The organism is Clostridium estertheticum (genome assembly GCF_018861295.1).
Taxonomy (GTDB): Bacteria; Bacillota; Clostridia; order Clostridiales; family Clostridiaceae; genus Clostridium_AD; species Clostridium_AD estertheticum_D.
Genome location: NZ_JAHLDM010000004.1, coordinates 1 through 222,321, shown reverse-complemented (window position 1 = coordinate 222,321; position 222,321 = coordinate 1). Strand labels below are relative to the sequence as shown.

The following is a 222,321-nucleotide window of genomic DNA, read 5'->3' as shown; positions in this document are numbered from 1 at the left end:
ATGAAACTGGATTAACATCTAAAAAGAATGTATATGCTGGTGGAGATGCAGTTTCAGGAGCAGCTACAGTTATACTAGCTATGGAAGCAGGCAAAAAAGCTGCTAAAGCTATAGATGAAATGTTAACAAACTAATAAATTGGACTTAAATAACTCCATAAACAAAGGTTTATGGAGTTGTTTTTTAAAATAATGAATTTTATTATCATTTATTGGTATATTATAATAAGGATTAAGGAAAGGAAAAAAATATGGATTATAAAAAGGTTGAATCATTTGATAAGGGTATTATCATAAAAGGTGTAGATAACTTCGAATTAGCTCATATATTCGAATGTGGGCAATGTTTTAGATGGAACAAGCAAGAGAATGGTAACTATATAGGAGTGGCATATGGAAAGGTAATAGAAGTAGAAAAAAATGAGATGGAAGTAAAAATATATAATATAAATGAAGAAGAATTTCAAATGATTTGGTGTGATTATTTTGATCTTAAAAGAGAGTATACGGTTATTAAAGAAAAATTTCGAAAAGATCCACTTCTTGAAAGATCAGTTAACTTTGGTTATGGGATTAGACTACTTCAGCAGGAACCATTTGAACTTACAATATCATTTATAATTTCTTCAAATAATAGAATACCTATGATAAAAAGAGCTATAAATAGGTTAAGCGAAAAATGGGGAAAAGCAATAGAATATAAAGGTGATACATACTATACGTTCCCAACAGCAGCAGAATTAGATAAAGCATCTATTGAGGAAATTCAAAGTTGTGGTCTAGGATTTAGATCTAAATATGTAAAGGATGCAGTGCATAGAATATATGCAGGTGAAATAAACTTGGAATTTATTAAATCATGTGATGATGATATTTGTCACCAAGAGTTACAAAAACTAAGTGGTATTGGACCAAAGGTTTCTGATTGTATCATGTTGTTTTCCATGCAAAAATATTCTGCTTTTCCAGTGGATGTATGGGTTAAGAGAGCAATGCAGTTTTTTTATTTAGCACCAGATGTGTCACTACCTAAAATAAGAATTTTTGCTAGAGATAAGTTTGAAAACTTAGCAGGTTTTGCACAACAGTATTTATTTTATTATGCGAGGGAAAATAATATTAAAATAGAATAAATTAATGAAAATTAAGCAAAATAAAAGATAAGATATAAAATTATGGACTACTATTGAACCTTATAAAAATGAAGAGGATGGAGAATTATGAAAAGAGTATGGGATTATATAAGGATAAAGCTGTTAGGGCATAAACAACATATAGTAATAATAGCAATTTTGTTGGTTTTCATATGTATAGGATATGAGTATTCTTTCAAGTATTCGTATATAATAAAAAATCCTAATATAATGAAAGATATTGTTCTTTCATACGGTAATTTCAGTATTTTAGTCTTCATACTTATGCAGGTTTTACAAGTAGTAGTTTTTTTTATTCCGGGAGAATTTATACAAATTGCTGGGGGATATATTTTTGGTGTTTTTTGGGGTGGAGTGATATCTTTAATTGGGATTACTTTAGGAAGCATAATAGTATATTTTATTGCTAAGGACTATTGCAAACCATTAGTGGAAAAACTGATGTTAAAAAAGGAAGTAAAATTCTTTAAAAAAATATTAGATGTGGGAAGTAAAAGGATTGTTGTATTCATATTTTATTTAATTCCGGGAATACCTAAGGATGCACTAGCGTATATATGTGGTGTATCAAATATTTCTTTTAAAGATTTTTGCATATATTCAACACTAGGCAGAGTTCCAGGGGTTTTTATATCATCTTATTTTGGGGGAAAAATATATTCAAAAGATGTTACAAGTTTAATAACTATAGGCGTAATAATGAGCTTTTTATTCATAATAGGAATTTTAAAAGGTAATATTATAATTAAAAATATGATTAAAAAGAAAAAAACATATTAAAAGCACACCCTTATAAACATTATAAAGAATGTGACTTTTTAGCTGTTTTATATATAAAACTCAACGTTATGCTGCACATGGTTATTAAAAAAATCATTAATATAGCACAGTGAAAGAAAAAACTTTGAGGTAGGATTGTTATTATCGGGTCTGATTTAATATCAAAGAGCCAATAATCATTGTTAAAGAAGATGTGATGAAAAGTTGTAAAACTTTTATCAAAATTAACTAGAAAGGGTATAAGCAATAGCATCGGTATGACAATAAGGGAAATGGAACTAGTTAATAGATATCTTATTGTTTTCCGTTTTTTATTTATAAGTATTCCTATAATACTTACTAATATTGAAAAAAATAGCATTATTTTGAGTTTATCAAATATTACTTTAACTTCTTTAAAATGAATTTTACCATGAATAGATGATGGTAGTGTTGGGAGATTAAATTCTTCGTTTGTATTTTGAGTTAAATATGTGATAACATAATTATAATTGGATTTTAGTTCGCTTTTATTTAAGCCCGAAGAATTTTCAATATTTAATATTCCAATATCCATATAATACAAGGGTTTAAAAAGTAAAGTAAAATATACACTCAAAATTAAAAAAGAAAACATAAAACTCGAAATAAAAACCGCCTTATATAAAAATTTAATAAAGGCCTTTATATTCCTAATAATAAAGGTTACAGAAAAGCAGTTAATAATCGATCTGTTTAAAACATTCACAAAATCACCTCTATTAGTAAGTATAACTGATATACATAAATGTATACAAGAATAAATAAATTCATAAAAATTGCATAAATTGGAATGAATAAAGCAAATGAGAGAATAACTACGAAATACGGTGGTTATAAAACATAATTTGTTTGTATGGTTATAAATGGAATAATATGTAGAGTGGTTGAAGTTGCTATTATACTGATTATTAATTATCATATAAGTTATAGAACATATTAGCACTCGGATACGCTGAGTGCTAACAAAAGGAATAAAAATATAAAAGGAGGGGTTTAAAATGAACATTAGACCACTTAGTGATAGGGTATTAATTAAAAGGTTAGAAGCAGAGGAAACTACGAAAAGTGGAATAGTTCTTGCAGGAGCTTCAAAGGAAAAACCGCAAGAAGCTGAGGTTATTGCAGTAGGACCAGGAAAAACAGAAGATGGAAAATTAATTAAAATGGAAGTTAAAACAGGGGATAAAGTATTATTCTCTAAATATTCAGGGAATGAAATAAAATATGATGGTATTGACTATATCATATTAAAACAAGAAGAACTATTAGCTATAATTGAAAAATAATATTTAATTAATCGCAAAAATGATTAAATATTATTATTAATTATATTTAATCATTAACACACAAGGAGGGTTTTTAAATGGCTAAAAATGTATTGTTTGGAGAAGAAGCAAGAAGAGCTATGCAAAGAGGTGTAGACAAACTTGCAAACACAGTAAAAATAACACTAGGACCCAAAGGTAGAAATGTTATTTTAGATAAGAAATTTGGATCACCATTAATAACAAATGATGGTGTTACTATAGCAAGAGAAATAGAACTTGAAGATCCGTTTGAAAATATGGGAGCACAACTTGTTAAAGAAGTTGCTACAAAGACTAATGATGTAGCAGGAGATGGAACAACTACAGCTACATTACTTGCTCAGGCTATAATAAGAGAAGGTCTAAAGAATGTTACAGCTGGAGCTAATCCAATGATGATTAGAACTGGTATAAAAATGGCTGTAGATAAAGCAGTTGAAGAAATTAAAAAAGCTTCTAACCCAGTAAGTGGTAAACAGGATATAGCTAGAGTTGCATCTATATCAGCTAGCGATGAAGTAACAGGTGCTTTAATAGCTGATGCTATGGAAAAAGTAGGTAATGAAGGCGTTATAACTGTAGAAGAATCAAAATCTATGGGAACAGAACTTGACGTAGTTGAAGGAATGCAGTTTGACCGTGGATATTTAAGTGCATATATGGTTACAGATACAGAAAAGATGGAAGCAAATCTTGAAGAACCATATATTTTAATAACAGATAAAAAAATAACTAATATACAAGACATACTTCCAATACTTGAGCAAATTGTTCAGCAAGGTAAAAAATTGTTAATAGTTGCAGAGGACATTGAAGGGGAAGCTTTAAGCACATTAGTTGTTAATAAGTTAAGAGGAACCTTTACTTGTGTAGGCGTTAAAGCTCCAGGTTTTGGTGATAGAAGAAAAGAAATGCTTCAAGATATAGCAACTCTAACTGGTGGAGAAGTTATAAGTGAAGAACTAGGAAAAGAATTAAAAGATGTTACTGTTGAGATGCTTGGAAAAGCTGAAAGTGTTAAAATATCTAAAGAAAACACTACAATAGTAAATGGAAAAGGCGATAAGAACGCAATACATGATAGAGTATCTCAAATTAAAAAACAAATTGAAGATACTACATCAGATTTTGATAAAGAAAAATTACAAGAAAGACTTGCTAAACTTGCAGGAGGAGTAGCTGTAATAAAAGTTGGAGCTGCTACTGAAACTGAATTAAAAGAGAAAAAATTAAGAATAGAAGATGCTCTTGCAGCTACAAAAGCAGCAGTTGAAGAAGGAATAGTTCCAGGTGGTGGAACAGTTTATATTAATGCAATTACTGAGATTGCTAAATTAACTTCAGATGTATCAGATATTCAAGTAGGTATCAACATAATAAAGAGAGCTTTAGAAGAACCATTAAGACAAATCGTTACCAATGCTGGTGCAGAAGCTTCAGTTGTAATAGAAAAAGTTAGAGAAAGCGCTGGAGAAATTGGATATGATGCGTTACATGATAAATTAGTGAATATGAATAAAGCAGGAATTGTTGACCCAACAAAAGTTGTAAGATCAGCACTTCAAAATGCGGCATCTGTTGCAGCAACATTCTTAACAACAGAAGTTGCAGTTGCAGATATTCCAGAGAAAAATCCAGCACCAATGGGTGGAGCACCAGGAATGGGAATGGATGGAATGTACTAAGAAAAAATAATATTCTAATTAATTAGAATAAAATATATTAGAATAAAAAAATTAACTAGATTATATCTAGTTAATTTTTTTATTGCAATTTTTGGGGGGAAGAATGAAAATAATCCCTGCGGGACTGGGATATATGGGGGACTTTTCAGTTGACAAATACAAATGTATAGAGTACATTGATAAATGTAAAATGCTTTCAACTGTAAAAAAGTTTATTGACTATATCAATGAAAATCCAAGAGATTACCAATGGTTAGATATTAGTTCTAATCTATCAGTAAATGAAATTAAAGTACCTTTGCCTAACCGGGAATAATCAAGAAGGTTTGGTATTATAAGAAAAAAAATAAAATCTAAAAATATAGATCAAATGATGATTGAAGAATTTGCGATTATCAGGTTATTGTCGCAATTTTGACTGGAATATTATTATTAACCTCAGATTTCTATCATATTTCTAAACTACACACGCTATTTTAAGGATGGTCTTATATGGATGAAAATGAATTCAGTATTTTAATTGTTGAAGATGATGAACAAATTAATGATGCACTTAAAATCTATTTATTGAGGGAAGGATATAATACACTTCAAGCTTATGATGGAAAAGAAGCTTTGGATATATTCACCTTAGAACTGGTAGATTTGATTTTGCTGGATATTTCACTTCCTAAAATTGATGGAATAGAAGTGCTTAAACAAGTGAGATCAATATCAGATGTACCTATTGTTATGCTGACAGTCTTTTCTAAAGAATACAATAAGCTCCAAAGTTTTGAGCTTGGGGCAGACGATTATATTACAAAGCCCTTCAGTCTTAAGGAAGTAGCAGCTAGAATTCAAGCAGTTCTAAAGAGAATGAAAAAAGTAAATAGAACACAAAGATCATATATTAATGTTGGAAAAATTAGAATTAATCCATTTACTAGAGAAGTTTTTGTAGATGTTAATGAAATTTCACTTACAAAAAAAGAATTTGATCTTTTATTTATTCTCGTAAATAATTATAATATGACTTTTTCAAGAGAAAAGCTTCTTGAAAAAATTTGGAACGATAAGGATGTCAATGATTTCAGGACCGTTGATACACACATAAAACAACTAAGAGAAAAGCTTGGTCATGAAAAAGGATGTATTCAAACGGTTTGGGGAGTTGGATATAAACTCAAGGTGATGAAAAGTGAATAAAATAGTTGGTAAATTATGGGCATCGATTGTTTTAATTATTGTCATTATTTTTGCAATTTCATGGATTTTTCAAGTTGTCTTTTTAGAAAAATATTATATTTCCCAACGTACTAAGGTAATGGAACATGAAATTAAGAATGTTTCATCCATGATTGAAAATAATAGTTCATCAAATGATGTATTAAATGAAATTATAGATTTTGGTCCTACATATGATTGCATAATTATTGTGACAGATGAAAATTTTAATATAAAGTATACCTCAGCTACAAAAGTAAAGAATAGCGAGCGAATTATACAAGAAAGTATTAATTGCATAAAAACTAAAATACAACCCCAAACACAAGAAATAGTTAAATCATTTAAATTAAACGGCACAATATTCAATTCTATCGTAATGGGGAATTCAGTAAATGATGCTAAAAAAGGATATGTAATTGTTCAATCCACAATTGGGAAAATTAATGAAACAACATCTATTTTAAAGCAACAGTTAATGGTTATATGTTTAATTTCGTTGTTTATTGGAAGTTGTATCGCCTTTATATTAGCAAATAAGTTTTCTAAACCTATTTTAAAAATCAATACGGCTTCTAAAAGAATTGCTGAGGGATATTTTGATACAGTAATTTCTGTTCAATCAAAAGACGAAATAGCAATGCTTGCTCAAACAATTAACTATATGGCTAGTCGATTAAAACAAACGGATAATATACAAAAGAAGTTTATAGCCAATATATCTCACGAACTGAAAACTCCAATCAGTTGTATTAGAGCATACGGAGAGTTATTACATGATTGTGACACCATAGAAAAAAAAGACAAAGACAAATATGCTGAAATTATTATAATGAATTCTAAAAAGTTAACTACTATGGTGGAAGACATTCTTGAATTATCTGAAATTCAGTCAGGAACCTATGTTCTTGAATTATCTTCATTTTGTCTTATCGTTTTAATTAAGGATATTATAAATGATATGCAGGCTCTAGCAGCAGAGAAAAATGTGCAGATTGTCCTAAAAACCTTTAATGATAAACTACTCATAACTGCAGACAAAGATAAAATCCATTCAGTGTTTTGTAATATATTGCAAAATGCTGTTAGACATTCTCATTTAAATGGTATTGTTGAAATTAAATTAATATCTACAACACCCAATATAGATATTAGTATTATCGATAATGGAGAAGGAATTTCTGAAGATAAGCTGCCATATATTTGGGATCGTTTTTACAAGGTTGATAAATCTAGAAAGAGTGGGAAAAGTGGTGCAGGACTTGGTATGGCAATTGTTAAGGAGATTTTTGAGTTGCACCATTACAAATACGGAATTGAAAGTCAAAGAGATGTAGGTACACGGGTATGGTTTATCATACCAAAGAAAGATAGTTAAACTTTACATTATACAGATTAAATATGTTTATCTATATTTTTTATAATTAGACATTGATGGTCTAAAATTGTTTTTCATAATAAAAAAACACCCAAATTTAACTTTGGGTGTTTTCTATTTTATGTTTATTTATGAGATAATAGCTGCTAATTATTTTTTACTTAATTTTTCAATATTTGTATTAACAGTTGTTTTCATCTTGTCCATGTAAACTTTATAGGCATCCTGACCAATAACAAAAGGATTTAGGTCGCCAGTCTTACGGGTAGTAAGGGTTTCCATTCTTGCAGCGCCATTGTCCACGGTTGAATGAGCAGTAATTTCAGCATCTACTTTTGCCGCATCAGTAAATTTGGCGAAGTAATCAAGGGAACTTAGGTATGCTTTGTTATCTGCAAGTGACTGTGGAAGGCCAGTTCCACCCCACATAGCTACCGTATGTTTTGTACCATTGTCAGTTACAGGAATAATCAATGATACACCTCCAGGAGTATGACCGGGAGTAGAAACAATTGTAATAGTTGTATCTCCGAGTGTCAGTTTCTGGCCATCGGTGATAGCTGAGTAGCTTGTTGGAAGAGGTGGAGCCGGCATACCAGGTTTTCCGGCAGCTTTATCTGTGAAGTTTTTATTCATAAGGTCCCAATCGACAGTAGTTAAGAGTACTTTTGAACCATAAGTATCTTGTATATATTTAGCACCACCATAGTGATCACAATGTCCATGTGTTACTAATACATATTTAATATCAGCCGGATCAAAACCTAATGCTTTGATACCAGGCACGATGATATTTTTAGCATCTGCAGTATCATTCATTGAGTCAATTAGAATTAGCCCATCGGTAGTATTAAGCAACCATACACCTGTACCTTTGGTTCCTATAAAATATAACTTATCAAAAACTTTAGTAGGCGCTATTGCAGTTGTGTCGAGAATAACAGAGGGTGCATTTCCAGTGCTTTTAGTAGCAGGTGTAGCTGTAGCCGCAGGTTTACTTGCTGTATCAGCAACTTTAGCAGGTTGTGAAGTCGCACACCCCCCCATAGCAAAAATAGAAACATTTATTAATGAAATGGCTAATAAACGTTTTATAGATTTTCCTAACATAATTTTTCCTCCTTATTTGTTATTAATTGTTTAAATATAATGATACAGGGAAAATGTGAGAAAAGTTTGAGGTTTTATGAAATTCAGCTAGCATATAACTTAATAAATTTAATATAGCAAGATATTTGCCAGTATAAATGATTACAGACTTAGATTTCTTTTCTTATTTTATTAGATTATAAAAATATGTTTTTAATATGTAAACGAGCAAGCACAAGATAGTTATTGACAAATCTTTAAACATTAACTATCATGGTTATAATAGCTACAAAAACAATTCTACTCATATATCCCTTGAATACGGCAAGGAGCATCTACGGTCAGCCTTAAATTGACCACTATGGGTAATTTTAGTATGAACTTATTTTAGGTATGCTAATTTTACTTTGGTTAAAGTAGGATTAGTATGCTTTTCTATATTTTATACCTTATTTTTCAATATTGTATATATATGTGGGTTTATACCAATTATAAAAAATGAATATAAGGAACATTTAATTAAATATAATATCATTTTTGATATGATATTTATTTTTATGTACCTAAAATAGAAGTTCGAAGGGGTGTTGATTAAATGGCAAAGATATTAAAACAAGCGTATACATTTGACGATGTATTGTTAGTCCCAAACAAATCTGAGGTTTTACCTAGAGATGTTACTTTAGGTACCTACCTTACAAAAAAAATAAAACTTAATATACCACTAATGAGTGCGGCAATGGATACCGTTACTGAATCTAGAATGGCTATTGCTATGGCTAGAGAGGGTGGAATAGGCATTATACATAAAAATATGAGTATTGAAAATCAAGCTATTGAAGTTGATAGAGTTAAAAGACAAGAAAATGGTGTAATTACAGATCCATTCTACTTATCACCAGAAAACCTTCTAGAAGATGCTTTGGAATTAATGAAAAAATATAGAATATCAGGAGTTCCAATTACAACAGATGGAAAGCTCGTTGGAATAATTACTAATAGAGATATAGTCTTTGAAACTGATTATAGTAAAAAGATTAAAGATATAATGACAAGCAAAAATTTAATAACAGCACCAGAAGGAACAAGTATGCAAGAAGCAAAAGAACTTCTTAAAAAACATAAAATAGAGAAGTTACCTTTAGTAGATAGCCAAAATAATTTAAGAGGTCTTATAACTATAAAAGATATAGAGAAAACTTTAAGATTCCCAGATGCTGCAAAGGATTCTCGCGGAAGATTGTTATGTGGCGCAACAGTTGGCGTAACTGCTGATAAGATGGATAGAGTAGCTGCACTTGTAAAGGCTGGCGTGGATGTAATAACTATAGATACAGCTCATGGTCATTCTTTAGGAGTACTAGATGCTGTACGTGAAATAAAGGCTGCATACCCAGAACTTCAAATAATTGCAGGAAATATTGCAACTGCTGCAGCAACTCGTGATTTAATTGAAGCAGGGGCAGATTGTGTAAAGGTTGGTATAGGTCCTGGTTCAATTTGTACTACAAGAATTGTTGCAGGGGTAGGTGTTCCACAACTTACAGCAGTTATGGATTGTGTTGAAGAAGGAAATAAATATGGAATTCCTGTAATTGCAGATGGTGGTATAAAATATTCAGGAGACATAGTTAAGGCATTAGCAGCAGGTGCTAAGGTAGTAATGATTGGTTCTATGTTCGCAGGTTGCGAGGAAGCACCAGGTGAAATGGAAATATATCAAGGAAGAAGTTATAAGGTATACAGAGGCATGGGTTCTTTAAGTGCTATGGCTTGTGGAAGTAAGGATAGATATTTCCAAGAAGGAAATAAGAAGTTAGTTCCAGAAGGTGTAGAAGGAAGATTACCTTTTAAAGGAAGCGTTATAGATACAATATTCCAGATGATCGGTGGTATAAGGTCTGGTATGGGATATTTGGGTTCAGCAACACTTGTACAATTGTTTGAAACTTCAACATTTGTTGTTCAATCTTCAGCTGGATTACGTGAAAGTCATCCGCATGATGTATCAATTACAAAAGAATCACCAAACTATAGCGTAAACAACTAGTATAGATGAAAATAGATAATTAACTGATAGTATAGATAATACAGGTAACAATAGATAAATTAAGGCTTAAATGTACAGGAGGAAAAACATTGATTAATAGAGAATTAGTTTTAGTAGTTGATTTTGGTGGTCAGTATAATCAACTTATTGCAAGAAGAGTTAGAGAAAACAGTGTTTACTGTGAAATAATACCATATACATATTCTGTTGAAAAAATAAAAAGCATGAATCCAATAGGTATAATATTCACAGGTGGACCTAATAGTGTATATGCTGATGGTGCTCCACAAATTGAAAAAGAAATATTTGAAATTGGTATTCCTATATTAGGAATATGTTATGGTGCTCAATTAATGGCACATGCATTTGGTGGAGAAGTTAAAACATCAGAAGTTCGTGAATATGGTAAAGTAGAAGTTGACCTAAATAAAGATGCTACTATTTTCAAAGGAATAGGTGAAAATCAATGTTGGATGAGTCATACAGATCATATATCTAAAGTACCAAAAGGATTTGAGATTATTGCGACTTCTAAGCATTGTCCAGTAGCTGCTATGGCAAATGTTTCTAAAAAACTTTATGGAGTTCAATTTCATCCAGAAGTAAAACATACTCTCTTTGGTGAAGAAATGATTAGAAAGTTCTTATATGATGTATGTCAGGTTAATGGCGATTGGTCAATGTCTTCTTTTGCACAGGAGAAAATTAAGGCTATTAGAGAACAAGTTGGAGATAAAAAAGTACTTTGTGCTCTCTCAGGTGGAGTTGATTCTTCAGTTGCTGCAGTACTTGTTTACAAAGCGATTGGTGATCAGTTAACTTGTGTGTTTGTAGATCATGGGTTACTTAGAAAAGATGAAGGCGACCAAGTTGAAACTATATTTAACGGTGAATTCGACATGAAGATAATAAGAGTTAATGCTAAAGATAGGTTCCTCAGTAAGCTTAAGGGCATAAGTGACCCAGAGAAAAAGAGAAAGATAATTGGAGAAGAATTTATAAGAGTTTTTGAAGAAGAGTCAAATAAACTCGGCCAATTAGATTTCCTTGTTCAAGGAACAATATACCCAGATGTAGTAGAGAGTGGTACTGCTACTTCAGCTACTATAAAAAGTCATCACAATGTTGGAGGACTTCCAAAAGATATGCACTTTAAACTAATTGAGCCTTTAAGAGAACTATTTAAAGATGAGGTTAGAGCTGTTGGAGAGGAAATTGGAATACCACATCACTTAGTGTGGAGACAACCGTTCCCAGGACCAGGACTCGCTATAAGAGTACTTGGAGAAATAACTGAGGAAAAATTATTTATAACTAGCGAGGCAGATGCAATTTTTAGAGATGAAATAGCTAAAGCAGGACTTGAAAGTGAGATATGGCAGTATTTTGCATGTCTTCCTAACATTAAGTCCGTTGGAGTTATGGGTGACGAGCGAACATATTGTCACACAGTAGCTTTAAGAGCTGTTACAAGTTCTGATGCAATGACTTCAGACTGGGCTAGAATACCATATGAGGTATTAGATATAGTATCTCGTAGAATCGTTAATGAAGTTAAAGGAGTAAACAGAATTGTTTACGATATAACTAGTAAGCCACCTTCCACAATTGAGTGGGAATAGGAATTAACAAGGGTTTAAGCCATTTATAAAAATAAAGTAGTGTATGATTTCAAGCGTAAAGTTTGTAAGTTATATACTACTTTATTTTTGTGTTTGGGGGTAATAAAATGGTTCAAAAGGGAAGAAAAACAGGTTATTCTTATTCTCAATTTATATTTATTGAGATAAAATCTATAAATTGTATGTGTTGAATACTAATTAAAGTTAATTATAGAAGTATAGCACCCTTAAATATGTGGAATATATTGATATATAACACGATAGGACATTTAGGTTATATCTGTTAAGACTTATATTGTAAGAGAGATAAGACAAGCATTACAGGCAAAGAATTACAAGTTAATAACTAATTTAATTAATATATGTTAAGTAAGATACGTTATGACTACTTGTGTCTATCTAGCTCATATATTAATAAACTAAAATATCTGAATTTTCGTTATAATTATTAACGAAAGGTGGGATATAATGACAAATATGAATGAAATAACACAAAAGATTGAAGACTTAAGAAAAGCGATGCACCAGTTAATCAACGAAAAAGACAGATTAACTGACCCAAAACTGGTAGAGCTAAGCCAAAAGCTAGATGGACTACTAAATGAATACGATGATCTATTAGATTAAGATTATCTAGTTATCGTATCAAAATGATTGGTTGGGAGAGCCTAAGGGCTCTCTTCCATATTAAATCTAAACGGTAAGTATCAAAAGACAATATAACTACGAATAATGTAAAATATACAATTACAACCTAACATATGGAAATATATATAATAATGTATATATTAAAAAATAAATTACATATTAGGGTATTATTAAATTCATTGTTGAATTAGGTAAAATAGTAAGGGATAAATTATTAGAGATAGATTGGAAATATCATGAAGGGAGTATTGAAATGAATTGTAAAAAATGTGGGGCTGAATTAATCGAAGGAAGCTTGTTTTGTAATAAATGTGGTGAAAAAATTTTAGTTGAGGAAGTCGAAGAAGCCGAGGAAATCAAAGTGATTAATAGTGATATTACCATCACTGCCGACCAAACTCATGCTAAAGTTGAAGTAGAAGACAATGTTGAAACTAATATTAATATTAAAAAGTGGTTATGATGTGCTATTAAAAAGGCACATCATAACCACTTTTTTTTATAAATAATAATCTCCTATTCAGATGCCAGATTATTTTTAGCATAAATTTTTGATTTAAAGAAAAAGAATAATATTATTAATATTGTGACTAAAGGTGTAATATATTCTGGTATTTCTATTTTAAATCCTTCAAGTATCATCACTACACCCAGACATAGTATTGAATACATTGCTCCATTCTTAAGAAAAATATATTTTTTTATGTTTTCTATATTCCCCATGGTTAGTTGCCTTACAACAATAGCTCCTAGGCCATTTCCCAAAATTATTAATGGTACTGAGGTTGTAAATGCAAAAGCGCCTAATACCCCATCAATGGAAAAAGTCATATCGATTATTTCTAAATATAATATCTTACTAATGTCAGACATCCCACTTGTATTACTCAATAATTGTTGCTCGTTTGATTCTGCGTTCTTCTTGAATCCATCAGTAATAAAAAATGCAGAAGAGCCGATTACAGCAGAGAGTGCCAATACTGAATTATGTTTCAAGGCTAATGCAACAATTACAACTAAAATCACGGAAACTATTGCATAAAACCATGCACCGTGTTTAACAAAGAACTCTTCACCTGGAAGTCCAAAGTGCTTATCTTCAATAAACAGCCAATGAAGGAATAGGAATAATAAAAATACTCCTCCTCCAAGCATTAGAATAGGTGTGGAGAGTTCAAATGATTCTTTTATGTGTGGATCATTTGAAAATGTGGCAGTAAGAGCTCCTATGGGACCGAGTCCTGGATTAGTTACCCAAACTATAAGCCATGGCAACATACCTCTTACAATAAATACTGCAAACAATATACCATAGAACAGAAACCATTTCTTTGCTTTTTCAGACATGGTTCCAAGAACCTCTGCATTTATTACAGCATTATCGATGCTGGACACTATTTCGAATACACATAGACCTATTATGACAAATAGTATGGACATAAATCCCATTTAGACAAAACTCCTTCCGAAATTAAATAGTTGTTTGTACTTATGTATTATAAACTATTAATACGTATACTTTCAAGAATATTATTTCATTTAAAGAAACATATTATACGATACTAAAATTTAATTATTCATATTTTTATTTTGTATAGAATACAGTTGAGTTAATATAAAATATATGATATAGTTTAATTATAATATGGTTAGCGGTTGGACAAACTAACGTTTGATTCCGAGAAATTTGTTTCTAGGGTGGGAAACTCTTATTTGAGTGTCCCACCCTATTATTTTTTGTTTTCATAATGTTTAAAACATATTCTATTGCATATTACTAATTTTGGAAGGGGATAATATAAAAATAGTAATTCGGATCTAATTCAATATAATTTACAATAACAATGAGGACGTGATAATTATGATTTATATACTAATTTTTCTTTTAGCAATAACTTTTATATTACCAATTGTATCGAAAAAAGTAGAAGCAAATCTTGAAATTTTTCTTTTTACTATTGGGGTATTAGCAGCTGTTACATCGGGTGCAATAAACAAAACACTTTTACTTACTATTGCTCAAAATAAATTCATGTATTTTATAGCCTTTGCTGTATTGATAGGTGGATTTTTGTTCAAAGCACTAACTACACATATAAACAAAGCATTAGAAGATATTTTAAAACGTATTCCATTAAGAATTTTTATATTTTTATTAATAGTAATTATAGGGCTTTTGTCAAGTGTAATAACTGCAATTATAGCTGCCCTTCTATTGGTAGAGATAGTTAGTATACTTCCGGTTAGTAGAAAAAATAAAATAAATATTAATATAATTTCTTGCTTTTCAATTGGACTAGGTGCAATATTAACCCCAATAGGGGAGCCATTATCTACAATTGTAGTTTCTAGGCTTGGTTTGAGTTTTTGGTCCCTTTTAGATCAACTTGGTATTTATATTATTCCTGGTATAATAATACTTGGAATTATGGGAGCGGCGTATGGATCAAAGGAAAAGAGCAAAGCAGATAACGATGAAGAAATTGTTATAGGCGAAACAAATAAATTGATAATTATAAGGGCAATTAAAATTTTCCTATTCATTATTGCATTGGAACTACTTGGAGAAGGATTTAAACCAATAATTGAGACTTATATATTACCACTTGATACTCGCTATTTGTATTGGGTTAATATGTCCTCAGCAGTATTAGATAATGCAACACTTGCTGCGGCAGAAATAAGCGTTAAAATGTCACCAGAACAAATTAAGGCTGTGTTAATCGGATTGCTTGTCAGTGGGGGAATAATGATTCCAGGTAATATACCAAATATTATTTCTGCTGGTAAATTAAAAATTACAAGCAAAGAGTGGATTAAGGTAGGAGCTCCAATCGGAATTTCTATTATGATCATATATTATGTTGTTTTATTTGTATTTTAGTAATTATAGTATTTAAAAAGACCATCAATTTGTACTAATATATATTAGTGCAAATTGAGGGTCTTAATTTATATTAAGACCCTAAGTATAGGCTATTGCTCAACTAATTATATGTGAGAAAATTGAATTAATATAGATTTTATGGTATAATTTTATATAATATTTTAACAGTTGGACAAGCCAATGTTTGATTCATTATAACTTTTAACAAAAGGACGTGATAATAATGCTTTTTATATTAATTATTCTTTTAGTAATAACATTCGTGTTACCACTTATATCAAAAAAAGTAGAAGGTAATCTAGAAGTTTTTTTATTTACTATTGGATTATTAGCTTCTATTACTTCGGGTGTATTAAACAAGACATTTTTACTTAGTATTGCACAAAATAAATTCATGTATTTTATAGCCTTTGCTGTGTTAGTAGGTGGATTTTTATTCAAAGCATTTAATAACCCTATAAAAATAGGATTAGAGCATATTTTAAACCGTATTCCATTAAGAATTTTTGTATTTTTGTTAGTAGTAATTATAGGCCTTTTATCAAGTGTTATAACAGCAATTATAGCTGCCCTTCTATTAGTAGAGATAGTTAGTATACTTCCAGTTAGTAGAAAAAATAAAATAAATATTAATATAATTTCATGTTTTTCAATTGGGATTGGGTCAATATTAACGCCGATAGGTGAGCCATTATCCACAATTGTAGTGTCTAAACTTAGTTTGGGGTTTTGGGATCTTTTACATAGGCTTGGTATTTATATTATCCCCGGTATATTAATACTTGGTATTATCGGAGCATTGTATGCTTCTCTAGACAAAACTAAAACAGTGAATGATGATGAAGAACTTGAAGATGAAACAAATAAATTGATTCTTATAAGAGCAATTAAAATTTTCTTATTCATTATAGCATTAGAGTTACTAGGAGAAGGATTTAGACCAATAATTGATAAATATATAATAACTCTAGATTATCATTATTTATATTGGGTTAATATGTCTTCAGCAGTATTAGATAACGCGACACTTGCAGCTGCAGAAATAAGTGTTAAAATGTCACAAGTACAAGTTGAAGCTGTACTTATTGGATTACTTATTAGTGGGGGAATGATGATCCCAGGTAATATACCTAATATTATTTCTGCTGGTAAATTAAAAATTACTAGTAGCGAATGGATTAAATTAGGAGTCCCATTAGGACTTATTATGATGGTTATATACTATGTTGTTTTATTTGTAATATAAAACATTTAATAATTTGTAAAAAAACAGATGAGAATAAATTATTCTCATCTGTTTTTTTTATTAAATCAATTTAATTATATTAACATAGATGGGTATAGTGTAATTTTTTTAAATAATATCGAATCTATAAATATATTTTAAAAAAAGTGTTAAATAATTTGTCGTTTGATGCAATTTGGTGTATAATAAGCGTATGAAATAGATTTTATGTAAGGATTATTTTTTTCGGAGGATGGTATATATGAATAATATAAAAAGTGTTAAGTTAAGTATGGCAATATATAAATATATAAATCAAAGTAAAGTTTTAGAAAAAATTAAATATTATAAAAAAGAAGAAAAAATTGACATAGATGATAATTTTAAGATGAATTTAAAAAAACGTTTTAGAGATTTAGATTTGTTAGCTGAAAGAGTTATTTAAAAAAATTTTATATAAAAAGGTATGATAAATCAATAATTTATCATACCTTTTTATGTCGTTAGAGTAATTTCTTAACGTTGAATAGTGAGTTTTGAACTAGCCATGCTTGAGGGAAATATTTTCCGATTGTCCAATAACTTACCCCGCCTAGATTGTATTTCGCAGCGGTCCTAAGCTTAGCATTCATGCTTCTGGCATCTTCAAACCAAACTACATGTTCTTTTTTGTTAGCATCATAGTAATTAAAAAATGGAGCCTGTGAAGTATAGTCATATTTAATAGATGCAAATACTTTTCTTGCAAGATCTACCGCTTCCACATTGCCAAGTGCAGTTGCTCTAGTGCCTTTTACATAAGGTAGTGTCCAATCATAACCATAATTAGGTATTCCCATAAAAATCTTTTTACTTGGGATTACGGTTACAGCATAATCAAGAATTTTTTTTACTTCGTTAATTGGAGAAACCGCAAGTGGTGGACCGGAAGTATATCCCCATTCGTAAGTCATCAGTATAACGTGGTTTACGAGAGCTCCATGAACAGGGTAATCATGAGCTTCATAAAGTAAGCCTTTTATATCACCAGAGGGTTTAGGCGCTAGGGCTGTAGTAACAGGATAACCTAAGGGCCTTAGGGTAGTTACGGCTCTGCGCAGAAAGGTGTTATAGTTTTCTCTATCTTCTGGAAAGATGTATTCTAGATCGATATCTAACCCATAATAATTTTTAGCTTTTAATGTAGTAATTATGTTATTAAACAATTCATTTTGTACTGTCTGATTTGTGAGTATGGTATGAGCAAGTTTACTATCAAATCCACCGCCTTCTTTTAGATTTGTAACAACCATCATAGGAGCTACCTTAGCTTTTCTAGCCGCCTCAATTAAAGGAACGTCATTTATGCCTTTTAGTGTTCCGTTAGGTTGTACTTGGTAACTAAATATACTTAGGTATGTTAGGTTTGGAAGAGTTTTTTCAAGAACGTCCATATCTGTACCGGGAAGAGCATAAGCATTAACTTCTATAGAACCTAATTTTTGTGTTGATGGTGGTATATTAATAATCTGACCAGGGTAAATTATAATAGAACTATTAAGGATAGGATTTGCAGCATATAAATCTGCAATAGTTGTGCCATAGGTTTTAGCTATGCCATAAAGTGATTGTCCAGGAAGAATTCTGTGTTTACGGGTACCTTGTAATATTACAAGTGTTTGGCCTACCACAAGTTCATTTGGGTTTGTAAGTTCATTATCATCAGCAATTTTATTGTATGGAACTCCATATAATTTTGAAATACCATATAAGTTTTCTCCATTTTTAACAACATGAATAATCAAAAAATCACACCTCATATATTAATATAATTCAATATATGCGGCCTAACACAAGTAGGTACTTAATATATTTATTTTTATAAAACATAATTTGAAAAAAATACTAAAATTTATTTTAAAATTTGATTTATATCCTTGAATAAACTAAAATTAGTCTATGGTGTTTTACAAAATGATATCATGAAAGATAGCTTGCATTTCTATCTAAAATATGTAAATGCAAAGATCAAATCAATTAATAATAATTTTGCATCAGCTATAAATTAGGAGGAATATTAATGGGGAAAATTATATGAGAATTATTGTAGATGCAGATGGATGCCCTGGTAAACAGTTAATAGAAAAGGCAGCTAAGGATAACTCTATAGAGCTTATTATGTTTTGTGATATTAATCATGTACTTAGTAGTGATTACGCCTCAATAAGATATGTAGATAGTGGGTTTCAAACTGTTGATATGAAAGTAGCTAATGAGGCAAAGTCAAAGGATATAGTAATTACTCAAGATTTTGGAGTAGCTGCTATGGTTTTAGCTAAAGGCTCTTATGCTATTGGACCTAAGGGACATATATATGATGATAACAATATTGATAAATTATTATTTGAGAGGCATTTGTCTGGTAAATTAAGACGGAGTGGTGGTAAAACCTTTGGTCCTAAAAAAAGAACAAGTGAAGATGATGATAAGCTTTATAATAATCTAATTAAACTTATTTTAAAAGCTAATCAATAACGTTAGGTAATTTGTTCATGAGATTTAAAATATAAGAAATAACTAGTAGCGGAAGTTGCTGGCTATTTTTTTATTGTTTTGTAAATGACAAATATTACCAAGAAAAACTATAAAACTTATAAAATATCAATTATTAATTGATGTTTATGTCTATAAATAAGAGAAAAAAAATGGAGTACGCTATGTTACAAATAATGGAAATATAGTATAATATTATTATAGAGATGGATTTTAGAAGAATAGCTTGTAGTAAATGCATATTTATAAAGGTGGGTAAATTTAAATGAATGAAATGAATATATTGTTTAGTTTAGATGATGCCAAGCAAGAATATAAAGGGATTGAAATCAGTGTTGAAAATGAATTAGAGAATAATTTAGACTATAAATTTCTTGTAGGCCTCAATGGAACATGGGATACTTTAAAGAAATCAAGTGGGCAAAGTGTTGCTATTTGGAAGCCAGAGGTGGATGGGAAGTACTCCATAATGGTACAAGCTAAAAGAAAAGAAAGTAATAAACCCTTTGATTTTATGTCAAGGACAGACTACCTAGTTGGAGAATCATATGAGAAACTAATTAAGGATATTTACATAGATAAGATGGAAATAATGGTAGGAGAAAAAATCACCTTAACAGTAGATACAATTAATGTACCGATTATGTATAGATACTGGGTACATGAAAGGGACGATTGGCAACTTATAGCGGATTATTCACCAGAAAATATAATGACATGGATCTCAAAATGCTCTGGGGAAAAAGAGTTTTTGGTAGAATGCAAGAATGTAAATTCTAAAAATATGTTTGATGATTCCATGAAGATACGATTTAATGTACAAGCTATACAAGCTTTAGAAATTATGAACTTTAAATGTTTAACTGAGAATATATTAGAAGGAACAGAAATAGTTTTTGAGGTGGAGACAAAGTATGAGGATAATAGAATGGTCTTATATAAATTTGTAAAAATCGATTTTAAGGGAAATAGGAGCTGTATACAAGACTATTCAACTAAGAAATTAGTTAGTTATGTTGAAACCAATAGGGGCAATTATAAGTTATTATGTATGGCTAAGGATATGTTTTCTCTTAAGGAATTTGATGATAGAGCATTAATTTATTATAATGTAGATCCATATGAGGAAATAGGGAAAGAAGCTGTGAAGATCGAGGATATAATAATAGACAAGAAAGATACTGTACTAATAGGGGAGCGAATTCATTTAACAGTTAAAGCAACAGGAGGGGATTCTTTAAGATACAGTTTTGTAGTTTTTAAGGATGAGAAAGAGACAGAAAAGATAGAATTCGGGATAAATGATTTTGTAGATTTCACTCCAGAGGAAAGTGGGAATTTTAAACTCGAGGTAAGAGTAAAAGATAAATATTCAAAGAGTGAATTTGATACAAGCAAAAATGTATATATTAAAGCATTAGAATGTATACCAGCTAAAATAGATTATATTCTAATGGATAAAAATAAATATTATATGGTCTACGATACTATTCATGTACAAGTAATATATGAAAATACAAGTGATACACTTATAAATTACATTTTAAAAATAGATAATAAAGTAGTTGAACAAACAAGTTTTATAGAATATAAGAATTATGAGCTTAAACCAAAATGCAGTGGAAGTTATGCAATAGAAATACTCGTAAAAAATAAATTGAGTACAAATGCATATGATAGTAGAAAAGAGGTAAAAATAGAAGTGCATAAGGCCTTACCTATAACAGATACAAAGATTTTATGTGGTAATGAAAATTTTGCAGTTAATGAGACCATAACATTTAAATCACAAAGTATGGGTGGGAAGGATGTTGTATATGAGTTTTATCTTATGAAAAAAGGAAACTGGAGATTAGTACAAAAATTTAGCAAAAAAGATGACTATAGCTTTATACCTTTCCATAAGGGGATATACAAAATCTTAGTATTGTCAAAAAGCTTCTATAAGAGTATTTCGTATGAAGATTATGATATAATAGAGATTGAAGTTAAAAAATAAATTTAAAACAGCTTTTAAAGCTGTTTTTTTATAATTAAAATACTTTATACTAATTATACAGCTCCACAGGAGATGGCTAACAGCGACCTAGGAGATGATTTAACTAAAATATAAAGAACTAGTTGAGGAGATGAATGCTAATGGACAGAATAGACAAGATATTGTCAAACTTAGGTCATGGAACAAGAAAAGAAGTAAAGGCATTACTTAAGAAAAAAAAGGTAGAGGTTGATGGAGTAATAGCAACTGACAGTGCTATGAAAGTAGATCCAGAGAAGGCTGTAATAAAGGTATCAGGTGATGAAATTAACTATAGAAAGTACATATATTTAGTTATGAATAAGCCATCAGGGGTGGTTTCAGCTACTGTAGATAGAAATGATGAGACTGTAATTGATTTAATAGATGAGCAGTACCGTGCGTTTAAACCATTTCCTATAGGAAGACTTGATAAAGATACAGTAGGACTACTTCTAATTACTAATGATGGTGAATTAAATCATAAATTAATTGCACCTAAAAACCATGTAGATAAAGTATATTATGCAGAAATAAATAAATTTATAGATGCAAGTGACATAAATACTTTTAAGAAAGGTGTCGTAATAGACGACGGATATAAATGTATGCCAGCGGAATTAGAAGTGTTAACTGCAAATGAAAATGGATCAGAGGTAATGGTTACTATTCAAGAAGGTAAATTTCATCAAGTGAAAAGAATGTTTGAGAGCGTAAATAAGAGTGTTATGTTTTTAAGAAGAGTTAGTTTTGGACCATTAAAATTAGATGAAGATTTAGTTGAAGGTCAATGTAGAGAATTGTCGGAAAATGAGATAAATTCATTAAAACAGGTATAAATTAATTGCGAATGTTATAATATATGACAAAAATGAACAAAATATGAATGGAATTTACCCATTTTACAAATCATTTACAATGAAATTTGTGGAAAACACTTGCAAACATTGGTGAAATTTAATATAATTAAGAGGTAAGATAAATAGAGAGATAAATAGCCCCCTTTTTATTTGTTATAAAGCAGCCCAACCCCAAGGGCTGTTTTATTTTATAAAAAAAAGTCGATTTTTGAGAAGAAATTTTAATATAATATGTTTAAGCAAAACACCCGCATTAAATATAACTATTTAATGGGGGCATTTTTTATTGAATAAAGGGAAGTATATAACTACATAGTATATACTAGATGTAGTTTTTAGATTATAATAAAGTGAGCAATTATAGAAGTATATGAATAAATTAGCACAATAACATTAAAAACTGGAGCGATAATAATAATTTTTAGGATAATTTATAAATACATTAGTATAAAAATTATGTTGATATAAAATTAAATCGGTGTAAAAATCAAAACGTGTAGAAATTAAAGCATGTAGAAATTAAACAGGAGGAAACCTAATGGATATAAAAGAAACTTTAATAAGTCTTATGACAGAGCAAGCATACAAACCTATGAATACAGCAGAACTATCTAGAATATTTGATATAAAAAAGAAAGATATTAAAGGTTTTGCAGCTTTATTATCTGAAATGGAGAAGGCTGGTGATGTAGTTAGATCAAAAGCTGAATATTATGGAATACCAGAGAAGATGGGTCTTGTAGTTGGTAAATTTCAAGGTCATCAAAGAGGGTTTGGATTTGTAATACCAGAAACAGAAAGACCAGATGTATTTATTCCGGCAGACAATGTAAACGGAGCAATGAATGGTGACAAGGTTCTTGCAAAAGTTCTAAAAGAGGAAAATGGTGGGAAAAAATGCGAAGGCGAAATTGCAAAAGTAATAGAAAGATCTAATAAAACTATAATAGGAACGTATCAAGATAGTAGCAATTTTGGTTTTGTAGTTGCTGACGATAAGAGAATCGCTCAAGATATATTTATTCCTAAATCTGAAAGACTTGGTGCAAAAACAGGTCAAATAGTAATAGCTGAAATAACTCAGTGGCCAGAACAAAAAAGAAACCCTGAGGGGAAAATTATCGAAATCCTTGGTAACAAGGGTGACGCAGGTATTGATATATTATCTATAATTAAAAAACATAAACTACCAGAGGAATTTCCAGAAGCTGTTGAAACTTATACAGAAAACATATCTGATGAAATTCCAAAAGAAGAATATACAAGAAGAAAAGATTTAAGGGACCTACGTATGGTAACTATAGACGGTGAGGATGCTAAAGACTTAGATGACGCTGTGTCTATTGAGCTTTTGGATAATGGTAACTATCGTTTAGGAGTTCATATAGCGGATGTTTCTAACTATGTTAAAGACAAAAATCCTTTAGACAAAGAAGCTTTGAAAAGAGCAACTTCAGTATACTTAATTGATAGGGTTATACCAATGCTTCCTAAAAAATTATCAAATGGAGTTTGTAGTTTAAATCCTAAAGTGGATAGGTTAGCACTTACTTGTTTTATGGAGATAGATAAAAACGGAAAACATGTAGATCATGAAATAGTTGAAAGTATTATAAAAACTAATGAGAGAATGACTTATACTGACGTTACGAAAATACTTACTGATAAGGACGAAGAAGTAATTAAAAGATATGACTATTTATATGAAGACTTTAAACATATGGAAGAGTTATGTGCCATTCTTAACAAAAACAGAATGAATAGGGGCGCTATAGATTTTGATTTTACTGAGTGTAAAATAATATTAAATGAAAATGGAAAACCTATAGATATCGTACCTTATGAAAGAGGTATTGCAAATAGAGTAATAGAGGAATTTATGTTAGCGGCTAATGAAACTATAGCTGAACATTTTTTCTGGCTAAACGTACCATTTGTATATAGAATTCATGAGGATCCAGATGAAGAAAAGCTAATGCGTTTTAGTGAATTTGCACATAATTTAGGATACGCTGTAAAGTGGGGTAAGGAAGTTCATCCTAGAATGCTTCAAGATATATTAGGAAAAGTAAAAGGTCAGAAAGAAGAAATGGTAGTAAGCACACTTCTTCTCCGTTCTATGATGAAAGCAAAATATTCATCAGAATGTAGTGGTCATTTTGGTTTAGCTGCTAAGTATTATTCTCACTTTACATCACCAATTAGAAGATATCCAGATTTAATGATCCATAGGATAATTAAAGAGGTTCTAAATGGAGGATTAAGTGATGCAAGAATAGAGAGGTTAAAGAAAGAAGTTGAAATTGCTGCTAAACAATCATCAGATATGGAAAGAGTAGCCATGGAAGCTGAAAGAGACGTTGATGACTTAAAGAAAGCAGAATACATGAATGAGAGAGTTGGTCAAGAATTTGATGGTATTATTTCATCAGTAACCAATTTTGGATTATTTGTTGAACTCCCTAATACTGTAGAAGGTTTAGTTCATATGACTACATTAGATGATGATTATTATGTCTTTGATGAAAGACATTTAACCCTTATCGGAGAGAGAACTAAGAAGATGTACAAATTAGGAGAAGAGGTAAGAATCATAGTTAGTAAAGTTGATCTAACTTCTCATGAGGTTTATTTCGATATAATTAAAGATGAGGATGAGCATGAAGAAGGCTCAGATGATTATTCAGTTAATCAATTAAATGAACTCATAAAGGATGATTCAACAAAGGAAGAAGAGTAGAGTATTAGAATAATACTAATATAAGAATAATCTATAAGAGTGGAAAAATTTCCTCTCTTGTAGATTAAACATGGAATATATTGTTAAAACGCTCTGCATATTCTTGAAATAAGGCATTATATATAGTATAATGATACTTAATTAAAATAATAATAAAAAAATTCTTATACTATATTAATAAGAATAAAGTAGGTGAAGTTATGATAAAGAAGACAGAAAACAAAACGCTCGCACAAAATAAAAAAGCAAGACATGATTATTTTGTAGAGGAAGCAATGGAAGCTGGTATAGAGCTTGTTGGTACAGAAGTAAAATCCATCAGGGCTGGTAAAGCAAACTTAAAAGATAGTTTTGCAGATGTTATAAATGGAGAAATATTCGTTAAAAACATGCATATAGGCCATTATGAGAATGGAAATCAGTTTAATGTTGATCCATTAAGACCCAGAAGGTTATTGCTTCATAAAGAACAAATACTTAAACTAGGGTTATTCACAGCTCAAAAAGGTTATACATTAGTTCCGTTAGCTCTTTATCTTAAAGATACTAAGGTAAAAGTTAATCTTGGGGTTGTTCGTGGTAAGAAGGATTATGATAAGAGAGATGCAATGCTAGAAAAAGATGCTAAGAGAGATATGGATAGACAGATAAAAGAGAGAATGAGATAAATTCTAATAATGTACTTAGATTCCATAATATTAGCACTTGATAAAGAATATAATATGGTGTATTATTAGGACTATAGTCAGTAACATAGTAAAGAACTTAAAGTTACTATCTAATTGATATATGAGTTACAAAAAATTAGAAAATATAGATTTGCGTTATATATGTAATGATGATTTTATATTATTACAGTGTAAAAGATTTAAATTTAATCTTTTCACATCTTTGGGGGCGTACTTGGTTTCGACGGGGGTACGTTGTGTCGAGGAAGCGAGCTGAGGGAACCTATGGACCCGCATTAAAAAACTATTGGAACAATTTAAACGCAAACGATAATTTACAACTAGCAGCTTAGACTGCTACGTCTTACCTTAGATGACCGCGACTTAGGATAGGGCGACGACAGCGGTGAACCGAGTCTGGGAAAGCTTTGACCTGGGAACGGAAAATATGAAGCTACTAAAACTTAAACCTGGTCAGTAGGGGTTAGGTAGAGGGAATGTTAAATTATTGACTACGCTCGTAGATGCCTAGGTGTTGCTGCCTTCGGACAGGGGTTCGACACCCCTCGCCTCCACCATAAAAGAACAACAAGTTTGAGACAATGGAAAACCTCTGAATTCAGGGGTTTTTGTTGTTTTTTGGGTAAAATACAAGCTGTAATTTGAGACTTAAATTACAAAAACTTGGATTAAATTGAAATAAATGCACACCACCTATGGATTTTAGCATAGGGGGTGTGCACTTTTAATATAATTACATATATATGGATAATAAATACGGTTCCTCAAGGTATAATTGTTAGTGATTTTACTAATGAATGGTTCAACTTACAATAGGGATGTTTATGAGCTTATACATTATGTTTCAATTATAAGTAGTCTATAAAAAAATAGGCAAGGTATAGTTTTAACATTTTAACATTCTATTTTACATAAAATTTGAAAAAATGTATATATTAATATAGTTAATATGAAAATTAATAATAGAGTAAAACAATGGATAAATATGACGTTATTTGTTATAATTAATATATAAATCTGTTGCATAACAAGGTTTATATATTAATCGCTGGGGGATGAGGTTAGTGCCATTAATGTACTTAGGAAAAGTAAATCTAAATTCACGAATATTTGATGTTTATGAAAATAAACTTGATTTAAACATTGTGTTAGAGGAGATTTATAATAAATTAGATGTCAATAAAATTTATACTGAAAGAAAAAAAGTAGAATATTCTGATAGTTTTGGAAATAAAAAAAGTTATACAAAGGTATCAAATTATCAATTTAATGACTTGAAAAAGGAATTAGGTTGTAAAATTATTACTGGTAAGATTCTTCGAACATTCCAAAGACCGTCTGAAAATTTAGATAAGAAAACGGGTAAATTAACGAATACATATATTAATGTGAATGTAAGTATATATTTCTATTTTGATGTTAAAAGAGAACTAATAACATTTAGTACTAGGCAGTCATTTGGATACAATCAATTTACAAATGCGTTTAATAATTTATTGAATATGACTGTTGATAGTTATGGATTTGAAGTTTTTTTACAAAAAGATGAGGACATATTATCTGAAAAAATAAAATCTTTTAAAAGAATAAGTAAAGTAACTGCAACATTGATTCCACCAAATGCAAATGAAGAGGATTTAAATGAATTTAGAAAAAGTTTAGGTTACATCGGAGAATGCCAGGAGTCAAATGCTAGAAAATTTAAATTAGAGTTAATAGATTCGGAACAAGAGCCAGGTCTTAACATGGAAGCGAAAATTATGAGAGATACAATTAAAGCAGTTGGAAGAGGCTACGGCGATATGACTACATATGGAATTAATCATAGCGATAGAGCACAAGTTATGAAATCTAATCAAGATGCAGCTTTAACATGTGTAGTAAATGAAAATATCGCTGAAGATGAATATAATAATGAGGCTGGCGGATTTATAGCTAGATTTGTTGCCAATTTAATAGCTAAGAGAGCAAAAGGAGCTTCGTAAATGATTAAAGATTCATCTTTTAAGGATATGGTGAGGTTCAAAAAATATAAAGATGTTTATAACTTTAACTCAATAGAGGGAATTGTTGCATTAATTAGCTCAATAATAATCACTATAGTAATTACTATTATTATATCTCAAACTAGTATCGATAATGTAAATACCATAATTAGATCACTTACAAAAGATATTGGTATTGCTATGATAGGGTTATTAGGATTTGTTGTAACAGGATTAGCTATCTTAACTTCTTCTATTTCAAATAAAATTATGAACATAGTTATGAAGAGGAATAAACTTGAAATAATAGAAAGAATTCTCTTAAGTTTTTATCTATTAAGTTTTATTATAGCAAGCGTTGTGACGTTAAGCTTATTTTCATATATGATTACATTTTTAAACATAAGTATTAATTTTATTTTTGTAGCATTTTTAACATTTATACTATCATACTTAATAATATTCTCTTTTTTTTACTCAGTTGCATTGGTAGGAAACTGTATTCAAATATTTAAAATAATAAATTTAATAGATGAAAGCTATGATAATAATTTGTCCCCAGAGGAAAAGAACCTTTATAATTCTTTTAGAATTACAGCATTAGAACAGTCCTTTTTTTCAAATAATAAATTGTCACAAGTTCAAAAAATTCATGAATACAAAAAAGTAATTTGTGTATTAATTGATGAAGAATGCAAAGATGAATTACAAAAGCAACGTATGAAAGGATACGTAAATATGTGTTTTGGGGATAATTAAATGCATTTTCAAATAAAAGAGGGGAAATATTATATGCAACCAATGTTATTTTTTAATATTGCATGGATGGATTTTTATGATGGAAAAACCGATAAAACAGAAATTCATGGTGGCGGTGCTTATGTAGAAGAGCATGGGTATGGTTACGAAATTTATAATTTCAAAAGAATAAATAATGAGGTATATGGATTTGCACAACCAAATGGCAAAAATAAACTTGAAAGATTGGGAGCAAGTAAAAATGCAGAAAGTATATAAGGTGTGTTACTGATCTTTACTGCGAAGTATATACACGGAGGTAATTTCATTGTTGGTTGGGATAAGAATGCTACAGTATATCGTAATCGACAGGAAACCACAATGAAAGAACGAAAATATTTGGAGAGTTACATAGGATATTATGCCTCAGCTAAAGCTGAAGATGCTGTTTTATTAAGGAAAGATGAACGTGTTATGCTATTTGAACCGATACCAAAAGGAAAAGGTGGTATGGGGCATTCAAACGTGTGGTATGCTGATGCTGACAATATGAAGGACCTTCAAAATAGGACAATTAAGTTTATAGATGACTATGAGAAATAACAACTCGGGAGACGTAAGAGGCCTAAAAGAAACAATGATTATGAAGCAAGAAAGAAAGTAGAAATCGCAGCAGTTAAAAAGGTTACAGATTATTACAAGAAGTTAGGGTATGAGGTTAAATCTGTTGAAGCAGATAATGTTGGATGGGATTTAGAAGTAATAGGAAAAGAAACATTATTTAGAGTAGAAGTTAAAGGAACATCAGGTAGAAATATAGCAGTTGATTTAACTCCAAATGAATATAAGCATATGAATATGTTACTATATAAGAATAGTTATAGATTAGCTATTGTAACTGAAGCATTAACTGTATCAGAGTTATATGTGTTCTCTTTTTCTGAAGAAAAGAAGGAGTGGGTTGACGATGAGGGGAACATTTTAGAGATTGAGAGGATTATTTCTGCTATGTGTTTTATATAGTAAAATATTAATGTAAGAAGTTATACTTTCTTTATGAGGAGATTTTCTATGGGAAAAAAGGAACATTTACGAAAAATACTTAAAATTGTTAGGGAAAATCCTTCATTTGCTGAGATGAATACGGAAATTAAAAGTTATAATAAATTCATTAAGGAATTGAAAGTGGATGCTTTTAATAAGGAAGCAGATGAAATATTTAAGAAGTTTTTTAGTGAAGGGGTTACATTAAAAAGTATGACAGCTAAGAGCAGAGGAAAGGAGTATCTAGAAAGCAAATTAATGGAGTTTGGGAAGATGCAAGAAGACTATTATAAGAAAATAATGTATCCTCCATTTATTAAAGAAGTACGTAAAATGTATAGAAGTTCAGATGCTGATATTATAAAAAATGAACATGAGTATAAACACTCTGTTATTCTTGCTGATGATGATACAAATATTTTTAATTTAGATAATTTCCTATTAAATTATAAAGAAGGATGGGCTGAGTTTAATGGAGATATAAATAGAACTTTGCAGTTGGTATTTAATGATTATTATAAAAAAGATAATTTCAATATACTTAATATTTCTCAGTTTGAAAAAATTATAGAGGAAGCAATCCAAGAATACCTAATTATAAAGGCTAATCATCAAGATTATAAGGGAGAAGTTCAGAATGAAAATCCATATTGTAATCTATATATGTATTGTAGAAATGCATATGTATTAAATTATTTTGAACTGGCTTTGCCAGATGATTCTTTATTTAAAGAATGTAAAAATTTTAATATTCCTATAAGAAAAAAAGAGTTCTATTCGCTAAGGGATATAGCAAATAACTATGCAGTTCTTATTAACATTAACGATTCCGAGGTAGGAAAGGCATATGATAGAATAAAGAAAAACTTTCATCGAAGTAGATACATACAAAGATTTAAACCTGATAAGGAATACTCTTTTAGAAATTTAAGTACTCCTTTGGCATATTACATTTACTATAGAAAGAAGAACCATAACGCTAATATGGATACGGACTGCTTTGGAAATAACTACATCATAGAGGGTAGAGTAGCTCCAATATTAAATGCAAAGATCAATTGTGAGAGTCAAAAATTGAAAGCTGTTTATAAATACTTAGGTTTTATACAAGAGGAATTCAAAGGTATATTTTCAACATTGAACAATAGGTATCAGAAAAAAATGATTAATTTTCTTAAAGAAACAATAGTAAATCTATTTTACAGAAGTGCTGGTTTGGAAAAACAAATTGTATATAAACATTATCATAATTAATATGTTTAAATAAGCCGATTTTATATGATGAAGAATTTTAGAATATTTTAAAAAAGTATAGATAACCTCATACTTTTTTATCTTTGATATAAAATAGTAATTGAAATATAGCATAAACTTTTATTACTAAAGAAAAAGATAGTTTAGATGTTGGGGGAATATTCTACTCAAAAAAATTCCTGGTTTAGTACATAATAAAATGTATAATTTAGTTATTAAGACTAAGGAGGTACAAATTATGGTAAGACATAAATGTATAAGTTGCGGAAAGCATAATGGATTAATTCCAATTTTTAAAAAGGGTACAAATAATGGTGATGAAGAGGATTATTCGAGAAAAATTATTTGTAAAGAATGCTTGGCTGTAAGTGAAGAGTATGGGACATGCCAGTTTTGCAATGAAGAAGTGGCATATCATATTAATGATCTTAAAGCGTATCAAGCAGGGTTATATTGTAATGAACATTATTTAGAAGCTATTCCAGAAGACGAAGATGAAAAAGAAGATTGGGATAGTTTTGAAGAGTATATATTAGACCCGTGCCACTGTAATTAATATTTATTTGAATAATTAGCTTCTCCATTGATTTTAGGGGAGCATAATTGCGCAAATATAATTTTAATGCGTATTAGTATCATTTGACTGCCGAAACACTTGTTGAGTGGGTCGCGCGGATAGAGAGGAAATAGGCTGGTGGCAAAGGGTTAGAAGGTTTTTATGAAAGATTGAAGTGTGTTTTATATTCCCTCAGACTGATAGTTTGGGGGGATTTTACTTTAGGGGGGCTAATGAAATATGCAACTAAGGGAATTTGAGTTAAGGTATAGAGATTTGCGAAATTGTATAGAGAAATGATCCCCTAAAATTTATTGTTAAATGGTTTCCTAACTAATTTATGTTAAGTACATATTTAGCCTTAAAAGTAAAAACTATAGTATAGGATTTTTATAGTATAAAGCGCCTTATAGGATTATAATGTAATTTATAAGAGAAAATAAGTTAATGTATCACATGGTCTAATTACATAAATCATTTGAAAAATAATAATTAAAATTTTGGAGGATATCATGGACAACAAAGTACATAATCAAATAGTTAATTTTATATGGGGCATCGCTGATGATGTTTTAAGAGATGTTTTTGTAAGAGGGAAATATAGAGATATTATTCTTCCTTTTACAGTATTAAGAAGAATAGATGTTTTATTAGAAGAAACAAAAGAGAAGGTTCTTGAAACTAATAAGTTTTTGGATGATAACAATATAGACGACAGAGCAGGACTAACAAGAATAACTAGATATCCTTTCTATAATACATCACCATTTACGATTGGGAAAAATAGTTCTAAAGATTCAAAATTTCATTTTGTTTCTTTATTGTCTGATCCAGATAAAATAGATAGTAATCTAGAAATATATTTAGATGGATTTAGTCCTAATATTCAAGAAATAATAAGTAAATTTAAAATACGTAATCAGCTAGAAACAATTAAAGAAGCGGGTATTACTTTCAATCTGATAGAAAAATTCTCCTTAAGTAGTGTTAACCTGAGTCCAGAGGATGTAATTAATTCAAAGGGCGAAAAACTTCCAGGGCTTTCAAACTTAGGAATGGGATATGTTTTTGAAGAGTTAATTAGAAAGTTTAATGAGGAAAATAATGAAGAAGCTGGGGAGCATTTTACCCCAAGAGAAATAATTAGGTTAATGACACATATAGTGTTTGAACCAGTCAAAGAAAAATTAAAAGAGTTAGATGGTGGAAGATTTACAATTTATGATGCTGCATGTGGATCGGGAGGAATGTTAACAGAAGCAGAAAGGTTTGCTTTGGATATAACTGATAATAAATGTATTTTATCATTATTTGGTCAAGAAGTTAATCCAGAGACTTGGGCAATTTGTACAGGTGATATGCTTATAATGGGAGAAAAAAATTTGAATATCGGATATGGTTCAACGCTTTCAAATGATGCTTTTTCGGGACAGAAATTTGATTTTATGCTATCTAACCCACCCTACGGTAAAACTTGGAAAATAGATGAGGATATGATAGTAGATGATAGAGGAAATAAAAGCAAAGAAAATATAAAGGATCCACGTTTTAGTGTGGGACTACCAAGCATTTCTGATGGGCAACTACTATTTCTTGTAAATATGATTTCTAAAATGAGAGAGGTAAAAGAGGAAAAGGATTTAGGGACAAGGATAGCATCTGTCCATAATGGCTCAGCATTATTTACAGGAGATGCAGGTCAGGGCGAAAGTGAAATAAGAAAGATGATTATTGAAAGCGATTTACTTGAATGTGTTATAGCCTTGCCGACTAATATCTTCTATAATACGGGGATTCCAACATATATATGGATTCTATCTAATAAAAAATTGCCTGAAAGAAAAGGCAAAGTTCAGTTAATCAATGCTATAGATATTTATGAAAAATTAAGGAAAAACTTAGGTCAAAAAAATTGTGAACTTACAGAGGAACAAATAAAACATATAACAAAAACATATATGGATTTTAAAGAAACTTACATATCAAAAATATTTATGAATGAAGACTTTGGTTATTGGAAAATAACTGTAGAAAGACCTTTAAGGTTAAAAGCTAATATTACTAGAGCGGCAATAGAGGGACTTAGATATAATAAAGCAATATTAGATGAGATGCAATGGGCGTATAGAGCTTTTGGTGATGAAGTTTATTTAGGTATAAAAACACATAAAAAGGATATTCAGAAATGGATCGAAAAGAAGGAAATAAAAATAACAGCTATGAATCTTAATAAATTGTTAGATTGCGAATTTTGGATGAAACAAAGATCATTAATGGAGATAGCTGAACAACTTTATAATAAAATTGGAAATATAGAATTTGATGATTTTAATGATTTTAAAATAAAAGTTGCTGATATATGTGATGAATTAGGAATAAAACTAAGTGTAAGTGATAGGAAAATTATACTGGGTGCTTTTAGTTGGAAAGATGAAGAAGCTAAGCCAGTCATTAAGAAAGTTGAAAAACAGGGAACAATTACTTTTGAATCAGATACAGACTTAAGAGACAGTGAGAATGTACCTTTGAATGAGGATATTAATGAATATTTTAATAGAGAGGTCCTAAAATATGTACCAGATGCTTGGATTGATCAAAGTAAGACAATAAAAGGTTATAGTATATCTTTTACTAGATATTTTTATAGTTATCAGGCCCCAAGAAGTTTAGAGGAAATATCAAAAGAACTTCAAATACTTCAAAATGAAATAAAAGGAGTTTCGGAGGAATTTTTGAATGATTAAAAAAGTTAATTATTTTGATAAATATAAAGTGATAGAAGGTTATGATTACATTCAGAAAATACCAGATAAGTGGGAAATACTACCCAATATTGCTATATTTGATGAAAGAATCAGCAAAGGACATTTGAAGGAGGAGCTAATATCTGTAACAATTGGAAGGGGAATAATTAAACAGAGCGAAATAAAGAATAAAAAAGATACTTCAAATGAAGATAAATCTAATTATAAATTGGTTAAACGGGGAGATATTTCTTATAATAAAATGAGAATGTGGCAAGGTGCTGTAGGGTTTAGTAAATATAGAGGTATAGTAAGCCCTGCATATGTAGTACTTAAACCTAAACTACAAATAAATGCTGAGTACTATCATTATTTATTTAGAACAAATTATTATAATAATTATTCTAAAAGATTTTCGTATGGGTTATGCGATGACCAACTTAATTTAAGATACAGTGATTTTAAAAGAATGTATTCTATTGTGCCTCCAATTAAAGATCAAAATCATATAGTGGATTTTTTAAATAAGAAAGTTATTCAAGCAGATATATTTATAAAAAAGCAACAAAGGATAATTGAAATTTTAAAAGAACAGAAAAAATCCATTATATACATTGCTATTACAAGAGGACTAAACCCTGAGATACAAATGAAAAATAGTAATTTTGAACATGAAGGTATACCTAAAAATTGGAAAGCTATGAAATTAAAGTATTGCATACAAATTATGAGTGGACAAGTAGACCCTAAAAGAGAACGTTATTCTTCTCAAATACTAATAGCACCTAATCATATTGAATCTGGAACTGGTAAAATAATTGGATTAGAAACTGCAAAATATCAAGGCGCAGATAGTGGAAAATATTTAGTGGAAAAGGGTGATATAGTTTATAGTAAAATAAGACCTGAGCTAAGAAAAGTATGTATTTCTCCAATAGATGGGTTGTGTAGTGCGGATATGTATGCAATTAAACATAAAAAATTTCTAGAAACAGATTTTCTTTTATATTATTTTTTATCAGATTTATTTACTATATTGGCAGTAAACGCTTCTATGAGAGTGGCAATGCCAAAAGTAAACAGAGAAACATTAGGTGATTTTTTATTGCCAATACCTCCTAAATTTGAACAAAAGCAAATAATTGAATATATTAGCAGGAAAATAGTTATGATAGATGGATTTATTCTACAATCGGAAAATGAAATTGAATTAATCAAAGAGTATTTAGAAACTATTATTTTTAAAGCTGTAACGGGGGAAATAAAAGTAGGATAGTAGAAGAAAATAAAGGGGGGAGCAGGTTATAATGATAGGGACGACAGATATGTCAGAGAAGGGATTTCAGAGATTGATGGTGAAAGAGTTAGTTGAAAAACAAGGGTATATAGAAAGTAATTCTAATGACTTTGATAAAGAATTCTGTTTAAATAAAAATCAATTGCTAGAGTTTATTAAGAATAGTCAACCAGAATCATATGACTTTATTGTTAATAAAGGAGAAAGAATTTTTTTTAATAGGCTTGATTCTAAGATAAAAATTAACGGAATTATTGCAATATTACGAAAGGGTATAAAGTTTTTTGATAAAGGAATAGATTTATTTTATCCAGAGCCTAACTCTGAATATAATATTAAGGATAGATTAAATTATGAATTAAATATTTTTTCAGTAACTCAAGAATTAGTATATACAGATAACAATAAAAATAGAATCGATTTAGTAATATTTATTAATGGAATACCTGTTATTACTATGGAATTGAAAAATGCATTTACGCATCAAGCTGTAAAAAATGCAATTAAGCAATATATGAATGATAGAGATTCAAATGATAAAATATTTAATTTTGCTAGATGTATCGTGCACTTTGCAGTAGACACAGATTTAGTTTATATGACTACCGAGCTAAAGGGAAATAATACATTTTTTATGCCATTTAATAAAGGATTGAATGAAGGAAAATCATATGCTCCATTCGGAAAGGGTAACCCTTTGAACCCAAATGGTTTAAAAACTTCATACTTATGGGAAGATATTCTAACAAAAAGTAGCCTTTGTAATATTATTGAAAAGTATGCTCAATTAGTGAAAGAAAAGGATGGGAAAAGTAAACTTATATTTCCAAGATATCATCAATTAACAGTAGTAAGAGAATTACTAAAAGATTCAAAAGAAAATGGAGTAGGAAAAAGATATCTAATTCAACATTCTGCAGGCTCAGGAAAATCTAATTCCATTACATGGCTTACACACCAATTAGTTGGGTTATATGATAAAACAAACATAAACCCATTGTTTGACAGCGTTGTAGTGGTAACAGATAGGACAATTTTAGACAGACAAATTAGAGCTAATATTAAGGCGTTTGCACAAGTAAAGCATTTAGTAGAAGCGATTACAGGAAAAGCGAGTGATATAAAAAAATTAGATCCAACAGAAACATCATTTAGTAAAACAAACCATATGAGATTAGCACTTGAGAATAATAAAAGAATAATAATATGTACAGTTCAAACTTTTCCTTATGTAATAAAAGCAGTTCAAGATATGAAGTCTAAAAACATCGCATTTATTATAGATGAAGCTCATAGCAGTCAGAGTGGTCAGGCGGCTGCAAGTATGAACGCGTTATTTTCTGATGAAGATATCTCAGAGTTGGAGAAAGACGAAGAGGGAAATATTAATACAGAGGATCTAGTAAATTATCTAATGAAAAGTAAAAAAATGCTTAAAAATGCTAGTTATTATGGGTTTACAGCTACACCTAAAAATAAAACTTTAGAAACATTTGGAGTTAAACAAAATGATGGTACATTTGTTCCTTTTCATACGTATTCAATGAAACAGGCAATTGAAGAAGAGTTTATTTTAGATGTTTTACAAAATTATACCACTTACAAGTCTTATTATAAAATAGTAAGAGGTACGAATTCATCTGAAGAAAAAGAATATGAGCTTAAACAATCTAATAAAAAATTGAAATCATTTGTAGAAGGTCATAAAATTGCTATTGATGAAAAGTCTCATATTATGATAGAACATTTCAATAAGAATGTGAGACATTTAATCAATAATAAGGCAAAGGCTATGGTTGTAACTAAATCAATAGAAGCTGCAATGAAATATAAAGATGCTTTTGATGAATATTTAGCGGAAATAAATTCTCCGTACAAAGCTATAGTATCATATTCGGGAAAAAAAGCCCATTATAAAACAGGAGAAGAAATGAACGAAGTAGATATGAATAGGTTTCTTGATGGTGACAATGACATTCCAGAACAATTTAAGAAGAATGAATATAGATTTTTAATAGTAGCTGATAAGTATCAAACAGGATTTGATCAACCATTACTACATACTATGTATGTAGATAAAGAGTTATCCGATGTTCAAGCAGTTCAGACATTATCACGTTTAAATAGGGCTTATAAGCCACACAAAAAAGATACCTTTGTGCTAGATTTTTATAATGAGACAAGTGAAATACAGAAAGCCTTTGAACCATATTATACTACTACCATATTGAGCAAAGAAACGGATGTAAATAAATTAAATGATTTACAAGATGATTTGGATAGTATGCAAGTATATAGTGAAGAAGAAGTAAAAGAGTTTTTTGTTATTTATTATTCTAAAGGAGATAGAGAAATTTTGGAACCAATCATTAATGGTTCCGTTGATATATTTGATAAAGAATTAGAAAAAGAACAGCAAATAAAATTCAAATCTAGTGCTAAGACATTTGTAAGAACGTATAGTTATTTATCTAAATTATTGGACTTTAATAAGCCCTATTGGGAAATGTTATGGTTGTACTTAAAACATCTTATTCCTAAGATTAAAATAGAGGATGATGAGCTTGATGAAAATATTTTAAATGATATAGATATTGAAAGTTATAAAATAGATCGATTAGGTACAACTAAAATTACACTGGTGGATGTTGAAGGAAATATAGAACCAATACCAGTAAGTACAGGTGGGGGGATTTCAGATAAGAACTATGATACACTTGGTCATATAGTTTCTGATTTTAATAAAAGATTTGGTAATATCAACTGGGGAGAGGATGTTAATCCTGAAGAAGCGGAAAAAATAATATTTGAACAGATTCCTGAAAAAATGAAAACTAATATGAAAATGCTGAAATCTATAATAAATTCACATAAAGATAATGCAAAAATAACAACTGATGAAGAGGTAAAAGATGTAATGGAATCTTTAATGTTCACTCATACAGAGGTATATAAGAAATTTACAAAAGATCCTGATTTTAAAAGGAGATATCTTGATTTTATTTTTGATGTTATGTGGGATGAAAGTAAGATTGCAGAAACAGGGGCGAGCTATAATGCTTAACGATAGGAGGTGGAATAGAGCATGGCAGATATAAAATTTGAAATTAAAGAAACAGCAGGAGTTCTTTCAGAATCAGCTAAGGGATGGAAGAAAGAATTAAATCTAATAAGCTGGAATGATAAAGAAGCTAAATATGATATTAGGGATTGGGATGCGGAACATAAGAAGATGGGGAAGGGAATAACTCTAACAGTTGAAGAACTAAAGGGTCTTAAAGAATTATTAAGTGGGATGGAGTTATAGAGTATAGAATACTAAAACATCAGTATAAATAAACTGGTGTTTTTTTATATAAAAAATTGAAATAATAGAAGGAATAATTACATTTATGAAGAAAAATGTAAATATAAGGTATAGATGTTAATGGGCACAGTATTTATTTAGTGGAGGGAATCATGATTAATAGAATTAAAATTTCTGATAATGCAGAATTGATTTTTTCAGAAGATGAATGCGGATATAATTAAGTTATAAATAATTTTAGAAAGGCTAATATTATAAAAATTGTAACTTTTAATAGTTCAGCAGAAAATTCTAAGTTATTAAATGAAGTAGGAAAGCTTAAAGATACTACGGAGGTAGAAATTATTACTAATATACCTAATAGGTATGCAACTTATTTTTCTGATGTGGCAAGAAAGAGAGCTAGAAAAAATATAATATCATATACAGAACAATTGAATCCTGAAAATTTTCAACCTATGGTATCAAGTTATTTTAATTTTAGCAATCACAGTAAAATCATATTAACAGAGAATATTGCATACATTGGTTCAGCAAATGCATCAGATGAAAGTGACAAGAATTTTGAATCAGGGGTTATTATAAAAGATAAAATGATTATAACGGAGATTATTAGGGATATTATTCCGATGATAAAAGAAGATTCGATAGAGTATTATGGAAATGGAGTATCAATATATATAATTTTAGTGTTGAATCTAATAACAAGATTAAAAAGAATTAAAGAGCAGTTTCATTTTAGTTTTTATAATATAAATGATCACAGGGGAGCGGACATTGAATATTATGACAGCTATAATGCAGATATCTCCAATATTAATTGAAGAAGTTGAAGGTGCTATGTATGAATATGAAGATATAATTAAAGAAGTACTGGAAAATGAAGATATATCTATAGATGATGTTAAAGAAATTAATATCTCAAATATAATAGAATATCTTAGTGGATTAATAGATTTTTCAATATATGATCTTCACATCAAGTCAAATGAATACCTAGAAGAATATTCATATATTGTATATGATGAGAATTTAGATGAATATGCACAGTTAGCCTTTGAGAGAGCTAATAATGAGAAAATAGAGATAGCCGATGAAATTAAGAAAATGGTTATTGAAGTAATCCAAAAATTAGATGGTATTCTTGAAAATGTTAAACGCTTATATGATTGCATTATTGAATATAAGAAATTGAATGAAGAAATAGATAATACTTAGTGCTACTTAAATTTATAGATAGAAAATTAGGAGGCATTGCATGTTAAATACTGAAAATAAGGATCGTTTAATATATGCTCTTACATTAGCAATCGAAGCTAAATTCGATGCTAGTGATTGGACAAAATTAGCTTATGAGATAGATGAAGTAAAAACTATTGAGAATCATAGTAGACTTTTGAGGAGTTTAAGTTGGAGAGATCCTGATTATACACAAAATATTATTGAGGTATTAAAAAAAATAGGACAAGGCTCTGAAAAACTTGTAGAGATTGCAGAATATATTAATTTAGAAGAGTGGTTAAAAAGTAAAAGGTCCGATTTATATAATGAACTGTATAATGATATAGAACCAAATCAACTGTTAGAGGAAAATCCTCTTGATACTGATTCATTTGATTTAGCTAGACAGATAAAACGTATATACGATTCACTAGAAGGAGACCCTGAATTAGCGCTAGGTACTACAAAAGAGATGATAGAAACAGTTTTAAAGACAATTTTAAAAGATAAAGTTATTAAATTAGATGAGCTAGATATGGCAGAACTAATAAAATCAGCTCAGAAAAATATTGAATTGATACCAGAGGATGTAGTAGCAGCTAATAAAGCTACTGACACAGTCAAAAGAACACTAAATAATTTAGGCCAAATTGTAATAGGGATTACTGAATTAAGAAATGCTTATGGGACAGGTCATGGTAAATTAAAAAATAAAAGTGGACTAAAAGATTATCATGCGAGACTAGCAGTAAATGCAGGTGTTACTTTAGCTAAGTTCTTTATGGAGGCATACCAAGACCAAAAACAGTAAATGATTCTTAGATTAAGAGAATAGCAATGGTTTAAGGAGGGCTATGAAGAACAGAGTTCTATAAATTAAATAGTTAAAGGATGTGCCAATAATGCCTAAAAATACATGTAGATATTGCGAATTTTGTTTCCCAGATGATAAGGAGCGTTATATCTGTGCTGATTTTAATTATGGTAAAGATGTATCAGAAACTTTGAATGTAGTGAAAGCTTGTTATTCTGAAGGGGTAGAAGCATTTATTGAAAGATCTGATCAAGAAGCAGTCACTGTTAATACTACTTTAGTGCAACTTAAGATTGATGGAAGAAAAAGAATTTACTTAGTTGACTTAGAAGGTAAGACTCTTAATGTGAATACAGCGAAGGCGAAAAAATTATTTCCAGATCTAGTCATTTTGAAAATCAATCTTGAAGATACATATAATGTTAAAGGTGTGTTTAGTAATGAGGTATTTAAAGGTGGAAGGTATTTGGTTGTTAAATAGGATATAATTCATCAAGCAAAGGGATTTTAGTTGAAAAGATAGATAACTGTTGAGCTGAGGAATCGGTTTGGTGTAAAAAAAGAAAATGTGCTCTATATATTAGAGTTTAGGCATAGATGAATCCATGGTTGTAGAGTGGGTTACAAATGGCAATTATTCAAAGAAGAGGTCCGAAAAGAGTTTCCGTATTATACCCGTTACTGAATACTTTAAATTTAGAAGTAACGGAAAATAATGAAAAGAAGTTAAGGGTAGCTGCATATTGTCGAGTCTCCTCTAGCAGTGATGAGCAGATATCAAGTTACAATGCACAAGTTCAATATTTTAAGAATTATATTATAGAAAACCCTGAATATGATTTTGCTGGTATCTATATGGATAAAGGTATATCAAGAACTAATCTACATAAGAGGGAAGATTTCAATAGGCTTATGCAGGACGCTAGAGAAAATAAAGTTGATATGATAATTACAAAAAGCCTGTCTCGATTTGGGCGTAATACTCTAGACTGTTTAAACAGTATAAGAGAACTTCGAGCTCTAGGAGTGGATGTATTCTTTGAGAAAGAAAACATCCATACAAAAACAAGTGAGGGAGAAGTTCTTCTAACATTAATTTCTGCTGTTGTACAAAATGAAAGCCTAAATCAATCAGAGAATGTAAAATGGGGAATACGTCGCAAATATGAAAAAGGTTGCACACAAAGCATAACAAGCGGGAAGTTCTTTGGATATAACAAGTATGAATCAGGTAAGCTTATGATAAATGAAGCGCAGGCAATTATTGTTATAAGAATATATCAAGAGTTTCTTGATGGGTATGCATACTATAAAATAGCAGAGCATCTTACGGAAGATAGAGTTGTTACTGAATGTGGAGATTCAGTATGGAATTTCAGCACCCTAAAAAAGATTCTAACTAATGAGAAATATAAAGGGGATACACTTTTTCAGAAGAAATACAATACAGATTATCTTACAAAGCGGAGAGTAAAAAACAATGGTGACTTACCAAAGTTTTATCATGAAGACACGCATCCTGCAATTATTGATAAAAATACCTGGGAATGTGTCCAGCTTGAGTTTGCAAGACAAGCTGGATTTATTAAGGAACATAGAATGAACAAATATCATCAGCACAGTAAGGAACTGACCCTTTTGGTAAACTGATTTGCAAGCATTGTGAGCATACATTAGTTAGAAGAGAATCAAATACAAAGGTGAATATTATTGGTGTTGCAAGAGATACAGAGCAGAGAAAAATTCAACAGTCGAGACAAATATGTGTTGTAATGGAATAAGAATAAGAGATGATGTCCCAGCTGAAATGTTTATAAAGGCATGGAACCAGATTGTAGAAAATCAGGAATGGGAGTCTAGTGCAAGTTGTGAAGGTGTACTTGAAAAATACAGACTAGCTGAATTAATTAGGCTGAAAAATAGCGTGGGAATAATTGATAAGATGTCATATGAGCTTATGCTGAAAACTTTGGATTATATTGAAATAGGACTTGATGGCAAAGTAGCGGTAATATTTCTAGTTGGAGCAACAGTAAATATAATTGAATGATTGATTGGTATAGGTAAACCCGTAGGATTAGTAGAAACTACTTTTCTTATGGGCGTTTTTTTATGCGGAAGTGGTAAAGATTTTAAGAGTTCAGAGGGAGTGCTGTAAATTCACTTTGACTAGTTTCTGTTATTGAGGACAAGGGTTTTAGTACATCAAATTTAAACTGTTTCCTTAAAATAATAACAAAAATAGAGGAATAAAATGAATTTTGTAGAAATAATTTGTAAGTATAATATGTAAAAAATACAATAAAGGATATTTAAGGAAATATAAGGGGTGGGATTTAGAAAATGATTAAACTTACGTCAGTACAAATAAAGCTTACAGAACAGTTATTGATAACTGTTATGAAGAAAGAACCTAATGTGGAATATAATGAGCTAGGGGATAGACTCATTCCTCAAATGCACTGGCGTCAAGTTCCAAGGAACATTGGTGTTATTTCAGGGCTATGCTATCAGTTAGGTTTACCTTTTCTTTCAGCAAAGGTGATTAGCAAGGGTAAAAATGTAGCCGGAATTGGGTTCTATAACCTTTAAACACAATATTTTCCTCAGGCTAAAAAATTAACCCCTAGAGAAGTATTTAAAGAAGAATGTAAGAAAATTAGAGAATTTACTGAATGGTATAAGCTTGCAGATTATTTACATATATCTATTGATTTGCCAAGAACCAATATGAAAATCGTTAATGTAGTTAAACCAGCAATAAGAATATTGCCAATGATCAGTAAAGATGAATTTCCAAGAATGAGTATAGAGGATGTTCAGAATAACTATTTCTGGGGAGAACTGATAAATAATCAAGAAGGCATGTATAACTTCAGAAAAATTGGAATGAATGCACCTAAAGATTCATTAGTATTATTTCAGTTTGATAACATTATTATTGCATCTGCTGAGCTCTTAGATATTGAAAAGTTTGTTATACCTAAGGATGGTAAATATTATGGTGCATATAGATTTGATATCAATTCGGTTAAAATATTTGAACCAATTACACTAGCTGAAATAAATAAAATAGATAGTAACATAACTGCGTTTTCACAGGTTAAACAAGAAATTAATTCTCTGTTTATGGTTGAAATTCAGGATTTAATTAAATCAAAGCAAATGCCAATTTTACCCGATGAACTTCCAAGGCAATACTACGGGAAACGTACAGAAGGAGCGAAAAGGCAGATTGTTGTTAATGCTTATGAAAGAAACTACAAAGCAAGGCAAGCATGTATAGAACATTATGGATGCAGATGTGTAGTTTGTGGTTTTGATTTTGCAAAGTTTTATGGCCCTGAATTTGAAGGGAAAATACATGTTCATCATGTAAAGCCACTTTCTGAAATTAATGAATCATATGAAGTGGATCCAATAAATGATTTGAGACCAGTTTGCCCCAATTGTCATTTGGCTTTGCACTCTAAAATTGATGGTAAAGTTTATGATATAGATGAATTAAAGTCTAAGATTAAAAGACTTATTAATAATTAATAAATGGGGTTGGATAATTTGTTTTCAAATGATAAGTATTATTCTTATAGTAACAAAGCACATGTTAACTATGTCGTGAAGGTGAATAAGGATAAAATTAAATGAATATTAAAAGGGACATATGATTTATCTAATTATAAATACAGAGATGTGATGCATATGGCAAAATATACAGATGAAAAAATTTTACTATGTCCAGAAAGTAATTATACCAATTATACCCTATTAAAAGTGGTTGCAAATTTATTTTTAAAAAATAGGAACTAGATAAATAGATGATCGATCATGAGAGGGGTTAAGTCTGATGAGATATGATTTGAGAGTTAATATTTCTAGTATAGATATATTAGGAAAGATTATTTTAGAAGAATTGACTAAAAGGAAGCTCTCAATATTAGAAAAGGAAACGGTATTTTAAATGTTATTGAAGTAATAAAAAATAAACACTTAATGAGATTAGAAAAAAATAGTACAAAACTAATAAAATATTTCTGTTATGCTTTTTAAATACGAAATGCAAATGGATATCTTTGACTTAAGATTAACGTAGTATAATGACTATAAAATAGTAAAGTTAATAATTTGTTGTATATTATGTATAATAATAGTATATTGTGTTTACAAATAATAACATATCAACAAACATAGTTGTATAATTATAATAGTAGGCTGTAGAATGTGTAGAAATATACTATATATTAGAAAGTGTAATTATGAATTAAAAGGGAAAGGATGGAATTGTATGAATGAAGCTACCTTTGAAGCAAATTTAAATAATGAACTAAAAAGAATTTTTCCTAGTTTCTTGATCCCTAAAATATCACATCAAAAAACATTTAGATTAAAATTTGGACATCATAAAATTGTAGTTGACGGAAGTTGTAAAGATGGGTACATAGGTGGTAGGCTTGATGTTTTGCTTGAGATGGATAAAAAGCCTATGGCTGTTCTAGAATTAAAAAAGCCTGGTATAAAGTTGACTATAGAGGATAGAGACCAAGGAATATCGTATGCTAGATTATTAGATAATATGCCTCCACTAGTTATTGTTTCAAATGGAAGTGAAACAATTTTCTACAAAACCTATGATAAAACAGAATGGCATCCCAATAAATTGGATGACCTAGCAATTGAATCTTTATTTTCTAATGCTTTAGCAGCTGCTTCAAATGAAATTGATGATGCAGTAAGACTTTTGATGGGTAATAGATCAGATTTTTGGGAAGGAGTGTTGAGAGAGTACACGAATGAAGCTTTAACAGAATTAAAAGGTGATATAGAGGATTTTTCGTATCCCATTTCAGAAAACTTTTCTATAAAGAGAGATGTTGTTTCTCAAATCACACAATCTATTAATGATGGAGAAAAGTTTATTGCATTAGTAGGTAACCCTATATCTGGAAAAACTAATGCTATTTATCAATTCTGTTTATCCAATGGTTTAAGTAATATAGTACCTTTATATATAGATGCATCATCGATTAGTTATGGAGTATTGCAGCATATATCAAATCAGTTTTCTACTAAGCTTTTTGTGAATACAGATGCTGGTGATGTAAGAAAATGGATAGTTGGCGGATTACGTAATAATAATGATAATAATAATGGACCAAAACTAGTTATTATAATAGATGGATGGTCAACTAAAGCAAAAGATAATATACTAAATGATGTTCAAGAATTGATTGAACTATCAAAAAACAATAACATATCAATAATTATTTCTGTTGATGAGTCTACTTTTAATGAAATAAGCTATATAGATGGTAGGCAAACAAAAAGTAAGATAGGGCGTCTTTTCAACAAGATAGAAATTGAAAGAATAAATGATAGTGAATTTAAGAAATTTCAATATTATATGTTTAATAGTTTCAATGCTATATTTTACGAGGGAGCTAAGTATAACCTTCAGTATAGAAATCCAGGAGTATTGAGGATACTAGTGTCAAGAACTTTCAAAAAAAGTAGACATATTAGCTTAGTGAAGAATAATAAAGTTTTAGTTATACCAAGTGTTTCAAGCATAAATATATTGGAAGCTGTTTGGCAAAAGTATATGAATATTGCTCAATTGAGAAATGATATGCAAGATTTAATAAAAGCATATATATCTGATGTGAATATTCAATCTAATGCTGAATTATTATTAGTTTCATATGGAAAATGCTATATATCCTATGACTCTGTTCAAGATATATTAAGTGATTCTAAAATTGAGAGGTTAAGAAATCAGGGGTATATTGAACTTATTAACGGGCCAAATGGAACAGGATTAGTATTGTTTAAGGTTCCAGAATTATTTTCAGCTAGTGCATCGTATTTTATTTTAAAGGAAATGGAGAGAATGATTTTAAAAAATGACTTTGATGGAGCATATGGATATTTGATTCGTAGATGCCAATCCTTACCGTATAGTGATTTAGTAGGTGCAAAAGTAATTTTTGAGTTGTCAAAATCTCATACAACAATTCTAAAAGAAATGGTTGAAAGATTATTAAATGATACACCGCTAGTTGAAACTAGGCATGAAGAGGGTGATTTCTTAGCACATACATCTATATTAAAGGCATCTGTAATTAACTTTGATAAAAATGAAGAATATACAGTTATTTCAAATATTTATCCTTGGCTTATTTTATCACAATTAGCATGTTACCCAATAGGTAGTGGCGATGGAAATAGATCTATTCACTTTAGAATACTATGTAGAGTTGGATCATTTAAGGAATTATTAAGAATGCCTGAAAATAATGCAGTTGAGGATATGGAAGGATTTCACTATCACTATAGGAAGAATATAGGACATTTCTTGTGTGGTAAAGTTGGGATAGTAGAGCCCATTATTTATTCTATGCAAACATCATTTATTAATATGCCGCAACAAATGATTGAGCTCTGTAAGCTCGCACTTAATGATGATAGATTTTTTTTAGCATGGAGATTAAATAAGGCGGCCACTTCCATGATAACCTACGATGATACAAATGTTGTAAGTATAGTTAAAGAAGCTATAGATATTTTAGAGCCTTTAGTAAAAACTGATTTTACATCAGAGCAATTAATAAAAAGAAATGGAATATCACGAAATGATTTATGTCCATGTAGAAGTAGGAAAAAATTCAAGGAGTGCTGTGGAAAAAGTTGATATATAAATAACATTAGCTACAGTTTTTAATTTTAGTGGATTTCAAGGTCATGTTTCGCCTTCATTAAGGAAACCCTCGACAGAAATATCGAGGGTTTCCTTATGCTTTAGTTTAAAGTGAGTGTGTTTGATTTGTAATCTATTATATAGCGCCATAGCTTGCGGCTTTGGCGTTTTTCTTTTGCCTAAAATATTAAGGGGTGTGCACCTTTTAGCAGAAGTCCTATACAATTTAGCAGAAATAAAATTAATAGCCTTAATAAAAAAAGCCGCTAAATTGTATCAAAGTTATAGTTATTAGACAAGAAGAAAGCCGTAGTATTTCGTCAAACGTTACGTGGGGCTAGCGCAAGAGGTTTGCAGATGGTAAAGTAAGCCTCCCATATGGACATTTTCTTGGCTATGAAAAAGGTGAAGATGGTATACCAAAAATTGTGGAAAAGCAGGCCTCAGTTGCTAGGATGATTTATAAATTGTTCCTTGAGGGCAAGACGCCATCAGGAATTGCAAAGCTTTTAACTACAAAAAAATTCCAACTCTCGCTGGTAAGGAAGTTTGGCAACAAAGCACAGTACTGAGTATTCTTAAGAATGAAAAATATAAAGGTGATGCTATGCTACAAAAAAGCTTTACGGTAGATTTTCTTACCAAGAAAAAGAAAGTTAATGAGGGAGAAATTCCACAGTATTATGTTGAAAATAGCCATCCTGCAATTATTACTCCAGAGGTGTTCGATCTAGTTCAGCATGAGCTTAAGAAACGTAAAAATGTCAAAGGTTATAAAACAGGCGGAGGATGTTTTTCAGGCAGAATAGTATGTGGGGAGTGCGGTAGCTTCTACGGGAGTAAGGTGTGGCACTCCGCCAGTAAATACCGAAGGGTTATATGGCAGTGCAATTCTAAATTCAAAAATGATGAAAAGCGTAGCACACCTCATCTTTACGAGGATACCTTAAAACAAGACTTCCCTGATGCCTTTAATAGCCTACTCACAAATAAAGAAGAAATATTACAAGGATATGAAGCTATAATTCAAGCCTTGACCGATACTTCAAGATTTGATAAGGAGAGGGTAAAGTTACATAATGAAATGGAGGTGGTTACTGAACTTCTACAAAAGTGTGTGGAGGAAAATGCAAATAGCGCTTTAGATCAAGCAGAGTATGAAGAACGATACACAATACTCGCACAACGTTATGATAATATAAAAAAGGGGCTTGATGAAATAAATAATAAACGTCTTGAGCGAAGTGCTAAGCGTGAGCACTCTAACTTTTATTAAAGAACTGGAGCAAAGAGATGTGTTAATAGTAGAGGTTGATGAGGAACTTTGGAATGCTACCATTGAGAAAGTGGTAGTTCACTCGGATAAGGAGATAATTTTTATATTTAAAAACAGAATGGAATTACAATGGAATATATAAGAATATTAGAAGACCCACAAGGCGGGCTAAGATAGGAGTAGGGATTTGTGGGTGTTTTTTATTTCTTAGTAATTAAAAAAATATTCTTGACATGCAAGTCCATACATGCTAAAATCGTTTTTAACAGGTATGGACTTACATGTAATATCTGCTAAAGTAAAACTCATAAACTGAATTATTTGAGAACAGGAGGAAGCTGATATGGCAGTATACAAATTCACATTAAACGATGAGTATTCTCATAAATTAGAACAAATGGCAAAGAAGGATGGTGTATCTGTTCAGGACTGTATTAGGAACAGGTTATTTAATCTAACAACAATTTATACACCTGTTGAAGCTGTAAAAAGAGCAATGAACAAATATGAGAAAGATGTTTGTTTTACATTACCAGAGTTGTATGGAGCGGAGTGGAATATTCAACGAGGAGTTGCTGGTGTGTTCGGTAAGCAATTCTTCAATTACATTTCCCATGAATGCTCTGATAAGATTAAATATGTTGGAATGACTAATTATGGACGTCACGCACAATACAAAATGATGTAGGGAGGTGAATAATGGATGAATAGAAATATTAGAAACATAATACAAAGTTATATAGCAAAAAATGGTCCAACTGACAGCAGAGTATTAATTTCAATACTTGCAAGATGATTCAGCACAACAAAACAGCGTATCTCTGGGAACATATCCTATATGGTTTGCCGCACTGGAACAATTCACATTATAAGGAATAATCCGCACAGCATACTATATTAGAAATTGTGTTCTTTCAATGGCCGACTGGTATGAATTCATACTGGTCGGTCTTTTTTTCTTACTTTAAGTCTGGGGTTGAGATTGAGGTGGAGATGTAGAAAGCATAATGGTTAGAAGTACCTTGTAGGTTGATGAAATTTACAAGGTGCTTTTTAATTTTTGTAAATATTGGTTACTTATATTGAAGGTATCAACCAAAAGGTTTATAATATATAAATATATGCAGGCAAATTATGACAACATATTATATAGTAATACAATTATGTGAAAAACTTAATATAAGTATTGCAGATGCTCTTGGGGTTACCTTTGAGCAGTCTTTCAAAGCAACTGGACATCTGAAAGATAAAGACTCTATTACAATAAAAGGTAGTTACGAGTTTTCCTGGGGACCAGTTTATAATAATAGCAGGTATTACGTAATAGAGGTTTAGGAGGAGAGTGCTAATGTGTAAGAAAGTTAAACCACAAACAAACTATGTACAACACTTTTCAACAAGAATTCCATGGAAGGATAACGATTATACTGGGCGAATTGACAATAATCCTAGGTATAATGTAGCTGCTCAAGTAATCCCCAACATTGCATCATCACGGGACTTAGAGTTTGAGGAAACCAATAAAGGTAAAAGTTACGAACAAGTAGGACCAGTAAGAATGCAAAGCTGGATTACAGAGAACGCTGCGTTTATGAGTGATACCAAGCTTTATCTTAAAATGAACCATCCATATAAAAAAGGAAATGCTAAGTTCAAGCATTTCGAAGAAACAACTTTTGAGATGGACCCTTATTCATTCTTATTGCGCCCTTTTTCATGGACTTTAAAGGATAATGCTAATAAGAAACAAAAGTATTATAATTTTTATTTTGACTTAGAAAAAACAGAACAAATGCTGAGCTGGTCAAGTTCGTGGGTATCGCATGGAGAATCTCAAAAAGGGATTTTCGATTACTTCTTTTCCGGAGTTAGTCCGCACAATTCATTGATCTTTCCATATTACAAACAAGTTCCATTTATCGAAGATAATCGGCGTGTAATTGCAGGAATAGGAAATATAGTATCAAATGTAGAAATTCATGAGTATGAGACTGATGGAAGCAGTGACGAAAAAAACTACATTTGGGAGACAAATGCAGCTCATTCAATAAGAATTGATGGCAAAGATGGATTTTTAATGCCATATCATGAAATTTCCGAGTATGTAAAAAAGCATCCTGATACTGATGTATCGAGTGTCACATTGTTTGAAGCGGCAGGTTTTAGAACGGAATTTTCATACGCAGCTGAATGGGTCAGCTACGATGCGGCTATTGATGTTCTAAATCAAGCGAAAATTGCATTGAAAAATATAGCTAAACTCAAGCTAAAAGAGGCAAATCATGAATGGGTTAATGTTCAACTTGAATATGTTGAAAATCAATTAAAAAGCGTTTGGAATCAACGTGGTATATTCCCAGGATTAGGTTCGATTTTATCAGCTTTCGGTGTTAGATACGGTTTCGATGTTGCTAAACATGTTGATACTTGTGAAAATGGCCTGATTTCTGAATTGAAGTTACACTTTTCAGGTGATAAAGAGACTGGGAACGAAAAATTGGATAACAGCTTAGCTGACAAAGAGGATGAATTTTCTGGTTTACTAAGAGATGAAGACAAAACTCGATTCTTTGAACTTTTGTCTCGATTGAATCTTTCTGTTGAACAAGCTATTTATGCTTGGGGTAACCTGAAAAATTATGCAGCTGAAATTATTAAAAACCCATACCGGTTATACGAACTTACACGAAAAGAAAAGGACGAACATCAAGTTACTATTTCTCAAATCGACAATGCAATGTTTGTGAATCCGTTGGTGGAAAATAGGTATCCTCTCAAGAAACCAACCAAAATGAGAACTGAAAGTGATAAACGCCGATTTAGAGCTATGGTGATATTTGTTTTAGTTCAAGCAGCAAATCAAGGCCATACTTTACTCAGTTATGATCAAATTGTTGAAGAAATTAACAAATTACCATTAGATAATAAAACGGATTTTCAAACAGAAAAGATTGAAGGTGTTCTAGAGTTCTTGCAGGAAGGTGAATTGCACGTTGATGTGGAAAATACTTATATCAAACTGAAAGAATATCAAGATTATAAACAATTGGTAGTCGATATAGTGAATAGCCGTTTAGGAACTAGTTTATCAAGTGAACAAAACTGGAGAAAAATTATTTGCGACCAATTTGGAGAACTTGAAAAAAATAATGAAGAAAACGATGAACTGGCTCGTGATGAAAAGGCGACAGCGTTAAAGATTATTGAATCATCTAGAATATCTGTCTTATTGGGGAGGGCTGGGACGGGTAAAACATTAGCGTTGGGGGTTTTTGCTTCTTCAAAAGAAATTAAAGCTGGTGGAGTATTAGCATTGACCCCTACTGGGAAAGCAAGAGTTCAACTTGAGAATTCATTTAAGAAGAATAGTGTTGAAGCTGAGTTTATGACTGTGGCACAATTTTTAATTCGTTCAAAAGGTTTCAGTTTGAACACAATGGCTTATAAAATGCCAAGCCAAGCTAGTTCGAGTATTGCCAAAACAGTTATTATCGATGAAAGTTCAATGCTGACTGAAGATATGTTTGCTGGCATACTAAAGCTTGTTGATTCTCATGCTGAAAGGATTATCTTTATAGGAGATCCAAATCAATTACCTCCAATAGGAGCAGGGCGCCCATTTATCGATTTGACTAATTATTTAGAGAGTGCTTATCCTGAAAAGGTCGCAACATTGAAAACTGAGATGAGACAAGGTTCAGGTGGTGATGATTTATCATTTGCTCAAATATTCTCTAATTCGGATTCAGTTGATAAAGATGTAGTTTACCGCATTCAAAACAATCAAACAGATAATCGTCTTAAATATATTCAATACACCGATTTAGACGAGTTAGAAAAAGTGTTCTTTGAAGAATTGGTAGAAATTGCAAATATGACAACTAAAGATGATATTGATGGTTTCAATAAAAGTTTAGGTGCTGAGAAAAACGGTAAATATACAAATTATAATACCGGAAGGCATATTGAAGACTGGCAAATTCTATCTCCTACAAAATTTATTGGAACTGGAAGTTACTATTTAAATAACCAAATCCATCAAAAATATCGACAAAAAACAGTTAAAGACTGGCAAACATGGAAATGGAAAAATAAATATGAACCTCAATCTGTTCAAAATATTGTTTTAGGTGACAAAGTTATTTCAAATAGAAATGAAAATAGAGAAGCCTGGGATAAGACAGAAGAATATATAGCAAACGGTGAACTTGGAATATTAAGCAGAGCTCAAAAAAACGGAGTTTATCCTGCTTCATATAGTTTCCGTTTTGGCTCATTTGAAGGAAAAGTATTTTCATATACTAAAGCTGATTTTGGTGGTGATAATAGCGATTCTAAGTTAGAACTTGCTTATGCTCTTACAGTTCACAAATCACAGGGTTCTGGCTTTGGCAAAACCATAGTAGTCATAAATGGTAAAAGTTTATTTGTTACAAAAGAACTTTTGTATACTGCGTTTTCTCGTCAAAGAGAAAAACTAATTGTGTTAAGTGATTTGTCAATTCAAGAATTAGTTCAGTATGCGAATGACTGGTATTCTGATACCAAACAACGATATACAGACTTATTCGAAGTTCCAAACATCATTGAGATAGAGTTTAGTAAACAAAAACGGTACTTTGAAGAAAAATTGATCCATAAAACCATTCGTGGTGAAATGGTTAGATCAAAGTCCGAAGTAATTGTGGCTAATATTCTCGATAAGATGAAAATTGAGTATATCTATGAAGAATCATTAAATGTTAGTGGTAAAACCTATATTCCTGATTTTACTCTACGCTACAAAGGCAAAACTGCTTATTTAGAGCATCTTGGAATGCTAAGAGATAAATCATATAAAAAGCATTGGGACGAGAAAAGAGCAAATTATGAAAGTGTGGGAATTTCAGAAACTCTTGGGAATTTGATAATTACTGAGGATGGATTAGATGGAAGTTTGGATGCAATGTTAATAGGGAGTAAAATTCAAACATGGATAAAAAATAGTTGATTTGTTCCCATCAACTAATGCAGGTTCTAACACAATACTAAATTGTTTCAGAACCCGGCACCTAAAGATAGTAAAACTATGATATGTCACCGTCTACCGATAGTACCAAAAATGCATGGATATGTTTCCGAGAACAGACGGCTCGTAGGACATCAATGCTGTCCTCTCGAGCCACCTTGTTAGTGGAAACAAATCAAAAAATAGAGGGGTATGCACCTTTTAGCGGAAAGCCTATACAATTTAGCGTTATTAAAATGAATAGCCATATTGAAAAAGCCGCTAAATTGTATCAAAATTATAGTCATTAGACATAAAAAAACAACAAGTTTGACACAATGGAAAACCCTTGAATTCAAGGGTTTTTGTTGTTTTTTGGGTAAAATCCAAGCTGGAATTTGAGCTTTGAAGCACAAAAATTTGGATTAAATCCAAATAAATGCAACAATTCTCTCAGCAATCGTTATCTCATAATATATTTAGCCTACTCATTATTGGTTTCTGTTATTGTTGATCTTTTCATACTGTAGTGAGTAGTTCTGCGAGTTTCCCTACTCGCAGATAGCTCAAATGAAAATTTCATCCAATATAATGATTATTGCCAAATTGTAATAAAATAATTAGCCTAACCATCTCACTTTGGAATTAGATTTATATTTAGGCTATGTTGAAGAGTAGTTAAAGAGTAGTGTTGAAAATTATACACACCAATTATAGCCAATATTATCCTTTCGTTGTATAATGGAGTTAATTCGGACTTTTAATTATTAACGTGGAATTTACAAAGGAGAGGTAACGTATGATAAGTATAATAAAAAAAACAAAAATAAAGTTTTCTAAACGAACTATGATGCTGATAACATTACTTGCAATAGCATTATTCTCAATTTTGGTTGTATCAAAAATAGTAACATCTCCAAGTTTTAATGCAGCAAACATAAAATCATTGGACGATAAAAAAGTTATAGTTATGAAACTCGCAGCATCAGCGGCAGCATCCTCAACAGCTTTATCGTTACTACCCGGAGATGTTGCAACGCCAATCGCTAATCAGATCGCAGAATTAAGTTCTTATTTCATTGTTGTATTGTGTGCAATTTTATTAGAAAAGATGTTAATTGCAGTAGTTGGTTATTTGTCATTTACCTTTATTATTCCTTTTGCTTGTATTTTAGGTGCTTTTTATTTATATAAAAATGAAGTTGTATTAAAAAATCTTGCAATAAAACTAACTATATTTGGAATTATTCTATTTATAGCAATTCCGGCAAGTATAAAAGTAAGTGATTCAATTTATTCTTCTTACCAAACTTCAATAGAACAAACGGTTGAAACTGCAAAACAAAACAAAGAATATATAGAAGAAAAGAAAAAAGAATTTTCTAAAGAAGACAAAAATTGGATTGAAAAAATTGGCGATCATATATCCAATTTCACTTCTAAAATAGGGAATGGAATATCTGAAATAACTAAAAAGGGAGAAGATACACTTAGTACATTCATAGGTACAATTGCTGTTCTGATCGTAACCTCTTGTGTTATTCCGATAGTTGTAATACTAATTTTTGCTTGGGTTATTAAAATCTTATTCGGCTTTGATATTAAAGGGGTACTGCCAGCAAAACGCGAAAATAATACGCTAAGAATTAAATCTAATCAAAACAATGATTTAAACCTCTAACGTTGCAAATGAAACGCTTGTTGAGTTTATAATTTTTACTTGCTCAATGTTCGGGGTTATGCTCCTTATGTGGTAATTCACAATATTCATATATGACAAAATAAAGGCAGCCTTGAGAGGTTGCCTTTCAATTTCAACATTATTCTTTAACAGAGCCTTTATTTAACATAAAGATTTTTGGTTTTAAAGGGCTTTGTTGTTTTTGCAGAGGAATTTAATGATAATTAGGCTAAAATCAAGGAACCGGATTGTGAAAGTATGTGCACAATTTAGGTGCAATGATTTTGTGGAATCTGCATTAATATTAGAAAGTAATCTTGTTTGAATATCTATAATGACTTGCTATTAAGAGCGAACATAACACTACCGAAACTAGCGGTAGAAAGGGGAGTTCGCCATGAATCCTCGAAATGTAGTCATTATACCACCCTCATTCCCAAATCAGCGGAGTCGATATTTAGGAACACCAGGAAAAACTCATGTAGTAGGTTATGTCCGTGTTGAAAAAGGAAGTGGTGCTGGTGTGCAGATTCGAAAAAACATCAGACAAATAATTGCAGGTAAACAAGAATGGGAATTATTATATGTAACGATAGACTATTATCAAATCCAAAATCAAGATTCAACATATCGTAGCCTTTTGAACATATGTAAAGCTATAAGAGAAGGTTACGTTGATGTTTTGATTATCCATTGTGATATAACAATTGAGAAGACGGTTATTTTGTCGCAGAAAGCCTAGTTCAGTTTTGCAGGGAATGCGGGATTGAAGTATACATTGCTCGCTACAATTCACTGTTTTAAGTATGCGATTTTATGCTATAACGTATGCTAAATTGTATCAGAATGTGGGTTTAGCCTAATCATCTCATACATAAACAATAATATAGATACAATAGAAAACCCTTGAATTCAGGGGTTTTCGTGTTTTGGTAGAGATAAAAGAGTAGAATCTTTAGGTTTAGAGATTAAATTTATAGGGGTGTGCATTTTTTAGCAGAATTATGAGAGGGCGTATAGCAAAGAAATTGGAAATGAGCATGTTTGATATAAGTGTTCCAATAAAAATAATAAGAAATATTCTTTAACAGATTACTAGATATATAGTATAATTATCAGATAAATGAAGCAGATATAAAATGATTAAATATATAATTTCATGGTTCAAGAGAAGGAACGACGGACTTATCATATGTGATATCGTGAAGATGGAGATGGCAATTTAGAAAGGATTGATGAAAATGAAATACAAGATACTGATTGTAGAAGATGAATCAGATATAAATGGACTGCTGGTTAAGATATTAGAAAAAGCAGAATACCAAACTGTACAAGCTTTTTCGGGTACAGAAGCAAAATTATTATTAGAGAAAGAAATTCCAGATCTTATTTTACTTGACCTTATGCTTCCTGGAATATCAGGAGAGGAACTATTGCATGATATTAGGGAGAATAAACATTATAATGTTCCTGTCCTGGTACTATCATCAAAAAATTCTTTAGGGGATAAAGTATCTTTATTAAAGAATGGTGCAGATGATTACATCACTAAGCCTTTTGAACCAGAGGAAGTGATTGCAAGAGTTCAATCGGCTTTAAGACGTGCAGGGAAAGAATTTAGCTCTAAAAAAATTCTAACATACAAGACTTTACAACTTTATCCTCAATCCAGAAAAGTAACAATTGGTGGAACAGAAATCGTATTAACAGCTCATGAGTATGAAATTCTTTACCTTTTCATGCAAAACCCAGAAAAAGTGTATTCCAGAGAAAGTTTGTATGAATTGGTGTGGCATGGTGGATATTACGGTGAAAATAACACTGTAAATGTTCATGTTAGCAATTTAAGAAAAAAATTAAAAGAAGCGGATTCCGACGGAGACTATATTCAGACCGTATATGGCATTGGATTTAAACTCCAATAAAAAACTTTATGACTTCTTTAAAAGTTTTTTATGACTTATTAAAGACTGAACTGTTATAATATGTTTGTTCAATGAGGAAATCCAATAATTGATAAACTTATTTTTATATGGAGGTAGATAAATGAATGATTATGTTATAGAAACTAAACAAGTTACAAAGGCATATGGTTCGCTCCTTGCATTAGATCATGTAAATATTCATGTGAAAAGAGGAAGTATTTATGGACTAGTTGGTGATAATGGTGCTGGAAAAAGTACCCTTTTAAAATTGTTAGCTGGACATAGCTATGCAACAGATGGAGAAATACAGCTTTTTGGAAAATATGGAGAAAAGGAGTTGGAAAGTACCAGGAAAAAAATAGGGTGCATGATTGAACAGCCTAGTTTTTTTCCCAACATGACCGTAGAACAAATATTAAAGTATTATTGTATTCAAAAGGGGATTCCAGATAGAGAAAAAGTTGATAAAATGGTAAAACTGATGGGCATTACAGAAAAGCGAAACAGTAAATGCAAAAATCTTTCAATGGGACAAAAACAGAGATTAGGTCTTGCGATTGCCATGATGGGAGAACCACAGCTTTTAGTTCTGGACGAGCCTATCAACGGACTAGACCCTAGCGGTATTATCGAATTTCGTAATTTACTACATCGCTTGAATGAGGAAAAGAACATTACAATTCTACTGTCGAGCCACATATTGTCTGAACTTCAACAAATTGCAACCGCATATGGGTTTTTAAACAAAGGGATTTTGATTGAAGAAATCTCGTCACATGCATTACTTGAGAAATGTTCGGATTGTATTGAAATTACAGTATCGGATGTGGAAAAATATTCTGTTGTATTGGAAAGGAATTTTCCAAAAGAAACCTACAAAGTTCTTCCAGAAAACAATATTCGTATCGATAGACCACAGGAGCAAGCAGAAGCTTACAGCAAATTAGCTTCTAAAAACGGGATTTATATAACAGGTATGAGAACAATTCAATCTTCTTTGGAAGATTATTATATGGAATTAAAGAAAAGGGGTGAAGAAAAATTATGAATTATATAAAAAGTGAATTTTATCGGGTATCCCACAGCAGAGGTATTTATTGTTTAACTGCAATTTTAGCAATTCTGTCATTTTTACTGAATGCTGTATTATGCTGGTTTGGAAGAATGGACGGTAAAAGTTTTCGATACGATACAACTTCGTTTTCATATTCAAATTTAGTAGCAAACCCAATGTTTTTTTGTGTTATGGGTGCTGTTATTGGAATTTTTCTCTATGAGGGAAACAGAAAATATGGCAATTTAAAAAATACAATTGCTTTTGGTATTTCCAGAACAAAGGTCTTTGCCGGAGAATGTATTGTAGCCACTGTTTCAGCTATCTTTTCTTTGATTATAGTCATAAGTGTTTATATTATAAGTGCAGTTGTTTTTTTGGAACATACAGGCCCCGTAAATTTGATGGATTTATTGACACAAATTCCAGCCGTATTTTTTATAGCTGTCGCTTCGTTGATTTCGGGAATTGTATGTATAGAAGCATTTGAGAAAGCTTCTACCGGAATTATTATTTGGGTTACAATTTGGTTTATTATTCCTAAAATCTTTTTTTACTTGGGTCTTCGTTTTGATATGATTCGAAATATTGCTATGTGGATGCCCGATAATTTTTTTGGTGCAAATGGAATGAGCGTCAATATGTCACAGAGTATTACTGCATGGGGTACAGCAGAAGGAATGGCTAAATGCTTAATGTCCGGCATAATTGGAACCGTTGTTTTTTCCTTAGTGGGTGTCATATTATTGAGAAAAAGAGAATTGTAATTTATATGTCTGATTTTGGATAGGAGGAGCGAAATGCTGTATATTATTTTAGCTATTATAGGGGGTTATTTTGCATTTCGCTATCTTTCAATTCTATATGCGTTTCGTGAGATAACAAAAGATATACGGGAAATACAAAAGGACCTTACACAAAACCAAATTCTTCATTTGCCGATACCGAATAGGGATTTAGAGAAGGTCTTGTGTTCATTTAATTATACTTTAGATGAAATCAGAAAAGAACGGCAGAATTATGAAAAAAGAGAAAAAGGGTTCCAGAAGCAAATAGAAAATATCAGTCACGATTTACGAACTCCTTTAACTGTAATCTTAGGTTATTTAAAACTTATCAAAAAAACGGATAAAGAACTTAACATGGACAAAGAACTGGCAGAAGCGTTAGAAATTATCGAGCATAAAGCGGAAACCATGAAGATATTGGTAACTCAATTTTATGATTTTTCCCGCTTAAATGCAGGAGATTTTGAATTGACACTGAATAATGTGGATATTTCCAGAACTTTAAAGGAATCTCTTATGGGCAATTACCCAATATTGGAACAATCGCATTTAGCAATAGAGGTTAATATACCAGAACACCCGATATGGGTAATGGCGGAAGATTCTGCACTAGTAAGAATATTTCTTAATTTATTACAAAATGCTGGTAGATATGCCGATAGTTTTCTAAGAATCTCAATGAAAGAAGACGACGAAAATGTATTAATTTCATTCATCAATGATACAAATATGCTTTCTGAAGATGATATTCCACATTTATTTAATAGATTTTATATGCAGGATAGTTCCCGAAATCAAGGCGGTACAGGATTAGGGTTGACAGTTGCAAAATTGCTGGCAGAAGAAATGGGAGGAGTATTGGAAGTTAGTATTGTTGATAAAGAATCATTAAACTCTGAAAAGTATAAATTCACTATTTGCTTTAAATTGTGCATAAAAGTAATAAAATAATAAGGAGGAAGCAATGGAAAACCCTTAAATTCAAGGGCTTTTGTTGTTTTTTGGATAAAACAGAGTAGAATTTTCAGAGCTTTGGGTTATGTATTTTTATATTTTATTGAACTTTTTAATTTAGATAATTAATTTATAAATTAATATATTTAATATTTAAACAAGAAAAAGTAAAAATATTTAATACTAATATTGAATTTATTAAAAAACGGTAGTATAATAAAATTATGGAGAGTGATGATTAGTATGGCATACAAAATAATAACTCAGTGCCCAGTATGTTCTTCCAAACTTACGGTTACAAAGCTAAAATGTAAAAAGTGCGACACTGTTATTGAAAATGACTTTGAATTATCTAAGTTCTCTTATTTAACCATGGAACAGCTAAATTTTGTTGAGGTCTTTATAAAATGCCGAGGTAATATTAAAGATGTTGAAAAGGAACTAGGAATATCTTATCCTACAGTTCGAGGTAAGCTGGAGGATCTAATTGCATCTTTGGGATATACACAAATCAAAGAAAAAGAGGATAACAGTGCTGATGTAATTGATAAGCTTGAAAAGGGAGAAATTACAGCCGAGCAAGCATTAAGTTTATTAAGAAAATAGTATTTAAAGGAGTTGTATTATAATGAATGAAGAGGTAATGAGAGTATTAAAAATGCTAGAAGAGGGAAAAATTGATTCGCAAAAAGCCGGGGAGTTAATAGAAGTTTTAAACGCAACAAAAAAAATTGTTCCAGTTACTGCGAACAATACAGATAAAACACTTAAAATTAAGGTCAACTCATCAACTGGAGATAACGTAAATGTAAATATACCTGTAAAGTTTATAAAAACTTTAGGAAGTGCTATTAAGAGAATACCTAAGGTAGAAGGAGTAGAAGGCATTGAGGACATAGATATACAGGCTATTCTTCAAGCTGTAGGCGAGGGATTAGATGGAAAGATTGTAGATGTGAAAAGTGAAAAGGGAGACATTGTAGAAATTGTAGTTGAGTAGCAGTACCGGAGGTGACTATTATCTATGAGAATTTATATAAGAGAAAAAACAGGCAGGAAGTTTTTTATTCCTGTGCCATTAGGTATTGCAGGTGCTGCTTGCAAAATAGCTGATTTTGTATGTAAGAGGGTAGATAAGCATATTGATGCTCAGACAAAAGAAATACTAGATTGTATAGATTTCAATGAACTTGCAAAAAGCTTGAAGTATTTGAGAGGATACAAGGGACTTAAACTGGTGGAGATAAAATCACAGGAAGGCGATGAGGTAACTATAATTCTGTAGTCTAATTTTTAGTAAAAGAAACTTTGAAGTAAAAAGTTGGTAATAAAATCTTTTAAAAAAATGATATACAATGCTTAAATGAATAGCATTTTGCAAAATCATAGTTATTAGACAGTAAAATCCACAACTAATTAAGATACTTAATTAAAAAAATGTCTAAATAAGTAGACCAATTAATTTAAAGAACAGATCATTGCAAATTTTTAGCAGTAATCTGTTCTTTGATTTTTATAAGAAAATAGGTAATGATATACGTCAAATAATCTAAAGGTTTAACGTATATACATAAGATAATTGAACATCATCCAAAAGTGGCAAAAACTGCCTAAAATTATAAATACATGGAATATTTCATGGAAACCGAACCAAGGTATATTGAAATTAGGCTTTTTTAATCCATAAATGATACCACCAATGCTATAAAAAAGTCCTCCTAAAACGAGCCAGAAAAGACCACCTATAGGTATAGTTTTAATCATTGGATGAAATGCAATTATAATCACCCAACCCATTAATACATATAGTATAGTTGATACAGTTCTTGATTTCCCCGTCGATATAGATTTCCATACAATACCTATTATAGCCAAACCCCATATAACTCCAAACATACTCCATCCCCACCCACCCCTTAAAGGTATTAATGCAATCGGAGTATATGTACCCGCAATTAAAAGATATATTGCCATATGGTCGAAATATCTAAATACTTTTTGAACTTTAGAACCTACTGGTAACATATGATATAAGGAACTCATTGTATAAAGTAATACTAATGTTGTTCCAAAAATTGAAAATGAAACTATATGCCAAGCTGTAGCTTTTAGAGACGAAAATACAACTAATAATACAAGTGCAGCTATAGCGAGTACCCCGCCCACAATATGTATTATTCCACTTACCCTAGTTTTAGAAATCATTTAATCAACTCCTTTGCTATGTAGATCTCGGTACCGAATTTATGTTTATGGTACCAGTATAATTATTATAATTGTTTTTGTCAATACGTGAAACGGCAACTGAGGCAAGGCGAGATAGGAAAATAGAAAAGCTAAATTTGATTTTTTATAATTTTATGTATTGACAAAAGAACCTCTAGTAAATACAATGGTACTGTAAATTCTAAAGCAGTACCTGCGATGTTAGGGGAAGGAATGTAAGTATATGGAGAAAAATATATATCTAAAAACTTTAAAACTTTTTGCAAGCAAAGGATCTCGATTCACGACTGAAGATTTGGCAAGAGAACTCGGTACGAGTAAACGTAAGATTTATTCTTATTTTTCTACCAAAGATGAAATTATAGAAAAAACGATAGAATTTGTTTTTAGTGAAATCATTAGCTCAGATGCTGAAATACTTGAAAATAATGAACTTACGCTTCAAGAAAAAATCAAACTTTATTTTAACAATATACCGGATGCGTACAATCTCGGGTCTATTATTAGACATATGGATGATCTTCAACGATATTATCCCTATTTGTGGGAGAAAGTAAATAATCACCTGAATACTATATGGGATGCAGTTATTCAATTGATAGAGCAAGGTATAAAAAATGGAGAACTTGAAGAAATAGATACTGTTATACTCAAGTTAATGTTGAATGAAACCCTAAAAAAGCTTTTAGACAATGAATTTCTTGCCAAGAATCAGGTCAGCTTTGATTCTGGACTAAAAGCAATAAATAATATTATTTTATATGGCTTAATAAAAAGAAAGGATGATTGAATTGTGCATAATTACAAAATTATTATAATAAATGGGTTAAACAATTTAGTAGACATCCAACAGGAGTTCATCGTCTCTCATCTACACTATTAAACCCACGACAATAGTATTTGTTCTTAAAAAACTATTGACAAAACTATAGAGAGAATGTATTATCTTATTAAGGACTGAAACGGGTTTCATAACTTATTTCAGAAGATCAGAAGGGAAACAAATAAATGAAAAATGATGAAATTATAAAAAAGGATACAACAATTTATGATATAGCAAAAGAAGCTAATGTTTCGCCCGCAACAGTGTCAAGAGTTTTGACAGGGAGTGCTAAAGTAAAGGAAGATAAAAAAGAAAGAGTGCTAGAAATAATAAAATTACATAACTTTCAACCTAATGCAGTAGCAAGAAGTTTGTTTAAAAAAAGATCAATGATGATAGGGGTTATTTTACCTGATATAACCAATCCTTTCTTTTCAACAGTATTTTTAGAAGCTGAGAAAGCTGCTTTAGAATTTGGTTATTCAATGATTTTATGCAATTCTATGGATAGCTCGAAAGTTGAAGCGTTACACATAAAATCATTATCAGAAAAGCAAGTTGATGGAGTAATTTTTATGGGTCACAGAGTGAATGCAGTAAAAACAAACATAAACTATGTATTAGATTTACAAAGACTTGCGAGCAAAATACCGTTTGTGATTATAAATGGGAAGATGACGGGAGTAGATAGTTACAAGATTATTACTAATGAAGAAGATGGCATAATTAAGATAGTTGATTATTTAGTGGGGCTTGGACATAAGGATATTGCTATTTTAGGAGGCATAACAAATTCAACTTCAACTTCAATAAAGCACATGGCATATGCAAAAGCCTTAAAAAAGTATGAGATAAAAGTGGACAAAACTTTTATAGTTAACGAAGGGTTTTCTATTGAAAGTGGTATCACAGCAATGGAGAAACTTCTTAAAGGTAAAAAGGTTCCTACAGCAGTTATTGGTATAAATGATTTAGTAGCGATAGGAGCAATTAGGGCTATAAAATCAGCTGGCATCGAGGTACCGAAAAATATTTCAGTGACAGGCTTTGATGGAACATATATCTCAGAACTTGTTAGTCCACAACTTACAACGGTGTACCAAAGTTATGAGGATATTGGCAGAGAAGCTGTAAATACCATAATTGATGTAATTAAAAATAAGGAAACATCTAAAAATAAAATTATTAAAACAAAACTTATAATAAGAAAATCTTGTAGTACAAAACCCTAAGAGAATTAGGGCTTAAAAAATAATCTTCATGAAACCGGTTTCCTAATGTATAGCGGATATTTTTGGAAGCAAAATATAAACAATTGCAAAGGAGGTGTCTTATAATTATTGATTTATATTAACTTAAATAAAAAAAAGAAAATTGGTACTTCGATTAATATAAATACTTTTATTAATATAAACACTTCCACAATAAAAAAAATTTTAATTATTTGTTTAATAATGATGCTAACGGCCACTTCATATGGGTGTAGTAAAGCGGCAAAATCATCTAGTAATAATGTTACAACTACTTCGCTTAACCAGGAGTTGAAGCAGAAAGCTAAAGTTTATAAAAATGAAGAATATCAGAATGGAAAGGTTCCATTACAAACATATATCAAAATGGAAGGGAAAATTATTCAGACGGACAATAAAAACAAACAAATAGTAACTAAAAGTGATCGCTTTATTTTAGAGAATAATGGGACGAAATATCAAATGATTTGTGGAGAAAAAATAACAGTTAAAGTAGGAGATAAAGTTACTGTTTATGGAACGTATTATGGTTTAGTGCAAGTAGACGAAATTGATGTAATTATGAATTAAGGAGTAATTATGAAATTTATTGAAAATACAATTAATAAATTACTGGTGGAGGAAATATTAGCCGCAAAAGATGATATTTTAAAGATGAAAACTATTCCTAGCATCGATTTAAAAGGATATCAGATATATTTAAAGGAAGGTAATCGTAGCGTTTTTGAAACTCAGTATTTTGAGAGAAGAAGGCTATTAAGTGTAATGGGATTATCCATGTTAATTGAAAAAAACAAAAGTGATATTGAATGTTTAGAAAACATTATCTGGCAAGTATGCTCAGAATATACGTGGGGCTTGCCGGCTCATCTACCAATTAAGGATAATACTTATGAGAAAAATGCTAGATATTGTATAGATTTATTTTCAGCTGAAACAGCACAGACATTAGCAGAATTTTACGAGTTATATAAGGAAGTTTTTTCTACTGAAATTAAAGACAGAATTATATATGAAATTAATAATAGAGTGTTTACACCACTACTAGATAAAAAATGGGACTTTGAAGACAAAGAAAATAATTGGAGTGCAGTTATTGGAAGTTCAGTAGGAATGGCAGCTATAAGTATATTGGGAGACAACCCATTAAGGCAAAAACAGATTTTTCAAAAGGTTGATAAATGTTTAGAAAGTTATTTAAAAGGTTTTAAAAATGATGGGGCTTGCGTAGAAGGAGTTGGCTACTGGGCATACGGGTTTGGATACTATTGCTATTTTGCAGAAAAATATAAATTGGCTTTTAAAAACAATAAATATTTAGAAAACCCATTGTTAAAGAGTATAGCTAATTTCCCAGTGGGTATGGAAATTGGCAGAGGTAAATTTGTACAATTCGCAGATTCAACAATTGCTGAGTTACCAACAGGACTTCTATGTTATTGCAAAAAACAATTTTCAGTATCGCTTCCATATACTAAAAGAGTAAGTGTACTTTACGATAATGAATGTTATAGATGGGCAGAGCTTTCAAGAAACCTATTATGGACAAATAGTACTTTAAACTTGGGTGATACAACGTTTAAAACAAAATACTTTGAAGATGAGCAATGGTTAATAATAAATGAAGAAAATGGATTTTTGTTTGCAGCTAAAGCTGGGAAAAATAATGATTCTCATAATCATAATGATGTAGGTAATTTCGTCTTGGGGTTTAAAGATGAATTGTTTTTAATTGATTTTGGCGCTGGAAAGTATACCAAAGATTACTTCAATGATGAAAAAAGATATAACATGTTAGTTAATCGCTCAATGGGTCACTGTGTTCCAATAATTAATGATAATGAAGAAATTTTTGGAAATTATAAGGCCTCTAATGTAATTATAAATAGATCCAAAGAAAAAGTAACTTTTTCAATGAATTTAGAAAACGTATACCCAATTATTACTAAGCTGATTAGTTTTAATAGAGAGTTTGAGATATATCCTAATAAAAAGTTTATAGATATAAAAGATAATATGTTATTCAATGAAAACGATAACGAAGTTTATCAAAATTTTGTAAGTATTATTAAACCTATAATTAACAATAATATAATAAAGTGGACTGGAAGGTATGGAACTTTAACATTAGAAAGTATCAGTGACATAGACGATGTAGTAGTACTACAAGAAAAAATTACTAATCATTATGGAACTTACGAAACAATATACAGAACATTAATTAGAAAAAGTTTTATTTCAAAAACATATAGTAGTGAGTTAACTTTTTATATAGATACTTAATAATATGGCATCGCAGATGAGGATTAACTAGGTAAAAACTAAAATAGAAACTTGTACTAAACATTACTGTGCAAGATTTTATATATAAATTTAAAATAAATGGGGGAATAATGATGAAAATCAGTAAAAAATTAATGACATTGGTATTAACTACCGCAATTATTGGGACAACACTTGCAGGATGTTCAAGTAAGACTAGTAGTACTCAGAAAAGTAGCAGTGATAAAATACAATTAAGTGTAACCACATGGAATTATGACACCACACCAGAATTTAAGGCTCTATTTGAAGCTTTTCACAAAGCTAACCCTAATATAACCATTAAGCCTATAGATATCGATGCATCTCAGTATGATAATAAGGTAACTACAATGCTCGCAGGAGGAGATTCAACAGATGTATTAACAATGAAAAATACTACTTCTTATTCAGGTTATGCATTCCGTGGACAATTAGAGGACTTAACCACTCATGTAAAACCAAATGTTGCAAATGCTAATTATAAGGGAGCATATGATTATCTTAAAATAGATGACAAATATTATGCGCAGCCTTATAGAACTGATTTCTTTGTTTTATATTATAACAAAACTATGTTTGATAAAGCGAAAATTGCTTACCCAGAGAATTTAACATGGGATCAATATGCAACACTTGCACAAAAGTTAACAGTAGGTACTGGATCTACTAAACAATATGGAGCATATAATCATACTTGGCGTTCGATTGTTCAAGCGACAGCTAGTGCCCAGACTAATTCAGATTTAGTAAGTGGAAAATATGATTTTATGAAACCATATTATGAAACATTTTTGAAAATGCAGAAAAGTGGTTCTTCAATGGAGTATGGTACTGCAAAATCAACTAGCAGCACATATGCTTCACAGTTTGAAACAGGAAAAGCTGCTATGCTTCCAATGGGTACATGGTATATGGCAGGTGTCCTAAATTCAAAGAAAAAGGGAGCTACGGATGTTAATTGGGGAATAACTGCAATGCCACAAAATGAATCTAATGGTAAAGTTACAACATTCGGTTCTCCAACAGCATTTGCTATCAATAAAAGTTCTAAACAAAAGGAAGCAGCACAAAAATTCCTAGATTTCGCAAGTGGTGAAAAGGGAGCTACAGTACTCGCTAGTGTTGGTGTTGTACCAGCTTATAGAACAGATGTTATAAATAAGAGTTATTTTGATTTAAAGGGAATGCCTACAGATGCAATTTCTAAAAAAGCATTTTCACCTGATAAAATTGCCCTTGAGATGCCAGTAAATAAACATTCGGCAGCAATAGATCAAATACTTACAGAAGAACATGATTTGATTATGGTGGGAGGTTCAACTATAGATAAGGCAATAGCAAGTATGTCTAAAAGAGTACTCCAAGAAATAAAAGAGTAGTGGTTTATAGGTAGTGTATGGTTTATTAAATTATACACTACCACTTCTATTAGAATAGAGAGGAGGTCTGTGAGGGTTTTTATAATCTAAGCAGAATGTATATGGATAATAATGTTGAAGTTATACCAATAAATAATAAAAATTTTCCGAGTAAAAGAAATAAACAAAGCAGAAAAAATCTTTTGACAGCTTGGTCATTTATAATACCTAATTTTGCTGGGTTTTTCATATTTACATTAATCCCCATTATAGCATCATTCATTTTAGCATTTATGAAATGGGATTCATTTAATCCACCTAAATTTGTTGGCCTATCAAACTTTACAAAGATGTTCTCAGATGATACTTTTAGAATTTCTTTGTTTAATACATTTTATTACGCGGTGTTTGTTGTTCCATTAAGTTTAATATTTTCGCTGGGGCTTGCAATATTACTCAATAAAAAAATCCATGGTGTAAAAGTCTTTAGAACAGCAATATTTTTTCCTTATGTTACATCATTGGTTGCAGTTGCAGTTGTTTGGAATATGCTTTTCCACCCAACACTTGGACCTATTAATCAGTTTTTAAGAGCTATTGGGATTTTAAATCCTCCAGGATGGACTTCTAGTGTTAGCTTTGCTATGCCAGCTATAATAATTACAAGTGTATGGAGAGGTATGGGCTATTATATGATTTTATATCTTGCTGGACTTCAAGGTATACCTCAAGAATTATATGAAGCAGCGTCTATTGATGGGGCGAATAAGTGGAAACAATTTTGGAATGTTACAATTCCTATATTACGTCCGACTACCTTTTTCGTTACCATAATGCTTACAATATCTAGTTTTAAAGTTTTTGATTTAATTCAGGTTATGACTAATGGTGGACCAGGAAGGTCTACAAACGTATTAGTATATGAAATTTATAATGAAGCATTTGTAAAATTCAACTTTGGGTATGCTTCTGCAATTTCACTTGTTTTATTTGTAATTGTATTAGGTATCACAATTATTCAGTTTAAATTAGATGATAACAATAATTAAAGTATAAAATAAACATATTTAAGTTTAAGGAGTGATCTCAATTGCTTATGAATCTAAAAACAAATAAGAAAGGAAATAAGGAGCTACTTACAAAAGGTTTTATATTCACCTTTTTGTTAATCTTATCTTTGTTAATATTAGTGCCATTTTTCTGGATGATTTCATCATCTTTAAAAATTGATAATGAAGTATTCACAGTTCCTATACAATGGTTACCTAATAAAATTCAGTGGAGTAACTACAGTAAAATATGGACTGTTATACCATTTGCAACTTTTTATAAAAATACGGTAATTTTAAGTGTAACTATTACTATACTTCAACTTCTTACAAGTAGTTTTGCTGCCTATGGATTTTCTAAACTTCGGTTTCCAGGTAGAGATGCATTATTTCTTGCATATATAGGTACTATTGCAGTTCCTTGGCAGGCATATATGATACCACAATTTATTATGATGAGAAGTATGGGACTAACAGATAAATTAGTATCGTTAGTATTGCTACAGGCATTTAGTGCCTTCGGTGTATTCCTCTTAAGACAGTTTTATATGACTATTCCTGACGAATTATGTGAGGCTGCTAGAATTGATGGTCTAAGTGAATATGGAATATTTTTTAGAATAATGTTGCCTTTAAGTAAACCGGCATTAGCCAGTTTAACTATTTTAACTTTTGTAAATACATGGAATGATTATATGGGTCCATTTATTTACTTGTCATCAACAGAAAACAAGACTATTCAATTAGGACTTAAAATGTTTGTTTCTTTGTATGATGCACAGTATTCATTAATAATGGCAGCATCGGTTGTATCCATTTTACCAATTGCTATAGTGTTTTTGACACTGCAAAAATACTTTATTCAAGGAATTGCAACATCAGGAATGAAGGGATAAAATAAGCTCTCGTCTGCATGTAACCTAGGTGAATTATGAGGCGAGAGATACCTAGTAAATTAGAAAGGAGTGAATAACTTTTGAAGAAAGAAAATTTTATGAATTATAGTATCTATTCAAGAATATTTGAGGCTGTTTACTATTTCCTTATGATGAATATTTATTTTGCAGTTACCAATATATTATTTTTAATAGTTGTTGGTTTGGTTTCTTTTAATAGTAATCATATTTTGATTTATGCTATTTCACTTATTCCAACGGGTCCGGCTCTTGTTGCATTAATATCTTGTTTGAATAAATATCATAAAGAAAAGGATTTGAATGTAACAAAAGATTTTTTTACATATTATATTCAATCTTTTAAAAAATCAATTACTGTTTGGTTATTTTCATTAATTATATTAACTATTGTTATCTTAGATTACTTTTTTCTAATGAAGACCAAATATGTTATTATATTCACTCCTATTCTCTTTATAATATTTAATATAGTTTTAAGTACTACTATTAATTATTTCACTTTTCTTGTGAAAAATAGACAGTCTAGCATTAAAGATATATTAAGAATTTCATTTTTCTTTACCTTTAAAAAATTCTATATTGGTTTTGTAAACAACATTGTTGTTTTAAGTATATTGTTTATAACAATACTTAAACCGTTATTATCGGTGATCTTTTTAGTAAGTATATTTGTATATTTAATTTATATAAACAACAATAATTTATATAAAACACCAATAAAAGAGAAATAATTTTAGCAGATGATTAAAAGAAGCAAAAAATAAAAACAATAGGATAGGGCGGGATAATTTATTATGGAGATTAATTGGAAAAAAGAGGCGTGGAATTTTATTGAAGAGAAAACTACATTAAATAATGATAGAATTGGTGTGAATTTTCCTCATGTAAGTGAAAACAAACACTATAAATTAGAAAACGAACAATGGTGGACAGCGGGTTTTTGGCCAGGAATTTTATGGCAGGTATATCTTAAAAACAAGAATGAAAAATTAAAGATTACAGCAGAAAAATGTGAAATGAAAATGGAGCATTTACTTTGTGATACGGAGATTATAGATCATGATTTAGGTTTTATGTGGATACTAACAAGTTTAGCTAATTATAAAATAACAGGAAATAAAGAGTCTAGGCGAAGAGCATTACTTGCAGCTAATCTTTTGATGGGAAGATTTAATATAAAAGGGAACTATATTCGTGCCTGGAATGCTTGGAAAGGAAATAAAGATAATACTGGTGTAGTAATTATTGATTGTATGATGAATTTACCATTGCTTTATTGGGCATCAGAAGAAACAGGAGACCCAAGGTTTAAGCATGTTGCAGAGAAAAATGGTGAAATGGTACTAGAAAATTTTATAAGAGCAGATGGTTCAGTGCAGCATATGGTTATTTTTGATTCGGAAACAGGGGAAGTAATTGAAAAGGCTGGAGGACAAGGATTTGATGTTAATAGTGCATGGGCAAGAGGCTGTGCATGGGCAATTTATGGCCTAACACTTTCCTACAAATACACTAAAAATAATGAATTTTTGGAGGCAGCAAAAAAAACAGCACATTATTTTATTGCTAATATGAAAGATGATAAATGTCCTGTTTGGGATTTTAGATTGCCCAAGGATGGCGAGATAAAATACAAATATCCTGATTCTTCAGCAGGTGCAATAGCAGCATGTGGGTTACTTCTTTTATCAAAATATGTGACCAAGTTTGAATCTTCATTATACATGGAGGCTGGGGAAAACATGCTGAAGAACCTATATTATGAATGCGCAACAAATGACGATATAGAGGAGGAAGGTTTAATTAAGCATGCCACTGGACATTTTCCAGAACAAAAAAATTTAGATGTACCAATAATATATGGAGATTACTTTTTTACAGAGGGTATAGCCATGCTAAATGGAGAAAAAATGTTATTTTGGTAATAACTAAAATTAACAATATTAATTTATAATAATAAAATATTTTTTAATCAAGGGGTTGAATGCATGAGTAAAATAAATATGTATAATGAAAATATTAAACATAATCCACTTAAAACTAAAGAGGATCTTAGAAAAGCACTATATGATATATGTAATCCTCTTATACCACTACTAAAGGAGCAAAAACCTGGACATTTATGTTTGGGTACTAGTGGATCGGTTTATGATGAAAATGCAAGAGAAGTCGAGGCTTTTTTAAGACCTTTATGGGGAATAGGACCTCTTGTTACAACTAAGTCTGAAGAGAGTACAAAGTTATCAAAATATTTTGTAGAAGGTCTAATAGAAGGAACTGATCCTAAAAGCAAATCTTACTTTGGAAAAGTTCATGACTATGACCAGTTATTAGTTGAAATGGCGTCAGTTTCTTTATCTTTAATTTTAGCTAAGGACACCTTTTGGGATGTTTTAAATAAAGATCAACAAGATAATTTATATAATTGGTTGATTCAAATTAATGATCACGTAATCCCTAAGACAAATTGGTTATTCTTTAGAGTGCTTGTAAATATTGCAATGAAAAAATGTGGGAGAGAGTGGTCAAAACAATCAGTTTTAGATGATCTTGATAGTATAGATTCTTATTATTTAGATGATGGTTGGTATTTTGATGGTTACGCGTCTCAAATTGATTATTATATTCCTTTTGCTATGCATTTTTATGGCTTGATTTATGCTAAAACCATGGAGACTGAAGATCCAAAGAGATCAATCCTATACAAAGAACGTGCAAGTGTTTTTGCACAGGAGTATAAAGAGTGGTTTTCGGCAGATGGACCATCTATACCTTTTGGAAGAAGTTTAACTTATAGGTTTGCCCAATCAGCTTTCTGGTCTGCTTTAGCTTATGCAGATGTAGAAGCCTTGAACTGGGGAGTTATAAAAGGGATTGTTATGAGGAATTTAAGATACTGGTTTAGAAGTGATATCTTCTCTTTAGATGGTCTTTTGACTATAGGTTATGGGTATCAGAATTTAAACATGGCAGAAGGTTATAATGCACCAGGTTCACCTTATTGGGCGTTAAAAACATTTTTAGTTTTAGCAATTCCGGGTGGTCATGCATTTTGGACATCTGAGGAAGAAGATTTAGTTTTTACACAAAATAGTGTACAACCTAGTCCAAGAATGATAGTTTGCCACGATAAATCTGGTAGTGAAGTCCAAGCATTTACTTCTGGGCAGCATTCAAGTGAGCATGCTCATGGAGATGCTAAGTATGAAAAATTTGTATACTCAACAACATTCGGTTTTAGTGTACCTAAAGGTGGATTATCATTAAAGCAAGGGGCCTTTGATAGTTGCTTAGCCTTGGCTGAGTGTGATGGACATTATAGATCACGTTTTGGCTGTGAAAGTTATAAAATAAATCAAGATTACATTGAATCAGTTTGGAAACCTTGGAATGATGTTGAAATAAAAACTTTTATTGTTCCTTTAACCCCATGGCATATTAGAATACATGTTATTAATACTAATCGTATATTAGATACTGCAGAGGGTGCTTTTTCTGCGCCGGCAGGGGTTGGCACGTCATATTGCTTTAAGGATAAGATCTTTTATAAGTTCGGTAACAAAGTTACTGGTATTGTTGATTATAATGGAGATCGAAAGGTCGAAATAATTACACCTGAACCAAATACAAACCTTCTATATCCGCGTACAGTTATACCAACATTAACAAGTAGAATTAATACAGGAAAACATATTTTAGTTTCTGCTATTATAGGTGATGTAAATGTTAAAAATGATTTTAAATGTGATCAAAATCCTATTGTAGAAATTAAAGAAAATTGTATTACTATCTTGTTTAATGGAAAAGAAATAGTGTTATAAGGAGAATAATTATGGATGGAACAAATATAAATGAGTTAAAAATAGAGATAAGAGATAAATTCAATGATACCATAAGTGAAATAACTGGAAATGAGGCAGTTTCAATTGTTTATGCACAAAGTTATAAAGTGGGTGATAAAATTTGTTTTGCAAACTCATCTGAAAATAAATATCTGATTATTAAAATAGACGATGAATTAGATGAGGCCCTAATATATTTAACTTCAAATACATTGGAATTTCAGATACCATTTGGTGAGGATGCTAAGGCATATTCTGAGAATACTTTTAATGGCAGAGAACATAATATTAGTGTACGTATAGCTAAAAATGAGGAGATATACACATATAGGGATATAGCGAAAAATGTAATTGATCAGCGGGGGGATACAACATATTACCCTCATTCAACAGCTAATGTAGAGACAAGAAATGAAGCAGTATTCGCAGCTAGGAATGTAATTGATGGACAAATATCTAATAAGGGACATGGTATCTGGCCTTATGAGTCTTGGGGAACTTGGCAAAGAGAAGATGCGCAAATCATGGTTAACTTTGGGAGAGAAGTAGAGGTGGATAAAATAGCTTTGTACTTAAGAGCTGATTTTCCACATGATACTTATTGGAAGTCTTTGAAAATAGAATTTTCAGATGGTACAAGCAAAATAGCAGAAACAATAAAAACTAGTGATGCTCAATATATAAGGTTTAATAAAAAGACTATAAGATGGATTAAATTACTGGATTTTAGAAAGTTTGATGAACTAACTGATTTTGCAGCATTAACGGAAGTTTGTGTATATGGTAATGATATTCAAAAAAGACAGAGAAGAATATAATCTCTGTCTCTGTTTTATTTATTCTGTTAATCCAGCACTTATAAGTCTCTTTTTAATTTGAGGTCCAATCAATGATGCAATTACCATTTTTACTATGTCCCCAGGAATAAATGGAATAACTCCAACTGCTAAGGATGCATTAAATGTCATATTTAACTGATAGGCTAGCCATGCTGTTCCAAATATATATGTAGAAATTGTACCCAAGATCATCCCGAGGAAACACATATAAATTTTAGTTGAAAATTTGTCAATGAAAAATCCACTAATAAATGCCATAAAAATAAATCCAATTAGATATCCACCTGTTGGTCCAAATAATTTAGTGAATCCTCCAGAAAATCCTGAAAATACGGGTAGTCCTACAAGGCCTATAAAAAGATAAACTATATAACTAAGGGTTCCTCTTTTTTGTCCTAGTACATATACTGAAAAATAAATTGCAAGATTAGTTAATGAAATTGGTACTATTCCAATAGGCAGTGATAGAGGGCCTAATATACAAATAACCGCTGCCATAACCCCAATCAATGTTAAGTGATGAATATTAATTTTCTTTGCATTTTCCATAACTTAAGTCTCCTTCTATTTTTGAATATCAAAACCAAGCGCTGTAAGCATAATTTTATCTTGATCAGTATTATTTCCCACAGTAGTTAACATATCACCAGTAAGTGTTGCATTGGCACCAGATAGGAAGAGTTTTGAGCCTCCATCTGCAAAATAAGTTCTGCCAGCTGCCATACGAATATAAGAAGTTGGATTTAAATAACGAAAAATTGCTATTGTCCTTAAAATATCGACCTCAGAAATTCTCTCTAAATTGCCAAATGGAGTACCTTTTATTGGCATTAATACATTGATTGGAATTGATATAATTCCAAGTTCTGATAAACTAATAGCCATATCAATTCTATCTTCCCATGTTTCACCCATTCCTATAATTCCACCTGAACAAACTTTAAGTCCTGATTTCTGAGCAAGTTTAATTTCTTTGATTTTATCTTCATATGAATGAGTAGTGCAGATATTATGAAAGTTCCTTTTAGAAGTTTCAATATTTTCATGATACATTGTAACGCCAGCTTCTTTTAAGCGTATAAATTCTTCTCCTGTCAAAAAACCATGGGATGCACACAAGTTAATTTTACATTCTTCATGCATCTTTTTATAGGCTTCTATTGCTTTATCAAAATCGTGGCCAGTTAAGGATCTTCCGGCTGTAACAATAGAGTAGCGATGTACGCCATTTGCCTCATTTTTTTTACAATCTTCTAATATTACATCTGGGTTTAAAAAATCATATTCTTCAATGCTTGTATTATGATGAGCAGACTGAGCACAGAATTTACAGTTTTCACTACATTTTCCGCTACGTCCATTAATAATTGTACAAAGATCTACTTTTTCTCCACATAATTTTTCGCGAATGCTATTAGCTCCTGAGCAAAGTTCTTTTAAATTTGTTGTTAATAAAAATTCCAAATTATCATCTCTTTTTAAACGCTTTCCATTAATAATTTCTTTAGCTAGTTTTTCCATACAAGTTTACCCCCATAATTTTAAAAATAAATTTAAATTTAGTATAAAATTTATCCAATGAAATGTCAACCTATATTTTAAATGCGGTTTACAATTACTTTGGGAATATAAAGATACTTAAGGACATTTCAGAAGTTATAAGTGACTTAACTATTTTTTAAGTATTGCAGAGAAAGCAAAAAAACTATATTGACATTATATAATTATGTTGTTACAATGTGTTAAAGAGTGATGACTAAGGTCACACGAAGGGGTACACCACCACGGGTGTAGTTCTTTGTGTGACCTTTTTTGTTGTATACAAATTTCGGGGGGTGGAATTATGATATACATAAATGGCAATGAAATAAGCAATGCAAATAATTTGAGGTTATCTGATTATCTAGTACGAGAAGGTTATAAAATTTCTTGTGTTGCAGTTGAATGCAATGGTTCTATTGTGCCAAAAACTCAATATGAAGAAAAAATATTAACTGATTGTGATGTTATTGAAGTTGTAAGTTTTGTAGGAGGGGGCTGATTTGAATATAAGAATTAATGGTAAACCAGTAACAACTAATTGTTTAACTCTTCATGATTTGCGTTTAGAGCATTATGATTATGAAAAAAATATAATAACTATTTTGAATGGATTTCAAACCTTTGATGACTATAAGATTAGTGAAAATGATGAAGTAAGTTTTATTGAAAAAGGTAAAATGCCATCACAAGATGAATTCGAAAGCTTGATGTGCGCAAGACATACTCCACATGTATTTGAAAAAGTTAAAGCTGCAAAGGTTGCAATTGCTGGTCTTGGAGGTCTTGGTTCTAATATAGCAATAAGTTTAGCAAGAACAGGAGTAGGTCATTTACATTTAATTGATTTTGATATTGTAGAACCCAGCAACTTAAATCGTCAGCAATACAAAATTAAACATCTTGGACTATATAAAACAGAATCATTAAAAAATGAAATTTATGAAATAAATCCATTTATTAAAGTAACTATTGATACTGTTTTAGTTACACGAGAAAATGTTCAAGCATTATTTGAAAATGATGACATTATTTGTGAAGCTTTTGATAATCCCAAAGCTAAGGCTCTACTTGTAAATACTATTCTTGAATGTTATCCACTAAAGAAAATTGTAGCAGCTTCAGGAATGGCGGGGTATGAAAGTAGTAATACAATAATAACAAAAAAAATAGCAAATAATTTTTATTTGTGTGGTGATGGGAAAAATGGAGCTATGGTAGGGCGAGGGCTAATGGCTCCACGTGTAACAATTTGCGCAGGTCATCAGTCAAATATGGTTTTAAGATTAATACTCGGAATAGAAGAAATATAAATTTAACAGTAAGAAAATAAAGGAGAAGAAAACATGGAAAATAATACGGATAAACTTATTATAGGTGGACATGAATTTAGTTCGCGATTTATATTAGGATCTGGAAAATATTCACTTGATCTAATAAATGCAGCGGTTGAAAATGCTGGTGCACAGATTATTACGTTAGCATTACGTCGTGCTAATTTGGGCGGTAGCGCTAATATTTTAGATTATATACCTAAAAATGTTACATTACTTCCAAATACATCAGGGGCTCGTAATGCGCAGGAAGCAGTTCGTATTGCACGTCTAGCTCGAGAGATTGGATGTGGAGATTTTATTAAAATTGAAGTTATCCGTGATTCAAAATATTTGCTGCCAGATAATTATGAAACATTAAAAGCTACTGAAATTCTTGCAAAAGAAGGATTTATAGTAATGCCTTATATGTATCCAGATCTAAATGTTGCAAGAGATATGGTAAATGCAGGAGCTGCAGCTATTATGCCACTTGCGGCACCTATTGGATCAAACAAAGGATTGTGTACACGTGATTTTATTAAAATTTTAGTTGATGAAATTGAACTTCCAATTATTGTAGATGCAGGAATTGGGAGGCCTTCTCAGGCTTGCGAGGCTATGGAAATGGGAGCTAGCGCTATTATGGTTAATACTGCAATTGCCTCGGCCGGTAATATCCCAGCTATGGCTGATGCTTTTAAGAAGGCAATAATTGCTGGAAGAGGCGCATATCTTTCAGGGATTGGTAGTGTAATTTATAATGGTGCCTGCGCTTCATCACCATTAACTGGATTTGTTGAAGATTAAGGAGGGGTTTTAAATGGAACAACGTGTTGATCATATGAAATATATGGAAGGTATGGAGGTGATTGAATCTAATGTTATGGATCAGGTTATCTCAAAAATGCAATCATACGATTCTGAAAGATATACAGCTCATAATGTGCTTATGGCTCTTAAGAAAGATGTATTAGATATTGAAGACTTTGCAGCTTTATTATCGCCGCAAGCGTTACCTTTTCTTGAGGACATGGCTAAGCGTGCTAAAGTAGAAACACATAAGCATTTTGGTAATTCAGTTTATATGTTTACTCCAATTTATATTTCTAATTATTGTGAAAATTATTGTATTTATTGTGGTTTTAACTGCTATAACAAAATTAAGCGTGCGAGACTTAATGCAGGTGAAATAGAAAAAGAAATGCAAAGTATTTCGAGTACTGGATTACAAGAAATATTAATTCTTACTGGTGAAAGTCGTAGTATGTCTGATGTTTCGTATATTGGTGAAGCTTGTAAAATAGCTAGAAAATATTTTAAGGTGGTTGGTCTTGAAGTATATCCAATGAACTCAGATGAATATGCATACGTACATAAATGTGGTGCAGATTTTGTTACTGTATTCCAGGAAACTTATAATTCAGATAAATATGAAACATTACATTTAGAGGGACACAAACGTGTTTTTCCTTATCGGTTTAACGCACAAGAAAGGGCATTAAAAGGTGGGATGCGCGGTGTTGGATTTGCTGCGCTTCTGGGACTAGATGATTTTCGAAAGGATGCTTTAGCAACAGGACTTCATGCATACCTTCTTCAACGTAAATATCCACATGCTGAAATTGCTCTTTCATGTCCAAGATTATGTCCAATAATTAATAATGACAAAATTAATCCAAAAGATGTACATGAGAAGCAACTGTTACAGATAATTACTGCATATAGAATATTTTTGCCTTTTGCAAACATTACTATATCAACTCGTGAACGTGCTGGTTTTCGTGATAATGTAATTGGACTTGCAGCAACTAAAATTTCAGCTGGAGTTTCAGTTGGAATAGGTGGTCATAGTGCTAAAGATGAGGCTAAAGGTGATGAACAATTTGAGATTTCGGACCCCCGTACAGTATCAGAAATATCTGATGTAATTAAGGATCATGGTCTTCAATCAGTTATGAGTGATTATATATATGTATAAAGTGCTTGCAATTACCAATCGTCATCTTTGTAATAATGACTTTTTACAGCAGATACAAGCAATATGTTCATTGAATGAAAAAAACACAATGATTAAGTCGGTGAGTATAGTACTTAGAGAAAAAGATTTATCTGAAAATGATTATAAGGATTTAGCAACTAAGGTATTAGAAATATGTAAAGAAAATAATACAGAGTGTATATTACACACTTATTATAAAGTAGCTAGAGAACTTAATTGTAAAAAGATTCATCTGCCTTTACATGTTTTAAAATCTAAGCCGGATATATGCAAAGAATTTAATGAAGTTGGAGTGTCTATCCACTCAGTAAATGAAGCACTAGAAGCTGTTAATTTAGGTGCAACTTATATTATAGCAGGACATATATTTGCGACTAACTGTAAAAAAGACGTTCCACCAAGAGGCCTAAACTTTTTATCATCAGTCTGTAGCTCCATAAATATTCCTGTTTATGCTATTGGGGGCATTTTGCCTGCAAATGCTCAAAAAGCTATTAATGCAGGTGCAGATGGTGTTTGTATTATGTCAGGGTTAATGACCTGCGAAAATCCTAGGGTATTTATATAAAAAGCAAATATTCACATTAAAATAATTCAATATTAGTATAATTTGGGTTATAATATATCTAAGTCATAACAATAAAATAATGTGAAATATGGAGGTCTTTTTAAATGAATAAAAAATTAGTCTTAGGTGTAATTTTAACAGCAGCAAGTTTGTTTGTAACACCTATAAATAATGTATACGCTGATTCATATAAAAGTGTTACTATAGGGGCTGATTTGTCGAATCAACAGAAACAAAACATGCTAAAGTATTTTAATGTAGATAGTAATAGTGCAAGTGTTGTTGAAGTTACGTCTACTGAGGAAAAGAAATATCTAGGAGATACTGTATCTAAAGGTCAATTAGGCAATAAGTCGATATCATGTTCATATATTGAGCCAACAACTACCGGTGGTTTAGTGGTGAATACACATAATGTAACTTGGGTAAATGCTAGTATGATAAAGAATGCTCTAATTACAGCAGGAATTGAGAATGCTAATGTTAAAGTTTCTGCACCATTTACTGTATCAGGTACGGCAGCTATGACTGGTATATTAAAGGGATTTGAAAATAGTAAAGACGGTAAGAAATTAGATGAAAATACAAAAAAAACAGCTAATGAAGAGGTTGCAGTTACAGGCAAATTAGGTGAAAAAATTGGACAAGATAAAGCTTCCGGATTAATAAATGAAGTAAAGAGTGAAGTTATAAAAGATAAACCTAAGGATGAGGAAGGCATAAAGAAAATAGTAAATAATGTAACGGATAATTACAATTACAAGTTGTCTAAGGATGATGTAAATAATATTGTTGGCTTAATGACAAATGTAAATAAATTAAACTTGGATTACAATAAAGTAAAAGGACAACTTGAGGGCGTAGCTAGTACAATGAAAAATACATTACAAAGTGATAAAACTAAAAGTTGGTTCGCGGGTGTGTGTGCTTCTATTGGAAATTTCTTTAAAGGAATAGCAAGTAGCTTAAAATCATAAATGAGATGAGGGTGGGAGGTATAAGTTAATGGGTGAATTCCATCTATGTAGTGAATTTCACCCATAATGCTTCGCCTCCATCAGTAAAACTCACAACTAATTAATAAATTAGTTGTGGTTTTTTTTATACTATTATTTATAATGGGGTGGAATATGGATAAAAGAGCTAAGATTTTAGTAGTTGAAGATGAAAATGATATTAATAAATTACTTTGTACTATGCTTGAGAATAAGAGATATAGAACTAGAGCAGCTTTTTCGGGAACAGAAGCTTTAATGTGTGTAAAAAACGAATGGTGGGATATGATTTTATTAGATTTGATGATTCCGGGGATTAGTGGAGAAGAGGTTATAGTAAAAATTAGAGAAATAACAAAAGCTCCGATAATTGTAATAAGTGCAAAAACATCCCAAAAGACTAAGGTAGAATTATTAGAAAAAGGAGCCGATGATTTTATTTGTAAGCCTTTTGATCTAGATGAAGTGGTTGCAAGAGTTAATTCTAATTTGAGAAGGTATTTAGAATTTTCTGCCAATGAAAAAAAGAAAAATAGAGATAATATTTTGTCTTATAAAGATATCAGTTTAAATATAGAAAGTAAAGAAGTAAAAGTGGGACAAAATATAGTTGCGTTAACTGCAAAAGAATTTGCATTGCTAAAATTATTATTAACTAATCCAAATAAGGTATACAGTAAATCTAATATTTTTGAAAGTATATGGGGAGAAGAATTTTCAGGTGATGATAATACTGTAAATGTACATGTGAGTAGATTAAGAAAAAAGCTGTCTATTGCAAATAATAGTCAAGATTATATAGAAACAATTTGGGCAATGGGGTATAAACTAAGAAAGTAGTAAAATGACCATTAAGAAGATTTAAGACTTTTGAAAGACTTTAGTAAAGTTTTCTTATGAAACATAAGTTATGATAAAAGTATGATTCATAAGGAGGTAAAAAATGAGTGGATATGTAATTAGAGCTAGCAATATTACAAAAACATATGGTAAGTACGAAGTTTTAGATGATTTGTCCATAAATATAAAAAAAGGTGATATATATGGTGTTATAGGAAAAAATGGTGCTGGAAAAACAACTATGATTAGAGTGCTTACAGGTCTTGTTATACCTAATAATGGACAAGTTGAACTGTTTGGACATAGTGAGGAGAAAGAGATTATTAAGGAAAGAAGTAGAATTGGTACATTAATAGAATCGCCAGCTCTTTATCTTAACATGACTGCGGAGGAAAATCTTGAACTTGTCAAAATCCAAAGAGGAATTCCAGGAAACAAATGTATTAGTGAGACTTTAAATTTAGTAGGACTTAAGGATGTAGAGAAAAAGAAAACCAAAAATTTTTCACTAGGAATGAAGCAAAGACTAGGAATTGCTATGGCGTTATTAAGTGAGCCAGAATTTTTGGTTTTAGATGAGCCTATGAATGGATTAGATCCAATTGGAATAAAAGAAATAAGAGAGCTTTTACTTAAATTAAATAAAGAAAGAGGAACAACTATTTTAATATCAAGTCATATGTTATCTGAACTTACTCACATTTCAAATAGATATGCTTTTATAGATAATGGGAAATTAATTGAAGAAATGACGGCTAATGAACTTTCAAATAAATGTAGAACTTATCTTCATTTGAAAGTAAATGATTCTTCAGATGTTTCAGTTATTTTAGAAAATGAGATTGGAATAAAGGATTTTGAAGTTTTTCCAAATAATATCATAAGAATATATGATGAATTTGACGGAGAAAAGGTTACTATGGCTCTATCTAAACATAACATAGGAGTTAAAGAAATAATGCAAATGGGTGAATCTCTGGAGGATTATTTTACTAAGTTAGTTGGAGGAGAAGGGAATGAGTAATCTAATTAGAGGAGAATTTTATAAACTAAGGAAAAGTAATTATTTTATTGGAATAATGTTTTTAGCAATAGTAGCCTCATTTTTTTTAATTACTGTATGGGATAAGGATATGCAACGACTGCAGAAAGTACATTCTAATTTTCTTATGAATGGAGTATTCTCAATACAATACGGATTCGAATATATTATATATACTAGTTTTATATTTGCATTATTAGGCGGAGAATTTATTGCTAAGGATTTTAAAAATAATAATATAAGTAAAAGTTTCAGTTATGGATATACGAGAAGAAAGGTTATATTAAGTAAATTAATAGTATTTATAATTGCTTGTCTATTTTTAGAAATAATTTATACAACAATTTTAGTTACATATGTTTCAATAAATTATGGATTTTGTGAAGTATTAAATTTAAGTGTTATTTTATATTTAACCAGAGTAGTTATTATTGGAATAATGTATAGTGCGGCCACAATATGTATAATAGCTATGATTGCTATAACAACAAAGAGTGCTCTTTGTACATTTGCTTCACCAGTTATATTCTTGTTGATTCAATTATTTTTTTCAAACATAAGTGCATATATACTTCCTTATGTTGCTGGGCGAGGGTCAATATCAAGATTTGCACCTAAAGGAGAGATTATATTTGGGATAATTTCATCACTTTTAACTTTTATTATAACAATTGGAGTGAGTATGTTATATGTAAGGCATGAAGATATTAAGTAAAAGATAAGTAAAAATTTTATTATATGAGTAGGAGAAATGAGATGTATATAGCTATTATTTCAATAATTATTTTTCTAATATTAATTTCAACAGTAGCGCTTATTAAGTTATATTTATATAAAAGAGAAATAGGAGCTATAACCAAGCAAATCAAAAATTTTAGAGTGCGAGAAACCAATAAAAAAGTTAATATTGAAATAGATGATAAATATATAGAAGACTTAGCTTTTGAAATTAATGAGTATTTAGAACTTTATAGAAGAAGTGAACAAGAAAAAGTAATGTTCGAAAACACATTAAAACAAGGGATAGCTAATATGTCTCATGATTTAAGGACCCCATTAACATCAATAATAGGATATTTGAAACTTCTTAAGCAGAATGCTATAGATAAAGAAGAGGCATTAGTGATAATTGAAAATAAAACTAATAATTTAAATGTGCTTATTAATGATTTTTTTGAGTTAGCTTCAATAGAAAGTGAAGATTATGAATTAGAGATGACAAAAGTAAATTTAACTAATATAGTGCGTGACGAAATTTTATCACTTTATGAATCTTTTGAGAGCAAAGGGATAGAACCTAAAATAAGCATTTCGGATAAACCAATTTTCATAATGGGGGATAAGGATAGCCTAGCGAGAATAATAGATAACTTGCTTTCTAATACATTAAAATACGCGGTGAAAGATATTGAAATCAAATTAGAAGAATATAATGATAAAGTTATATTTTCTATTTCAAATAAATGTGTAGGCATTGATGAAAAAGATGTATTACATATGTTTGATAGATTCTATATGGCAGATAAGGTGAGAATGGGAAAAGGTGTAGGACTGGGACTGTCTATTGTAAAAAGTTTAATGGAAAAGATGAATGGAGTTGTAAGATCAAAGCTTGAAGAAAATACAATTTCTATAATATGTGAATGGAAGTGCATAAAAAAAAATATATATTGTAAGTATCGGTTCGATTAAATCAGTAAAACCCACAACACACTAATTGGTTGTGGGTTTTCTTATGTTTTAGCTTAACTGATTTTTTGAAGTTAAGATTTGTTTTTTTGAAAACAAAACTCCGATAGCCATTATAATTGCAAATACAATTAGATATGCAACGACTGATATTCTATGAGAAAAACAAGCGGCAATTATCATGAATACACATCCTGCTAATGAAATAATAGGCATTACGAATCTTTTAAATGAATTCAAATCCTTCTCTTTTTTCATCATCATAATAAAAACAGGAATATATAATGCATAAATAGTAACTATAGGTAATTCTGATGAATCAAAACAAAAGAATCCAAACCAACTTTTTGAAGGGTCTGTTAAGTTAGCACCATAGAAGTATACTAACCATATGGCACAAAGAAGTAGTCCTAGTATAGATGAATTTGTTGGCATATTAGTCTCACTATCTATTTGTTTAAATATATTTGGTTTTGGTCCAAAGCCCCTTGCTGCTAATGAATAAATACCGCGAGTACATCCGAGCATTAATCCATTTAAAGTTCCGAGGCAAGAAATAATAACAAATACAAATACTATAGTACCACCTGAAGAGGAAAATATTTTTTGAAATGCCAATTTAGCGCCTGCTTCTCCGCCATTCATCATAACTTGGTTTGTTACAGCTCCAGCTAGGCCCATATAATAAAGAATATAAACAACCATAATTATAAAAGTACCTCCAACAAGAGCAAGTGGAAGATTTTTTTTTGCATCTTTTAGTTCAGCATTGATACTTGTAGCAATAATCCAACCCTCATATGCAAAGGCGGTTGCAACAACTGCTGTAAATAATGCATTTGCAGTATTTACTTTTTTCACTACTGTTGTAAAATTAATCATAGTCATACCGCTATGAATACCTACGATTGTCCCAATTATAGCCATTAAAATCAGTGGGATTAGTTTTATAACAGTTGTGCTAACTAGAAATTTACCAGATAAAACTGGTGATAATGCATTTAAAGCAAAGCTACCTATCAAATATAGACAGGCAATAGTCATACACTCCCCACCTGTAATTGGAAATCCCAATAATACACAGGTATATCTAGCTGAAACCCATGCTAAAACTGATGTCATTGTTGGATAGTAAATTAGTGCCATAAACCAGCCAACATAATATCCATATTTCTCACCCATAGTAGCTTCTGCATAATCTACTATACCATTTACTTTCTCGTATTTAGTTGCCATTACAGCAAAAGTATAAGCACAAGAAATCATAATAATACCGCCAATAACCCAAGCCAAAATACCTAGTGTAAGATTACCCCCGGTTGCAGTTAATACTTTTTCTGCCTTGAAAAAAACGCCACTACCTATAACGATACCGACAACCATGGCTATAGCAGTAATAAGGCCGTACTTCTTTTCTAATTTCACTTCCATAATTAAACAAATCCTTTCAAAAAAATATAGTTTTTAACAAATTCCTTATATCGTTACATTTTACAGTTTTATAAGGATAAAATCAATAGTAAGTGGGTTGCTTCGCATGACACTAGGGCAATTGTGACCTAGAAAAAATATTAAATATAATGTGTTGAATTTTCTTGTAAAAAAGAACCTCTTGACTTAAAGCTAACTTTAAGTGGTATGCTTGTTGTAAATACTAAGCAACAAATAATAACATAAAAAGGCTATATTCAGTAATGTGGCAAATACTAAAAAAATTAAAGAATTATTAAATAATGAATGAAGCATTGACTTCTGAAAGGGGAAATTTAAATGGAATATAGAGAATTACCTCATGGTGGAGGAAAAGTAAGTACAATAGGAATAGGTGCGGGTAGCTTAAGCGAAGCATCTCCACAGCAGGTGCGTAAAATAATAGAGTATGGTATGCAGCAGGGAATCAATCTTATGGATACAGTTATGTATGATTCTAGTGCACAGCCAGCTATTGCGGCTGCATTAGAAGGACAAAGGGATAAGATGGTAATGCAGATTCACCTTGGCGCCTATTATCCTCATGGACAGTATGTGCGTACACGAGACCTAAAGCAGTTGCAGAAAGGTTTTGAACAGGAACTAAAAAGTTATCACACTGATTATGCAGATATAGGTATGATTCATTGTGTGGATGAAATAGAGGATTTAGAAAATATTATACATGGCGGCATTTTGGATTATGCTGTAAAATTGAAACAGAATGGTATAATTCGTCAGTTGGCAGTTTCTTCTCATTCTCCAAAAGCATGTTTGAAGCTTTTAGAAACAGGAAAGATTGATATATTTATGCTCAGTCTTAACGCTGCCTATGATTTTGAACCATTTGGTGAAAAATTGACGTTATCAGATACAAGAATGAAACTTTATCAGGAATGTTCTAAGCGTGGTGTTGGAATAACAGTTATGAAACCTTATGGCGGAGGGCAATTACTGAATGATAGTACTTCTCCAATTGGAAGAAAAATGTCAATATATCAATGTATACAATATGCACTTGATCGTCCAGCTGTTTTATCCTGTTTGCCAGGAGTGCGTAATCTACAAGATTTAAAAGATGTTCTTAAGTATTATGATTTAGCGCAAAATGAAAAGGACTATTCATTTATAGGCGCTATGCAACGACAGGACATACAAGGGAGTTGTATTTATTGCAATCATTGCCAACCATGTCCACAAGAAATTAATATCGGTTTGGTAAATAAATATCTTGATTTGGCAAAGGTAGGAGATAAATTGGCAAGAGACCATTATGAGAAGTTGAGTCACCATGCATCAGATTGTATAGAATGTGGTGCATGTGAAAAGAATTGTCCATTTCATGTGGAAGTAAGAAAAAAGATGAAGGAAGCTGTAGAATTTTTTCAATAGTTTAGTTATATCTCAGAATGCACCTGAAAATGGGTGCATTTTTGCTTATTAAAGAATTTATTAAAGCGTTTAGTGAGTACCTTTGACGGTATATATATTGCAGTAACGTATTACTTATTGGTTTTAATAAATAAATTTCATAAGTAAAAGGGCTTGACTTGGAGTGCACTCCAAGTGGTAGGCTATATATAACATCACTTAAAATAATTGGTATAACTCCTAATAAATATAATTCTCTCACAGGAATTATTGGAAATTTATTCATAAAGTCTTATAAAATGAGTGAAGAGATGTTTCATGCTATGGAATGTAGAGGTTTCGTAGGAGAATATACTACAAAAGCAAATTTAAAATTAAAGAAAGTAGACTATGTATATTTTATAATAAGTATACTCTTGGTTAGTTTATTTATATACTTATAATAAAATTATATCTAAAAAAATAAGGAGAATTATTGATGATAAAATTAGAGGATATTTCATTTACATACAAGAATAAAATAGCTCTTGATAATGTAAATGTCCATATAAAAGAAGGAGAATCTATAGCTATTATAGGTCCAAATGGAAGCGGGAAGTCAACCGTGTTAAAACTATTAAATGGCATTATTTTTTCAAGCCAAGGTAAATATATGTTTGATAACAATGAAATAAATGAACATACATTAAAGGATACTAAGGTCTTAAAACTATTTCATAAAAAATTAGGATTTGTATTTCAAAATTCTGATGCTCAACTATTTTGTTCTACTGTCTTTGAAGAACTGGCATTTGGACTTATGCAAATGGAAATACCAGAGGAAGAGGTAAATAAAAGAGTAAGAGATTGCCTTAATCTACTTAATATAGATAAGTTAAAAGATGAACATCCGTATAATTTAAGCGGAGGAGAAAAGAAGAGAGTTGCAATTGCTAGTGTTTTAGCTATGAATCCAGACGTAATAACTTTAGATGAACCAATGAATGGGATAGATCCAAAAGGAAAAAAATTCTTAAAAGAATTACTAATTGATTTAAATAAATGCGGCAAAACTATAATTTGTGCAACACATGATTTTGAATATATAGAAGCCGTTTTTGATAGAGCTATAGTATTTTCAGAAGATCACAAAATAATAAGAGACGATAAATATGAAAAAATTATAAATGATTTAGATTTTTTAAGAAAATATAACATTATATAATTTTAAACATTGGACAAGATAACATCTAAAATTTAAATAGTTAGAAGGAGTGATAAACATGAAGATTTTATATTACGATTGTTTTTGTGGAATAAGTGGCGATATGAATTTAGCGGCACTTATAGATTTAGGAGTTCCTAAAGAAAATTTAGTGGAGGGACTTTCAAAAATAAACTTAAATTCTGAATATGAAATAAAAATTGAAAAATCTGAGAAACTTGGAATAACAGGAACCAGGGTAGACGTCATATTAAAAGATAAATTAGATGATGAGATACATATTTCAGATAAAGATTTACATGGGCATAACCATGAACACAATCATCATAATGGCGATGAAGAGCATCATCATGAAAATAACCATAGTCACGAACATCATCATAGAAACTTGAAGGATATAGAGGGAATAATAAATTCAAGTGATTTAAGTGATAAGGTTAAAAAACTTAGTTTAGATATGTTTATGAAGGTTGCGAAAGCTGAAGCAAAGGTTCATGGAAAACCCTTATATGAAGTACATTTTCATGAGGTAGGAGCTATTGATTCAATTGTAGATATTGTAGGAGCAGCTATTTGTTTAGACTACTTAAATGTTGATAAAATTATTGCATCGCCAGTTCAAGTTGGAGGAGGATTTGTTAAATGTGCTCATGGTCTTATGCCAGTACCAGCTCCTGCAACAGTAGAAATCTTAAAGAATATTCCTATAAATGCCGGAATAGTACAATTTGAAACGACTACTCCTACTGGGGCAGCAATACTCGCGGCAAACGTTGAAGAATTTACTCGAAATGTTGATTTTTCAATTAAGAAGATAGCATATGGAATAGGCCATAGAGATTTAGAAATTCCAAATGTCTTAAGAGTATATTTAGGTGAAAAGGAAAGTCCTGAAAAAGTAGGAGAGCATTATATACTTGAAACTAATATAGATGATATGAATCCAGAACTTTATGGATATGTAGAAGAAAAACTTTTTGAAGCAGGAGTCTTAGATGTATTTAAAACACCCATATTTATGAAAAAGGGAAGACCGGGGATAAAATTAAGTGTGTTAACTAATGAAAAAGTTGAAAAGGATGCTTTGGATGTTATTTTTGAAGAAACTACATCTATTGGTGTTAGAAAATATAAAGTTGGAAAAATAATGCTTAATAGAGATTTTTCAAAAGTAAAAACAGAGTATGGAGATTTTACAATAAAGAAATCTTATTATAAAGGGAAGCTATTGAAATACAAACCAGAATATGAAGAATGCAAGACTATAGCAAAAGAAAAAAATATATCTATAGATAAGATATATAAGGCAATTTACAAACAAGATGTAAAATAAAATTATGTATTATGGTGAGAGGCGGAAAGATAAATGATAAACAATGAAAAGTATAATGAATTAATAAAATATATCAAAGGTTTAGGAAAAGTAGTTTTAGCATTTTCAGGTGGAGTAGATAGTACTTTTTTACTTAAAGCAGCAAAAGAAGCTCTTGGGGATAATGTAAAAGCAGTAACAATTATGTCTCCATATATTCCAAAGTGGGAAATAGCAGAAGCGAAGGAATTAGCTAAAAAATTAGGAGTGCAGCATGAAATTATTGAGGCTCCCATTATTGATTCAATTAAATTTAATCCAGAAGATAGATGTTATCATTGTAAAACTGCAGTGTTTGGCATGATATTAGCTTTTGCTAAGAAGCAAGATTATAACTGTGTAATAGATGGAACTAACTTTGATGATATAAGCGATTATAGGCCAGGTCTTAAAGCATTAAAAGAATTAGAAATAAAAAGTCCACTTTTAGAATGCAAAGTAACTAAAGCAGAAATAAGAGCTTTTTCCAAAGAATTAGGACTTAATACTTGGGATAAGCCAGCATACGCTTGTCTTTTAACAAGAATACCTTATGGAAATGAATTAAAAGTAGAAGATTTTGAGAAGATTGAAAATGCAGAAAAATATATGATGAGCATAGGGTTTAGAGCCATTAGAGTAAGATGTCATGGAGATTTAGCAAGGGTTGAAGTAAGTAAAAATGACAGAAGTAAATTATTTGATGAAGCGCTTTTAGACACCATTGCTAAAAAGATAAAAGAATGTGGTTTTAAATATGTTACTTTAGACATGCAAGGATATAGAGTAGGGAGCTTCAATGAAACTATAATGAAAAATTTAGATGAACAAAATAAATAAAAAATAAACTTGGACGAACAATAACTATTAATAGAAAGGGAGAAACCATTACAGAGAGTTATATAGCGATTGTTGCAGCTGGTACTTCTGACTTGCCTGTTGTAGAAGAAGCATTTGAAACTGCTAGAATATTAGGAAACAAAGCTATCAAAATAATAGATGTAGGTGTTGCAGGTATACATAGACTTTTCTCAACATTAGATGTTATTCGCGGAGCTAAAGTTGTTATAGTGATTGCTGGAATGGAAGGAGCTTTAGCTAGCGTTGTGGGAGGACTTGTAGATAAACCTGTAATAGCAGTTCCAACTAGTGTTGGATATGGAGCAAGCTTTGGAGGGATTGCAGCTTTGGTATCTATGTTAAATAGTTGCGCCAGTGATGTTAGTGTAGTAAATATAGATAATGGATTTGGTGCAGCATATAATGCTAGCATAATTAATAAGCTATGAATTAAATATGATTAATAGAAAAATTTGGAGGTCGTAAAAATGAAAAACAGTGCAAAAAAATTAGGATTTGGATTTATGAGACTGCCACTTATAAGCCCGGAAGATCAGAAAAGTGTCGATTATGAGCAGGCAAAAAAGATGGTAGATGTCTTTATGGAAAGAGGATTTACATATTTTGATACAGCATATCTGTATCATTCATTTATCAGTGAAAATGTATTGCAGGAAGTTTTGGTTAAGAGATATCCTAGAGATTCCTTCACGGTTGCTACTAAGATGCCAATGTTCATGGTAAAAACAGAAGATGACTTGGAGCGCTTATTTAATGAGCAGCTTACAAAGTGTGGCGTAGAATATTTTGATTACTACCTGTTGCATAATATTGCAGGACAGTCCTATGATCTTGCAGAAAAAGTCCATGCATTTGAATTTATTCAGAAGAAGAAAGAAGAAGGAAAGATCAAAAATATCGGTTTTTCTATGCATGATTCTGCAGATCATTTAGATGGAATATTGACAAAACATCCAGAAGTAGATTTTGTTCAGATTCAGTTGAATTATCTCGATTGGGAAAACCAGGGTATCCAGTCAAGGAAATGTTATGAAGTAGCAAAGTTACATGGTAAGCCAGTAATCGTAATGGAACCAGTGAAAGGCGGTACTTTGGCGAATGTGCCTGACGCAGCAGCAGAGATTATGAAAGGATATCATCCAGATATGTCCATTCCTTCCTGGGCTATCCGTTTTGCAGCGAGTCTTGACAATGTCATGCTTGTATTAAGCGGAATGTCAAACATGGATCAGCTTTTAGATAATACCGGATACATGCAGGATTTCAAACCATTGGATGAGAAAGAGCATGAAGTTGTAAACCAGGTTGTTGATATCGTTAATGAATCTATTTCCATTCCTTGCACGGCATGTCGTTACTGTGTAGATGGATGCCCAAAGAAGATTGCAATTCCTGATTATTTCGCATTGTATAATGCTGAAAAACAGGATACAAAGGGAGGATTTAAATCTCAGAGTATCTATTACACGAGCCTGACAGAGCGTAACGGAAAAGCTTCTGACTGTATTAAGTGTAAAAAATGCGAAAAGATCTGTCCACAGCATCTGCCAATCACAGATTACTTAGAAGATGTCAAAGGCATGTTTGAATAAAATGATATGGTATGTAAAAAGTAATTTAAAGCAATTTTAACTTTTAAAACCCAGTAGATGGAAGCTAATTCTGATCTACTGGGTTTATTTTATAATTTATATCAATGCTTTACGATCTAACTATTTATTTCACAAATGATTTATTACTTAGAAAAAAATTTCAATATAGCCAGATAAATATGAACAATTAAATACTGTTAACATTCGAAAAAAGGTTACACCACTTAAAATTACACCAGTAATTAATAAAAGCGAAGAAATTAATATATACAAATGAATTTCTTTATAATATAAATTTTTAGATATAGTACCTACTCTAACTATTTCAAGGCATTTTCTACTGGTAATTACAAGAACTATTACTATAATAATCGATATGATATTAATTAATCCCAACATTATAGTCATTTCCCCTTCCAAAGTTATGTTAGATTTATAATATATTGTTATTGCGATATCTATTATTAATTCATGTTAATGTAAATTATTCATAGATGTGACGCACTATTTTTTTGCTTGTATATCTTTGTTGTATATATCCTATCACTTAAAGTTAACTATAAGTCAAGCAGTTTTCTGAAATAAAATAAATCCGATTCAGGCACATAACTATGACCACATCGGATTCTTCTATTCAAAATATTAACTTTTTATCCAACAATCTTAGTAGTATTGTAAATCAAACAATCAATACACCGATTGCAAATGCAAACACCATAATGAATAAAATGTAAATCAAGAAATGTCGCCAACCAAGAACTGTTTTCAACGCACCAAGATTTGTAATTTTTGTGGCAGGACCTGTAATCATAAAGGTTGTTGCTGCACCAGGACTCATGCCTGAATCCAACCATTCCATTAAAAGCGGTATAGTACCACCACCGCATACATATAAAGGAATCCCAACAGTTGCTGCCATAAGTACACCGAAGCCGTGATGGTTTCCAAACAAATTTGCAAACGTATCTGACGGTACATACCGAGCAAACAATATAGATAAAACAATACCCAAAAGAAAATATCCGCCTGTTGCCTTTATGTTACGTCCTATATTTCTTAAAATACGTATAAAGATATTGGAGGCAGTATCGTGGTTGGATAGCGAACCAAATCCATCAAAATTGAAGAATTTTTCTTCTTTAAAAAAGAAGTGTACCAATATTCCTGCAATTATTCCACACAATACACAAGATGCAATCCTAATCACTAACATCTTTCCACCCAATGCCAAAGTGTAAAGAATCAACTGAGGATTCAAAAGCATAGAGCTCATAATAAACGCTGCAAGCCAATCATCTCGCATACCCTTTTGTGAGAAAGATGCTGCTATGGGAATGGTGCCATACATACACAATGGAGACGCAATTCCTAATAAACTAGCTGGAATCACACCTAAAATACCTAGTTTTCTATTTGCTATAGATGCAAACAATGTATGGATTTTATCTTTTCCAAATACTGAAATGATAGAACCTAACACAATACCAATCACCCAATATCTAAAAATCTGTTCAAACTGAATGGCAAAATAGTACCATAAATAAACGGCTTCGCGATGTATAATACTATTCATCGATATTTTTCAATTGATAGGTTTGAGAGCCCATACCTAATTCTACCGCATGGTCTAAAATCAAGGTACCATTACGAGATTCCATACGTTTAACTAAGTCTTTTCCATGCGGATCAGCATAGACTAAATCTACGCAAGCACGATCTAATGCAACCGGATCATAAGATGATAAGATACCGATATCTCCCAGTGTTGGTTTAGCTGGATTAGAGTCGCAGTCACAATCTACAGATAGATTGTTCATAACACTGATATACACCATTCTGCCTTTTTTATCTTGCATAACTGCACCAGCAGCTTCCGCCATAGATTCTAAGAAATCATTTTGGTCACCAGGCGAGAAACTCTTATCAGTGCCACCGCCAGAATGAATATACATTTTACCACTTCTAGATGCAATGCCTATTGAGATGTTTTTTAAAGCACCACCGAATCCACCCATAGCATGACCTTTAAAGTGAGATAATACTAAGATAGAATCATAATTTTGCAGATGCGAACCTACAGTGTCTTTTTTCAAATGAATACTACCAGGAACTGGGGCTAATTCTTTAGTGCCTTCTTCATCCATAATATCTACATCTGCGATTGTATTGAAACCATGATCTTCAATGGTTTGTCGATGGGCTGCTGTTGCAGAACGGGAACCGCCATAGGCAGTATTAGACTCAATGATAGTGCCATCTACAGCATGTACCAAATCGCCGATTAATTCCGGATGCAAATAATAATTGCCACCAGCTTCGCCTGTAGAAAGTTTTACACCTACATTACCTTGTGGTTTCCAATCAAGTGCTTTATAAATTTTCATTAAGCTCGCAGTACTTATAACTTTTGTCATATATACAGCAGAAGCATTTTTAGTAGAAGTTCCATTTTCTGCAACATTACCACTAGTATGAGTACCATTGCCTCCATCACTGATTGTGGGTGTTTTAGTTGTTGATACTGGTGTTGCTGTTTTACCACAACCAACTAATACGACAGCTATCATAGCTATGCTAAGCAAAATATTAAAAATTTTTCTTTTCATTGTTATTTGTCTCCTTTCAAAAAACATGCTTGTTATATTTTAATGGTTACCAGTGTATTAACTATAAACCATTAAGTCAACATGAGGTCAAGCACTATATTCTATTCATGACACGCATTCTTTCGTAAAAACTTTATATAAAAGATTTGCCAATATCATAAGCCTGTTGCATAGCAGGTGTATTAGGTTTCAGGCATCGCAAGCATCTGAATTCAACGTAAAAATGTTTGTTGAGAGCCAAGATTAACTTGACATGGTACTTTTAATATGCTATTTTTTAATAAAATAACTTAAAGTTAACTTTAAGTTATCGTAAAAAGGAGTGTGCCAAACATGAAATATTCTATTGGAAAGGTTGCAAAAAAATTCAATTTATCATCTTCAACTTTGAGATACTACGATAAGGAAGGTCTGTTTCCTAATTTGGAACGTTCAGAATCCGGTATCCGCTCTTTTTCAGATATTGATCTGGGATCACTAAAAATTATTGAATGTTTAAAAAATACGGGAATGCCTATTAAAGATATTAAGGTATTCATAGACTGGTGCGGAGAGGGAGATGCAACACTGCGTGAACGCTATGAGATGTTTATTGAGAGAAAAACAATTATGGATGAACAGATAGCATCATTGAATAAAACACTTGAAGTTATAGATTATAAATGCTGGTACTATAAGACAGCTCTTGAGGCAGGTACAGAAAAGATACATGACAAAGAAAACAAGCAAGGTACCGAAGAAGTAATATCTTAACCGATGTTTATAATGATGGAGGCGGTCATCTAATGACGGCTTTTTTGATTGCATGCAAACTATTTTACGATCCTCTTTAAGATGAAAATTGAAACTACCACATCTGATGAAAATAATAATTAAACAAATGATACTGCAAAAAATAATTTTGGAAAGAAACATTGACTTAAAGTTAACTTTAAGTTGTATAATTATATCGAACTCAATAATCTAAGTTTAACATAAATAATATTTTAAATAAATGTATATTAATGATTTGTTAGCACACTTAAATCGAGGTGAAGCGGTTTAGAGTGGTTCGGAATTACACCAGGTAATGATAGACGCCTCTCAGGAAGCACTACAATTGGTGACGGTGCTATGCCGCTGGTGCAGTTGTGACCAAGGATGTACCTGCAAATGTTATTGTAGGTGGTGTTCCTGCGAAAATTATTAAGAAAATTGAAACCAGTCAGGAGTAATTCTGTTGTTTTCATCTTATTGTAGATTATATGGCGATGATTGATTTGTGGCAATGTATTGTGTATCGTAGCAAAATGCTATTATTTTAGTTTACACAGAAAGGATATTAAACATGAAAAAAGCAATTTCGATGCTATGTTTGATTATTACGGTTGGGAACAAGGTATTTCCGGCAAAGTTTTATGATAATCAAACGACGCAGGCGTTAGTTAAACAATTTCCGCTCACAGTTGATATGAGCGAACTAAACGGCAATGAAAAATACTATTATTTATCGAATACGCTTCCTACAGTTTCTAAGCAACCGGGAAAAATTCATGCCGGAGATATAATGCTTTACGGAGATAGCTGTCTGGTGGCGTTCTATAAAACCTTCTCAAGTTCTTATCAATATACCAGTCTCGGATATATTGAGGATGCGGTCAGCTTTGTACAAGTTGCTGGTGATGGTAATATTAAGGTTACTTTTGATTTGGCGAAACATGAAAAAACTTAAGGAGAATAAATTGGTGTAGTAAACGTATATTGTTCCAAATGCCGGGCAGGGTGATTTTTATGATTGTAAAGATCTCATTTCGTTCGATAAACCCACGGAGTTTTTCAATAAATACCTGAATAAAAAACAAGAAAACATGTGTTCTAAAAAAACTGAAATAGTAAATAATGTAAGCAATGAACGGTGTGAACAGGTAACGAATGATGAATACAATAAACTGAAATAAATCATAATGAGTAGATAGACCACCGATTAAGTAGAATAAGTTCTTGATTAGTGGTTTTCTGTTTGAGATAAATTTAAAAGTCCATATTGCACATCATTGTTTTATTATAAAATCTGAAGTTGCGGAAATGTCATGTACGGCAAGATAAAGTATATAAAAGTTAACTTTAGGTTATTGTAAAAAGGAGTGAGCCAAACATGAAATATTCCATTGGAGAGGTTTCAAAAAAATTCAATCTATCAGCTTCAACTTTAAGATACTACGATAGGGAAGGTCTGTTTCCTAATTTGGAACGTTCAGAATCCAGTATACGCTCTTTTTCAGATATTGATCTAGGAGCACTGGAAATTATTGAATGCCTAAAAAATACGGGAATGTCCATTAAAGATATTAAAGTATTCATAGACTGGTGCGAACAGAGAGATGCCACATTGCGTGAACGATATGAAATGTTTATTGATAGAAAAAGAATTATAGATGAACAGATGGCATCGTTGCAGAAAACACTTGAAGTCATAGAGTATAAATGTTGGTATTATAAGACAGCTCTTGAGGCAGGTACAGAAAAGATACATGACAAAGCGAATCAGCAGGATACCGAAGAAGTAACATCTTAACCGATGGTTCTAATAATGGAGGCGGTCATATTGACGATGCCTCCATTAATTTTGTCTATATTCCAATAATCCCATTCTACGCAGCAAAAATTGCTGCGTTTTTTTATGAAAAAGACTTGACTTAAAGTTAACCTTAAGTGATATGCTGATACAAACACAAACAAATAATTGTTTTAAACGGAATGGAAAGATTGCATTGAGCATGTAGTTAAGATTGGATTAGGCACGAATGAATACGAATTAGTACAAATATAGTCGTGTAAACTTATAGTTTATAAATTCACCAAAAAAAGAAAAAATGAAATTATCGGATATTTTGGATAGATATAAATCAGGGGAATGGATTACACTAAACGATCCAGAGTGTCAAGCCTTACATAGACTTTAACTCTCCAATAACATTCAACACTATTGGTTGTATTAATATGGTTATATCCAAATCAAAAACATTACTGGAGGTTTGTTTATGAAAAAATTATTGACACCTACACTGACAATTTTAATGGTGATTTCTTTGACTGCATGTATCGGAAATCAAGATAACAGGAATGAAAAAAGCTCTGCAGGAGGTTACTTGGTTGAAAAGGCTTCCTCTACCATAGAAGGTAGTAATGTTCAGGATACATCGAGTAAATTAATGATGGTTTCTTTGACTGCATGTAGCGGAAATCAAGCTAACAGTAATGAAAAATGCTCTGCAGGAAGTTCCTCGGTTGAAAAGGCTTCCTCTACCATAGAAGGTAGAAATGTTCAAGATACATCGAGTAAAGCTTCGAATGACTCCGCGCAAGTTCTTCCGAAAGGTTCTAATATGGCTACCCGTACGATTAAGAATGGTACAGCTATTACGATGACGGTTGGAGATACGGTAATTCCGGCCACTTTAAATAATTCCACATCTTCAAAGGAACTGTTGTCCCGTCTGCCATATACGGTGCATATAAACCGCTTCTCTCATGACTATTCTGGTGTAATGAAAGATCCTTTGAAATATGATGAAAAGGATGTCCATAACGGCTGGATGAACGGCGATATTAACTTTGAACGGGATGTAAACTATTTTACAATCCTCTTTGAAGATGAAAAAAAGTCTAAAATCTATGGCGAGCAGGTAAACATGGGAAAGGTTGATTGTGATTTATCTGTAATAAAAGGATTAGGAAGTTCTATAGATGTGCAGATTGATTTAGCACGCTAAGTTATATCGAACTCAATAATCGGAGTTTGATATAAATAATATTTTAAATAAATGGAGGAATTAAAAATGAACTTTAATATGTATGTACCAACAAGATTTATTTTCGGATGTGGAAGGCTTAACGAATTGCATGAGCAGAAACTACCTGGCAAAAAGGCAATGGTAGTTATTTCAAACGGAAAATCAACTAAAGAAAATGGTTCCCTTAAACGAACTATTGAGGAACTTACAATAGCAGGTGTTGAAAGTGTTGTCTTTGATAAAGTACAGACAAATCCGTTGAAGTCCACGGTTATAGCAGGAGCAAAAACAGCAAGAGATAACGGATGTGATTTTATTGTTGCTCTTGGTGGTGGCAGTGTTATTGATGCCTCAAAAGTAATGGCGGCAATGACAACAAATGATGGAGATATCTGGGATTATATTTCTGGTGGTACTGGAAAAGGCAAAGCGATTTCAAATGATCCGCTTGGGGTAATTTGTATTACTACAACAGCAGGAACTGGTTCAGAAGCAGACCAGTGGGGTGTTATAACAAATGATGAAACCAATGAAAAAATTGGATTTGGTGGTGATGATCGTTTATTCCCGTTGATTTCTATAATCGATTCTGAACTTATGAAGACGGTTCCATCTAAACTTACCGCTTATCAAGGATTTGACGCACTTTTCCATTCTACAGAAAGCTATATTTCAAAATATGCAAGTCTTATGAGTGATATGTATGCACTGACTGCTATTGAAAATGCAGCTAAATATCTTACACGTGCGGTAAAAGGCGGTAGCGATATGGAGGCAAGAGAACACATGGCATTTGCAAACACCCTTTCTGGTATAGTTATGACTGTGAGCGTTACTACTGCTGAGCATTCTATTGAGCATGCAATGAGTGCATATCATCAGGAGTTGCCTCACGGTGCAGGACTTATTATGATTTCAAGAGCGTTCTATGAATTCTTTATTGACAAGAATGCTTGTGATGAGAGATTTATTGCGATGGCAAAGGCAATGGGAATCAAAGAAGCGAATAAGCCGGAGGATTTCATCACTGCGCTTGTGGGCTTGCAAAAGGCCTGTGGTATGGCGGAACTTAAAATGAGCGATTATGGTATCTCGCCTGATGAATTTGATAAAATTGCGACCAATGCTCGCGAAACTAACGGTTTTCTGTTTACAGCAAATCCATGTGAAATGACACATAAGGATGTTGTAGATGTACTAAGAAATTCTTATCGATAAGGAGGATACAAATGGATATCAATGATTTATTAGCGCACTTAAATCGAGGTGAAGTGGTTGAGGGCGGTTCGGAATTACATCAGGTAATGATAGACGCCTCTCAGGAAGCATTAAAGTTGACTGCCGACCTGAACGGTCAGTACCATACTCCACAAGAGGTACGGGAATTGTTTTCTTTGTTGATTGGCAAACGGGTGGATACAACATTTGCCATGTTTCCTCCTTTTTATACGGATTGTGGGAAAAACATCTGTGTAGGCATGAATGTCTTTATCAATTCAGGCTGTCGTTTTCAGGATCAGGGCGGAATTATAATTGGCGATGGTGTTCTCATTGGGCACAATGTAATGCTTGCTACGCTCAATCATGACATTGATCCGAGAAAACGTAGCAATATGCATCCCTCGCCAATTGTGATTGGTAGAAATGTATGGATTGGAGCAAATGCCACTGTCGTTGCCGGCGTGACCATAGGTGACGGTGCTGTCATTGCCGCTGGTGCGGTTGTGACCAAGGATGTACCTTCAAATGTTATTGTAGGTGGTGTTCCTGCGAAAATTATAAGGGAAATCGAAACCAGTCAGGAGTAATCTTGTTGGTTTCATCTTATTTTAGATTATATGGTGATGATTGATTTGTGGCAATGCATTGTGTTAATAGGTAAAAATGAAGAATATAGTAAATTGAAATAAATTATAATGAGTAGTAAACACAATTAAATTTTAAGAATTGGAGGATTGATTGTATGAAAATATTAGTTTTAAACGGGAGTCCAAGGTTAAACGGTAACACAACAGCCATGGTTGATGCGTTTGCAGAAGGTGCACGGGAAAAAGGGCATGAAGTGAATATCATACCTGTTGGACAAAAGAAAATTGGCGGATGTCTTGGATGTGAATTCTGTCATACCCGTGGGAATGGTCAGTGCGTGCAGAAAGATGATATGGGTGAAGTTTATAAAGAATTGGAAACTGCAGATATGCTGATATTTGCTTCACCAATTTATTTTTTCTCTATCACCGGTCAGTTACAGTCTGCCATCACACGTTTCTACGCAACTGGAAAACCGCGTAAAGTTTCACAGACAGCCTTGTTCTTAAGCTCAGGTGCTCCGGAGGTTTATAATGCTGTAATACAGCAGTATAAGAATATGATTGATTACTTTGAAGCCGAGGACAAAGGAATTAAGATGGTATATGGCAAGAACAACAAATCAGCCGCAATGCTTGCTGATATGAAGACATTTGGAAAATCTCTGTAAAGTTAAGTTTGGAAAGGGAAAATACAAATAAAGAAGTATCTTAGTTATATAAGATACTTCTTTATATTTTAATAGATGGAAAAATTTTTTTGAAAATAAACATTGACTTAAAGTTAACTTTAAGATATATGATTATATGGAACTCAATAATCGTAACCAGTCAGGAGTAATTCTATTGTTTTCATCTTATTGCAGATTATATGATGATTGATTTGTGTCAATGTATTGTGTATCGTAGCAAAATGCTATTGTTTTAGTTTACACAGAAAGGAAATTGAATATGAAAAAAGTAATTTCGATACTATGTTTGATTATGTTATGTTTTTCCATCACTGCCTGCGATAATAGTGAAACGAATGAAAACAATCAGACAAGTCAACATGAAGCACCAAGAAGTGATTCTACACAACAAACAGATAATGGTACCGCATCAAAGAAATTAACGATGATAGATTTGATCATTACGGTCGGGAACAAGAAATTTTCGGCAAAGCTTTATGATAACCAAACGACGAAGGCGTTAGTTAAGCAATTTCCGCTCACCGTTGATATGAGCGAACAAAACGGCAATGAAAAATACTATTATTTATCGAATACGCTTCCTACAGTTTCAGAGCAACCTGGAAAAATTCATGCAGGAGATATAATGCTTTACGGCGATAACTGTCTAGTGGCGTTCTATAAAACCTTCTCAAGTTCTTATAAATATACCCGTATTGGATATATTGAGGATGAGGCCAGCTTTGTACAAGTTGTTGGTGATGGTAATATTAAGGTTACTTTTGATTTGGCGAAACATGAAAAAACTCAAGGAGAATAAAGAGCATTTATATAAGAATGATTTAAATAGGAGGAATTAATGAAGTACTTTAGATTATTATGGAATCTGTACAAGTTAAAAGGAAACACAGTGAAGACCAGAGCGGAAATTAAAAATTTACAAAATAAAAAGTTAAGGAAACTGCTTAACTATGCATATGAGAATTCAAAGTATTATCGCAGAACGTTTGAAGAAGCGGGAATAACAAGAGAACAGATTTCTACACTTCCAATTTCAGCTTTTCCGATTATAGATAAAGATCTTCTTATGGAACATTTTGATGAGTTGGTAACTAACAATGATTTGAAGCAGAATGATATACGAAGATTTGATAAAGAAGAGACTGTAGACCGGATAAAATTCAAGGATAAATATCATGTAGTGCATTCCTCAGGTAGTACTGGAAAACCGGGGTATTTTGTATACGATGAGGAAGCATGGGATCAGATGCTTTTGGGCATTATAAGGGCGGCCTTTTGGAATATGTCCATGCCTGAAATATTAAAGCTGTTGTTCAAAAGACCTCGAATTGTATATATTGCGGCAACAGATGGACGTTATGGTGGAGCTATGGCAGTCAGTAGCGGTGTCGAAGGGGTGCATGCAAATCAATTATTTCTGGACATTAAGACACCTCTTGAAGAATGGATAGAAAATTTACATAAGTTTAAACCTAATATGATTATAGGTTACCCGTCAGCTATCAAGATTCTTGGAGAACTTTTGGAAAAGGGGGAAATTCAAATCGACGCATTCAAGGTGATTTCCTGTGGTGAACCACTTTGTGCCAAATTAAGAGAGTACATAGAAAAAACTTTTCATGCAGATGTTGTGAATATTTATGGTGCCAGTGAATCTTTGGTTTTGGGTGTTGAAACCAATCACGAAGAAGGTATGTATTTGTTTGATGATATGAATTATATTGAGGTGGAAAATGAAAATATGTATCTTACATCACTTTACAATTTTGTACAACCCTTAATTCGTTATAAAATCTCAGATCAGTTAATACTAAAATATTCAGATGAAAAATGTACTTACCCATTTGATAAAGTGGAAAGTATTTTAGGACGAAATGAGGATATAATTTGGTTTGAAGACAAAGATGGAAATAGAGAATTTCTTCACCCGCTTGCAATAGAAGGATTTTGTGTTGAAGGACTGTTGGATTATCAGTTTAGGCAAATAGATTGCAATTCATTTGAAATGATGATTGAAGTTTGTGATGAAGGAAAGAAAAATAGCATTCAAGTGGGAATGCTAAAAAATATGGCAGAAATATTGAGTACAAAGCATCTAGAATATGTGAATTTTAATATACGGTTTGTAGAAGAAATCTTACCTGATCCTCAGACGGGAAAGAAGCGGTTGATTGTAAAGTAAAGAAATAAAAAAAGGAGGTAAGGAGGAAAATATGAAAAAAGTACTTTTATCAGCGGAGGATGTTTGCAAATCATTTGAAACAGGTGGAAATCTTGTGAATTTGCTGAATTATGTGAATGTTGAATTTTATGAAGGTGATTTTACGGTTATTATGGGTGCTTCTGGAGCTGGAAAATCCACACTACTTTATGCTTTAAGTGGAATGAATAAGATTAGTGAGGGAAAGGTTCTATATAAAGATAAAGAAATCAGTAGCTTCAATGAAAAGCAAATAGCAAGTCTTCGCTCGCAGGATTTTGGATTTGTGTTTCAGCAGACGAATCTTGTAAGCAACCTTACATTGTTTGAAAATGTAGCAGTTGCCGGGTACCTGGGAAAAGAGCGTAGCACGAAGGAAACTTACATACGAACAGAAGAGCTACTTAAACAAATGCATGTAAGTAATGCGAAAGATCGACTTCCGTCAGAAGTTTCAGGTGGAGAAGCACAACGAGCTGCAGTTGCACGGGCAATCATAAACAAACCTAGAATCGTATTTGCTGATGAGCCGACTGGGGCATTAAATAAGCACAATACAGAAGAAGTATTGAATATTATCAGTGAGTTAAATAAGTCAGGACAAAGCATTATTATGGTAACACATGATTTGCGTGCAGCTTTGCGTGGTAATAGGCTGCTATATCTGGAGGATGGAAAAATCATTGGCGAAAAGGAAATGCCTTCTTATACACAATCTGATGCAAAAGATAGAGAAGCACAGCTTAACAACTGGCTTGCTTCCATGGAATGGTAGGAGGTTGAAATTTGTATGTTAACATTGTTGAAAGCCGGAATTAAAAGGCAAAAGGGTACTATAGTAGGACTGTTCATACTTATTTTTACGGTATCTGTTGCTTTTGTTATGGCACTTACTGTATATATTAATTCTAGTAATTATGTTAGGCAGGAGATGTCGAGACTGGGATATGGTAACATTACAGCGTGGGTTAGTAACGTTGATAATTTGAATCAGTTGACAAAAAAAATAGCCAGTACTCCAGATGTAAAAAAGGTTAAATCCCAGACAGTTATATTTGCAGGGTACACTATAAACGGTGAAAACTCTGATAATGAGGGACAGTTAATTGCGTATGAACCGGAGCAATATGCTTATAAAATCCTGGACAATGGCTTAAATGGGTATGATAATTTAAAAGAAATAAAAGATGGACAAATTTACATTTCTCCGGCTTTACAGTCAAAATACAATGTGAAAATAGGGGATAAGGTTCATTTTAAACTTTCCCGTAATGGTACGCAAAAGATTTTTACAGTTGAGGGGTATTTTGAAGATCCGTTTATGGGAAGCTCTATGATAGACATGAAAAGCTTTTTGATAAGTAAAGCAGATTTGTCGGATGTTAGGGATACTTTGAGCCAAACATCAAATATTAATAATTTGGCAAGAGATGGTTCAATGCTCCATATTTTTCAAAGTAATGGTAGTAAGCTTTCAACATCAGAATTCAATAAATCCATTAACAAAGTTACAAGCCTTGCTCAATATACAGAGTTTATTTATTCAGATTCCTCAATTTATGGATATATGCTTATTTTACAAAATATTTTTACTGGATTTTTGGTTGCCTTTGTTGTAATTCTTATTCTTGTATCTATGATTGTAATGGGGCATAGTATATCAAATGCAATTGAGCAGGAATATAAAGATATGGGTATTTTAAAGACCATTGGTTGCACAAGTAGAGATTTACGGTTTGTACAGTTTTTACAATATGTTTCAAGTATTGTGGTAGGAATGATTACAGGATTTGCCTGTTCAATTTATGTCATTGATGTAGCCGCAAGAACTACGATAACATCAACTGGTATGCTTATGCCAAAAACACTTCCCTATGGATGGTGTATAGCTGCTTTTGTAATCATATTATGTGTGTTTGCATTGTTTATCTATATAAAAACACTAAAAATTGCGCAGATATCACCACTTAGCGCGATAAATGGTGACATTCAAAAACAGACATCATATATAAAAAGAAATAACATCACCGTGTCGAAGGGATTACTCTTTCAGCTTGCCATACGGCAAATTCTTTCTGGAGGAAAGCGATATTTAGGAACAGGTATTGTTGCAATATTACTTGTATTTTTCGTTTCTTTAGTGGGAAGGATGAATATATGGCTTGGTCCAAATGGAGAGGGACTTATGAATGCGTTCAGTGTTGCTGACTATGATCTTGGTGTTAAGCCCTTGAATGATGATGTGAATATGAAGGAAGTTGAGAATATAATTTCTTCTTATTCTAAAATGAAAAAAACATATGAGATTGCAGAGCAAAGAGTAACGGCAAATGGTGTGAATTATACTGTTAATGCAGTAAATGAACCTTTTCGTTTTCATATATTATCTGGCCATAGCAGCTATGCAGATAACGAGATTGTTGTAACGGAATTTGTAGCAGATGACTTAGGAATTCGTATCGGTGACAAAGTTAATGTTATGCATGGAACAAAAAGCAATACATATACAGTAGCTGGTATTTATCAATGTGCCAATCAGATGGGTGGTAACATAGGAATGAGTAGGGAAGGTTATGCTAAAATTCGTGATGTTAATTCACATATATGGTGTAACCATTACATTCTTACAGATTCATCAAAAAAGGATGCAATCATGAACTATCTTCAAAAAAAATATCCGGTGGATCTCACTGTACATACGAATAGTTGGTCAGGGCTCGAGGGAATTGTGAATACCATGCACTTTTTAACAGTATTTATGTATGTAATTGTTGTAATATTTATTTTGGTGGTAATAGCACTTACTAGCAGTAAAATGCTGTTTTCCGAACAGAGAGATATGGCTGTTTTCAAAAGTATCGGATTTACATCGTTAAATTTAAGAATTGCTTTTGCTATTAGGTTTGGTATTGTTGTGGCAATAGGTACGATAATAGGAACTGCTTTAAGCTGCATATTAGCTGATCCAATTATAACCTTATTATTAAAATCATTCGGTATAAACAAGTTTGAGTCAACGCTTGGATTTGGAAGGGTCATCCTGATTCCTTTCATTATAACCTTACTGTTTGTAGCATTTGCATATATTTTCTCAAGTAGAATTAAAAGAGTAGATTTGACAACTTTAATAAATCAATAACATGTTTAATACACAACAAACATACAAAATATGGATATTAACAATTGTAAAAAAAAGAAGATGCAACATTAAAAAAATATAACTGAGAGGAAGATAATTATGATTAAAAGATTATTTACAATAATGATAGTTGCTTTGATAGTAGTACCTTTTACAGGATGTGGGAAACAAGAGACAGCAACCCAATCAAATACAGTAACTAACAGTAACAGTAACATCAACAAATCTAATACAAAATCAGGAGATAATGCAACCGTGAAACTGCCTGATTTACAAATTCGCTTTGGACCCAAAGGTAATGAATACACTATTAAGATGGATAACAACGATACAGCAAAACAGATTGCAAGGGATGTTGGAGAAGAAGACTGGAATCTACCAATTTATCATTTCGACGACTTTAAAAATTCTGATGTCATGCAGTATTATGATATTGCAAGTAGCTACAAGTTTACGTCTAAGCCAGAAAACGTTACTTCCGAAAAAGCGGGTGAAGTATACTATTCTGATCCTAACAGAATAGTTATCTTTTATCAAGATGCAAAAGTTGTAGGTAAATATATGAGAGTAGGGAAACTTGAGAATACGAACGGCCTCAAAGAGGCTGTAAAAAATAATCCTGTTGTAGAGGGATGGAGTAACAAAATCATTTCAATCAGTCCTGCAAAATGACATTTGTAAACTGTCTTATAAGCAATGGTTAGAGTAGCTCTGTTAAGTAGGGGTAAGGCGGGAAAGGATGGTGAAAATGGAGATTGAATATTTATTGAAAGGAATATGTATAGGTCTTATCTTTGGAGTACCAGTGGGAGCGATAGGTGCTCTTACAATAAGAAGAACAATTACACATGGTACTTTTGCAGGCCTAGCCTCTGGAATAGGGTGCTCTACTGCCGATCTTCTATATTCTTTTATTAGTGTTTTTGGATTGACATTGTTTTCAAGTTTTATGCTGAAATATCAAAGCATAATCAGCCTTGTGGGAGGAGGTATGGTTATCATGATGGGAATTGATATTATTTTGAAGAAGCAGGGGGTTGTTAAGGAAACTGTAAAAACTTCACAGATAATTTCTTTCTTTGTGTCCTCTTTTGCGATAGCTATAACAAATCCGACAACGATTATAACATTTGTTTTAGCATTCTCGATATTCCATATCGGGAGTATTACCTCCAATGTGCAATGTCTTGGACTTTGTTTAGGAATATTCATTGGTACATGTATTTGGTGGGGACTCATTATTTCTATGATTCGGTTGTTTAGAAATCGTATTACTGAGAATGTGTTCGTTAGGCTGAATTACATTCTTGGAAGCATTATTATCATGTTAGGAGCGGGGGTTGGGATTCGCGTACTGCTTTGACACAGCTGATTCTGGAAAATGATCTGTGTGGATAGTTTTTACTGAAGATACTGGTTTCAGAGACTTTTTTATATTATGCTAATGAACAAGCAAATTGCTGAGATCAGAAGGGAGATACAGAATGAAGAAAAAAACAGGTGTGTTAATACTATCCGTACTTTTAGCTATATTTTTGTTGGCAGGATTCGTAGGAATAAGGTTTATGAAGAATAAGGAGGGTTCCACAATGGCAAATGTTCAAAAATATGATGGCAACGTAGTAAAGCCTACCACGCAGCAAACAAAGCTGGAAGATGATTTTTCTGCTGTTAGATATGAGGGAAACTATGGATTTGATAGCTTTCTTAAACAGGGGGGTGCATCTTCCGATACAGCTGTAATTAAATTTTTAACCCAAAATAATCTGGTTTCAAGAGCAGATAAGCTGTCACTTAAAACTGAAGGTTTTGGTTGCAGTACGCTATCTGTCAAAAGTCCCAAGGGTGATGCCTTATTTGGAAGAAACTTTGATTGGCAGGCATGTAATGCATTGGTGGTTTCTTCAAAACCTTCAGACGGCTATGCCTCTGTTTCTACAGTGAATATGGACTTTATAAGTGCTGGATATGGAGGAAGCATAGATAAATTGCCAGAGAAAGTGCGTACCGTGGTAGCGCTTTATGCGCCGCTGGACGGTATGAATGAAAAAGGACTTAGTGCAGCGGTACTGATGATTCAGGACTCTGATAATATCAATCAGAATACCGAAAAACCGGATATTACAACGACAACTGCCATTCGTTTGTTGCTGGATAAAGCTGCAAATGTAGATCAAGCAATCAATCTTTTAAAACAGCATGATATGCATGCCTCGATGGGGTTGATGGTGCATTTTGCTTTGGCCGATACTGAAGGTCACAGTGTGGTTGTGGAATATGTTGATAATAAGATGATTGTAACAAAAAACCCTGTAATTACCAATTTTTATTTAGCTTCTGGTGAAAAGAATGGAATTGGAACAGCCCAATCCCATTCTAGATATGATATTTTAATGAAGCAACTAAGTAAGACAACAACCATGAGCATGGAAGAAGTCCGTGATGCAATGGATAGCGTAAGCAAACATAACTTTAAAGATGCTGAATCTACCGAATGGAGTGTAGTCTACAACCAAAGCAGTGGTGAGGTGCGCTATTACCATCGGGAAAATTATAAAAAGGTGTATACATTCCATGTTGAATAATATAAAATTTAAGAATTTTGATTAAGGTATTGACATGAAGTTAACTTTAACCCTTATGATAGAGGTGTTACTAAGACAAAGAAGGACTTCTACCGTGAGAGGTATTATATTTAAAAATAGCTACAAACCATGCAAGAGCAAGGTTTTAAATAAATAAAATAAAGATAGTGTTAACACTATCTTTAAATGGAAGAGGGATAAAATTATGAAATTAGTAAAAGAACAGATACTTATTGGAGAGAGAGCATTATTTAATAGCAAAGATTTACAGGTTTCCTATTCAACGTTTGCTGATGGGGAGTCTCCGTTAAAGGAGAGTCAGAATATTAATATAGATCACAGTATATTTAAGTGGAAATATCCATTATGGTACTGTAAAAACATTGTAGTAGAGGACAGTACATTTCTTGAAATGGCTCGTTCGGGAATCTGGTATACGGAGAATATTACAATAAGAAATACTATAATTGAAGCACCGAAGATCTTTAGGCGTGCAAAGGGTATTAAATTAGAGAATGTTACTATGCAAAATGCTGGTGAGACTTTTTGGAACTGTGATGAGATTTTTTTGAAAAATGTAACAGCCAAAGGGGATTACTTTGGTATGAATAGTACAAATATTAAAATTGATGGATTCCAACTGGCAGGAAACTACGCTTTCGATGGAGGAAAAAATATTGAAATTCATAATGCGAAAATTCTGGCAAAGGATGCATTCTGGAACTGTGAGAATGTAACAGTTTATGATTCATTTGTTTCGGGAGAATACTTGGGATGGAATTCTAAGAATGTGACCTTTGTAAACTGTACTATTGAAAGCTTACAGGGATTATGCTATATGGACAACCTTGTAATGAAAGACTGCCAATTATTGAACACTACGCTATCATTTGAATATTCCACAGTAGATGTACAGATTAACAGTACTATTGGTAGTGTTACGAATCCATCTGGTGGTATAATCCGGGCAGAGGGTATTGGCGAATTAATTATGGATAAAACTAAAATAGATCCTGAGAAAACACAAATTATAACGAAAAAATAAAGTCTACGGTATGATTTCTTATGATGAGCCATCCTTTTTTCGTTAATTATTTTATAGGAAGTCAGAATTTGCATAATCGTTAATAAAATTTCTTAAGAAGGTGGGGAGTATAATGAGATTGAGTAAGTCAAGATTTATGATTCCATTTTTAGTTTTTTTTTTTTTCTAACCGTGCTTTTCAATTATTGCATATACAAAGTAGATGCTACACCCGTAGTAAAAGTGAAACAGTGGGAGGAAAAGAAAAATATAAGTTCAACTAAGACCTGGACAATAAAATTTAAGACGGAATTAGATTCGAGCTCTGTAGATAAAGCTATTTCAGTAACAAATTCAACAGGAAACATAGTTAATGTTAGAACAACTGTAACTGAAGATGGTAAAAGTATATTAGTATATGCTCCGGAAGAGAAATATACACCAAGAGAAATGTATTACCTTAATATTTCTCAAGATTTAAAATTTATATACAAACTTAATGGAAATGTTCAGACTCTAAAAAATATTAACCAAGCGGTACAGATGAAATTTACAATTAATGATGATAGTTTAGATACTGTAAAAGATACTAAAATAAAATTGTCTTTTAACAACGATGAAGTAATTGTAAAAATGAATGATAATGCAACAAGTAGAGACTTTTTAAAGTTACTTCCATTAACATTAAAATTTGAAGATTATGCAGGCACTGAAAAAATTAGTTATCTTCCGAAAAAATTATTAACACAAGGTGCACCAGCAGGTAGTGATCCATCGATTGGAGACTTGGCTTTATATGCTCCTTGGGGAAACTTGGCTATTTATCATAAAGATTCTGGCTATGCAAGCGGACTTATCGTATTAGGTAAAATTGAATCTGGAATAGAAAAGCTTGCAGGTATTAAGGGCAATTTTACAGTTGAAATTAAAAAAGTTGATTAAATTATTGAAAGGCATGCCTGTGATGAACATTTTATCAGTACATAGTTTTTACAATACGCAAAATTGCTTATTCAACAACAAGTAAAGAATTAAGTGAAATAAAGTCATTTGGAATTGTGAAGCCTTTTTTTAATAAAAGGTGTGTTTTATACCTAATTATGGTATAAAACACACCTTTTGTTTTTTGATTTATTGCTAAATAATATATACTTCACATAGGGAAGTATATATTATTTTTCATTATCCGCATCTTCACAACTGTAGATCTTGTTGTCCGGACCAAAAAGAACATCGCTTAAGCTTATTTTTCGCAGATTAGTTATTCGTTTTGCCATTACTTTTGCTGGTTCGGGGTTATCGCTACATATCCATTCAATGGCTGCATTGATGGAAGCCACAGAATGATATTTTGATGCAAAAATTAATTCTTTCGGCAGTGATTTGTTGCCGTAATGTTGTTGGTGCCATTTCAAATCATAATCAATAGCAAATTTTACAATAAAGTCCATAAGACAATTCTGTTCCCGGCTAGAGCAGGCCTGCTTTAAAAAATTACGATGAGCGTCTATGTTTTTATAGTAGCTTAGTGTGTTTTTATAATAAGTGTTTTCAGGGTTATTATTGAGAAAAATATTTAAAACCTTATGTTCATAAGTCCATTGTATTAAATCATTTTTATCTCTGAATCGATTATAGAAAGTCTGCCTACTGACACCTGTCTCTTCTAGCAAATCTTTAATGGTTATTGAAGTAACAGACTTTTGATCACATAATTCCAGAAGAGCTTCAGCAAGTAGGATATGGATATCAATTGCCATTTTGGGTTTCTCCCTTGTCTTGTTTATATTTTAACTATAGTTTACCACATTACCTTTTGTTAGCACATTAAAAAATTAATTTTAATTTCACATTAACATTTTGACTAATGCATAGAAAATGTCTATATGTAGACAAAATTTATAATGCTGTCTGTACATAGACTTTGTTTCACTATTTGTAAATTGAACAATTTTTTCACAAAGTGTAGCATGAAGATATAAAAGAAAAAACTTACAATAGATAAAGGGGGACTAGAATTTATGGAAACGAGGATGATGTTTACACCTATAAAAATTGGACCAATGGAAATTAGAAACAGACTGGTAGTTCCGGCCATGGGAACTAATTTGGCAGAGCATAATGGGGAAGCCGGAGAAAAACTGATTTGCTATTACAGGGAAAGAGCAAAAGGAGGTTTTGGCCTGATTATTACTGAGTGTGCAGCAGTTAGTAAGGAAGGTCGCTCCCTGATTAATGAATGTGGTATGTGGGAGGATTCCCTTGTTCAAAGTTATAAGAAGCTGACCGATGCAGTTCACGAGGAAGGGGCAAAAATCGCAGTACAGTTAAGGCATTGTGGAAGAGAAACAGAACGCAAATATACGGATGGTGAGGAAGTTTTTGCACCTTCACCGGTACCATGTCCAGCATGTCAGACCATGCCTCACGAAATGACTACAGAGGAAGTCTATCAAATGGTTACGACATTTGGCGATGCGGCACTAAGAGCAAAGAAATCAGGATTTGATGCGGTAGAACTTCATGCTTCCCATGGGTATTTGATTGCACAATTCCTCTCAGGACATGCAAACAAGAGGACCGATGAATTCGGAGGAACTCTTTATAACAGAATGCGTTTTCTGCGACTGATTTTAAGAGAAGTCAAAAGTAAAGTAGGAAGTGGGTTCCCGGTTATTGTTCGTATTAGTGGAACGGAAATGATTACAGGCGGTCGAGAGATTCAGGAAACAAAAGCGGTATGTCAGATGTGCGAAGAGGAAGGTGTAGATGCTATTCATGTTAGTATTTCAACCTATGGAAGTCTTGCATACTGTATCGGTTCAACATATCTTGAGCCGGGATATGAAACTTCGGCAGCGGAAGCCATTAAGAAGGCTGTTAGCATTCCGGTAATTACCGTTGGACGATTTACGGATCCAGAAATGGCAGAAACATTGATTAGAGATGGCAGTGCCGACATGGTAGCATTTGGAAGACAATCCATTGCAGACCCTCACTTTGTTAACAAGGTACTTAGCAGAAGACAGGAGGATATTATTCCATGTATCGGTTGTGGACAGGGCTGTATTATGCATCTCTTTTCTGATGATCCTATAAGTTGCGTTGTAAACCCTAACAATGGCACAGAAGAGGAGTATATTTCTAATCGGACAGAGTCACCGAAACACGTGCTTATCGCAGGTGGTGGTCCCGGAGGATTGCAGGCTGCATGGATTCTGGCTGCACGTGGACATAAGGTTGATCTGGTAGAGAAAGAAAATTATCTGGGCGGTGCATTTCTTCCAGCATCATATCCGCCAGCAAAAAGCAGTATTACAAAAATGATTGGTTATTATATTAGACAGTGTGAAAAATATGGTGTAAATATAACACTTAATACAGAACTGACAGGAGAAAAAGTAAAAGAAGTGAATCCGGATACACTTATTATTGCAACCGGAAGTAAGAATCTTCTTCCTAAAATTAAAGGCATAAATCATCCGGACTTTATGAATCCATGCGATGTACTTCTTGGGAAAGTGGTTACTGGGCATAAGGTTCTGGTTGCCGGCGGTGGGCTCATTGGTGCTGAAACTGCGGATTTCCTTGCAGAGCAGGGAAGAGAGGTTACTATCGTCGAGATGAAACCAGAAATCGGTGCAGATATGGATCCATATGCAAAACCTATGTTACTTCAGGAACTGAAAAACCATGAAGTAACCATGTTAAAGAATGCAGTTATTCAAGAGTTCCTTTCGGATGGAGTCACCTATAAGTATGCCAATCAGGATAATACAGACGTTAAGATATTGGGTGGTTTTGACAGTGTGGTACTTGCGATGGGCACAACAGCATATAATCCTTTCGGGGATTCCTTAAAAGATGTAGTAAAAGAAGTTTATGTCATTGGTGATGCCCAAAAAGCAGGAAAAGTATATGCAGCTACCCATGAAGCAGCAGATGTGGCAATGCATGTCTAAGGGAAATTTAGAGGTGCCTATGGAAAAATCAAATGGAAGAATTGGGAAAATTATTAGTGTTATGGCAGTTTATTTTGCTGCCAATGTAATCTTTGTTGTAAACCCTCCCATGCAGGCTTTTGCAACACAGTTATATCCAAATGTTAGTTATAGTAACGTTCTATTAATTTCAACATTATCCTCGTTATTTATGATACCAGGCTCGCTGATTTCCGGCGCTGTTCTTGGTAAGAAGATATCTTTTAAGCATATGGCGATTTTGTCTTTGGGAAGTATTATTATTGCAGGGATTTTGCCTTATTTCATCAGAAATTTTGCCTTTGTTTTGGTAATGAGGGTTATTGTAGGATTGGGGATTGGTCTGGGATTTCCACTCCAGAGCACTCTTGCTATTAAGCTTTTTGGTGAGAAGGAGCGGCCTGGAATCCTGGGACTAGGAAGCTTTTTTATGGGAGGAGGAGGAATTCTCTATCAGATTGTATCCGGAGCAGTATGCACTATGAATGCTGCGTACTCTTGGCTGGTTCATGGTATCCTAATTATTCCTCTTATTATGGTGATTATCTTTTTAAAGGAACCTGTAGATGAGGGGGATAATGTAGCCAATCAGCCGCTGAATGAGGGAATGGACAAGAAAAGTGAAGGAGATAAATTGCCAGGCATGGCTATCTTTACAGCCTTTATGTTTATGATTATATTCCTGGCCTTCTACCCTATATTATTAAATATGTCAGCGATTATTGTACGGGAAAATCTGGGGACATCTGCTTTAGCAGGAACGATCTCTTCACTCTTTACATTAGGAGGTGCAGCTGCCGGTCTGATGTTTGCAAAGACTCATAAAATGGCAGGAAAATATACGCTTCCTGTAGGGCTGGCACTTTGGGTTATAGGAACTGGGCTTTTCTGTATAGCTCATAACATTCCAATGATTATTATTGCTGTTGTCTTTTGCGGGCTGGCAGTATCGACAGTATGGCCCGGTACTATGAATGATTATTCAGAATATGTACCGTCAAGCAAGATAAGTATGGCTTCTGCCTTGTTTGTTAGTGGTATGAATTTGGGATGTTTCCTTTCGAGTGTCCTTATTTCTATGGTAGCAAATGTAACTGGAAATTCAGATCCAAGACTTCCGTGTATTGTCGGATTTATTATTGTCTTGATTGTTGCAATTATCTGGTCTGTTGTGGAAATTAAGCGAAAAAGAGACTAAGTAGGAAAATCATATAAAGGTCAAATAAAATAAATAAATAAATAAAATAAATATACGAAAATAAAGAAAGAAAAGGAGAATAAAAATGAATAATTTTGTTTATCAGAATACAACGAAGGTTTACTTTGGAAATAATCAGATAAGTCATCTTGGAGAAGAAATTAAGAAGTATGGTAGCCACGTACTGATGGTTTATGGTGGCGGATCCATCAAAAAGAATGGTATATATGACAATGTCATGAAAGTATTAAAAGATGCAGATATTCAGGTTACAGAATTTGGTGGTGTGGAACCAAATCCTCAAAATATTACAGTAAATCGCGGAACTGAAGTATGCAGAAACAATGATATTGATGTAGTGTTGGCAGTGGGCGGAGGTTCAACAATTGATGCCTCAAAAGTAATCGCACAGGCAGCTTTTTATGATGGAGACTGTTGGGATCTGGTTACTGGAAAGATAAAAATGGATAAAGCATTGCCAATTTTCACTGTAGTGACCATAGCGGCAGCAGGTTCTGAGACAGATGCATGGGCGGTTGTATCTAATGCCGATATTAATGATAAAATTGGACCAAACAGCCCATTTTATCAGCCAAAGGTTTCCTTCTTGAATCCGATCAATACATTTACGGTGAGTGCATATCAGACGGCGGCAGGCAGTGCGGACATTCTTTCTCACATTACAGACTGTAGATATTTTATTCCGGAAAAGAAAATGGAATTTGTAAGTGAGATGATGGAAGTTATGGCTAAATCGGTGATTAAATATGCGCCAATGGCTATTGCAGAGCCGGATAATTATGAGGCAAGAGAAAATCTATTGTGGATTAGCTCTATGATTACAAGTGGAATTATGGACATCGGAAGTAAAGCAGATATGATTATGCACATGATGGAACACGAGATTTCTGCTTATTATGATATTAACCATGGACATGGCATTGCCATTCTCATGCCTCACTGGATGGAATATGTATTGAATGAAAAAACAGCCCCTGTATTCTATCGATTTGGTGTAAAATGCCTTGATATAGATCCTTATCTTTTTGATATAGATGGAGCAAAGCAGACCATCGAAACATTGAGGGATTGGTTCTTCAATAAACTGAAGCTTCAGAGCAAGTTGTCAGATTTGGGAGTTGACGACAAGAACTTTCATGCTATGGCAGTGAAGGCGTGTAACGAAGGTACCAATGGAATGCTTTGCGGTTTAACCAGTTTAACTGCTCAGGATTTAGAGAATATTTACAGACTCAGTCTGTAATGACAAAGTTAAGAAATTAATTTTTGACCGACGAGTGTAAAATAAAGTGTGTAAGTTGATAAAACAAAATCAGCTTATGCACTTTGTTTCGTTCCAGATGGGGGAAGATAGTCAGAAATGATGAGATGTACACAAAGTAATATTGTCATTGATTTTTGCTACACCATGAGATTAATAGTCCAATGAAAAACTAAATCTGTTTGTTGCATAGCAACCAGGCGGCTGTACAATGTCAGCAAGTTAAAATGTAAAAACATAGCAAATTGAGCAAATAGCAAAATAATTTTAGATTTTTTTTATAAAGATTAATCTGATGCTGCAAATCAAGCCACTTTTTTATTTGACAAAAATTCATTAGGTATAACTAGCTATGAAAAGTCTATGAAGGATTTATTATTAAAATCAGAGGGAAACTTTGGATGTAATCAATTAAAAAATTGAAAAAACACTTGACCTGAAGTCAACTTTAGGGTTTATAGTTATTCTATCGTTGAAAAAGAATCAAAAGGCAAGAAAATATGATTTTTAACTCGAAAGGAGAATAAATATGAAAATAACAGTTATTACTGGAAGTCCACACAAGAAGGGTACTTCTGCATTGCTCGCAGATAAATTTATCCAAGGAGCAAATGAAGCAGGACATGAGATATCTCGTTTTGATGCAGCATTTGAAGAGGTAAAACCATGTCTGGCATGTGATTATTGTGCAAGTCATGATGGCCAGTGTGTACGAAAGGATGCTATGAACGCATGGTATGAAAGGTTGATAGAAGCAGATATGATAGTGTTCGTAACGCCGCTATATTATTATGGAATGTCAACACAGATAAAAGCAGTTATCGACCGTTTCCATGCTAACAATGCAAAATTGGCAGGTAACAAAAAATCAATGCTTTTGGCTACTTCCTATGGTGCAGATGATTGGACAATGGAGGCATTGGAGAAAAATTATGAATCCATACTTCGTTTTATGAATTGGAATGATGCAGGAAAGCTATTTGCGACAGGGTGTCCAGTAAGGGAAGTAATTGAGCAGACGAATTTTCCAAATCAGGCATATGCCTTAGGAAAGTCTTTAAAATAAATAAGGATAAATAGTAAGAGAAGGAGGAAAAAATATGCCAGTAATTACTTTAGAAGCAGGAAAATTGAATAAAAATCAGAAAAGCCAGATGGTAAAAGAATTTACAACAATAGCATCAAAGGTTATGAATGTACCGGAGCAGGCATTTACTGTTCTAATAAAAGAAAATGAGCAGGATAACATTGGATTTGGAGGACAGCTTTTGTCTGACAAATAAGTATAAAATGTGTAAAATAATAAAAAATTATTTAATGCACTAAAAATGTGCAGGAATGGAGAAAAGAATGAATTTAGATTTTACTTATCAAAACCCAACAACAGTTTATTTTGGAAAGACTGCTTTAGATAACTTAGGCAGTGAACTTGTAAGTTATGGTGATACCATTATGCTTGCTTATGGAAAAGGTGCTATTAAGAAAAGCGGACTTTATAATCAAATTGTATCTATCTTAAAGAAAAGTGGTAAAAACATCGTTGAATTATCTGGAATTATGGCAAATCCAACTTATGAAAAAGTAATGGAAGGTGCTGCTCTTGTACGTGAGAATAAGGTAAATCTTATTTTAGCTGTTGGTGGCGGTTCCGTTATTGATTGTGCAAAGGCAATTTCGGTATCTGCATATTGTAAAGGTGATGCGTGGACACGTTACTGGTTAAAATTTGAGCCTGTAGATAATGAAATAATACCAGTTGCATCTATTCTTACATTGGCAGGAACAGGATCCGAAATGAATGGTGGATCAGTTATTACAAATGATGATATGAAACTTAAGATGGGTCGTGTTTTTCCATCAAATATGAATCCTAAATTTTCAATATTGAATCCGGAATATACATTTACATTACCTGAATATCAGATGGTAAGTGGAATTTTTGATATGATGTCACATTTAATGGAAACTTATTTTTCAGGTGAAGATGATACTACTAGTGATTATATGATTGAAGGACTACTTCGCTCTATCGTAAACAGTGCAAAAATTGCAGTGAAAGATCCTAAAGACTATGAAGCAAGAAGTAATTTAATGTGGAGCTCTACTCTTGCAATGAACCCGATTATGGGGTTAAGTAAAACACAAGACTGGGAAGTTCATATGATTGAACATCAGCTTGGTGCCTATACGAATTGTACACATGGTATGGGACTGGCAGCAATTTCGTTCCCATATTACCGATATATATATCAGTTTGGTTTAGATAAGTTTGTTCGCTTTGCTAAGCAAGTATGGGGTGTAGATGAAACTGGAAAGACAAAGCAAGACGTTGCTTTGGAAGGTATTGAGGCTATGGAAACATTCGTAAAAGAATGTAGTATAGTTACAAGCCTTAAGGAGCTTGGTGCAACAGAAGAAATGCTTCCACTAATTGCAAATTCAACTGTGCTTTTAGGCGGATATAAAGTGCTTACAGCAGAGGAAGTCTTAGAGATTTTAAAGACTGCATATGCTGCTGAATAAGATTATGAGTAAACAAAAGAATACTTGAAGACTACAATATGAAAGAAGCCCACTGCCGCGGTAAAAAACGGCAGTGGGCATGACTTTATTTTCTCATTTTTAAAACTCAAGATAGCTTGGAAGTATGTCTTTGGTTCTTTAAAAATATCGGTTTACACATGAAATTTTCTTCTCAAATTTTATAGCTGCAGCTATCATGCAGTTATTTTTAATTGTGAAATTATCGGTTAGTGACAATATTAAAAAGGGAGGAATAAAATGGAAATAAAAATGAAAGTGACAAGAAAAAAGGGAAAAAAAGTCATATTATATTTATTAAGTATTCTACTAGTACTATGCGTGGGTATTATATTATTTTTAAATTTAGAACCTGCCTTCGGCGGAAATCCAACTAAAGAACAAAAAAATAGTTATAAACAATTTAGTAACTATGTGAATGGGAAATTTGTTAATGATGTTCCGACAAGTTTAGCCATGAGTTTATCAGACAATTTTTCAATGATTAAGGAGACTTTTTCAGGTGCTAAAGATCGAAAACCAGATGGTGTAATTCCTGTTTCAGTGATTGATTGGAATAAAATTAAAAGTGATAAAGACAGTGTAACTTGGTTTGGACACTCTGCTTTTCTACTTAGTATCGATAATAAAAAGATACTATTAGATCCTATGCTGGGGCCTGTTGCATCACCAGTATCTTTTGCAGGAACCAAAAGGTATAAATATAGTGAAAACATGCTCAATATTATTGATAAAATGCCACCAATTGATGCAGTTTTTATCTCACATGATCATTACGACCACTTAGATTATCAATCAATTGTAAAGTTAAAGGACAAGGTAGCGCATTTCTTCGTTCCTCTGGGAGTAAGTGATCATCTTATTAGATGGGGTGTGCCAAAAGAAAAGATTACAGAACTAAATTGGTGGGACGAAATGGATTACCAAGGTTTAAAGGTTTCGCTGACTCCATCCTTACATTACTCTGGAAGAGGCGTTTTTAATAAGAACTCTACCTTATGGGGTGGTTGGGTCATTCTTGGAAAAAAAACACGTTTATACTATAGCGGAGATGGCGGATATGGTGAACATTTTAAAAAAATCGGAAAAAAATATGGACCTTTTGATATAACATTGTTGGATGGTGGCCAATATGACAAACTTTGGCCTTGGGTACATATGAGACCAGAAGAAGCTGTCCAAGCTAATTTGGATGTAAGTGGTAAGAATATGATGTTAATGCATTGGGGAGCATTTTCATTAGCTTATCATGGCTGGAATGAACCTATAGAACGAGCATTAAAAGCGGCAAAAAAAGAAGATGTAAATCTATTCGCCCCTAAAATTGGTGAAAATGTTCGATTAGATTCAGATTTTCACATTACGCCTTCTCCTTGGTGGAATTCACTAAAATGATTGTACAGGCTTATGAAATTAGAAAGAATGGAGGGATAAAGTATGCGGTATGATTTTGAAGCATTAACAGACAGGCGCAACACCAATTCGCTAAAATGGAATGTTGATGAAAATGTGCTTCCAATGTGGGTAGCAGACATGGATTTTAAGACAGCGCCGGAGATAATAGAAGCAATTCATGAAAAAGTATGTAAAGGTATCTTAGGTTATACCATTGTACCAGATGTTTGGTACAATTCTTTAAGTAACTGGTGGGAAAGAAGGCATGATTTTAAGATAAATAAAGAATGGTTGATTTTTTGTACGGGAGTTGTGCCTGCAGTTTCTAGTGCAGTTAGAAAAATGACATCAGTAGGAGAAAACGTGCTGGTGCAGACACCTGTTTACAATATATTTTTTAATTCTATTGTGAATAATGGCAGAAATATTGTGGAAAATAAGCTGCTGTACGATGGAAAACAATACAGCATTGATTTTAAAGATCTAGAAAACAAACTAACAGATCCGGAAACAACTATGATGATTCTCTGTAATCCTCACAATCCCATAGGAGAAATATGGGACAAAGACACATTGGAGAGGATTGGGGAATTGTGCTATAAACAACATGTTCTTGTTCTTTCAGATGAAATCCATTGTGATTTGACAGATACACAGCATGATTATATACCATTTGCATCTGTTTCGGAGATATGTGCAAAGAATAGCATTACCTGTATTGCACCGACAAAAGCATTCAACATAGCAGGTGTGCAAACCGCAGCAGTTGTAGTTCCAGATGAGGTGCTTAGACACAAAATGAGTAAGGCATTAAATACAGATGAAATAGCTGAGCCAAATGCAATAGCCATGGAAGCGACAGTTGCGGCATTTACTAAAGGAGAAGAGTGGCTGAAGGAACTCTGTTCTTATATAGAAGAAAACAGAAAGTTTGCAGAGAAGTTCATAGAAACTGAGCTGCCAGAATTATATCTAGTGCCTGCCAATGCAACGTATCTGTTGTGGGTTGACTGTAGTGGGATTACACAGGATACGACTTGTCTGTGCAAGCTTCTACTAAGTGAAACAGGGCTATATGTTTCAAAAGGAGAAGCCTATGGGGAAACTGGAAGAGGCTTTATTCGAATTAATATAGCATGTTCAAGAGAACGGCTTGAAGACGGTCTTGCACGTTTGAAAAAAGGAATTGAATTATTTAAAAAAAATTTATGGAAATAAAAGGTTCTAATAGTTTATTTATATATGTGAATTAAGCTGGTTAGTCCAAAAGAATGCATGTCAGAACAGTTATTCCTCTTTTTTCGTTAATTATTTTATAGGAGTGATTATATGTCAAATATTTTTAGTTCATTTCAAGTAAAAAATGTATCATTTAGTAACAGGATAGTTATGGCTCCTCTTGTACGCTTTGGTTTACCGAGCTATGAGGGAAGTATGGGTGAAAAACTTATGAATGACTATTTGAGTAGAGCCGATAAAAAAATTGGGCTAATCATCAGTCAAGCACTTTCTGTATCGGCTGACTGTAATACATCAAGTAAGGCTGGTGGTACATCTGGCGGGGCTGGCGTCTACTCCGACCAGCATGTCGGATATTTGAGCAAAATAGCCGAAGCTTATCATAAAAACGGAACCGCTTTTTTTGCACAGCTTGCTCTTCCTGGTTTTGGTTTTTATGATGATAATTCCAGAGATATCAATAAGCTGACTAAAAAAGATTTAATTAAAATTAGAGACGAGTTTATCAGGGGGGCAGAGATTTGCAAAAAGGCCGGCCTTGATGGAATTGAAATGCATGGAGCACATTCTTTTTTTCTGAACATGATGGCATCTGAGCATTCCAATAAGCGTCAAGATAGTTATGGCGGTGATTTGGACGGAAGGCTGACTTTGGTGAAGGAAATCACGGAGGGAATTAAGAGCTTCGCTGGAGATAGTTTCATCGTATCCTATCGGATGGGCTGGGGGGATAGCTTGGATGCAGACGTACAGATTGCGCAAAAACTGGAAGACATAGGAATTGATATGTTGCATGTGTCTACAGGTATACCAGGAGAAAGAAAGCTAAAACTTCCTTCCGATTTTCAGTATAATGAAACAGTTTATACTGGCGGATATGTCAAAAAACATGTCAAAATTCCTGTTATCTGCGTAAATAATATTAGGACGCTGGGTAGAGGCAACGTGCTGATTGAAAGTAATTACTGCGATTTCGTTGCATATGGGCAACCGTTTTTAGCTGATGCCAGCTTTATCGAAAGGTCATTAAAAGACAGCAATTACAAGCCCTGCTTTGAATGCCGTAACTGTCAATGGTTTACAGATGGGGAGAAGTGTCCAGTACAATTGAAAGCGAAGGTTAAAAGTAACAGTCTACATTAATCCGTGTGCGTCCTCATACGCCACGGACTGGGCGGAAGTGATTTTCTCCTGTCTTTTTAAGTACTGCATCAGGCAAAAGTATAGGAGGCTATGTTTTTCTTTTTTAGAAAACATAGCCTCTTATATTTTTTCTGAAAAAAGACTTGACTTAAAGCTAACTTTAAGCTTTAAACTGTAGTAGTACAGAGATAACAGAGCTGTTTCAATTGACAGATTTGGAGTATTTAAAAATATTGGAAATATTAAACCAAGGCAAGCAATTAAACGTTGTGCTGAATCAATCATACCTGCACTTTAATGGATAGGTTGCCTAAAATTGGAATTAAAAAGAAAGAGGAGATTATTATGAAAATGAAACTTTTTAGTAACAAATCAGCAAAAACTATTATGGTGGGGCTTGCACTTATTATTGTCATCGGTGGTGCTGGAGTTGCTTTAGCGGCGCAACGTGGGAAACAGCCGTTGATTAAAGCGAATAAGAGCCTGCCAGCAGGCGATATTTCCCGTGGTGCAGACAACTTTTACAAGAGCGACAAAGTAGATGTTCAAAAAGTTACGTTTCACAACAGTTACAATATGAAGGTAGCTGGTAATTTGTTTGTGCCAAAGAACTTGGATAAAAGCAAAAAACATTCAGCCATTGTTGTCGGACATCCTATGGGCGCAGTAAAAGAGCAAAGTGCAAATCTTTATGCTCAAAAAATGGCAGAAAAGGGATATGTAACGATTTCGTATGATATGTCCTTCTGGGGTGACAGTGAAGGGGAACCTGGCAACAATGTATCACCTGACATTTATGCGGATGATTTCAGCGCCGCAGTTGATTTTCTTGATACTTTGGCTTATGTAGACCGTGGAAACATTGGAGTCATTGGTATCTGCGGCAGTGGTAGTTTTGCCATCAGTGCAGCTAAAATTGATCCACGTATGAAGGCGGTTGCTACAGTCAGCATGTATGATATGGGAAGTGTAAATCGTAATGCACTGAATCACAGCCAGACGTTAGCGCAGCGTAAAAAGATTATCGCAGATGCAGCAAGTCAGCGTGATATCGAATATGCAGGCGGTCAACTGAAATATACAAGTGGTACACCCGAAAAAATTGATGCGAAATCTTCGCCAATTGCTAAAGAATTTTACGATTTCTATCGTACTTCCAGAGGAGCTGCTAATACAACTACGCATCCGACGCTTACGGGCAATATGAAATTCATGAATTTTTATCCGTTCAATGATATTGAAACAATTTCACCACGTCCATTGCTTTTCATTACTGGTACAGAGGCTCATTCTATCGAATTCAGTAAGGACGCTTATGCAAAAGCTGCTGAACCGAAAGAATTGTATCTTGTTCCAAAGGCTGGGCATGCTGATCTTTATGATCGTACAGATTTAATTCCGTTTGATAAACTCACACAGTTTTTCAATAAATACTTGAATAAAAAATAAAGAAAATGTACCCCATAGAGTAGACAATTAAAAAAGTTACTCTAGGGGGCATTTTTATGGATTTTTTTGAAAGAAATATGATATGAAGCGTGTAATATGAGCACTAAAGAATTTACAGCGGCTGAAATATATATGCTTTCAAATAACATATATATTAAAAAGGGTAGTGGCAAAGGTATTTCTACAGTTTTAATTAATGAAAAGGATTATGGAACTATGAATGTAAATGATTATGTTTTATCAGTTAACATATAATTTGCGCTATATTATAAGCACAGTGGTAAATGTGCTTATGTTATCACTGATGATACTTTTGATGATAACAGGAATTATGATATCAAAAGATGTGTTTGCATTTCTTGAAATAAGTGGCGGATTTGCGGTACGTGGGTTACATACATTTGCAACTACATGGAGATTAGTATTTATGTCTGTACATGTTGGTATGCATTGGCAAATGCTTATTAATATGACAACAAAAATAACTGGGCATACTGATAAGAATATTATAGTAACAATTATTAAACGTGTAACAACACTTGGTATTGTGGTATATGGAATTAAATCCTTTTTGATTTGGATATCAGTTAAAAGTTATTCATGCAAACAACTTTTAGCTATTGGAATTTTGACGAGTCGACCATAGGATTTTTCTTATCTTATCTATCAATTATGGGCATCTATATTGTAGTAACATATTACTTATTAGTTTTAATAAATAAATTTCATAAGTAAAAGGGCTTGACTTGGAGTGCACTCTAAGTGGTAGGCTATATATAGTATCGAAAATATGAAATACAAAATATAGAAAAGAAATGATAAATACAATGAGTAATAGAAAAACTAAAACGAACCAATAAAAATTATTCCTTTTTGGATCACCAGTGCATTGGGCATCAGCAGGTGGTGCTATAACATCATTTTTAGATAGAGTATTTTATGCAGATCTTAATAGTGGCAGACAGTCATTCTATTTAAAACCTGCGGCATGTGTCATATCAGCAAGAAGAGCAGGAACAACTGCAACCTTTGATCAATTGAATAAGTATTTTGGATTAATGCAGATGCCAATTGTTTCATCACAATATTGGAATATGGTTCATGGCGCAACTCCGGAGCAAGTAAAACAGGATATAGAAGGACTTCAGATTATGAGAACTCTTGGAAGAAATATGGCATTTTTCTTAAAATGCAAGGAAGTTGGTCTTAAGAATGGTGTAGAAATGCCAGAACGAGAAACTGCTATATTTACTAATTTTATAAGATAATTTTAACATTAATATAGTAGCTAATTTTTATACGCGAACAATTATTTAAGAGGAGTGAATGATATGAAATTATTATTAAAAAAGAAAAACAGTAATAACCAAACTAAAGCTTCGGTATATATGACAAAAGATATCAGTGCAGAAGGATTAATGGCTATTTACGAAGCATTAGATCGCAATGCAACAGGAAAAGTAGCTGTCAAAATATCAAGTGGTGAACCTGGAGGTCATTATTTCCTATCTCCAAAATTGATTGCACCATTGGTTCAGTCAGTTAATGGAACAATTGTAGAATGCAATACTGCATATGGTGGAGGACGTGGAGATACAAAGGCTCATCGTCATGTTGTAGAAAGACATGGATTTACAGAGATTGCGACCGTTGACATCATGGATGCAGATGGTTCTATGAGTATCCCAGTTGTTGGAGGAAAACATCTAAAAGAAGATATGGTTGGTTCACATTTTGCAGATTATGATTTTGTAATTAACCTTGCACATTTTAAAGGTCATGCCATGGGTGGATTTGGTGGAGTTCTTAAAAATATGTCCATAGGAATTGCGTCTTCTATGGGAAAGAGTCTGATTCATAGTGCAGGTAAGGAAAAGACTGGATTTTCAATGAATACACCTCAGGATGATTTTTTAGAGTCCATGGCTGAAGCTGCAAAAGCTGTTGCCAGTTATGTGGGAGAAAACATTATTTATATCAATGTTATGAATTACTTATCTGTAGATTGTGACTGTGATTCTAATCCGGCAAAACCAGAAATGGATGACATTGGGATACTTGCTTCTTTAGATCCAGTAGCACTAGATCAAGCATGTGTTGATCTAGTATATGCAGCTCCTGATGGAAAAGCACTGATTGAGAGAATGGAGTCTAGACATGGAATTCATACAGTAGAATATGCAGAAGAAATTGGAGTTGGAACTCGTAACTATGATTTATATACAATTTAGAAATTATTGCTGCCTATGATCGAGGAACTTGTAATCCTTTTTGGAGTAAAATAAAGGAGAAATTAAAAATGGCAATTACAGACTTTTCAAAAGAGTATCATGAAAAGATGTTTCCAGGCTATGCATCAAAGTTATTAGAAACAGACCCAGAATTTGTTGAGCGATTTGATAACTTTACATTTGATGAAGTTGTAAATCAGGATGATTTGGACGATCATACTAGAATGATGGCAATTATTGCGACATTAATTGGATGTCAAGGTATCGATGAGTTCAAGGCAATGGTACCTGCTGCACTTAATTTTGGAGTAATACCAGTAGAAGTGAAAGAAATTGTATATCAGGCCGTAGCTTACCTCGGAATTGGAAGGGTACTACCATTTCTTCATGGTATTAATGATGTACTAACAGCAAGGGGTATTAAGTTACCACTTGAAGGACAGTCAAATACTACAACTGAAAATCGTTTAGAAAAAGGAGTTCAGGCACAAGTTGACATCTTTGGAGATGGAATGAAAGAATTCTATAAATCAGGACCACAGGAATCACGACACATCAATCATTGGTTAGCTGATAATTGCTTTGGTGATTATTATACACGTAGCGGCCTTGATTACAAACAGCGCGAAATGATTACTTTCTGTTTCTTATTCGCACAGGGTGGTTGTGAGTCACAACTTACAAGTCATGCTGTAGCCAATATGAAGATTGGTAATGATAAGCAGTTTTTAATTAAGATTATTTCACAGTGCCTACCGTTCATAGGTTATCCGAGAAGTCTTAATGCACTTAGCTGCGTAAATAATGCAGCTACTCAGATAGCAAAATAAAAGCTGAAGCTATTACTTGGCTTGAAGTTAACTCTAGGTAGTAGAATGATTATGTTGTAAATTTTATTGTAAAAGGAGATTATATAATATGAGTAATAAAAAGGATTTAAATAACAATACAATTTTTCCAAAAGGAGAGCCACTTCCAGAGAAGTTTTCCAAATATTTTATTGGCCAGGCATATTTAAATATGCTTACGACTACTGGTGTACCAATTGGAAATGTAACATTTGAACCAGCATGCCGTAATAATTGGCATATTCATCATAAAGGTGGTCAGATTCTTCTCGTAACAGAGGGAAGAGGATGGTATCAAGAATGGGAAAAAGAGGTGCAGGAGTTACATCCAGGTGATGTTGTTAACATTCCAGCTGAAGTAAAACATTGGCATGGAGCAGCAAAAGACAGTACTTTTTCACACTTGGCAGTGGAAGTGCCCGCAGAAGATGCCTCTAATGAATGGTTAGAAGCAGTTACAGATGAAGTGTACGGAAAGTTAAAATAAATAAAATGAACACATTATAATCAAAAATGAGAATTACGATGAATAATTTTATATATGATATTCCAACAAAAGTCTATTTTGGTGAAAATCAATTAGAACACCTTGGTGAGGAATTAAATAAATATGGAAAAAAAGTACTTTTGACATATGGAGGAGGTTCAATTAAGAAAAACGGTCTTTATGACAAAATTATAGCAGAAATTAAGAATGCTGGTTTAGAGATTTTTGAGTTAAATGGCATTGATCCTAATCCACGTGTTAGCTCAGTAAATGCTGGTGCAGACATCTGTAAAAAAGAAGGAATAGATGTGCTTTTAGCAGTTGGTGGTGGGTCTGTTTTAGACTGTACTAAATATATTGGAGCAGCTACCTATTATGATGGAGATGCTTGGGATATTTTATTGGGCAAGACACCAGTAGAAAAATGTCTTCCTGTTATTACCGTGCTAACACTTGCAGCTACAGGCTCTGAAATGGATGCAGGCGGAGTTATTAGCAATCCTGATACAAAGGACAAGATTGGTATGATTTTCCCACCAATGCAACCAAAAGTTTCTTTTCTTGATCCTACTAATACTTACACAGTAAGCAAGTTTCAGACTGCTTCTGGTGCAGCAGATATGTTAAATCATATTATGGAAGTTTATTTTAACATGGATCAAGATCTCTACATGTTAGATTGTGTAATGGAAGGGCTCATGAAAACTGTTATTAAATATGCACCTATTGCATTAGCAGAGCCAGATAATTATGAGGCACGTGCCAATCTGATGTGGACATCATCATGGGCAATTAACGGATACATCAATGGTGGAAAACGTCAGGCATGGAGTTGTCATCCAATGGAACATGAGCTATCTGCAATTTATGATATTACTCATGGCTTAGGTCTTGCTATTTTAACACCACATTGGATGGAGTACACATTAGATGAGACAACAGTATCAAAATTCTATCAGTTTGGTATCAATGTATTTGGAATTGATAATAGAATGGAACCTATGGAGGTTGCAAAGAAGAGCATTGAACTTGTAAAAGATTTCTTATTTACTAAATTAGGTTTAAAGAGTACATTTACACAAATCGGTATCGATGAATCTAATTTTGCAGTGATGGCAAAGAAAGCATGTATGGGTGGAGTGCTTCCAGCATTTAAATCATTGAATCAGAACGATATTGAAAATATATTTAGAATGTGTCTTTAATAATTTAGTTGATTAACTGTAACGCACTTGCATCAAAAGCAGGCGTGCTCTAGTTGTTTTGGTACAGGCTATCCTTGTGTACAATATATATAATAAATGGCATGTCAAGAAAACTCTGAAGTATCAGAGACCTTGATGTGCCTTTTTTAATAAGTTGTATTGATTGATTTCCAGTTAGCCTTTTGCCAACTATAGACTTCCACCCGTTAGTTTAAGACATTCCTTTTATTGCTCAAGCTATATGCCTTAAAACTCTCTACAATATTACCACCACAAATTGGACATATACCTATAAGATTTCTTGCATCAAATTTTTTCATTACAACATCTGACATTGTCACCCCATTCACACATACTGTCTAGAATCGGTATTAGCGACTTGCCGCGCTCAGTTAGGCTGTATTCCACCTTTGGAGGAATCTGTGGATACTCTTCCCGATGGATCAAGTGATCTGCTTCCAATCCTTTCAGCATCACACTCAAAGTTTTATACGAAATTGTATTGATGTACTTCTTCATCTCATTGAACCTTACTACCTTGAACTCCATGAGACAATAGAGAATCACCATTTTATATTTGCCGTTGATAAGGGACAATGTATAGCTGAATCCTGTTTTTTCAAGATCAGCATCTGCAATACATGATATGCCCATCTTTTACACTCTCCTTTTGGTAAGTATTAAACGCTTTTGTTAGTATCGCACATAGATGTGCGTACTTGATTGATTTCCTATTTGCAATATAATCGTAGTAGATAAAAACATTGTTGTCAATCAAATCTAACTTTCCGACAACGGTGCCGTGATTTGTGATTCCGGCGACGGCATACAAGTTGGAAAAATCATGCAGGCGGTTTTGGGTGGATATGAAATTGCCAACAACATCTAATCAGATAACTTGGATCAATGATCCTTATTATAATAAATTATTAAAAAGGAGTCTTTTATCATGAGAAACAATATTAGCGATTACGAAGCAGTTGAAAAGGCAGCAAGAAAGTTTGCCGAGGCTGTTGCCACGGGTAAAAGTGAAATCTGCAAACCGTATTTCTATGACGAAGCAGTAATGTTTGGCTATCTGGACGGCAGACTGGAGCACGGCGGTATCCAAAATCTCTACGACAACCTAGATAATGCAGGTTCTGATCCGAAATATGTTTATCGTGTTGACGTTCTCACCATCGAGGAAACCGTAGCCATCGTACAGGTTATCGAGGATAACTGGGGCGGACACAACTTCACTGATTATTTGATGATGATGAAGATGGAGGACGGCTGGAAGGTCGTAGCTAAGGTTTACAACCAGAATTCCAACACAATCAAAAAGTAATTTTGAGACAAGGTGATTAGGTTGAAACATCCAGCCACTTTTTCTAAACAATTAAAACAAAAAAGGAGATAAAACATGAGAAAAAGAATTGTAATTATTACCGGCAGTCCCCGGAAAACAGGAAACAGCTTTGCAATGACTGAGGCTTTTATTAAAGCTGCCGAGGCAAAAGGCCACACCATCACCCGCTTTGATGCGGCTGGAATGACCTTAGGAGGCTGTCACGCCTGCGAAACTTGCTTCAAGACTGGAAAGCCATGCAGCTTTGATGATGACTTTAACAAAATGGCTCCGGCAATTGAAGAAGCGGACGCAATCGTGTTCACCATGCCGGTTTACTGGTATTCTATGCCTTCGCAGATAAAAGCTGCAATTGATAAGCTATTCTGCTTTGTAGTTGGCGGTAAGAATATCGCTGGAAAGGAGTGCGCTCTGATCACCTGTTGTGAGGAAAATGATATATCTGTAATGGACGGTGTTCGAATTCCTTACGAGCGTATCGCGGCTTTGCTAAAATGGAAATCTGTCGGCGAGGTGCTGGTTCTCAATGTTCTCAATACTGGCGATATTGATAAAACTGATGGTATAAAAAAAGCGGCGGCGCTGGCCGATTTATTTTAAGGAGATTTTAAATATGATTAAAAAAATTATTATTCTGAATGGTAGCCCAAGACCAAAGGGCAACACTTCCGCATTAATTCAGGCATTTACAAAAGGTGCAGAGGAAGCCGGCAATATCGTTACAACATTTTTTTTGGATGGCATGAACGTTAATGGATGCAAAGGCTGCTTTAGCGGTGGCAAAAATTCTGAAAGCCCTTGCGTACAGACGGATGACATGAATAAAATTTATCCGTTCTACAAAGAAGCTGACATAGTTGTGCTTGCATCTCCGCTGTATTACTGGAGCATTAGCGGTCAATTAAAGGTTGCTTTTGACCGCCTGTTTGCGGTTGCTGAATGCGATCCTAACTATCGCAATCCACAGAAGGACGCAATTCTTCTTATGGCAGCTGAGGGTTATGGCTTTGAGGAAACTGTCTACTATTACAAATCTTTGATGAAACACCTGAACTGGAACGACCTCGGTCAGGTGCTCGCTGGTGGTGTGATGGCTGTCGGGGATATTAAAGGCAAGTCTGTTTTAGAAGAAGCCAGAAATCTGGGCGTTACGATTAATTAAAACAAAATAAAGGAATAAGAAATTTTAGGAGGTATTATTATGAGCACTGTAAAAGTGTTACTTATCAATGGAAGTCCAAACGAGCATGGATGTACCTACACAGCGCTTTCGGAAATTGCAGATACGCTTGATAAACACGATATTGAAGCCGAAATCTTGTATTTGGGTAAGAAACCTATTGCAGGTTGTATTGCCTGCATGAAATGCGTTCAAACAGGCAAATGTGTGTTTGACGATCAAGTCAATAGCGTATTGACTGTACTGGATGATATTGATGCGATTGTAGTTGGATCGCCCGTATATTATGCAGGAGCGACCGGACAACTCACATCTTTTTTAAATCGCCTGTTCTTTTGTAGTGAACCCCGTATGGCTGGAAAACTCGGCGCATCTGTTGTATCCTGCCGTCGAGGTGGTGCATCAGCAGCATTTGACCAACTGAATAAATACTTCACGATTTGCAATATGCCTATCGTGTCCTCTCAGTATTGGAACCAGGTACATGGTTTCACCCCTGATGATGTGCGCAAGGACGAGGAAGGATTACAGACCATGCGAACACTCGGTGAAAATATGGCGTGGCTCTTAAAAAACATTGAAGCAGGACGCAAAAACGGTGTTCCCGCACCAAAGTATGAGCCACGTATGAAAACGCACTTTATTCGTTAACAGTTTTGAGTATACAACACAAAAGCAAAGGATACTTACATTTAGAAATATATCACATACTTTCTTGGACGAATTGATATTCATAATAAAGGCAAATACAGTAGGAACGAAAATGTGTGAATTTAAGTGGATAATTTATCCGATTTGCGGAAATAAAACTCGTATACAAGTAAGGGTTGACACTCTACTTGTAAATTTTCATCTACTGCCTGAAAAAGAAAGCGATCCAATAACAAAAAAGGCATTGGATAAATAAAGACGGCTCATTGAGCATTATAAATCTTGATTCGCCAGTAGAGGTTTGCAAATGCAGATATTGAAAATATATTTAAAATATAAGCCGAAGTAAGAGGGGAGTGTATCTGTAATGGGTACATTCTTTTTGCTTTATATGGGATTATAAAACTTTGTAATTGTGAATAACTTTGAGTTAAGACGAAAGGGCAGGCTTTTCAAAATTTTTTATAAAACCGCTTGACTTGGAGTTCACTCCAGATGATAAACTATTACAAGGCGTTGGATCTGTATGAACTATACCAATATTAATAACACGTATTGCGGCTGCAGTTATTATTATCACCTTAGCTTTAAACAAAAGGAATCCAATATATATAAAGAAAAGTTTAAAACACAAATTTAACTGGCCAATGATTAAAAAAATCTTAAGTATTGGTGTTCCATTTGAAGTGGAAAATGGTTTGTTTTATCTGGGAAGAATTATTGTACTCAGTCTTGTTGCTACTTTTGGTACAGCAGCAATTGCAGCAAATTCGGTGTCAGGAACCATTGTAATGTTTCAAGTGTTACCAGGTATGGCAATTGGTCTTGGATTAACTGTGGTTATATCAAGATGTGTCGGTGCTGGGGATTATGAGGAATGTTCGGCACATGGGTGGCTATGTTTATTGACTGGATTGTTAAGGGGATTATTTATGTATTCAGGTATATGAGTGGGAAATGGACTACCTTTCATGCAATTTAATCGATAAGGATTTGGAAGTGGGGAAATAAGTAATACATATTTTATAAGATAAATAATTATTTGGGGGTATACGATATGGAATATCGAATTTTAGGAAGAACAGGAATTAAAGTAAGTGCCATTGGTATTGGCGGTGAGGGATTTGAGAAAAAAGGTTATGACGGATGCGAAGCAATTATTGATTGTGCAATAAATGAAGGTGTTAATTTTTTTGATATATACAATTCAAATCCGGAGGTCCGAAGTAATGTGGGTAAAGCGTTAAGTAAATATCCTCGAAGCAGTTTTGTTATTGAAGGACATCTAGGTTCTACCTGGGATAAAGGACAATATAGACGTACAAGGGACTTAAATGAAGTTGTCAGTGCATATGAAGATTTTTTAACTAGAATGAAGCTGGACTATGTGGATGTAGGGATGATTCATTATATTGATGATCAAAAGGATTTTGATAACATTTTTAATGGAGAAATAATTAAATATGCAAAAGAATTAAAAGAAAAAGGGATAATTAAGTCTATAGGAATATCAACACATAATACAGATATTGCTTTTAGAGCAGTGGAAACGGGAATGGTTGATGTAATTTTATTTAGTATCAATGCTGCTTATGATATGTTACCAGCCACTGAAGATGTAAACATACTATTTGAAAAAAATACTTTTAAGGACAGGACTTATGAAGGTATTGATCCAAAACGCGATAAGCTATACCAAACTTGTGAAAATGCCGGTGTTGCTTTAACTGTTATGAAAGGATATGCTGCCGGAGTGTTATTAAATGAAAAAGAATCGCCTTTTGAAAAAGCACTGACCCCGGTACAGTGTTTACATTATTGTTTAACTAGACCTGCAGTTGCCTCCGTAATGGTGGGAGTAGATAATAGTTCTCAAATACTTGCAGCAATGGCCTATGTGACTACAAGTAGTAAAGAAAAGGATTATAGCGAAGTTATTGCAAATGCGCCAAGAAGTTCATTTAGCGGACATTGTATGTATTGTGGGCATTGTGCCCCTTGTTCAAAAAAGATAGATATTGCATTAGTAAATAAATATTTAGATTTATCATTAATTCAAGAGAATGTTCCTGAAACATTAAAAAATCATTATGACTTATTAGAGCACCACGCAAGTGAGTGCATAGAATGTGGAGCATGTATGAAAAACTGTCCATTTGGTGTGGATATTATCAATAAAATGAAACAGGCTGTTAAACTATTTGGCAATTAGACAATTATACAATTCATAAAATTGAGTAGTTAAGAATAGGAGATTGGAGGAAAGCAAAGATGACTATTACCGAAGTAAGTAAAAGATTTGACCTTTCTCAGGATACATTGCGTTATTATGAGCGTATCGGACTGATACCACAGGTAAACCGTACGAAAAGTGGTATCAGGGATTATACAGAAGAATCCTGTAAATGGATTGAACTCGCAAAATGCATGCGTTTGGCTGGAGTGCCAATAGAAGCCCTTATTGAATATTGCCTACTTACACAGCAAGGAGATTTGACAGTAACAGCCAGAAAAGAACTTTTAGTAGAAGAACGCAGAAAACTTATGGAAAAAATGGCGAATATGGCAAAAACGTTAGATAGACTGAATTATAAAATAGACAGATATGAAAAGGCAGAAGTAACAGGCGTTTTATCTTGGGATAAGTAGAATAAAGATTTGTAACAGGATTAGAATCTCCGTGCTCTTAAAATAGAGAGTACGGAGATTTTTTTGATAATAATTGCTTGGATGCAATTATGGTATTATAATAAACACACAGAGATAAAAACACATTCCGGTAGGTAGTTCGGCAGCAACATTCATAAACAACGAGAAGCAGAGAAAGAATGCCGATTTGGACTGAAATAATAGAAAAGAGGTTTGTTATGATAAATATTTTAGTTCTAGAGGATGATGAAAAACTGAATTATATTGTATGTTTATATTTAAATGACAATGGCTATCATGCCATCAGTTGTAAGAATGCTATGGAGGCATTTGATAAGATGATGGATGAAACAGTTAGCATTATTATTTCAGATATTATGATGCCAGAAATGGATGGATTTGAGTTTGCAGAGGAAATTCGCAGGCATAACAAAACGATTCCGATTTTATTTATGACGGCAAGAGATGATATTACTTCTAAGAAAAAAGGGTATCATATTGGAATAGATGATTATATGGTAAAACCCATTGAGATGGATGAATTGATTTTGCGAGTGTCGGCACTTTTAAGACGTGCAAGCATTGCAAATGAGAGAAAGTTGGAAGTTGGTTCTTTACTTTTAAATGAAGATGAGACGTCTGCATATGTGAACGGAATTGAAGTAGCACTTACTGTACGTGAATTTAATATTCTTTTTAAATTGTTATCCTATCCCAAGAGAACTTTTACAAGAAATCAGTTGATGGATGAGTTTTGGGGATTTGATAGTGAAAGCACACCTCGGACAGTTGATGTGTCCATAACAAAAATTAGAGATAAAATTTCAGATTGCAGTAATGTTGAAATTGTCACAGTTCGAGGCCTTGGGTATAAGGTAGTGATTAAGGAATGAAGGTACAATATGAAGAACAAAAGGATAATAGGATTAATTCAAGACGTTCATTTGTAAAAGAATATCTGATTGTTTTTGCGGTGGTTTTGTGGTGTTGTTCTGGTTCAGTATTGATATTTAATGCACAGATGCAGCAAAATGCAGATCCATGGTTTATGGTTCTTATAGGTAGTTCCTATGTATTATTTATAGGAGTGGTTGTTTATGTTGGGATAAAAATTTTAATTCGTAGTAGTTTTACAAAGCCAATACATGAAATAAGAAAAGTTGCAAGAAAGGTTGCAGAGGGAGATTTTACCGTCAGGGTACACTCACAACGTAAAGATGATAAGAAAGATGAAGTAGAGATATTGATAGATGATTTTAATAAAATGATAGAGGAACTCGCAAGCATAGAAACTTTGAAAGGAGATTTTATAACAAATATATCTCATGAGATTAAGACTCCGCTTGCAGTAATACAAAATTATGCCTCGGTTATGCTAAAAGAATCATTGCCAATAGATAAACGGATGGAATACACAGATACCATATTGGTAGCATCTAAAAAACTTTCTACATTAGTAACTACAGTTCTTAAATTAAATAAATTGGATAATCAGGAAATCATTAAGAAAAATACATATTCATTGGATGAGCAATTACGATGTAGCATTCTTGCATTAGAAGAAAAATTTGAAGAAAAGGATGTTATGCTTGATGTGGAATTAGATGAAGTAATGATTACGACAGATGAGAATTTAATGGAAATGGTATGGAATAATTTATTGACAAATTCAATTAAGTTCACAGAATCTAAAGGAACAGTAAGAATAAAACTTAGAAAGGGAAAAGGCAAAATAATTGTATCAATAAGTGATACTGGATGCGGAATGAGTAAGAAAACCGTTGAGCATGTGTTTGATAGGTTTTACCAAGGGGATACTTCTCATTCGTCAATTGGAAATGGACTGGGGCTATCCTTAGCAAAACGTATTATAGACTTAGTAGAAGGGGAAATTAATGTTGATAGCGAGTGCGGTAAAGGAACAGATTTTACCGTAATACTTAAAGAAAATTAAAGATAGATATTTGCATAATAGGAAAAGCTCTCACATTTTGAAATGTGAGAGCTTTTCATTCTTATTATATGGTTATAACTATAAAATTTCTTGAAAAAAGGGAAAATAATCATTTTAACAAAACTTTAACAATATATTAACGTTCGGGAATATTTGAGGGTTAATATACAGATATGAAGTGAAACAGAAAAATGAAAGGAGAAAATAATAATGGCAGAAAACAAAACACGTAATAAATTTATAATGAATGAGTATATTGATGTCAATGTAGATCAGAATCTTGTGCAACTTTGTAGTGATTGTTATACGGAGTTAGGATGGAACATAATAAATACAAGTAGCGCAGTAAATTCGGTTTCAATTAAAATGCAGCGTGACCGTAAAATCAAGAATCGTGCAGCGTTATGTGATTTACAGCGAAAATGTGAGGAAGCATTTACCTCTATAGAAAAGTTGGAAAGAACGAAAACAAGTAAAGCAATGGTAATATCACTAGGAATAGGAATTATTGGAACGGCTTTTATGGCTGGTTCAGTGTTTGCTTATTTGACATCAATGATTCTGCTGTGTGTTATTTTGGCAATCCCTGCATTTGCTGGATGGGTACTTCCATATTTTTTTTATAAGAAAATATATAAGGAAACAGGTACAAAAGTAAATGTAATGATTGAGCATAATTATGATGCGATTTATGATTTATGTAAAAAGGCAGGTCATTTATTATAAAAGCTAAAGTCATAACTTTAGTGAAATATGTACATCCGTATAAAGAATTTACATTTTAACATAACTTTAACAAAATATTAACGTTGCAGAACATTTTTAACCTATTATATATTTATTAGATAAACAAAAACCTAAAAATATTATAGATAAAGTGAGGGGTAAATATTATGAAACTTAAAGAAAAAATTGCAATAGTAACAGGAGCTGCTTCGGGGATGGGAAGGTCCATTGCCATTCTATATGCTCAGGAAGGAGCAAAAGTGGTGGTATCTGATATTGATTTAGAAGGTGCAAAAGCAACTGTAGCTGAGATTGAGGCAAATGGTGGATCTGCTTTGGCAGTATTAACCAATGTAACCAAAGAAGAAGACATACAAAACCTAATTGATACTACCGTTAAAATTTATGGCACAGTTGACATCCTAGTCAATAATGCAGGTATAATGGACAATATGGCAGGCGCGGCGGATGTTACAGATGAACTATGGGATAGAATATTTGCAGTTAATACTACTTCAGTGATGAGAGCTACCAGAAAAGTGTTGCCAATATTTTTGACTAAAGGTACTGGGGTAATTATCAATATAGCTTCAGTAGGGGGACTTCGTGGAAGTACAGCTGGTGCCGCATATACTGCCTCCAAACATGCAGTAGTAGGCTTTACCAAGAATACAGGATTTCAATATGCAAAAGAAGGCATCCGATGTAATGCCATAGCTCCAGGTCCAATAAAAACCAATATCAATGCATCTATGGGAAATGTTAATCAGCGGGGTGCAGCAATATGTAGAACTGGTATGAGTACAATTTGCCGACTGGGTGAACCGGAGGAAATAGCGGGAGTTGCACTGTTCCTGGCAACAGACGATTCCAAATTTGTTAACGGTCAAGTTTTGGCTGTCGATGGAGGCTGGACTGCTTATTAATAATTGTATTATTATTTTTCTTGGAAATAGGCCTAACTTATTATATAAATATAAATACAAAAAAATGTTAGATAAAAGAGATAATTATTATGAGTGATGTTATAAAAAAAGTTGAAGAGGTATGGGAAAAAACAGTGGATACAAATGTAAATGCATGGAACAGAGTTGAGGATTTTTTTGTAAACGGTAATGGAAATCTAGCAAAACATTTTACTAATGATGAGGAGAATGTTTCCGAAGAAAAGGACAAAGAATAGGAGAACGTTTATGAGTAAATATAACATCCACAGTGATTTTAAAAAATATGAAAATACGAAACTCCCTTTATATCCATTGTTACTGCCACTTATAAATACACTTATAAATAGCAGTGTTAATAAAATAAAACCTGCTGAGGGTGTGAGTGCAACAAAAAAGAAGATTAAAGGATATCAAAATGGAACAATTGAGCTAACAATTTATGAACCAAAGGAAATTGAAAAGAATGCTCCTTGTCTTATCTATTTACACGGAGGAGCTTTTGCCCTAAAAGCAGCACCATATCATAAGAAATTAGTTTGTGAGTATGCCTTAAAGACACCTTGTAAAGTGATTTTCGTTGATTACAGATTGGCACCTAAATATGCTTTCCCTTTTGGGGTTGAGGATTGCTATGCTGCATTTGAATGGGTTTGTAAAAATGTAGAAGTACTTGGCATTGATAAAAACAGAATAGCTATTGGCGGAGATAGCGCAGGTGGTGGGCTTGCTGCTGCTGTGAATCTAATGGCTCGGGATAGAAAAGCTCCTAGTATTTGTTTTCAAATGCTCATTTATCCGGTAACAGATGCAAGACAGATTACTGAATCTATTAAAAATTATATAGACACTCCTATGTGGAATTCCAAACTTAATGAAAAAATGTGGAAACTTTACCTAAAGGATGAAGTACATATCAATAGAGAATATGCATCTCCTATGGAGGCAACTTCTTTAGAAAATTTGCCCGATTCCTATATTGAAGTTTCAGAGTTCGACTGTTTACGGGACGAAGGAATAAACTTTGCTGAAGCCTTGCAGAAAAATGGTATTCATGTTGAACTGCATAAGACAATAGGGACAGTTCATGGTTTCGATATTGCAGAGAAAAGTGAAATTGTGCATCAAAGTGTAGAGAGAAGAATAGAGGCCTTGAAGAAAAGATTCAATCCCATAGATAATTTATCCACAAGGTAACGGATTTAATATAAGGTTATGATAAGAGATATATGACTTTCGTGCACAAATATTACATATAACTTTGAAAGAGAGGAATAATTATGAGAAAAATACGTTGATTCGATGCATTTATACAGTAGTGGTACAAAAGGACTCATTTTGAATATGTTGTCGGCAGGAGAATATATTACAGTTGATTTATTACAAAGCTTTGAGTCAGAGCAATTCGCGAGTGGATTTATGCAGTCATTAGAAGAAATTGGACTTGAATATAACTCATCACAGCGAATTGATTTTACAACAACCCGTGATAAGACTTTTGTTACAGGAGGACGGCAGGCTGAAAAGTATTACGGAAAATTTGAAAACTAAGTAACAAAAGAAGATAATAAAATATTTGAGGTTTAGATGTACTGAAAAATTTCATATATAGTGAAACAATATAACAAAAACTAATTATCAGAGATTTAAGATACTAATATAAAACAAAAGGGATGGATGAAAAATGTCAAATGCGTTATTTATAAGTATGTTCGGTACAGGGCACGTTAACCCTACTATAGGTTTAGTCAAAGAATTAATGAATAGAGGAGAGCAGGTTACATATATTTCAGGTGAGGAATTTAGAGGGAAAATAGAAAAGACAGGAGCTAGATTCAAAGGTCTTAAGAATTCAGCAAATTTTGAAGATAGTAAGCAACCAATGGAGACCCTTGCTAGGTTAGAAAAAATGTTTGAAGAAATACTTGAAATTGTAGTTACTACAAAGGAAAAATTCGATTATATTATTTATGATGCAGTCTTTATTATAGGTAATGAATTGGGGAGAGTGTTAAAAATACCTACAATTTGTTCTATTACTACTTTTGCAACTAACGAAAATACAAATATTTTTTCGGATTTATTTAGGCAAGTAGGACCTATAATACAGCCTATTTTAAATAGTTCAGTTTACATAAATTTTGTTAAGAATTTACAAGAAAAATATGATATAACGTTTCCTAGTATAACGACTGCAGTTGGTGGCACAGGTACTATTAATATTGTATATACATCTAAGTATCTTCAAATTTGTGGTGAAAGCTTTGATGAAAGTTATAAGTTTATTGGACCATCAATAGCAGATAGAAAGGAAAATATGAGCCTTTCTTTAGAAACTAATGATAAAAAAGTTATTTATATAGCTTTAGGTACAATATTTAATAATTCTATTGAGTTTTATGAAAGTTGCTTTAAGGCTTTTGGTGATATGGATGTAGAGATTATTATGTCTGTGGGTAAAAATATAGATGTTAATACATTTAAATCTATTCCGTCAAATTTTGTTGTTAAGAATTATATATCTCAACTTGAGGTTTTAAAACAAGCAGATGTGTTTATCACCCACGGTGGTATGAACAGTACAAATGAAGGGTTGTATTATGATGTCCCATTGATTCTTATTCCTCAATTTGCAGATCAACCTTTTGTAGCAAAGAGAGTAGCAGAACTTGGTGCAGGTATTATTATTGAAAAAGATAAAGTTACCACTGAGATATTGAAGCAGTCAGTAGTTAAGATTTTTTCAGACAATAATTTTAGAAGAAACAGTGAAAAAATTGGAAAATCACTGAGAGAGGCAGGTGGATATAAAAAGGCTGTTGATGAGATTTTTAAGGTTTAGAGATTAAATTTATAGATTTTTATGTTGGACATGCACGTCAAACATAAAATTTTATCCCCTTTATACTAATGTGTATATTAATCCCTGATTACTTATGATCTCAAATTCTATGCCATTTTTTTAAAATAACCATAGAATTTGAGTTTAATTATTAGGTCAATGATCAAATACTTTTTTTAATACGGATTTTAACTTCCTCAAAAGGTAAATAACCAGCGGATACTAAGGATGATTTTTCATTATTAACCAAAATTAAACTTGGATATGAGCTTACATCTAACTCACTTGCAAAGTTAAATTGCTTAAAAGTCTGATCAATTAATTTCTTTGAAGAAAATTCTTTTTTGAAGCTATCACTATCTATTCCGAAATCTTCAGCTATTTTAGAATAAACCTCTACATCATTCATATTTTTACCATTAATAAAAAATTCTTTCTGTAGCGTTTTCAGATAGCTAAAGCTAGCTTGAGTATCAAGGTTATTAATAACATTAATAGCCTTAGAACCTGGAAGACTATCTAAAACTGTATTACTATCTTTAAGCATAAGATAGTAATCTTCTCCAAATTCTTTCCCTGAAAGTTGAGTTATTCTAACATTATTTTCTCTAATAAAATCACTAAATCCAGGTGTCATTTTTTTACATCTTCATTTAACCACATTCCTGCAGGAACAATTGTAAAATCTACTTGATCTTTAAATTCTTCATAGATTTTTGTAACAACATCGCTGAAGGAATAGCACCAACCACACATTGTATCCATTACATAATATATTTTAGGTTTCATTAAAGTACATTCTTATTTGTTTGTACAAATTCAACTTCAATGCCATTTTCTTTTAAAGCATCTGCATAATTTTTTCCTTCATCTCTTAATGGATCAAATTCAGCTACTTCTACATAAACTCTTGGAAGATTTTTAAATGATTTTCTTGCATTGGTGAAGCATATTCCATTATCACCATTTCTTAAATATACATTCCATATCATTGCATTTCTAGGTGAATTCCATATTGGTGTGTCAATAAACATTTCTACTGATTTAGTTATTTGTCTGCTATCTGTTACTGGATAACATAACATTTGAAAACAAACAGGAAAATGTTTTCTATCACGTGCCATTTGAGTTACTGCTGCAGCAGGTGCTCCACCAGCACTATCACCTACAACCGTTATTCTATTAGCATCAATTCTTAGATTGTTTGCGTTTGCGTATACCCACTTTAGCGCACTATAACAATCTTCTACTCCTGTTGGAAATGAAAATTCTAAAGCTAAATAGATACTATTATGCTAAAGATAAAAAATATTGGAGTTTTAGCAACATTAAGAGGCCTAATGGACGATGGAGGAATTATTGAAGAAATAGCTTTTAATTCAATAAAACCGCATGATATGGAGCTTAGTAGAGATATTTTACTGAAAAGTAAAGCTATAAAAGAGGGCGATATTCTTATCAATGATAGGGGTTTTATTTCAAGATCTGTAACGAATACATTAAAAACTAATAAAAAAGTCGATACTTATATACCCGCTAAAAAAATATGATTATTTATGAGCAAGCAGTAAGCATCGCCAAATTAGAGAATCAGTGGCAGCCCCATCCAAACAAGAAAAGAAAGACGCAAGAAATACAACTAGTTAAAGAACTAGGCTCCTCTTGGAAGTGAAAATCCAAAAGAAGATGTAGAGCTAATAGCTGGTTTTATTTGTTGTTTTTAAATTAAGAATTGAAGGCAGTATTAGTTTTTACTTGTACTTATTTTTATATGCTCAAATTATATAATTCAGAGTATATATTACTCAATAACCAATATTTAAATTTATGTAACATAATGCACAACTTCACTTTCATTTATGCATTATGTAACAACTGAAATGAAAGTATTTCCATAAATAACCAAAACAGGGATAGTCGAATACGTAGAACGTTTATACTGATTTTTATCAATTACTTAATTATATAATTTAATATCTTTCCATACTTCAAATGCTTCATAACTCGGGTTATATTCAACAGAACATTCATCATTAAAAATAAATGTTGTTCTTTTTTCATCTGTATAAGGCTCCCATAGTATAGGAATTGTTCCATTTGGGTCACCATTCTTAGCAAAATTCACCCAGGAACCATGCATATATTTATGAATTCTATCAATTCTTTCCTTCGGTGTCTGCTCATTAAAATTTCCTACATAGGTATCCAATGCTGGCCCTATATCAGAACTATGCATTGCATTGAATCCGTTTACTTTCAATAACACGGTTGTAAAATCAAAGCGGTATTCATATGCCTTTCCATGAGTACACTGTGCATTTACACATTTAATATGATCTGCCCAGAACGCTCTGTCTCTACCAAGCTCCATCATTGCCTGCTTTTCACTTTTACCAGAATATAAATTCATTAAAGTTTCTAACTTTTCCGAGCATTCACTAAGCACTAGCATTTTTTCAACTTGCTTCCAGCTTGTTGGAAACATCTTCGCTTCATAAAATAAACTTCCTTCATCATGGCATGTACCAAAAACAACATCTACACCATCCGCACTTCCAGATTCCATTGCCTCCCATGGATTCATCGGGATTAAATCATCAATAACTGGACCTGGAACCAAAATTCCCGGATATGAAACACAGTTTTTTTGACAAACATACTCAGATGAACTATACATTTTTTCTATTGGCATATTTTTTAGGTTATTTATCTCTTCCCTTTTCATATTCATTTGTTCAAGGAACAATCCTATTTGAAGTTCCTGACTCTTTTGTGTGGATATATTTCCTGGTAAACCACTTTGTGCAATTGCTTTATTAAATAAAATTTTTGCACTAGGAGCGGAAAGCATAGAATATACTGCTGTCCCACCTGCTGATTCTCCTGCAATCGTAATGTTGTCAGGGTCACCACCAAAAGCTTCAATATTTTCCTTCACCCATTTCAATGCATTGATCATGTCTGATACTGCACAATTTGAATCAAAGCTATCATCATACATAGAAAAATTATAAAATCCGAGTGGCCCTACACGATAATTAAAATTTATATAAATAATACCATCCTTAGTAAATGATTCACCAAAATATTGTGGATCAGAGCCTTCACCAACTGTATTTGCTCCACCATAAATCCATACGAACACAGGGGATTTCTTTGCCTGCTTAGAAGCCCATACATTTATATAAAGACAATCTTCACTTTCCGGAACTGACTTCATATCTTTACCAATCCCCCCCATAGTGGCAAACTGATATGGTCTATTTCCAAAGGTGCTTGTCTGCTTTATACCATCCCAATTATCGCAAGGAACTGAACGCTTAAAACGTAATTCTCCAACTGGTGGCTTAGCATAAGGAATTCCAAACCATTTATACATTCCATATGCTTCAAAACCCTCGACTTTACCATTTTTTGTTTCAATAACTAAATTTACCATTTTCAATTCCTCCTGATTTATAAATTCCAAGAAATATATTACTCACGTGTTGCTTATCTTGTGATTTGAATTATAATATTTATGGTCCTTCATATCAATTACCAAATATAACTCATATGTGGCGTAACTTTCAAGATATAAATAAAAGGAGAAAAATTAATGATAAACAAAAATGATGCACGATATAAACGCACCCATAAACTACTAATGGATACCTTTAAAAATATGATTATTGAAATGGATTTTAACAAAATTACGATTAAAGATTTAACTACTATATCTGGCATAAATCGAAAAACATTCTATTTACACTATTATTCTTTAGATGAAATACTGTATGAACTTCAGAACGAGATCATAAACGATCTGATAGATATACTAAATCAAGGAGCTTCAGGTGAAAATTCTATTGATATTCAAGAATTTATGACGGCATTTTCAAAATTATTATCAGATGATCAACCGCTTCATCAAAGACTATTGTGTTGTGAAAATTATCGTTTTGTTGCAGAACAAGTTCAAAATATTGTAACTGAAAAATGTTCAGAAAAATTTTTTGCTGGTAAACATATTGATACTTCACATAAAAACATGGTTACGGCTTATCTAAGTTATAGTATTTTGACTTTATGGCGAAACTGGCTTCTATCTGGGTGTGAAATGACTAAAGATGAAATGATCCATTTTTCCACTCAACTTGTTGAACATGGTTTAGATAGTATCAACTAACATAACAAGTTAAAAACTAATATGCTACATATAGAAGTTTAATATAATACATATCACTACTGTTGCATTAAAATATTTTCAGAAAGTCAAATGGTAATTTGATACAAGACTTTCTGGAAATATACTTATATGATGATTACATTTTTATTAAAAACCATAAATATCAATACCAATTCATGCATAAATATGGTAATTGAAAAAATTAAAAAAGATACCATTTAAATATAGATACATATTTAATTTTTGTTAATTATATAAGTATTTTATGAAGATCATTCTCAAATTGTCGATTGATTCAGCATATTTCTTCTACATGTTTCGTTCCCATCTTATATTGCTTCCACTCTACAGGGCACATATCTCAAAATAGGGTTACCTGTCAGTTTATCTATATGTTTGACGCTGGTCAGCGTGTTGACCCCCACACCGTACCTTTTTCCGTTAAAGTCAAAACCGAACTGATGCGGAATAAGTACGTAGCCCTTTCTTGTTTGGTAGGTAAACTGTGCTTCGATCTCCACCGAACCAGCTTCCGTCGTGACTCTGGTCATCTGCCCATCTTTCAACCCCAGCTTTTTACCATCTTCAGGATTGATGGCAAGCGTACAGGGATTACGATACTCATAGGTAGCAGGATTGCGCATAAAGCCATTATGTCCGCCGTCCGTATGTCTGCCTGCGCTAAGGATAAGAGGATACTCTTTCGGAAATATCAACGCCTGCTCTTCTTTTTCAGGTGTGATGTCCTTGATATATTCATCAAGAACATCGACAAACAAATGTATTTTTTTGTCATCATTAACTATATATTTGAAGTTGTTCTCGCGTTCTTCTACGGCAGCCAGCACACCTTCCGGATGGTCGCACACAGCCTGGAAAACGTCATCCATCATTGCAGGCCCAGGTTTAAAGCCAGCACCAGGAACTTCTTCCTGAAACCTTTGTGGTGCAAGCATTAATGCTCCCCAAAACATGGCTTTGTGAGCAGAACCCATGGCTTTGCCCAATGTTTTCCCGATAATAAATGGCGCTGCAGGCATGTATTCAGGGTTATTCTGCAAATACACCATCAATTCTCCAAAGTATTCCATGCGACTCTTGTTCCGCGCTGTCTCGTACAGCGAATCTGGAATTGTAGGAATAAATCCCATCGCATCGCCCAGCCTCAGCCAGATCTCCCCACTCTCCATCCGCTCACCCTCCGGTTGAACTACAGGGTGCTTCAACATACAATATATTTCCGGATAAGTACACTGGACAACGCTAAAGTCATAGGCCTCATAGGCAGACATTGCGGGAAGAACGTAATGTGCATATTTCGCTGTCTCCGTCATGCATATATCGCTGCAAACCAACAGATCAAGCTTGGAATATGCTTCTCCTTGAGCTGTTGAGTCAGGGAAGGAGCGTACCGGATTAGTCGTTGACATCAGCAACGCACGAATTCGGTTTGGATTGTCGTTCATAATCTCTGCCGGTAAAACTGCTGTCGGGAAAATGCCTGTAACCGGAGCAAACCCGGTTGCCAATGTCCTCCAAATTTTAGGATCCTGATCATCAGTGTGATTACCAACAGACGCAAATCCCCCCCATGCAATAGAACCTCCCGAGACAAACATGACTCCGCAAACACATATCAGATTAAATAGCAGACTTGTACTCATAGTATTGTGACGGCCCATGAATATGCCGAGATCTTGATGCACACCCCATTTGCGTGTCGTGAGAATCCTGCATAATTTTCGCACTTGCTCGTACGGCACCTCGCAAACGCGGCAAGCTTCCTTGATGTCGAAGTTCGTAAACCACGGTTTTACCTTGTCGAAATCGCTGACCCACTTATCCAGATATTCCTGATGCTGCCATCCTTCCTGTATGATAAGGGTTATCATCGCACGCACCAGCAAAGCGTCTGTGCCGGGACGCAAGGCAATATGCATGTCGGCCATACGCGCTGTCTCGGAAAGTCGAGGGTCGACCACAATATACATGCGGTCGGGGTCTTCACAAATTTCGCGGGTGAATCTCCTTGCATTGTTAGTCTGATGAGAGACATATGAGTTGCACCCCCACATGACCAAGACCTCATTGAGTTGTTCGTCCGGTTCAATCCAGTGGGATTGATCCCCAATCATTTTGCCGACGTTCCAAAAAAGTCCCATAAACTCAAGACCCGTCGGGCTAAAAGAATATTGAGACCCCACCATCTTCATAAATGTCTGTACATAGGGACCTTCACCTTGAACTGCTGCTCCCGCGCCGCCCACATTGCCCACAGCCCTTGGCCCGTACTTGTCCAAAATCTCGCACAGCTTTTCCGCAATTTCAGTAAATGCCTGTTCCCAAGAGATCCTTACAAATTCCTTACCTACTCGTTTGAGCGGATAGTTCAAGCGGTCCGTATTGTTCTGAAAATATTTGGAACTCCTTCCCTTTCGGCAGCAATAACCCTTAGTCCGTGGATTGTCCGGATCCGGTCTCACATTAACTATCCGATTGTTTTCGATCTCCATTTCTAGACCACAATGTGACCCACAAAAAGCGCAACTAGTTTTTTCCAATTTATTCACAAACACATCTCCTCTGTTCATTAATAATCATCAAGCAGCCAATTTTTTTCATTTCGCTTTCTTTCTGTACTTATAAAAACACACACTATATTTTACAATTGGGTCTATGGGTATTTCATTCAAAGATCTAGCATACCATAATCATATATTATATCACGAAAGCGTATGGTATACCACGCGTAATTATGATTTTAACGTATACCGTTATATACCAATCATCATATTTTTGTAATCAAAACAAAAGTGATGCTACAAAACAGGTTCTACAATAAATATCTTTATTCTTAAGGAACTCTTAACGTAATGCATATGAACTTAAAAATTTTAACAGGGGAGGTTTAGTATATGAATACTAGTGAAAATATAAATTGGAGCAGCTAAAGCGCTTGGTTATGACCAAAAGCTATTACCTTATATGAGAACTTTTCTAACAAATGGTTGTTTAGAAATTGATAATAATCAGCTGAGAGAGATGTAAAGCCATTTGTAATCGGCAGTAAAAACTGGATGTTTTCAAAGACAGTAAAAGGTGCAAAATCTAGTGCATTACTTTATAGTATTACTGAAACGGCTAAAGCCAATGGCTTAGTAGTAGAAAAGTATTTAGTATATTTGTTTGATAGGCTTTCTAATACAGAAGTTAAGGAAAGTGACATACTAGAAAAATTTATGCCTTGGTCTAAGAATATTCCAGATGAACTGCACGTTAAAACTAGCAAATAATTATTTCTATATAAAGTTTTATCCAACAGAGAATATAATTTTTTCTGTTGGGTTTATTTTATCACTTAAGTTATCTTGCTGCTATGCGTCGATTCTTTTACGCTTACAAAATAAATGCTTTCGCGTCGATTTTTATCTGCGAAAGTTGAGTTATTAACTTTCTTATTGAAATGACAGAAAAAGGAAGATTTTTTTAATCTAGAGAATTTTAATATCTTTATTTTTTTAGACTTAATAAATACGATATTATAATATATGTTTCATAAAAGGACTTACTTAACACTTACACTTTGTATTTTTTCAAACTATTATCCATATCTTTGGCTATATCACTTAATTCTCCTGCTGATGTTGACATTTCTTCAAAGATTTTCAACTGTGTTTCAACACTTGCAGCCAATTCTTCACTAGCAGCTGCGGTTTGTTCAGATACATTAGCTGTATGTTCTATACTAGCTATAGATTCACTCTTTAATGTCTCCATTTTCCTTATTGTATTACTTGTATCATTAATCTTTAATGTAATTAATTCAATTGCCTCTGCAATTCTTCTAAAAGAAATTTCGGTTTGGTCAACTGCTATAAGCTGCTCCTTTGAAACATTTTGCATTGATCTCATTGCATTAATTGCTTGCTGAGAATCATTTTTAATATTGTTCATCAAACTGCTTATTTCTTCTGTTGAATTTTTACTTTCTTCCGCAAGCTTCCGTATCTCATCAGCTACCACTGCAAATCCCTTACCAACTTCACCTGCTCTTGCAGCTTCAATAGCAGCGTTTAATGCTAAAAGATTAGTCTGATCCGCAATGTTTTGTATGGCAGTTACAAATAGTCCAACACTTTCAAGAGTTGCTGTAAGATTTTCTACAGCTACAAATATTTCTTCAGAAGAGAGATTATAATCATCAGATTTTTCTCTTAATTTTTCTACAATGCAAAGACCTTCTTTATTTAATTGATTTACATTATCAGTTTCTTGAATAATATCACGATAACTATTATTAACCAAGACTATATGATCCGATAGTTTTCCTATCTTATCAACGCTTTTTTGAGTTTCGGATACTTGTTCTGAAGCACCTATTGCAATTTGATCAATTGTTTTTTCTATTTCTGTTATTGAATTCATAGCTTGATCTACTTTATCTGTCATATTAAAAGAAGCATTAACAATAGCTTTTGTGAGTTTATAAGTACCTTCTATAATTTTTCGCATCTCTGCCGTTAGGGAGTTTAAATGCCCCTGTATACTACTTAGTAATTTATTTTCTTTTAAGTTCATGCTAACAGACAAATCACCAGAGTTTATTGAATTAACTACATTTCCAAAATTATCAGCCGCTTTTTTCATAAATACTGTGAAAGTAACAAAAAGTACTATCTCTATAATTATATTTGATATTATACAAAATAGGATGAGAGATAACGATTTATCAGAATTAGTAATTGCCTTTAGTATAACACCAGAAATTGTTCCCTCAATTACAGCTAGTAGTATTATTACCAATATTGAAGTTGTAAATACTGCTGATAATACACCAGTTAAGCTAATTGTTTTACCTTTCTTTTTCTTAATTAGTTCCTCCATAAATATTCCCCCTTTAATATTCTCTTTTGTTAATATTTCTATTACATCGTCTAATTCAATTCGATATGATTATATCAATTTCTTTTTCTGAAAACATTTGTTCTTCTTCTTTTTTAATACTTTTGTTTTTTTTTATAATCTTTAGAACTAGTTCTTAGAGAATTACTATATGCTTTTGCTGTCCTAACCTGTAATTCATAACGTTTTTTCATTGGATATTATAGTCCCTAGCTATTCCTCAATGTATAGCAAATCTCCAGGGCAAACCCAGCCTGGCTCCAAAACCTTAGCAAAAATGCCTTCTCGGGGCATGACGCAGTCCCCACAAGCTTTGCGAATAGCGCAATCATTGTGGCATTCCTTGCCAATTTGGGTGATCTGACACATTGACTGCCCTATCCGAAGATTAGTTCCAACTGGTATCTGATAAAGCAGGATGCCTTCCGTCAGAATATTTTCGGCGAAAGCGCCATTTGACAGAGGAAATGATATCTTCTCCTGCAATTGCTCGACACTTTCCCTGCCAAGCAGGCTGACCTGTCGGTGCCAGTTCCCAGCATGGGCATCGCCGATAATTCCGTGTTCAAGTGTATGCGGGTTCATTAGAACACGCCCACTCGCAACAGCAGTGCGATGGGTGTCTGACTTGTCTCCAACATCAACCATATGAGCATGTCCTTCCATATTAAAATGTGAAATTTTTCCATAATTTTATCCTCCAATCTCATTCATACAACGACCTGCTTGACTTGGGAAAGCAGGGGATAATAGTTCGTGTTTCAATGGCTTTTCCAAAATCGCCTGGCAGATGGCCTGCCGCAATTCTTTTCCTCTAAGTCCTTTCAGAGGTATTTCCTGTGAGGAATGCAGGCATGGTTTCAATCTTCCATCTGCTGTCAGCCGTACCCTGTTACAACTGCTGCAAAAATGTTGACTTATGGGACTGATTAACCCTACACGTCCTTTTCCATTCGGCAGACGGTAGAGGCGTACTACCCCTTCGCGATGAGACATAGGTTCAAGCTCCGGAACCCGCTGCAAAATGGTTTCAGCAGGAATAAAGGCTTCAGAGTGGAAATTAGCACCTTCTCCTATGGGCATCAGTTCGATAAAGCGAATCTCAATATCTTTTGTTTTGGTAATTTCCACAAAATCCTCAATTTCGTCATCGTTGTAGCCTCCAATTAAAACCGTATTTAGTTTAATTGGATACATTCCAGCGTCCTCTGCAGCACGAATACCATTAATTACTTCCTCAAAATGGCCCTTGCGAGTTATATTACGATATTTTTGAGGGTTAAGCGTATCGAGGCTGATATTAACCCGGGAAATTCCTGCCTTTTTCAAGTCCATCGCCATTGTAGGAAGAAGAATGCCATTCGTTGTCATGCTGACCTCATTAATACCTGAAACATCAGCAATTTCCCTACACAAATTCACAATGCCTGGTTTGGTTAACGGCTCACCACCAGTAATCCGAAATTTTTTGAATACCAAGCTCCGCAGCCATCTGAACAATCTCCACAATGTCTTCGAAACTCAAAAGATCAGAGTTCCTCAGTTTCGGAACTTCCTCTTCTGGCATACAGTAGACGCAGCGTAGATTGCATAGATCGGTAACAGAAATGCGTAGATATGTAATTTCACGGCTAAATCTATCTTTCATAACAGTATCTCCTCATCTATATTTTAAGTCCATGACTTATGCATAGACATGTATTTTTTATTTTCTTTTAGTAACGCCCAAAAGTACAAATCGGATAGTGACAAATTTCGCAACCAAGACAAGAGCCTCCCTCAGCCATGGCCACAAAATCTGCCTTATAAAAGCGTTCTCCAGTAAAAAGTTGTGGTAAAACCACATCCAAAATTGTTGTGGAGTGTTGGATTGCAGCACTTGGAACTCCAATCAGGGCAGTATTACCAAGATACGCCAGCATAAACATATTGCCTGGCTGAATAGGAACCCCATGCGTGATGACCTCTGCTCCAGTTGCACGCATAACAGTTGGCGTAATATCATCCGGATCGACTGACATACCTCCGGTAAATATTAGAAGGTCTACGTCTTTTCGAATAAAAGTAGATGCTATAGACTGAAGCATATCTGGAATATCATCACAGATAACAATATCCAAAATATCCGCTTCGAAATAACTGAGTTTTTTTCGAATAAGTGGCTCAAAGCGATCTTTTATCCGACCATTGAAAATCTCTGATCCGGTGATGATAATTCCAACCTTCAATTTTTGATAAGGTTTTATAGTAAAAAGTGGAATCGGACTTTGAGCACAAATAACCTCTGCCTGCTCAATCTGCTTCTTTTCAGTAGTGAGTGGTACGATACGCAGACCAGCCAACTTCATATCCGGTTCAACTCTAAAATGATCGGGCAGGGTGGTAATCGTTATGTCCCCGATCGTATTGAGCTTACTCAACAGAGTCTTGTTTACCCGAAACTGCCCTTTGACAGCCGCTGTAAGGGTCATTTTCCCTTCATATGGTCCAGAATAAAAAGTTCCTTTGACCGGAGCCATAGAAGCGAGTCTCAGCGCAGCATCATCCTCATGAATTTCGTTCTCCTGATCCTCCCAAATAAAAATATATTTTTTCCCCATGTCTAAAAGGTTGGGAATGTCCTCTTGCTTAATTACATGACCTCTGGCGAATGCACGACCTTTAAACCCATCTCTCACAGCAGTAATGTCATGGCATAATATTTTCCCCACCGATTGTTCAACAGCAATTTTTTTCATAAGGAACACCTCCGATGATCTAATCTATTAAATAGGCTTTTAGGACAGTTCCCTTTGCCAAAGCTTGAGAACCAGCAGGTACAACAGCTAGTACATTACAACCAATCATAGAATGAAGAACTCCATTTTTCTGGTTCTCCGGTATTCGCATCCTAATCTGTCCACTATCAAGTTCCAATTTTCCTCTTAGTAATCGAGTTTTAGGACTTCTTTTTGGAAAGTCATTCGCAAGTGTGATATATGTAGTGACAGAGACAGTACGTGAATGACCCGAAAGCTTACGAATAAGAGGTATGGTAACTGCATAAAAGTTTGTCATAGAAGATGCTGTATTTCCAGACAGACAACAAATCATCTTTCCACCCTTGCGAGCATAAATGCAGGCACCGCCAGGCTTTAGAAACAAATCACGTACCAAAATTTCAGCTCCCAAAAATTCGAGAGCGGCTGGCGTTCTGTCATAGTCTCCAACACAAACACCCCCGGTACTGATGATCATATCACAGGAATCGAGTCCCTTTTCTATTACGAATCGAATGTCTTCCTCTATATCCTTTGCGCATCCTAAAAAGACAGGTAAAGCTCCCGCATGCAGGCACGCAGCCTCCAATGCATAGCGGTTTATGTCATGGATTTTACCTAAAGAAGGTGCATCTTCGGCGTTTAATAGCTCGTTGCCTGTTGAAAGGATTCCAATCATTGGTTGACGATAAACCAATGGCGTTAAAATTCCCTGTGCGGCTAGTACTCCCACTAAGGAGGGATCAATAACCGTCCCCTTTTCAGCCAGTAGATCTCCTGCCTTAACGTCTTCTCCAGCTGGCACTATGTTAGACCCCACTGAAACTGAGCCATATAAAGTTACTTCGTCTTTACTAAAATTAGTATCCTCATATTTCACGATGGCATCAGCACCTATAGGTACAGGTGCGCCAGTCAAGATTTTTATAGCTGTCCCCCCCACAACCGACTGAGTAGGAACGCTCCCAGCTGCAACCTCTTCTAAAATACGCAAAGTTACTGGCCTATCTTGGGAAGCATAAGTAGTATCTGACGCAAAAAAAGCATAGCCATCATATGGTGAACGGTCAAAAGGGGGAACATCTGTAACAGCCCTAGTATCCTCGGCTAGCACCCGGTCAACCGACTCAGAAATGGAAATCTCCTCGGTAGGAAGAGTGGTGCACAGATTGATTAAAAGATCTCGGCCATACTCAAAATCTAAATTATGTTTCATATATTGTAATACCTCCTAAAAAACTCTCCTCTGCTTTGAAAGGACAGAGCGTTCCAGAACAACAGACTCCGGGAGTATTAAATTCCAGAATAGTAGCTCTCCTTTTCAAAGATGGAAGGCACCGGCGTTTCCACCGTCACCTAGAAACCTAACCGAATTGATTTGGTTTCGGACCGGACCGCATGATTGCTTTTAGCGCGCCGGACTCGGAGAAAATATTCATATTGTTTTGTTTTCTATAACAATTTTGTTGTTAGTTAATCGTAACATCATTCCTCAGCTATATAATTCATAGTGTACTCGTAAATCAGTTCAGCGAGTAAGTCAATATCATCTAAAGAAAAGCAAGGAATTGAAATATCAAGCATCTCGTCAGTCATAACAGCTAAGCACTCATCTGGCCTGCAAAGAAGCGTAGATGAGCTAACTGCGCGGCGGTGAATCTCGATTTTCGGATATACACTTTTCTTATATCCCTCGGTTAAGATCAAATCTACTGGAGGCAAACGGTCAATTACTTCCTCAATTGTCAGCTTATGACGGCATTTTTCGATGAACGCAACCTTCTCAGCCGAGGAAATAGCCACTACATCAGCACCGGACTGTGCAAAGCGATAGCTGTCCTTGCCGGGATAATCGATCTCAAACCGATGGGCATCGTGTTTAATTACAGCAATAATCAATCCTCGTTTTTTTAAAAGGGGAATCAATTTTTCGAGAATTGTAGTCTTTCCGGTTCCGGAATTTGCGACAAAGGTAATTATAGGCGACTTTTTGTATTCTTTTTTCATTGATTTATCTAATCTCCTTGCTTATAGTAGATAGAAGGTGGTGCTCCATACTACCTGTTTGAGAACTTTGTACACTGGCGCCATATCAGGTCTGAGGCTGAAAGAATGTGATTGTAGTCCTCTGGTGTATTTATGTTTTGAAGCATTATTGGTTTAAAACCTGGAAACCTTTCTGCGGGTATATATAGCGGCAGAAGTTCTTTCTCTATTAATCGAAAAAGTGTAAGACGCTTCTCTTGGATGGCCTTTCGCATGATAGGCAGTGCTGCTGCACGCCTGAAAGCCGATAACACAGGAAAAGCCCTTCCATTTCCAGTCAGGATCAGAGCATCGTTTTCCATACTGCGATAGCTCAAAATAAACTCTAAAAGCTTTTGTGGCACCATCGGCATGTCGCATGGAATAAAAATTACCCACTCCGCCTCTGTTTTTTCCATTACAGACACCATTCCAGATAATGGCCCACATTCGGTTGCTTGATCCAGAATATTTACAAAGCCTGGTAGAGGTTGGTCAATATCATCAGCAACCGAGAAATATCGTTCAGAAAAAAGGGAAAGTTTTTTCGCTGCCAGCTCTTGAAGGGTCTTTCCTCCCAGAAGCAGCTTTCTTTTATCGGTACCCATGCGGCGACTCTGTCCTCCAGCAAGAATAGCGGCTGCAATTTTCGTCGTGTCCTTCTCAGACAACCATGTATCCGACGTGGAAAACTCTTTTGTTTTGCGATCCATACCTATCCCTCCTAGTATAATGGATATTCTACTTGCTGATCGATTGATTGCCACTCTTTAGGTGCTAATCTAGGGTACTACGCGCATTACGGCCTTTCCCAGTGGCACATTGGCGCTGAATGCAGCTCAAAGTTCATAATCATTTTAATCAATAATTATGATGAAGGCAATTAGGCATTTATCCTTACAACATTGTAAGGTGAAATGCCGTTTTTGACTTCTGTCAGTAGTTCACGAACCTGCCCAAGATTTTTTGCAACTGCTGCTTTAACGTTGGTGTTACCAATATACAGATCTAATTTTTCGGTATTGTTGCCGACTTCCCAGGTAACAGGGGCGAACAGCTTTCCGAACTGCACATAAGAGTTTTCAATCGATCCAAAACTATCAAGCTCAGATGGATGAATCCTCTTTGGATTAACGCCTGTTCTCAGGAATATACGGTATAGCTCTCTGGCGTTGACAACGAAATCAACACTTCCGTTTTCCACTGCTTCTGCTGCGTTTTCGTTATCTGAAACAATTGAGATCGTGCGGATATTTTTAGTTCCAAGCTGCTTTTCAGCCGCGAAAACTGTCTTCGCATATTTTCCGAACTCTTGCTGAGGTGATGCATAATTAAGTAAAAGCTCTGAAAAATCGGCAAAATTATGCTTCATGAACTTAGCCGCCGCATAGCTATCTGTAATGATAATAGGGCTCTTCTTGTCACGTTTAATTTTATCGGCCAGTGCCGATGCGGCTGCATTTATAGCTTTCGCTGAAGCGAAATCATCTGTTACAACATAGTCGACTCCAATTTTGCGTAGTCCTGCAGCTACAATTCGAATATCAAGCTCAGAGGAGCCAAATTTAAATAAAGTGGAAAGCTCTTCCAAAACGTCTGAAGAAATCTGGGCAATCGTAGTAATGTCATAATTGTGTGTGTTGTACAGAAGTGCGTCAATATGTTCCTTAAAAAACAACGCACCTGTCGGGCATGACTGCACGCATCTTCCGCACTGAACGCATGAACTGTCAGCATGTCTTTTTTGACCTTCTGTAGTAACCATAATTTCAGATCCACGGTTAATAACGTTCAAGGCATGTACTGTCTGCACTGAATTGCAGATATCTGAGCAGCGTCTGCATTTGATACATTTGTTGGGGTTACGTACTATAGAGCCTGTGGAACTATCAATTTCATACTTGTATGGCTCCATCTCATATGGCAAGGCATCTACCTTGTACTCACGTGCCAATGTCTGTAGCTCACAGAATCCGTCTCGTACACAGTCACAGAAGAAGCACATCTCGCAAAACTTCGGATCCAGATCTTCGCATTTGCTGCTACCAATTCTCAAGCAGTGGTGGCAATCTACAGCATGACGGGATAGAAGAAGTTCGAGCGTTGTCTTTCTGCTCTTGCGGAGTGCTGGAGTATCAGTCCTGACTACCATACCTTCGGACACTCTCGTAACGCAGGCAGGTTTGTAGGTTCTGCCACCCTCAACTTCGACCACGCATATACCGCAGTTCGCTCTGGGATTGAGCATTTTTATGGTACAGAGGGTTGGAATTCTGATACCGCCTGATACCGCTGCAGCCAGAATGGTGATTCCCTTGGGAACTGACAACAGCTTGTCATTGATTGTTACATTCACAAATTCCATTTTATCATACCTCCTGAGTGCTTAGGATAACACTAAAATCATCTGGGAATAAATTCATTGCACTGATTATTGCTGTTGTGGCTCCTTGTCCCAGCGGGCAGAAGCATGTCTTACCCATATACTCAGACAGCTCGCGGATCTGTTGCATATCTTTCACTGTACCTTTTCCGTCAGCTATCTTTTCTGTCAACTGCGCCACTCTGAGCGTCCCTTCACGGCACGCAACACATTTACCGCAGGATTCATGTTTGAAAAAATGAGTAATACCCACCAGCATATCAACCATATTATGGCTGTCGTCGATGACGAGTACCGCGCCTGAACCAAGTGCACCGCCAATTGCTCTCATGGATTCGAAGTCAACAGGAGTATTAAGCTGATCAGGCGTTAAAAAACTGCACGAATTTCCTCCGACTTGAACAGCTTTGAGCTTGCGTCCGTTTACTACACCGCCGCCCAGTCCAAAGACGATATCCCGTAGTAAGGTGTTCGTCGGCACTTCAAAGCATTCTTTATTGACAACATCGCCGCTCAATGTTACTTTATATTTTGTATTCATGATTCGCTACCTCCTAATATTGCTTCTACTCGGCACGGCACATACCGTGCTATTGGGTCCCCTGTCATCTCATCCATATGCTTTGCAGGTAGCAGGGTGTTTGCGGAAATGCCATATTTTTTCCCATTAAATTCTAAGCCAAAATGATGAGGAACGAGAATATAGCCTTTACATGTCTGATAAGTAAATTCCGTTTCTATTTCTACTGAACCAGATTGAGTCGTTATCCTAACCTTCTGGCCATCCTTTATACCAAGCTCTGCTCCGTCTTCGGGATTCATTGCAATTACACAGGGATTACGATATTTATTTGTTCTGGGGTTTCTCATTACGTTGTTGACTCCAGCGTCTGTGTGCCTGCCGGAGCTCAGTACAAGCGGGAACTCTACTTTGGTCGTAAGTGCCATATCTTCCTTTTCAGGTGTAATTCTCTTAATATATTCATTAATATCTTCATTAAACAAATGTATCTTTCCGTCGGAATGCGCAATTCTGTGGAAGTTTTCATTATCGGCAATACCGAATACTATCCCCTCAGGGTGATCCATAATTTCCTGAAAAACAGCATCCAACAGGCAAATATCTTTAAGCTTTGGTATTACCTGCATTATCCTGTGAGTATTTTTTGGTTTGTGGCCTGCACGCTCGATCTGGCCGGTGCCAGCCAAGGGAGAAGTTATCGTGGCTGCCCACGTCAAAGAACAGGCTACGGATCCCATTGCTTTGCCCAGGGTTTTAGCGATAATCATCGGCAGAACATCAGCGGACAATTTCTTCTTGACAACAAACAACATAAGCTTTTTCAAATACTTTATGCGGTCTCCGGTAGCCACAGCATTTTTTGCCGCTTTGTAGAGACTCTCCGGAATTTGGGGGATAAGGCCCATGGCATCGGCCATTCTCATCCATATCTCGCCACCCTCAAGGCGCTCTCCCTCTGGTTTCAGCACCGGGTGCTTTAAGTGGCAGATAGTCTTAGGCCAGCTATATTGGAAAGCGCAGAAATCATAGCCTTCATATGCGGTAGTCTCAGGCAGAATGTAATCCGCAATCCTTGCTGTTTCACTCATGCAAGTTTCCATAACAACTAAAAGATCAAGATTGTTAAGAGCTTTTTCCATCAAGTTTGTATCTGGGTAGGAACGTATTGGATTACTCATCGCCACAACCAGTGAACGCAAATGTTTCGGATGATCGCTCAAAATCTCCTCTGGTAGGCAACCCACAGGAAAAGATCCTTTGACCGGCGCATAGTTCGACTCTAATGTTCTCCATACCGTTTGGTCATGATCGTCAGTACCAAGACCTTGGTCGAACATTATTTCTTGCACGACGCAGCCACCGGGAACACAGAGCACTCCGCAGACACTCATCATAACGATAAGTAGGTAAGGCGACAGCGTATTGTGACGTCCCATTGATATACCTAAATCCATATGCAGTCCCCATTTACGGGTTGTTAAAATTCTACATAATTTTTTTACCTCTTCATACGGGATCTGACATATGCGGCAAGATTCCTCTATATCAACATTTGTAAACCACGGCTTAACCTTGTCGAAATCCAGAGCATGTTCATCCAAGTAATCTTGATGCTGCCAGCCCTCCCGAAGGATAAGCGCTATCATCGCACGAATAAGCAAAGCGTCCGAGCCAAGGTGCGGAGCAACATGCATATCTGCCATTCTGGCTGTCTCCGAAAGGCGGGGATCAACTAAGATGAGCATCTTTTCGGGATCCTCAGAGAATTCGCGAACGATAGTCCTTGCCCGTGCAATCTGATGTGTAACATAAGTGTTTGTTCCCCAAAGTATAAGGACCTCATTTCGTGCTTCATCAGGGTCAGCAAAATTGAACTGGCCACCGAGTATCTTGCCGTAACTCCACCATGGTCCCATAAATTCAGCACCTATCGCTGTGAACTGATTCTGGGTTCCGACCAATTTCCTAAAAGTCTCTGCCATTGCGTAGTTTGCCTGAGCTGCAGGCAATGAACACCCCACAGTACCGATAGCACGTGGACCATACTCATTCAGAGTCTGGTTCAATTTCTCTCCAATTTCTTTAAGCGCCTGTTCCCAGGATATTTTTACGAACTCATTACCTACGCGCTTGAGTGGATAGTTCAGTCTGTCAGTATGATGCTGATAATTTTTGATAGAGCGACCTTTTCTGCAACAATAGTTTTGGCTTCGAGGACTTTTCGGATCCGGTCTTACATTCACAATCATGTTGTTTTCGGTTTGCACTTCCAATCCGCAAGCCTGTACGCACATGTTACAGTTGGTTCTTTTCCATTCTCCCATTGAATTTCCCCCATTATGTATATTTTTAGAAGTGTCAGATGGGACACTTCCAAATTACAATATATTACTCATCTACTGATATAAAAAAATAATATTTCTATTCTGATATAGCCTAAAGCTTTCTATAACAATCGTAAATCAGTCATATTTTTTCATTTGCCTATCTTTCTGTACTTATAAAAATACGCACTATATTTTACAATTGATTCTATATATGTAGTTTGGTATACCATATCACATTATAATTTTATCATACATTTATATGGTATACCAGATATAATTATATTTTTTTGATATGGTTTGGTTACATCTAAGCATCATGTTTTTTCGCAATAAAAAAAGCGCTACTGCAGTAATTTCCACAGCAACGCATATTTGTCAAACACAAATTAATCATAAAAGTCATTCATTCTGTTAGTCGAAAGCCAAGTGCCTTTCCAGAAGTGTCGATTTCGTCCATAATTGCTTCTCTTGCCTCAAGTGCATTTTTATTGCGAATAGATTCAAAAATCTTCCGCATGATGGCTAAGCATTGCTGTTTTCCGTCTTTTCCCGTCAATATGAAGTATTTTTTATTCAGTGCATAGACAATGGGATAAAACGAATTATACATCAGGGGATAGATGATATTACCGGAGGCAATACTGACGCTGTGATGAAACTTGAAAGCAAGTTCCGCAAGTTCCGCAATATCATCTGTATTTTCCATCTTAATCAGGTGCGACTCGATGACCTCCAAATCCTCTTCACTTCGGTTCAACGCCGCCTTCATCGTATTGGTATTTTCCATATCCTTTCGAAACTGCATAAAAGATTGCAGCATCTCTATGTCAAAATCATCGCCGTTGTATTGCATGATGGAATTTAGCACCTCCACCTTGCCCTTATTTTTATAATTAGAAACATATGTTCCTGTACGCGGAATTACTTCTAGAAAACCCTTTGCCTCCATATCCGTTATCCCGCCGTTTACAATTGCGCGGCTGACCTTCATCTTTTCTGAAAGCTCCCGCTCAGTAGGCAGTTTCGTCCCTATAGCCATCTTGCCGGATAGAATCATGCCTTCCATCTGTTTTACAAACAATTCTCTCAAAGATGGAGTTTGTAGCTCCTCAAAAAACAATTCCATTATTAACCCTCCTGAACACTCTTTAAATTGAATTATAATACTTTGACGTCACATGTCAATACTTTATTATAATATACTTAAGTAGATATTTATAAATATTTTAATAACAATATAATCCCTTTAGTAATTAGTTGTGTTAGTTAATACTATCTAAACCTTGGCGAACAAGTTGAGTAGAAAAACGGACCATTTTATCTTTATCCATCTGGCATCCGGATAGAAACCAGTTTCGCCATAGAGCAAAAACACCATGAACCATAATTGACAATTAATTAATTAATTAATTTCCATAGTAATTTATAAAATATATAAAAAATATTTTATGATAACATGAGAGTTGCAGTTAAAAAATTAACAACTTTTTAACATTAATATTGTATAATATAATTATTAATGAAGTCTTATAAGATGAATGGAGGAACGCAGGCGATGTTTAATATTCTTGTTGTTGAAGATGATACAAAATTGAATTATATTATATGCGCTTATCTTAACCGTAATGGGTACAACGCTTATGGATGCAAGAATCCGATAGAAGGATTTGATAAAATGGCTTCCACCATGTGTGATTTGATTATTTCAGATATTATGATGCCAGAGATGGATGGTTTTGAATTTGCAAAGGTTATGAGGGAACAGGATAAGACAATGCCAATTCTATTTATTACTTCCCGTGATGATATCTCATCAAAGCAGAAGGGGTTCCGTATTGGCATTGATGATTATATGGTGAAACCGATAGATATGGATGAATTAATACTCCATGTTGGAGCTCTGCTGAGGCGTGCGAACATTGCTAATAAAAGGAAGATTACGATTGGAAGATTGGAGATGAACATTGATGAGATGACAGCAACCTTGGATGAAGAAGAAATTCCGATAACAGTTAAAGAATTTAATATATTGTATAAATTGCTTTCCTATCCGAAACGTACATTTACTAGAAGTCAGTTGATGGATGAATTTTGGGGATTATCCAGTGAAAGCGGTTGTCGAACTGTGGATGTATATATTACAAAAATAAGAAATAAATTCTCCGATTGCAAAGACTTTGAAATAGTAACGGTACATGGGCTGGGATATAAAGCGGTGCTAAAATGAAAAAGGATAGAAAAACAAAAGATAAGCGAATTAATGCAAGCCTTTTTTCACTAAAAGAATATTCGTTAATATTTATTATGCTTTTTATAGTAATCAATACTTACAACGCTGTTAATTACAGTTTAAAAAGGGAACATGATTCGTCCTTTATTTTTATTAACGGTTTATTGCTGGGAAATTTAATCTTTTTATGTTTAGTCATTTGCATCGCACTAGGAGTAATAAGAGAGCATATTATAGGTAAACCGATTAAAAAAGTTTGCAAAGCTGCGAATAAAATTGCTGATGGCGATTTCTCGGTAAGAATTGCGCCATTTCGTACAGCTGGTAAAAAAGATGATATAGAGGTTTTGATTGATGTTTTTAATAAGATGGCAGTGGAACTGTCAAGTATTGAAATGATGAAAAATGACTTTATCTCTAATGTATCACATGAGATTAAGTCGCCACTTTCTGTGATTCAAAGCTATTCTATGGCATTACAAGATGAGGATCTTTCATTAGAAGAGAGGCGAGAGTATACGAAGACCATCGTAAATGCAACACAAAAATTGTCATCCCTTGTAACGGGTATCCTAAGACTTAATAAATTGGAGAATCAGGTTATATTTCCGGTAGCTGTGGAATATAGTCTGGACGAACAATTACGTTGTTGTGCGCTTGACTATGAGGAAAAATGGGAAGAAAAAAATATTACACTGGAAGTGGAACTTGATGAGGTGACTATAGCTAGTGATGAAAGCCTATTAGAAATTGTCTGGAATAATTTGATAGGAAATGCAATTAAATTTACTGATGAGGGTGGTATTATAAATCTGAAATTGAGAAAAGAAGAAGACACAGCCGTTGTAACAATTGGGGATAGTGGATGCGGCATGCATGAGGAGATAATAAGACATATTTTTGACAAGTTTTATCAGGGAGATGTATCTCATTTTAAAGAAGGAAATGGGCTGGGACTCGCTATGGTGAAGAAAGTCTTGGATATTGTTGATGGAGAGATTAAAGTAGATAGCAGACCAAATGAGGGAACTACTTTTACTATAAGTTTACATATATAAAGGCAATGAACTTTTGTAATAAGATTACATCATAAAACTACATCATAAAAATGATAAGGAGCTGTCTTTTCTAATGATTTAAAAAATCATTAGAAAAGACAGCTCTTTTTTAATGGAAAAAAACTCCTATATTCAATTTAACATTTTTCTAAAAATATTTCAATTTAACATTTTTTTAATATTTCTTTAAAAACATTTTAATATCGGCATAATATAATAAAAACATCAAGTAAACAATTAAATATTAAAAACAATTTACAGAAAAAGGAGATATATTATATGAAAATTAAAAAAGTTATTATACCGGCAGCAGGACTTGGAACAAGGTTTCTACCTGCGACAAAGGCAATCCCTAAAGAAATGTTACCTATAGTCGATAAGCCTACAATGCAATATATTATAGAGGAAGCGGTTGCTTCTGGCATAGAAGAAATATTAATTATTACAGGAAGAAATAAAAAATCTATTGAAGATCACTTTGATAAATCAGTAGAACTTGAGCTAGAATTAGAATATAAACATAAGGATGAGCTTCTTAAACAGGTTAGAGACATATCAAACATGGTGAATATACAATTTATAAGACAAAAGGAACCAAAAGGACTTGGACATGCTATAAATAAAGCAAGAGCTTTTGTAGGTAATGAACCCTTTGCTGTAATGCTTGGTGATGATATAGTTGATGCTAAAACTCCATGCTTAAAGCAGTTAATGAATTGTTTTGAGGAAAAGAATGTAACAATAGTTGGAGTTCAAGAAGTAGCTAAAGAAAATGTTGATAAATATGGCATAGTTGATGGAGTTCAAGTCAGTAATCGAGTATACAAAGTAAATAATCTTGTTGAAAAACCTGATGTTAATGTAGCACCCTCTAATTTAGCTATACTTGGTAGATACATAATAACTCCAGAAATTTTTGATATATTAGATAATACATTACCTGGCAAGGGCGGAGAAATCCAGTTAACTGATGCTCTAAAAACATTGATTTCAAGGCAAGATATGTATGCATACGTATTTGAAGGACGTAGATATGATGTAGGTGATAAATTGGGATTTCTTGAAGCAACAGTGGAATTTGCTTTAAAGAGAACTGAATTAAAGATTCCATTTATGAAGTATCTTCAAACCTTAAAAAATAATGATAACTTTAAGGGGATATATGAAGAAGCAACTTGTGACAATGAAAAATAAGAACTATACATTAATATACTAATAAAATAAAAAGGATGGTTAAAATAAAATGGCTAAAATATTATTTATAAATTTGTTCGGTAATGGACACTTTAACCCTACAATAGGTCTAGTTAAGGAATTAATGAGTAGAGGAGAACAGGTTACTTATACTGCTGGTGAAGAGTTTAGAGATAAAATAGAAAAGACAGGAGCTAAATTTAAAAGCCATACGAGTTTATCAAGTTCTATTAATGGACATTCAAATTCAGATTCGAAAAATAGTAAGTCTCCGATGGAAGAGTTAAAAGAAATGATTGAAGAAATAACTGACTATGTATTTAATTCAAAAGAAAAATTTGATTATATTTTTTACGATTCAGCTTTTATTATAGGAAGTGAAGTGGGAAGAATATTAAAAATACCTACAATTTGTTCTATTACTACTTTTGCAACTAACGAAAAAGCAAATATTTTTTCAGAGGTATTTAAGCAATATGGACCTATAATACAGCAACTTGTAAATAGTCCCGTGTACATAAACTTAGCTAAAAATTTAAAAGAAAAATATGATATAAAGATTCCTAGTATAACTACTGCAGTTACTGGAACAGGCACGATTAATGTTGTATATACTTCTAAGTATTTTCAACTTTGTGGTGAAAGTTTTGATGAAAGTTATAAATTTATTGGCCCATCAATATCAGATAGAAAGGATGAATTGGATTTTTCTTTAGAAACTAATGATAATAAGAAGGTTATTTATATATCTTTAGGTACTCTATTTAATGCTTCTATTGAGTTTTATGAAAATTGTTTTAAAGCTTTCGGTAATATGGATGCAACGGTTATTTTGTCTGTAGGTAAAGACACAGATATTAATACATTTAGTGATATCCCATCTAATTTTATTGTTCGCAATTATGTATCTCAACTTGAAGTTTTAAAACATACAGATGTATTTATTACCCATGGTGGTATGAACAGTACTAATGAAGCTCTGTATTATGATGTTCCATTGGTTCTTATTCCTCAATCAGTTGATCAGCCTGCCGTAGCAAATAGGGTAGCGGAGCTTGGTGCAGGTATTGTTATTGAAAAAGATAAAATTACCTCTGAGATATTGAATCAATCAGTGGTTAAAATTCTTTCAGACAATACATTTAGAATAAACAGTGAAAAGCTTGGAAGATCGCTTAGAGAAGCAGGCGGATATAAAAAAGCTGTTGATGAAATACTTAAATTAAAGTGAAGATATTATTGTCAAAGTTGAGATACATATAAACTTTGGTCACATTTTGGGGCAATATCCATAATGTGGCTATATTTATCAGGCTCGGGGAACTTTCGAGTAAAAAAAGATCAAAATGAATGGGGATGATACTTATGATTAAATTATTTAGGTTTTTAAAACCGTATACGACGCAGATAATAGTAATAGCTATATTAACTTTTGTTCAAGTACTTGCAAATCTATATTTACCTACGCTAATGGCTGATTTAGTTGACAAAGGTATATCGCATAAGGATGTAATGCATACTGTTTCGTTTTTAGGATTTAGTGGTATGTATAAAGGGATAGATTATATTCTTAGAATAGGTGGACTTATGTTGATATTTTCAGCAGGGGCTGTTATATGCTCAATGATAGTTACATTTTTATCATCAAAGACTGCTGTAGGGCTAGGTAGAATTATTCGTAGTAAATTGTTTGCTAAGGTTGAAGGATTTTCGCTACATGAGTTTGATAAGGTCGGTACTGCTACCCTTATAACAAGAACTACAAATGATGTTACTCAGGTTCAAACAGCATCAATAATGATTTTTTCTATTCTGCTTCCTGCTCCTTTAACAGCTATAGGTGGCATTATTATGGCTTTAAGAGAGGACATATCACTAAGCTTAATTTTTGCAGTTGTAATTCCACTACTTGGAATAATTATTGCAATAACTCTTAAATTTGCTATTCCATTATTTAAAGTTATGCAAGTGAAAATAGATAAATTAAATCTTGTATTACGTGAAGGACTTACTGGTATTAGGGTTGTACGTGCATTTAATCGTATAGATACTGAAAAGGCTAGATTTGATCTAGCTAATACTGATTTTATGGACAATGCTGTAAAAGTTAATAAAATTATGGCGTTTTTAATACCTATAATAATGTTAGTAATGAACATTACAACGCTTGCTATAATTTGGTTTGGTGCTAAAAGAATAAATGTTGGAAGTATGGAAGTTGGTTCATTAATAGCATTTATACAATATGGAATGCAAATTTTAATGGGGTTCTTGATGCTTGCTATGGTGTTCATTATGTTACCAAGGGCTCAAGCCTCTGCGGTAAGAATAAACGAAGTGCTAGAAATGGAATCTGAAATCAAGGATCCATTGAATACAAAACTAGCTGATACAAAAAGTGGATATGTTGAGTTTAAGGATGTAACATTTAGTTATCCTGGCGCAGAAAAGCCAGCTATTAACCACATAACATTTAATGCGAGTCCTGGCGAAACGACTGCAATTATTGGCGGTACAGGTTCTGGTAAATCAACTCTTATAAATCTAATACCACGTTTTTATGATGTAACTAGTGGTGTAATACTTATCAATGGAGTAGATGTACGTGAAATGAGTCAAGAAAGCCTAAGGGCCAAAATAGGATTTGTGCCTCAAAATACTGTACTATTTTCTGGTACAATTGCTGAAAATATTAAATATGGTAATAATGAGGCTTCTATTGAAGAAATAGAGCATGCAGCAAAAGTTGCACAAGCTTCGGATTTCATTTGTGAAATGGAAGAAGGATATGAACATCCGATTGCTCAAGGAGGTACAAATGTATCCGGTGGTCAAAAACAGCGTCTATCAATAGCTCGTGCTTTAGTTAGAAAACCAGAAATATATATTTTCGATGATAGTTTTTCAGCGCTTGATTTTAAAACTGATGCAAAACTTCGCGGGGCACTTAAAGAAGAAACGGCAAAATCTACAGTAATAATAATTGCTCAAAGAGTTGCAACGGTTATGGATGCAGATAGAATTATAGTAATAGACGAGGGTGAAATTTGCGGCATAGGAACTCACGAGGAACTTTTAACTAGTTGTAAGATATATCATGAGATTGTATCGTCACAGCTTTCAGAGGAGGAATTATCATGAGTGCAAACAATAAAGAAAATAAATCAGCAGGTGGAATAGGAGACTCAGACGGTCCAATGGGATCGCTTGCGAGTCCTAAAGCTAAAGCCAAAGATTTCAAAGGGACGCTTAAAAGACTTTTAGGTTATTTAAAGCCACAAAGAACTAATTTTATTCTAGTATTTATATTTGCTATCATCAGTACTATTTTTACAATAGTAGGACCTAAGATTTCAGCAAAAGCGATAGACAAATTGGTTGAGGGTATAACAAACGTAAATGGCGTTAATATAGATTTCACATATATAAAAAATATTATTCTTATATTAATTGTATTGTATTTAATAAGTACAGTTTTCGGCTTCCTTCAACAATATATTATGTCCGGAGTTGCGCAGAAAACTGTTTACAATATGCGTCTTGAGGTTGAAGATAAGCTATCAAGGTTACCTCTTAAATTCTTTGATGCAAGAACTCACGGCGAGATATTAAGTCGTGTAACAAACGATGTTGATAATATATCAACAACGCTTCAACAAAGTCTTACACAACTTATTACGTCTATTGTTACGATAATTGGTATTATCGTTATGATGCTCACAATAAGCCCGATAATGACACTTGTTGTAATTTTAACATTGCCATTATATATTGGTGTGACAGCATTAGTCGCAAAAAGGTCTCAGAAATATTTTGCAGCCCAGCAAAAAGAAATTGGAGAACTTAATGGTCATGTTGAAGAGATGTACACTGGTCACAAAATTGTTAAATCTTTTGGACATGAGAAAGATTCAATTGAAGAATTTGAAAACATAAATGATAGGTTATATGACGCAGGCTATAAAGCTCAGTTCATATCTGGGATAATAATGCCTATTATGAAATTCGTTGGTAATATAGGTTATGTAGTAGTTTGTGTTGTTGGTGGACTTTTAGCAACACAGGGTAAAGTTACTATTGGTAATATTCAAGCCTTTATCCAATACTCTAATCAGTTTACACAACCAATAGTTCAAACTGCAAATATTGCTAATATTATCCAATCAACAGTAGCTTCAGCTGAGCGTATTTTTGAATTATTAGATGAGGTTGAGGAACTTGTAGAAACTTCTGCGACTAAAGTAATTAAGATTCCGAAGGGAGAAGTTAAGTTCGAACATGTTGATTTTAGTTACAACTTAGAAAAATCACTTATAAAAGATATGAATATTGATGTAAAGAGGGGACATACAATTGCAATTGTTGGACCAACAGGTGCTGGTAAGACTACGCTTGTTAACTTGCTTATGAGGTTTTATGAAATTGATGCTGGTAAAATTTCAATAGATGGAGTTGATATAAGAGATATAAAACGTGGAAATCTACGTAATATGTTTGGCATGGTACTTCAAGAGACTTGGCTCTTTAATGGTACTATAATGGAAAATATCGCTTATGGCAGAGTTGGTGCGACAGATGAGGAAGCTATGCAGGCAGCAAGAGCAGCTCATGCACATCACTTTATTAAGACTCTTCCTGATGGATATAATACAATGTTAAATGAAGAAGCTTCAAATATATCACAGGGTCAAAAACAACTTCTCACTATAGCTAGGGCAATACTTGCAAATCCAACTATTATGATACTTGACGAAGCCACAAGCAGTGTCGATTCAAGAACAGAATTTTATATACAAAGGGCTATGACAGAACTTATGGAAAATAGAACAAGTTTTGTAATTGCACATAGATTATCTACAATTAAAGATGCAGAGTTAATTTTAGTTATGGATAAAGGAAGCATTATCGAAATGGGTAACCATAATGAGCTTATTGCTAAAAATGGATTCTATGCAGATCTTTATAATAGTCAGTTTTCTGGGGCAAACTTAGATAATGACGTTGTATAAATAAAAGACTCAATTTTGCTCATTAAATTCTAACAATACATTAACTTCTTTTGTAATACAAAGAAAAGTCCTTGAGCTCAAGGGCTTTTCTTGTACATTGATATTATTGACAAAGAAAGTTTTAAGAGTTAATATTAATTCGTACCCGAACGAACGAGGTGAATGAATGAAAAAAAGCTGTATATTAGGTATGATAAACGAAATTAATTCTATTTCTAATAAGTTTATTGAAAAAAAAATAAAAGAAGAAGGATTACCAATATTAAAAAATCATATTCCCTTATTCTATATACTTCCTGAAGATGGAAGTGCTTTGGTTTTTAGCGAAATATCAAACATATGGAAGATATCCAAATCTTCTTTGTCTGATATTATAAATAAGTACGAAAATCAGGGACTAATAAAAAAATGTATTTGTACTGAAGATAAGAGAAGTGTATATATAAGTTTAAAACCAGAGGCGCTATATATAAAGCAGAAGATTGAGAGTATAGAAGTTGAAATCTTAGATTTAATGTTAAAGGGTTTTGATAGGAATGAAAGACAAATTTTTGAAGAAAACTTTGATAAAGTTTTAAAAAATATAAAAAAAATACAGAATTAGTAGAATAATTAAATATGGAAAAGGGAGGAATAGTAATGAAAATAGAAGTGTGGTCCGATTTTGTGTGTCCATTTTGTTATATAGGTAAAAGGAGATTAGAAATTGCTTTAGAAAAATTTGAATATAAGGACGAAGTTGAATTAGTTTTTAAAAGTTTTGAGCTTGATCCGTCATCTAAAAAGAAATTTGATGGAAATATTCATGAGATTATAGCAAAAAAATATGGCATACCAGTAGAACAAGCTAAAGCATCAAATAACCAAATAGCTGCGGAGGCTAAGGCTATAGGTCTTAACTATAATTTTCATGATTTAATTCCAACGAATACTTTTGATGCTCACAGGGTAGCACATTATGCAAAAACACAAGGTAAGATGAATGAGTTATCAGAAAGAATTTTAAAGGCATATTTTGTAGATTCTTTAAATATATCTGATAATAAAGTATTAGCTAGTCTTGCTTACGAGGTCGGTCTTAATAGCGAAAAAGTATTAAGTATTTTGGAATCAGCTCAGTATAGTAACGAAGTACGAAAAGATGAAGAAACAGCTTCAGGGCTTGGAATCAGTGGTGTTCCTTACTTTGTAATTAATAATAAATATACGGTATCTGGTGCTCAACAACCTGAAATATTTTTAGAGGCACTTGAGAAAGCAAGAGAAGATGAATATAAGTTATAGTTTGCACATCGCCATAGGAGCTGAATTATTGATAGACAAAATGCGCTTTTAGTGGCTTATGCAATTGTAAGTCTGATAACATAAAATTAGCTTTATAAAGGAGGAAATGTAGTTATGGTTGTATCAAAAATTTTAATAGGATTAATAGCTTTTGAACATTTATGCATAATGTGGATTGAGATGTTTGCATGGACTACATTGGGTAAAAAAGTATTTAAAGTTTTACCAGAGGACTTATTTCCTAAAACTAAAGTCATGGCAGCAAATCAAGGGTTGTACAATGGATTTTTATCTGCAGGCTTAATATGGTCTTTATTTATTAAAAACTATATGTGGTCAAATAATGTTGCTATATTCTTTTTGTCTTGTGTAATAATAGCGGGTATATATGGATCAATTACTGTAACAAAGAGCGTATTTTTCAAACAATCGCTTCCAGCAATAATAGTTATGGCAGTACTTTTTCTAAAAATATTATAAAATGCTGATATAATGTTTTTAGAATAGTTATAAAGGAGTTATTAAATGAAGTATTATTTAGCACCAATGGAAGGAATTACGGGATACGTATATAGAAATTCTTATAAAAAATTTTTTAATAATATTGATAAATACTTTACACCTTTTATTGTTACAAATAAAAGTAGAAGTCTTAAGTCTAAAGAATTAAGAGACGTTTTGCCTGAAAATAATAAAGGAATGAATGTAGTTCCACAAATACTTACTAACGATTCAGAAGGTTTTAAAATTACTTCTAGAAAATTACAACAATTAGGTTATAACGAGGTTAATTTAAATTTAGGATGTCCTGCTGGAACGGTTGTTTCAAAAAATAAAGGCTCAGGATTTCTAGCCAAAAGAGAAGAACTTGATATGTTTTTAGATGAAATATTTAAAATAGATGATATGAAAATTTCTATAAAAACTAGAATAGGAAAAGATAGTCCAGAAGAATTTTATGAGCTAATAAAAATTTACAATAAATATCCTTTAGAAGAATTAATTATACATCCGAGAATACAGAAAGATTTTTATGGGAATAAACCTAATTTGCAGGTATTTAAAGATGCTTTATTTTTAAGCATAAATCCAGTATGTTACAATGGGGATATTTTCACTAGTGATGATCATAATAAATTAATGAAAACTTTTCCAGAAGTAAAAACGGTAATGCTAGGAAGGGGAATAATAGCCAATCCAAGGTTAATGAATGAAATTAAAAATAATGCTAATATAGATAAAAAAGTATTAAAAGAATTTCACGATGAAATTTTAAATAAATATATAGAAGTATTTGATGAAGATAGAAACGCAATATTTAGAATGAAAGAACTATGGGGATATATGATTTACATGTTTTCAGATAATAAAAAATATGCTAAAAAAATAAAGAAGTCACAAAGTTTAAGTGATTACAATGAAGCTGTCTTAAGTTTATTTACTGAACAGGAGATCATAGAAGGGGCTGGATTATTTAATAATTAATATTAAATAAGTATGATTAAGAAGAGTAAGAGAAGAGAACTATCTTTATGTTTTTGCGAGGAAAGATGATATAATATCAATATCTAAGAATAAAATTGTCTAATAGATAAATTGATAAATTAGGATGGGTTAGGGCGTCGAAATGATTAATACATATAAATTATTGATAATTGAAGATGATAAAAACATGTGTGAAGTGTTAAGTAATATTCTAAGCAAATGGGGATTTGAAGTAACTGTATGTGAAGATTTTGAAAAAATAATAGAGTGCTTTAAAGAATGTGAACCTAAGGTTGTTATTATGGATATTAATCTTCCAATTTGTGACGGATTTTATTGGTGTAAAAATATAAGAAAAATATCTAAGATACCAATTATATTTGTATCTTCAAGGGATAGTAATATGGATATAGTAATGGCAATTAATAATGGTGGAGATGATTATATACAAAAACCATTTGATTCAAATGTTTTAATTGCAAAAATACAAGCTATTATAAGAAGGACATATGAGTATAAAAATGAAGAAGCAAGAGTATTAAAATGTGATGATTTATTGTTAAATTTAGATAATACAACCCTTTTATATAATAAAAATTCTTTAGAACTTACAAAAAATGAAATGCTCATTTTACAAACTCTTATGGAGAATAAGGGAAAAGGGGTTTCTAGAAGCAAACTAATGAAAAAGCTTTGGGATGATGATATATATGTTAATGAGAATACTTTAACAGTTAATATTAATAGATTAAGAAATCGCTTAGAGCAAGTTGGAATAAAAGATTTAATAATAACACAAAAAGGCATTGGATATATAATATTATGATATTAAGTCAACTGTTTGGATAAAAATCCTGAATGGTTGGCTTTTTCTTAAGAGACAAAAAAAATACAATTATTTATATAAAGGATAAAAAGGGGAAAATAGTAGATGAGGTTAATTGATTATATGAAGATTAATAAAGTATGGTTAACAAATAATATAATAATTTTTATAATAACTAATTGTATAGTATATACCAGTAGTACTATAAATAAAGCGTTTAAAGATATTGTGTATATGGACGTACTTATTTTATTAATAGAATTTATAACTTTTACCTATGGATTTATAAAAGAAAAAAATAAATACAGTAATATTTTGAAATGTAATGAGGGATTAGCTAATAAAACAAATGATTTTCATTTAAATATGGTTTCAAATATTTTAGAAAAACAAAGTTTAGAATATTTAAAGAAGGAAGAAAGTTTAAAAAACAATATAAATGATTTTGAAGATTATATTACAAAATGGGTTCATGATATTAAAATTAATATTGCTATTGTTGATTTATTATTAGAAGACTTGGAAGAGGATGAATCGCAAAAGATAATATCTGAAATGAAACAAATGGAGTTTAGTGTAAATCAAGTTCTATATGTTACAAGAGCAAATAATTATAATTTAGATGTGAAAAGTGAGCAAGTAGCAGTAGGAGATGAAATTAGAAAGGCAATAAAAGTGAATGCAATATTTTTCATAAACAAAAACATTGAAATAATATTAGAGGTTGAAGGTTTTAATATAATAAGTGATAGAAAATGGATTCACTATATCCTTTCTCAAATTATTAATAATAGTAGTAAGTACACTAATGAAAATGGACAATTACATGTTTTGAGTAAAGAGGATAGCAAGGCCTATTATTTACATATTAAAGATAATGGAATTGGCATTCCAAAGGAAGATATAAATAGAATATTTAACAAAGGATTTACTGGAAAAAATGGAAGGGCAAGAACTAAATCAACTGGCATTGGTTTATATTATGCAAAAGAGATGTGTAATAATTTAAATATAGATTTGAAGGTAGAAAGTAGAGAGGGAGAGTACTCTGAATTTATTTTAAGCTTTTACAAGTTAGCCGATTACTATAATGTTACACCAATGTCACATTAAAATCTAATTTGTAACCTTGATAGGTGGAGGAGTAATCGGGTATAAATTATACTATAGATATGAGGTGATAATATGAAAAAAATTGTATCGGTATCAAAATTAATTAAAGAATATGGAAGGTTAACTAATAAACATAAAGTATTAAAGGAAGTAGATTTAGAAATTAATGAAGGTGAATTTATTAGTATAATGGGACCTTCAGGTTCAGGGAAAACTACCCTTTTAAATGTCATGTCAACAATAGACAAATCAACTTCAGGAGAGGTTTTAATTGATGGTAAAGATGTGAACAATCTAAAAGAAAATGAATTAGCTAGGTTTAGGAGAGACGTAATTGGTTTTGTTTTTCAAGATTTTAATTTGTTAGATAATATGACAATAAGAGATAATATTGCATTGCCATTAACATTAAACAATGAAAAGGTAGAGATAATATTAGAAAAAATTAATAAACTAACAAAGCTCTTAGGTATTGAAAAACATCTAGATAAATATCCTTATCAATTATCAGGGGGCCAAAAGCAAAGAGCAGCAATCTGTAGAGCATTAATTACATCTCCAAAGGTGATTTTTGCAGATGAACCAACTGGTGCTTTAGATTCTAAATCAGCTATAGAAGTTCTTGAATGTTTTGTAAATATAAATAAAAATTATAATACTACAATTATAATGGTAAGCCATGATGCCAGGGCTGCAAGTTATGCAGATAGAGTAATGTTTTTGAAGGATGGCAATATGTGTGGTGAATTAGATAGCAATGGAGATAAAAACGAGATGTTTAAAAAGATTCTTAATATGATAGCTATGATGGGGGGAGAAAGTGATGAACTCATTTAAACTATCATTGAAGCTTTTTAAGGATAATATAAAGGTATATAAACTTTATTTACTTATTACAATTGTATCTGTTGCAACTTTATATAACTTTTTAGCTATAGAATACAACGATGCATTTACTGCAATTAGTGAAAGGTTTCAGGCAGCAAGTGTAGCAAGTCTTTCATGTGGATTTATCTTAGTATGTACAGTAATATATTTTATATTTAATGCAGATAAATTTTTCCTATTAAATAGGAAAAAAGAGACCGCTTTGTATATGTTAATGGGAATTACTCAATCAAAAATTGGACAAGTATTTGCAATAGAAAGTTTATTACTTGGAGTTACATCTATAGTTAGTGGACTTGCATTTGGAGTGATATTATCTAAATTATTTTTTATGTTACTCGCAAAATCAATGTCTTTAAATGTAGAGATACCTTTCAAAATATCATTAAACTCTATTTTTATAGTGATTTTAGTATTCTCATGTATTTTTGGAATATTAGGTTATAAGAAATATAGAGTGGTAAAAAAAAGTAAACTCATAGATATGATTAATGCTACAAAGGAAAAAGAAAACCTACAAAAGTTAAGGTATTTTAAGGGGAGTTTAGGGGTACTATTAATTTTAGCTGGCTACTTAGTTGGAGTTATGATTAAGATATGGGATCTAGATTTGATGTTTTCATCTATGACAGCACTATTATGTGTTTCAATAGGAACATACTTTTTCTTTGGAAGTTTCATGTCCATAGTTTTGAGTAAGATGATTAAAAACAAAAAAATGGTATATAAGAATGTTAGGTTAGTAAGTATTTCTAATGTGTATTTTAGACTAAAAGGGAATTATCGCAATCTAGCTATGACGGCAATATTATGTGCAGCAGCTATAACAGCCTTTGGAGTAAGCTTATCCTTTGAGAAAGTTGCTCAAAAAGAAATTATTAAAGAATCTCCATATAGTTTTAGTTATGAAAGTAATGATGAAAAATTAAAAGAAAAAGTAGTAGGAATAATTAATGAATCTAATCATAAGTTAATTGGAATTAATGAAAATAAATTTTTCCTCGGAAAGATTGACTATATAAACTATCATAGAAAAGTAGATTATAATAATGAAGCAATAATAATAAGCTATTCAACATTAAAAAAGAATTTAGAGTTTCTGAATTATAAAGTAACAGATAATATTAAGCCTAAGGAAGGCGAGGCTGTTTTTATAATAAGTGCAACAACATTAGCATCTCCATTGAATGCTCTGAAAAAAGAAATAAAAATAAAAAATAGAGAATATTTAATTAAAAAACAAGTAGATGTACCTTTTACTGGGATTATAGAGAAATTAGGAACAAAGAATATATATGTTTTAGAAGATGATGAATATGAAAAAGTTAAGGAAGGCTTTAATGAAACATCTTTAAATTGCGTTCAAATAAGTAAAGAGAAAGAGGCAGATCAATTAATATTAAATATAAGTAAAGTCATAAAAAAGGATAAGATATATCCACATATTAATCAATATACATGGGATTATTATGCAATAGAAATATTTCATTTTTTAGGGTTAATAATGTCTATAATATTTATAATTTCAACCTTTAGTACAATTTATTTTAAAATATTAAAGGATGCCTTCATGGATAAAGAGCAGTACAAAATATTGAAAAAAATAGGTATGGGCAAAGAGGAAGTAAAGAGATCTGTGTATGTACAAGTTGGAATTTCATTTATTTTACCTGGTAGTGTAGGGATACTCCATAGTATTATTGCAATGAAGATGTTAGAACAAATAATGAATTTTTCATTTAATACTCAGTTAATAATTGCGATATGCTTATATTCAATAACAATGATTTTATTCTATTTTTTCATAAGTAATAATTATGTGAAGATGGTCTATGAAGAAGGTGATAATAATGCTTAAAAAGACACTAAAGATATTAAAAAAAATTATTATTGTGATATTAGCATTGTTAACAATTATATCTATAGTAGGTCAAGTTCGAAAACATCTAGAAAAGGACGATGTTAATCATTTAGGTACATTAGTTAAGGTTGATGGTAAAAAAATGCACGTATATTCTGAGGGAGAAGGAAAGAAAACAATTGTTTTAATGCCAGGTTTAGGAAGTATTGCACCCTCAATTGATTTTAAACCTTTAATTAAAGAATTAAAAAAGGACTTTAAAGTAGTCGTTGTTGAACCCTTTGGTTATGGGTTTAGTGATGAAACTTCAAAGGAGCGTAGCGTAGAAAATATTGTTGCTGAAACCAGGGTGGCATTGAAGGAAGCAAATATAGCTGGACCATATATACTTATGCCTCACTCTGTATCAGGCATATACGCTCAGTATTATGCAGCGGTTTATCCGAAAGAAGTTGAAGCAATAATTATGATGGATACAACATTAGTTAAGGCATGTCTAGAAGAAGCGGATAAAGTTGATTTATCTATTGGTAAAAAGCAATATATCGCAGCTACTGTAGGAAATTTCTTAGGCATTGATAGGATATACTATAATAATATTTATAAAGATGAAGTTTGTTTTTCACAAAAGGATAAAAATGATTTAGTTAAAATGGGAGTACAAAATCCATTTAACAAAACTATGGAAAATGAAGTTAATATGATATTAAAGAATTGTGAAACAGTTAATAAAACTAAAATACCAAAGGATTTACCAATACTAAAATTTATCACAATTAGATCTATGAAAGATATAAATAATGAGAAATATACAAAAATAATGAGTAAAAATTTAAATGAATTTAAGGAGTATACTAAATTTAGTTATTCTACTATAGAAGGAAAACATTACATTTTCTATACGAAATCACAAGAGATTGGAAAAGAAACTCGAGAGTTTTTAGGCAAGTATGATAATTAATATTCTTAAGAAGAAAGGTGGAGTAGTGGATTTTAAAGGTTGTGTTTAGCATCCACAAGTGAAAAACTTGACTGAAATACATATGACATTTAGTATAGTAAATGTATATATAAATAATGGGAAAGGAGGTATAGCATGTATAAAATATTGATTGTAGAAGATGACCCAACTATATCAAGTATATTAAAAAATCAATTGTGCAAATGGGGTTATGAGGCAGAAATTATTTTTGATTTTAATAATGTTATTGATGAATTTATAAAATATGATCCGCAACTGGTGATTTTGGATATTACTTTGCCTTTTTATAATGGATTTCATTGGTGTATGGAAATTAGGAAAATATCAAGGATTCCAATAATTTTTGCTTCTTCCGCCAGTGATAATATGAATTTAATTATGGCTATTAATATGGGAGCTGATGATTTTATTGCAAAGCCTTTTGATTTAAATGTAATAGTTGCAAAGATACAGGCCTTACTTAGGAGGACATATTCTTTTCAAGGACAAGTAAACATTTTAGAAAGTGATGGAGCTGTTCTTAATTTAGGAGAGCTGACTCTTACCTATAAGAATGATAAGCTGGATTTAAGTAAAAATGAGTTCAAGATATTACAGATTCTTTTAGAAAACAAAAACAATGTGGTTTCCCGTGATGATATTATGAGGAAACTGTGGGAAAGTGATAGTTTTATTGATGATAATACTTTAACGGTTAATGTCACTAGATTTCGAAAAAGGCTAGAGGATATAGGGCTTAAGGAGTTTATTAGGACAAAAAAAGGCATAGGATATATAGTGGGTGATTAAGATGAAAAAAAATTATATTTGGACTATTATAATTTCCTATTGCATGGAGAAAATAAAAACAATTATTAAATTTTTGATTTTTATAATGATATTTTTCATTGTATATTCGTTATATCATCTTCCAGTAGAGCCTATTTTATATGCAACCTTACTATCAGCTACATTAGCCTTTTTATTTAGTCTTTATGATTTTAGTGTATATTATCATAAGCATATGATTCTTCAAGATATTCTCAGTGGGATACAATTTAAACTGGATAAGCTACCAAAGGCTAAGACCTTAATAGAAAAAGACTACCAGAGTATTATTACAACTATATTTAAGGAAAAATCAGAAGTATTATATAACACGGACAATAAATTAAGTGAGATGGTTGATTATTATACAATGTGGGCACATCAAATAAAGACCCCAATTGCGGCTTTTTCTATGATTATTCAGTCTATGCAGGCAGGTATAGAAAAAAAACTTATGGAGCAGGAGCTATTTAAAATTGAACAATATGTAGAGATGGTGTTGCATTATATAAGGCTAGGGAGTTTGTCCTCTGATTTAAAATTAGAGGTATATTCACTACATGACATTATTCGTCAAGCCGTGAAGAAATATGCAGTCACTTTCATATATAATAAAATTTCACTGAATTTCAAGGAGTTTGATTGCAAAGTAATAACTGACGAAAAATGGATTACATTTGTACTAGAACAAATTTTATCTAATGCATTAAAGTATACAAAAAGCGGCAGCATTTCAATTTATATAGAGGGGAATTTGGAGAAAACCTTAATAATTGAGGATACTGGCATAGGAATAGCCTCTGAAGATATTCCAAGGGTTTTTGAAAGAGGGTTTACAGGGTATAATGGCAGAATGGACAAGAAATCAACAGGAATAGGATTATATTTATGTAAAGAAATTATTACAAGATTATCCCATAAAATATCAATGACCTCAGAAATAGGAAAAGGAACAAAGGTAGCTATTGATTTTACTACAGATAAAATAAATATAGACTAGCCTTACATAAATGTAAGGTTAAAGAAGGAAGTGTAAGCTTAAGTTAAGGCAGAGCATTCCTTTTTTTTGTATAATTAATTTATAAGTTAGGAAATAACGTAAATCAATTTCCTAAAGTAAAAATTGGAGGGGTCAATATGGTATTAGTAGAAGTTAAAAATTTAAAGAAGATATATTCAACAAGATTTGGGGGTAATAAGGTTCAAGCCTTAGATGATGTTTCATTTTCAGTAGAAGCTGGTGAATATATAGCTATTATGGGGGAATCAGGATCAGGTAAAACTACATTGCTTAATATATTAGCATCACTTGATAAACCTACAAGTGGAGAAGTCTTATTAGAAGGTAAAAATATTGTTAACATAAAGGAAAGTGAAATATCAGCTTTTCGTAGAAATCATTTAGGTTATGTGTTTCAAGATTTTAATTTACTTGATACCTTCTCTATAAAGGATAATATATTCCTGCCACTTGTGTTATCAGGAAAAGACTATAAAGAAATGGATAGCAGACTACAACCAATTGTAAATAAGTTAGGAATTAAAGATATATTAGAAAAATATCCTTATGAAGTATCAGGAGGACAAAAGCAAAGGGCAGCAATAACCAGAGCTATTATTACAAATCCAAAATTAGTTCTTGCAGATGAGCCAACAGGTTCATTAGATTCAAAGTCCGCAGGGGAGATTCTGAAATTATTCTCAGCTATAAATAAATCTGGTCAAACTATCCTTATGGTTACACATAGTACAATAGCTGCAAGTCATGCTAGTCGTGTACTTTTTATAAAGGATGGAAAGCTCTTTAATCAAATTTATCGTGGAGCTATGAGTAATGATGAAATGTATCAAAAGATTTCAAATACACTAACTCTGTTAACTACAGGAGGTAGTGAAAATGAATAGTTCCTTTTATTTCAAATTTGCTAAGACTAATTTAAAGAAAAACAGTAAAACTTATTTGCCCTATATATTAGCTTGTATAAGTGCAATCATTATGTTTTACACCATGGATTGTATAGCATTAAATGAAGGATTAGATAAGATTAGACATCCAGAAACATTAAAAATGATTCTGAAATTTGCAGTTAAAGTTATAGCAATATTTTCTATAGTATTTCTATTTTATACTAATAGTTTCTTAATAAAGAGAAGAAAGAAGGAAATAGGTCTTTATAATGTGCTTGGAATGGAAAAAAAGCATATTGCCAAGGTTCTTTCTATTGAAACCTTAATAGTAGCTGCTATTAGCTTAGTTTTAGGTATTTTCGGTGGAATTATAATTGGAAAATTAATATTTTTAATATTAATAAATTTAATGAAACTGGATATTACTATTTCATCTTCATTTTCAATATCAGTGCCAGCAATAATACAAACTATAGAATTATTTAGTATAATTTTTGTAGCTATTTTAATAGGAAATCTTCTACAAGTTAAGATTACCAATCCTATTGAATTACTAAAAGGTGGGCAAAAAGGGGAAAAGGAACCAAAGACATCTTGGATATTAGCTATTTCTGGTGTTATTGAATTAGCTGCTGGGTATGGCCTTGCCATTAATTTAGAATCACCATTGAAAGCATTTGTTATATTTTTTATAGCAGTAATTTTAGTTATTGTTGGAACCTATAGTACTTTTACAGCTGGAAGTATAGCGTTTTTGAAGATGTTAAAGAAAAATAAGAAATTTTTCTATAAAACAAAGAATTTTGTTTCAGTATCTGGAATGATCTATCGTATGAAGCAAAATGCTGTAGGTCTGGCTAATATTTGCATTTTAAGTACAGCGGTATTACTAACATTATCAACTACTGTTGCTTTATATGCTGGACAAGAAAGCAGCTTAAAAATTGCTTATCCACTAGATGTAGCATTATCTATAGGAAATGCAGCAGCAAAAGAAAAGGATAGTGTAGCAAATATGATAAAAGAAGAAGCTGCTAAGAGTCATGTAACACTAAAAAACCAAGTAGAATTTGACGATAAAGAACTAATGACATTACAAGAAAAAAATTCATTCAAAATTCTTAAAGCAGATGTACCTGATGTTAGTGATATAAAAAGTATACATTTTTATACCTTAGAAGATTATAACAAAATGGAAGGTAAAGCTGTATCTTTAAAAGATAATGAAGTACTCATCTTTTCAGTAGGTAAGGAATTTAATTATGATTCTATTGTTTTAAATGATAAAAAGTTTAAAGTGAAAGAGAAACTTAATAAAATAAAGATAGCGAATAAAAATAAAAATAACTTAATAGATGAATATAGAATTATAGTTAAGGATATGAATAGCTTAAAGGATACACATGAAGGAAAAAATGCCAAAGGATTTGTAAATGCTACTCATCGTATTGCATTTGATATTGATGGTAATAAAGAGGATACTATAAAATTCTGTGATTCATTAAAAAGCCATATAAATGTTATGAAAGACAGTGATTTTCAAAGTATTTATACAGATAGAGAAGAGTTTTATATACTTAATGGTGGATTCATATTTATTGGATGTTTTTTAGGACTATTATTTACAATGGGAATAGTTTTAATAATTTACTATAAGCAAATTTCTGAAGGGTATGATGATAGCGAAAGATTTAAAATCATGCAAAAGGTAGGTATGAGCAAAAAGCAGGTAAAAAACACTATAAACAAGCAAATACTTATGGTGTTTTTCCTTCCACTAGCAGTAGCAGCAATCCACATTGCAGTTGCTTTCAACGTTGTATCTAAAATATTATCTTTGTTTGGTCCCTTTAGTACCAGTACATTAATACTTGCAATATCTGGGACTGTTGTAATCTTTGCAGTGTTATACGCTGTAGTTTATAGGTTGACAGCAAAGACTTATTATAAAATTGTGCAGCAAGAAAATTAGATAATAAATTGGAGGAGCTAAATGCAATTTTAGTTGCTCCAATAATTGTTTTTTGTGAAAATTATGAAAAAAGTATTTTAAAGGTAAAGTACAGCCTCCATCATTAATACCCTCAGATAATTATACAACTGCTAAGGTGATTTTTGATAAAGTTTGACAATTACAGCATCAAGTATTAAAATTGTTAGTATGCTAACATAATGGGGAGATGCTTTATGGATCGTTCAAAGGCTATAGGATTTGTAGTAAAAACACTTTCTAATCAAGTGAAACGACAAATTGATATTGGCGTTTCAAAATGTGAGATTGATGGCATAACAGGAATGCAGTGCTGGATCATTGGTTATCTTTGTGATAACGTAGATAAAAGAGATGTTTTCCAAAAAGATGTTGAAATTGCGTTTAACATTAGGAGGTCTACAGCTACTGTTATTTTACAACTTATGGAAAAAAATGAACTGATAACTAGGGAAGCGGTGTCTTGCGATGCACGATTAAAAAAACTTATTCTCACTGAAAAAGCTTTTGGCATTCATCTAAAGATAGAAGCCCAAATTATTCAAGTAGAACAAAAAATTGCGAAGGGTTTAACAAATGAAGAAATTGAAACTTTCCTTCGGCTTGTGAACAAAATTTCAAAAAATATAGAATAGTTAACTATCTTGTTAGGAATAGACAGACGGTTATTTTTTTGCTGTGTTGTTAGTTACCTAACTGTATGGATAATGACAAATACTAATGTATGGAGGTTACCAAATTATGATTAAACGACTTGCAAAATGCGTAGGTGAGTATAAAAAAGACACCATCCTTGCGCCCGTTTTTGTAACATTTGAGGTTATTATGGAGGTTATAATACCTTTCCTAATGGCACAAATTATTGATAACGGAATCTCAAAAGGAAATTTAGGTTACATCAGTAAAATGGGTATTGTCCTAGTGCTGTGTACTATATTTTCACTTTTTTTCGGTATGCAATCAGGAAGATATGCAGCCAAAGCATCTGCAGGATATGCAAAAAATGTAAGGCGAGAAATGTATTACAATATACAGAGTTTTTCATTCTCGGATATTGAAAAATTTTCAACTGCAAGCCTAGTAACTAGGTTAACTACAGATGTGACCAATGTTCAAAATTCTTACCAGATGATTATTCGTATTTTAGTACGAAGTCCGTTAATGCTTATTTTTTCTTTGATTATGGCATTTAACCTTAATGCAAAATTAGCTTTAGTATTTCTTGTAGCTATCCCATTTTTAGGATTTGGGCTTTACTTAATTATTATCAACGCCCATCCTATTTTTGAGAAAGTATTCCGTACTTACGACCATCTAAACAATGTTGTACAAGAAAACATAAGTGGTATTAGAGTTGTAAAATCTTATGTTCGTGAAGAACATGAAAAAAGCAAATTTGGAGAGGTATCTACAAAAATCTATAATGATTTTTCAAAAGCAGAAAAATTATTAGCTTTTAACGGTCCACTTATGCAGTTTACCATGTATACATGTATTCTCTTAATCTCTTGGTTTGGTGCAAAGATGATTGTAGGTTCAACTATGACCATAGGTCAATTAATGAGTTTACTGGCTTACGCTGCACAAATTTTAATGAGTTTGATGATGCTTTCAATGGTTTTTGTCATGATTACAATTTCTCGTGCTTCAGCAGAAAGAATTGTAGAGGTTCTAGATGAAAAAAGTGGTTTGCATAACCCAGAGCAGCCTATTTATGAAGTGCCTAATGGCTGTGTGAACTTTGAAAATGTAGATTTTAGCTACAATGATGACAAAAATAAACTCTGCCTTAAAAAAATTGATATCTCTATCAAGGCTGGTGAAACCATTGGTATCATTGGTGGTACTGGAAGTGCAAAAACTACTTTTGTTCAACTAATTCCTAGACTTTATGACGTATCAAGTGGCAATATTTTAGTCGGTGGGGTAGATGTGCGCAAATATGATATACAAGCCTTACGTGATGAAGTTGCCATGGTTCTACAAAAAAATGTACTTTTTTCAGGAACAATCAAAGAGAACCTTAGGTGGGGAAATAAAGATGCTTCGGATGATGAACTCATAAGAGTGTGCAAGCTAGCACAAGCGGATGATTTTATTGCGAAATTCCCACATAAATATGACACCTACATTGAACAGGGAGGTTCCAATGTTTCTGGGGGTCAAAAGCAAAGGATTTGTATTGCACGTGCACTGCTTAAGAAGCCTAAAATATTAATTTTAGACGATTCTACTAGTGCTATAGACACGAAAACAGATTCTCTAATCCGCCTTGCATTCAAAGAGGAAATCCCAAATACCACAAAGATTATTATAGCTCAGCGTATATCCTCGGTGGAGGATGCCGATAAGATAATTATAATGGATGCTGGTAGAATAGATGCCATAGGGACTCATGATGAACTTTTAAAAACCAATAAAATCTATCAAGAAGTCTATACTTCACAGATGAAAGGGGTAGAGACAAATGAAAAATAATAATAAGTCCAAACCTAAATCAGATGGAAAAACCATGAAAAGATTATTTTCATATGTTACAAGTGCTTATAAAATACAGTTTATAATTGTTATTATATGCATATTATTCAGTGCTCTTGCAGGGGTGGGGGGTTCACTTTTTCTTCAAATAGTGATTGATGATTACATTACTCCGCTACTGAAAGTTTCAAATCCAGTGTTCTCTGGACTTTTAAAAGCTATACTTGTGATGGCTGGTATTTATTGTATTGGCGTTGTGGCGACATTTCTCTATAACAGATTAATGGTAACCATAGGCCAAGGGGTACAAAAGAAAATTAGAGATGAAATGTATTCTCATATGCAAACTTTGTCTATAAAATATTTCGATACTCATTCACATGGTGACACTATGAGTCGCTATACTAATGATATAGATACCTTAAGGCAGATGTTATCTCAAAGTATTCCACAGATGTTTTCCTCTGCAATTACTATTGTAAGCGTATTTTTGGCCATGCTTTATGTCAGTTGGCATTTAACTGTGCTTGTAATTATAATGGTGGTAGTTATGCTATTTATTACTGGGAAAATTACTGGGAGGAGTTCTGAATTTTTTATTAAACAGCAAAGTTCTATGGGTAAAACAAATGGATTTATCGAGGAAATGATTAATGGACAAAATGTGGTTAAGGTGTTCTGCCATGAGGAAGATTCAAAAGAACAGTTCGACCTTCTAAACGAGGAACTTTGTGATAATGCTACAAAAGCAAATAATTATGCAAATATACTTATGCCTATTATGTCGAATTTAGGTAATCTCCTTTATGTCTTGGTTGCCATTGTTGGAGGAGTTTTAGCACTAAGTGGAATTGGTGGATTAACCCTAGGGGCTATTGCCTCATTCTTACAGCTTAGTAAAACTTTCAGTATGCCTATTGGTCAAATTTCTCAACAACTCAATGCTGTTATTATGGCACTGGCGGGTGCACAACGTATTTTTGAATTGATGGATGAAGAATCCGAAGAGGATGAAGGTTATGTAACACTAGTAAATGCTAAATATGAGGGTGATATTTTATGTGAAACTAAAAAGCGTACAGGAATATGGGCTTGGAAGCACCCACATGAAGATGGTACTGTTACCTACACTAAATTAACAGGAGATGTGCAATTTTTTGATGTAGATTTCGGTTATAATGAAGAAAAAACTGTATTGCATAATGTAAGCCTTGATGCACATTCTGGTGAAAAGTTAGCATTTGTTGGTGCAACTGGTGCTGGAAAAACCACCATAACTAATTTGATTAATCGTTTCTATGATATTCAAGATGGTAAAATTCGATATGATGATATCAACATTAACAAAATTAGAAAAAGTGATTTGCGTCGTTCTCTTGGAGTTGTGCTTCAAGATACAAATTTATTTACTGGAACTATTATGGAAAACATCAAATACGGCAAGCTTGATGCTACGGATGAAGAAATTTATGCAGCTGCAAGACTTGCAAATGCTGATGGGTTTATTTCCATGATGCCAAAGGGTTATGATACTATTTTATCAGGAGATGGATCTGGATTATCACAAGGCCAAAGACAATTATTGTCCATTGCAAGAGCTGCTGTTGCAAACCCTCCAGTTATGATCCTTGATGAAGCCACTTCTAGTATCGATACGCGTACAGAGGCGATTGTACAAAGAGGTATGGATTCGCTTATGCAAGGTCGTACGGTATTTGTAATTGCTCACAGGCTTTCTACAGTGAAAAATGCTGATGAAATTATGGTGCTTGATGAAGGCCGAATCATTGAATGTGGTAACCACGAAAATTTAATATCAGAGAGAGGAAAGTATTATCAGCTCTATACTGGCGCCTTTGAACTTGAGTAAAATATTTACTATTAGACCACCGATTTAATAATAGTTGGTGGTTTTATTCATGCCAAAAATAAGAACCGTATTGAAATATTCAATACAGTTCTTATTTTTGGTATCTTAGAATTTTTAATGATAATTCAAATTTAAACAAAATATCACTGTTACTTAGTGAAATTTTCAATAATTCTTCTATCTTATGGTAACGGTAAAAAAATGTACTACAATGTATATTTAGTTTTTTTGAGGTCAATTTTGCATTCCTATTACTTTCTAGATAAACCATTAATGTTTGTAATAATACTGAATTATTGTTTTTATCGATCCATATAAGCTTGTTAATCGATGGATCGACTAATGTGTGTAGTTCAATTTTTTCAATACTATTATCCTTGCTTTGCAATATATGAAATAGATAGTATTCTATATAGTCTTTGAAATAAAATAAGAAACCCTTTATGTTTAAGTTTTCTGCTAATTTTAAAGCGTAAGTAGCCTGTTTATAAAACTCCTTTGTTTCAAGTATGCTTTGAAATGTCAAACTAATCCCGGCGTTTAAATTGTTGAGCTTTAAAAAATTTATAAACCTTGTTTTTGTGTTTTCAGAAAATACTTCATCATCATCTTTACTTACCATGAGAATGATACTATCTTCATAATAAGCAGAAATACAATTTCCAAATATATTTTTAGTAGTAACAATTAACTGCTTTAATCCAAAATTATGACGGTAATCTTGATATGTTTGGCGAAAAGGTATAACAATTAATAATATATTTTTATTTAATTTAAAATCTATATTTTTTAGTCTTTCTTCTATATAGTTTAGATTACTAATTGAATTTTTTAATAAATCCATTAAATAATATTCTTCTTCTAGTCCTGAACTATTTATAAATAAGTTATCCTTTTGCATTTGTATAGAAAGAGTTTGCGCTAAAGTGTTGGTTAGTTCTAAATCTTCTTCAAGAAATTCTCGATTTCCTTGTAAAATACATATGTACGCTACAGTAACGTTATTAATACGAATACCACAAAAGATAAGGTTCTTATCAGAAGCGTGAAAAAAAGATGTACTTGAACTATAAATATTGTCTATACATTTATCTTTTTTCATAAGATTAACAGTATCAATTAACAGATAAGTTTGATCATTATAAGTTTCTATACTAGATGTAATAGAATTAGCAAAAGTGGAACGACCAATAATACGATAACTAGTATCTAAAATAAAAATAGGATTATTTAAATAGCTTTCACATATATTTAAAGTTTTATTAATATCATTACAAGCAGATAAGCTATTATAAATATTCAACTTTTTAGCAAATAGTTTATATTCTGTAAACATAAATTCACAAATTAATCTATAAATTTCTTCTATACTATTTTTAGTCTCAATCTGCAACGAGTGAATGTTTTCACTTGCTTTATTTACGATAGTTAAAATGTTTTCTCTATTAATTAATAAAGATTTATGTTTTTTTGTTGTTAAATATAAAGTGTTGGGAGAAAGCTTCATATTATCTTGTAAAAATAATACTTCATCAATAATAGTATCCGGATTATGTTTCCCCGAAATTTTAATGTTTGATTTGTTTTCAAGAAAATTTAATAATGTTTTTAGTTTAGGCAAAAAATTACCTCCTTATGTAGATTAGAAAAATTTCTAGAATTATACTATTAAAGTATGGCAGTTTCATAATTATTTCTGATGAATGGTGTATTAATTTATGTTAATATTATAAATGTTCACTCATTAGTGTAACAAAAAAAACACGTATTAACAATAATATAGTAATATATATGATATATAAAGAGGAGATTTTATTATGACTTTTAAAGTAATGGGCGTTACAGCTGGTAGAAAAGATTCAAATTCTGAAATTTTATTAAAGGAGGCACTTTTAGCTTGTGAAAAACAAGGGGCGGAAATCACAATGATTAATCTAAGGAATTACAACATTATGGATTGTACAGGATGTACAGCATGTACAAATGGTATGACTATTGGTAAAAACGTTGGGTGCAGCTTAGATAAAAAGGATGATAAAAAAGCAATTATGGAAGTTATGTTAAATCAAGATGCTGTTATTTTCTCAGCACCTACATATGATTTAATGCCAACTGCAACATTTTTAAAATTTATGCATAGAAATTTAAGTTATGAATCTGCATTTTTAGAATCAATTGGTGAAATTGAGCATAAAGATAGAGTTGGTGCTTTAATTGCTGTGGGAGGATCTACTCGTTCATGGCAGTCCATGGCATTAGAAGCTATGCAGGCAACTTGTTTTACAAATGATTTTAAAATTATTGATATGTATTTGGCCACTCGTGTGCCAGCTCCAAAACAATGTTTATTGCATGATGGTATGATTAAACGTGCCGAAGAAATTGGTAACAATGTTATGAAATCATTAAATACCAAAGCAGAAAAAAGAGTGTGGTTAGGGGATGAAAATATGGGTTGGTGTCCAAATTGTCATTCTAATGCATTGATTTTAGGGGAAGCTCAATGGGATGGGTTACAATTCCCAATTGAATGTCAAGTTTGTGGTGCTGGTGGAGACTTAGAAAAAACAGAAGCTGGTAAATGGAAATTTGTTATTGCGAAAGATGGATTAAGTCGTGACCGTACTACTATTAAAGGAAGAGAACACCATTTAGAAGAAATTTACCATACACAAGGTGGATTTTACACAGATGAAAATTTATCAACTGTTAAAGAAAAGTTCGGTAAATATAAAGATCTAAAATTTCATACAATAGAAATTAATAAAGCGTAATTTTATCAAGTAATGGTTAATGAAGGAATATTACGGTGCGTTTTCGTTTGATTATATCGTATAAAAAATGTCTAAAGTGAGTATTTATGTCTAAGTTAGGTAGAAATTAAATAGACTAATATATAAAATGGAATTGGTTAGAGGAAACTAACTAATTCTATTTTTTATGTGGAGATTTTATGAATAGATTAAGTTAAAATCTTTATGAAGTTAAGCTGAAAGGAGAAAACTAAATGTTAAGTAAGCTTTTGTATTATGGAAATGAAAACAATGGAAAAATAAGGTTATTTGTATTTTTTCTATTAATTGCAATTATTATGGGAGTTATTCCTTTTGTAATGGCCTACCAGATTATTGTACCCTTGATTCATGGAAAACAGATTACAGAAAACTATTTATTATTTCGTGTTGCAGGAATGTTAATCGCTCTTATTTTACAAGGGGTATTCTATGGGAGAGGATTGGCTTTATCCCATGAAGCAGCCTATGAAACATTGATGAATTTACGTGTTTGCTTGCAGGAGAAATTAGAGAAACAACCCCTTGGAGTGATTTAGGCCAAAGGTGTGGGAATGCTCAAAAAAATGTTATGAGTGTTTTTATTATTTATCTTGCTATGTTTCTCGTTGACTGGAAGCTTGCACTTATGACTCTTGCTTCCATTCCACTTGGAATACTATCCATGATGATTATGTACGCAATAGGAAAAAAAAGAATGGGTGATTATTATAAATCAGCTCAGGTCATGAATTATAGGGATTTTACATTTGAAAATGAATTTTAATATTAATTGAATTTAAGGTAGTTTAATAGGTGTACTTTTAGGTTTAGTTAGTATAACTAAATAGAAAAGTAAATTTAATATTTGAATAAAAATGAATATTATAATCAAAATATATAAAAAGGGGATTGAACTTTTATAAATAGAGATGGTTATACTAAATACTCCAGAGGAATACAGATATAAAACCATATGTGTAAAAAAATTCTAAATAATAATGAAAATCACTTTCATTATTTTTATGTTATGCTATAATAGAAAAGTAAGGCAAATAAGAACGCTTATCAAACGAGGTTGTTTATCAATATCTTCAGAATGACAGAGCTGATTATTTTAAATTAAAATATCCTAACATTTAAGGGGGAATTATTATGCCAATAATATTAGCAGCTACTGGAAATGAAATGAGTATTAAGAAGATTACTGGAAATGATAAAACTAGGAGGTTTTTAAGTAGTCTAGGCTTTGTTATAGGTGAAACTGTCACTGTTATATCTGAACTAGGAGGGAACCTGATTCTTAATGTTAAAGGTAGTAGAATTGCCCTTGATAAAGGTATGGCAAGTCGAATAATAGTCTAGGAGGTATAATAATGAGTACATTAAGAGAGATTCGGGTAGGACAAACCGTTAAGGTTAAAAAGGTTGAGGGTGAGGGAGCTATTCGTAGACGTATTATGGATATGGGGATTACAAAAGGCTGTGAAATATATGTGCGTAAGGTAGCACCACTTGGAGATCCATTAGAAATAAATGTTCGAGGATATGAATTATCACTTCGTAAAGTTGATGCAGAAATGATAGTAGTAGAATAGTAGGAATAAGGGGGAATGAAAATGTCAATTAGAATAGGTCTTGCCGGCAATCCAAACTGCGGAAAGACAACTATGTTTAATGAACTTACAGGATCATCACAATATGTTGGTAATTGGCCTGGGGTTACAGTAGAAAAAAAAGGTGGTAAATTAAAAGGAAATAAAGATGTGGAGATCGTTGATTTACCAGGGATTTATTCATTATCACCATATACACTTGAGGAAGTTGTAACTCGAAACTTTATGTTAGATGATAAACCAGATGCAATTATTAATATAGTAGATGCATCTAATATCGAGAGAAATTTGTATTTAACAACTCAAATTTTAGAACTCGGAATTCCAACCGTTATAGCACTTAATATGATGGATATCATAGAGAAAAACGGTGATAAGATAGACGTTGATAAATTATCAAAAACTTTTGGATGCCCAGTGGTTGAAACTTCAGCGTTAAAAGGTAACGGCATAAAAGAGGCAGCACAAAAGGCAATAGGAATTGCGAAGGCAAAAAAGAAAATGGGTTTTGAGATGCAATTTTCAGTAGAGGTTAAAGAAGCTCTGAAAGAAATAGAAAAAGTAATTATCAAAATTTCTCATGATGGAATTGAAACACGTTGGCTTTCAATTAAACTTTTCGAACGTGACAAGAATGTTCTTGAGAAGTTAAATATTTCAAAAGATATATTAAATGAAATAGAAACAATAATAAAAAAACATGAAGATGAATTTGATGATGATAGTGAGAGTATTGTTACTAGTGACCGATATGTATTTATTAGCGATGTGGTCTCAAAAACAATTAAAAAAAATAATAAGGGAAAAGCAACAACATCAGATAAAATTGATAAAATTGTTACAAGTCGTTTACTAGCACTCCCAATTTTTGCAGCAATTATGTTTGGTGTATATTATATTGCAGTAAGTACTGTTGGAACAATAGTAACAGATTGGACTAATGACACGTTATTTGGAGGAATCATTCAAGGTAACGTTACAACCTGGTTAGCAAACGCAAATGTAGCAGATTGGTTACAAGGATTAATTATAGATGGAATTATTGGTGGTGTAGGTTCAGTTTTAGGGTTTGTACCACAGATTATGGTCTTATTCTTTTTATTATCAATTCTTGAGGATTGTGGATACATGGCTCGTGTTGCATTTATTATGGATAGGGTTTTTCGTAGGTTTGGGCTTTCAGGAAAAGCGTTTATACCAATGTTAATTAGTTCAGGTTGTGGAGTGCCAGGTATTATGGCAACTCGTACTATGGAAAATGATAGAGATAGAAAGATGACAATTATGTTAACTACATTTATTCCTTGTAGTGCTAAACTGCCAATCATTGCATTAATTGCAGGTGCACTTTTCGGTGGGGCCTCTTGGGTTGCGCCATCTGCATACTTCTTAGGAATAATAATGGTTATTGTTTGTGGTGTTATATTGAAGAAAACTAGATTGTTTTCTGGAGATCCATCACCATTCGTTATGGAACTTCCACAATATCGTATCCCAGGATTAAAAGGTGTTTTAATACATATGTGGGAAAGAGCAAAAGCCTTCATTATTAAAGCTGGTACAATTATTTTTGCTGCTTGTGTAACCATATGGTTCTTACAATCATTTAATTGGTCACTAGATATGGTGGATGCAGGAGATAGTATTTTGGCAAGTTTAGGTAATATTATTGCTCCAATCTTTAAACCACTTGGGTTTGGAAATTGGCAATCTGCTGTAGCTACTGTCACTGGGCTTATAGCTAAAGAAAATGTTGTTGGTACCTTTGGTGTTCTATATGGTATAGCAGATGCTGCAGAAGATAATGTTGCACTTACTAGTAATGTAGCAGCATTATTTACAGCTTCAGGTGCCTTTGCATTTATGGCATTCAACTTATTGTGTGCACCATGTTTTGCAGCAATTGGGACAATGCGTCGTGAAATGGGTTCATGGAAATGGACATGGATTACTTTAGGATTTCAAACATTAACAGCGTATTTGGTGGCACTTCTCATCAATCAAGTTGGAGGTTTTATATTTGGTACAGGAAGTTTATTTGGAGCTGTAATCTCTGTGTTAATTGTTGCTTTTGTAATTACAGTAGTTTTGGCTACCGGAAGGAGTTCTAACGCAAAACAAGTGAATGGTAAATTTAGACCGGGATTAGGCGAAGAAGTTTAATTTAAGCATACCTACCTATATTAAAAAGGAGGATTTTTATGATAATTACAATTGTATTAGCTATGATTATATTTGGATTAGTTGCTTTAGTATTGGTAAAACAGTTTAAAAAAGCTAAAAGTGGAGAAAGTAGCTGTGGTTGTGGTTGTTCAGGCTGTTCATCGGATAGCTCATGTCATGAAAACAACCTGAAGAAATAATAGATTAATAAAAAGCTAGCATGTAAACAGAGACCACTGAAAAACTATATAAAAAATCGTCATCAAACTAATAATGATGGCGGTTTTTTTAGTGTTATTTTTTTATTATATTGTATAAAAAATGTATTGACATAAAACAATGAAAATGTTATCATAAATATAAATTAAATAATAGGATTGTTACTGATTAGCAGGCAAAACCTAATTTGAGATGAGTGTAAACTTTGTCTTGTTTTGGGTTTTTTTATTGCAATTAAAGATAATTGCCTTGTGATCATACAATAATATTGTATGTTAGTGTAAAATTTCAGCTTTATATTTGAATACAAATCTAATAATTATAGTGACATTGGGGTGAATACTATTATTATAAAAAGGATATTGAATAATAATGTAGTTACGGCTATAGATGAGAAGTCTAAGCGTGAAAAGGTAATTATGGGCAGAGGAATTGCTTTCCAAAAGAGAAACGGAGATATGGTCGACGTTTTGAAAATTGAAAAAGTCTTTATTTTGGAAAATAAAATTGAGAATGAGAAATTTTTAAAATTGATAAATGAAATCCCGATGGAGCATATAAAATTATCAGAGACAATTATAAGCTATGGGAAAGAAAAATTAAATACACAATTTGATGATCATATTTATATTGCATTAACAGATCATATTGATTTTGCTATTAAAAGATACAAAGAAGGTATTAGTTTAAAAAATCAGCTACTTTGGGAAATACAAAGGATTCATAAAAAAGAATACGAAGTTGGTTTATGGGCACTGGATTGTATTGAAGATGAAATAGGTATTAAAATGGATTTAGATGAAGCGGGTTATATTGCTCTGCATTTAGTAGATGCTGCTCTTAACCAAAGTATGGATAATACAATAAATATTATTTCAATAGTTCAAGAAATATTAAACATAATAAAATACTTTTTTAACATAGAATTTGATGAAAATGATATTTCTTATGATAGACTTGTTACGCACTTGAAGTATTTCTCACAAAGGGTAATTTCAAATAATAGGTTGCCAGAAGATAGTAATGAGTTTTTGAAGATGGTAGAAATAAATTATCATAAACCATATACTTGTGCATTAAAGATAAAAATATTTATTGAAAAAAATTATTATTACACAATAAATGATGGAGAAATAGTTTATTTGAGTCTTCATATTCAGCGAGTTATTTCTAGTATAAGGTATAAGATATCTTCTGAAAAATTATAGACTTATACATTTATTAAAAAGTTAATATCAGGATTGTTACTGGTTATGCAGGCAAAACCTAAGTTGAAAATTATACACTAGTTGTATTAATTCAATTTAGGTTTTTTTATTTAAATTAGCCACAGCTACTTAATGGACACAAAATAATATAATAATTATTTTGTGCAGATAAAAATATAGGAGGGTAAAAATGGATTACAACAAAATAGCTAAGGAAATTTTAATGTATTTAGGTGGAGAAAACAATGTAGCAAGTGCTGCACATTGTGCTACAAGATTGAGATTGGTTCTAAATGATGACCAAAAGGCAAATATTAAAAAAATTGAGAAAATGGAAGCTGTTAAAGGTGTATTTAATAGTGGGGGTCAATTACAAATTATTATTGGTCAAGGAACAGTAAATAAAGTATATAACGCCTTTATTGAAGGAACTAAAATAGGAGAGTCGAGTTTAAGCGATAATAAAAAAGCTGCAATGAAAAATATGAATCCTTTTGAGAGATTTGCAAGAATGTTATCAAGTATTTTTCTTCCAATAATACCAGCAATAGTTGCTAGTGGGCTTTTAATGGGGATTTTAGGAATGCTTCAAAATTTCCATTTGATTGATTCTAAAAGTGGAATATATATATTATTAAATATGTTTTCAAGTGCCGCTTTTGTGTTTTTGCCTGTTTTAATTGCGTTTAGTGCGGCTAAACAATTTGGAACTAATCCTTTTCTAGCGGCAACATTAGCAGGAATAATGATACATCCAGATCTTCAGAATGCTTGGACATTAGGAAATGGAATTAAAAATTCAATGGATTTTTATGGACTTCATGTAAGTATGGTTGGTTATCAAGGACAAGTGCTTCCAATATTAATTGCTGTTTGGGTTATGGGATATATAGAAAGAAGCTTAAGAAAAATAGTTCCAGATATATTAGACATTTTACTAACACCATTCTTAACAATATTGATTACAGGGTTTTTCACATTTTTTATAATAGGACCAGTAGGGAGATTTCTAGGAGATGGACTGTCAGTTGGTTTAGTAACGATATACAATACAGCAGGTGTTTTTGCTGGTATATTATTTGGAGGATTTTATTCATTTATAGTTATTACCGGGATACATCAAAGTTTCCAAGCTGTTGAGGCAGGGTTACTTGCTAACCCGAGTATTCATAGGGATTTTCTATTACCAATTTGGTCAATGGCGAATGTTGCACAAGGTGGAGCTGCTTTTGCAGTATATTTTATCACGAAAAATGCCAAAATGAAGTCAATAGCTGGTCCAGCATCATTGTCAGCGGTGCTAGGCATAACTGAACCAGCAATTTTCGGAGTAAATTTGAGATATAGGAGGCCATTTATTGCGGCAGCTATAGGTGGTGCTATAGGTGGTGGTTATGTAGTATTTACTAAAGTAGTAATGACTGGCATGGGTGTAAGTGGAATCCCAGGTACAACGATTGTACCGCCATCATCTATTTTGAATTATATAATAGGTATGGTTATAGCTTTTGCAACAGCTTTTGTAGTTACTTCTGTCCTTGGAATAAAAGAAAAAGAAGAAGAAATAGATAAAGATAAAGATAATAATGATGAAAATAATGAAGATATTTTACTTTGTAATGAAGAAAAAGCAAATACTGTTTCAAATTTAGTATCACCTGTAAATGGAAATGTTATATTACTTAAAGATGTTCCGGACAAAACTTTTTCTGATGAATTATTGGGAAAAGGAATAGGAGTAGATCCAGAAGATGGAATAGTGGTTTCACCAGTAGACGGAACTGTAGTATGTTTGTTTGAAACAAAGCATGCAATAGCAATTAAAACTAGTGATGGAATGGAAATACTAATTCATATAGGAATTGATACAGTCAAAATGAATGGAGAGGGTTTTAAGTCATTTATTAATTCTGGAGATGTGATTAAGAAGGGACAAAAACTAATGGAATTTGATTTGGATTTAGTGAAGGAAAAAGCTAAATCAGCTATTGTATTACTTGTAATTACAAATTCTGATTCTATGAAGTTTGTTAATCAGTTAAAATCTGGTAAGATTAAACAAGGGGAAGAATTGATGCGAGTTGGAATTAGTTAAATAATCTAAATTTGGTGGTGTTATTATAATTAAAAATGATGAATTGACAAAAATCTCAATAAAAACATCTAGGGAATTGAATGAAAAAGTAAATGGTGATTACTATAGATTAAAATATCATTTAATGCCAAGTGTAGGCTTTTTGAATGATCCTAATGGATTTATTCAGTTTAATGGTGAATATCATCTATTTTATCAGTTTAATCCTTTGTATCCTAAAGATAAAATGGTTTATTGGGCTCATGTAAAAAGTTCAGATTTAATTCATTGGAGTATGTTATCACCTGCACTTTGTCCAAGTGAATGGTATGAAACTCATGGATGTTATTCTGGCTCAGCTGTAAATAATAATGGTAAATTAACTTTGATTTATACAGGAAATGTAAAAAATGAATTAGGGAAAAGAGAAACCTATCAGTGTATTGCACAAAGCATTGATTGCGAACACTTTGTTAAATATAAAAACAACCCTGTTATAAGCAATGTGCCTAAAGGTTATACAACACATTTCAGAGATCCTAAAGTTTGGAAATATGATGGACTATGGTATATGGCAATTGGAACCCAAACAGAAAAAGAAGAAGGAGTAGTACTTTTATATAGGTCAGAAGACTTACTAGCTTGGAATAAAATTGGAGAAGTTGCTGGTGCAAATATAAATGGATTGGACTATTTAGGCTATATGTGGGAATGTCCAAATTTATTTAACTTAGATGGAAAAGATATATTACTTTTTTGTCCTCAGGGGGTAGAGCCTAAGGGTGACTTATATAATAATAGATACCAATGTGGATATTTGTTAGGTAAATTAGATTATAAAACGGGAAAATTAGCCTATGGTGATTTTATTGAGTTAGATAGAGGTTTTGAATTTTATGCTCCTCAAGTTACACAGGATGAAAAAGGACGGTTACTCTTAGTTGGTTGGATGGGTATTCCAGAAGAAGAAGATAGTCCTACGGTAAAAAATAATTGGCTTCACTGTCTAACAATTATTAGAGAACTGCATATTAAAAATAATAAAATCTATCAAAATCCAGTAGAAGAAATAAAATTACTTAGAACTAATGAAACTAGGTATGATAATGTATTAATAAATAATGAACAGATTAAATTGGATAATATTTATGGAGATTGTTTTGAGCTGATTTGTGATTTTTCATGGGAAAATGTCTTGGAATTTGGAATTAAACTTAGATGTGATGACAAGGAAAATGAGAAAACATTGTTATATTATAATACAGAAGAGAAAAAAATAATATTGGACAGATGTAAAAGTGGGTTAAGTAAAACGGGTGTGAGAAAGTGCGAAATAGAGAAGTGTAAAAAATTAAGCATACGTTTATTCATGGATAAGTCATCTGTTGAAATATTCATAAATAAAGGTGAAGAAACTTTTTCATCTAGAATTTACCCTAAGAAGGAGAGCAAAAACATTTTCTTTTATGCAAAAGGAGGAATAGTAAACGTCAATATAAAACACTGGAATATTTAATATTTATTGTGTATATTGCAAACTGAAAATGAAATAACGACAGCAATGAGATGGAACCTATATGATAGATACTTAAAAAAATCTATTCATATAGGTTCTTTTTTGTATAATAAACGAAAAGGATACCACATAGACTTTCATTATTTTAAATAATGAAAGTCTAAGGTTATAACATTTGATAACAGAGAATATAATATTAGAACAAGCCTCGCGTTTTTATGGAGAATCATGACGAAAAAAAGGTTGGAATTAAGGTTGCAATGTGTATTTGTTAGGTATACAATGAAACTATACAATTTAGGTACACTTTAAAGAAGACGTTTACGAATTTACATTTATTAAACAGATTAATTAAAGGGAGGTATTATATATGCTTTTTAAGACTAAGCAGCAACATGAAAATTTGAGGATTAAAATTAGAGAGTTTGCCCAGGAGGAAGTTAAACCTATTGCATTTATGTTAGATCAGGAAAATAAATTTCCGGATGAGGCTATTAATAAGTTAGCGGATATGGGGATGATGGGAATACCATATCCAAAAGAGTACGGTGGAGCAGGTCTTGACATAATGAGTTATGTAATTGCCGTTGAGGAATTATCAAGAGTTGATGGTGGGACAGGCGTAATTTTATCAGCTCATACATCACTAGGTTCTTACCCGATTTCAGCTTATGGAACAGACGAGCAAAAACAAAAGTACTTGGTTCCATTAGCAAAGGGAGAAAAACTTGGTGCATTCGGTCTTACCGAGGAAAATGCTGGTAGTGATGCTGGTGGTACTGAAACCACTGCAGTACTCGATGGTGATAATTATATTTTAAATGGTGAAAAAATCTTCATCACAAATGCTGGTAAGGCTGATATTTATATTGTATTTGCAATTACTACGCCGGATATAGGTATCCGAGGTATAAGTGCATTTATTGTGGAGAAGGATACAGAAGGTTTTACCTTCGGTAAGCATTACGATAAGATGGGTATTCGTTCATCTGTTACTGCTGAGCTAATATTCAATGACGTGAAGGTTCCTAAGGAAAATCTATTAGGAGCTGAGGGTAGTGGTTTTAAAATTGCTATGGCAACTTTGGATGGTGGCCGTATTGGTGTTGCAGCTCAGGCCCTAGGCATTGCACAAGGTGCTTATGAGAATGCACTTGAGTATTCAAAGGAAAGAGTTCAATTTGGAAAACCTATATGTCAGCAACAAATTATATCTTTTAAGTTGGCAGATATGGCAACAAAACTTCGCGCAGCTAGATTACTTATTTACAGTGCAGCAGAGCTTAAAGAAAATCATGAGAACTACAGTATGGAAGCTGCTATGGCTAAACAATACGCTTCAGACGTTTGCCTTGAAATTGTGAATGATGCACTTCAAATATTTGGTGGAAGCGGTTATTTAAAAGGTATGGAAGTTGAAAGGTCTTACAGGGATGCTAAGATTTGTACAATATATGAAGGAACGAATGAGATTCAACGTGTCGTCATCGCTGCTCATATTATAGGCAAGATGCCCAAAAATGAAAACCCAGGTAAAGCTACTAAGCGTGGACCTGCTACAGGTTATCGCAAAAAAATAATTTTTAGAGATGGAACTGCGAGTGAAAAAGTAAATGCACTTGTGGAAGCTCTTAAGGCAGATAAATATGATTTTACAGTTGGAATTCCAATGGACACCCCTATAACCAAGGCTGAAAGGGTAGTCAGTGTAGGTCTAGGTATTGGTGAAAAGAAAAATATGAAACTTATAGAAGACTTGGCAGTTCAAGCCGGTGCAGCTATAGGATCTTCCCGTCCAGTAGCTGAAACCCTTAAATATTTACCACTAAATCGTTATGTGGGAATGTCTGGTCAAAAATTCAAAGGAAATCTTTATATTGCTTGCGGTATTTCAGGTGCAGGTCAGCATTTGAAAGGTATAAAGGACGCTAGTACAATTGTTGCTATAAATATTGATTCTAAAGCTAAAATTTTTAAAAATTCAGATTATGGTATTGTTGGAGATATAATGGAAATATTACCACTTCTAACTGCTGCTTTAGATAATGGAGAAGCAAAGAAAGATGCTCCACCAATGGTGAAGATGAAGTCAGCAGCTCCGAAGGTGGTTATTCCAACTTGGAAACATTATGTATGTAATGGATGCGGTTATGAATACGATCCTGGCGTAGGTGATGATGAAGGCGAAGTAGCTTCGGGCACTCTCTTTGAAAATATACCAAACGAATGGACTTGCCCTGCTTGCGGTGAAGAAAAAGATATGTTTATAGAGGTTTAATTTTTATAATAATTAAATATAATAATATGTTTTTAGTGTAAAGGAGGATTATATATATGTATTGTGTTAGAAATATAACTGAGGATCTTTATTGGGTTGGTGGAAGCGATCGTCGTCTTGCCCTTTTTGAAAACATTCATCCTATTCCAAGGGGTGTTTCCTATAATTCTTATCTACTAATAGACAAGAAGACAGTACTTTTTGATACAGTTGACTGGTCAATTTGCCGTCAGTTCATTGAAAATATTCAATCAGTTTTAAAAGGCAAATCTTTAGATTATTTGGTAATTAACCATATGGAACCGGATCATGCAGCGTGCATTGAAGAGATTATTCTTCGTTATCCGAATGTAAAGATTGTATGCAACCATAAAGCTTTCTTGTTCATGCATCAGTTCGGTTTCCATATCGATGAAAACGTAATAGAAGTTAAAGAAGGCGATACAATGTCTTTTGGAAAACATGTAGTTACATTTGTGGCTGCTCCAATGGTACATTGGCCAGAAGCTATGGTGACATTTGATACTACAAATGGTGTATTATTTTCCGCTGATGCTTTTGGTTCTTTCGGCTCATTGGATGGTCAGTTGTTTAATGACGAAGTTAACTTTGACCGCGATTGGATTGATGATGCCAGAAGGTATTATACAAATATTGTAGGCAAATATGGGCCCCATGTTCAGGACCTTTTAAAGAAGGCTGGAACTATCGACATCAAGATTATCTGTCCACTACATGGACCGGTATGGCGTAATGATTTGGGATATTTTTTAGGTAAGTACGACAAGTGGAGCAGGTATGAACCTGAGGAAAAAGGTGTAATGATTGTTTATGGAACAATGTACGGCAATACTGAGGCTGCTGCGAGTGACCTAGCAACAAGGCTCGTGGAAAAGGGAATGACAAATGTTGTGATGTACGATGTTTCTAAAACTCATGTCTCATATTTGATTTCTGAGACATTCAAATATAGTAATGTGGTTCTTGCATCTGTAACATACAACCTTAAGATATATCCACCAATGCTTTCTTATATAATGGATATGAAAGCATTGAATGTTCAAAAACGTAATTTTACTCTTATAGAAAATGGTTCATGGGCTCCTCAATCTGGTAAGCTGATGCGTGAACTTTTGGGTGAGATGAAAGAAATAACTATTTTAGACAATGAAATCTCATTAAACTCTAGTATGAAAGAAGACGATGTGGATTCAATGGATGCAATTGCTGAAAGTATCATCGAGTCAATGAAGTAATTTCATAAAAATATAAATTTGGGACCTGCTCATGGATAAAATTTGTGAGTAGGTCCATTTTTATGGTAAAATTAAGTAAATATTACTTTTTTGTTGACAAAATACAGTAAGTATCTTAAAGTATAAAGTATACCAAACGAGTGTACTTAGGGAGATATATTATGAAAATAACACAAGAAGCAGATTATGGTCTTAGGGTAGTAATTTATTTATGTAAATTAGGTTATGGCGAAAAGGTAGAATCAAAAGTAATTTCAGAAAAAGAGAGGATACCACTAAGATTTCTCTTAAAGCTTTTAAGAAAGCTAATACAAGCAGATATTATAAAATCTTATAGGGGAGTAAAGGGAGGATATGCTATAAATAAATTGCCAGAGGAAATAAACTTAAGAGATGTTATTGAAGCAATAGATGGTCCAATATGTGTTAATAGGTGTGTAATTGAACCAAGTTTTTGTAATTTGAATATAAGTGGTGTATGCATTGTGCATAGAGCAATGACAAAAGTACAAAAAAGTTTAAATGCAGAACTAGAAAGTATAAATTTTAAGCAGCTAGTAGATGGAGATATCTAAACAAATAAAATAATTTAGTAAACTAGTTTACTAAATTATTTTTTTATGTTAATATAATAGTATAGGAATATAAATTATTTAAATATGGGGTTAGATATGACGCATTCAGGTAAGATTACGATTAGAGAAATTGCAAATTTAGCATGTACTTCTAAAACGACAGTCTCTTTTTATTTAAATGGTAAAACTGAGAAAATGTCTGAAAAAACAAGACAAAAAATAGCAGAGGTAATAAAAGAAACAAATTACAAACCTAGTATTGCTGCTAGAAGTCTAAATTCAAAAAGTTCTAAGTTGCTCGGAATAATGATTGGAGATATTACTAATACATTTTCAAACCAAATTGTTAAAGGAATTGAAGATATAGCAAGTAAAAAAGGTTATCAACTTATTGTAGCAAATAGTAATTATGATTATTCTAGGGAAGAAAACCTTATAGATAGAATGTTATCTATGGGTGTTGATGGGTTTATTGTACAACCTACAATTCAATTTAAGGAAATTTCTAAAAAAGCAAAAAAACCAATGGTTTTTTTTGATAGTAATGTATACGATTATAAAACAAAATGGGTAAAAACAAATAATTATGATGCTACTTATGAAGCTACTGTTGTTTGTATAAATAAAGGATATAAAAAATTTATTCTAATCACAGCTGATCCAAGTTTATTAAGTACTCGTGTTGAAAGAACTTCTGGATATATTGATGCTTTATTAGATCATGATTTAGCTTATAAAAAATTAATTGTTGAAGATAATGATAAAAAAAATCCTAAAAAGATACTGGATTTTCTTGTTAAACATATTAATGAAAAAGAAAAACAATTAATTTTTGTTCCTAATTGTTGGGCTTTACCAATGGTATTTATTGCACTAAAAGATTATTATTTTTTAATGCCTAAGTTAGGTCTTATGGGATTTGATAACACTGAGTGGACTAATTTTGCAACGCCTAGCATAACAACTATTGTGCAACCTGCTTTTAAAGAAGGACAACAAGCAGCAAGCATTTTAATAGACCAAATTGAAAGTAAAAATGATGAAAATGGTCAACAAGTATTAGAGTGTATTGTAAATTGGAATGAATCTACATTGTAAGGTGTTAATGGTACGTTAAAATAATTGAAAATTTTAAAGAAACATATAAATAATATATATTTCTTTAATATATATAAATATTATAAATTCGAGGAGGAATATTTCATGGATATAATTAAGAAATTTTCATTAGAAGGTAAAGTTGCATTAGTTACAGGTGCATCATATGGTATTGGATTTGCTATTGCAAAGTCTTATAGTAATGCGGGAGCAACAATAGTGTTTAATGACATAAATCAAGAACTTGTGAACAAGGGAATAAAAGCTTATGCAGAAGAAGGTATAAAAGCTTTTGGATATGTATGTGATGTTACAGATGAAGAGATGGTAAATGAATTAGTTAAAAAGATTGAAAAAGAAGTTGGAGTAATTGATATTCTTGTAAATAATGCAGGAATAATTAAGCGTGTTGCAATGATTGATATGAAAGCAGCAGATTTTAGAAAGGTTATAGATGTAGATCTAAATGCACCATTTATAGTATCCAAAGCTGTAATACCTGCAATGATTAAAAAGGGACATGGTAAAATAATAAATATATGTTCAATGATGAGTGAACTAGGACGTGAAACCGTTTCAGCTTATGCAGCTGCAAAAGGTGGACTTAAGATGTTAACTAAAAACATTGCAGCTGAATATGGTGAATACAACATTCAATGTAATGGAATTGGACCCGGATATATAGCAACACCTCAAACTGCACCACTTAGAACAGAAGGACATCCATTTAATAATTTTATTATAGGGAAAACTCCAGCTGCACGTTGGGGAACAACAGAAGATTTAGTAGGACCAGCTGTATTCCTCGCATCTGATGCATCAGATTTTGTAAATGGACATGTGTTATATGTAGATGGTGGAATACTTGCTACTCTTGGAAAACAACCAGAATAAGATAGTTTTTGCACTATCCATTATACGAGGAGGAATATAAATGAAAATTGCCTTAATTAACGAGAATAGCCAAGCAGGAAAAAATGGAATCATATATGAAACATTAAAAAAAGTAGTGCAGCCAAAAGGCCATGAAGTATTTAATTATGGAATGTACAGCGCAGATGATGAGGTGCAATTAACATATGTTCAAAATGGTATTTTAGCAGCTATTCTTTTAAACTCAGGAGCAGCTGATTATGTAATAACTGGATGTGGTACCGGAGAAGGAGCAATGCTAGCATGCAATTCATTCCCTGGAGTATTATGTGGTCATGTACAAGATCCTTCAGATGCATATATGTTTGCACAAGTTAATGATGGAAATGCTATAGCAACGCCTTTTGCTAAGGGATTTGGATGGGGAGCAGAATTAAATTTGGAAGACATATTCGGGAGATTATTCCAAGGCGAAAGCGGTAAGGGGTATCCAAAAGAAAGAGTTGTTCCAGAACAAAGAAATAAAAAGATATTAGATGAAGTTAAAAAAGTAACATATAAAGATATGGCAACAATTTTAAAAGATATAGATCAAGACCTATTAAAAGGCGCTATAGGCGGAGAAAAATTCAAAGAATATTTCTTTGCTAATTGTAAATGTGAAGAAATGAAAGAAACAATTAAAAATATATTGGAAAAATAATGTGTTTTAAATATGGAAAAACTAGAATCAGGTTTTATTAATCTGGTTCTTCTTTTATGTCCGGGAGATGATTTAAAGGTAAAATCCACAACTAATTAATAAGTTGTGGGTTTTCTTATTGTGTATGCTTGGGAGTATAATTTAATGGAGAAAGCATCAAGTGCAACTTGACAATGCCAAAACAGTTATAAAAATTATTGGAGCAGGGTAAGGAGGGTGAGATATGAGTGAAAAAGCAATTTTAGGCAAAAGTATTAGCTATTATCAGCGATTAGGTATTAATAAAGAAACCGCAGCATGGGAAGATGGAATGAGAAGCACTGGTGGTAGAGGTACATACGAATGGTGGTATTTTGATGCTCAGTACTCAGATGGTAGTAAAGTAGTTGTTATATTTTATACAAAAAATGGATTTGATGTAAGAGGTCTTGCGAATCCAACGGCATCACTTGAGATAACTTTTCCAAATGGGAAAAAGTTAATAAAACGTATTTCTGAGGGGAAGGGGCAAAAGATTCGTGCTTCAAAGGAGTTATGTGATGTATTAATTGGTCAAAGCAGTATTAAATATTCAAAAGGGATTTATTTAATACATTTTGTAGATGGCGATGTTGAATATACTTGTACAATGAAACCTAAATTACCAATGTGGCGCCCGGGAACAGGACATTGGTATTATGGAGAAAAACAGGAATATTATTTTGCATGGATTGTTGCACAACCATCTGCACACATTAGTGCAACTTTAAAGATCGAAGGAGAAAAGTTTGAGTTAAATGGTGATGGATATCACGACCACAACTGGGGTAATATACATATGAGAAAACTCATGAATCATTGGTATTGGTGTCGTGCAAATATTGGTCCTTATACAATAATAGCGTGTGATATTATTACGGAAAAGAAATATGACTATACTAGATTGCCGGTTATGATGATAGCTAAAGATGGGATTATATTAGATGATAATGAAGAAAAGACAGTAATTAAAAGATTGAATACTAAATATCACGCAATAACTAAAAAATTCATTGATAATAATTTGACGTTTATACATAAAGTGGATAATAAAATTAAATATCAAATAGAATTTAAAAGAGAATATGATATTTTAGCTTTCAATATGATTGATAGACTGGGAATCGCTCCAATAAGAAACTTTATAGCTAAAGCTTTGGGGGTCAATCCTACTTACATAAGATGCATTGGTGAAGTCAAGTTAACGGTTGAAAAAAATGGAAATATAGAGGTTTTTCAGAAAGAAGGATTATGGGAGCAGATGTTTTTTGGCAGCAATAAAGATGCTATTATAGAAAATTAAAACGCTCGACTAATTATATTAATAAATTAGTCGAGGGTTTATTATATTTTGAATTCGTTAGTAAATTAAGTCATTGTATAATCTCCATTAGACAATATTGTAATGATTCTTAAAGTTTATACATTGTTTATATTTAGTTTATAAAAAGTAGAGAAATTAAACTTAAAATAGAATTATTGGGATTACTAACCTCGCTATTAAAAAATATTTAACTTTGGAGGATAAGATGATTAAAATATTGTTTATAATGGATGCTATAGTGCTAATAATAGCATTAGTTTTTTGGATTATTGGGTTAAAGTATCAGAGAAATGATGCAGACAATTCAAAAGGTGCTGAATATATATTAGGGGCTACTGGTGTTACAGGAATCTGTATTATTTTTAGTGCTATACTTTTTATACCAATGTTCTTTCCAATTTAAATCAGAAAGTTTCAGTGAATCATATACTAAAGATAGAATTCAATTAAAATACATATATATTTATTAGAATATGATTTATAAAATAGGTATCTAAAATATTATAAATAAAGGCTATATCGGTTAATACAACTGATATAGCTTTTAATAATTAAGGAACATATTATGATTATTTTTGATAAGTTGTAATATTAAGGGTTGATTAGGAGAATAATAATCATTTATCGGACTAATTTAATAAAAATTTAATACATAGGTAAGGAAATGTTGATACTTATTGATACTTATCGTGTAAAATATAAACTATTGAATTTATATTTTGAATTATAAATATGTAGGAGGTTATCATGAAAAAGAAAATTATTATTGGCGTAGTAATAGTAGCAATTATAGGTATTATTGGAGGGATTCAGTTCACTTCAAGAAATAAGAAACAGGTTATAACTGTAAAGACTTCAAAAGTTGCAATAGGTGATGTAAAAATGTATTTATCCACCACAGCTACTATAAAATCTAAAAACGAAAAAGATTATTCTGTATCCGCGGCAACTAAGATTTCAAATGTTAAAGTTAGTGTTGGTGATAAAGTTAAAAAAGGGGATATTATATTAATTTATGATACAGCTGATCTGTATAATCAACTAGAATCTGCTCAAATTAATTATAATAATGCTATATCTCAAAAAAAGGATGCAGTGAATAAAAATGATAATGCAAATGTATTATCTGATGAAAAGATAAACCAACTAGATAATGCTGTTTTAGCAGCTCAGAACACTCTTGATTCAGTAAAAATTAAATTATCACAAAACTCAAATATTACATCTGACATTGATGGAGTAGTAACGGAAGTTAATGTTATAAGTGGTCAAACTGGAGGACAGGGAACGGCTATAATTGTTCAGGATATATCAAATTTAAAGGGAATTGTTAAAGTTGGAAAATATGATGCTGCTAAAGTTGCTATTGGGCAATCAGCAACAATTTTAAGTAGTGGTAAGAGTTATAAAGCTAAGGTCTCAAAAATTTATCCAACGGCAACGGTTAATACAACAGCCACAGGGGGAGATACAACTTTAACTGTAGAACTTGATGTACTAGAAGCAGCGCCGCAGTTAAAAGTAAACTTTGACTCAGATGTGGATATATTGCTTAATCAAGTATTGGCCACTCTGAAGGTTCCTGCGCAATCAATATTAACTAACAAAGATGGGTCTACTTATTTGTTTGTTGTTAGTGATGGAAAAGCAGTCCAAAAAAATGTAAAATTAGGACTTCAATCAGATACTGATATGGAAATCGTAAGCGGTGTAAAAGTAGGGGAGAGTGTAATATTAAATCCAGGCAGCACCATTACAAATGGTGTAATGGTTAAAGATGTTGTTAATCTAGGAGGAAAATAATGATAGAAGTAAAGGGTGTATTAAAAAGATACATAACTGGAGATATTGATTTCACTGCACTTAAATCGGTAAGCCTTAAAATTGAGAAAGGTGAATTCACTGCAATAATGGGACCTTCAGGTTCCGGAAAATCAACCTTTATGAATATTTTAGGATGCTTGGATAGAATGGATAGTGGTACATATTTTTTAAACGACCTGGATGTCTCCAATCTTGAAGATAATCAACTTGCATTAATAAGAAACAAAGAGATAGGATTTGTATTTCAAGCATTTAATCTACTCCCAAGGATATCAGTACTTGAAAATGTTATGCTTCCAATGCTTTATGCAGGAGTATCAGCAAAAGAAAGAAAGGTTAGGGCCCTAAGCGCACTTGAAAAGGTAGGTCTTAGTGACAGAATTAAACATAGGCCTAATGAAATATCCGGTGGACAAAAACAAAGGGTGGCAATTGCAAGAGCAATGGTTAACAATCCTGCAGTTATTATGGCAGACGAACCAACAGGTAATCTAGATACAAAATCATCAATTGAAATCATGAAAATATTTCAAAATTTAAATGCGGATGGTGCTACTATTTTAATGGTTACACATGAAGATGATATAGCAAAATGTGCGAAACGAATTGTAAGATTCCTAGATGGAAAAATAGTTGATGACTACCCTGTTTCAGGAAGAACAATATTATAGATAATATATTATGCGTAAATATTTTCACGATAAAATGGAGGGCAGTTATGAATATTTTAGAGAGTCTCAAAATGGCTATAGCAAGTATCCTATCAAATAAAATGAGATCTTTTCTCACAATGCTAGGAATTATAATAGGTATAAGCTCGGTAATTACTATTGTTGCGCTTGGTAATGGAGGGAAAAATTATATTGGAGATGAATTTGCTAAAATGGGGTCAAATACAGTTACTCTAAATGTGGATCCATCGAAAGTAGAGCAAATAAGTGATTATTTTACACTTGATGATGTAAAGCAAATAAAAAACAGAGTAGATACTGCTAAGTATATTTCTCCAACTGTTTCAAAAAAAGGAACAGCGAGAACTGATACAAAGACTAATACAGCAAATGTTACCGGAGTTAATACGGATTATTCATTAATAAGTAATGTGGAAATTGTATATGGAAGATTTTTAAATGAGAGAGAAGTTGAAGAAGGTAAGGCTGTTGCAGTAATTGATCAAACTTCAGCAAAGGCACTATTTGGGACTGATGATGCTGTAGGTAAATCATTTAAATTAGGACCAGTAGCTTCTAGTAAAAGTGCGACTGTTGTTGGTGTTTCAAAAGCAAGTAGCATGTTTGGCGGTAGTAGTGGACCACGTAGCAGAAGTGGTGATAGTACGCCAACACTTGTAACAGTGCCAATTACATTTCTTGAAACACTATTCCCATTAGATTTTAATATATCAACGCTTACTATGACATCTACTTCACAAGCGAACTCTGTGCAAACTGGAAATGAAGCCTTGAAAATTCTTCAGGCTAAACATGATAACAAAACTTTAGACCTTTATAAGGCTACTAATTCGGCTAGTATGCTTGAGTCAATTAATCAAGTTTTAGGGATTTTCACAGCCTTCCTTAGTGCAGTAGCTGCGATATCTCTTTTGGTTGGAGGTATTGGAGTTATGAATATAATGCTCGTTTCTGTAACTGAGAGAACAAAAGAGATTGGTATTAGAAAAGCAATTGGGGCTACCACTAATGCTATATTATTTCAATTTTTAACTGAATCCGTAATACTATCTCTTATAGGAGGGCTTATAGGTATGACACTTGGTATAGTTGCAGCTAAAATAATAGGATCGTTTGCAGGCATTACCCCTAGTGTTTCCATCCTTGTTATATTAGAAACAATATTGTTTTCATCAGCGGTCGGAATATTTTTTGGGATTTATCCTGCAAGAAAAGCTGCAAAATTAAATCCTATAGATGCACTTCGATATGAATAGATTTTAATAATAGGGAATATACGGGAATTTAATAAAGTAAATCCATGTATATTCCCTATTATTTATTCTAAATGACATATATTAATTATTTAGGTGGCATAACGGTTGCTATACCTTTAAGAACAACAACGCCATCTTGATTAGTACATGTTGTACTTAATTTCATAATATTTTTTTCTTCCTTTTTTTCTATAACTTCAACTTGCGCTTTTATAGTATCTCCAAATCTAACTGGTGATGTAAATCTGAGTTCTTGACCTAGATATATAGTGCCTGGTCCAGGTAATTTCATGCCGAGTACCGCAGAAACAAAACCTGCTGTTAACATGCCATGCGCGATTCTACCTTTGAACATTGTTGTTTCAGCTTCTCTTTGATTTATATGAGCAGGATTTAAGTCACCGGTTATGCCTGCATAAAGATACACATCAGATTCACTTATAGTTTTTTCAAAAGAATCTGTATCTCCAATATTAAGATCTTTCATTGTTAAACCTTTCATTAAAAATCCTCCTTTATTTTGAGCAATTATACAAAATGAATAATTGATTGTAATCCAATTAGTAGAAAACATGTTGCTGTCTTAATGATAGTAATAGCAAATATGTCTTTATAAGCTTGTTTGTGGGTTAAACCTGCAATGCCAAGGAGTGTAATAACAGCTCCATTATGAGGTAATGTATCCATTCCACCAGAGGCCATAGCAGCAACTCTATGAAGCAATTCAGGACTTATACCTGTACTTGAAGCCCAAGCCAAGTAGTGCTTGCCAAATGTATCTAGGGCTATACTCATTCCACCTGATGCGGAACCTGTTACTCCGGATAACACATTTACTGTAATTGCTTCGGATATAAGTGGACTACCATGTGGATTTATATTTGTTAAAGCATGAGCAATTGATTGAAAACCAGGAAGTGTTTTTATAACATTACCAAAACCGACTTCAGATGCCGTATTTAAAACGGCTAAAAGAGAGCCTATAGCACCGGCATTGATGGCTTTAGCAATATTACCTCGCATACGTTTAGGATTAATTGCCATGGCAAGAATAATGCCTATAACGAGTGCAATCATGAGTGCCCAATTATTCATTGTTCCTACAACGCCTTTTGAAAGCATATTGTAAGGTTCTTTTGTAACCCATGATATTATATTCCAATTAGGAAAAATCAATTTTTGTAAAATAAGGGTAACAACTAGTACTGAAACTAACGGTATCGCAGATATTAATGCATTTGGTAAACTATCATCTTCAACCATAATAGGTTCGTTAGTATGTTTTTTACCATAGCCTTCTCCAGCGGCCTGCGCTTTACGTTTACGCCACTCTAAATAAGCCATACCGGATGTTAAAATAATAATTGCTCCGAGTATCCCCATGACAGGTGCGGCATAAAGATCTGTATTAAAAAATTTCATCGGAATTGAGTTTTGAATTTGTGGTGTTCCAGGAAGTGCGTCCATAGTAAATGTGAATGCCCCAAGTGCAATAGTTGCTGGAACAAGACGTTTTGGTATGTCCGCTTCTTTAAAGATAGATGCTGCAAATGGATATACCGCGAATGCTACAACAAATAAACTTACACCACCATAAGTAAGGATAGCTGCTGATAACACTACTGATAACATTGCTCTTTTTTTACCTAATTTTTGAACTATGGTTTTTGCAATTGATTTCGCAGCGCCAGATTGTTCCATTGTTTTTCCAAAAATAGCACCTAATAAAAAGAATGGGAAATATGTTGTTACGTATTTTCCTAGATTAGGAAGAAATATTTCGGTATATGTTGGAAGAACATTTAGTCCTGAAAATATTGCAGCGAGTAATGCGAAAATAGGGGCGAAAACGATGACTGAGAAACCTTTATAAGCCATATACATTAATAGTACTAAACTTAATAGAATTCCAATAACTCCTAACATTAAAAAAACCTCCTAATTATATTTTGATTAAATCATTTACTTATTCTTAGCTAATTTGATTCCTATAATACCCTCATTAAATAATTTTTTATCCATCAACTTTAAATCTTTAGATATAATAGGAGTAAAATCCATTTTATCTAGAATATCCTTTTGCATATCAATACCAGGAGCGATTTCTTCTAAAGTTACTCCATCTTTAGTTAATCTAAAAACTGCTCTTTCGGTGATGTATAAGACTGGTTGAGAGGTATCCAAAGCATACTCACCACTAAAGGTTATTTGTTCAACAGTTTTAATGAATTTATTAGATTTACCTTCTTTAATTATATTTAATTTCCCATCATGAATTTCAATCTTTAACCCACCTGCTGTAAAAGTTCCACAAAAGACAACTTTTTTGGAATTTTGAGTTATATTTATAAAACCGCCACAACCTGCAATTTTAGGGCCAAACTTACTTACATTAATATTTCCTTTCTCATCGCATTGAGCAAGACCTAGGAAGGCTATATCAAGACCTCCGCCATCATAGAAATCAAATTGGTTACTTTGATCAAGTATGCTTTCAGGATTTATTGAAGCTCCAAAACTTAATCCACCGGCAGGGATTCCGCCTATTGGGCCTGATTCCAAAGTAACTTTAAGATCATTTGCTATTCCTTCTTCATTTGCAACCATTGATATGCCTTCAGGTACTCCTATTCCGAGGTTAGTAATAGCATTAGGGATAAGCTCCATTGCAGCCCTTCTTGATATTATTTTACGCTCATCGAGTTTTAAACCAGAAATATCACTAAGCGCCATTTTTATTTCTCCATTATAGGAGGGATTATATTGCTCTGCGTAGGTTTGCATGTGATTTTCCGGTTTTGAAATAACAATAGCATCCACAAGTATTCCTGGGATTTTAACTTTTCGTGGATCAAGGGTGCCATTTGCTACAATTTTTTCAACTTGAAGTATTACAATTCCGGAAGAATTTTTGGCTGCTTGAGCCATAGATAAACCATCAAGGGTTACAGCTTCTTTTTCCATAGTCGCATTCCCATTCTCATCAGCATAAGAAGCACGAATGAGTGTTACATTTATTGAAAATGATTTATAAAATAAATATTCTTTATTATCAATTTCGATAACTTTTACTATGTCTTCTTTAGTAACAGAGTTTAATTTACCACCATCAATTCTGGGGTCTACAAAAGTTTTTAATCCTACATGTGTTATAGTTCCTGGTTTACCAGCTGCGATATCTCGATAAAGGTGAGAGATTACTCCTTGAGGAAGATTGTAAGCCTGGATTTTATTCTCTATAGCCAGTTTTACAAGTTTAGGTGCAAGGCCCCAGTGTCCACCTATTACCTTTGAAACTAAACCCTCGTGGCCAAGATGATTCAGACCTTTGTCTTTTGAATCTCCCTGACCGGCAGCATAAACTAAGGTTAAATTATTTGGAATACCTTTTTCAAGAAAACACTCACTAATTTTTATGGTTAATTCTTCAGGGTGTCCGCAACCGATAAAACCTCCCACTGCGACGGTATCTCCGTTTTTAATTAAAGAAATTGCGTCAGTGCTAGACATAACTTTTTTCATTTTAAGACCTCCTTTTATAGTATTATTAGTCAAACTTCTTTTAATTATAAGGAGGAAATATTATTACCAGGAAAAGAAATTAAAAGCAATTTTAAAAAATTAGGGTATGATAACGAAAAATGAACGGTATTCTTAAGATATTAAGAATACCGTTCATTAAAAACATAGTTGTATTTAATTATTAAACAAAATGTAAAATTGATTGTAATCCAATTAGAAAGAAACATGTTCCTGTCTTAAGTAGAGTTATAGCAAATATATCTTTATAAGCTTGTTTATGTGTTAAACCTGCAATTCCAAGGAGTGTAATAACTGCTCCATTATGAGGTAATGTGTCCATTCCTCCAGATGCCATAGCAGCAACTCTATGGAGTAATTCAGGACTTATGCCTGTATTTGATGCCCACTGTAAGTAGTGTTTACCAAAAGTATCCAGAGCGATACTCATACCACCGGAAGCGGAGCCGGTTACTCCAGATAGAACATTTACTGTAACCGCTTCAGATAGTAATGGACTACCATGAGGATTTATATTTGTTAAAGCATGAGCAATGGATTGAAAACCAGGTAGTGTTTTTATAACATTACCAAAACCTACTTCAGATGCCGTATTTATAACTGCTAAAAGAGAGCCGATAGCACCAGCATTGATAGCCTTAGCTATATTACCTTGCATACGTTTAGGATTAATAAGCATTGCAAGAAGAATTCCTATGATAAGTGAAATCATGAGCGCCCAGTTATTCATAGTTCCTACAACACCAGCTGATAACATATTGTAAGGTTTCTTAGTTACCCAAGATATGATATCCCAATGTGGGAAAACTAATTTTTGCAAAATAAGAGTTACAACTAGCACAGAAACTAGTGGTAATGCTGATAAAAATGCATTTGGTAAACTATCATCATCAACCATAATAGGTTCATTAGTATGGTTTTCACCATATCCTTCTCCAGCTGCCTGAGCTGTACGCTTACGCCATTCTAAATAGGTAATACCACATGCCATAATAATAATTGCTCCAAGTATTCCCATAACAGGTGCTGCGTAAAGATCTGTATTAAAAAATTTCATTGGAATGGAGTTCTGAATCTGTGGTGTTCCTGGAAGCGAATCCATAGTAAATGTAAACGCACCAAGTGCAATTGTACCTGGAACAAGTCGTTTTGGAATGTCTGCTTCTTTAAAAATAGATGCTGCAAATGGATACACTGCAAATGCTACAACGAAAAGACTTACACCGCCATAAGTAAGGATAGCTGCTGATAAAACAACAGAGAGTATTGCTCTCTTTTTTCCTAGTTTTTCTACTATAGTTTTGGCAATGGATTTTGCCGCACCTGATTGTTCCATTGTTTTTCCAAATATTGCTCCCAATAGAAAGAACGGAAAATAAATTGTTACATACTTACCGAGATTAGGCAGGAATATTTCTGTGTATGTGGGCAAAATAGCCATTCCGGAAAATAAAGCTGCTAGTAGTGCAAAAATAGGGGCAAAGACAATGACAGAGAAACCCTTATATGCCATAAACATTAATAGACATAAACTTAATATGATACCGAAAACTCCTAACATTTATAAAACCTCCATTAATTAAAATTTTATTCTCTTTTTTTTAACCGTTTACTTTTCATATTTTAGCAAAAATTATATCAATATTATTATTTCAAAGACTGTATTTATTAATTGGCCAATTTAAGACCTATAATACCTTCATTAAATATCCTTAAATCCATTAGTTTTAGGTTTTTAGATATAATTGGAGTAAAATTCATTTTATCTAGAATATCCTTTTGCAGATCAATACCAGGAGCTATTTCCTCTAAAGTAACACCTTCTTTAGTTAATCTGAAAACTGCTCTTTCAGTAATGTATAAAACTGGTTGGGAGACATCTACAGCATATTCTCCACTAAAAGTGATTTGTTCAACATTTTTAACAAATTTGTTAGATCTACCTTCTTGAATTATGTTTAATTTTCCATCACGAATTTCAATTTTTAAGCCACCTGCTGTAAAGGTCCCACAGAAAACAACTTTTTTAGAATTTTGAGTTATATTAATAAAACCACCACAACCTGCGATTTTAGGACCAAATTTACTTACATTAATGTTCCCGGTTTCGTCGCATTGAGCAAGACCTAGGAATGCTATATCAAGACCTCCACCATCATAGAAATCAAATTGGTTACTTTGATCTAGTATGCTTTCAGGATTTATTGAAGCTCCAAAACTTAGTCCACCTGCTGGGATTCCGCCTATTGGACCTGACTCCAAAGTAACTTTAAGATCACTCCCAATTCCTTCTTCATTTGCTACCATTGATATTCCTTCAGGTACACCTATTCCAAGATTAGTAATAGCATTAGGAATAAGCTCCATTGCAGCTCTTCTTGATATTATTTTTCGTTCATCTAGTTTAAGTCCAGGAATATTAGTAAGTGCCATTTTTATTTCACCGTTATAAGATGGATTATATTGTTCCGCATAGGTTTGCATATGATTTTCAGGTTTTGAAATCACAATAGCATCCACAAGTATTCCTGGGATTTTAACTTTTCTTGGATCAAGGGTGCCGTTTGCTACAATTTTCTCAACTTGAAGTATTACAATCCCACCAGAATTTTTAGCTGCTTGAGCCATAGATAAACCATCAAGTGTTACAGCTTCTTTCTCCATAGTGGCATTCCCAAACTCATCAGCATAAGAAGCCCTAAGAAGTGTCACATTTATAGGGAATGCTTTATAAAACAAATATTCCTTATTATCAATTTCAATAACCTTAACTATGTCTTCTTTCGTGATATCGTTTAATTTGCCGCCATCAATTCTAGGGTCCACAAAAGTTTTTAAGCCAACATGAGTTATAGTTCCAGGTTTACCTGCTGCAATATCTCGATATAGGTGAGATACTACTCCTTGAGGAAGATTATAAGCCTGAATTTTATTTTCAATAGCTAGTTTTACAAGTTTGGGAGCAAGTCCCCAGTGACCACCGATTACTTTTGAAACTAAACCTTCCACGCCAAGACGATTTAAACCCTTATCTTTTGAGTCTCCTTGTCCTGCGGCATACACCAAAGTTAAGTTATTAGGAAGTCCTTTTTCAAGAAAAGACTCATTGATTTTTATTGTTAGTTCTTCAGGGTGACCGCAACCGATAAATCCTCCAATCGCAACAGTGTCTCCATTTTTGATTAAAGCAATCGCATCATAACTAGACATAATTTTATTCATTTTTTAACCCCCTTCATTAAAATATTGTAAAGCTTTTCATAATTATAAATAGCAAATATCATGCCAATAAAGAAACAATAAAAAACAAATTTTATGTGGCTTTTTATTGATTTTTAAGTACTTTTAATAAGAATCTGTCTATCGAGTTTAGTGGTGTGTTCAGTAAAATGAACATGATTTATGTAAACATTATCATGGTGTTCTTAAAATGGAACAGTATTTTTAAAATATAAAAATACCGTTCTATAAAATAAACACTTATTTTATAAAAGGGGCAGGTTTTATTTAGGTGGCATAACAGTTGCAACACCTTTAAGAACAACAACTCCATCTTGATTAGTACATATTGTACTTAATTTCATAATATTTTTTTCTTCCTTTTTTTCTATAACTTCAACTTCGGCTTTTATAGTATCTCCAAATTTAACTGGTGCTGTAAATCTGAGTTCTTGACCTAGATAAATAGTTCCTGGTCCAGGTAATTTCATGCCAAGTACAGCAGATACGAAACCTGCTGTTAACATGCCGTGGGCGATTCTACCTTTGAACATTGTTGTTTCAGCTTCTCTTTGATTTATGTGAGCCGGATTTAAGTCACCAGTTATTCCAGCATAAAGATATACATCAGATTCACTTATAGTTTTTTCAAAAGAATCTTTATCACCAATATTTAGTTCCTTCATTGTTAAACCTTTCATTATTAATTCCTCCTCATTTTTTACTTTTAATTATTATGAAACTTTTAATCCCATAATTTTCTCCTCAAAGATTCTTTCATCCATAAATTTTAAATTTGATGAAATTACTGGCATGAAATCCATATGTGCCAAAATATCTTTTTCAAGATCAATCCCTGGAGCGATTTCAGTAAGTAAGACACCTTTACTGCTAAGTTCAAAAACAGCTCTTTCAGTAATATACAATACTGGTTGGGAGACATCTACAGCATACTCGCCACTAAAAGTTATTTGCTCAACAGTTTTAATAAATTTATTGAATTTACCTTCTTTGATTATATTTAACTTTCCATTTTTTACTTCAATTTTTAACCCACCGGCAGTAAAGGCACCACAGAAAACAACTTTTTTAGAGTTTTGAGTTATATTGATAAAACCACCACAACCTGCAATTTTAGGGCCAAATTTACTTACATTAATATTTCCTGATTCGTCGCATTGAGCAAGTCCGAGGAAAGCTACATCAAGACCACCGCCATCGTAAAAATCAAATTGACTAGTTTGATCAAGGATCATTTCAGGATTTATTGCAGCTCCAAAACTTAATCCACCTGCAGGGATTCCACCTATTGGTCCTGATTCCAAAGTAAGTTTCATATCACTACCGATACCTTCTTCATTTGCGACCATGGAAATACCTTCAGGTACGCCTATTCCAAGGTTAGTTACGGCATTGGGTATAAGTTCCATAGCTGCCCTTCTAGATATTATTTTTCGTTCATCTAGTTTTAAACCGGGAATATCATCTACTGCCATTCTTATTTCACCATTGTATGATGGATTGTATTGTTCCCCATATGTTTGCATATGATTTTCAGGTTTTGAAATCACAATAGCATCCACAAGTATTCCTGGAATTTTAACTTTTCTTGGATCCAGAGTGCCATTTGATACAACTTTCTCAACTTGAAGGATTACAATTCCACCAGAATTTTTAGCTGCTTGTGCCATAGAAAGAACATCCAATGTTACGGCTTCTTTTTCCATAGTGGCATTACCACTTTCATCAGCATAAGTAGCACGAATAAGTGCTACATTTATAGGGAAAGCCTTATAGAACAAGTATTCCTTATTATCAATTTCAATAACTTTAACTATATCTTCTTTTGTGATATCGTTTAACTTACCGCCGTCGATTCTCGGATCTACAAAAGTTTTTAAACCAACATGTGTAATAGTTCCTGGTTTTCCCGACGCGATATCTCTATAAAGATTAGAAATTACACCTTGAGGAAGATTATAAGCTTGAATTTTATTTTCAATAGCAAGATTTGAAAGTTTGGGAGAAAGGCCCCAGTGACCACCTATTACTTTTGAAACTAATCCTTCTTCGCCAAGACGATTTAAACCTTTGTCTTTTGAGTCTCCTTGTCCGGCTGAGTATACCAAAGTTAAATTATTTGGGCTTCCGCTTTGGGCAAAAGATTTATTAATTTCTATGGTTAATTCTTCGGGGTGACCTGAACCGACAAATCCTCCAATTGCAACGGTGTCACCATTTTTTATTAAAGTGATTGCGTCATAACTAGACATAGTTTTTTTCATTTTTTATCTCCTTTTATCATATTATTAACACTTGTTATAAATATAACAAGCAAGAAGTATGCCAACAAAAAGCGACTAAAATATACAATAATATCGTGTTAACGTTGGGGTCTGATGATTTTATCAAAGATTGTGTAGATTAGATAAAACTCTGTGTACGTCATTAAGAACTTAATATATGCATATAAGGATTTTTAGTTCGAAAAAATGAACGGTATTCTTAAGGTTTAAGAATACCGTTCACTTTATAGAACAATTATAAAGGTATATTATATTTTTGAATTTTTTCATATAAACTTGTTCTTCCAATTTCAAGTTTTTTAGCAGCCTTAGTTTTGTTTCCGTTGGTTGATTTAAGTGCATCCATAATAGCTTGCTTTTCTGCTTCTTCTATAGTTGATTCAAGACTTTTAATAGGTTTAATCTGTTTTCTTCCTGTGATTTCATCAGGTAGATCTATAGGACATATAGTATTACTATTTTCTATTACGTTAATTGCCCTTTCCAATATATTTTCAAGTTCCCTTATATTGCCTTCCCATGAATAATTTTTTAGAAAATATTCTGAATCCTTAGACATACCTACAATTTTCTTATTCAAATCTTCAGCAATTTTTGTGATAAGGTGATTTGCAATAAGTAAAATATCATCACGCCTTTCACGAAGAGACGGAATAGTAATAGTCACTACATTTAATCTATAATAAAGATCTTGCCTAAAGTTACCTTCATGCATAGATTTTTCTAAGTTTCTATTTGTTGCAGCAATTATACGAATATCAATTTTTTTACTTCCTAATGAACCAATTTTTTCAACTTCTTTTTCTTGAATTGCCCTTAGTAGTTTAACTTGCATATGAAGAGGCATATCTCCTATTTCATCCAAAAATATTGTTCCACCATCCGCTAATTCAAATTTTCCGATTTTACCTTCTTTTTTGGCACCTGTAAAGGCACCACCTTCGTAACCGAAAAGTTCAGATTCTAATAAATCAGTCGGAATAGCTCCACAGTTTACCTTTACAAAAGGTGCATACAATCGATCACTAGCTAAATGTATTGCATGGGCAAATAGTTCCTTCCCTGTGCCACTCTCACCAAGTATAAGCACATTAGAATGTGTTTGAGCAGCCTTGCGGGCAATAGATTTAGCCGCCAATATCTTTTCGCTTGAACCTATTATGTCATCAAAGGAATAACTTGCAGTATTTAACTGTTTTAACTGGGTTTTATAGGTTTCAAGTTCCTTTTTCATAGTTTTAATTTTACTATAAAGAGTATTCAGCTCTTTTACATTTCTAAATAATACTTTACCAATAGCACCAATTATTTCTCCATTTTTAATTATAGGCATTCTAGTGGCTATCATGTAGCTTCCTTTTATAGATTGTAGCTGAGCAGTTTCTGTAACCCCTGTTTGTACAATAATATGCATCCTTGTATTTTGGATAACATCAGTGACAGGTTTTCCTATAGCATTTTCTTCTGAAATTCCCATAAATTCACAATATGATTTACTAATCATGGTTATAATTGCATTTTTATCTATAATGATAATACCATCATAAGCATTGTCTATAACAGTTTTTAATATTTCTACAGCATCTTTTTGAAAATCCATTATAAAATCAGCTCCTTCATATATATTGTGTATAAAGCATCATATTAATACTAATATTTTAGTTTATTTAGAGTCATTTGGAAAGTGAATTAAATTTATTACATATATTCAATAAAATGCTTAGAAAATTAGAAAATAAAATTTTTGTAAAAAAAAAGAGCGATTTTGATGTAGAAATACATCAAAATCGCTCCAGTTAAACTATTTATTTTTTAATGTATTAATTTGAGCTATCATTTCTGGGATTACTTTCAAAAAGTCTCCAGCTATTGCTACATCAGCAGCTTTCATGATAGGTGCAGTTGCATCTTTATTTATAGCTATTATGAAATCAGAATCTTGCATACCAG

General features: G+C 32.7%; 212 protein-coding genes, 1 other RNA gene, 4 pseudogenes, 2 riboswitches and 1 other annotated feature. Of the genes and pseudogenes, 178 read left to right on the top strand and 39 right to left on the bottom strand.

Features of this window, described 5'->3' with window-relative positions:
• Nucleotides 1-250: 250 nt before the first annotated feature.
• Nucleotides 251-1,132 (top strand): DNA-3-methyladenine glycosylase family protein, encoded by an 882-nt coding sequence (locus KPL54_RS06775; protein ID WP_216105846.1) that lies wholly within the window; start codon nucleotides 251-253, stop codon nucleotides 1,130-1,132.
• An 87-nt stretch (nucleotides 1,133-1,219) separates the two neighbouring features.
• Nucleotides 1,220-1,933 (top strand): TVP38/TMEM64 family protein, encoded by a 714-nt coding sequence (locus tag KPL54_RS06770; protein WP_216105845.1) that lies wholly within the window; start codon nucleotides 1,220-1,222, stop codon nucleotides 1,931-1,933.
• A 19-nt stretch (nucleotides 1,934-1,952) separates the two neighbouring features.
• Here KPL54_RS06770 and KPL54_RS26465 read toward each other — a convergent pair whose 3' ends face one another.
• Nucleotides 1,953-2,873 (bottom strand): TIGR01906 family membrane protein, encoded by a 921-nt coding sequence (locus KPL54_RS26465; RefSeq protein ID WP_216105844.1) that lies wholly within the window; start codon nucleotides 2,871-2,873, stop codon nucleotides 1,953-1,955.
• A 79-nt stretch (nucleotides 2,874-2,952) separates the two neighbouring features.
• On the opposite strand from KPL54_RS26465, the gene groES reads away from it, so the two are divergent.
• The 5 genes from groES to KPL54_RS26720 all read left to right on the top strand — a co-directional run bounded on the left by groES (nucleotide 2,953) and on the right by KPL54_RS26720 (nucleotide 7,530).
• Nucleotides 2,953-3,240, top strand: a complete 288-nt coding sequence (gene groES / locus KPL54_RS06760) for a co-chaperone GroES (protein ID WP_171299175.1) — start codon at nucleotides 2,953-2,955, stop codon at nucleotides 3,238-3,240.
• A gap of 77 nt (nucleotides 3,241-3,317) precedes the next feature.
• Complete coding sequence (groL, locus tag KPL54_RS06755; RefSeq protein WP_216105843.1) at nucleotides 3,318-4,946, top strand: chaperonin GroEL; 1,629 nt, start codon at nucleotides 3,318-3,320, stop codon at nucleotides 4,944-4,946.
• Nucleotides 4,947-5,049: 103 nt separating this feature from the next.
• A complete protein-coding gene (locus tag KPL54_RS06750) occupies nucleotides 5,050-5,262 on the top strand; it encodes a hypothetical protein (protein WP_216105842.1) in 213 nt (70 codons plus the stop codon).
• A gap of 176 nt (nucleotides 5,263-5,438) precedes the next feature.
• Nucleotides 5,439-6,134 carry a response regulator transcription factor gene (locus tag KPL54_RS06745; RefSeq protein ID WP_216105841.1) on the top strand — a complete coding sequence of 232 codons (696 nt, stop codon included), beginning with the start codon at nucleotides 5,439-5,441 and terminating at the stop codon, nucleotides 6,132-6,134.
• Nucleotides 6,127-7,530 carry a sensor histidine kinase gene (locus KPL54_RS26720; RefSeq protein WP_216105840.1) on the top strand — a complete coding sequence of 468 codons (1,404 nt, stop codon included), beginning with the start codon at nucleotides 6,127-6,129 and terminating at the stop codon, nucleotides 7,528-7,530. The genes KPL54_RS06745 and KPL54_RS26720 overlap by 8 nt, the downstream gene beginning before the upstream one ends.
• A 150-nt stretch (nucleotides 7,531-7,680) precedes the next feature.
• On the opposite strand, the gene KPL54_RS06735 is transcribed toward KPL54_RS26720, so the two are convergent.
• Complete coding sequence (locus tag KPL54_RS06735; RefSeq protein WP_216105839.1) at nucleotides 7,681-8,640, bottom strand: MBL fold metallo-hydrolase; 960 nt, start codon at nucleotides 8,638-8,640, stop codon at nucleotides 7,681-7,683.
• A gap of 263 nt (nucleotides 8,641-8,903) precedes the next feature.
• A riboswitch (purine riboswitch) is annotated at nucleotides 8,904-9,001 on the top strand.
• 213 nt (nucleotides 9,002-9,214) lie between these two features.
• Between KPL54_RS06735 and guaB the strand changes: the two genes are divergently transcribed.
• The 4 genes from guaB (at nucleotide 9,215) to KPL54_RS06715 (ending at nucleotide 13,402) form a co-directional block, all read left to right on the top strand.
• Complete coding sequence (gene guaB, locus KPL54_RS06730) at nucleotides 9,215-10,669, top strand: IMP dehydrogenase (RefSeq protein ID WP_216105838.1); 1,455 nt, start codon at nucleotides 9,215-9,217, stop codon at nucleotides 10,667-10,669.
• Nucleotides 10,670-10,761: 92 nt separating this feature from the next.
• Nucleotides 10,762-12,291, top strand: coding sequence for a glutamine-hydrolyzing GMP synthase (guaA, locus tag KPL54_RS06725; RefSeq protein WP_216105857.1), 1,530 nt, complete (start codon nucleotides 10,762-10,764; stop codon nucleotides 12,289-12,291).
• A 468-nt stretch (nucleotides 12,292-12,759) separates the two neighbouring features.
• On the top strand, nucleotides 12,760-12,918 hold the full coding sequence (locus KPL54_RS06720; protein WP_071613293.1) for an aspartyl-phosphate phosphatase Spo0E family protein: 159 nt from the start codon (nucleotides 12,760-12,762) through the stop codon (nucleotides 12,916-12,918).
• Between the two features lie 274 nt (nucleotides 12,919-13,192).
• Nucleotides 13,193-13,402, top strand: a complete 210-nt coding sequence (locus KPL54_RS06715; protein ID WP_216105837.1) for a zinc ribbon domain-containing protein — start codon at nucleotides 13,193-13,195, stop codon at nucleotides 13,400-13,402.
• A 53-nt stretch (nucleotides 13,403-13,455) separates the two neighbouring features.
• Here KPL54_RS06715 and KPL54_RS06710 read toward each other — a convergent pair whose 3' ends face one another.
• Nucleotides 13,456-14,388, bottom strand: a complete 933-nt coding sequence (locus KPL54_RS06710) for a DUF475 domain-containing protein (RefSeq protein WP_216105836.1) — start codon at nucleotides 14,386-14,388, stop codon at nucleotides 13,456-13,458.
• A gap of 205 nt (nucleotides 14,389-14,593) precedes the next feature.
• Nucleotides 14,594-14,647: a sequence feature (sodium ion sensor (DUF1646 type); this cis-regulatory element may regulate processes involved in with the transportation of sodium ions), on the top strand.
• Between the two features lie 153 nt (nucleotides 14,648-14,800).
• On the opposite strand from KPL54_RS06710, the gene KPL54_RS06705 reads away from it, so the two are divergent.
• From KPL54_RS06705 to KPL54_RS06695, 3 genes are all read left to right on the top strand, one after another.
• Entirely contained in the window at nucleotides 14,801-15,823 is a 1,023-nt protein-coding gene (locus tag KPL54_RS06705) for a DUF1646 family protein (protein ID WP_216105835.1), read from the top strand.
• Between the two features lie 226 nt (nucleotides 15,824-16,049).
• On the top strand, nucleotides 16,050-17,072 hold the full coding sequence (locus KPL54_RS06700) for a DUF1646 family protein (RefSeq protein ID WP_216105834.1): 1,023 nt from the start codon (nucleotides 16,050-16,052) through the stop codon (nucleotides 17,070-17,072).
• A 241-nt stretch (nucleotides 17,073-17,313) separates the two neighbouring features.
• Entirely contained in the window at nucleotides 17,314-17,496 is a 183-nt protein-coding gene (locus tag KPL54_RS06695) for a hypothetical protein (RefSeq protein ID WP_216105833.1), read from the top strand.
• A 58-nt stretch (nucleotides 17,497-17,554) separates the two neighbouring features.
• Here the strand turns inward: KPL54_RS06695 and KPL54_RS06690 are convergent, their stop codons facing one another.
• Nucleotides 17,555-18,835, bottom strand: a complete 1,281-nt coding sequence (locus tag KPL54_RS06690; protein ID WP_216105832.1) for a glycosyl hydrolase family 18 protein — start codon at nucleotides 18,833-18,835, stop codon at nucleotides 17,555-17,557.
• 289 nt (nucleotides 18,836-19,124) lie between these two features.
• On the opposite strand from KPL54_RS06690, the gene KPL54_RS06685 reads away from it, so the two are divergent.
• The 40 genes from KPL54_RS06685 (at nucleotide 19,125) to KPL54_RS06495 (ending at nucleotide 61,490) form a co-directional block, all read left to right on the top strand.
• Nucleotides 19,125-19,565: a YaiI/YqxD family protein gene (locus KPL54_RS06685; protein WP_071611170.1), complete on the top strand. Its 441-nt coding sequence runs from the start codon at nucleotides 19,125-19,127 to the stop codon at nucleotides 19,563-19,565.
• A 283-nt stretch (nucleotides 19,566-19,848) separates the two neighbouring features.
• Entirely contained in the window at nucleotides 19,849-21,582 is a 1,734-nt protein-coding gene (locus KPL54_RS06680) for a triple tyrosine motif-containing protein (RefSeq protein ID WP_216105831.1), read from the top strand.
• A gap of 140 nt (nucleotides 21,583-21,722) precedes the next feature.
• Complete coding sequence (locus KPL54_RS06675) at nucleotides 21,723-22,439, top strand: 16S rRNA pseudouridine(516) synthase (protein ID WP_216105830.1); 717 nt, start codon at nucleotides 21,723-21,725, stop codon at nucleotides 22,437-22,439.
• Nucleotides 22,440-22,998: 559 nt separating this feature from the next.
• Nucleotides 22,999-25,200, top strand: a complete 2,202-nt coding sequence (rnr, locus tag KPL54_RS06670; RefSeq protein WP_216105829.1) for a ribonuclease R — start codon at nucleotides 22,999-23,001, stop codon at nucleotides 25,198-25,200.
• A gap of 200 nt (nucleotides 25,201-25,400) precedes the next feature.
• A complete protein-coding gene (gene smpB, locus KPL54_RS06665; protein WP_216105828.1) occupies nucleotides 25,401-25,868 on the top strand; it encodes an SsrA-binding protein SmpB in 468 nt (155 codons plus the stop codon).
• 225 nt (nucleotides 25,869-26,093) lie between these two features.
• Nucleotides 26,094-26,446, top strand: a transfer-messenger RNA (tmRNA) gene (ssrA, locus tag KPL54_RS06660).
• A gap of 507 nt (nucleotides 26,447-26,953) precedes the next feature.
• Entirely contained in the window at nucleotides 26,954-27,874 is a 921-nt protein-coding gene (locus KPL54_RS06655; protein ID WP_216105827.1) for a hypothetical protein, read from the top strand.
• Nucleotides 27,875-28,633, top strand: a complete 759-nt coding sequence (locus KPL54_RS06650) for a hypothetical protein (protein ID WP_216105826.1) — start codon at nucleotides 27,875-27,877, stop codon at nucleotides 28,631-28,633.
• Between the two features lie 33 nt (nucleotides 28,634-28,666).
• A complete protein-coding gene (locus tag KPL54_RS06645; RefSeq protein ID WP_216105825.1) occupies nucleotides 28,667-28,891 on the top strand; it encodes a hypothetical protein in 225 nt (74 codons plus the stop codon).
• A 102-nt stretch (nucleotides 28,892-28,993) separates the two neighbouring features.
• On the top strand, nucleotides 28,994-29,215 hold the full coding sequence (locus KPL54_RS06640; protein ID WP_216105824.1) for a hypothetical protein: 222 nt from the start codon (nucleotides 28,994-28,996) through the stop codon (nucleotides 29,213-29,215).
• Between the two features lie 63 nt (nucleotides 29,216-29,278).
• Entirely contained in the window at nucleotides 29,279-29,635 is a 357-nt protein-coding gene (locus tag KPL54_RS06635) for a protein NO VEIN domain-containing protein (RefSeq protein ID WP_216105856.1), read from the top strand.
• Nucleotides 29,636-29,683: 48 nt separating this feature from the next.
• Complete coding sequence (locus KPL54_RS06630) at nucleotides 29,684-30,910, top strand: hypothetical protein (protein WP_216105823.1); 1,227 nt, start codon at nucleotides 29,684-29,686, stop codon at nucleotides 30,908-30,910.
• 238 nt (nucleotides 30,911-31,148) lie between these two features.
• Nucleotides 31,149-31,466: a hypothetical protein gene (locus KPL54_RS06625; RefSeq protein WP_216105822.1), complete on the top strand. Its 318-nt coding sequence runs from the start codon at nucleotides 31,149-31,151 to the stop codon at nucleotides 31,464-31,466.
• 512 nt (nucleotides 31,467-31,978) lie between these two features.
• Nucleotides 31,979-34,210, top strand: coding sequence for a type I restriction-modification system subunit M (locus tag KPL54_RS06620; RefSeq protein ID WP_216105821.1), 2,232 nt, complete (start codon nucleotides 31,979-31,981; stop codon nucleotides 34,208-34,210).
• Nucleotides 34,203-35,486 carry a restriction endonuclease subunit S gene (locus KPL54_RS06615; protein WP_216105820.1) on the top strand — a complete coding sequence of 428 codons (1,284 nt, stop codon included), beginning with the start codon at nucleotides 34,203-34,205 and terminating at the stop codon, nucleotides 35,484-35,486. The genes KPL54_RS06620 and KPL54_RS06615 overlap by 8 nt, the downstream gene beginning before the upstream one ends.
• 31 nt (nucleotides 35,487-35,517) lie before the next feature.
• Entirely contained in the window at nucleotides 35,518-38,571 is a 3,054-nt protein-coding gene (locus KPL54_RS06610; RefSeq protein ID WP_216105819.1) for a type I restriction endonuclease subunit R, read from the top strand.
• Between the two features lie 21 nt (nucleotides 38,572-38,592).
• Nucleotides 38,593-38,814, top strand: a complete 222-nt coding sequence (locus tag KPL54_RS06605; protein WP_216105818.1) for a YdbC family protein — start codon at nucleotides 38,593-38,595, stop codon at nucleotides 38,812-38,814.
• Nucleotides 38,815-39,041: 227 nt separating this feature from the next.
• Complete coding sequence (locus tag KPL54_RS06600) at nucleotides 39,042-39,638, top strand: phospholipase D-like domain-containing protein (RefSeq protein ID WP_216105855.1); 597 nt, start codon at nucleotides 39,042-39,044, stop codon at nucleotides 39,636-39,638.
• Nucleotides 39,592-40,032: a hypothetical protein gene (locus KPL54_RS06595; protein ID WP_216105817.1), complete on the top strand. Its 441-nt coding sequence runs from the start codon at nucleotides 39,592-39,594 to the stop codon at nucleotides 40,030-40,032. The genes KPL54_RS06600 and KPL54_RS06595 overlap by 47 nt, the downstream gene beginning before the upstream one ends.
• A 40-nt stretch (nucleotides 40,033-40,072) precedes the next feature.
• Nucleotides 40,073-40,846 (top strand): abortive infection family protein, encoded by a 774-nt coding sequence (locus tag KPL54_RS06590; protein WP_216105816.1) that lies wholly within the window; start codon nucleotides 40,073-40,075, stop codon nucleotides 40,844-40,846.
• A 91-nt stretch (nucleotides 40,847-40,937) separates the two neighbouring features.
• Complete coding sequence (locus KPL54_RS06585; protein WP_216105815.1) at nucleotides 40,938-41,330, top strand: hypothetical protein; 393 nt, start codon at nucleotides 40,938-40,940, stop codon at nucleotides 41,328-41,330.
• A gap of 146 nt (nucleotides 41,331-41,476) precedes the next feature.
• Entirely contained in the window at nucleotides 41,477-42,499 is a 1,023-nt protein-coding gene (locus KPL54_RS06580) for a recombinase family protein (protein WP_216105814.1), read from the top strand.
• Nucleotides 42,500-42,611: 112 nt separating this feature from the next.
• Complete coding sequence (locus KPL54_RS06575; RefSeq protein WP_216105813.1) at nucleotides 42,612-42,899, top strand: hypothetical protein; 288 nt, start codon at nucleotides 42,612-42,614, stop codon at nucleotides 42,897-42,899.
• Between the two features lie 293 nt (nucleotides 42,900-43,192).
• On the top strand, nucleotides 43,193-43,441 hold the full coding sequence (locus tag KPL54_RS06570) for a hypothetical protein (protein WP_216105812.1): 249 nt from the start codon (nucleotides 43,193-43,195) through the stop codon (nucleotides 43,439-43,441).
• 138 nt (nucleotides 43,442-43,579) lie between these two features.
• Nucleotides 43,580-44,389: an HNH endonuclease gene (locus KPL54_RS06565; protein ID WP_253203368.1), complete on the top strand. Its 810-nt coding sequence runs from the start codon at nucleotides 43,580-43,582 to the stop codon at nucleotides 44,387-44,389.
• 742 nt (nucleotides 44,390-45,131) lie between these two features.
• Nucleotides 45,132-47,534 carry an SEC-C metal-binding domain-containing protein gene (locus KPL54_RS06560; protein WP_216105811.1) on the top strand — a complete coding sequence of 801 codons (2,403 nt, stop codon included), beginning with the start codon at nucleotides 45,132-45,134 and terminating at the stop codon, nucleotides 47,532-47,534.
• A 496-nt stretch (nucleotides 47,535-48,030) separates the two neighbouring features.
• A complete protein-coding gene (locus KPL54_RS25985) occupies nucleotides 48,031-48,816 on the top strand; it encodes a recombinase family protein (RefSeq protein ID WP_309245363.1) in 786 nt (261 codons plus the stop codon).
• Nucleotides 48,817-48,835: 19 nt separating this feature from the next.
• Nucleotides 48,836-48,958 carry a hypothetical protein gene (locus KPL54_RS26460; RefSeq protein ID WP_268038487.1) on the top strand — a complete coding sequence of 41 codons (123 nt, stop codon included), beginning with the start codon at nucleotides 48,836-48,838 and terminating at the stop codon, nucleotides 48,956-48,958.
• 201 nt (nucleotides 48,959-49,159) lie between these two features.
• The gene (locus KPL54_RS06550) at nucleotides 49,160-49,504 is read left to right on the top strand and encodes a DUF1413 domain-containing protein (RefSeq protein ID WP_216105810.1); all 345 of its coding nucleotides are present in this window, start codon (nucleotides 49,160-49,162) and stop codon (nucleotides 49,502-49,504) included.
• Between the two features lie 446 nt (nucleotides 49,505-49,950).
• Nucleotides 49,951-50,151, top strand: coding sequence for a hypothetical protein (locus tag KPL54_RS06545; RefSeq protein WP_216105809.1), 201 nt, complete (start codon nucleotides 49,951-49,953; stop codon nucleotides 50,149-50,151).
• A 13-nt stretch (nucleotides 50,152-50,164) separates the two neighbouring features.
• Nucleotides 50,165-53,806: an AAA family ATPase gene (locus KPL54_RS06540; RefSeq protein ID WP_216105808.1), complete on the top strand. Its 3,642-nt coding sequence runs from the start codon at nucleotides 50,165-50,167 to the stop codon at nucleotides 53,804-53,806.
• 796 nt (nucleotides 53,807-54,602) lie between these two features.
• Entirely contained in the window at nucleotides 54,603-55,484 is an 882-nt protein-coding gene (locus KPL54_RS06535; protein ID WP_216105807.1) for a hypothetical protein, read from the top strand.
• A gap of 397 nt (nucleotides 55,485-55,881) precedes the next feature.
• Complete coding sequence (locus KPL54_RS06530) at nucleotides 55,882-56,226, top strand: hypothetical protein (RefSeq protein ID WP_216105806.1); 345 nt, start codon at nucleotides 55,882-55,884, stop codon at nucleotides 56,224-56,226.
• A 493-nt stretch (nucleotides 56,227-56,719) separates the two neighbouring features.
• Nucleotides 56,720-57,409 (top strand): response regulator transcription factor, encoded by a 690-nt coding sequence (locus tag KPL54_RS06525; protein WP_375372979.1) that lies wholly within the window; start codon nucleotides 56,720-56,722, stop codon nucleotides 57,407-57,409.
• Nucleotides 57,410-57,530: 121 nt separating this feature from the next.
• Nucleotides 57,531-58,457: an ABC transporter ATP-binding protein gene (locus tag KPL54_RS06520; RefSeq protein ID WP_216105804.1), complete on the top strand. Its 927-nt coding sequence runs from the start codon at nucleotides 57,531-57,533 to the stop codon at nucleotides 58,455-58,457.
• On the top strand, nucleotides 58,454-59,230 hold the full coding sequence (locus KPL54_RS06515) for an ABC transporter permease (RefSeq protein WP_216105803.1): 777 nt from the start codon (nucleotides 58,454-58,456) through the stop codon (nucleotides 59,228-59,230). The genes KPL54_RS06520 and KPL54_RS06515 overlap by 4 nt, the downstream gene beginning before the upstream one ends.
• A 33-nt stretch (nucleotides 59,231-59,263) precedes the next feature.
• Nucleotides 59,264-60,202, top strand: coding sequence for a sensor histidine kinase (locus KPL54_RS06510; RefSeq protein ID WP_216105802.1), 939 nt, complete (start codon nucleotides 59,264-59,266; stop codon nucleotides 60,200-60,202).
• A 246-nt stretch (nucleotides 60,203-60,448) separates the two neighbouring features.
• The gene (locus KPL54_RS06505) at nucleotides 60,449-60,811 is read left to right on the top strand and encodes a DUF2089 domain-containing protein (RefSeq protein WP_216105801.1); all 363 of its coding nucleotides are present in this window, start codon (nucleotides 60,449-60,451) and stop codon (nucleotides 60,809-60,811) included.
• 22 nt (nucleotides 60,812-60,833) lie between these two features.
• Nucleotides 60,834-61,205: an SHOCT-like domain-containing protein gene (locus tag KPL54_RS06500; RefSeq protein WP_216105800.1), complete on the top strand. Its 372-nt coding sequence runs from the start codon at nucleotides 60,834-60,836 to the stop codon at nucleotides 61,203-61,205.
• Between the two features lie 24 nt (nucleotides 61,206-61,229).
• Nucleotides 61,230-61,490 (top strand): hypothetical protein, encoded by a 261-nt coding sequence (locus KPL54_RS06495; RefSeq protein ID WP_216105799.1) that lies wholly within the window; start codon nucleotides 61,230-61,232, stop codon nucleotides 61,488-61,490.
• Nucleotides 61,491-61,762: 272 nt separating this feature from the next.
• Here KPL54_RS06495 and trhA read toward each other — a convergent pair whose 3' ends face one another.
• Nucleotides 61,763-62,410, bottom strand: coding sequence for a PAQR family membrane homeostasis protein TrhA (trhA, locus tag KPL54_RS06490; protein ID WP_253203367.1), 648 nt, complete (start codon nucleotides 62,408-62,410; stop codon nucleotides 61,763-61,765).
• A 244-nt stretch (nucleotides 62,411-62,654) separates the two neighbouring features.
• Between trhA and KPL54_RS06485 the strand changes: the two genes are divergently transcribed.
• The 11 genes from KPL54_RS06485 (at nucleotide 62,655) to KPL54_RS06435 (ending at nucleotide 74,792) form a co-directional block, all read left to right on the top strand.
• The gene (locus KPL54_RS06485; RefSeq protein ID WP_216105798.1) at nucleotides 62,655-63,221 is read left to right on the top strand and encodes a TetR/AcrR family transcriptional regulator; all 567 of its coding nucleotides are present in this window, start codon (nucleotides 62,655-62,657) and stop codon (nucleotides 63,219-63,221) included.
• A gap of 218 nt (nucleotides 63,222-63,439) precedes the next feature.
• Nucleotides 63,440-64,486, top strand: coding sequence for a LacI family DNA-binding transcriptional regulator (locus KPL54_RS06480; RefSeq protein ID WP_216105797.1), 1,047 nt, complete (start codon nucleotides 63,440-63,442; stop codon nucleotides 64,484-64,486).
• 108 nt (nucleotides 64,487-64,594) lie between these two features.
• The gene (locus KPL54_RS06475; RefSeq protein WP_216105796.1) at nucleotides 64,595-65,074 is read left to right on the top strand and encodes a hypothetical protein; all 480 of its coding nucleotides are present in this window, start codon (nucleotides 64,595-64,597) and stop codon (nucleotides 65,072-65,074) included.
• Between the two features lie 9 nt (nucleotides 65,075-65,083).
• Nucleotides 65,084-66,787: a heparinase II/III family protein gene (locus KPL54_RS06470; protein ID WP_216105795.1), complete on the top strand. Its 1,704-nt coding sequence runs from the start codon at nucleotides 65,084-65,086 to the stop codon at nucleotides 66,785-66,787.
• A gap of 113 nt (nucleotides 66,788-66,900) precedes the next feature.
• Nucleotides 66,901-68,187: an ABC transporter substrate-binding protein gene (locus KPL54_RS06465; RefSeq protein ID WP_216105794.1), complete on the top strand. Its 1,287-nt coding sequence runs from the start codon at nucleotides 66,901-66,903 to the stop codon at nucleotides 68,185-68,187.
• A gap of 101 nt (nucleotides 68,188-68,288) precedes the next feature.
• The gene (locus tag KPL54_RS06460; RefSeq protein WP_216105793.1) at nucleotides 68,289-69,215 is read left to right on the top strand and encodes a carbohydrate ABC transporter permease; all 927 of its coding nucleotides are present in this window, start codon (nucleotides 68,289-68,291) and stop codon (nucleotides 69,213-69,215) included.
• Nucleotides 69,216-69,262: 47 nt separating this feature from the next.
• Nucleotides 69,263-70,111 carry a carbohydrate ABC transporter permease gene (locus tag KPL54_RS06455; protein ID WP_216105852.1) on the top strand — a complete coding sequence of 283 codons (849 nt, stop codon included), beginning with the start codon at nucleotides 69,263-69,265 and terminating at the stop codon, nucleotides 70,109-70,111.
• 80 nt (nucleotides 70,112-70,191) lie between these two features.
• Nucleotides 70,192-70,863 carry a DUF624 domain-containing protein gene (locus KPL54_RS06450; RefSeq protein WP_216105792.1) on the top strand — a complete coding sequence of 224 codons (672 nt, stop codon included), beginning with the start codon at nucleotides 70,192-70,194 and terminating at the stop codon, nucleotides 70,861-70,863.
• A 63-nt stretch (nucleotides 70,864-70,926) separates the two neighbouring features.
• Complete coding sequence (locus KPL54_RS06445; RefSeq protein WP_216105791.1) at nucleotides 70,927-72,057, top strand: glycoside hydrolase family 88 protein; 1,131 nt, start codon at nucleotides 70,927-70,929, stop codon at nucleotides 72,055-72,057.
• A gap of 63 nt (nucleotides 72,058-72,120) precedes the next feature.
• Entirely contained in the window at nucleotides 72,121-73,953 is a 1,833-nt protein-coding gene (locus KPL54_RS06440; RefSeq protein ID WP_253203366.1) for a DUF2264 domain-containing protein, read from the top strand.
• An 11-nt stretch (nucleotides 73,954-73,964) separates the two neighbouring features.
• Nucleotides 73,965-74,792, top strand: a complete 828-nt coding sequence (locus tag KPL54_RS06435; RefSeq protein WP_216105790.1) for a discoidin domain-containing protein — start codon at nucleotides 73,965-73,967, stop codon at nucleotides 74,790-74,792.
• 18 nt (nucleotides 74,793-74,810) lie between these two features.
• Here KPL54_RS06435 and KPL54_RS06430 read toward each other — a convergent pair whose 3' ends face one another.
• Nucleotides 74,811-75,362, bottom strand: a complete 552-nt coding sequence (locus tag KPL54_RS06430) for a biotin transporter BioY (RefSeq protein WP_216105789.1) — start codon at nucleotides 75,360-75,362, stop codon at nucleotides 74,811-74,813.
• A gap of 15 nt (nucleotides 75,363-75,377) precedes the next feature.
• Entirely contained in the window at nucleotides 75,378-76,334 is a 957-nt protein-coding gene (gene bioB / locus KPL54_RS06425) for a biotin synthase BioB (protein ID WP_216105788.1), read from the bottom strand.
• A 322-nt stretch (nucleotides 76,335-76,656) separates the two neighbouring features.
• Here bioB and thiS point away from each other — a divergent pair, with 322 nt between their 5' ends.
• The 10 genes from thiS to KPL54_RS06375 all read left to right on the top strand — a co-directional run bounded on the left by thiS (nucleotide 76,657) and on the right by KPL54_RS06375 (nucleotide 84,804).
• On the top strand, nucleotides 76,657-76,854 hold the full coding sequence (gene thiS / locus KPL54_RS06420; RefSeq protein WP_216105787.1) for a sulfur carrier protein ThiS: 198 nt from the start codon (nucleotides 76,657-76,659) through the stop codon (nucleotides 76,852-76,854).
• Nucleotide 76,855: 1 nt separating this feature from the next.
• The gene (thiF, locus tag KPL54_RS06415) at nucleotides 76,856-77,665 is read left to right on the top strand and encodes a sulfur carrier protein ThiS adenylyltransferase ThiF (protein WP_216105786.1); all 810 of its coding nucleotides are present in this window, start codon (nucleotides 76,856-76,858) and stop codon (nucleotides 77,663-77,665) included.
• A 33-nt stretch (nucleotides 77,666-77,698) separates the two neighbouring features.
• On the top strand, nucleotides 77,699-78,475 hold the full coding sequence (locus tag KPL54_RS06410; protein ID WP_216105785.1) for a thiazole synthase: 777 nt from the start codon (nucleotides 77,699-77,701) through the stop codon (nucleotides 78,473-78,475).
• 13 nt (nucleotides 78,476-78,488) lie between these two features.
• Nucleotides 78,489-79,646 (top strand): 2-iminoacetate synthase ThiH, encoded by a 1,158-nt coding sequence (gene thiH / locus KPL54_RS06405; protein WP_216105784.1) that lies wholly within the window; start codon nucleotides 78,489-78,491, stop codon nucleotides 79,644-79,646.
• Complete coding sequence (locus KPL54_RS06400; RefSeq protein ID WP_216105783.1) at nucleotides 79,639-80,235, top strand: thiamine phosphate synthase; 597 nt, start codon at nucleotides 79,639-79,641, stop codon at nucleotides 80,233-80,235. Before thiH ends, KPL54_RS06400 begins: the two co-directional genes overlap by 8 nt.
• Before the next feature lie 104 nt (nucleotides 80,236-80,339).
• The gene (locus KPL54_RS06395) at nucleotides 80,340-81,212 is read left to right on the top strand and encodes a DUF1002 domain-containing protein (RefSeq protein WP_216105782.1); all 873 of its coding nucleotides are present in this window, start codon (nucleotides 80,340-80,342) and stop codon (nucleotides 81,210-81,212) included.
• Between the two features lie 153 nt (nucleotides 81,213-81,365).
• Nucleotides 81,366-82,070, top strand: coding sequence for a response regulator transcription factor (locus tag KPL54_RS06390; RefSeq protein WP_216105781.1), 705 nt, complete (start codon nucleotides 81,366-81,368; stop codon nucleotides 82,068-82,070).
• Nucleotides 82,071-82,173: 103 nt separating this feature from the next.
• Nucleotides 82,174-83,094: an ATP-binding cassette domain-containing protein gene (locus KPL54_RS06385; protein ID WP_216105780.1), complete on the top strand. Its 921-nt coding sequence runs from the start codon at nucleotides 82,174-82,176 to the stop codon at nucleotides 83,092-83,094.
• Nucleotides 83,087-83,827, top strand: a complete 741-nt coding sequence (locus KPL54_RS06380; protein WP_216105779.1) for an ABC transporter permease — start codon at nucleotides 83,087-83,089, stop codon at nucleotides 83,825-83,827. The genes KPL54_RS06385 and KPL54_RS06380 overlap by 8 nt, the downstream gene beginning before the upstream one ends.
• A gap of 41 nt (nucleotides 83,828-83,868) precedes the next feature.
• Entirely contained in the window at nucleotides 83,869-84,804 is a 936-nt protein-coding gene (locus tag KPL54_RS06375) for a sensor histidine kinase (RefSeq protein WP_216105778.1), read from the top strand.
• Between the two features lie 48 nt (nucleotides 84,805-84,852).
• On the opposite strand, the gene KPL54_RS06370 is transcribed toward KPL54_RS06375, so the two are convergent.
• Nucleotides 84,853-86,232, bottom strand: coding sequence for an APC family permease (locus KPL54_RS06370; protein WP_216105777.1), 1,380 nt, complete (start codon nucleotides 86,230-86,232; stop codon nucleotides 84,853-84,855).
• A gap of 339 nt (nucleotides 86,233-86,571) precedes the next feature.
• Between KPL54_RS06370 and KPL54_RS06365 the strand changes: the two genes are divergently transcribed.
• From KPL54_RS06365 to KPL54_RS06335, 7 genes and pseudogenes are all read left to right on the top strand, one after another.
• Complete coding sequence (locus KPL54_RS06365) at nucleotides 86,572-87,663, top strand: aldo/keto reductase (protein ID WP_216105776.1); 1,092 nt, start codon at nucleotides 86,572-86,574, stop codon at nucleotides 87,661-87,663.
• Nucleotides 87,664-87,821: 158 nt separating this feature from the next.
• The gene (locus KPL54_RS06360) at nucleotides 87,822-88,085 is read left to right on the top strand and encodes an energy-coupling factor transporter transmembrane component T (protein ID WP_253203365.1); all 264 of its coding nucleotides are present in this window, start codon (nucleotides 87,822-87,824) and stop codon (nucleotides 88,083-88,085) included.
• Nucleotides 88,086-88,120: 35 nt separating this feature from the next.
• Entirely contained in the window at nucleotides 88,121-88,846 is a 726-nt protein-coding gene (locus KPL54_RS06355; RefSeq protein WP_216105775.1) for an energy-coupling factor ABC transporter ATP-binding protein, read from the top strand.
• Between the two features lie 58 nt (nucleotides 88,847-88,904).
• The gene (gene larC, locus KPL54_RS06350; RefSeq protein WP_216105774.1) at nucleotides 88,905-90,179 is read left to right on the top strand and encodes a nickel pincer cofactor biosynthesis protein LarC; all 1,275 of its coding nucleotides are present in this window, start codon (nucleotides 88,905-88,907) and stop codon (nucleotides 90,177-90,179) included.
• Nucleotides 90,180-90,212: 33 nt separating this feature from the next.
• Nucleotides 90,213-91,037 carry an ATP-dependent sacrificial sulfur transferase LarE gene (gene larE, locus KPL54_RS06345; protein ID WP_216105773.1) on the top strand — a complete coding sequence of 275 codons (825 nt, stop codon included), beginning with the start codon at nucleotides 90,213-90,215 and terminating at the stop codon, nucleotides 91,035-91,037.
• Nucleotides 91,038-91,039: 2 nt separating this feature from the next.
• Nucleotides 91,040-91,486, top strand: a pseudogene (gene larB / locus KPL54_RS06340) (nickel pincer cofactor biosynthesis protein LarB); the annotation flags it as partial.
• Between the two features lie 39 nt (nucleotides 91,487-91,525).
• Nucleotides 91,526-92,650: an aldo/keto reductase gene (locus KPL54_RS06335; RefSeq protein WP_216105772.1), complete on the top strand. Its 1,125-nt coding sequence runs from the start codon at nucleotides 91,526-91,528 to the stop codon at nucleotides 92,648-92,650.
• Nucleotides 92,651-93,329: 679 nt separating this feature from the next.
• Here the strand turns inward: KPL54_RS06335 and KPL54_RS06330 are convergent.
• Together KPL54_RS06330 and KPL54_RS06325 are read right to left on the bottom strand one after the other, a co-directional pair.
• Complete coding sequence (locus tag KPL54_RS06330) at nucleotides 93,330-94,223, bottom strand: permease (RefSeq protein WP_216105771.1); 894 nt, start codon at nucleotides 94,221-94,223, stop codon at nucleotides 93,330-93,332.
• Nucleotides 94,216-95,256: a DUF362 domain-containing protein gene (locus tag KPL54_RS06325; protein ID WP_216105770.1), complete on the bottom strand. Its 1,041-nt coding sequence runs from the start codon at nucleotides 95,254-95,256 to the stop codon at nucleotides 94,216-94,218. Before KPL54_RS06325 ends, KPL54_RS06330 begins: the two co-directional genes overlap by 8 nt.
• Before the next feature lie 333 nt (nucleotides 95,257-95,589).
• Between KPL54_RS06325 and KPL54_RS06320 the strand changes: the two genes are divergently transcribed.
• From KPL54_RS06320 to KPL54_RS26715, 17 genes and pseudogenes are all read left to right on the top strand, one after another.
• A complete protein-coding gene (locus tag KPL54_RS06320; RefSeq protein ID WP_216105769.1) occupies nucleotides 95,590-96,009 on the top strand; it encodes a MerR family transcriptional regulator in 420 nt (139 codons plus the stop codon).
• A gap of 362 nt (nucleotides 96,010-96,371) precedes the next feature.
• A pseudogene (locus tag KPL54_RS06315) lies at nucleotides 96,372-96,470 on the top strand (sugar O-acetyltransferase); the annotation flags it as partial.
• A gap of 113 nt (nucleotides 96,471-96,583) precedes the next feature.
• Nucleotides 96,584-96,967 carry a cyclophilin-like fold protein gene (locus KPL54_RS06310; protein ID WP_216105768.1) on the top strand — a complete coding sequence of 128 codons (384 nt, stop codon included), beginning with the start codon at nucleotides 96,584-96,586 and terminating at the stop codon, nucleotides 96,965-96,967.
• A 423-nt stretch (nucleotides 96,968-97,390) separates the two neighbouring features.
• Nucleotides 97,391-97,810: a MerR family transcriptional regulator gene (locus tag KPL54_RS06305; protein WP_216105767.1), complete on the top strand. Its 420-nt coding sequence runs from the start codon at nucleotides 97,391-97,393 to the stop codon at nucleotides 97,808-97,810.
• 466 nt (nucleotides 97,811-98,276) lie between these two features.
• Complete coding sequence (locus KPL54_RS06300; RefSeq protein ID WP_216105766.1) at nucleotides 98,277-99,008, top strand: cyclophilin-like fold protein; 732 nt, start codon at nucleotides 98,277-98,279, stop codon at nucleotides 99,006-99,008.
• 66 nt (nucleotides 99,009-99,074) lie between these two features.
• Nucleotides 99,075-100,247: an iron-containing alcohol dehydrogenase gene (locus KPL54_RS06295; protein ID WP_216105765.1), complete on the top strand. Its 1,173-nt coding sequence runs from the start codon at nucleotides 99,075-99,077 to the stop codon at nucleotides 100,245-100,247.
• Nucleotides 100,248-100,258: 11 nt separating this feature from the next.
• Nucleotides 100,259-100,837, top strand: coding sequence for a DapH/DapD/GlmU-related protein (locus KPL54_RS06290; RefSeq protein ID WP_216105764.1), 579 nt, complete (start codon nucleotides 100,259-100,261; stop codon nucleotides 100,835-100,837).
• A 155-nt stretch (nucleotides 100,838-100,992) separates the two neighbouring features.
• On the top strand, nucleotides 100,993-101,508 hold the full coding sequence (locus KPL54_RS06285; RefSeq protein WP_216105763.1) for a flavodoxin family protein: 516 nt from the start codon (nucleotides 100,993-100,995) through the stop codon (nucleotides 101,506-101,508).
• A gap of 280 nt (nucleotides 101,509-101,788) precedes the next feature.
• The gene (locus tag KPL54_RS06280) at nucleotides 101,789-102,328 is read left to right on the top strand and encodes a cyclophilin-like fold protein (RefSeq protein WP_216105762.1); all 540 of its coding nucleotides are present in this window, start codon (nucleotides 101,789-101,791) and stop codon (nucleotides 102,326-102,328) included.
• Nucleotides 102,329-102,367: 39 nt separating this feature from the next.
• Nucleotides 102,368-103,711 carry a phenylacetate--CoA ligase family protein gene (locus KPL54_RS06275; RefSeq protein ID WP_216105761.1) on the top strand — a complete coding sequence of 448 codons (1,344 nt, stop codon included), beginning with the start codon at nucleotides 102,368-102,370 and terminating at the stop codon, nucleotides 103,709-103,711.
• Between the two features lie 31 nt (nucleotides 103,712-103,742).
• Complete coding sequence (locus tag KPL54_RS06270) at nucleotides 103,743-104,504, top strand: ABC transporter ATP-binding protein (protein ID WP_216105760.1); 762 nt, start codon at nucleotides 103,743-103,745, stop codon at nucleotides 104,502-104,504.
• Nucleotides 104,505-104,519: 15 nt separating this feature from the next.
• Nucleotides 104,520-106,868 carry an ABC transporter permease gene (locus KPL54_RS06265; RefSeq protein WP_216105759.1) on the top strand — a complete coding sequence of 783 codons (2,349 nt, stop codon included), beginning with the start codon at nucleotides 104,520-104,522 and terminating at the stop codon, nucleotides 106,866-106,868.
• Nucleotides 106,869-106,967: 99 nt separating this feature from the next.
• Nucleotides 106,968-107,540 carry a cyclophilin-like fold protein gene (locus tag KPL54_RS06260; protein WP_216105758.1) on the top strand — a complete coding sequence of 191 codons (573 nt, stop codon included), beginning with the start codon at nucleotides 106,968-106,970 and terminating at the stop codon, nucleotides 107,538-107,540.
• A 76-nt stretch (nucleotides 107,541-107,616) separates the two neighbouring features.
• Entirely contained in the window at nucleotides 107,617-108,231 is a 615-nt protein-coding gene (locus tag KPL54_RS06255) for a LysE family translocator (RefSeq protein ID WP_216105757.1), read from the top strand.
• A 121-nt stretch (nucleotides 108,232-108,352) separates the two neighbouring features.
• Complete coding sequence (locus KPL54_RS06250; protein ID WP_216102857.1) at nucleotides 108,353-109,453, top strand: carcinine hydrolase/isopenicillin-N N-acyltransferase family protein; 1,101 nt, start codon at nucleotides 108,353-108,355, stop codon at nucleotides 109,451-109,453.
• Between the two features lie 205 nt (nucleotides 109,454-109,658).
• Nucleotides 109,659-110,498 (top strand): DUF3737 family protein, encoded by an 840-nt coding sequence (locus KPL54_RS06245; protein ID WP_171298286.1) that lies wholly within the window; start codon nucleotides 109,659-109,661, stop codon nucleotides 110,496-110,498.
• Between the two features lie 222 nt (nucleotides 110,499-110,720).
• A complete protein-coding gene (locus KPL54_RS26715; RefSeq protein WP_216105756.1) occupies nucleotides 110,721-111,419 on the top strand; it encodes a cyclophilin-like fold protein in 699 nt (232 codons plus the stop codon).
• A gap of 230 nt (nucleotides 111,420-111,649) precedes the next feature.
• Here the strand turns inward: KPL54_RS26715 and KPL54_RS06235 are convergent, their stop codons facing one another.
• Nucleotides 111,650-112,237, bottom strand: coding sequence for a TetR/AcrR family transcriptional regulator C-terminal domain-containing protein (locus KPL54_RS06235; protein ID WP_171298284.1), 588 nt, complete (start codon nucleotides 112,235-112,237; stop codon nucleotides 111,650-111,652).
• Between the two features lie 261 nt (nucleotides 112,238-112,498).
• Here KPL54_RS06235 and KPL54_RS06230 point away from each other — a divergent pair, with 261 nt between their 5' ends.
• From KPL54_RS06230 to KPL54_RS06150, 17 genes and pseudogenes are all read left to right on the top strand, one after another.
• Complete coding sequence (locus tag KPL54_RS06230; RefSeq protein WP_216102854.1) at nucleotides 112,499-114,439, top strand: oxidoreductase; 1,941 nt, start codon at nucleotides 112,499-112,501, stop codon at nucleotides 114,437-114,439.
• 19 nt (nucleotides 114,440-114,458) lie between these two features.
• Nucleotides 114,459-115,655: an MFS transporter gene (locus KPL54_RS06225; RefSeq protein ID WP_216105755.1), complete on the top strand. Its 1,197-nt coding sequence runs from the start codon at nucleotides 114,459-114,461 to the stop codon at nucleotides 115,653-115,655.
• An 85-nt stretch (nucleotides 115,656-115,740) separates the two neighbouring features.
• Nucleotides 115,741-116,919, top strand: coding sequence for an iron-containing alcohol dehydrogenase (locus KPL54_RS06220; RefSeq protein ID WP_216105754.1), 1,179 nt, complete (start codon nucleotides 115,741-115,743; stop codon nucleotides 116,917-116,919).
• Between the two features lie 547 nt (nucleotides 116,920-117,466).
• Nucleotides 117,467-118,003, top strand: coding sequence for a flavodoxin family protein (locus tag KPL54_RS06215; protein ID WP_216105753.1), 537 nt, complete (start codon nucleotides 117,467-117,469; stop codon nucleotides 118,001-118,003).
• Nucleotides 118,004-118,037: 34 nt separating this feature from the next.
• Nucleotides 118,038-118,220: a 4-oxalocrotonate tautomerase DmpI gene (dmpI, locus tag KPL54_RS06210; protein WP_171298279.1), complete on the top strand. Its 183-nt coding sequence runs from the start codon at nucleotides 118,038-118,040 to the stop codon at nucleotides 118,218-118,220.
• A 67-nt stretch (nucleotides 118,221-118,287) separates the two neighbouring features.
• On the top strand, nucleotides 118,288-119,460 hold the full coding sequence (locus KPL54_RS06205; RefSeq protein ID WP_216105752.1) for an iron-containing alcohol dehydrogenase: 1,173 nt from the start codon (nucleotides 118,288-118,290) through the stop codon (nucleotides 119,458-119,460).
• A gap of 270 nt (nucleotides 119,461-119,730) precedes the next feature.
• On the top strand, nucleotides 119,731-120,873 hold the full coding sequence (locus KPL54_RS06200; RefSeq protein ID WP_253203364.1) for an MBL fold metallo-hydrolase: 1,143 nt from the start codon (nucleotides 119,731-119,733) through the stop codon (nucleotides 120,871-120,873).
• Nucleotides 120,874-120,915: 42 nt separating this feature from the next.
• Nucleotides 120,916-122,091 (top strand): MalY/PatB family protein, encoded by a 1,176-nt coding sequence (locus KPL54_RS06195; RefSeq protein ID WP_216105750.1) that lies wholly within the window; start codon nucleotides 120,916-120,918, stop codon nucleotides 122,089-122,091.
• Nucleotides 122,092-122,202: 111 nt separating this feature from the next.
• On the top strand, nucleotides 122,203-123,255 hold the full coding sequence (locus tag KPL54_RS06190; protein WP_216102847.1) for an oxidoreductase: 1,053 nt from the start codon (nucleotides 122,203-122,205) through the stop codon (nucleotides 123,253-123,255).
• 345 nt (nucleotides 123,256-123,600) lie between these two features.
• Nucleotides 123,601-124,704, top strand: coding sequence for an alpha/beta hydrolase (locus KPL54_RS06185; RefSeq protein ID WP_216105749.1), 1,104 nt, complete (start codon nucleotides 123,601-123,603; stop codon nucleotides 124,702-124,704).
• A 96-nt stretch (nucleotides 124,705-124,800) separates the two neighbouring features.
• The gene (locus KPL54_RS06180) at nucleotides 124,801-124,959 is read left to right on the top strand and encodes a hypothetical protein (RefSeq protein ID WP_216102845.1); all 159 of its coding nucleotides are present in this window, start codon (nucleotides 124,801-124,803) and stop codon (nucleotides 124,957-124,959) included.
• Nucleotides 124,960-124,990: 31 nt separating this feature from the next.
• Nucleotides 124,991-125,350 carry a DUF4405 domain-containing protein gene (locus KPL54_RS06175; RefSeq protein ID WP_216105748.1) on the top strand — a complete coding sequence of 120 codons (360 nt, stop codon included), beginning with the start codon at nucleotides 124,991-124,993 and terminating at the stop codon, nucleotides 125,348-125,350.
• 220 nt (nucleotides 125,351-125,570) lie between these two features.
• A pseudogene (locus KPL54_RS06170) lies at nucleotides 125,571-125,972 on the top strand (flavodoxin family protein); the annotation flags it as partial.
• Between the two features lie 63 nt (nucleotides 125,973-126,035).
• A complete protein-coding gene (locus KPL54_RS06165; protein WP_216102843.1) occupies nucleotides 126,036-126,935 on the top strand; it encodes a DUF362 domain-containing protein in 900 nt (299 codons plus the stop codon).
• Nucleotides 126,936-127,003: 68 nt separating this feature from the next.
• Nucleotides 127,004-127,765, top strand: coding sequence for a carboxymuconolactone decarboxylase family protein (locus KPL54_RS06160; RefSeq protein ID WP_216102842.1), 762 nt, complete (start codon nucleotides 127,004-127,006; stop codon nucleotides 127,763-127,765).
• An 88-nt stretch (nucleotides 127,766-127,853) separates the two neighbouring features.
• Nucleotides 127,854-128,270, top strand: coding sequence for a cupin domain-containing protein (locus KPL54_RS06155; RefSeq protein ID WP_216102841.1), 417 nt, complete (start codon nucleotides 127,854-127,856; stop codon nucleotides 128,268-128,270).
• Nucleotides 128,271-128,308: 38 nt separating this feature from the next.
• Entirely contained in the window at nucleotides 128,309-129,475 is a 1,167-nt protein-coding gene (locus KPL54_RS06150; protein ID WP_216105747.1) for an iron-containing alcohol dehydrogenase, read from the top strand.
• A 306-nt stretch (nucleotides 129,476-129,781) separates the two neighbouring features.
• On the opposite strand, the gene KPL54_RS06145 is transcribed toward KPL54_RS06150, so the two are convergent.
• Nucleotides 129,782-130,129, bottom strand: a complete 348-nt coding sequence (locus tag KPL54_RS06145; protein WP_216105746.1) for a winged helix-turn-helix transcriptional regulator — start codon at nucleotides 130,127-130,129, stop codon at nucleotides 129,782-129,784.
• 295 nt (nucleotides 130,130-130,424) lie between these two features.
• Between KPL54_RS06145 and KPL54_RS06140 the strand changes: the two genes are divergently transcribed.
• From KPL54_RS06140 to KPL54_RS06065, 16 genes are all read left to right on the top strand, one after another.
• Nucleotides 130,425-130,805, top strand: coding sequence for a nuclear transport factor 2 family protein (locus KPL54_RS06140; RefSeq protein ID WP_216102838.1), 381 nt, complete (start codon nucleotides 130,425-130,427; stop codon nucleotides 130,803-130,805).
• 75 nt (nucleotides 130,806-130,880) lie between these two features.
• Nucleotides 130,881-131,426 (top strand): flavodoxin family protein, encoded by a 546-nt coding sequence (locus KPL54_RS06135; RefSeq protein ID WP_216102837.1) that lies wholly within the window; start codon nucleotides 130,881-130,883, stop codon nucleotides 131,424-131,426.
• A 13-nt stretch (nucleotides 131,427-131,439) separates the two neighbouring features.
• Complete coding sequence (locus tag KPL54_RS06130; protein WP_216105745.1) at nucleotides 131,440-131,988, top strand: flavodoxin family protein; 549 nt, start codon at nucleotides 131,440-131,442, stop codon at nucleotides 131,986-131,988.
• 39 nt (nucleotides 131,989-132,027) lie between these two features.
• Nucleotides 132,028-132,657 carry a flavodoxin family protein gene (locus KPL54_RS06125; RefSeq protein ID WP_216102836.1) on the top strand — a complete coding sequence of 210 codons (630 nt, stop codon included), beginning with the start codon at nucleotides 132,028-132,030 and terminating at the stop codon, nucleotides 132,655-132,657.
• Nucleotides 132,658-132,769: 112 nt separating this feature from the next.
• Nucleotides 132,770-132,913 (top strand): cysteine-rich KTR domain-containing protein, encoded by a 144-nt coding sequence (locus KPL54_RS06120; protein ID WP_216102835.1) that lies wholly within the window; start codon nucleotides 132,770-132,772, stop codon nucleotides 132,911-132,913.
• A 391-nt stretch (nucleotides 132,914-133,304) separates the two neighbouring features.
• Nucleotides 133,305-133,607: an MATE family efflux transporter gene (locus tag KPL54_RS06115; protein WP_216105744.1), complete on the top strand. Its 303-nt coding sequence runs from the start codon at nucleotides 133,305-133,307 to the stop codon at nucleotides 133,605-133,607.
• A 107-nt stretch (nucleotides 133,608-133,714) separates the two neighbouring features.
• Entirely contained in the window at nucleotides 133,715-134,869 is a 1,155-nt protein-coding gene (locus KPL54_RS06110) for an aldo/keto reductase (RefSeq protein WP_216105743.1), read from the top strand.
• Between the two features lie 59 nt (nucleotides 134,870-134,928).
• Entirely contained in the window at nucleotides 134,929-135,306 is a 378-nt protein-coding gene (locus tag KPL54_RS06105; protein WP_216102833.1) for a MerR family transcriptional regulator, read from the top strand.
• A gap of 218 nt (nucleotides 135,307-135,524) precedes the next feature.
• A complete protein-coding gene (locus KPL54_RS06100; RefSeq protein WP_216102832.1) occupies nucleotides 135,525-136,199 on the top strand; it encodes a response regulator transcription factor in 675 nt (224 codons plus the stop codon).
• Nucleotides 136,196-137,260 (top strand): HAMP domain-containing sensor histidine kinase, encoded by a 1,065-nt coding sequence (locus tag KPL54_RS06095; protein ID WP_216102831.1) that lies wholly within the window; start codon nucleotides 136,196-136,198, stop codon nucleotides 137,258-137,260. Before KPL54_RS06100 ends, KPL54_RS06095 begins: the two co-directional genes overlap by 4 nt.
• A 210-nt stretch (nucleotides 137,261-137,470) precedes the next feature.
• Nucleotides 137,471-137,986 carry a hypothetical protein gene (locus KPL54_RS06090; protein WP_216105742.1) on the top strand — a complete coding sequence of 172 codons (516 nt, stop codon included), beginning with the start codon at nucleotides 137,471-137,473 and terminating at the stop codon, nucleotides 137,984-137,986.
• 167 nt (nucleotides 137,987-138,153) lie between these two features.
• On the top strand, nucleotides 138,154-138,912 hold the full coding sequence (locus KPL54_RS06085) for an SDR family oxidoreductase (protein WP_216105741.1): 759 nt from the start codon (nucleotides 138,154-138,156) through the stop codon (nucleotides 138,910-138,912).
• A gap of 89 nt (nucleotides 138,913-139,001) precedes the next feature.
• Nucleotides 139,002-139,169: a hypothetical protein gene (locus KPL54_RS06080; protein WP_216105740.1), complete on the top strand. Its 168-nt coding sequence runs from the start codon at nucleotides 139,002-139,004 to the stop codon at nucleotides 139,167-139,169.
• Between the two features lie 10 nt (nucleotides 139,170-139,179).
• On the top strand, nucleotides 139,180-140,127 hold the full coding sequence (locus KPL54_RS06075) for an alpha/beta hydrolase (RefSeq protein ID WP_216105739.1): 948 nt from the start codon (nucleotides 139,180-139,182) through the stop codon (nucleotides 140,125-140,127).
• A gap of 141 nt (nucleotides 140,128-140,268) precedes the next feature.
• Nucleotides 140,269-140,481: a hypothetical protein gene (locus KPL54_RS06070; protein ID WP_216105738.1), complete on the top strand. Its 213-nt coding sequence runs from the start codon at nucleotides 140,269-140,271 to the stop codon at nucleotides 140,479-140,481.
• Nucleotides 140,482-140,614: 133 nt separating this feature from the next.
• Nucleotides 140,615-141,772 carry a macrolide family glycosyltransferase gene (locus tag KPL54_RS06065; protein WP_216105737.1) on the top strand — a complete coding sequence of 386 codons (1,158 nt, stop codon included), beginning with the start codon at nucleotides 140,615-140,617 and terminating at the stop codon, nucleotides 141,770-141,772.
• A gap of 163 nt (nucleotides 141,773-141,935) precedes the next feature.
• Here the strand turns inward: KPL54_RS06065 and KPL54_RS06060 are convergent, their stop codons facing one another.
• From KPL54_RS06060 to KPL54_RS06050, 3 genes are read right to left on the bottom strand one after another with little or no spacing between them, the layout of a single operon-like run.
• Complete coding sequence (locus tag KPL54_RS06060; RefSeq protein WP_216105736.1) at nucleotides 141,936-142,409, bottom strand: DsbA family protein; 474 nt, start codon at nucleotides 142,407-142,409, stop codon at nucleotides 141,936-141,938.
• On the bottom strand, nucleotides 142,406-142,561 hold the full coding sequence (locus KPL54_RS06055) for a hypothetical protein (protein WP_216105735.1): 156 nt from the start codon (nucleotides 142,559-142,561) through the stop codon (nucleotides 142,406-142,408). The genes KPL54_RS06060 and KPL54_RS06055 overlap by 4 nt, the downstream gene beginning before the upstream one ends.
• A complete protein-coding gene (locus KPL54_RS06050; RefSeq protein WP_216105850.1) occupies nucleotides 142,561-143,058 on the bottom strand; it encodes an alpha/beta hydrolase in 498 nt (165 codons plus the stop codon). Before KPL54_RS06050 ends, KPL54_RS06055 begins: the two co-directional genes overlap by 1 nt.
• A 6-nt stretch (nucleotides 143,059-143,064) precedes the next feature.
• Between KPL54_RS06050 and KPL54_RS06045 the strand changes: the two genes are divergently transcribed.
• Nucleotides 143,065-143,322: a hypothetical protein gene (locus tag KPL54_RS06045; protein WP_216105734.1), complete on the top strand. Its 258-nt coding sequence runs from the start codon at nucleotides 143,065-143,067 to the stop codon at nucleotides 143,320-143,322.
• Between the two features lie 407 nt (nucleotides 143,323-143,729).
• Here the strand turns inward: KPL54_RS06045 and KPL54_RS06040 are convergent, their stop codons facing one another.
• Nucleotides 143,730-145,211 carry a carboxylesterase/lipase family protein gene (locus KPL54_RS06040; RefSeq protein WP_216105733.1) on the bottom strand — a complete coding sequence of 494 codons (1,482 nt, stop codon included), beginning with the start codon at nucleotides 145,209-145,211 and terminating at the stop codon, nucleotides 143,730-143,732.
• Between the two features lie 159 nt (nucleotides 145,212-145,370).
• Here KPL54_RS06040 and KPL54_RS06035 point away from each other — a divergent pair, with 159 nt between their 5' ends.
• The gene (locus KPL54_RS06035; RefSeq protein WP_216105732.1) at nucleotides 145,371-145,940 is read left to right on the top strand and encodes a TetR/AcrR family transcriptional regulator; all 570 of its coding nucleotides are present in this window, start codon (nucleotides 145,371-145,373) and stop codon (nucleotides 145,938-145,940) included.
• A gap of 329 nt (nucleotides 145,941-146,269) precedes the next feature.
• Here KPL54_RS06035 and KPL54_RS06030 read toward each other — a convergent pair whose 3' ends face one another.
• Nucleotides 146,270-148,510, bottom strand: coding sequence for a molybdopterin-containing oxidoreductase family protein (locus KPL54_RS06030; RefSeq protein ID WP_216105731.1), 2,241 nt, complete (start codon nucleotides 148,508-148,510; stop codon nucleotides 146,270-146,272).
• A gap of 507 nt (nucleotides 148,511-149,017) precedes the next feature.
• On the opposite strand from KPL54_RS06030, the gene KPL54_RS06025 reads away from it, so the two are divergent.
• Nucleotides 149,018-149,233, top strand: coding sequence for a transposase domain-containing protein (locus KPL54_RS06025; RefSeq protein ID WP_216105730.1), 216 nt, complete (start codon nucleotides 149,018-149,020; stop codon nucleotides 149,231-149,233).
• A 283-nt stretch (nucleotides 149,234-149,516) separates the two neighbouring features.
• Here KPL54_RS06025 and KPL54_RS06020 read toward each other — a convergent pair whose 3' ends face one another.
• The 12 genes from KPL54_RS06020 to KPL54_RS05970 all read right to left on the bottom strand — a co-directional run bounded on the left by KPL54_RS06020 (nucleotide 149,517) and on the right by KPL54_RS05970 (nucleotide 161,985).
• Complete coding sequence (locus KPL54_RS06020; protein ID WP_216105729.1) at nucleotides 149,517-150,824, bottom strand: methyl-accepting chemotaxis protein; 1,308 nt, start codon at nucleotides 150,822-150,824, stop codon at nucleotides 149,517-149,519.
• 231 nt (nucleotides 150,825-151,055) lie between these two features.
• A complete protein-coding gene (locus KPL54_RS06015) occupies nucleotides 151,056-151,490 on the bottom strand; it encodes an MOSC domain-containing protein (RefSeq protein ID WP_216105728.1) in 435 nt (144 codons plus the stop codon).
• Nucleotides 151,491-151,535: 45 nt separating this feature from the next.
• A complete protein-coding gene (locus tag KPL54_RS06010) occupies nucleotides 151,536-152,321 on the bottom strand; it encodes a GTP 3',8-cyclase MoaA (RefSeq protein WP_253203363.1) in 786 nt (261 codons plus the stop codon).
• On the bottom strand, nucleotides 152,287-152,490 hold the full coding sequence (locus KPL54_RS25970; RefSeq protein ID WP_253203362.1) for a radical SAM protein: 204 nt from the start codon (nucleotides 152,488-152,490) through the stop codon (nucleotides 152,287-152,289). The genes KPL54_RS06010 and KPL54_RS25970 overlap by 35 nt, the downstream gene beginning before the upstream one ends.
• A 67-nt stretch (nucleotides 152,491-152,557) precedes the next feature.
• Complete coding sequence (locus tag KPL54_RS06005; protein WP_216105727.1) at nucleotides 152,558-153,580, bottom strand: molybdopterin-binding protein; 1,023 nt, start codon at nucleotides 153,578-153,580, stop codon at nucleotides 152,558-152,560.
• A 19-nt stretch (nucleotides 153,581-153,599) separates the two neighbouring features.
• On the bottom strand, nucleotides 153,600-154,817 hold the full coding sequence (locus tag KPL54_RS06000) for a molybdopterin molybdotransferase MoeA (RefSeq protein ID WP_216105726.1): 1,218 nt from the start codon (nucleotides 154,815-154,817) through the stop codon (nucleotides 153,600-153,602).
• Between the two features lie 82 nt (nucleotides 154,818-154,899).
• Nucleotides 154,900-155,041: riboswitch (molybdenum cofactor riboswitch) on the bottom strand.
• 45 nt (nucleotides 155,042-155,086) lie between these two features.
• Nucleotides 155,087-155,608 carry a molybdopterin-guanine dinucleotide biosynthesis protein B gene (mobB, locus tag KPL54_RS05995; RefSeq protein WP_216105725.1) on the bottom strand — a complete coding sequence of 174 codons (522 nt, stop codon included), beginning with the start codon at nucleotides 155,606-155,608 and terminating at the stop codon, nucleotides 155,087-155,089.
• Nucleotides 155,609-155,658: 50 nt separating this feature from the next.
• Complete coding sequence (locus KPL54_RS05990; RefSeq protein ID WP_216105724.1) at nucleotides 155,659-156,339, bottom strand: molybdenum cofactor guanylyltransferase; 681 nt, start codon at nucleotides 156,337-156,339, stop codon at nucleotides 155,659-155,661.
• Nucleotides 156,340-156,509: 170 nt separating this feature from the next.
• Entirely contained in the window at nucleotides 156,510-157,991 is a 1,482-nt protein-coding gene (locus tag KPL54_RS05985; protein ID WP_216105723.1) for a [Fe-Fe] hydrogenase large subunit C-terminal domain-containing protein, read from the bottom strand.
• Between the two features lie 4 nt (nucleotides 157,992-157,995).
• Nucleotides 157,996-158,550: an NADH-ubiquinone oxidoreductase-F iron-sulfur binding region domain-containing protein gene (locus KPL54_RS05980; protein WP_216105722.1), complete on the bottom strand. Its 555-nt coding sequence runs from the start codon at nucleotides 158,548-158,550 to the stop codon at nucleotides 157,996-157,998.
• Nucleotides 158,547-160,856, bottom strand: coding sequence for a molybdopterin-containing oxidoreductase family protein (locus KPL54_RS05975; protein WP_216105721.1), 2,310 nt, complete (start codon nucleotides 160,854-160,856; stop codon nucleotides 158,547-158,549). Before KPL54_RS05975 ends, KPL54_RS05980 begins: the two co-directional genes overlap by 4 nt.
• A gap of 406 nt (nucleotides 160,857-161,262) precedes the next feature.
• Nucleotides 161,263-161,985 (bottom strand): FadR/GntR family transcriptional regulator, encoded by a 723-nt coding sequence (locus KPL54_RS05970; RefSeq protein ID WP_216105720.1) that lies wholly within the window; start codon nucleotides 161,983-161,985, stop codon nucleotides 161,263-161,265.
• A 429-nt stretch (nucleotides 161,986-162,414) separates the two neighbouring features.
• Here KPL54_RS05970 and KPL54_RS05965 point away from each other — a divergent pair, with 429 nt between their 5' ends.
• The 22 genes from KPL54_RS05965 (at nucleotide 162,415) to KPL54_RS05860 (ending at nucleotide 187,842) form a co-directional block, all read left to right on the top strand.
• Entirely contained in the window at nucleotides 162,415-163,086 is a 672-nt protein-coding gene (locus tag KPL54_RS05965) for a response regulator transcription factor (RefSeq protein ID WP_216105719.1), read from the top strand.
• Nucleotides 163,083-164,147: a HAMP domain-containing sensor histidine kinase gene (locus KPL54_RS05960; RefSeq protein ID WP_216105718.1), complete on the top strand. Its 1,065-nt coding sequence runs from the start codon at nucleotides 163,083-163,085 to the stop codon at nucleotides 164,145-164,147. Before KPL54_RS05965 ends, KPL54_RS05960 begins: the two co-directional genes overlap by 4 nt.
• A 279-nt stretch (nucleotides 164,148-164,426) precedes the next feature.
• Nucleotides 164,427-165,341, top strand: a complete 915-nt coding sequence (galU, locus tag KPL54_RS05955; protein ID WP_216105717.1) for a UTP--glucose-1-phosphate uridylyltransferase GalU — start codon at nucleotides 164,427-164,429, stop codon at nucleotides 165,339-165,341.
• 49 nt (nucleotides 165,342-165,390) lie between these two features.
• Nucleotides 165,391-166,572, top strand: a complete 1,182-nt coding sequence (locus tag KPL54_RS05950) for a macrolide family glycosyltransferase (protein WP_216105716.1) — start codon at nucleotides 165,391-165,393, stop codon at nucleotides 166,570-166,572.
• Between the two features lie 134 nt (nucleotides 166,573-166,706).
• Nucleotides 166,707-168,482 carry an ABC transporter ATP-binding protein gene (locus tag KPL54_RS05945; protein WP_216105715.1) on the top strand — a complete coding sequence of 592 codons (1,776 nt, stop codon included), beginning with the start codon at nucleotides 166,707-166,709 and terminating at the stop codon, nucleotides 168,480-168,482.
• Nucleotides 168,479-170,350: an ABC transporter ATP-binding protein gene (locus tag KPL54_RS05940; protein WP_216105714.1), complete on the top strand. Its 1,872-nt coding sequence runs from the start codon at nucleotides 168,479-168,481 to the stop codon at nucleotides 170,348-170,350. Before KPL54_RS05945 ends, KPL54_RS05940 begins: the two co-directional genes overlap by 4 nt.
• A 166-nt stretch (nucleotides 170,351-170,516) precedes the next feature.
• On the top strand, nucleotides 170,517-170,954 hold the full coding sequence (locus KPL54_RS05935; protein ID WP_216105713.1) for a MarR family transcriptional regulator: 438 nt from the start codon (nucleotides 170,517-170,519) through the stop codon (nucleotides 170,952-170,954).
• A gap of 35 nt (nucleotides 170,955-170,989) precedes the next feature.
• Nucleotides 170,990-171,634: a DsbA family oxidoreductase gene (locus KPL54_RS05930; RefSeq protein WP_216105712.1), complete on the top strand. Its 645-nt coding sequence runs from the start codon at nucleotides 170,990-170,992 to the stop codon at nucleotides 171,632-171,634.
• 114 nt (nucleotides 171,635-171,748) lie between these two features.
• A complete protein-coding gene (locus KPL54_RS05925; RefSeq protein WP_216105711.1) occupies nucleotides 171,749-172,114 on the top strand; it encodes a DUF1304 domain-containing protein in 366 nt (121 codons plus the stop codon).
• Between the two features lie 45 nt (nucleotides 172,115-172,159).
• Nucleotides 172,160-173,119: a tRNA dihydrouridine synthase gene (locus KPL54_RS05920; RefSeq protein WP_216105710.1), complete on the top strand. Its 960-nt coding sequence runs from the start codon at nucleotides 172,160-172,162 to the stop codon at nucleotides 173,117-173,119.
• A 142-nt stretch (nucleotides 173,120-173,261) separates the two neighbouring features.
• Entirely contained in the window at nucleotides 173,262-173,945 is a 684-nt protein-coding gene (locus KPL54_RS05915; protein ID WP_216105709.1) for a response regulator transcription factor, read from the top strand.
• Nucleotides 173,946-174,050: 105 nt separating this feature from the next.
• Nucleotides 174,051-175,058: an ATP-binding protein gene (locus KPL54_RS05910; protein WP_216105708.1), complete on the top strand. Its 1,008-nt coding sequence runs from the start codon at nucleotides 174,051-174,053 to the stop codon at nucleotides 175,056-175,058.
• A gap of 72 nt (nucleotides 175,059-175,130) precedes the next feature.
• On the top strand, nucleotides 175,131-175,895 hold the full coding sequence (locus tag KPL54_RS05905) for an ABC transporter ATP-binding protein (protein ID WP_216105707.1): 765 nt from the start codon (nucleotides 175,131-175,133) through the stop codon (nucleotides 175,893-175,895).
• Nucleotides 175,882-177,804, top strand: a complete 1,923-nt coding sequence (locus KPL54_RS05900) for an FtsX-like permease family protein (RefSeq protein ID WP_216105706.1) — start codon at nucleotides 175,882-175,884, stop codon at nucleotides 177,802-177,804. The genes KPL54_RS05905 and KPL54_RS05900 overlap by 14 nt, the downstream gene beginning before the upstream one ends.
• Nucleotides 177,797-178,768, top strand: a complete 972-nt coding sequence (locus tag KPL54_RS05895; RefSeq protein WP_216105705.1) for an alpha/beta fold hydrolase — start codon at nucleotides 177,797-177,799, stop codon at nucleotides 178,766-178,768. Before KPL54_RS05900 ends, KPL54_RS05895 begins: the two co-directional genes overlap by 8 nt.
• A gap of 135 nt (nucleotides 178,769-178,903) precedes the next feature.
• Nucleotides 178,904-179,578: a response regulator transcription factor gene (locus KPL54_RS05890; RefSeq protein ID WP_216105704.1), complete on the top strand. Its 675-nt coding sequence runs from the start codon at nucleotides 178,904-178,906 to the stop codon at nucleotides 179,576-179,578.
• Nucleotide 179,579: 1 nt separating this feature from the next.
• On the top strand, nucleotides 179,580-180,596 hold the full coding sequence (locus KPL54_RS05885) for a sensor histidine kinase (RefSeq protein ID WP_216105703.1): 1,017 nt from the start codon (nucleotides 179,580-179,582) through the stop codon (nucleotides 180,594-180,596).
• A gap of 137 nt (nucleotides 180,597-180,733) precedes the next feature.
• Complete coding sequence (locus tag KPL54_RS05880) at nucleotides 180,734-181,501, top strand: ABC transporter ATP-binding protein (protein WP_216105702.1); 768 nt, start codon at nucleotides 180,734-180,736, stop codon at nucleotides 181,499-181,501.
• Complete coding sequence (locus KPL54_RS05875; protein ID WP_216105701.1) at nucleotides 181,494-183,476, top strand: FtsX-like permease family protein; 1,983 nt, start codon at nucleotides 181,494-181,496, stop codon at nucleotides 183,474-183,476. The genes KPL54_RS05880 and KPL54_RS05875 overlap by 8 nt, the downstream gene beginning before the upstream one ends.
• 215 nt (nucleotides 183,477-183,691) lie before the next feature.
• Nucleotides 183,692-184,129 carry a MarR family winged helix-turn-helix transcriptional regulator gene (locus tag KPL54_RS05870; protein WP_216105700.1) on the top strand — a complete coding sequence of 146 codons (438 nt, stop codon included), beginning with the start codon at nucleotides 183,692-183,694 and terminating at the stop codon, nucleotides 184,127-184,129.
• A gap of 106 nt (nucleotides 184,130-184,235) precedes the next feature.
• Entirely contained in the window at nucleotides 184,236-185,972 is a 1,737-nt protein-coding gene (locus tag KPL54_RS05865; RefSeq protein WP_216105699.1) for an ABC transporter ATP-binding protein, read from the top strand.
• Nucleotides 185,962-187,842: an ABC transporter ATP-binding protein gene (locus tag KPL54_RS05860; protein ID WP_216105698.1), complete on the top strand. Its 1,881-nt coding sequence runs from the start codon at nucleotides 185,962-185,964 to the stop codon at nucleotides 187,840-187,842. Before KPL54_RS05865 ends, KPL54_RS05860 begins: the two co-directional genes overlap by 11 nt.
• 91 nt (nucleotides 187,843-187,933) lie before the next feature.
• On the opposite strand, the gene KPL54_RS05855 is transcribed toward KPL54_RS05860, so the two are convergent.
• Nucleotides 187,934-189,463: a PucR family transcriptional regulator gene (locus tag KPL54_RS05855; protein WP_253203361.1), complete on the bottom strand. Its 1,530-nt coding sequence runs from the start codon at nucleotides 189,461-189,463 to the stop codon at nucleotides 187,934-187,936.
• A gap of 196 nt (nucleotides 189,464-189,659) precedes the next feature.
• Between KPL54_RS05855 and KPL54_RS05850 the strand changes: the two genes are divergently transcribed.
• The 21 genes from KPL54_RS05850 (at nucleotide 189,660) to KPL54_RS05750 (ending at nucleotide 211,306) form a co-directional block, all read left to right on the top strand.
• Nucleotides 189,660-190,616: a flavodoxin family protein gene (locus KPL54_RS05850; protein ID WP_216105697.1), complete on the top strand. Its 957-nt coding sequence runs from the start codon at nucleotides 189,660-189,662 to the stop codon at nucleotides 190,614-190,616.
• 233 nt (nucleotides 190,617-190,849) lie between these two features.
• The gene (locus tag KPL54_RS05845) at nucleotides 190,850-191,173 is read left to right on the top strand and encodes a hypothetical protein (RefSeq protein ID WP_216105696.1); all 324 of its coding nucleotides are present in this window, start codon (nucleotides 190,850-190,852) and stop codon (nucleotides 191,171-191,173) included.
• The gene (locus KPL54_RS05840; protein ID WP_216105695.1) at nucleotides 191,128-191,400 is read left to right on the top strand and encodes a hypothetical protein; all 273 of its coding nucleotides are present in this window, start codon (nucleotides 191,128-191,130) and stop codon (nucleotides 191,398-191,400) included. Before KPL54_RS05845 ends, KPL54_RS05840 begins: the two co-directional genes overlap by 46 nt.
• 368 nt (nucleotides 191,401-191,768) lie before the next feature.
• A complete protein-coding gene (locus tag KPL54_RS05835; RefSeq protein WP_216105694.1) occupies nucleotides 191,769-191,978 on the top strand; it encodes a FeoA family protein in 210 nt (69 codons plus the stop codon).
• 11 nt (nucleotides 191,979-191,989) lie between these two features.
• Complete coding sequence (locus KPL54_RS05830; RefSeq protein ID WP_216105693.1) at nucleotides 191,990-192,211, top strand: FeoA family protein; 222 nt, start codon at nucleotides 191,990-191,992, stop codon at nucleotides 192,209-192,211.
• 21 nt (nucleotides 192,212-192,232) lie between these two features.
• Nucleotides 192,233-194,392, top strand: a complete 2,160-nt coding sequence (feoB, locus tag KPL54_RS05825) for a ferrous iron transport protein B (RefSeq protein WP_216105692.1) — start codon at nucleotides 192,233-192,235, stop codon at nucleotides 194,390-194,392.
• A 38-nt stretch (nucleotides 194,393-194,430) separates the two neighbouring features.
• Entirely contained in the window at nucleotides 194,431-194,592 is a 162-nt protein-coding gene (locus KPL54_RS05820; protein ID WP_152749956.1) for a FeoB-associated Cys-rich membrane protein, read from the top strand.
• A 354-nt stretch (nucleotides 194,593-194,946) separates the two neighbouring features.
• Nucleotides 194,947-195,819 carry a BglG family transcription antiterminator LicT gene (licT, locus tag KPL54_RS05815; protein ID WP_268038430.1) on the top strand — a complete coding sequence of 291 codons (873 nt, stop codon included), beginning with the start codon at nucleotides 194,947-194,949 and terminating at the stop codon, nucleotides 195,817-195,819.
• A gap of 190 nt (nucleotides 195,820-196,009) precedes the next feature.
• A complete protein-coding gene (locus KPL54_RS05810; protein WP_216105691.1) occupies nucleotides 196,010-197,914 on the top strand; it encodes a sucrose-specific PTS transporter subunit IIBC in 1,905 nt (634 codons plus the stop codon).
• A gap of 76 nt (nucleotides 197,915-197,990) precedes the next feature.
• On the top strand, nucleotides 197,991-199,409 hold the full coding sequence (locus KPL54_RS05805; RefSeq protein WP_253203359.1) for a glycoside hydrolase family 32 protein: 1,419 nt from the start codon (nucleotides 197,991-197,993) through the stop codon (nucleotides 199,407-199,409).
• A 370-nt stretch (nucleotides 199,410-199,779) separates the two neighbouring features.
• Nucleotides 199,780-201,687 carry an acyl-CoA dehydrogenase family protein gene (locus tag KPL54_RS05800; RefSeq protein WP_216105690.1) on the top strand — a complete coding sequence of 636 codons (1,908 nt, stop codon included), beginning with the start codon at nucleotides 199,780-199,782 and terminating at the stop codon, nucleotides 201,685-201,687.
• Between the two features lie 56 nt (nucleotides 201,688-201,743).
• Complete coding sequence (locus KPL54_RS05795; protein ID WP_216105689.1) at nucleotides 201,744-202,943, top strand: FprA family A-type flavoprotein; 1,200 nt, start codon at nucleotides 201,744-201,746, stop codon at nucleotides 202,941-202,943.
• Nucleotides 202,944-203,104: 161 nt separating this feature from the next.
• Nucleotides 203,105-203,518: an RrF2 family transcriptional regulator gene (locus tag KPL54_RS05790; RefSeq protein WP_216105688.1), complete on the top strand. Its 414-nt coding sequence runs from the start codon at nucleotides 203,105-203,107 to the stop codon at nucleotides 203,516-203,518.
• Nucleotides 203,519-203,614: 96 nt separating this feature from the next.
• Nucleotides 203,615-204,616 (top strand): LacI family DNA-binding transcriptional regulator, encoded by a 1,002-nt coding sequence (locus tag KPL54_RS05785; protein WP_216105687.1) that lies wholly within the window; start codon nucleotides 203,615-203,617, stop codon nucleotides 204,614-204,616.
• 105 nt (nucleotides 204,617-204,721) lie between these two features.
• Complete coding sequence (locus tag KPL54_RS05780) at nucleotides 204,722-205,510, top strand: gluconate 5-dehydrogenase (RefSeq protein ID WP_216105686.1); 789 nt, start codon at nucleotides 204,722-204,724, stop codon at nucleotides 205,508-205,510.
• Between the two features lie 40 nt (nucleotides 205,511-205,550).
• Entirely contained in the window at nucleotides 205,551-206,192 is a 642-nt protein-coding gene (locus tag KPL54_RS05775) for an RpiB/LacA/LacB family sugar-phosphate isomerase (RefSeq protein ID WP_216105685.1), read from the top strand.
• 223 nt (nucleotides 206,193-206,415) lie between these two features.
• Nucleotides 206,416-207,513, top strand: coding sequence for a lipocalin-like domain-containing protein (locus KPL54_RS05770; protein WP_216105684.1), 1,098 nt, complete (start codon nucleotides 206,416-206,418; stop codon nucleotides 207,511-207,513).
• A 226-nt stretch (nucleotides 207,514-207,739) separates the two neighbouring features.
• Nucleotides 207,740-207,937 carry a hypothetical protein gene (locus tag KPL54_RS05765; protein WP_171298232.1) on the top strand — a complete coding sequence of 66 codons (198 nt, stop codon included), beginning with the start codon at nucleotides 207,740-207,742 and terminating at the stop codon, nucleotides 207,935-207,937.
• Between the two features lie 344 nt (nucleotides 207,938-208,281).
• Nucleotides 208,282-209,337 (top strand): efflux RND transporter periplasmic adaptor subunit, encoded by a 1,056-nt coding sequence (locus tag KPL54_RS05760; RefSeq protein ID WP_216105683.1) that lies wholly within the window; start codon nucleotides 208,282-208,284, stop codon nucleotides 209,335-209,337.
• A complete protein-coding gene (locus tag KPL54_RS05755; RefSeq protein ID WP_216105682.1) occupies nucleotides 209,337-210,029 on the top strand; it encodes an ABC transporter ATP-binding protein in 693 nt (230 codons plus the stop codon). Before KPL54_RS05760 ends, KPL54_RS05755 begins: the two co-directional genes overlap by 1 nt.
• Before the next feature lie 47 nt (nucleotides 210,030-210,076).
• A complete protein-coding gene (locus KPL54_RS05750) occupies nucleotides 210,077-211,306 on the top strand; it encodes an ABC transporter permease (RefSeq protein WP_216105681.1) in 1,230 nt (409 codons plus the stop codon).
• An 85-nt stretch (nucleotides 211,307-211,391) separates the two neighbouring features.
• Here KPL54_RS05750 and KPL54_RS05745 read toward each other — a convergent pair whose 3' ends face one another.
• The 9 genes and pseudogenes from KPL54_RS05745 to KPL54_RS05705 form a co-directional block, all read right to left on the bottom strand.
• Nucleotides 211,392-211,808 carry a MaoC family dehydratase gene (locus tag KPL54_RS05745; RefSeq protein WP_216105680.1) on the bottom strand — a complete coding sequence of 139 codons (417 nt, stop codon included), beginning with the start codon at nucleotides 211,806-211,808 and terminating at the stop codon, nucleotides 211,392-211,394.
• Between the two features lie 26 nt (nucleotides 211,809-211,834).
• On the bottom strand, nucleotides 211,835-213,232 hold the full coding sequence (locus KPL54_RS05740) for a GntP family permease (protein WP_216105679.1): 1,398 nt from the start codon (nucleotides 213,230-213,232) through the stop codon (nucleotides 211,835-211,837).
• 36 nt (nucleotides 213,233-213,268) lie between these two features.
• Nucleotides 213,269-214,828, bottom strand: coding sequence for an acyl CoA:acetate/3-ketoacid CoA transferase (locus tag KPL54_RS05735; protein ID WP_216105678.1), 1,560 nt, complete (start codon nucleotides 214,826-214,828; stop codon nucleotides 213,269-213,271).
• 181 nt (nucleotides 214,829-215,009) lie between these two features.
• On the bottom strand, nucleotides 215,010-216,407 hold the full coding sequence (locus KPL54_RS05730) for a GntP family permease (RefSeq protein WP_216105677.1): 1,398 nt from the start codon (nucleotides 216,405-216,407) through the stop codon (nucleotides 215,010-215,012).
• A 107-nt stretch (nucleotides 216,408-216,514) separates the two neighbouring features.
• Nucleotides 216,515-218,068, bottom strand: coding sequence for an acyl CoA:acetate/3-ketoacid CoA transferase (locus tag KPL54_RS05725; RefSeq protein ID WP_216105676.1), 1,554 nt, complete (start codon nucleotides 218,066-218,068; stop codon nucleotides 216,515-216,517).
• Nucleotides 218,069-218,349: 281 nt separating this feature from the next.
• Nucleotides 218,350-218,766, bottom strand: coding sequence for a MaoC family dehydratase (locus tag KPL54_RS05720; RefSeq protein ID WP_071611276.1), 417 nt, complete (start codon nucleotides 218,764-218,766; stop codon nucleotides 218,350-218,352).
• A gap of 33 nt (nucleotides 218,767-218,799) precedes the next feature.
• Nucleotides 218,800-220,350 carry an acyl CoA:acetate/3-ketoacid CoA transferase gene (locus tag KPL54_RS05715; RefSeq protein ID WP_216105675.1) on the bottom strand — a complete coding sequence of 517 codons (1,551 nt, stop codon included), beginning with the start codon at nucleotides 220,348-220,350 and terminating at the stop codon, nucleotides 218,800-218,802.
• A gap of 256 nt (nucleotides 220,351-220,606) precedes the next feature.
• A complete protein-coding gene (locus KPL54_RS05710; RefSeq protein WP_216105674.1) occupies nucleotides 220,607-221,971 on the bottom strand; it encodes a sigma-54 interaction domain-containing protein in 1,365 nt (454 codons plus the stop codon).
• 201 nt (nucleotides 221,972-222,172) lie between these two features.
• Nucleotides 222,173-222,321 (bottom strand): annotated as a pseudogene (locus KPL54_RS05705) (electron transfer flavoprotein subunit alpha); the annotation flags it as partial.

Coding starts and splice junctions, on each gene's coding strand:
- KPL54_RS06165 (WP_216102843.1), top strand. CDS start 126,036: ATGAAATTATTATTAAAAAAGAAAAACAGTAATAACCAAACTAAAGCT.
- KPL54_RS06130 (WP_216105745.1), top strand. CDS start 131,440: ATGATTAAAAAAATTATTATTCTGAATGGTAGCCCAAGACCAAAGGGC.
- KPL54_RS06745 (WP_216105841.1), top strand. CDS start 5,439: ATGGATGAAAATGAATTCAGTATTTTAATTGTTGAAGATGATGAACAA.
- KPL54_RS06045 (WP_216105734.1), top strand. CDS start 143,065: ATGCTAAAGATAAAAAATATTGGAGTTTTAGCAACATTAAGAGGCCTA.
- larC (WP_216105774.1), top strand. CDS start 88,905: ATGAAGATTTTATATTACGATTGTTTTTGTGGAATAAGTGGCGATATG.
- KPL54_RS06440 (WP_253203366.1), top strand. CDS start 72,121: ATGAGTAAAATAAATATGTATAATGAAAATATTAAACATAATCCACTT.
- KPL54_RS05965 (WP_216105719.1), top strand. CDS start 162,415: ATGTTTAATATTCTTGTTGTTGAAGATGATACAAAATTGAATTATATT.
- KPL54_RS06605 (WP_216105818.1), top strand. CDS start 38,593: ATGGCAGATATAAAATTTGAAATTAAAGAAACAGCAGGAGTTCTTTCA.
- KPL54_RS06025 (WP_216105730.1), top strand. CDS start 149,018: ATGTTTTCAAAGACAGTAAAAGGTGCAAAATCTAGTGCATTACTTTAT.
- KPL54_RS26465 (WP_216105844.1), bottom strand. CDS start 2,873: ATGATAATTAATAATCAGTATAATAGCAACTTCAACCACTCTACATAT.
- KPL54_RS06295 (WP_216105765.1), top strand. CDS start 99,075: ATGAACTTTAATATGTATGTACCAACAAGATTTATTTTCGGATGTGGA.
- KPL54_RS06510 (WP_216105802.1), top strand. CDS start 59,264: ATGCTGTATATTATTTTAGCTATTATAGGGGGTTATTTTGCATTTCGC.
- KPL54_RS06375 (WP_216105778.1), top strand. CDS start 83,869: ATGTATATAGCTATTATTTCAATAATTATTTTTCTAATATTAATTTCA.
- KPL54_RS05880 (WP_216105702.1), top strand. CDS start 180,734: ATGGTATTAGTAGAAGTTAAAAATTTAAAGAAGATATATTCAACAAGA.
- KPL54_RS06380 (WP_216105779.1), top strand. CDS start 83,087: ATGAGTAATCTAATTAGAGGAGAATTTTATAAACTAAGGAAAAGTAAT.
- KPL54_RS06080 (WP_216105740.1), top strand. CDS start 139,002: ATGAGTGATGTTATAAAAAAAGTTGAAGAGGTATGGGAAAAAACAGTG.
- KPL54_RS05875 (WP_216105701.1), top strand. CDS start 181,494: ATGAATAGTTCCTTTTATTTCAAATTTGCTAAGACTAATTTAAAGAAA.
- KPL54_RS06260 (WP_216105758.1), top strand. CDS start 106,968: ATGATTAAAAGATTATTTACAATAATGATAGTTGCTTTGATAGTAGTA.
- KPL54_RS06300 (WP_216105766.1), top strand. CDS start 98,277: ATGAAAAAATTATTGACACCTACACTGACAATTTTAATGGTGATTTCT.
- KPL54_RS05820 (WP_152749956.1), top strand. CDS start 194,431: ATGATAATTACAATTGTATTAGCTATGATTATATTTGGATTAGTTGCT.
- KPL54_RS05935 (WP_216105713.1), top strand. CDS start 170,517: ATGAAAAAAAGCTGTATATTAGGTATGATAAACGAAATTAATTCTATT.
- KPL54_RS06520 (WP_216105804.1), top strand. CDS start 57,531: ATGAATGATTATGTTATAGAAACTAAACAAGTTACAAAGGCATATGGT.
- guaB (WP_216105838.1), top strand. CDS start 9,215: ATGGCAAAGATATTAAAACAAGCGTATACATTTGACGATGTATTGTTA.
- KPL54_RS06280 (WP_216105762.1), top strand. CDS start 101,789: ATGAAAAAAGTAATTTCGATACTATGTTTGATTATGTTATGTTTTTCC.
- KPL54_RS06530 (WP_216105806.1), top strand. CDS start 55,882: ATGAATCCTCGAAATGTAGTCATTATACCACCCTCATTCCCAAATCAG.
- KPL54_RS06275 (WP_216105761.1), top strand. CDS start 102,368: ATGAAGTACTTTAGATTATTATGGAATCTGTACAAGTTAAAAGGAAAC.
- KPL54_RS06565 (WP_253203368.1), top strand. CDS start 43,580: ATGAAAATCGTTAATGTAGTTAAACCAGCAATAAGAATATTGCCAATG.
- KPL54_RS06580 (WP_216105814.1), top strand. CDS start 41,477: ATGGCAATTATTCAAAGAAGAGGTCCGAAAAGAGTTTCCGTATTATAC.
- KPL54_RS06395 (WP_216105782.1), top strand. CDS start 80,340: ATGAATAAAAAATTAGTCTTAGGTGTAATTTTAACAGCAGCAAGTTTG.
- KPL54_RS06120 (WP_216102835.1), top strand. CDS start 132,770: ATGTGTGAATTTAAGTGGATAATTTATCCGATTTGCGGAAATAAAACT.
- KPL54_RS05860 (WP_216105698.1), top strand. CDS start 185,962: ATGAAAAATAATAATAAGTCCAAACCTAAATCAGATGGAAAAACCATG.
- KPL54_RS05900 (WP_216105706.1), top strand. CDS start 175,882: ATGAACTCATTTAAACTATCATTGAAGCTTTTTAAGGATAATATAAAG.
- KPL54_RS05910 (WP_216105708.1), top strand. CDS start 174,051: ATGAGGTTAATTGATTATATGAAGATTAATAAAGTATGGTTAACAAAT.
- KPL54_RS06505 (WP_216105801.1), top strand. CDS start 60,449: ATGGCATACAAAATAATAACTCAGTGCCCAGTATGTTCTTCCAAACTT.
- KPL54_RS06495 (WP_216105799.1), top strand. CDS start 61,230: ATGAGAATTTATATAAGAGAAAAAACAGGCAGGAAGTTTTTTATTCCT.
- KPL54_RS05720 (WP_071611276.1), bottom strand. CDS start 218,766: ATGAAAGGTTTAACAATGAAGGAACTAAATATTGGTGATAAAGATTCT.
- KPL54_RS06180 (WP_216102845.1), top strand. CDS start 124,801: ATGAGCACTAAAGAATTTACAGCGGCTGAAATATATATGCTTTCAAAT.
- KPL54_RS06235 (WP_171298284.1), bottom strand. CDS start 112,237: ATGGCAATTGATATCCATATCCTACTTGCTGAAGCTCTTCTGGAATTA.
- KPL54_RS06325 (WP_216105770.1), bottom strand. CDS start 95,256: ATGAAAAGAAAAATTTTTAATATTTTGCTTAGCATAGCTATGATAGCT.
- KPL54_RS06140 (WP_216102838.1), top strand. CDS start 130,425: ATGAGAAACAATATTAGCGATTACGAAGCAGTTGAAAAGGCAGCAAGA.
- KPL54_RS25970 (WP_253203362.1), bottom strand. CDS start 152,490: ATGAAAGATAGATTTAGCCGTGAAATTACATATCTACGCATTTCTGTT.
- KPL54_RS06100 (WP_216102832.1), top strand. CDS start 135,525: ATGATAAATATTTTAGTTCTAGAGGATGATGAAAAACTGAATTATATT.
- KPL54_RS06195 (WP_216105750.1), top strand. CDS start 120,916: ATGCGGTATGATTTTGAAGCATTAACAGACAGGCGCAACACCAATTCG.
- KPL54_RS05940 (WP_216105714.1), top strand. CDS start 168,479: ATGAGTGCAAACAATAAAGAAAATAAATCAGCAGGTGGAATAGGAGAC.
- KPL54_RS05715 (WP_216105675.1), bottom strand. CDS start 220,350: ATGAAAAAAACTATGTCTAGTTATGACGCAATCACTTTAATAAAAAAT.
- KPL54_RS06355 (WP_216105775.1), top strand. CDS start 88,121: ATGATAAAATTAGAGGATATTTCATTTACATACAAGAATAAAATAGCT.
- KPL54_RS06185 (WP_216105749.1), top strand. CDS start 123,601: ATGAAAATGAAACTTTTTAGTAACAAATCAGCAAAAACTATTATGGTG.
- KPL54_RS06735 (WP_216105839.1), bottom strand. CDS start 8,640: ATGTTAGGAAAATCTATAAAACGTTTATTAGCCATTTCATTAATAAAT.
- KPL54_RS06150 (WP_216105747.1), top strand. CDS start 128,309: ATGAATAATTTTATATATGATATTCCAACAAAAGTCTATTTTGGTGAA.
- KPL54_RS06310 (WP_216105768.1), top strand. CDS start 96,584: ATGAAAAAAGCAATTTCGATGCTATGTTTGATTATTACGGTTGGGAAC.
- KPL54_RS05765 (WP_171298232.1), top strand. CDS start 207,740: ATGATTAAAATATTGTTTATAATGGATGCTATAGTGCTAATAATAGCA.
- KPL54_RS06250 (WP_216102857.1), top strand. CDS start 108,353: ATGAAGAAAAAAACAGGTGTGTTAATACTATCCGTACTTTTAGCTATA.
- KPL54_RS06190 (WP_216102847.1), top strand. CDS start 122,203: ATGTCAAATATTTTTAGTTCATTTCAAGTAAAAAATGTATCATTTAGT.
- KPL54_RS05780 (WP_216105686.1), top strand. CDS start 204,722: ATGGATATAATTAAGAAATTTTCATTAGAAGGTAAAGTTGCATTAGTT.
- KPL54_RS05750 (WP_216105681.1), top strand. CDS start 210,077: ATGAATATTTTAGAGAGTCTCAAAATGGCTATAGCAAGTATCCTATCA.
- KPL54_RS06365 (WP_216105776.1), top strand. CDS start 86,572: ATGGAATATAGAGAATTACCTCATGGTGGAGGAAAAGTAAGTACAATA.
- KPL54_RS05975 (WP_216105721.1), bottom strand. CDS start 160,856: ATGGGAGAATGGAAAAGAACCAACTGTAACATGTGCGTACAGGCTTGC.
- KPL54_RS05990 (WP_216105724.1), bottom strand. CDS start 156,339: ATGGATCGCAAAACAAAAGAGTTTTCCACGTCGGATACATGGTTGTCT.
- thiS (WP_216105787.1), top strand. CDS start 76,657: ATGATATACATAAATGGCAATGAAATAAGCAATGCAAATAATTTGAGG.
- KPL54_RS06715 (WP_216105837.1), top strand. CDS start 13,193: ATGAATTGTAAAAAATGTGGGGCTGAATTAATCGAAGGAAGCTTGTTT.
- KPL54_RS06330 (WP_216105771.1), bottom strand. CDS start 94,223: ATGAATAGTATTATACATCGCGAAGCCGTTTATTTATGGTACTATTTT.
- KPL54_RS06320 (WP_216105769.1), top strand. CDS start 95,590: ATGAAATATTCTATTGGAAAGGTTGCAAAAAAATTCAATTTATCATCT.
- KPL54_RS05775 (WP_216105685.1), top strand. CDS start 205,551: ATGAAAATTGCCTTAATTAACGAGAATAGCCAAGCAGGAAAAAATGGA.
- KPL54_RS05970 (WP_216105720.1), bottom strand. CDS start 161,985: ATGGAATTGTTTTTTGAGGAGCTACAAACTCCATCTTTGAGAGAATTG.
- KPL54_RS06200 (WP_253203364.1), top strand. CDS start 119,731: ATGAAAGTGACAAGAAAAAAGGGAAAAAAAGTCATATTATATTTATTA.
- KPL54_RS06385 (WP_216105780.1), top strand. CDS start 82,174: ATGAGTGGATATGTAATTAGAGCTAGCAATATTACAAAAACATATGGT.
- dmpI (WP_171298279.1), top strand. CDS start 118,038: ATGCCAGTAATTACTTTAGAAGCAGGAAAATTGAATAAAAATCAGAAA.
- KPL54_RS05920 (WP_216105710.1), top strand. CDS start 172,160: ATGAAGTATTATTTAGCACCAATGGAAGGAATTACGGGATACGTATAT.
- KPL54_RS05710 (WP_216105674.1), bottom strand. CDS start 221,971: ATGGATTTTCAAAAAGATGCTGTAGAAATATTAAAAACTGTTATAGAC.
- KPL54_RS05835 (WP_216105694.1), top strand. CDS start 191,769: ATGCCAATAATATTAGCAGCTACTGGAAATGAAATGAGTATTAAGAAG.
- KPL54_RS05960 (WP_216105718.1), top strand. CDS start 163,083: ATGAAAAAGGATAGAAAAACAAAAGATAAGCGAATTAATGCAAGCCTT.
- KPL54_RS06270 (WP_216105760.1), top strand. CDS start 103,743: ATGAAAAAAGTACTTTTATCAGCGGAGGATGTTTGCAAATCATTTGAA.
- KPL54_RS06205 (WP_216105752.1), top strand. CDS start 118,288: ATGAATTTAGATTTTACTTATCAAAACCCAACAACAGTTTATTTTGGA.
- KPL54_RS05755 (WP_216105682.1), top strand. CDS start 209,337: ATGATAGAAGTAAAGGGTGTATTAAAAAGATACATAACTGGAGATATT.
- KPL54_RS05770 (WP_216105684.1), top strand. CDS start 206,416: ATGAGTGAAAAAGCAATTTTAGGCAAAAGTATTAGCTATTATCAGCGA.
- KPL54_RS06630 (WP_216105823.1), top strand. CDS start 29,684: ATGGGAAAAAAGGAACATTTACGAAAAATACTTAAAATTGTTAGGGAA.
- KPL54_RS06145 (WP_216105746.1), bottom strand. CDS start 130,129: ATGGGCATATCATGTATTGCAGATGCTGATCTTGAAAAAACAGGATTC.
- KPL54_RS06105 (WP_216102833.1), top strand. CDS start 134,929: ATGACTATTACCGAAGTAAGTAAAAGATTTGACCTTTCTCAGGATACA.
- KPL54_RS06625 (WP_216105822.1), top strand. CDS start 31,149: ATGGTAAGACATAAATGTATAAGTTGCGGAAAGCATAATGGATTAATT.
- KPL54_RS06770 (WP_216105845.1), top strand. CDS start 1,220: ATGAAAAGAGTATGGGATTATATAAGGATAAAGCTGTTAGGGCATAAA.
- KPL54_RS06160 (WP_216102842.1), top strand. CDS start 127,004: ATGGCAATTACAGACTTTTCAAAAGAGTATCATGAAAAGATGTTTCCA.
- KPL54_RS06090 (WP_216105742.1), top strand. CDS start 137,471: ATGGCAGAAAACAAAACACGTAATAAATTTATAATGAATGAGTATATT.
- KPL54_RS05945 (WP_216105715.1), top strand. CDS start 166,707: ATGATTAAATTATTTAGGTTTTTAAAACCGTATACGACGCAGATAATA.
- KPL54_RS05830 (WP_216105693.1), top strand. CDS start 191,990: ATGAGTACATTAAGAGAGATTCGGGTAGGACAAACCGTTAAGGTTAAA.
- KPL54_RS06705 (WP_216105835.1), top strand. CDS start 14,801: ATGATTTATATACTAATTTTTCTTTTAGCAATAACTTTTATATTACCA.
- KPL54_RS06620 (WP_216105821.1), top strand. CDS start 31,979: ATGGACAACAAAGTACATAATCAAATAGTTAATTTTATATGGGGCATC.
- KPL54_RS06685 (WP_071611170.1), top strand. CDS start 19,125: ATGAGAATTATTGTAGATGCAGATGGATGCCCTGGTAAACAGTTAATA.
- KPL54_RS05865 (WP_216105699.1), top strand. CDS start 184,236: ATGATTAAACGACTTGCAAAATGCGTAGGTGAGTATAAAAAAGACACC.
- KPL54_RS06400 (WP_216105783.1), top strand. CDS start 79,639: ATGTATAAAGTGCTTGCAATTACCAATCGTCATCTTTGTAATAATGAC.
- galU (WP_216105717.1), top strand. CDS start 164,427: ATGAAAATTAAAAAAGTTATTATACCGGCAGCAGGACTTGGAACAAGG.
- KPL54_RS06110 (WP_216105743.1), top strand. CDS start 133,715: ATGGAATATCGAATTTTAGGAAGAACAGGAATTAAAGTAAGTGCCATT.
- KPL54_RS06115 (WP_216105744.1), top strand. CDS start 133,305: ATGATTAAAAAAATCTTAAGTATTGGTGTTCCATTTGAAGTGGAAAAT.
- KPL54_RS06085 (WP_216105741.1), top strand. CDS start 138,154: ATGAAACTTAAAGAAAAAATTGCAATAGTAACAGGAGCTGCTTCGGGG.
- bioB (WP_216105788.1), bottom strand. CDS start 76,334: ATGGAAAAACTAGCTAAAGAAATTATTAATGGAAAGCGTTTAAAAAGA.
- KPL54_RS06545 (WP_216105809.1), top strand. CDS start 49,951: ATGACAACATATTATATAGTAATACAATTATGTGAAAAACTTAATATA.
- KPL54_RS06560 (WP_216105811.1), top strand. CDS start 45,132: ATGAATGAAGCTACCTTTGAAGCAAATTTAAATAATGAACTAAAAAGA.
- KPL54_RS06095 (WP_216102831.1), top strand. CDS start 136,196: ATGAAGGTACAATATGAAGAACAAAAGGATAATAGGATTAATTCAAGA.
- KPL54_RS05930 (WP_216105712.1), top strand. CDS start 170,990: ATGAAAATAGAAGTGTGGTCCGATTTTGTGTGTCCATTTTGTTATATA.
- KPL54_RS05895 (WP_216105705.1), top strand. CDS start 177,797: ATGCTTAAAAAGACACTAAAGATATTAAAAAAAATTATTATTGTGATA.
- KPL54_RS05950 (WP_216105716.1), top strand. CDS start 165,391: ATGGCTAAAATATTATTTATAAATTTGTTCGGTAATGGACACTTTAAC.
- KPL54_RS06305 (WP_216105767.1), top strand. CDS start 97,391: ATGAAATATTCCATTGGAGAGGTTTCAAAAAAATTCAATCTATCAGCT.
- feoB (WP_216105692.1), top strand. CDS start 192,233: ATGTCAATTAGAATAGGTCTTGCCGGCAATCCAAACTGCGGAAAGACA.
- KPL54_RS05845 (WP_216105696.1), top strand. CDS start 190,850: ATGTTAAGTAAGCTTTTGTATTATGGAAATGAAAACAATGGAAAAATA.
- KPL54_RS06455 (WP_216105852.1), top strand. CDS start 69,263: ATGAATCTAAAAACAAATAAGAAAGGAAATAAGGAGCTACTTACAAAA.
- KPL54_RS06675 (WP_216105830.1), top strand. CDS start 21,723: ATGGACAGAATAGACAAGATATTGTCAAACTTAGGTCATGGAACAAGA.
- thiH (WP_216105784.1), top strand. CDS start 78,489: ATGGAACAACGTGTTGATCATATGAAATATATGGAAGGTATGGAGGTG.
- KPL54_RS06680 (WP_216105831.1), top strand. CDS start 19,849: ATGAATGAAATGAATATATTGTTTAGTTTAGATGATGCCAAGCAAGAA.
- KPL54_RS06460 (WP_216105793.1), top strand. CDS start 68,289: ATGGATAATAATGTTGAAGTTATACCAATAAATAATAAAAATTTTCCG.
- KPL54_RS05915 (WP_216105709.1), top strand. CDS start 173,262: ATGATTAATACATATAAATTATTGATAATTGAAGATGATAAAAACATG.
- KPL54_RS06155 (WP_216102841.1), top strand. CDS start 127,854: ATGAGTAATAAAAAGGATTTAAATAACAATACAATTTTTCCAAAAGGA.
- KPL54_RS06750 (WP_216105842.1), top strand. CDS start 5,050: ATGAAAATAATCCCTGCGGGACTGGGATATATGGGGGACTTTTCAGTT.
- KPL54_RS06615 (WP_216105820.1), top strand. CDS start 34,203: ATGATTAAAAAAGTTAATTATTTTGATAAATATAAAGTGATAGAAGGT.
- KPL54_RS06225 (WP_216105755.1), top strand. CDS start 114,459: ATGGAAAAATCAAATGGAAGAATTGGGAAAATTATTAGTGTTATGGCA.
- KPL54_RS06645 (WP_216105825.1), top strand. CDS start 28,667: ATGCAACCAATGTTATTTTTTAATATTGCATGGATGGATTTTTATGAT.
- KPL54_RS06570 (WP_216105812.1), top strand. CDS start 43,193: ATGATTAAACTTACGTCAGTACAAATAAAGCTTACAGAACAGTTATTG.
- KPL54_RS06535 (WP_216105807.1), top strand. CDS start 54,603: ATGATAAGTATAATAAAAAAAACAAAAATAAAGTTTTCTAAACGAACT.
- KPL54_RS05795 (WP_216105689.1), top strand. CDS start 201,744: ATGTATTGTGTTAGAAATATAACTGAGGATCTTTATTGGGTTGGTGGA.
- rnr (WP_216105829.1), top strand. CDS start 22,999: ATGGATATAAAAGAAACTTTAATAAGTCTTATGACAGAGCAAGCATAC.
- KPL54_RS06020 (WP_216105729.1), bottom strand. CDS start 150,824: ATGGAGGAACTAATTAAGAAAAAGAAAGGTAAAACAATTAGCTTAACT.
- KPL54_RS06005 (WP_216105727.1), bottom strand. CDS start 153,580: ATGAAAAAAATTGCTGTTGAACAATCGGTGGGGAAAATATTATGCCAT.
- KPL54_RS06430 (WP_216105789.1), bottom strand. CDS start 75,362: ATGGAAAATGCAAAGAAAATTAATATTCATCACTTAACATTGATTGGG.
- KPL54_RS06640 (WP_216105824.1), top strand. CDS start 28,994: ATGAAAGAACGAAAATATTTGGAGAGTTACATAGGATATTATGCCTCA.
- trhA (WP_253203367.1), bottom strand. CDS start 62,410: ATGATTTCTAAAACTAGGGTAAGTGGAATAATACATATTGTGGGCGGG.
- KPL54_RS06370 (WP_216105777.1), bottom strand. CDS start 86,232: ATGGAAGTGAAATTAGAAAAGAAGTACGGCCTTATTACTGCTATAGCC.
- KPL54_RS06135 (WP_216102837.1), top strand. CDS start 130,881: ATGAGAAAAAGAATTGTAATTATTACCGGCAGTCCCCGGAAAACAGGA.
- KPL54_RS06000 (WP_216105726.1), bottom strand. CDS start 154,817: ATGAAACATAATTTAGATTTTGAGTATGGCCGAGATCTTTTAATCAAT.
- KPL54_RS06285 (WP_216105763.1), top strand. CDS start 100,993: ATGAAAATATTAGTTTTAAACGGGAGTCCAAGGTTAAACGGTAACACA.
- KPL54_RS05885 (WP_216105703.1), top strand. CDS start 179,580: ATGAAAAAAAATTATATTTGGACTATTATAATTTCCTATTGCATGGAG.
- KPL54_RS06040 (WP_216105733.1), bottom strand. CDS start 145,211: ATGGTAAATTTAGTTATTGAAACAAAAAATGGTAAAGTCGAGGGTTTT.
- KPL54_RS06465 (WP_216105794.1), top strand. CDS start 66,901: ATGAAAATCAGTAAAAAATTAATGACATTGGTATTAACTACCGCAATT.
- KPL54_RS05810 (WP_216105691.1), top strand. CDS start 196,010: ATGGATTACAACAAAATAGCTAAGGAAATTTTAATGTATTTAGGTGGA.
- groES (WP_171299175.1), top strand. CDS start 2,953: ATGAACATTAGACCACTTAGTGATAGGGTATTAATTAAAAGGTTAGAA.
- smpB (WP_216105828.1), top strand. CDS start 25,401: ATGATAAAGAAGACAGAAAACAAAACGCTCGCACAAAATAAAAAAGCA.
- KPL54_RS06500 (WP_216105800.1), top strand. CDS start 60,834: ATGAATGAAGAGGTAATGAGAGTATTAAAAATGCTAGAAGAGGGAAAA.
- KPL54_RS05785 (WP_216105687.1), top strand. CDS start 203,615: ATGACGCATTCAGGTAAGATTACGATTAGAGAAATTGCAAATTTAGCA.
- KPL54_RS06470 (WP_216105795.1), top strand. CDS start 65,084: ATGAAATTTATTGAAAATACAATTAATAAATTACTGGTGGAGGAAATA.
- KPL54_RS06125 (WP_216102836.1), top strand. CDS start 132,028: ATGAGCACTGTAAAAGTGTTACTTATCAATGGAAGTCCAAACGAGCAT.
- KPL54_RS05980 (WP_216105722.1), bottom strand. CDS start 158,550: ATGAATACAAAATATAAAGTAACATTGAGCGGCGATGTTGTCAATAAA.
- KPL54_RS06525 (WP_375372979.1), top strand. CDS start 56,720: ATGAAAATGAAATACAAGATACTGATTGTAGAAGATGAATCAGATATA.
- KPL54_RS05890 (WP_216105704.1), top strand. CDS start 178,904: ATGTATAAAATATTGATTGTAGAAGATGACCCAACTATATCAAGTATA.
- KPL54_RS06245 (WP_171298286.1), top strand. CDS start 109,659: ATGAAATTAGTAAAAGAACAGATACTTATTGGAGAGAGAGCATTATTT.
- KPL54_RS06390 (WP_216105781.1), top strand. CDS start 81,366: ATGGATAAAAGAGCTAAGATTTTAGTAGTTGAAGATGAAAATGATATT.
- KPL54_RS06485 (WP_216105798.1), top strand. CDS start 62,655: ATGGAGAAAAATATATATCTAAAAACTTTAAAACTTTTTGCAAGCAAA.
- KPL54_RS05850 (WP_216105697.1), top strand. CDS start 189,660: ATGACTTTTAAAGTAATGGGCGTTACAGCTGGTAGAAAAGATTCAAAT.
- KPL54_RS05740 (WP_216105679.1), bottom strand. CDS start 213,232: ATGTTAGGAGTTATTGGAATTCTATTAAGTTTAGTACTATTAATGTAT.
- KPL54_RS06775 (WP_216105846.1), top strand. CDS start 251: ATGGATTATAAAAAGGTTGAATCATTTGATAAGGGTATTATCATAAAA.
- KPL54_RS06540 (WP_216105808.1), top strand. CDS start 50,165: ATGTGTAAGAAAGTTAAACCACAAACAAACTATGTACAACACTTTTCA.
- KPL54_RS05905 (WP_216105707.1), top strand. CDS start 175,131: ATGAAAAAAATTGTATCGGTATCAAAATTAATTAAAGAATATGGAAGG.
- KPL54_RS06335 (WP_216105772.1), top strand. CDS start 91,526: ATGAAAAACAGTGCAAAAAAATTAGGATTTGGATTTATGAGACTGCCA.
- KPL54_RS05760 (WP_216105683.1), top strand. CDS start 208,282: ATGAAAAAGAAAATTATTATTGGCGTAGTAATAGTAGCAATTATAGGT.
- KPL54_RS06230 (WP_216102854.1), top strand. CDS start 112,499: ATGGAAACGAGGATGATGTTTACACCTATAAAAATTGGACCAATGGAA.
- KPL54_RS06060 (WP_216105736.1), bottom strand. CDS start 142,409: ATGACACCTGGATTTAGTGATTTTATTAGAGAAAATAATGTTAGAATA.
- KPL54_RS05870 (WP_216105700.1), top strand. CDS start 183,692: ATGGATCGTTCAAAGGCTATAGGATTTGTAGTAAAAACACTTTCTAAT.
- KPL54_RS06650 (WP_216105826.1), top strand. CDS start 27,875: ATGATTAAAGATTCATCTTTTAAGGATATGGTGAGGTTCAAAAAATAT.
- KPL54_RS06255 (WP_216105757.1), top strand. CDS start 107,617: ATGGAGATTGAATATTTATTGAAAGGAATATGTATAGGTCTTATCTTT.
- KPL54_RS06055 (WP_216105735.1), bottom strand. CDS start 142,561: ATGAAACCTAAAATATATTATGTAATGGATACAATGTGTGGTTGGTGC.
- KPL54_RS06435 (WP_216105790.1), top strand. CDS start 73,965: ATGGATGGAACAAATATAAATGAGTTAAAAATAGAGATAAGAGATAAA.
- KPL54_RS06720 (WP_071613293.1), top strand. CDS start 12,760: ATGACAAATATGAATGAAATAACACAAAAGATTGAAGACTTAAGAAAA.
- KPL54_RS06515 (WP_216105803.1), top strand. CDS start 58,454: ATGAATTATATAAAAAGTGAATTTTATCGGGTATCCCACAGCAGAGGT.
- groL (WP_216105843.1), top strand. CDS start 3,318: ATGGCTAAAAATGTATTGTTTGGAGAAGAAGCAAGAAGAGCTATGCAA.
- KPL54_RS05925 (WP_216105711.1), top strand. CDS start 171,749: ATGGTTGTATCAAAAATTTTAATAGGATTAATAGCTTTTGAACATTTA.
- KPL54_RS06290 (WP_216105764.1), top strand. CDS start 100,259: ATGGATATCAATGATTTATTAGCGCACTTAAATCGAGGTGAAGTGGTT.
- KPL54_RS05730 (WP_216105677.1), bottom strand. CDS start 216,407: ATGTTAGGAGTTTTCGGTATCATATTAAGTTTATGTCTATTAATGTTT.
- KPL54_RS05985 (WP_216105723.1), bottom strand. CDS start 157,991: ATGGAATTTGTGAATGTAACAATCAATGACAAGCTGTTGTCAGTTCCC.
- KPL54_RS05800 (WP_216105690.1), top strand. CDS start 199,780: ATGCTTTTTAAGACTAAGCAGCAACATGAAAATTTGAGGATTAAAATT.
- KPL54_RS06585 (WP_216105815.1), top strand. CDS start 40,938: ATGCCTAAAAATACATGTAGATATTGCGAATTTTGTTTCCCAGATGAT.
- KPL54_RS06610 (WP_216105819.1), top strand. CDS start 35,518: ATGATAGGGACGACAGATATGTCAGAGAAGGGATTTCAGAGATTGATG.
- KPL54_RS06035 (WP_216105732.1), top strand. CDS start 145,371: ATGATAAACAAAAATGATGCACGATATAAACGCACCCATAAACTACTA.
- KPL54_RS06215 (WP_216105753.1), top strand. CDS start 117,467: ATGAAAATAACAGTTATTACTGGAAGTCCACACAAGAAGGGTACTTCT.
- KPL54_RS06410 (WP_216105785.1), top strand. CDS start 77,699: ATGGAAAATAATACGGATAAACTTATTATAGGTGGACATGAATTTAGT.
- KPL54_RS06590 (WP_216105816.1), top strand. CDS start 40,073: ATGTTAAATACTGAAAATAAGGATCGTTTAATATATGCTCTTACATTA.
- KPL54_RS05790 (WP_216105688.1), top strand. CDS start 203,105: ATGAAAATAACACAAGAAGCAGATTATGGTCTTAGGGTAGTAATTTAT.
- KPL54_RS06550 (WP_216105810.1), top strand. CDS start 49,160: ATGGCAGTATACAAATTCACATTAAACGATGAGTATTCTCATAAATTA.
- KPL54_RS06710 (WP_216105836.1), bottom strand. CDS start 14,388: ATGGGATTTATGTCCATACTATTTGTCATAATAGGTCTATGTGTATTC.
- mobB (WP_216105725.1), bottom strand. CDS start 155,608: ATGAAAAAAGAATACAAAAAGTCGCCTATAATTACCTTTGTCGCAAAT.
- KPL54_RS06075 (WP_216105739.1), top strand. CDS start 139,180: ATGAGTAAATATAACATCCACAGTGATTTTAAAAAATATGAAAATACG.
- KPL54_RS06480 (WP_216105797.1), top strand. CDS start 63,440: ATGAAAAATGATGAAATTATAAAAAAGGATACAACAATTTATGATATA.
- KPL54_RS06265 (WP_216105759.1), top strand. CDS start 104,520: ATGTTAACATTGTTGAAAGCCGGAATTAAAAGGCAAAAGGGTACTATA.
- KPL54_RS06700 (WP_216105834.1), top strand. CDS start 16,050: ATGCTTTTTATATTAATTATTCTTTTAGTAATAACATTCGTGTTACCA.
- larE (WP_216105773.1), top strand. CDS start 90,213: ATGATAAACAATGAAAAGTATAATGAATTAATAAAATATATCAAAGGT.
- KPL54_RS05735 (WP_216105678.1), bottom strand. CDS start 214,828: ATGAAAAAAGTTATGTCTAGCACTGACGCAATTTCTTTAATTAAAAAC.
- KPL54_RS05745 (WP_216105680.1), bottom strand. CDS start 211,808: ATGAAAGGTTTAACAATGAAAGATCTTAATATTGGAGATACAGATTCT.
- KPL54_RS06445 (WP_216105791.1), top strand. CDS start 70,927: ATGGAGATTAATTGGAAAAAAGAGGCGTGGAATTTTATTGAAGAGAAA.
- KPL54_RS06065 (WP_216105737.1), top strand. CDS start 140,615: ATGTCAAATGCGTTATTTATAAGTATGTTCGGTACAGGGCACGTTAAC.
- KPL54_RS06575 (WP_216105813.1), top strand. CDS start 42,612: ATGTGTTGTAATGGAATAAGAATAAGAGATGATGTCCCAGCTGAAATG.
- KPL54_RS05725 (WP_216105676.1), bottom strand. CDS start 218,068: ATGAATAAAATTATGTCTAGTTATGATGCGATTGCTTTAATCAAAAAT.
- KPL54_RS06220 (WP_216105754.1), top strand. CDS start 115,741: ATGAATAATTTTGTTTATCAGAATACAACGAAGGTTTACTTTGGAAAT.
- KPL54_RS06015 (WP_216105728.1), bottom strand. CDS start 151,490: ATGGTTGATGTTGGAGACAAGTCAGACACCCATCGCACTGCTGTTGCG.
- KPL54_RS06695 (WP_216105833.1), top strand. CDS start 17,314: ATGAATAATATAAAAAGTGTTAAGTTAAGTATGGCAATATATAAATAT.